Source organism: Brevibacterium album DSM 18261, assembly GCF_000426445.1.
Taxonomy (GTDB): Bacteria; Actinomycetota; Actinomycetes; order Actinomycetales; family Brevibacteriaceae; genus Brevibacterium; species Brevibacterium album.
Genome location: NZ_AUFJ01000009.1, coordinates 627,104 through 857,789 on the forward strand (window position 1 = coordinate 627,104; position 230,686 = coordinate 857,789).

The window sequence follows — 230,686 nt, forward strand, 5'->3', positions numbered from 1 at the left end:
CGCAGACCTCACCTATGTCCGTGCCGCCGTCGCGGCGCTGGTCCCGCATCTGCGCCCCGGAGACGTCGTCGCCGGGAAGTCCACCGTCCCCGTCGGGACGGCGGCCGAGCTCTCCGAGCAGATCACGCCCACCGGTGCCGTCCTGGTCTGGAACCCGGAGTTCCTCCGCGAGGGATGGGCTGTGAAGGACACCGTCGATCCGGACCGCCTCGTCGTCGGGGTCCCGGCGGGCGGGGCCGGGGAGGCGGCCGCGCAGACCCTGCGCGAGGTCTTCCACCCGGCAGTGGCCAAGGGCACGCCCTTCATCGTCACGGACTACGCGACGGCTGAGCTCGTCAAGGTCTCAGCCAACGCCTTCCTCGCCACCAAGATCTCGTTCATCAACGCGATGGCGGAGATCGCCGAGGCGACGGGCGCGGATGTCACCCAGCTCGCCGATGCGATCGGCCACGACGAACGGATCGGACGGAAGTTCCTGGGTGCCGGGATCGGATTCGGGGGCGGCTGCCTGCCCAAGGACATCCGCGCGTTCTCCGCACGTGCGGAGGAGCTGGGACGTCGGGAGTCGGTGAACTTCCTCCGCGAGGTCGATGCGATCAACCTCCGTCGCCGCGACCGGGCCGCGCAGCTGGTGGTGGACGCCCTCGACGACCGGCCCCACGGCAGAAGGGTCGCCGTGCTGGGAGCGGCATTCAAGCCGCACAGCGATGACGTCCGGGATTCGCCGGCCCTCGATGTGGCAGTGCGGCTGCACGGACTCGGCGCGGATGTCGTGGTGACCGACCCTCAGGCCATCGGCAACGCGCGGAAGGTGCACCCCCACCTCACCTACTCCGCGGACCTCGACGATGCGCTCCGTGACGCCGAGGCCGTGCTCATCGTCACGGAATGGGACGAATACCGCCGCCACCTCACGCCCGAGCACGCGGCCTCGCTCGCCCGCGGCAGGACCGTCATCGACGCACGCAACTGCCTGGACCCCGCACGCTGGCGGGCCGCGGGGTGGAGCTACCGGGGAATGGGAAGGCCGTGAGGGGGAGGAGCCTCCTCACGAGGGGGTGAGCTGCGCGCGCTCCGTTCCTGCTGCCGGAGACCGTCGCGCACTGCGGCGGAGCCTGCCTGACGGACCAATGCGACACGCGCAGGAACCCGCGGTTAGCATAGGACGGATCGCCCCGCCCGAACGCCCTGAAGGAGACCGCCCGCGTGGAGCTCACGGACTACTGGAAGATAGTGCGCGCCCATTGGGCTGCCATGCTCGCGATCACTCTCGCCGGTGCCGTGCTGGGTCTGGGCTGGGCGCTCCTGCAGCCCAAGGAGTACACGGCGGATGCCAGCGGCATCGTCTCGGCCGGCGTGAGCAGCGACCTCGGAACCGCGATGGCAGGTGAGAACTACGCGAAGTCGCGCGTGGTGTCCTATCTCGATCTGGCGGAATCGCGCGCTGTGGCCGAGGACGCGGCGCAGACGCTGGGGCTCACCGAAGCCCCGGAGGCTCTCATCGGGCGCGTCACCGTCACCAACCCGGCCGATACCGCGACGCTGCGGGTCTCGGCGATGGCGAACTCCCCGGAGAGCGCCCGCGATCTCGCCGAGGCCTGGGTGGGGGCCATCGGCACCCAGGTGGCCGAGGTGGAGAACGCGAATGCGACCGGCGGCGAGCAGTCGATCGTCACCTTCCAGTCCCTGGACGCGGCCAAGCTTCCCACGGCGCCTTCCTCGCCCAACACCAAGCTCGCCATCGGCATCGGCGGAATCGCGGGCCTCGCCGCAGCGGTCGCCTACGCCCTGCTCCGGAACATCTTCGACCGGCGCGTCCGCTCCACCGCAGAGGTCGAGCGCGAGACGGGGCAGGCCGTGATCGGCACGATTCCCGCCTACACCGGCTTCACCCCGGACAAGCGCATGATCTCCAGCACCGGCGGCAATGATCGGGATGCGCGGAACGGCGACGAGTATGCCGTCGCCGAGGCGCTGCGCGAGCTCCGCACCAATCTGCAGTTCATGAATATCGACAACCCGCCGCGTTCCATCGTCGTCACGAGTGCGATGCCCGGTGAGGGGAAGTCGACGGTGACGGCGAACCTCGCGGCGACCATCGCCGCCTCGGGCCGCCGTGTGGTCGTCATCGACGGCGACCTGCGCCGTCCCATGGTCGCCCAGACCTTCGGCCTGCTCCCCGGGATCGGCCTCACCGACGTCCTCATCGGCGAGGCGCAGCTGGCCGATGTCATGCAGCCCTGGGGAGACACCGGCAATCTGTTCGTCCTCGGCGCGGGCAAGGTCCCGCCCAACCCCAGCGAACTGCTCGGCTCGAACTCCCTGCACGAGCTCATCGCGGAGCTCGCGGCGCATGCGGTGGTCCTCATCGACGCCCCTCCCCTGCTGCCGGTCACGGATGCGGCCATCCTCACCGCGCGCACCGATGGCGCACTCGTCGTCACCCGGGCGAAGAAGACCACGTACGACGCGCTCAATGCCGCCCTGCACAACCTCGAACGGGTGAAGGGGCACGCGCTCGGCATCATCATCAACGGCGTGCCCAGCAAGGGCAGCGCCGCGGACGGCTACGGCTACCAGTACCGGGCGTACTACGGCAAGCAGCAGACGCAGGAGGAGGCGGCCTCGGCACCTCGCCACGCGGCTGAGAGCGCGCCTCTGAGCCGCCGCGCCAGGCGGGCCGCAGGATGACCGGCGAGAGGCGCAGGCGCGCTCACAGGACCGCGCCGCCGCTGGGCATCCTCACGGTCTGCACGGGAAACATCTGCCGGTCTCCCCTGGCCGAACAGCTGCTCCGGCAGAGGCTCGCCGGGGACTTCCGCTACGAACTGGCCAGCGCGGGTCTCAACGCGGTCGTGGGCGCCCCCATGGACCCGATGGCCGCGGAGCAGCTGCGGGTGTACGGCGGAGACCCCCACGGGCTTGTGGGCGAACAGCTCGACGGGGTGCGCGTCGACGCCTCCGATCTCCTTCTCACCATGACCCGGGGCCAGCGGGACCACCTCATCCGGCGCTATCCTCGTGCCGCTCAGCGCACCTTCACGCTTGCGGAGTTCGCAGCGCTCGCTCCCGCAGCCGTGCAGGCGGCCGGGCGCGCCTCCGCCGGCGGCGCTCGTCCCGAGCGCCCCGAGGCCCAAGGCGTGGTCGAGGCGGCCGCACGCAATCGCTTCTCCGCCCAGCTCACCGATGCCGATGATGTCGAGGACCCGATCAACGCCTCGCCCGAGGTGCATGCCAGGGTCGCCTCGCAGATCGCAGGTCTGGTGGAGGCTATCTCCACGGACCTGCGTGCTCTGCCGGCATCCGCCTGAACCGCGCGGGTCCGGCATAGGCGTGCCGAAGCGGGGGGCACCGGCCTGGCTGAGGTCCCGCGCGTGCTTCAGGCGCCTTCCGGGGGTGACTCGGCAAGGTATGCCGTGAGCGCATCGGTCGCCGTGCGCGGAGTGAAACCCGTGCGCTCGAGCTTCGTCAGGGCCAGCATGCTGTTCGCAGGGCGCGGGGCCGCACTCCTCCCGGCGAAGTACTCCTCCGCCGTCGCGCCGACGACACGTGCGGGATCGTGCCCGGTCAGTTCGAAGACCTGGCGTGCGATCTGCGCCCACGAGGTCCGAGGCCCCTCACAGCTCACGTTGTAGGTGCCGTACTCGGCGCCTGCGCCGAGGAGGTGCGCGACTGCGGCGGCGAGATCGTCGGCGAACGTGAGGCGGCCGTGCTGATCGTCGACCACCGTCGGGTCGATGCCGCGCTGAGCCAGGGCGGCCATCGTGCGCACGAAGTTCGCCCCGTCCCCGACGACCCAGCTCGTCCGCAGGATGTAATGGCGTTCAGCCAGCGCAGCAGCGAGGTCACCGGCCGCCTTGCTCTGCCCGTAGACGCTCAGCGGACTCAGGGGCGCGTCCTCCGTGTACGGCTCGGCGGACTCACCGTCGAAGACGTAGTCACTGGAGATGTGCACGAGCGTGAATCCGTGATGCTGTGCACGTCGCGCGAGCTCAGCCGGGCCGCCTGCGTTGACGCGCCAGGCCGCGGCCCTCCCCTCGGGCGTCTCGGCGGCATCGACCTGCGTGTAGGCCGCCGCATTGACCACCGCGCTGTACGCGTACCAGTTCACGGCTTCCAGGCTCCGCGGGTCAGCGATGTCCACGCGCGCTCTGTCAGCGAATTCCGCATCCGGCAGCGCCTTCCTCAGCGCACGCCCCAGCTGCCCGTTCGCGCCGAGCACGAGCACCGGCCGCGCCCGCATGGGCCTCACCCCGCTCAGCTGCGGATGCGCACGATCCCTGTCGGAGACCACCGCCTGGTCCAACGGGATGGGCCACGGGATCGCAGCGGACTCATCCGCGAGGTTGAGGAAGGTGTACTCCGCCTGCGCCGCAGCAGTCCAGTGGTCATTCACGAGGTAGACATAGGCGGTGTCACCCTCCAGCGCCTGGAAGGCGTTGCCGACGCCCCGGGGAACGTAGACGGCAGTGTCAGGGCCGAGTTCCATGTGGAACACCGTCCCGAAGCTCGGGCCCTCTCGCAGGTCCACCCAGGCGCCGAAGATCCGGCCTGTTGCGACCGAAACGTATTTGTCCCACGGCTCCGCATGGATGCCGCGAGTCGTGCCGGGGTCGGCGTTGAAGGAGATGTTGTTCTGCACCGGCCGGAAGTCCGGTAGGCCCAGCGCCACCATCTTCTCCCGCTGCCAGTTCTCCTTGAACCATCCGCGGGCGTCACCGTGGAGGGGCAGATCCACGACCAGGAGACCCGGGATGGGGGTGCGGCGCACGGCAAGTCGATCGGCACCCGTGCTCACTGCCCCTGCCTCCGGTAGTCCGCCTCGGTCTGTGCCTTCTGCGGCCGCCACCAGCCCTCGTTCTCCCGGTACCAGGCGATCGTCGCCTCCAGGCCCGCGTCGAAGTCACGGTATGCAGGTTCCCAGCCCAGCTCGCTTCTCAGCCTGCTCGAGTCGATCGCGTACCGCAGGTCGTGGCCGGGCCGGTCCGTCACATGGTCGAAATCGTCCTCGTCGCACCCCATGCTCAGGAGGATGCGCCGCAGCACCTCCCGGTTGCTGAGCTCTCCGTCAGCGCCGATGAGATAGGTCTCTCCGATGCGGCCGCGCTCGAGCACAGCCAGCACCGCGGAGGAGTGGTCGTCTGCGTGGATCCAGTCGCGCACGTTCTCCCCCGTGCCGTAGAGCTTGGCGCGCATGCCGTCCAGAACGTTGGTGATCTGGCGCGGGATGAACTTCTCGACGTGCTGTCGGGGGCCGTAGTTGTTGGAGCAGTTCGAGATCGTGGCGCGGATGCCGAAGGAGCGCGCCCAGGCACGGACCAGCAGGTCGGAGGCGCCCTTCGTCGAGGAGTACGGGGAGGAGGGGTTGTAGGGAGTCGTCTCGGTGAAGCGCGCCGGATCGTCGAGTTCGAGGTCGCCGTACACCTCGTCCGTGGAGATGTGATGGTAGCGGGCGTCGTGCCGGCGCACGGCTTCGAGGAGGGTGTATGTGCCGATCACATTGGTGTCGAGGAAGGGCCTGGGGTCGCGCAGCGAGTTGTCGTTGTGGGACTCCGCCGCATAGTGGATGACCGCGTCCGCATCCGCGACCAGCCCGTCCACGAGCTCGCCGTCGCAGACGTCGCCCTGGACGAACGTCACGCGGTCCTCCGGAAGACCTGCGAGCGAGGCCCGGCTGCCCGCATAGGTGAGCTTGTCGAGCACCGTCACGTGCGCCCCCGTATGCTCGACCGTATAGTGGACGAAGTTGGAGCCGATGAAGCCGGCTCCTCCCGTCACAAGAAACCTGGCCACCGTGCCGCCTTCCCCGCCTCTCATCGCGCTCGCTTCCAGAACGCGCCGGAACAGTGTCGATGGTACCGGTTCCGACGGGCCTGTCGTGCACCGCCCTTCCGGGTATGGCATAGGCTTGCCCGCGTGAAGGGACTCGTACTCGCAGGCGGCTCGGGCACTCGGCTGTGGCCGATCACGAAGGGCATCTCCAAACAGCTGATGCCCGTCTACGACAAGCCCATGGTCTACTACCCCCTGTCGACGCTCATGCTGGCAGGCATCCGAGAGGTCATGTTCATCACCACCCCGGAGCACCGGGCACAGTTCCAGAACCTGCTCGGCAGCGGGGAGCGTCTGGGCATGCGTCTGGAATACAGCGTCCAGGAGGAGCCCAACGGACTCGCCGAGGCCTTCGTCATCGGCGAGAGCTTCATCGCCGGCGAGAAGTCGGCTCTCGTGCTGGGCGACAACATCTTCCACGGCACCGGTCTGGGGTCCAGTCTGGGCAGACACCGGGATGTGGACGGGGCCGTGATCTTCGCCTACCAGGTCTCGAATCCGGAGGCGTACGGAGTGGTCGAGTTCGACGGAGACATGCAGGCGATCTCGATCGAGGAGAAGCCGAGGTCACCGCGGAGCAGCTACGCGGTTCCCGGGCTGTACTTCTACGACGAGGAAGTCGTGGAGGTGGCCAAGGACGTGAAGCCCAGTGCCCGTGGGGAGCTCGAGATCTCGACGGTGAACGAGCACTACCTGCGGGCAGGACGGCTCCGCGTCGATCCGCTGCCCAGGGGCACGGCCTGGCTGGACACCGGTACGGTGGATTCGATGATGCAGGCGTCCGAGTACGTCCGGGTGATCGAGGAGCGCCAGGGGTTCAAGATCGGCTGCGTCGAGGAGATCGCATGGCGCAACGGCTGGATCTCCGATCGGGAGCTCAGCGCCCTCGCCGCCCCGCTCCGCAAGAGCGGATACGGTGCGTACCTCGAACGCCTGCTGGCGGCCTGAACGGGCGGGAGCATCATGGCCCAATGGATCGCCGTCTCCTACGGCGCACTGGACGTCTCGGAACGATCCGACTTCCCCGGCACCGAATTGCTGGTCACGCCCACGGTCCCCGGCGTTCCGCTCGCTCTGCCTGCCGGGGGTGCTGAGCTCTGGCGAAGGCTCGTCGAGGGGCCCCTGGACAGCGCAGAGCTGGACGACGACGAGCGCACGATCGTCGAGGAGATGCGCGAGAGCGGTCTCGCTTCCACCGATCTCCAGCACCCCGCCAGACAGACGTCGATCCCAGCGCCCTGGCTCTCCTCGCCCCTGCACGAGCTCGTGTATGGGCTGGTCGCGAGCCTCGCCCAGCACGCGGACATCCCACTGGTCTTCGTCAAGGGCCCTGTCCTCCATGCGCAGGGGCTGCGCAGTCGCGAGCATTCGGCGGATGTCGACGCCTGGGTGGCACCGGACAGACTCGCCGGGCTGGCCGATGCCCTGAAACCCTGGGGATGGGGGCTGATGGCCGATGTCTGGGAGCACTCGGCCATCAACCACTCCGTCACACTGGTGCCTCAGGCCGGGTGGGGGTGCGAGATCGATCTCCACCGCCGCCTCCCAGGGCTCGCGCTGTCGGACCAGGATGCCTTCGCCGCAGTGCGCGCACGCAGCGAGCCCGTCGAGTTCGCCGGTGTGGGCGCCAGGGCGCCTGAGCGCACCGCCAATGCGGTGCTCTCCGCCCTCCACATCATACGACCCGCGATCGGCAAGGTCGTCTCCTCCACTGCCGTCCCCACCGCAGCCGAGGTGCTGCGGACTGCCGGAGCCGAGGCGGTCTCCGCCTCCGCTGCGCTCGATGCGACCATTGCGCTGGAGGAGGCCCTCACCTCCGCGTTCCCGCACGCTCGCATCGACGTCTCCGCGGCAGGACGTCCCCGCGACTGGTATCCGCGCACCCGCCCCAACAAGGCGCTCGCGTACTGGGCGACGCTGCAGGAGATGCCCCTCCGAGAACGCCCGAGCATCGCCTTCCGGCTCATCTGGCCGTCCGCAGATGTGGCGCTGGCGTCATCGGAGAACCTCGGAGTGCCCGAGACGTCGGTCGCACGCGCACGCCTGAGGAGGCTCTGGCGCGGGGTGCGCGAGATCGGCCGCACCGCGCTGGGCCGTGCCCCCGCGCCTCCCACGGACGTGGAGCGGTGAGCCCTCCCCGATATGATGGCCGGACCCGGACACACCTCTGCCGCTACGAGATGAGGCCACTGTGACGACACTCCTGATCGTCCTGTGCGGTGCCGCAGTTTTCAGCATGATCTTCGCCTCGCGGCCCCACTTCGTCATCCTCGCGGCTTTCGCCCTCTTCGCGCTGGTCCCGTCCATCGCCGTAGGCACGGTCGTCCCGCTCCCCGTCCATCCGGGGCTGTTCATGATCGCGGCCGGTGCCGCGGTGCAGTTCCTGCGCTCCCCCCGGCGCTTCCTGCAGGTGCTGAACTCCAGACCCCTGCTGGCCTGCCTGGTGCTGCTGCTGTCCGCGCTCATGCTCTTCATCCGCTGGTCCACGGGGTACGGGATGTCCCTGGGCGGGGTGCTCAGCATCGCGATCGGCCCCTTCCTCCTCTATGTGCTCACGCTGCTCTCCTTCTCCGGTGCGCCGGGCCCACTGCGGACCCTGCTGCGCGGATTCGCCGTCCTGACACTGATCGTCATCGGCGTCGCAGGCGCGCAGTACTTCACCGGCGACGTCTACGTCTGGGAATCCGCCTACCAGCAGCAGTGGTGGTGGGGCTCCAGACAGGAGATCACGCAGCCGGTGGCCACCTTCGGCCACTGGATCCCGATGGCGGTGTTCCTCGCCGTGATCCTTCCGCTCACCACGCTGCTGAAGAGCCGTCTGCTCTGGATCTTCATGATCGTGCTCAGTCTCGCCACGGTGCTCGCCAGTGCGTCACGCGCAGGTCTCATCCTGCTCGTCATCGCCTCAGTGTTCGTCGCCGGCAGAGAGATGCGCGCGAACACAGCTCACCGGAACATGGCTCTCCTCATACTCTCCCTGCCCCTGGGCGCTCTGGTCGTCTCTCTGGTGCGAAGCGAACTGTCGGAGACGCTGTCGAGCAAGGTCGAGGACGACGGCGTCTCCACCGAACTCCGCCTCCAGGCCATCGACTGGTTCTTCTCGCATATGGGCGACTTCGCCGTCTCCCCCTATCCGGTGAGCGATCTCCTCGCCGCAGGCATCCTCGGCTCCAGCCTGGAGAACGGGTTCTTCATCTTCGCAACCGGCTATTCGGTTCTCACCGCTTCTGTACTGGCGATGGTGTGCATCACCCTCGTCGTCAGCGTGGTGTCCTCGAGGGGGACCCACCGTTTCACCGCTGCGGTGGTCATCCTCCTCTTCCTGGCTTCCACGGTCTTCTCCGGCTCCTTCGCATCGGGTTCCGCTTTCGAGTACATGCTCGCGTGGATGGCGGCAGCCCTGGGAACGGTCGAGTTCCCCGGGTCGGAGCAGAAGCCGCGCACGGAGGCCGCGGACACCCCGGCCGTCCCGGACGCCTCCTGCGAAGCAGCGCCCACGGGCTCGCCAATCAGCGCAGCACCGCCGTCCCCTGCATCCGGAGAAGCAGGGCGTCGAGTGCCGGAAGAGTACGGTCGTCAGTGAAGGTCCGCGCACGTTCGAGCCCACCGGCCCTCACCCGGCGGATCTCCTCCGGGCTCCGTGCCAGCCGCAGCAGCACCGCGGCTAAGGCCTCCGGGCTGCCGGATTCGAACAGGAAGCCGCTGTGTCCGGATTCGATGATCTCCGTCGCCCCACCCTGATCGGAGGCGACAGTGACCAGGCCGCTCGCCATCCCCTGGACATTGACCTGCCCGAACGGTTCGGGAGTCACCGAGGGGCAGACGAGCACCTCATGCTCCGCGAGCAACGGCCGCACATTCTCCACGTGTCCGAGGAAGCGGATCGGGGTCCTGAGGTCAGCCGCACGGTCCCTCAGCGAAGCACCATACTCGGGTTCGCCGAAATGATCCCCACCGGCGATGGTCACCTCGAACGCCTCGGCGACGCTCTCGGCCTCCAGGATTCGGATCGCTTCTATGAGCACGTGAATCCCCTTCCAGGGACTCAAGCGGCTGAGAGAGAGCACGGAAAGTCGCCCGCCTTCGTTCAGCGCCGCGTCATTCACAGCCGCAGCCTGCTCGATTCCCGAAATCGGGTAGGCGATCGCCGCGGGACGGCTCTGCGCGACGGAGCCAGGCAGGGTGTTCGCCGTCCACTGACTGTTCGCGATGAACTCCGCAAAGCGGGTGTACCCCTTCCTCTCCATGAACCCGGCACGCAGACGGCTGAGACCTGCCGGGACCGCCTCCTGTCGCAGGTAGTCCACGAGGTGGTGGTCTCGCGGAGCGGCTATGCCCAAGCTCAGTGCCGCATTGAGGCTGTTGGCGATGACGGCGGACCGCGGACGGGCACGCAGGAAGCGCCGCAGCTGCTGCAGGAGCACGAGGCGGCGCCCGGGACCGGCCGGGGCCTTCAGGACCGTCGTGCTCACACCCGCAGCGATTGCGGCATCGGCGAGATAGCCGTCCTCGAAGACGAGGAGCTCGATCTCACACCGTCGACCATGCCACTCCAGGTAGCGCGCTATAGAGAGCTGGCCCCCGCCCGTGGCGCTTGAATGATCCACGATCAGCACTGGCGGGGCGGACGCCTCCTGTGCCAAGCGTGGGGAGAGAATCCCCCCTCCGCGGTCTCCCCCGCTCATGCTCTCCTGCCTTCTGCCGCGGTGAGCAGAGCCTTCTCATAGACACCATGGGTGATCTCCGCCGTGGTCCGCCAGGAGTACTGCTGCAACAGCTTCCTGGCATTGAGCCGCAGGCGGCTCGAGAGCTCCTCGGAGTCCATGACCTCGGAGACGGCCGCGGCTATCGCAGGCACCGACCGGGGATCGAAATAGTGTGCGGCGTCCTGATAGACCTCCGGCAGACATGTCGCATCCGCAGCGGCTACGGGCAACCCGTAGTTCATGGCTTCCAGACCGGGCAGACCGAAGCCTTCGCTCAGTGAGGGGAAGACGTAGACCGCCGCATTCCCGTAGAGCCAGTCCCTCTCCGCGTCGCTGATGAAGCCGGTGAACTCCACTGCCTCGTCACCGCGCTCCTCGGATCTCTCCTTGAGCCGGAGACCCGCGGAGTCCAGCCGCCCCACAAGCACCAGACCGATATCGCGTCCCTGCCGACGCAGCAGCTGGTGCGCCTGGATCAGACGATCGATGTTCTTGTAGTCGAAGAAGTTCCCCACGTACAGCGCGTACTCCTCGAACGGAAGCGCGCGGACCTCCGGCGCGACGGTTTCGATCTCTGCGGCGAGAGGAGTGACGGTGAACCTGTCTGCGGGAAGCCTCGCGTACCGCTGCGCATCCTCCGCGGAGTACCGGCTCGGCGTGATGACATGCGTGGCGGTCCGCAGAGCGATCCAGAACGCGGCCCTCGCCACCAGCTGCTTCGCCCTGAAGATCAGCGGATTCTTGGAGGTGTCGACCGCTCGGAGCAGGGTGAGATCGTGAAACGTGGTGACCTTGGCTCCGCGGTAGAGGATGGGCTGCTGCTGCATGCAGAAGTGCACCAGATCGAAACGTCGACTCCTGAGATGGCGCCAGAACGCCCACTGCTCAGCGAAGCTGAAATCAGGGTATTCCGCCGCCTCGACCGAGAAGTTGGGAGCATGAGGCTCCCACTTTCCGAGATCCTCCTCACGAAGGAGCACGGTGTACTCGTTGTGCCTGTCGATCTCCTGCAGATGCTTCAGCAGCATCCGCGCATATGTGCCTGTCGACTTCGAGAGGATGCGCGCATCGATCGCAATCCTCGCAGGTGCCGAAGAACGTCCCACTGATTCCCTCATCTGCTGCCGGCCTTCCGTCGGTCCATGCGCTGGTGCTCCCGCGAGCGCGCTGCCGCTTCATATATCCGTTCCAGGCCACGGGTCTGACTGCGCACGTCGAACTGTCGCTCCACCCGGGCACGGCCCGCATTCCCGAACTTCCTCGCAAGCGCTTCGTCGTCGAGAAGCGTGCGAATGTGCACGGCGAGCTCCGCGCTGTCCCCTTCCGGAGCCAGCAGACCCGTCTGTCGGTCTGCAACCGCTTCCGGCACGCCCCCATGCGCATAGGCCACGATCGGCAGGCCCTCCGCAGCCGCCTCGAGGTAGACCATCCCGAATCCCTCTGCCGCTCCGCTCGGCGCTGTGCGCGACGGTGCGCAGAACACGCGCGCGCGTCTGAGCACACTGCGGACATCAGAGGGTGACAGACGGCCGAGGAACTCGACCTGGGCTGCCGAGGAGGCGGCCGACTGCTCCAGCTCCTCCCGCAGAGGGCCCTCACCCACGACTGCGACACGCAGCGGTCGTCCCTGCGCTGCGAGCGCACTGACCGCGGTCAAGAGGTCTGTCACGCCTTTGACTTCGACCAGACGTCCGACGAACACCACGTCCCACTCCGGTGCGGGGCGGGAGGCGGGGCGGTCCTCCGGCACCGGAATGCCGATGGGCTGCACCACCACGCGCTCCGCCGGCGCCCCCAGCGCGATCGCCCTGCGCGCGGTGAACTCCGATACCGCGACGACGCGCTCAGCCGTCCGCAGCATCCTGCGCGCCCGGAGACGATAGCGGAATCCGCGCAGCCCCCTGGTGAGCGGAGCCGCAGTCACATCGTGACCGTGCACGGTCACGATGAGGGGGATCCCCGCACGCCTGCACGCATGGGAGGCGACCACCGCTTCAGGAATGAAGTGTGCGTGCAGGACATCCGGCCGGGTCTCCCGGAGATAGCGTCGCAGGGAGCGCGATCGTCCGGTGAGACCGGCGATCCGCAGCCGCAGGCGCCGGAACGGGGCCGATTCCAGTAGGAGGACGTCCGCATCCCGAGCCAGCGGCGACGGTTCCCGCACCAGCCCGAGGGAGACGTGTTCCCACTCGGTGAGGGCGTCCTCCTGGTTGCGCACGAAGGTCTCGGAGGCCGGCAGCCACGAGCGCTTCCATACGGCGACCCTGCGAACCGCCTTCATCTCCTCGCTCCTCTCTGCGCAGCCTTCCGGAGCTGCTCTCCCACCATCGTCAGGTCCTGCGCGTCCACTCTCAGGAAGTCGCGCATGGGAATCGAGAAGTGCTTCTGCAGCCACACGAGGTTCAGCCCTCCGGCCACGATGTTCCCCACGAGCGTGGCGATCGCCGCACCCACTGCACCGTACGACGGTGCCAGCAGGAACAGCACGGAGACGCTGGCAATGCACGCGATGAGGAGCGACCAGCTTCGCAGACCGGGACGCCCGCGTGAGCTCAGCCCCACCCCGGCGACCGATCCCGGGTTGCCGAGCACGGTGCCGACGAGCAGGATGACGAGCACCGGCAGCGCTGCCGCGAACTCCTGTCCGAAGAGGATCGGCAGCATCCAGATGCTCACGACGCCCACGCCCAGCGCAGTGGCGCCCGTGAGCATGGTGGACAGACGCGAGGCGCTGGCCAGACGCGCGGCCCGGGGATCGGCGGACTCCGCGCGGAACATCACATCGCGGATCGCATTGTTGAAGACGAGCACGAGGTCGGCCACTTGCACCGCCACCACATAGAGCCCCACCTCACGCACGTCAGACAGCGGGAGCAGAAGCAGCTGGTCGACGCGGGAGAGCAGGATCCCCGCTATCGCGCCGAACCACACGCGGCCGCCGTAGCCGAGGAGACCGCGCGAGCTCTGCGCCCCTTCGCCGCCGCGGCCCTCCCCACCTCCCTGCGCACCGGCCCCCTCAGACCGAGCCTGAGAGCTGCGCCGGCGGACCCTGCCGATGACGGGGAGGTAGGCGAACACCCCGAGCAGCGTCGTCGCCGACATCAGGAGCGTAGCGGTGAGCACCGTCAGGTTGCCGGTGGCCGCCAGGCAGGCCGCCAGCCCCAGTCTGGACATCGCCCCGATCGTCCGCTCCCAGGCGACGAGCCCCCAGGCGTCGAGCCCCTGCGCGACGCCGCGCACCAGCGAGAGCAGGAGTGCGGGCACCAGCATCGCGACAGCGATGGGGATGAGGGAGGCCACCACCTCGGAACCGCCCGCAAGCACATCCGCGAGCGCGATGAAGCCCGCCACGGCCAGCAGCCCGATCACGAGCACGGCGGCGGAGGCGCGCAGCAGCATCGCGCCTATGGGCCGCGCACCTCTTGACACGTAATAGGTCAGGGCCTCGGGAAGGCCCATCGTGAAGAGAGACAGGCCGAGGGTGAAGGGCGCCACTGCCGCACCGGCCGCACCACGACCCTCGACCCCCAGCGTCTGAGCGAGGATGGGTGCGGTGAAGAACGCAGCGAGCGGAACCACTGCGTTGCCGAGCATGGTGATGCTCACATGTCTGGTGAGGCTGGCCATCCGCTCACCTCTGCAGATCGCCCAGGAGAGTGCCGCGCACGGCGGCAGCCGCATCGGCCCATCTCCAGAGGCTCTCGTCCCCGCGGCCGCGAGGCCTGGAGAGCGCCTCGGTGATCGCCGCGGCCATCGCTGCCCCCTCAGGTTCGGCGACGATCACATCGCGGAAGATCTCCTCTATGCCGCTGTCGGCAGCGGTCACTCCGGGGATGCCGAAGTACTCCGCCTCCGCCAGCGGCAGGCCGAAGCCCTCGTCGGAGGAGGCGAGGACTATGCAGGAGGCCGTGGCGATGAGCTGTTGGTACTCCTCGTCCGTCACGAAGCCCGGCAGGCGAACGCGATCGCCTAGCCCCAGGGACGCCGCTCGGGCGCGGAGCTCCTCGCCGTATGCACCCCGTGCTCCGAGGATCGTCGCCGTCGCATCCCGCACCGCGGGCCCCAGCTGGGCCATGGCGTCGATGACGAGCTCCGGCCTCTTGTTGTTGTGATGGCCGAAGGTCACGACATCGGCCGGTGCCTGCGGAATCGTCGGAACCTGCCAGCGGCGTGCGTGGTCGCGGCCGTTCTCCACGACCAGTGTGCGCGCAGCAGGAACGATCTCCCGCGTCTCCGCTTCTGTCTTGTCGGAGATGCAGATGTTCAGATCCGCATGCTTCGCCGAAACCTCCCACAGCTTGCGATACAGCTTCTGGACAGCGCCGAACTCCTCCGGTCGGCGAAGATGCCGCCAGTCGTGCTGGAAGCAGAGGGCCGGCGTGCGCCTGAACAGCGGCGAGACGATGGGGCTCAGGGACACGCAGCAGTCCGCGCGGGAGAGCGCCCGCATGACCGGGGTGGCGAGCACCTGTCCCGGTGCGCGGGTGAGGATGCGCTCATTGGGCCAGCTGAGAAGGCGCACACCGGAGCAGTCCGCCAGGGGCTGCCGGAGGGATCTGCCCCCGGCCACCACGAGCTCGTCCCCCGGGAAGGCCTCCGCCCACGCACGGATGAACTCAACCGCGTGCAGACGCATGCCCCCGGAGAACTCCGTGGCGGCGAGTGCATCGACGAGGACCCTCATCCGTGCGCTCCCCTCTTCGCCTTCGGGTGGAGCGCCGGGGAGAGGAGGTGGGGGTACCGTGCGTAGAACTTGAGCATGGAGGAGACCTCGCGCTTCCACGGTGTCAGGCGGAACCGTCCCGCCGTCTCGCGGGCCCAGCCGTGGGTCCAGAACACCTGGGAGGTCACCGCGCTCGGTATGCCGGCACGCCGCGCCCGCAGAGCCAGGTCGGTGTCCTCGTAGTAGAGGAAGAAGTGATCGTCCCACGGCCCGTCCAGCAGCTCGAACGTCTCGTGCCTGCCTGCGACGGCGGCCCCGGTGAGCCAGACGACAGGGGTGAGCGCCCGGTCCCGTTCCGCGCTGAGGCGGTAGCGGCCCTGCACCCGCTCCGGCGCCAGGCGGTTGAGGACCTTGTCAGTGAGATACGGCCAACCTCTCCCGTTCGGCTGCAGCGAACCGTCGTCATTCACCAGCTGCGGCGACACCAGCAGATGCCGGTCTCCGATCAGACGCTCGAGTACGGACAGGTTTGCGACATCCGCTGCGACGTCCGGATTCACGAATGCCGTGTACTCCCCGCGAGCGGAGGCGAATCCCACATTGTTCGCTGCGCCGAACCCGCGGTTCTCATCCAGCTGGATCACCTGTGCACCCAGCGACCGGGCGAACTCGACGGTCCCATCGGTCGAGGCGTTGTCCACCACGATCCATTCGACCCGGTCGTCGGCGCGGAAGCCGCTCCAGTACTCCCGGAGCCTGTCGGCGCTGTTGTAGGTGACCGTGATGAGAGACCACCGCGGGTCCGGTCGACGACTTCCGGATACGTCCATGCCTATGCTCCTCGACCCGTGACCTCGAATGCTCCGATGCGTATCCCTCATCGGATGAATACGTACCTCGTACAGTGTAGACACGTATCCCGGGGGAGCAGACCTCCTCCGTTGCGGGATGCCGGGCCTTCACCGCTGCCCGGCACATTGGTCCCGCTGCCCTGCTGGATCCCCGAAGCTCAGATACGCGGCGAGAGAGGCGATGATCAGCGGGCACCGGCATCCTTCTCGCACTCCGCCGGGGTACGGCCCGCCGCCCTCAGTCGATCAGATCGTGGCGCACGATCGACTGCTCGCGGTCCGGGCCCACGCCGATCACGGACATCCGCGTGCCGGAGAGGCGCTCGAGTGCCAAGATGTAATCCTGTGCGTTCACCGGCAGGTCCTCGAAGGTGCGGACACGGGTGATGTCCTCCTGCCAGCCGGGGAAGACCTCGTAGACCGGCACCGCGTGATGGAAATCGGACTGAGTGAGCGGCATCTCGTCCACCCGCACCCCGTCGACCTCATAGGCCACGCAGACCGGGATCTCCTCCAGCTCGGACAGGACGTCCAGCTTGGTGAGGACGTAATCCGTGAATCCGTTGACTCGCGAAGCGTACCGGGCGATCACAGCGTCGTACCACCCGCAGCGGCGCGGGCGGCCGGTGTTCACACCGTACTCGCCCCCCTGCTTCTGCAGGTACAGGCCCATGTCATCGAACAGCTCGGTGGGGAACGGCCCTGAGCCCACCCGCGTCGTGTAGGCCTTGACGATGCCCACCGACCGGGTGATGCGCGTGGGCCCGATCCCGGAGCCCACACAGGCGCCGCCCGCCGTGGGGTTGGAGGAGGTCACGAACGGATACGTGCCGTGATCGACGTCCAGCATCGTCGCCTGACCGCCCTCCATCACGACGAGTTCGCCGCGGTCGAGGGCATCGTTGAGCAGGAGCGCGGTATCCGTGACATAGGGACGGAGCCGCTCGGCGTAGGACAGCAGCCCCGCGACGATCTCGTCGACCTCGACCGCCCTGCGGTTGTAGACCTTGATGAGGAGCTCGTTCTTCTGCTTGAGCGCACCCTCGATCTTCTGGCGGAGGATCGACTCGTCGAAGATGTCCTGCACCCGGATGCCGAGACGGCCCACCTTGTCTGCGTAGGCAGGACCGATGCCCCGACCGGTGGTGCCGATGGCCCGCTTGCCCAGGAAGCGCTCCGTGACCTTGTCGAGCACCTGATGGTAGGGGACGACCAGGTGCGCGTTCGCGGAGATGCGCAGCTTCGAGGTGTCCGCACCGCGCGATTCCAGCATGTCGATCTCCTCGAACAGCGCCTCGAGGTTGACCACCACGCCGTTGCCGATCACGGGCGTCGCGTTGGGAGAGAGGATGCCCGCGGGAAGGAGCTTGAGCTCGTACTTCTCGCCGCCGACCACCACGGTGTGCCCCGCGTTGTTGCCCCCGTTGGGCTTGACGACGTAGTCGACACGGGTGCCGAGGATGTCGGTGGTCTTGCCCTTGCCCTCGTCGCCCCACTGGGCACCGACGACCACGATCGCTGGCATTGCTCTCTCCTTCTTCGCGCGCACATGCGCGCAGACATGAGCGTGGGCCCCGGCCGAGGCCCGCCCCATTGTTTCACGTCTGCACGAGCTTCACCCCTCCGACCTGCGCGCACCCGCACAAACGGGCTCAGTCTCGGAGGGCACCGGCCTTGAGGACATCCACCCGATTCCGGCCGCGCACCTCACCGCTCAGCGGAGGACAGGGGCGAGCACCTCCAGCTGCGCATCGATGTCGTCGGCCATGCGCTCGAACGCACTGAGCGTCTGCCCGAAGGGATCTGCGACTTTCCGCACCCGCACCTCGCGCGGCAGCCCCTCCCGAGCCTCGTGAGCAGAGGCGAGAACATCCTCGAGCGCGGACCCCCGCGCGGCACCGAGGCGCACCAGCTCCGCGAGCTCATGCAGCGTGAAGATCCGGCCGGCCGCCTCGGGCACCAGATTTGTGCAGAAGCTCCGATGGTCTGCGGACATCCCGAGCACCAGACTCGCATCTGCAACCAGCTGCGCCGTCACCTGCCGAGCAGCATGCGAGGCGCAGGAGAATCCCCGAGCGCGCGCGATCTCCTCGGCTCCCTCATCAGCCGGCCAGCCCCGCAGACCGTGCGTGCCCGCGCTGGTGACGGCATCTCCCACATCCAGGAGAGCACGAAGGCTGTGCTCCGCGTACGGCGAGCGGCAGATGTTCCCCGTGCAGATCATGAGAACCCGGCCCGAAGCGGGGAGAACAGTGCTGGTCATGACCATGACAGTACAAGGGCAGGGGGACGCTAGCCGCCGTCAGGCCCGGTCGGCGGCGGCCATGCGCGTCCATCCGCTCGCCCCGGGCATGAGCCAGGCCCTGACCCTGCCGGACGTGCCGAGAAGCATCAACCCGATGCAGATCGGAATCGCATAGGCCGCCGCGAATAGCCCCCAACCGCTGAGCTGCTGCTTCAGCGCCCAGATGACAGCTCCGTGTATGAGCAGCACGGGAGTGCTGGTGAAGACCAGGACAGTCGCCGTCCGGAGGACTGGCGCAGGAATGAAGGGCTCGATCGCCTGAACGAGGAGGATCGCACCACAGGACACAGCAGAGACCGCCAAAAAGCTCAGCACGGGCGTGCCATGGTTTCCCGCCTTGAGCACGATCGGTGCGGCCCACCCTGCCAGCAGGAGCGCGAGACCTCCGCCGAGCGCAAGAACTGCCGGAAGCGCCACGGAGCGCCGCGTCGCTGCCGTCATGCCGACAGGAGCCACTGTCTGCAGCAGTCGACCGACGATGAGGAACTGCAGGGCCCAAAGTGCATTGCCGAAGCCGAGGGGCAAGAAGCTCGTGTAGGTGCCGAGGGTGACCGATCCTGCGACCGAGAGGACGAGGGCCAGGAGGAGGGGACCCCACCCTTGGGCTCTGTCGATCAGACGCAGCAGGAGACAGGCGAAGAACATTGCAGTGAGGAACCAGTATGCAGTAAACGGCTCAGTGGCTCTGGCACCGCCCCACACAGTCACAGCTGCCGTCTTCAGCACGATGACCGGGGGCGCAGAGGTCAGGAACAGCGCGGCGATGAGCACACACAGCAGAGGCGTCCCCCACGCGATGTACGGGCGGATGAGCGTGCGCCACTTGTGCCGGGTTTCCTCGACGACTCCTCGTCCGGGCTTCCAGAGATATCCGGTGACCACGAAGAACACCGCGACGTACCCGCTCAGAGGCTTATCCGTCCACACGTGCCCCGCCACGACGAGGGTCAGAGCGAGGAACCGCACAAGGTCCAACGAGGATGACCGGCTCCCCATATCTGCCCCCTCTCCCTCGCCGGTGGCCGCGCATCCGCGCCGCGCTTCCCTGGGGGAACCTGGCAGCAGATCTTCTGGCAGTCCGAATGCTACCTTAACGGGATTTATCGCATTCAACACCATCGGCCAAGGCTCCTACCGCTCCGCCGGCCTCAAACCACGACCTCAGCTACCGACAGGCGAAGACAGGCGACGTCTCCTGGTCAGAGCACAGCACGACCGGCGCGTCGAAAGACAGCGAAGGCACAGATGAGCGCAGCCACCGCGGCTGCGCTCATCACGCAGACGTGCAATGCCCGCTTTCTCCGCCAGGCCCCACGCACACCCCCGCGTCCGCACTCACCTCATCCGGTTGCCGGCGGAGCCCAGGTTCTCGCAGGCCTCCACGATGCGGGCGGCCATGCTCGCCTCGGCGGCCTTGCCCCAGGCGCGGGGGTCGTAGATCTTCTTGTTGCCGACCTCGCCGTCGATCTTGAGCACGCCGTCGTAGTTCCGGAACATGTGATCGGCCACCGGGCGCGAGAAGGCGTACTGCGTGTCCGTGTCGATGTTCATCTTCACCACACCGTGGCGCACGGCCTCGGCGATCTCCTCTGCCGTCGAGCCGGAGCCGCCGTGGAAGACGAGGTCGAAGGGCTTGTCCTGGCCCACCTCGGCACCGATCGTCTGCTGGATCTCGCCCAGCAGCTCCGGGCGCAGCCGCACATTGCCCGGCTTGTAGACGCCGTGGACGTTGCCGAAGGTCAGCGCCGTGAGGTAGCGCCCCCTCTCACCCGCGCCCAGCGCCTGCACCGTGGCGCGGGCGTCCTCGACCGTGGTGTAGAGCTTGTCGTTGATCTCGTTCTCGACGCCGTCCTCCTCGCCGCCGACCACGCCGATCTCGACCTCGAGCAGGGTCTTCGCCGCATTCGACAGCTCGAGGAGCTCCTCCGCGATCCGCAGGTTCTCCTCCAGCGGCACCGCCGAGCCGTCCCACATGTGCGAGCCGAACAGCGGGTCCTCACCGCGCTTCACACGCTCCTGCGACAGCGCCAGCAGCGGCTTCACCCACGACTCCACCTTGTCCTTGGGCGCATGGTCCGTGTGCAGGACGATGTTGACGTCATAGGACTTCGCGACCTCGGCGGCGAACACCGCGAAGGCCACCGCTCCCCGCACCTGGTCCTTGACCGTGGGGCCGGAGATGTACTCGGAGCCCCCGGTGGAGATCTGGATGATGCCGTCCGACTCCGCCTCCGCGAACCCGCGGATCGCCGCGTTGATGGTCTGCGAGGACGTGCAGTTCACCGCCGGATAGGCGAAGCCCTTGGACTTCGCGTTGTCGATGAGCTCGGAGTAGACCTCGGGGGAGGCGATGGGCATGGCTTCTCCTTCGTATGGGGAACCGGGACGGGGAAGTCTCCGCACCCATGCTTTCACCCGCCGCAGGTTTCCACCAGTCACACGCCGAGGCGGGAGCAGGCATGCCTGCTCCCGCCTCGGCGTCGGAACACTCCTTCAGCGGCCCTCGTGGCCCTGGCCCCGGGAACGCCCGCGGGTGTCGGGCTCGAGCCCACCCGAACCAGCACGACGGAGCACGACAGGGCCTCTCGTCGCACTTATCCGATAGTCGATGCGATTGTCGATGCGCGACTCGATCTTGTCGCTCCATTCGTCCTCGAAGCTGGACTTCACATGCGAGCGCATGAACAGGTAGCCCGCCTGGAGCCGGGCCTCGCGCCTGGCGTACTCCGTGATCCGCATCTCCTCGCGCAGCGCCCTGTGCGTCGAGAAGCACATGAGCAGCAGCACCACGCTGAACGGCAGGGCCGTCGCGAGCGCCGCAGCCTGCAGCGCCCCCAGGCCGCCGGCCAGCAGCAGGGCGATGGCGAGGAGGCCCTCCATCACCGCCCAGAGGACACGGGACCAGGTCGGCGGGTTGGGATGCCCGCCCGAGGCCAGCATGTCCACCACGAGCGAGCCCGAGTCCGAGGAGGTGATGAAGAAGATCGCCACCAGGATGATCGCGATGACAGAGAGGATCGCGCCCAACGGCAGGCCATTCAGCATGTCGAAGAGCGCGGCCTCTGCAGCGACGTCGCCGCCCTCGGGGAAGATCGGATCGTCGCTGTACAGCTGACGCCAGATGCCGGTGCCGCCCAGCACGGAGAACCAGAGGAAGCCCACAATGCTGGGCACGAGCAGGACGCCCGCGATGAACTGACGGATGGTCCGGCCGCGGGAGATGCGGGCGATGAAGACGCCCACGAAGGGCGCCCACGAGATCCACCAGCCCCAGTAGAAGATGGTCCAGGCGGCATTCCATGCCTCGCCCTCCGCGCCCGTGAATGCCCCGGAGTCGAAGGTCATGCCCATGAAATTGGCGAGGTAGACACCCAGGGACTCCACGAAGTTCCGCATGAGGAAGAGGGTCGGACCCAGTGCGAGCACGCTGACCAGGAGCACTCCGGCCAACGTGAGATTGATGTTCGACAGCCACTTCATGCCCTTGCCCACGCCCGAAGCCACGGAGAGGATCGCGATGAACGTGATGACGACGATGAGGACCACGAGAACGAGGTTGTCCACGGCATCGACGATGCCGATCGCCTGCATGCCGGAGGCGATCTGCTGCACGCCCAGGCCGAGCGAGGTTGCGATGCCGAACACCGTGCCGAACACCGCGAGGATATCCACGAGATCCCCGAACCAGCCCTTGACCGCCTGACCGAACAGCGGCTCGAGCGCCCAGCGGATGGAGATCGGCCGCCCGCGCCGGTGGATGGCATAGGCCAGCGCCAGGCCGATGACGGCGTAGATCGCCCAGGGGTGCAGGCCCCAGTGGACGAAGGTCTGAGCCATCGCCAAGCCGGTCTGCTCGTCCCCGCCCTGCGGCCATCCCGGCTTCGCGTCGAAGGTGGCGTAGCCCAGCGGCTCGCCCACCCCGTAGAAGACGAGACCGATGCCCATGCCTGCGGCGAAGAGCATCGCGAACCAGGACAGCAGGCCGAACTCGGGCCTGTCGTCGTCATTGCCCAGCCTCACGTTCCCGAACTTGCTCAGGCCGATGAACAGGCAGAAGGCGATGAAGCCGGCCACTACGACCATGTAGTACCAGCCGAACGTCGACACGATCCACCCGTTGATGGCTTCCAAGGCGCTGCCGATCGCGTCCGGAAACGCGATCGCGGCCACTGCCACGCCGAGGATCACGATGAGGGCAGGCCAGAAGACCCGCGGGGCGATCGTCCCCTTCCCCAGCACCACTCCCTGGGCACGAAGCTTCCCGACGATGCGCTTGTCCGAATCGCGCTCCTGCAGCTGCTCGGCCTCATCGAGCTCCTCAACAGAGGACTCGGGCGCCTCGCCCAGCTCTTCGGCCACGAAGGCCTGTGCCTGCTCCCGGAACAGGTCCTCATCCGCGGATTCCGGGGAGTCGCCGTCGACTCCCTCATCTTCGAGGTCGTCCGCCTGCGTACTGATGAGAACCGCCTCCGGTTCTTCTTCGTTTCCTCTGCTCATATTTGTCACCTTCCAAGTTGCGAACAGCGCAAGGACCACAATCGCACACTCCTGTGATGCGAGTCACGCGGTACCGCAATATGACACGGGCTCGGTTACGACAACACCACATGTGCAAGTCGAAGTGCAATCCGAGACCGTCCGGACACCGCGCACCCCGTTCCCGCCAGCACGCCGCCGCAGCGCCGCCTTCACCCCCAGGGAACACCCTCCGCAGGTGTGCTCCATGCCACCGCATGGCTACAGTTCCCGTATGAGCACCCCGCGCATCGGCCCCGTCCCCGGCGCCCCCAGCCGCAGCGCCGTTGCGGCCTGGGCCCTGTGGGACTGGGGCTCCGCCGCCTTCAACGCCGTCATCGTCACCTTCGTCTTCGCGCCCTACCTCACCTCGGCCGTCGCCGCGGACGAGGCCTCGGGCTCCGCCGCCCTCGGCTGGGCCACGGCCGCAGCCGGCCTCGTCATCGCCCTCGTCGCCCCCGCGATCGGCACGCGCGCGGACACCGGCGGACGGCACCGCTTCTGGTTGGGCTTCCACACCTTCGTCGTGATCGCCTCCATGGCCGCCATGTTCTTCGTGCGCGACACCCCCGAGCACCTGTGGCTGGGACTGATCCTGCTGGCCGCAGGCAGCGTGTTCTTCGAGTTCGCGGAGGTCTCCTACAACAGCATCCTGCTCTCACTCTCCACCCCGGCCACCGTCGGCAGGATCTCCGGACTGGGCTGGGGGCTGGGCTACCTGGGCGGGCTCGCCCTCCTCGTGCTGCTCCTGTTCACCGTCATCCAGCCGGAGACCGGCCTGTTCGGCGCCACGGACGAGAACGGCCTGCGCTATCGCCTCGTCGCCCTCCTCGCCGCCGCCTGGTTCGCGGTCTTCGCACTTCCCGTGCTGTTCATGGGGCCGCGCTCGGCCACGTCCGGGACGAAGGCGGCACCAGGGAGCGCGGAAGGGACCGCCGCGCAGGCCGGGAGTGCGCAGGCTGAGACCTCCCCCGCGCCCGAGGCGAACCCGGCCGCCCGCCCCGCCCGCGCCTCGGGCGCCTCTCCGCTCTCCTACCTCCGCGGCTTCGCCGCCGACTATCGCCGGCTGGGCAGGAGGCTCGCACGCATGTGGCGCGAGGACCACACCACCCTGCGCTTCCTCATCGCCTCCGCCGTCTTCCGCGACGGGCTCGCCGCGATCTTCGCCTTCGCCGGCATCCTTGCCGCGGGATCCTACGGCTTCTCCCCCTCGGAGGTCATCGTGCTGGGAGTCGCGGCGAATCTCGTGGCCGGTCTCGGATCGGTGGGGGCGGGTGTGCTCGACGACCGCCTCGGGCCCCGGATCGTCATCGTCGTGAGCCTCGTCTGCCTCATCATCGGAGCGATCCCGATCCTGCTCTCCGATTCGCCCGTCGTCTTCTGGGCGGCGGCGATGTTCCTGTGCATCTTCGTCGGCCCGGTGCTCGCGTCCTCGCGCTCCTATCTCGCCCGGATCACACCGCCGGAGCACGCCGGTGAGAACTTCGGCCTCTACGCGACCACGGGGCGCGCGGTCAGCTTCCTCGGTCCCGCCTGCTTCTCCCTCGCCGTCATGCTCCTGGGCTTCCAGCGCGCAGGAGCCCTGGGCATCGCCCTCGTCCTGGCGGTGGGGCTCGTGCTGTTCCTGGGGATCAGGGCACCCGCCGGCGCTGATCCGCGCATTCGCGCGACTTAACGAGCGTACAGTAACTTGTTAGACTCGCGGCAACGGCCCGCCGACGGCCGCAGCACCACTCACCCGGGGTCTTACACCCCAAGCAACCGCACACACAGGAGTGTTCATGGACCAGCTTCTGAACAAGGAAGAGCTGGAGTTCGCGCAGCACATGCGCGAGTTCTACCGCACCGAGATCCCGGAAGAGCTGCGCTTCAAGGTGGCCACCGGTCAGGACCTGACGAAGGACGACATCGTCACGTCCCAGCGCATCCTCAACCAGCACGGCTACGCAGTGCCCAACTGGCCCGTCGAGTACGGCGGCCAGGACTGGACGCCCGTGCAGCGCCACATCTGGCTCGAGGAGATGCAGCTGGCGTGCGTGCCGCAGCCGCTGGCGTTCAACGCCTCCATGGTGGGCCCCGTCATCGCGACCTTCGGCTCCAAGGAGATCAAGGACCGCTTCCTCCCCGCCACGGCGAACGTGGACATCTGGTGGGCGCAGGGCTTCTCCGAGCCCAACGCCGGCTCCGATCTCGCCTCGCTCAAGACCTCCGCGGTCCGCAAGGGCGACAAGTACATCGTCAACGGCCAGAAGACCTGGACGACGCTCGGCCAGTACGGCGACTGGATCTTCATGCTCGTCCGCACCGACCCCACCGTGAAGAAGCAGGCCGGCATCTCCTTCCTGCTCATCGACATGAAGTCGCCCGGCGTCACGGTGCGGCCGATCCAGCTCATCGACGGCGGCCACGAGGTCAACGAGGTCTTCTTCGAGGACGTCGAGGTCCCGGTCGAGAACCTCGTGGGCGAGGAGAACAAGGGCTGGACGTACGCCAAGTTCCTCCTGGGCAACGAGCGCACCGGCATCGCGCGGATCGGCATGTCAAAGGTGAACCTGGCCCGTGCCAAGGCCTACGCCGCCATGACCAAGACCTCCCGCGGGACGCTCCTGGACGATCCGCTGTTCTCCGCACGCCTCACGGAGATCGAGGCGCGCCTGACCGCCCTCGAGTTCACACAGCTGCGCATCCTCTCCACGCAGGCCGCCGGCTCCGACAAGCCGGACCCCCGTTCCTCCGTCCTCAAGCTCCACGGCTCGCAGCTCCAGCAGGACATCACCGAGCTGCTCGTCGACGTCCTCGGCCCCCAGGGCCTCGACTTCGTCGACTCGACCGCGGTGGGCGAGGGCTTCACCGACCTCCCCGGCGCAGCGGCCAGCGCACTGCCCGACTACTTCAACTACCGCAAGGTGACCATCTACGGCGGTTCGTCCGAGGTCCAGCGCGGCATCATCAGCAAGGCGATCCTGGGTCTCTGACCCGGCCAGCCCAGACCTACGGATCCAAGGAGAGAACACAGATGGACCTGGAACTCACAGAAGACCAGCGCGAGCTGAAGTCCACCGTCGCACGCCTGCTGAAGTCCGAGTACGACGCCGCGACCCGCGAGGAGATCCTCGCCTCGGAGACGGGCTGGAGCCGCGAGAAGTGGGAGCAGTTCGCGGAGCTCGGCCTGCTGGGCCTGCCCTTCGCCGAGGACTACGACGGCGCGGACATGGGCTTCGCCGAGGTCGCCGTCGTCATGGAGGAGTTCGGCCGGGCCCTCGTGCTCGAGCCCTACCTCTCGACCGTCGTGCTGGGCGGAGGTTTCGTGAACGCCGCCGGCACGGATGCGCAGAAGGCGGAGATCCTCCCCGGCGTCGTCGCAGGCGAGACCCTGCTCGCGTTCGCGGGCTTCGAGCCGGCCGGCCGCTATGACCTCACCTCCCCGGCCGCCTCCGCCGCCGAGGCCGGCGAGGGATACGCCGTCACCGGCGAGAAGACCTCGGTGCTGGGCGCTGCCGATGCGGACACCTTCATCGTCTCCGCCGCGGCCGACGGCGGTGTGGGGCTGTTCCTCGTGGCCGCCGATGCCGAGGGCGTGACCGTCTCCCCCCGCACGCAGGCAGACGGCGTGCGCACCGGCTCCGTCCGCTTCGACGGTGCGCAGGCTGTGCGGCTGGGCTCCGGGGATGCCTCTGCGGTCATCGAGAAGGTCGTCGACACGGCCAATGCGGCCCTCGCCGCCGAGGCCGTGGGCGCCATGGAGACCTCCCTGCAGATGACGGCGGAGTACCTCAAGACGCGCGAGCAGTTCGGGGCGCCCATCGGCGTCAACCAGGCGCTCCAGCACCGTGCCGCGGACGCCTACGCCACGCTGGAGGGTGCCAAGTCGATGGCGCTGTACGCGAAGCTCGCAGTCGCCGGCGAGGAGGCGGCCGCGGCAACCGGAGAGGGCGCAGTGGACTCCAAGTCGCGTCACCGCGACGTGCTGGCCGCCAAGCTCATCATCGACAAGGCGGCACGCGAGATCAGCCAGGAGTCGATCCAGATGCACGGCGGCATCGGCATGACGATGGAGTACCCCATCGGCCACTTCGCCAAGCGCCTCACCGTCATCACCCGGACCTTCGACGACAAGGACGAGGTCACGCAGGAGCTCGCCTCGCTGGGCGGCCTCCTCGAGCCGCACGCGGCCGATCTGAGCTGATCGGGGCGCTCTCCGCCGGGGTTCCGCCCCACGCCGCTCTGATGCACGTAACGCCACCGCAGATCCGGGATATCTGCGGTGGCGTTACGTGTGCTTGGTGGAGAACCCTGTGCACCTCCTGGTGCCAAGCGGCCGCGCGGTTCGGTCCGCGCTCCACACCATGAGTCCAAGACTGCAAGTGAAACTCAAACTCCGAATCTGCAGTTTGAGTTTCACTTGCAGTTTCAGTGTGAGACGTGCGCTGCGCTCACCGCTGGCCGGGAGGCGCGAAGCGGCTGTCGTCGCCGGGATCGCGTCCGTCCGACCGGGGTCCCGGCGCCTGCGGGCCTGAGCTCGCGCCCGCACCGGGACCCTGCTGCGGGTGCTGCGGGTGCTGCGGATGCGTCGGGGGTGCGGAGTGGTGGGGAGCGGACATCGGCCCCGGGCGACCACCGGGGCCGGGGTGCGACGCAGCACCGGGGTGCGGATGCCCCTGTCCGCCCTGCTGAGGTGCACCGGGATAGCCGCCCGCTCCGGGCTGGGAAGGCTGTGCGTACCCCGGCGGCGGTCCCGCCGGAGGTGCACCGGAGCCGGGAGCCGACGGCCCACCGGTGTAGGCGCCGGGAGCCGGCGGACCCATCGGCCCGCTTCCGCCCATGGGCCCCTGCGGGCGCGCCCCTCCCGGGTATCCCGGTCCGGCCGGTCCACCCGGGTGAGGCCCGCCGGGGTGGGGTCCACCCGAGTGACCTGCAGGAATCCCCGGGTACTGCCTGCCGGGGTGGCCTCCCGGCCCGCCCGGTGCTCCCGGCCCTGCCGGCGCTCCCGGGTATGATCCGCCGGGCGCTCCGGGGAAGCCGCCGGGAACCCCGGGACCGCCCAGTGCGCCGCCCTGCTGCTTCTTCCTCGACCGCAGCACGAGGAACACGATGAGCGCCGCGGCGCCGAGCACCACCACGGCGCCCACGATGACGAAGACGACCCACCAGGGGAAGCCGCTCGCATTCGCCGTCGCGGAGAGGAAGTCACCCTCGAAGTCACGGAGATCCCAGGTGGCCGTCTTCCCCGAGATCTCCGCGCCCTCGGCGTCGATCACGGCGCCGGGGAAGGAGACGGAGACGCGGGCCTCGTCGAAGGCCGTGCGCATGGACCCCATGCCCATGCCCGCCTCGCCGCCGGCCTCGGCCACCGGGTTGGACATCTCGAAGCTGATCTCGCCGTCCGCGGAGGAGACGCTGATGCCCTCCATCGATGGGCCACCGAACTCCGAGGTCGCGGATCCCGTCGAGAACTCCTCCGCCGGCACCCGGTCGAACGTCATGAGCATGCCCATGTAGCCATCGTCGTCGATGAGCTTCTCCACGGTGACGCCGTCCGGCACGCTGGGATCGTTCTGCATCTCCGCCACCGATCTGTCGAGCTCCGCCTCGTCGACGGGCTGGCCCAGATCCTCGAACGCCCGCGGGTCCACGAGCATGGCCAGGCTGCCGCTGACGGTCTCGTCCGCAGCGATCTGGAAATCGGCGTTGAGCTTGACGCATCCGCTGAGCACAAGGGCGAGCAGGGCCGCCACGATGCCGAAGACGAAAGGTCTGGTGCGCTGCTGCGCAGTGCTGGCGCGCATGATGGGCTCCGATCCGGGTGCGGTGACGGCCTCGCCGCGTACCCGCCCAACCTATCAGCGGCGCTCAGTGATCACTTCTCCCGGCCGTCTTCCGTCACGTGGCTGGGGAAAGTGATCGCTCGGGCGGGGAGATTCACTCGGCTCGCCGCCACCGGTCCGCGCCGCTCCACCCGCGCTCAGCTCACCCGCTGTCCGAAGACGTGCCGCCGGACCCAGGCGTGCATCGCCACGGAGGCGGCAGCGGCGGCGTTGATCGAGCGCGTCGAACCGAACTGCGCGATCGAGAGCACGGCCTCGCACGCGGCATGCGCCTCCTCGCTCAGCCCTGGCCCCTCCTGGCCGAACAGCAGGACGCAGCGCTCGGGCAGCTCGAAGGTCTCCAGGGGCACGGAGTCGGGGAAGTTGTCGATGCCGATGAGCGGCAGGTCACGCTCCGCGCACCAGTCCGCAAGCGCCCTGGCATCGGGATGGTGGTGCAGGTGCTGGTAGCGGTCGGTGACCATCGCCCCGCGCCGGTTCCAGCGCCTGCGCCCCACGATGTGCACGGCCGCAGCGTTGAAGGCGTTGGCGGTGCGCACCACCGAGCCGATGTTGAGGTCGTGCTGCCAGTTCTCGACGGCCACATGGAAGCCGTGGCGATGCGCATCCAGGTCCGCGACGATCGCCTCGACGCTCCAGTACCGGTACCGGTCCGCCACATTCCGCCGGTCGCCCTGGGCGAGCAGCTCGGGATCCCAGTGCTCGCCCGCCGGCGGTGCACCCTCCCAGGGCCCCACGCCCACCGGCGCTCCGCCGGAGGCCTGGGGCCCCACGTCCACCGGCGTCTCACCGGGGGTCAGGGGCGCCTCGGCCTCCGATGCCTCACCGGGAGCCCGAGGCGCCTCAGGCACCGCACCGGGCGTCTGTGCGCGCACTTCGCGGCCCGCGGGCGCGGTGCCCGCCTCCGCCCCGGCCGCGGAGTGCCGTCCGCTCACTTCCCGTTCTTCTCGGCCGCACCGCCGGACTTCCCGGCCCCAGCGGACTTCCCGGCCGCACCGGCCTTCGCCTCCGCAGCCTCGGCGGTGCCGCCCTTCCCGGAATCGGAACCCGTCGCCGAGGCACCCTCCGGAGCATCCTCCGCGCCCGCCGAGGCGGCAGCCGCTCCCCGGCCCGCCTTCCGGGACCTGCGGGCGACGGCGCTGCGCCCGGCGCGTCCGGCACCCGCCAGCAGAGTGCGGCGGTAGGCCGCCGAGGCCAGCAGGAAGACGATGAGCCCCACGGCACCGGCGACGGCGGCCGCAGCCAGACCCTCCCACCATTCGGCGTTGTCGCCGAAGAAGCGCAGGGGCATCGCGACCGGCGAGCTGAACGGCACGTAGGAGAGCACCGTGAGCACCGTCTGCTCGGCGCGGAAGAACATCGGCAGGACCGCGCCCGCGGCCGCCAGCACGACGACCGCGCCGTAGCCGATGCGCCGGGCCGCTCTCGTCGCACTCGTCGAGATCCAGAGGTGCGCGGACAGCACGAGGAAGACGGTGGCCAGCGCGATGAGCGCGAACCAGCCCAGCCCGGGGAGGAGGGCGACGGCCTCGGAGGTCCGCTGTCCGATCGACAGGCCGATGAGCAGCACACCGGCCCCCACCAGCACGAACGTCAGGGACAGCAGGCTCAGGCCGTAGACCCGGCCCCAGGCCGAGGAGCGCGCGGGCACGGCAGAGGCGATGACCTCGGCAAGGCGGTTGCGCTTCTCCGTCCGGAGGTTCTGGTACAGCGCCGCGCCCATCACGAGGGCCGCGAGCAGCACGATGGCGCCCAGGCCCCAGCCCACCGGATCGGCGAGCGAGGAGTCGACCGCGGGCTCCTCGACGAACTGGACGGGAATGGGCTGGTTGAGCCTGTCGAGGACCGCGGTGGGCTCGCGGTCGAGCGCGATGAGCTGGGCCTGGCCCATGCCGGTGGGGTCCATCGCGTAGACCGCGCCGGCCTCACCGCTGCGCAGCATGGCCTCGCCGTCCTCGACCGTCTCCGCGACGACCACGGGGATGCCGATCTGCTGGGCGAAGGCGTCCGCCTGCTCCTCCGGCACGCCCACGACCGCGAGCGTGCTGTTGCCGCCGGCCTCTGACCCGGTCTGCTGGAAGCCGATGATGAGGGCGGCGATCGTCGCGAGGCCCAGCACGAGCGCGCTCACGTAGAACAGCGGGCTCCGGGAGACCGTCGAGGTCTCGCGGTGCGCCACGAGATAGGCCGCCTGCGAGGCGGAGAGATCGTGGAACTCGCTCACGAGTCCGGTCTTGGGCACGGTGGCCGGATCCGGCCGGTCCTCGCGCAGCTCCTCCGGCACCTGGTCCTCGTCCCCGAGGTCGATGAAGTCCTCCTCGAAGGCGCTCTCGTCGCCTGCCCCTCCCCTCACGATGTCGAGGTCCTCGGGACCGCCGCTCCCCCCGGGAGCGCTCTTCTTCTCGTCGCGGTTGTCATCGACCATGTGCTTACACCGACTCCTTGAACAGCTCTGAGAGATCGCGGGTCACCGGCCCGAACTCGCGGGCCCCGGTGATGCCGGAGACATAGGAGGCCGCGGCGACCTCATCGGGGGCGCGGAAGGCGACGAGCGCACCGTCGACGGCCACGTCCTCGGCGCCGGCCGCGGATGCCGCCTTCGCCGCCGCGGCCGCTGCACCGGCGTCGGCCAGGCGCAGACGGAAGCTGCGGGACTCGCCCTGCAGCTCCTCGAGCGTGCCCTGGCCGACGATGCGGCCGTGGGCGAGGACGATGAGGTCATCAGCCGCGTCCTGCGCCTGCTTCCACTTCTCCGAGGTGAAGAGGACGGGCACACCGGATTCCGCGTGGTCGCGCAGCAGCGCGAAGACCCGCTCAGCGGAATCGGCGTCGAGACCGTCGAAGGGCTCATCGAGGACCACGACGTCCGGGTCCGCGGCCAGGACCGCGGCGATGTCCACGCGCGCGATCTCGCTGCCCGAGAGGTGGCTGAGCTGGGCGTATGCGCGGTCGGACAGATCCAGCCGCGCCAGGAGGGTGACCGCGTTCTGCTCGGCCGCACCCAGGCTCATGCCGTGCAGGCGGGCGAGGTACACGATCTGCTCCAGCACCTTCATCCGCGGGTAGCCGCCCCGCTCGCTCGGCAGATAGCCGAAGTTCTGGCGGTCGCCGAAGCCCAGGGCATGGCCTTCGAGCTCGATCGTCCCCTCCGCGGGATCGATGAGCCCCATGACGGCCCGCACGAGCTCGGTCTTGCCGGAGCCGCGCAGCCCCACCACACCGGTGAGCCGACCGGCCTTCGCCTCGAACGAGACGTCCTTGAGGAAGGTCTTCCTACCCGAGGAGACCGTCAGTCCCTTCACTGTGAGCACGTGGATGTCCTTATGCGTTGGATTGTGCGCCCGCCCGAGCGGGCACCGGATGCGCCGAGCCCCTGCTGCGCTCGAGCTCCGCGGCCCGACCATCTCCATGATCGCGCCCCGGTGCCCGAAGTGTGTGCCGGTTCTCAGTGTGCCGTGGTTCAGTCTGGTGGCGAGCGCCCCGCGCGGCAAACGCGGAGGCGGGCGAGTCAGCGGCTTCGGTGCAGACTCACAGGCTGCGCGGTGCGCCGACGCGCGGGACGTGGCACCCCACCGCGCGGGACGCATGTGCATTCTGCGCGAAAGCGGCCGGCTCCGAGCAGAAAGCACATACCCTGCGAAGCGAGCGCCCCGCCTCAGTCCAAGCCGAGGTCGCGGGTGCTCAGCGCTGAGAGGTACGGGACGCCCGCCTCCTGCTCCACCCGCTCCTTGGCGCCGGTCTCACGGTCCATGACCACGACGACGGCGGCGACCTCGGCACCCGCCTCGCGCAGCGCCTCGACCGCGGTGAGGACGGAGCCGCCCGTCGTCGAGGTGTCCTCGACGGCGACGACCCGCCGGCCCGCGACATCGGGACCCTCGACCCGGCGCCCCATGCCGTGCTCCTTGGCCGCCTTGCGCACGACGAAGGAGTCCAGCGGCGTCCCGCGCACCACGGAGCGGTGCATGACGGCGGTGCCCACCGGATCCGCGCCCATCGTCAGTCCGCCCACGGCCTGCACGGCGGTCTCCCCGGTGAGGAGGCCGTTCTCCTCCAGGAGGTCGAGGACGACATCGCCCACGAGCGGGGCGGAGCGGTGGTCGAGGGTGACGCGGCGGAGGTCGAGGTAGTAGTCGGCCTCCCTGCCCGAGGACAGGGTCACGCGGCCGCGGACCACGGCCAGTTCATCGACGAGGGCGAGCAGCTGCGCACGGGTGTCAGTCATGGGAGGAATCGTATCCGCTCCGCCAGGGCCCCATGCGTGCGTGTCCGCCATGTCCTGGGAGAGCGTGTCTGCTCTCTCCTGAGACAGCACACCACGCCGCAGTGCGGTGCCGAAGGGAATGTGCGGGCGTTCTCCGCTCAGCGCCTCCGGAACCGGCGGAAGCCGCTGCTGGCCTCCCGCGCGAGCGGACGCGGCAGCACCTGCAGCAGTGCATGCGCGCACCGATACTGCCAGCCGGCGACGCTCACGGTCCGCCCGGCGCGGGCATCACGCAGCGCCGTGTCCACGACGTGCTCCGGCTCCAGCCAGATCCAGTCCGGCCCCGTCCGCCGCACCCGCATGCGGTCGTGGAACTCCGTGCGCACGAATCCCGGCAGCACGGCCGTCGCCGTCACGGGAGTGTCCGCGAGCTCTGCGGCGAGCGCCTCCGTGACGATCATCGCCGCGCTCTTCGCCGCCGAGTACACCCCGTAGGCCCCCAGCGCCGCGAGCGAGGAGACCGTGAGGATCCCGCCCCTGCCGCGTTCACGCATCCGGCGCGCGGCGTGCCAGCTCAGCTGCGTGACGGCGGTGAGCATGACCGAATCGCTGGCGGCGAGCGCCTCCGGCTCCGTCTCCAGGAGAGAGGTGCGCAGCCCGAACCCGGCGTTGTTCACGAGCACGTCGACCCGGGTGCCGTCGATGAAGCGCGCCACGCGGTCGATGCCCTCATCCGTCGCGAGGTCCGCGGGGAGGGCGAGTGCCCGGTGGCCGTATGTGCGCTCGAGCCCGGCGGCGCATCGTCGCAGAGCCTCCGCGTCGCGGGCGACGAGCATCACGTCGTACCCCTCGCACGCCAGCCGCTCCGCGAACACGAGCCCGAGGCCGGCGCTCGCGCCCGTGATGAGCGCGCACGGCCGCTCGCTCAGCTGCACCTCGTCGGCCTGCCGCTCTCCGTCGCCGGCTTGCTGCACCTCGTCGGCCTGCTGCACACCGCCGGACCCGCCGGCTCGCCGCGTCCGACTCTGTTCGTCACCCTCGGACACCGCTCCTCCGGCCCCATCCGCCTCGTTCACGCTCACGCCTCTCCCCGCTCTCTCCGATACGGCCCGCATATTCCCTTTCGCACCACGCCGCGGTGTGGTGCGAAAGGGAACATGCGGGCCTCTCTCGCATGTGCCTCACCCGTCCGCGCGGCCGGCCCCCGTGGGCATCCGCACGGTCAGCGACTGCGAGGCGGTTCCCAGCGGACCCCGCGCGTCGTGGAACGCCGCCTCGGTGAGGCCCGAGCCCGTGGGGCCGAAGCTCTGTCGCACGTCGAACCCGAAGGCCCCCGCGCCCGCATGCCCCGGATCCGCAGCACGCACAGCCCCAGCGCCCGTGTCTCCGGCACCCGCACTCGCAGCGGCGGCCGAGGCCGTGCTCCCGGCCTCCCTGCTCGCCGCACCGGCCGCGTCTTCGGTTCCCGCGTTTCCAGCGCCGCCCGAGGTCGCGCCCCCGCCCCCCGTCCCCGTCAGCCCCTCCGGCGCGCGCAGGAAGTGGAGGGAGAGGTCCACATTGGGGAAGAAGATCCGCTGCGGGTCCTCGCGCACGGCCAGGCCGTTCATGGAATCCGCCAGCTTGACGAAGCCCGCGAACGGCCCGTCCTCCTCACCGGCCACCAGCGGCACGTCCGAGCGCACCCACACGCGGCGGCGGCCGGGTCCCCCGCCGGGCGCCTCGGCCCCGGAAAGCGAGGCGATGTACCCGCCGGGCCACAGGCGGCTCAGGTTCCGCGGCTCGCATTCGGCCCAGCCGGGGAAGGGCTCGAACTCGTCGCCGGTCACAGGCGAGGTGTCCGAGGACTGCAGCCGCCACACCCGCGCCACGACGGACGTGCGCGGCCGCCCCTCTGCGGCAGCGCCCCTCGCCGCATGCGGACCGCCTTCCGCACCCGCCGGACGGGGAGCCCCGGGCACGGCCTCGGCGCCGGTGTGCGCGGCACGATGCACCATGCGCGCCTCCACGAGCTCGATGGTGCGCCCTGGCCGGACCACCTCGACCTCGATGTCGAACTCACCCGAGTGGATGACACCCAGGATGTCGAAGGTGATGCGCGAGATGAGCTTGTCGCTCGGCAGCGCGCGCTCCAGGTGCTGGACGACGAGGCCCGAGGCCGCACCCATGTGCTGCTCGCCGGACTGCCAGGCGCCCTGGGAATGGAGCGTGGAGCGATAGGAGGACTCTCCGGTGCGGACGAAATAGGCCAGGGGGAGGTCCTCGCCGCCGGCGCCGAGGTGGTGGTTGAGTGCAGCCATGCCGCCAATCTATCCGCCCCGGGGGCTCGCCCTGCCGCGCAGCCTCCTCGGATAGGCTGACCGCATGCGCATCGCCAACTGGAACGTGAACTCCATCCGCGCCCGTGCCGAGAGGATCGGGGCGTGGCTCGACCGCTCCGATGCGGACGTCCTGGCCATCCAGGAGCTCAAGTGCAAGGACGCGCAGTTCCCCCGCGAGATCTTCGACGAGCGGGGCTACGAGGTGGCCTTCCACGGTCTCAACCAGTGGAACGGCGTGGCGATCGCCTCGCGCGTGGGGCTCGAGGACGTCGAGATCGGCTTCCACGAGATGCCCGGATTCGGGGAGGACGGTGCCGCCGAGGCCCGGGCGCTGTCCGCGGTGACGGGAGGCGTCCGCGTGTACTCGCTGTACGTGCCCAACGGCCGCGAGCTCGACCACCCCCACTACGCGTACAAGCTCGAGTGGCTGGAGCGGCTGCGCACCGTCGCCCTCGCGCGTCTGGCCGCCGACCCGGAGGACCGCTTCGTCCTCACCGGCGACTTCAATGTGGCCCCGCTCGACGAGGACGTGTGGGACATGGCGGAGTTCGAGGGCGCCACCCATGTCTCCCCGCAGGAGCGGGCGGCCTTCGCAGCGCTGGAGGCCGCAGGGCTTGAGGAGGTGACCCGGCAGTTCACCCCGGGTCCCGGCGTCTACACCTTCTGGGACTACCAGAAGCTGCGCTTCCCCAAGAAGCAGGGCATGCGCATCGACTTCCAGCTCGCCTCCCCCGCCCTGGCGAGGACCGCCGAGGCCGCCGTCATCGACCGCGAGGAGCGCAAGGGCAAGGGCGCCTCCGACCACGCCCCCGTCATCGTCGACTACGCGGTCTGAGACCTGGAGGGCAGGGCCCGCACGCGTGGGGAGCCGGTGCGTCTGTGGAATGATGAGTGCGGCCGCTCCCGCCCGGGAGCCCGACCCCGCAGACCCCCCCCAGCGCAACCCAGCGCATCCGAGAAAGGCAAGCAGATGTCCGAGATCACCCGCTCGATCCAGGAACTCCTCTCCATCGACGGCTCCAACGGCGCCGCCATCGTCGACATCGCCTCCGGCATGGCGCTCGCAACAGGCGGCAACCCGGCCTTCGACCTCGATGTCGCCGCCGCCGGCAACTCGAACGTGGTCCGCGCCAAGCTGAACACGATGCGCGATCTGGGGGTCAGCACCCCCATCGAGGACATCATGATCACGCTGGGCGACCAGTACCACCTCATCAACGTGCTCGCCTCGGACAGCACCGAGGGTCTGTTCATCTACCTGGTGCTGGACAAGGAGAAGGCCAACCTCGCCCTCGCCCGCCACAAGCTCAAGCAGGTCGCCAAGAGCGTCCAGGTCTGAGAGACCCGGCCTCTCTCCACTGAGTGAGCGGTTTCGGTCGGTTTGCGCGTGGCAAACCGACCGAAACCGCTCACTCAGTGCATTCAGGGCTCGCCGAACAGTCTGCGGATCTGCTCCCGGTGGCCGACCCCCTCGGAGGGACCTTCCTCGGCCTCGTCCGCCGGATGCCAGAACGGCACCACCCTGCTGTGCGACCAGTCGAGGTGCCCCGCGGTGGGGTCGGCGGGGTCGCGCCCGGGTGCGGGACTCCGCGGATGCTCGTCCTCCACCGCTGCGGGCCTCTCGGGTGCCGCGTGCCGCCGAGGCGCGACGACGGCAGGCTCGGCCTCCCCCGCGTCCGGAACGGCACCCGCGGAAGCAGGCGGAACCGCGGGCGCGGCCGAGGCAGAGGGCGCCGCTGCGGGAGGCGGTGGGGGCGGCGCCGCGTGCGCGGGGGCCCGGGTGCCCGAATCCGGGGTCGGCATCCGCCCCGAGGAGAGCTCCACGAGCCGGTCCTCATTCAGCACGGAGTTGTCGAACACGCCGCAGCTGCGGCCGTCGCGGAACACCGCGATCCGGTGGCAGCAGCCGATGAGCTCGGTGAGGTCCGAGGAGGCCAGCACCACCGCGCTGCCGGATGCCGCGGCCTCTTGGACGTAGTCGTGGAACGCAGCCCTGCCCGCCTCGTCGATGCCCCGCGTCGGGTCGTCGTAGACGTAGACCTGATGCTGCTCGGAGTTCGCGCGTGAGAGCTCGACCTTGCGGCGCGTTCCCTCGGACAGCGTGCTCACCGGCTGCCGGAGGCTGTAGACGCCGATAGCGTACCTGCGGATGTCCTGGATCGCCTCTCGCAGCCGATCCCGCTCGTCCGCGAAGGACTCCCCTGCGGCGGCGGGTGCCCGGCGGAGCATGACGTCGACCACCTGGTCGTCCTCCGTCAGCTCCCCGAGCCCTTCGCGCGTGGAGAAGAAGCTCACGCCGTCCACCGTCTCGTGGCCGAGCGGAGTCCCGTCGAGGAGCACCTGGCCGGCGGAGACCGGCCCCCTGCCCGTGATCGCGCGGACGAAGCTCTCCACGCCGGACCCGCGCAGCCCGGCCAGGCCGAGCACCTCGCCCGACTTCACGGACAGCGAGACCTCGCGCACGCCTTCGGGGGTGCTCAGCCCCGAGACGCTGAGCAGAGGCCGGCCGGTCCGTGCCGCCTGCGGGCGGGAGCGGTGCGGAAACCGCTGGTCGTACATGAGCCACACCATGGAATCCCGATTGAGGTCGCGGCCGCTCACCTCAGCGCGCACCTCGCCGTTCTTGAGCACCACCGCCCGTTCGCAGATGCCCTGCACCTCGTCGAGGCGGTGCGTGACGAAGAGGACTGCCCGCCCCTGTGCCGCGATCGACTCGAGCAGGTCCAGGAACAGCAGCATGTCGTAGCCGCTGAAGGAGCTCGAGACCTCGTCGAGGAGCACGGCCCGGCTGTCCTCTCCGGCCACCCGGACCATCTCCATGAGGGCGAGCTCCACATCGGAGAGATCCCCCACGCGTTCCTCACCGGTGAGCCCGATGCCGTGAGCGGCGAACGCCTCACGTGCGGCGGCGCGTTTGTCCTGCGGCGCCCGCCCCTCCGGGACCAGCCGATAGAGGGCCTCCGCGGTGAGCAGCACCGCCGGGATCCGCGGGCGCTGCGCGACGGTGCTGATGCCCGCGGCGAGCGCCTCGGACTCGTCGCCCGGGTCGACGGGCTCACCGTCCACGCGCAGCTCTCCCGCGGTCCGCGGGAGCCTGCCGCTCGCCACTTCGATCACCGTGGACTTGCCCGCGCCGTTCTCACCGATCAGGGCGACGATCTCCCCGCTGCGGAGCGTCAGGTCCACATCCCACAGCCGAGCCCGGCGGCCCGCACTCACGGTGACCCCGGTCATCTCGAGCACTGCCGCCTCATCCACCTGCTACCACACTCTCCCGCAGAAACCGTGCATACTCCTCCGCCGAGGCGATTCTATCGCCGCTCTCCCGGGCACGCGCACCGTCGCGACTCCGAGAGCGGCGGCGCACCGCACAGCGCCCCGTTTTTGGTATACCAAATGCTATCGTGGGGAGCATGATCACCTCCGGTCCCGCTCGGGACGCCTGCGCTCTCACCGACACGGCCCCCCGGCCTCTCCGCCGATGCGCGGAGCCCGCCGCGGAGGCGAGCGCAGCCGGGGACCGCCCCCTCGGCCCCGAGACCCGGGCCCCGCACACCCGCCTCCACGGGCTCGCATGACCCCGGACGACCTCGAGCAGGACTCTGAAGCCTCCCGCGTCACACGGCACCTCCGCGAGCAGATCCTCGACGGCGTCCGCGCCCCCGGCAGCCGGCTCGTGGAGCGCAGCCTCGCCGAAGAGCTCGCAGTGAGCAGGGTTCCGGTCCGCGATGCCCTCAGGGCGCTCGCGGCGGAAGGGCTCGTGACCCTCCGCCCGCGCACCTGGGCCACCGTGCGGGTGCTCTCCCCGGATGACATCGCAGACCTCATGGAGGTGCGCCGCATCTGGGAGGCCCGTGCCTTCCGCCTCGCCGCGCACCGCCGCACGCCCGAGAGCCTCGAGCGCCTGCGCATCGCGCTCCGCACCCAGGCCGAGGCCGCCTCCCGGGGCGAGACTATCCCCGCCCGCCGCGCCGCCGCGGACTTCCACGACATCGTGCTGGAGCTGGCGGGGAACCGGCTGCTGCACGAGCTCGGGCAGACCCTCGGCGGTCGCATGCGCTGGCTCCTCGCACAGCACGACGATCTGGAACTGGTCGCCGCGGAGCATCGCGCTCTCTGCGAGGCGATCGCAGCCCAGGACGCCGAGGCCGCGGCCGGTCTCGCCGCCGCCCACCTCATGAGCAGCCTGGAGCACCTCGCACCGGACGCGGCCGCAGCCGTCCGGGCGCGCCTCGCCGAGCACCCGGACGGGAGCGCATCATGAGCCGGCCGGCCCCCTCCCAGCGCGGGCTCGACGTCCTCGCGCTCGTCTGCCTCGCGCTGCTGGCCGTCTGCCTGCGGCCCGCGGCCACATCCGTGGGCCCGGTCCTCGCGGAGATCGAGGCGGCGTTCGCGCTGAGCGGCTGGCAGACCGGGCTGCTCACCGCCATGCCCGGCTTCGCGTTCGCCGTGTTCGGCGCGCTCGCCTTCACCGTCCTGCGCGCGCTCGGCCTGTTCTGGTCGCTCGCGGCGGCGGCCGCGGCGATCGGCCTCGGCCTGGCCCTGCGGGTCGCCGTCGAGGGCTGGTGGGGCTTCGCCGGGTTCACCGTCCTGGCGCTCGCAGGCATGGCGATGGGCAATGTGCTGCTGCCGGTCTTCGCGAAGGCCCGGTTCCCGAAGCGCCAGTCCCTCGCCGTCACGCTGTTCACCGTGAGCCTCGGGCTGGGTTCGACGCTGCCTGCCCTGCTCACCGCCCCGCTCACGGCGAGCGCCGGCGGCTGGCGACTGGGACTGGGCGTCTGGGCCGTCCTCCCGCTCATGGCGCTTCTCACCTGGCTCGCCGCCCGCAGCACGGTGAGCACCGCGCCCGGGAACGGCTCACCGGCTACCGGGCCCAGGGCCTCCTCGGATGGGGCCGAGGCGCCGGCGGCTTCCGCGGGCACGTCCCCGGAGGAGCGTGACAGCGACCGCGCCGCGGCCTCCCAGGACCGGCGGCGCGGGGTGGTGCGCTCCCGCGGCGCATGGATGCTCATGCTCTTCTTCGGGCTGCAGTCGCTGCACGCGTACACCCATTTCGGCTGGGTCGCGCAGATCTACCGCGACGCGGGGCTCTCGGCGGTGGACGCGGGCCTCATGGTCACGATCCTCATCGCCGTGGGCGTCCCGGGAGGCTTCATCGCACCGCTCATCGTCGTGCGGCGCTGGCACACGCGCTGGGTGCTCGGCGCCTACGGCGTGATCTCGATGGCGGGCTACACCGGGCTGCTGCTGGCACCCACCGCGCTCCCGTGGCTGTGGGCGCTGTGCCTGGCGATCGGCGCGCTGTCCTTCCCCTCCGCGCTTGCGCTCATCAGTGCGCGCACCCGTTCGCCGGAGGTGACGGCCCAGGTCTCCGCGTTCGTGCAGTCGGCCGGCTATATGCTCGCCGCCGCCGGCCCCCTGCTCATCGGCGTGGTGCTGGCCCGCACGGGGAGCTGGGACGCACCGCTGATCGGCCTCATCGTGCTTGCGGCGGCGATGGGGGCCGCGGGTGCGCTGGCCGGGTCCCCGCGCACCATCGATGCCGAACTGGGCGAGGCCGACCGGGACGACCCCGGACCGGACCGCCGCTAGAAGACGAGTGAGCGCTTTCTGTCGGTCTGAGCGACTCAGGCCGACAGAAAGCGCTCACATCGCCGCCTCCTGCCCACCGGCACCGCCGCGCTCACCGCACGGCGGTGAGCCTCAGCGCACGGCCGTGAGCCGCAGGCCCGGCTCGTCGAAGGCGTCCGGGCGGTCCACCGTCACGGCGTCGCCGTCGCGCACCTCGCCCGAGAGGATCTCCCGGGCCAGCCGGTCGCCGATCTCGCGCTGGACCAGCCTGCGGAGCGGGCGTGCGCCGTAGGCGGGGTCGTAGCCCTCCATCGCGAGCCAGTCCTTCGCCGCACCGGTGGCCTGCAGGGTGATCCGCTTCTCCGCCAGACGGGACTGCATCGCCGCGATCTGCAGGTCGACGATCCGGGACAGCTCCTGCGTGCTCAGCGCCTCGAACAGCACGACGTCGTCGAGCCGGTTGAGGAACTCCGGCTTGAAGGCCATGTGCACGACCTCCATCACCTTGGACCGCTTCTCCTCCGCGGACAGCGACTGGTCCACGAGGAACTGCGAGCCCAGGTTGGACGTGAGGATGAGGATCGTGTTCCGGAAGTCCACGGTCCTGCCCTGCCCGTCCGTGAGCCGGCCGTCATCGAGCACCTGCAGCAGGATGTCGAAGACATCCGGGTGGGCCTTCTCCACCTCGTCCAGGAGGACGACGGAATAGGGCCTGCGGCGGACGGCCTCGGTGAGCTGGCCGCCGGACTCGTAGCCCACGTACCCGGGAGGCGCGCCCACGAGGCGGGACACGGAGTGCTTCTCCCCGTACTCGCTCATGTCGATGCGCACGAGCGCCCGCTCATCGTCGAAGAGGAAATCCGCGAGCGATTTCGCGAGCTCCGTCTTGCCCACGCCCGTAGGCCCGAGGAACAGGAAGGAGCCGGTGGGCCGGTCGGGATCGGACACGCCTGCCCGCGAGCGGCGGATCGCATCCGAGACCGACTGCACCGCATCCCGCTGACCGATGAGACGCTCCCCGATGACGTCCTCCGCATGGAGGAGCTTCTCCCGCTCCCCCTGCAGCAGCCGCCCGGCGGGGATGCCGGTCCAGGCCGCGACGACCTCGGCGATGTCGTCGGCGCCCACCTGCTCGTTGACCATGCGGGAGCCCGAGCCCGCGGCACCGGCGGCCTCCTTCTCCGCCTCGGCGGCCTCGGCGGCGGCGATCTCCTTCTCCACCGCCGGGATCTCGCCGTAGAGCAGGCGCGAGGCCGTCTCCAGATCCGTCTCCCGCGTGGCGATCTCGGCCTGCGAACGCAGGTCGTCGAGCTTCTTCCTCAGTTCGCCCACCCGGTTGAGGTCCGCGCGCTGGCGCTCCCAGATCGCATTGAGCCGGCCGAGCTCCTCCTGCTTGTCCGCGAGGTCCGCCTGCAGCGCCTCGAGGCGTTCGCGCGAGGCCGCATCGGACTCCTGCGAGAGGGCGAGCTCCTCCATCGTGAGCCGGTCCACGGCACGGCGGAGCTCGTCGATCTCGATGGGGGCGGAGTCGATCTCCATGCGCAGGCGCGAGGCCGCCTCGTCGACGAGGTCGATCGCCTTGTCCGGCAGCTGCCGGTCCGGGATGTAGCGGTTGGACAGCGAGGCCGCGGCCACGAGCGCGGAGTCCGCGATGGTGACCTGGTGGTGGGCCTCGTAGCGCTCTTTGAGGCCGCGGAGGATCGCGATGGTGTCCTCGACGCTGGGCTCGCCCACGAACACCTGCTGGAATCGCCGCTCGAGGGCGGGGTCCTTCTCGATGTTCTCGCGGTACTCGTCCAGCGTGGTGGCGCCGATCATCCGCAGCTCGCCGCGGGCCAGCATGGGCTTGAGCATGTTGCCCGCGTCCATGCTGGAGTCCCCGCCGGCGCCGGCGCCCACCACCGTGTGGATCTCGTCGATGAAGGTGACGACCTCGCCGTCGGAGCCCTTGATCTCCTCGAGCACGGCCTTGAGGCGCTCCTCGAACTCGCCCCGGTACTTGGCTCCCGCCACCATCGCGGAGAGGTCGAGGCTGATGAGCTGCTTGTTGCGCAGGGACTCCGGCACATCGCCGGCGACGATCCGCTGCGCGAGCCCCTCCACCACCGCGGTCTTGCCCACGCCGGGCTCGCCGATGAGGATCGGGTTGTTCTTGGTGCGGCGGCTGAGCACCTGGATGACGCGGCGGACCTCGGAATCGCGGCCGATCACGGGGTCGAGCTTGCGCTCGCGCGCGGCGGCGGTGAGGTCGACGCCGTACTTCTCCAGCGCCTGGAAGGTGGACTCGGGGTCCTCGCTCGTGACCTTCCTCCCGCCGCGCACCTGGGGCAGGACCGCCAGCAGAGCCTCACGGGCGGCACCGGCGCTCTTCATGGCCTCGCCCACCTCGCCCTGGTCGGACGCAGCGCCCAGGAGCAGGTGCTCCGTGGACACGAAGGTGTCGCCGAGGGCCTGCATCTCCTGTTCCGCGGCGTTGATGAGCGCCATGGAGGGACGTGAGAGGCCGGGCTGGCTCACGGAGGAGCCGGAGACGGTGGGGAGCGCTGCGAGGATGCGCTCGGCTGAGGCGCGCAGGCTCTCGACCTGCGCGCCGGCGGCCTCGAGGAGTGAGACCGCGATGCTCTCCGGCTGGCTCAGCAGCTGGACGAGGATGTGGGCAGGCTCGATGTGGCCGCTGCCGCGTGCCACCGCATCCTGGGCGGCACCGGACAGGACCTCCTGCGACCGGGTGGTGAACTTGGCTTCCATGGGGACTCCGTTCTGTCTTCGGGCCCGTGCGGGCAAGGCCGCCCGCACGGATCACTGTGCTTCTGACAGGTCAACAGGAACAAAGTTGAGTCTATTCCACTCAAGGTGAGATTTCGAGAGTGCCCGCCCTTCGTGGCACAGTGGCCTCAGCAGGAACCGCCTGCCGGCACCCCGCTCCGACGAGGCCGGTCACCGCGACGGGACGGGTCGCCGGCGCGGATCGCGACATGATGCGCACGTGCACAACGAATGCATCACATTTGCCCGCGAGGCACTGCATGTGAAGTTCTCCGACTTACAGAACTACCTATAGTGAAGTGGCGCAGGCGGCCGAGGCCGTCCAGTGTGCGCAGCACCCGATCCGCAGTCCCGGCCCTCACGCCCAGTGCACCGCCGGCGAGGACACCTTCGAGGGGGTTTCTTGGGCCGTACGTCCGCCTGGCAGAAGCGTCTGCCCATGACGGCATTCATCGGTGACGTGCTCATCATCGTCCTCACCCTCGTCATCGCACAGGCGAGTCGCTTCAATGAGGCCGACGCCCGGCTGGCCGCCGCCGTTCCCGTCGAATACTGGCTCGTCGGCATCCTCATCGGCGCACTCTGGCTCCTCGCCCTCACGGTCTGGAAGGCGTGGGACATCCGCGTGATCGGGGCCGGCGCCCTGGAGTACCAGCGGATCTTCGCCGCGACGCTCGCGGTGTTCGGCGGAGTCGCGATCGTCTCCTATGCGCTGCGGATCGAACTCGCACGCGGCTACGTCGCCATCGCGGCACCCCTGGGACTCGTGCTGCTCCTGGTCTGGCGATGGCTCTTCCGCAGGCACATCTCCCGCCGCCGCAGCCGCGGTGAGCTGAGCAGGAGGCTCCTGATCATCGGCGGTCCCGGCGAGGTCCTGCAGCTCCACCGGAGCTTCGCCCGCACCCCGGGCGCCGGCTACCGGCTCATCGGGGCGGTCATGCCCGGGTACAGCCTCAGCTCCCCGGACGGGGAGGAGCTCCCGGTTCCGGTCCTCTCGGTGGATCGGGAGGTCAGCGCCATCATGGACTGCATCCGCACGCACGAGGCCGAGGTGGTGGCCATCACCGGCCACGGCCTCAAACCCCGCACCATGCGGGCGCTGAGCTGGGAGCTGGCGGCACAGGAGGTCTCCCTCGTCCTCGCGCCCGCGCTCACGGACATCGCCGGCCCGCGCATCCACTCCCAGCCCGTCGCGGACCTGCCGCTCATCCACGTCTCGACACCGCGGCTCGACGGCTTCCAGGCCGTCGTGAAACGCAGCTTCGACATCGCGGCCTCCGCCCTGGGCCTCATCCTCATCTCACCGCTGCTGCTCGCGACCGCGATCGCCATCAAGCTCGACGACGGCGGCCCCGTCTTCTACGCGCAGCAGAGGGTCGGCCGGGACAACATGCCGTTCACCATGTTCAAGTTCCGCTCGATGCGTCCGGATGCGGACGCCCTCCTGGAGGAGCTGCGCGCTCTGCAGGACAGGGACGCGGGCAACGGCGTGCTCTTCAAGATGCGCCAGGATCCGCGCATCACGCGGGTGGGCTCATTCATCCGCAAGTACTCCATCGACGAGCTCCCGCAGCTCGTCAACGTCCTGCTGGGCACGATGTCCCTCGTGGGCCCGCGCCCGCCGCTCGCGAACGAGGTGGAGCAGTACAACCAGCTCGCGATGCGCCGCCTCAAGGTGACTCCGGGCATCACCGGACTCTGGCAGATCAACGGGCGCTCGGACCTCGACTGGGAGGAGAGCATCCGGCTCGACCTCTACTACGTGGAGAACTGGTCCTTCCTCCAGGACATCATCATCGTCATCCGCACCGTCAAGGTCGTGCTCGCGAAGGACGGCGCGTACTGAGGCGCCGGCTGCGCAGGAGAGGGGACTGCGCTGCTGCACGCAGACGCCTTGTCCATCACACCCTCGGGCGGGAGCGGTGAAGGCGGATTCGGAAGGTGATGACGCGTTCGGCGCCGGTGAGGTCGCACCCGGAGCCGCGACGATGATGTGAGGGAGCGCTACCCCTCCTCCACGGCGGGAGATCCGCCGGTGCGGACGAGCACCCCGGCCTGCGCGAGAGCCTCGCAGGCCGCCGCCAGCGCCTCGCGCACCTCCCCGCCAGGAGGCGCGCCCAGGGCGCCGACCACGCGCTCCTCGAGCTCCTTCCAGCCGTCCCCCGCGCACAGCCCCGCCCACAGGACCGGACCGAGGCCGGAGAGCAGCTGGGCCTGCCGGTCCTCGGTGAAGACGACCGTGCCGTCCTCGCATTCGATCGCGTCGAGCACAGGAGCCGCCGCATAGGGCAGCCGATCCGCAGCACCGTCCGTCTGCACAGCGGACCGCCCGGAGGCGCCCAGATCTGCGTCCTCTCGCCCGGCCGCGGCCCCGCACCCGCCGGCCGCCGCTTCGCGCGCTGCGCCGCGCCGGCCCCGCCCCAGCGGCAGCACCTGCCTCCAGGAGCCGCACCTCCCGGGCGCGTACAGGTCCGGAATCGCCTCGCTCAGCATGTCCGGAGCACCGGCGAGCAGACGGCGGACGCCTCCCGTGGCCTCGGCGACCTCGGCGATGCGGCGCAGCGGGTGGGGCAGCTCCGCGAGATAGCTCGTCTGCTGCACGAGCTCCACGAGGGCCTCGGCCAGCGGAACCTGGGTGACGGAGGGCTCCGCGCGACCGTCGTCGCGACGGTCGAGGAGCACGAGCCCGGCGATGTGCAGGCGCGCAGCGGGCAGCGGGCGGAGCCCGAGCTGCGAGGGGGCGATCTGCAGCTTGTGGGAATGGCCGTCGGTGATGACGGAGAGCGGCTTGCGGTACGGCAGCACCTCTCCGCTCTCCGTGATCGCAACCGTCTCGTCGCTCACATAGCCGCGCTCCCGCGCGAGGCTGCGGACCGTCGTGGTCTTCCCCCGGCCGGAGGGGCCGATGATCGCCACGACCGCCCCCGTGTCATCGGCGATCCCGCCCGCGTGGAAGAGCAGGTGCGAGCCGCAGCGGGTCTCGAGCGCAGCGAGCGTCACCTTGGTGCTCAGCGTCGAGGCGATGGCCTCCAGCGCGGTCTCCGCGAGCATGCCGAGATCCACCGCGGGCGCAGCACCGGAGGCGGCCCCCTGCCCAGCATGCGCCCCGACGGGCTCGGCCTCCGCCCAGGGCTCCAGCAGCCGGGAGAGGAGGCGTGGCGACTCCGCTCCGGCGGCGGCCCGCACCTCCACCCGAAGGCCCATCGCATGCACCCAGCCGCGAGTGTGCTCCTCCCCCGCCGCAGGGGCGCTCGCCCCGCCGCTCATCTGCTGGTTCACGTTGCCCGGAGCCTCCTGCCGGCGGACGCCCACTGCCACGGGCACCGCTGATGCGTCTGTGCGTTCAGGAGAAATCTATCGTGCGGGCACCGAACCCGGACAATGCACGCACCGGATGCAGCGCACTCAGGCCGGGTGCGTCCGCTCCGAGGCCGGCGCGGCGGGCCCCGCGTTCCCCGAGGCACCGCCCCGCACTGCGTGCAGGCTCTCCGCGAGCGCGCCGATGTCCGCCGCGCCCTCCACGACGGGCGAGGCGACCACGGGCTGCGCCGCACCTCCGAGGAGCACCGCGGAGGGCGTCCCCCGCACGCCGAGGACCCGCCGGGCGGACTGCGCAGCGTGGAGGGCGAAGGGGACGGCCGCGGCCAGCTCGTCCCCGAGCTCCTGCGGCGTGGCGGTCGCCGCGACCCGCAGCTGCACCGGTGCGATGGTCTGCGCCCAGTCCTCCAGGAGCACGGCGGCCTCCCGGCAGGGCGGGCAGCCGGCGGAGAGGAAGACGAGCAGCACGGGCCGGCTCCCGCCGAGGCGGGCGAGGGGAACGGCGGTGAAATCGGCGCGCAGGAGCTCGGCCTCGGGAATGGGGTCGCCCATCCGCGCAGCGAGAGACCGGGGAGCGGACGCGGAATGCGCTGTGAGCGCAGCGGAGGGAAGCTCTCCCGCAGCAGCGGTGGGCGCCGTCCCGCCCGCACCGCGGCGGAGCAGGGCGAGCTGCACCGCGAGCACGAGGCAGAGGAGCAGCGCCCATGCGAGTGCGCTGGCGAGCACACCCACGGGTCCGGTGGCGAGCAGGGCAGGGAGGAAGGGCGCGTGCGCGGGAGCGGTGAGCGCCGCTCCCGCCGTGAGGACGAGGGAGAGGGCGAGCGCCAGCTCGGCCGGCGCCACGGCACGGGCGATCCACTGCCGCCGCAGGATCACGGGCACGCGCAGTGCGCACATCGCCTCGAGCAGGCGCCCGGAGCGCCCGAGGCCGGCGAGGCCGGAGACGGCGAAGACCGCGATGACGACCCCCATGCCGATGAGGCCCGGGATCGCAGCGCCCGGACTCGCGAGATCCGGCATGTCCCCTCCTCCCCCTCCCCGGCCGCGCCGGGCACGGTGCGCCCCGGCGCGGCCGGTGCCGATGCCCGTGCCGAGATCGGCGCACCGGCAGTACCGCGCTCCCGCTCAGTCGTCGCGGCAGACGACCAGCGTGTTGCGGATGCTCCCCGCGAGCTTCGAGGTCTCCCCTGCCTCGTACCCGGAGGGCAGCTCGAGGGTGGCGTACAGCCTCACTGCGAGATCGACGTTCACAGCGGAGCCGAGGGTCCCCCGGCCCGACCAGTCGTCCGCGAAGGTGTACGCCACGGTGTTGGAGTCGATCACGGATACGCTGAGCAGACCGCCGAAGCCCTCGAGGTTCCAGTCGATCAGGCTCAGGCCCACCCCCTGCTCCTTGCGGACGGTCAGGACGGAGCCCGCCGGGATCGGATCAGCCGAGGCCGTGACCCGGAAGTGGCGGCCCAGCAGGCCCAGGCCCGCGCAGCGGCCCTCGACCACGATGCCCTCGAGCGGCGCCTGCACGGACGCCGCGGCCAGCGGAGCGGCCACCGCGGCACCGATCACCGGGACCGACCATGCCGCGCCCTTGGCCACGGTCCGCCGCGACAGCGCCGGAGTCATCTCTTCTCTCATTCTCTTCCCTGCTTCACGTATGGGAGCGGACTCCGCTCCAGTTCCGAGACAGAGGCCGCACAGCACCGCAGCACTGCCGCCCCTGCCGCGCCGCGAGCCGCCGGCTCGCAGCCGTACCCACCGGCCTCCCCGGTACGCACGATTCTCAAAGTTACTGGTCGGAAAGTTACTTTTCTGTTTATCGCCATTTCCTCTCGTTCCATGATCGCAACCTGCGCATTCTGTCTCTTTCCAAGTACGGTGCCCCTCTGCCCGCCTGCCTGCCCTGCACCGCGGCCGGTCGCCCCTCACCTCACCCGTGAGCCCCGCCCGCACACGGCCACGTCGCTCCCCGGCACGGCACTCCCGACCGCCTACCATGGCGCTATGAGCGACCTCATCCGCACCGAGACCGCAGGCGCCGTCATCACCGTCACCCTCACCTCGCCTGCCACCCGCAACGCCCTGTCCACCGCACTCATGGCCGAGCTGCGCGATGCCCTGGCGGCGATCGGCGAGCGCACCGATGTGCACGCCGTCGTCCTCGCCGCGGACGGCCCCGTCTTCTCCTCCGGCCATGACCTCAAGGAGGTCCGGGGAGCCGACCACGCTCGCCAGCAGGAGATCTTCGACCTCTGCTCCGAGCTGATGCTCGCGGTCCAGCGCATCCCGCAGCCGGTCATCGCCCGCGTCCAGGGGCTCGCGACCGCCGCCGGCGCACAGCTCGCGGCCACCTGCGACCTCACCGTGGCCGCCGACACCGCCGCCTTCGCCACTCCCGGCGTCCGGATCGGCCTGTTCTGCTCCACCCCGGGCGTCGCCATCGCACGCGCCCTGCCCACCAAGCAGGCCATGCGCATGCTGCTCACGGGCGAGCCCCTCTCCGCACAGCAGGCGCTGGAGTTCGGCCTCGTGTCCGATGTCGTGCCGGGCGATGAACTCGTCCGCCGGACGATGGAGCTCGCGGAGAAGGTCGCCGAGGCCTCCTCCGCGACCGTGGCGATCGGCAAGGAGGCCTTCTACAGGCAGATCACCCTGCCCACGGAGGAGGCGTATGCGGCGATGTCGCGGACGATGGCGGACAACGCCGTCTCAGCAGATGCGCAGGAGGGCATCGACGCATTCCTCACCAAGCGGCAGCCCTCCTGGCGGGGTCGCGGGGCATGACGGTCCTCGTCACCGGAGCCTCGGGAGCGGTGGGCGCGGCCGTCGCGCGCATGCTCGCCGAGCGCGGCACACCCGTCCTCACCGCTGACCTGCCGCAGGCCCCCTCGCCCGCGAAGCACATGCGCTGGGACCTGCGGCTGCCGGTGCCCGAGGAGATCGCAGCACTCGCCTCGCGGGTGACGGCAGTGGTGCACTGCGGGCGCATGAGCGGGGACTGGGGCGAGCCTGAGGAGTTCCACGCGGTCAATGCCGCCGGCACCCGCAGGGTGCTCGACGCGTTTCCCCGCGCCCGCTTCGTCCACCTCTCCACCACCGCCGTCTACGGAACGGATCGCGACCACACACACCTCCATGAGGAGGCGGGGCCGCTGCCCGAGGCCGAGTACGCCGATCCGTTCGCACGCTCCGCCGCAGAGACCGAAAGGGTGCTGACCCGGGTGCGGCCGGACGCGCTGATCCTGCGGCCCGCCCGCATCTACGCGCCCTTCGCCCCCGATCCGGCTGCGGCCGGAGGTGCGCCGGGGACGGAGGGTCCGACCGGCGTGACCGCCACCGGCCCGGACGACGGCATCATCGCAGACATGGAGAGCTTCCGCCGCAGGGGTGTCCTCCGGCTGCCCGGCGGAGCGAGGAACTCCGTCATGCTGGCGCATGCGGACACCGTCGCCCTGGCCGCGCTCGCGGGCATCGACCGCCCCGGGGTGAGCGGACCGATCAACGTCGCCGACCCGGAGCCCTACGTGCTGCGCGAGGCGCTCATGACCTATCTCGCACGGACGCACCACCCGCCCGTGACGATCGAGGAGGCACCGGCGGATCTCGCGAAGGCCCGCGCCTGGATACGCACCAGACGGGCGGGCCGGCCTCGTGCGGGCAACCGGCCGCCGCACACGCTCACGCAGATCGAGGGCTACGTGCGCGAGCGCACCTACTCACTCTCCCGCCTGAGCGGGCTGCTCGGGGTGCATCCGGAGCAGCGGCTGGCACCGCGCGCCTGAGCCTCGCCCGCAGCGCGTCGCGAAAACTCCGACGGGCCGCGCAATTGCGTACGTCCCCTGAGCTTTCGCGACAGGGCCGGACAGCGCACCGCCTGGGCGATGGGGAGCGGCGGCTCAGCCCAGGAGGCCTCCGGTCCGCCGGATCCGGTCCATCCAGTCGGCGGCCGCGGCGAAGGCCTCGTCGGTCATCCGCGGATCCGCATCGGGGTCGACGGCATCCGTGCCGTCACTCGCGGCCCCGAGGGCCCCCGCACCGTCCCAGGTGCCCTCGTCCACGGGGTACGAGCCCAGGAACTGCACCTTCTTCGCGATGCGGTGGATGCCCTGCAGCGCCTCGGCCACGCGCGCCTCGGCGATGTGGCCCTTCGCGTCGATCGAGAACTGGTAGAGCCCCAGGCCGTTGCCCGCCGGCCGCGACTCGATCCGCGACATGTTGACGCCGCGCACCGCGAGCTGCTCGAGCATCTCCAGGAGTGCGCCCGCCCGGTCGCTGGCGAGCCCCACCACGAAGGTCGTGCGATCTGCTGCCGTGCGCTCCGGCAGCCCACCCGGCCGGGTCACGCAGACGAAGCGCGTGACGGCGGTGCTGTCCTCGCCGATGTCCTCGGCCAGGACCTCCAGTCCGTAGGTGTCCGCGGCCAGCTGCGGGCACACGGCCGCTTGGAACGGCGCTGCCGCGGCGGAGGCGGCATCGGCGAGCTCGCGGGCGGCGGCGGCGGTCGAGGAGGCGGGACGGAACTCCGCGGCAGGAGCGTGCTCGGCCATCCAGCGGCGCACCTGCGCCTCACCGTGCGGGTGGCTGCCGAAGGTCCGCAGCGAGTCCAGGGTCACCTCGCCGGGGCGGGCGGCGAGGACGAAGCGGACGGGGACGACGGCCTCGGCGACGATCTGCAGGCGGCCGTGCCGGGTCAGGGCGTCGAGGGTCGCGGGCACGCCGCCCTCCACCGAGTTCTCGATGGGGACCACGACGGCGTCCACCTCGCCGGCCCGGAGCGCGGCGAGCATGAGGTCCGGCGAGCGCATGGGGACCCGCTCGGCGGTCTCCAGCTCCCCCCAGCGCCCGAGGATGCGGATGAGGGCGGCCTCCGTGAAGGTGGCGGCCGGGCCCAGGTAGGCGCAGCGGCGGGGGGCTCCATCCGTGCGCCCGGCCGGGGCGGATCGCGACTCGCCGACCGCGGCGGGGACAGGGGGCGTGGCCGTCACGAGCGCCCTCGCAGCTCGCGGACGAGGAGGGCACGGGCGACATCGCGGTACTGCGCCCCGCGGTGGAGGATCGCGCGGAGATCGCGTCCCGTGACGCGGTGGTGGAGATCGCACTCGACCTCCTCGACGCGCAGACCCGCGCGCACGAGGTCGATCGTCATGCCCGTCTCCACGCCCCAGCCCGCGGCGAAGGGCTGGGTCGCCTCGAAGGCCTCGCGCGTGAGGCAGCGCATGCCGGACAGCGGCTGCGTCGCGGTGAAGCCCGACTGCCGCTCGATGCCCTTCTTCGCCAGTCCCACGACGAGGCCGAAGCCGCCCCCGGCCCGCTTCTGGGGCGGGAGGATCGCGATGGTGGCATCGGCCGTGCCGGCGAGGACGGGGCCGGCGAGCGGGGCGGTGTTCACCGCCGAGTCCTCGAGGTCGCCGTCGATGAACAGCAGGGCGCGGTGCCGGGGCCGCTCACCCGGCGCGAGCTGCGAGATCTCGCGGTTGCGCACAGCGTTGGCGCCCGTGATCATCGCCTGCGCCTTGCCCCGGTTCTTCCGGTGCGAGACCACCTGGGCCCCGGCCTCGCGGGCGCGGGCGGCGGTGTCATCGGAGGAGCCGTCGTCGACGACCATGACGAGGTCCGCGCCGGGGATCGTCTTCGCCGAGGCGACCGTCGCCCCGATCCGCTCCGCCTCGTCCTTGGCCGGGATGACGACGGCGAGGGAGTGCGGGGCGGAGCCGGCCTCGGGCTGGCGACCGGAGCCGGCCTCGGCGGGGTTCTGCTGCGCACTCATGTCAGCGGATGGTCAGCTGGCGGGAGACGACGCCGGCCTTCGCACGGCGCTCCTCGTAGCCGAGCGGGGCGTCCGCGGCGACGGCTGCGTCGAAGCGCTCGGCGAAGGCGGCGAGGCCCTCCTCGAGGTCGTCGGGCTGCGTGGACGAGGGGAACTCCCACACCGGCACGACGATCCCGTGCGCACGGAAGCAGCCCAGGTACTTGCCGCCCTCGGTGCCGAGGTCGTTCCCGCCTGCCGCGTGGAGGCGGGCGAGGCCGTCGAGCACGGCCTCCTCCGGACGGGTCTGCGCCCAGCGGACGTACACGCGGCCGGACATGTTGGTCCAGTAGGCCGCCGGCGCGGAGACGAGCTTCTCCGTGGGGCTGATGGTCTCATTGGCCTGCGCGAGGGCGGCGACGACGTCCTCGTCGCGCAGCGCCTCGTCCTCAGGCAGCCAGTAGTCGAAGGTCTCGTGCACCGTGATGTCGAACGGCGCGGTGAGGTCGAGGATGTCCTGGAGGCGGGGGCCCTCACCGGGCTGGGAGTCCGCCTCGGCATAGGTGCCGGGCTCGCTCGCGGCCACCTCGAGGATCGCGGCGGCGATGTCGCGTGAGGGGTCCGGGGAGGAGAACGGAACCTGGAGCCCGGCCATGATCACACCGTCCGCCCGGTGCAGCGCCTGCCATGCCGCGGGCAGGAGAGAGGCGAGGACGACGTCCCGGCCCCCGTGCTCGGGCGTGAGCCTCACGGTGGCCGTCGCGGCGGGGACGAGCTCGCGGAGGCTGATGAGATCCGCCTCGAAGGGCAGGCCCTCGAACGGACGGGGGACCCAGGCCCCGGCCTGCGCCTTCGCGAGGCGCTTGGCGATGATCTCTTCTCTGGACTTCTTGGACTTCTTACCCATGCGGGTCAGTCTACGGGGAGGAGTCCGTGCGGACCGTCGAGGCTCAGCTCTGCTCCGCGGATCGGCGTGGCAGAGAGCAAATCGGGTGCGTCTTCGCTCTGGTGCGGAGAGCATCCCGCGCCTCTGCAGGGAAACGGCCTCCGTGTGAGAATCGGAAGCGAACGCCGGTGAGCAGGGGTCGCACCACTCGTGTCGGCACCTGTCCACGAGAGCGTGGTCGCAGAAGGGAACGAGATGGCAGCACACTTCGCCGGCACCCCCGGTTCCAGGCTCCTGCCCTGCGGGTTCTCCGCCCACGGTCATCCGGGGACCGCCCTGTGAGCGCCCGTGAAGCGGCCAAGCGCGAGCGCTCCCTGCGCATTCGCCAGGCGGCGGAGCATCTTCTGGAGAAACGGGCGATCACCGCGGTGACCACGAAGGAGGTCGCGGAGGCGGCCGGCATCGGCGAGGCCACACTGTTCCGGTACATCGGGTCGAAGGACGAACTGCTGTTCATGGTGTACGGCGACCGCATGGACGCCCTGCTCTCCGAGATCGAACAGCGGGATGCCATGACCACGGTGGGCTGCGATGATTCCGAGAAGACCGGCTCGTACTATCTCGACCGGATCCTCGATGCCTACCGCACTCGCTGTGAGTTCTACCTGCAGAATCCGGACAATGCCTCGATCTATCTGCGCGCGGGTTTCGACAAGCAGAATGTCAGTCGCGGACGGAACATCGCCCAGGGCGACCGGTCCATCCGCCTCACCACGGCGATCCTCGCAGAAGGTCAGTCGGAGGGGTTTCTCAACGACCGCATTCCGCCGGGACTCGTCGCACAGAACTGCCACGCGATCTACATGCACGAGATCGACCGGACCCCCACCCGCGGGTACGTCCCGGGGACGATCTGGGAACGCGTCAGCCCCCGGCTGCACGCTCAGCTGGACCCTCTGCTGCGGTGACCGCCGCAGCGGCGCACCGCAGGCTTCCTCGGGTGCACAGCGCCGACGAGCGCGCCGACGCGCCCGTATGCCTCAGACCGCCGCGCTGCGGGCCGTGTCGTTCCTGCGGCGCTTCACGATCGCGCTCACGACGATCCAGAGCAGAGTCAGCACAAGAGCAGCCAGGACAGCCAGTGCCGCCCCCCGCTCCACGAAGATGTCGAAGGATCCCTGCGACATGATCATCGTGCGGCGCCACTGCACTTCGAGCATCGGCCCCAGGATGAACCCGAGCACGAGTGGTGCGAGGTTGAAGTCGAAGCGCCGGAGAAGGAACCCCATGAGACCGAAGAAGAGCATGAGCATGACATCGAACATGCTGTTGGAGACGGAGTACACGCCGCAGATCGCGATCAGCACCACTGTGGGACCCAGCATGTTGAGCGGGATCTTCAGGATGGTGACGAAGACGCGGATCAGCGGGAGGTTGAGAATCAGGAGGATGACGTTCCCGATGTACATGGAGGCGATGACGCCGTAGAACACATCGGGATTCTGATCCACCAGCTGCGGACCCGGGGTGATGTTCTGCAGGAGAAGCGCGCCGAAGATCAGCGCAAGCACCGGATTGGGCGGCACGCCGAGAGTGAGGAGCGGGATGAACGCGGAGTTCGATGACGCATTGTCCGCAGTCTCCGTCGCGGCCAGACCGTCGATGGCTCCCCTGCCGAACTTCTCCGGGTTCCTGGAGAACCTCTTCTCCGCACCGTAGGCCAGCACCGAGGAGACCGTGCCGCCCCCGCCCGGCAGGATGCCCAGGACGAAGCCGATGACCGAGGCGCGCGCAATGGCCGCCCGGGAGGTCAGCCAATCCGCCCAGGTGGGCATCACGTTCGACACCTTGGCGAGCTGGACGTCCCCGGAGTTCCGCGAGGCGATGGTGTTGAGGACTTCGCCGATGCCGAACAGGCCGATGGCGAGGGGCACGATCCCGATGCCGGCCGACAGCTCGAGGCTGCCGAAGGTGAGCCTCTCCGTGCCGTCGATGGGGTCCATCCCGACGGCGGCGATGACGAACCCCGCGACTGCCATGATGAGGCTCTTGACCACTGAGCCCGAGCCGATGAGCACGATCATCATGAGGCCGAAGAGCATGAGGAGGAAGAGCTCCGGCGCAGCGAAGATCCGGGCTCCGCTGGCCAGGAGCGGAGCGAACACGGTCAGACCGATGATGGCCACGGTGCCGCCCAGGAACGATCCGATCGCTGTGATGCCGAGCGCCGAGCCCGCCCTGCCCTGCTGTGTGAGCGGATAGCCGTCCAGCGTCGTGATCACCGAGGAGGCGTCACCGGGAAGCCGCATGAGGATCGCCGGGATGCGACCGCCGTACATGCTGCCGTAGTAGATGCCGGCGAGCATGATGACGGCGGTGGCCGCATCGAGGGTGAAGGTGAGCGGAAGGAGCAGAGCCACCGCAGCTGTCGGCCCGATGCCGGGAAGCAGGCCGAACACCGTGCCCAGCAGCACCCCCACTGTGACGTAGAGCAGGTTGACGGGGCTCAGCGCAACGTCGAAGCCGGTGGCGATTCCCTCGAAGATCTCCATGCCATCTCCTTCACATACCGCGGTGGATCGGGACCTCGGGGCGGGCACCGGGACCTGTCTTCACAGCGGCACCCTGAGATATCCGGAGAACAGGACGTACAGCGCCGCCGGCACGGTGACGGCGAGGATCGCCGAACTCAGCCAGGAGACCCCGGAGGCGAACCTCAGCAGGATGAGGGCCAGGGGGACGCCGGCCGGGAGGAACCCCACGAACGGGTAGAGGACGAGGAATGCGATCACCGCCAGCACGAAGATCGCCACGCGCAGCCACCGGACATCGCCCAGCGGGTTCTCCGGGGCCTCCTGCACACCGGCGAACAGGCCCGCGATCAGGAGCGCGCTCAGGGCGCAGCCGACCGCTGCTGAGACAGCAGGCCACCAACCGGGTCCCGGCGAGGCCAGCTCTCCGACTTCGAGCGCGAGCGCGGCGCTCAGGCACGTCGCGAAGCCCACGCCGATCACCGCGGCCACGGCGATGTGCGGCGCCGTCCCCCGGAGTGACCGCTCTCGGCGCGTGGACGCCACGTCTCCTCGCGCGCCTCGTGCGGAGGACCGTTCCGAGCCCGGCACCGTCATCCCGCACCCTCCGCCACGCCCGCCGGGCCGAACGACTCGCGAGTCCACTCCATGTCATCGGGCACGTACTGGAGCAGGAAGTCCTCACCGAGGTACTGCGGCTCCTGCAGCAGCGTGCTCTGCGCGTACTCACGCCAGGACTCGGCTTCCCGAGCCTGCTCGCCTGCCTGCGCGATCGCCGCGACGACCTCGTCCGGGGTCTCAGCCGGGACGGAGAGCGCCACACGCGAGTACCGACCGTGGGAGCGTTCGAAGCCCTGTTCTTCGAAGGTCGGCACCTCCGGCAGCTCGTCGAGCCGCTCAGTCGTGGCCACCGCCAGCGGCACGACCTCCCCGGCCTCGATCTGGGGAAGCGCGATGTTCGCCTCCACTCCGGCGAAGTCGGCATCCCCGTTGGCGACGGCCAGGGTGGTCTCATTGGAACCGTCGAACGGCAGGTAGTCGCTGGCTCCACCGGCCTCGTCCACGAAGTTGGAGGCGACCAGGTGGAGGACATTGCCCACTGACGTGGTCGCGATGGTGGCAGTCCCATCGAAAGTCACGTCTTCCAGCGACTCCCAACCGGTGTCGGCGTCCGCGACCAGGACGATCGGCTGATCGCCCAGGCTGATGACCGAACGGAAGTCCTCGGCGGCGTAGCTGACCTCCTGCCTCAGCGGCACGGTGATGAACGTCGAGGCCGTGGAGTGCAGGAGCGTGTAGCCGTCGGCGTCCGCAGTGGCTGCTTCAGCTGCACCCACGGCGGAACCTCCACCGGGCCTGTTCACCACGAGCACGGATTCTCCGAGGGCCTCCTCCAGGGGTGCCGCGAAGGCCCGCACCAGGACATCGCTGGACCCTCCTGCCGCCCACGGGACGACGATCTCTATGGGACCGCTCGGATAGTCCTCGGGCGCGGCCCCCGGCGTGCAGGCCGAGACGGCCAGAGCCGCTGCGGAGAGCACCGCCCCCAGACGCACCGCTTCTTCCTTCTTCCACTGCATGGCCAAACTCCTTTGTCGGCTCGAATGGTGTGGCCCTGTCTCAGCTGCCGGATCTCATGGTCAGCGCGCTCGACCGAGGACGTAGTCATCGGCGTCGAACCTGCCGAAGTCGGAGCGGTAGCGGTTCATCATGTCCGGCCAGATCGTGGTCAGCCTGCCGCTGCGCGGATCCAGATACCACGAATCGCAGCCGCCGGACGTCCAGACGGTGTCGCGTGCACGGCGGCCGATGAGGTCCAGGAAGGCCTCCTGCCGGTCGGATCGGACCTCCACCCTCTCGATCCCGCGCGCGTCGATCGCACGGATCGCATCAGCGACGTAGGCGGCCTGGGTCTCGATCATGAAGATGATGGAACCGGCACCCAGACCCACATGCGGCCCGTTCATGAAGAAGAGATTCGGGAAGCCCGCGACGGAGATCCCGCCGAAGGCTTCGCTGCCGCTGCTCCAGGCCCGGTCCAGACGAGTGCCGCCCTCCCCGTGGATCCGCTTGGCCACCGGGAGCTCGGCCGCCTCGAATCCCGAGCAGAAGATCACGCAGTCGACCTCATGCTCCCGGCCGGAGGCGTCGATCACCGTGTTCTCACCGAATCCGCTCACGGCCCGGGTGACGAGCTCGACGCCGGGCTTCTGCAGCGCGGGGTACCAGTCATTGGAGAGGAGGATGCGCTTGCAGCCGATGGTGTAGTCGGGAGTGACCTTCTCCAGCAGCGCAGCGTCTTCCACCTGGGCGATCCGGTGGGCGGCGGCGGTTTCCGAGATCTCCCGGAGGAACTCGGGCACCATCATGCGCTGCGGAAAGCGCGATTCATTGGACCAGAACAGGAAGTCGCGAAAGCCCTGGGCAGCCTCCGGCACGCGCTCGAACATCCGCTTCTGCGCTTCCGTATAGGTGACGTCCTGCCTGGGGATCACGTACGGGGCGCTCCGCTGGAAGACGGTGAGGGACGCGACCCGATCAGCGATCGCCGGCACCACCTGGATGGCGGAGGCTCCGGTGCCGACGACTGCGACACGACTGCCCTCCAGCCTATGCTCGTGATCCCATCTGGCCGAGTGGAAGGTCCTGCCCCTGTACCGGTCCAGACCCGGCAGGTTCGGGACCCTGGGGTCCGAGAGGTGGCCGGTGGCGAAGACGACGAGCCTGGCCGACATGGTCGTCCTGCTGGTTTTCAGAACCCATCGGCGCGGCCCCTCCCGCCAGTGCGCTGATTCCACGTCGTGGCCGAACTCGGCGTGCGGGCCGAGGCCTTCCTCCTGCGCGACTCGCGTGAGGTAGTCCTGGATCTCCGGCTGCCTCGCATATGTCTTCGTCCAGCGGGGATTGGGCCGGAAGGAGAAGGAGTACAGATGCGACTGGATGTCGCACTCGGCCCCGGGGTAGGTGTTGTCACGCCAGGTGCCGCCGAAATCCTCACCCCTGTCGATCAGCACGAACCGGTCGAACCCGCTCCGCTTCAGCATCGAGGCCAGAGCGATGCCCGAGAACCCCGCCCCGACGATGACGACGTCGTGTTCCTGTGCGACCTGCGGCATCTTCAGCCCTCCGTCCTTCATGGGAGAAATGTCCTGACGTGCTCTCCGGGGCTGCAGCGTCCGCGCAGGAAGTCGGCGTAGGCACCGTAGACCTCCCCGAGGCGCTCCCTGAGAAGCGCGTGGCCGCTGTCCACCGGGACGAACACGGCCGGAGCGATCGCCCCGAAGAGTTCGTGCGCGCCCTCGAGCGGGACCTTCGCGTCCGCTGTCCCGGAGATGAGCAGGGTGGGAGTCTCCACCCGCGATGCCGGCTCTGAGCTGTCAAGGGCGAGATTGACCTCGACCCGTCTGCGCGTCTCCTCATCCGGCACAGCGGGAGCCAGCTGCGATGCGGTCTGCTGCTCGGCGAGGTGTCTTCGGTACTTCGGCGAGTACTGGAGCATGTGGGACAGCCGGCCGGCCAGCGCGGGCTCTCGGGCGTAGAGTTCGAGCCAGAGCTCATGGCGGCTCTGCTGCAGCTGATCGGTGCGGAGCCATCCCCCGGCCAATGCGAGCGTCGACACCCGCGCCCGATGGTCTGCTGCGTATCGCAGCGCGATGTGGGCACCCAGCGAGTAGCCGAACAGATGCACACGGCCCTGTGCCGAGCGCTGCCCGATGAGGTCTTCCAACTGCTCGAGATAGTCCTGCATGCGCCGCGCGGCATCCCCGCCCGGGGACGACCTGTAGTCGAACAGGATGACTCGATGATCCCGCTCGAGCAGAGGCTTGAGTCCTGCGAAGGCGGCCTCCGCACGCACTTCCGTGCCGGGCACCAGGATGATGCTGTCTTCTTCCATGGGCTGATGTCTCCTCACCGGAGTGGGCCTCAGGCGGGCCGGACCGCCTCCACAGCGCCGGCCCCCTGATCATCCTCACGAGCGCCGGATCCCACCTCTGCATCACGACATTGTGATAGCTGGCTATCAACTTTTAATAATGACCACTATAAGCGTCATGCGCCACCACAGTCAACAGTCCTTTACTAAGGATCCGATTGACCTGCTAGAACATGGAGAGCCTCACCTCGAATGGAGCCACACACATCCGTGTAGCTATTGATAGGGCACTTCTCTTTAAGTAGTCTGCTCTGCCAAGAGCACGCACTGAGCACCAGGACAGCAACGGAGCTGAAGACATGACGGAACGCGTACTCATCACCGGCGGCGGCGCCGGCATAGGAGCGGCGATAGCCCACCGCTGCCGCGAGGACGGCTATGAGCCCGTGACGGTGGACCTGCGGAACGGAGACATCTCAGCCGATCTCTCCGATGCCGCAGAGACCGAGGAGGCCCTGGCCGAAGCGCTGGCCCCTGGCCCCATCCACCGGGTGGTCAACAATGTCGGCTCGATCGAGGTCGCCGCGCTCGGAACGCTGACCCCCGCGCACCTGGACCTGGCCGTGCGCACCAACCTGCAGTGCGCGATCCTCACCGCGCAGGCGGCCCTCGCTGGAATGCGGGAACGCGGCTTCGGACGCATTGTGAACATCGCCTCCCGCGCCGCCCTGGGCAAGGAGGGTCGTTCAGTCTATGCGGCCACCAAAGCGGGCCTCATCGGCATGACCCGCACCTGGGCGCTCGAGCTCGGCGACCACGGCATCACGGTCAATGCGGTGGGGCCGGGTCCTGTGCGCACCTCGATGTTCGATGCGGCAAACCCTCCGGACGACGAAGGGACCGTGCGCATCATCGGCTCGATCCCCGTCAGGCGGATCGGCAGCCCCGAGGACATCGCGCACTCGGTGTCCCACTTCCTCGACTCCCGCGCCGGCTTCGTCACAGGGCAGATGCTGTACGTGTGCGGCGGCAAGACCGTGGGGCTGGCACCTCTGTGAGACAGACCCGGAAGCAGCGCCCCCCAGGCTCCCGGGCGCCGCCGGGACGAGCTGCGGAGCCCGGCTCAGCTCTGCGCCGCGGACTGCTCCTCGAAGCCGCGCTCGTAGGCGTCGCGCAGCGCCTCCCAGCCCACGGCCGCCGAGTCCCCGCCCACCACGCGCTCCACGTCCCGGCCCTCCATGAGCAGCGAGAGGACGGCGAGGCAGATGTGCCACCCCGCGGCGGTCATGGGCACGAGCGCGGCACGGGTGAAGGTCTGGGTGACGGTGAGGACCGAGGCGGCCCCCACCTCGGCGGCAGCGGCCTCATCCAGCGGCACCGCCGTGATCTCCCACAGCACCTCGCCCTCACCCCAGGCGTGGCGGAGGACATGCTCCGGCTCCGCCTCGATGACGCGGACGTCGACGGGCTCGGCCTCCGGGGTCTCACGGGAGATCGCAGGGCCCGGTGTCGTCAGGGGGCGGTCCGGCACGACGGGCGACCACCGGGTCAGCAGCTCCGGCTGCGTGAGGTGCTCCCACACCGTCTGCGCATCCGCCGCGAGAGGCACGCCCATGCGCAGGAGGGTGGTGCCGCGCGACAGGGACTGCGCCTCGGCAGTGACGGAGGCCTCGGCGAGGGCGGTGGTGACGGCGGAGACGGTCGACTCGGACAGCGGCATGGGTACTCCTGTGGTGCGGGCGTGCGGACTCTGCCCCCAGCCTATGGCCTCCGGAATCTGACACGGATCTCAATTCCATTGACTCGCCCGCCCCGATATGACAGATTTCTAAACGATCGTTCAGCAGCACGCCGGAGCGCGGAGCGGAGGGTCCAGGGAGCACATGCCGCAGGTCCGGCAGGGGCGACCGCCGAGGTTCCGGCGGCCGTCTGCCGGCTCCCGCCGCAGGCTCGCAGGATCAGCTCCCCGCATCCGGCCACACTCGAAGGAGAGCACATGTCGGAACGCTTCACGGGCAAGGTCGCCGTCGTCACCGGAGCCTCACGGGGCATCGGCCTCGGGATCGCGCAGCGGCTCGTCGACGAGGGCGCGCGCGTGGTCATCACCGCCCGCGGCGAGGAGGCGCTCGCCGAGGCGGCAGCGCAGCTCGGCGGCCCCGAGAAGGCCCTCGCGGTGGCCGGCAAGGCCGATGACGAAGCCCACCAGGACGAGGCGATCGCGAAGGCGACCGAATCCTTCGGCCCCATCGACGTGCTGGTGAACAACACCGGCATCAACCCCGTCTACGGCCCCCTCGTGGAGCTCGATGACCGCGCGATCCGCAAGCTGTTCGACGTCAACGTCCTCTCCACGATGCAGTGGACGCGCAAGGTCTACGAAGCCTCGATGAAGGAGCGCGGCGGTTCGATCGTGAACCTCTCGTCGGTCGCGGCGGTGCGCCAGCCCCAGATGATCGGCTTCTACGGCGCGACGAAGACGATGATCACGCACATCACCAAGCAGTACGCGATGGAGCTCGGCCCGGACATCCGGGTGAATGCGATCGCACCCGCCGTCGTGAAGACGAAGTTCGCCGAGAAGCTCTACGAGGCCGGGGAGGAGAAGGTCGCCGCCGGGTACCCCCTCAAGCGCCTCGGCGTGCCCGAGGACATCGCGGCCCTCGCGGCCTTCCTCCTCTCCGACGAGGCCTCCTGGATCACCGGGGAGCTCGTGGTCGCCGACGGCGGCGTCACCCTGGGCGGAGGCGCCTGAGAGAGTCCTCTCGGAGACCCGTACAGCCCGCCTGCGCGGGCCGTGCGGGTTCGCCCGCATGTGCCGAAACTGCGTCGGCCGTGAGGACAACCGCAGGCGGGTGGTCCGGACCAACATCCAGCTCGTCTGGCTCATGGTCCCGCTGCTCGCGCTCCAGGGCGGGATGCTGGGCGTCCTGGGCCTGCTGTCGAGCACCTCGAGCGCTCGCGGAGGGCTCCCGGCGGGGAGCATCCTCGGGATGGGCGCGATCGCCGTGGTGATCGTCCTCGTCATCCTCTACGCTCACCTGGCCATCCCCGCGATGGCGGCACGGCAGCGGATCGTGTTCGGCGATGGGACGTACACGTTCACCGGCTGGTTCCGCACCGTCCGCCTCCGCGCCGAGGAGATCAGCAGGGCAGCGGCCATCGGCCATGTGCGCCTGGGAGCGGCACAGCCCACGCACCACCTGGTGCTCGCGGGCCCCAGGCGCCGCCTGCTCATCCTGGTGGGGCAGATGTGGGACATCGGTCAGCTGGGGGCGCTCGCGAACGATATGGCGGACCGAGGCGTCCCGCTCATCTCCCTGCTCCGGCCCTTCAGCCCCGCACAGCTGCGCTCCTTCGACCCCCGCCTCATGCCGTGGCGGCAGGCGCGCCCCTTCGCCTTCGCCTCCCTCCTGGCCACCGGGCTCATCGTCCTGGCAGTGGGAGCCGCGATCGCCGTCGTCATCGTCGTGACCGGCTGAACCGCGCCCGAGGCCCCTCGGCCCCTACCGGTCCGAGGCTGGCCTCGGCGCGGGTGCCCCCGGCAGCGGCCCGCCCGCCGCCACCAGCACGAGGGCGACGAGCACACCGGCCACGGCACCCAGGTTCAGCAGCAGCATCGAGCCCAGGGGGTACAGGAGCGCGGTCCAGGCGAATCCCACTGCGAGACCCGCGAAGCGCACGGTGTTGTGCAGCCCGAAGGCCAGCGAGTTCTCCCCCGCCCGCGACTGCGAGACGGAGAAGGCGGCGAGGCTCTGCCCCGCATTGAGCGCGGCCCCCAGGAGCAGGAGGAGCAGCACGATCCCGGCGACCTGCACCGTCCGCGGATCGGCCAGCAGCGCCGCGGCCGTGTCCCATCCGGACGCTCCCCCGCCGCTCGCGTCCCCCGCGTGCTGACCAGCTGCACCCGGTTCCGCAGCGCGGCGCGCGGAGCCCGCCGGGCCTTCGTCCAACCACAGGCCCAGCGCCACGAGGACGCCCAGCATCGTGGACAGCGCTCCCACCACGGTGCGCCAGCCGCCCAACCGGGAGCGGACGGCGCCCGTGAGCTTCGCCGAGACCGCCATCGCCGCCGCCATCGAGAACACGATCAGCCCCACGGGCCCCGGCCCCAGCCCCAGCACCTGCGCCAGCCAGAGCGGCAGGGACGAGAGCAGGACGCCCAGGATGAGCATGCTGGACACGGCGAGCGCGGTGGCGCGCACGTAGCGCCTCTCCACCAGCAGCCTGGGCGGCACCAGACTCTCCGGATGACGTCCCGCGAGCACGAGGAAGACCACGCCGCACACCACTGCCGCACCGCCCACCACCGCGTCCACCGACCACGGGCTGCGCTGTCCCACGAGGGTCACGGTGACGACGAGGAGGCCGACGGCGGCCATGAGCAGCACCATCCCTGGGACGTGCAGCGGCACCCTCCTCCCGGGCAGCCTGGGCACCGTCGTGAGCACGATGACCAGCAGCAGCGCGGAGAACAGCGCGGAGAAGCCGAACACCCCGCGCCAGCCCAGCATCTGGGCCACCAGCCCGCCCACCGGCGGGCCGAGCGCCTGCCCCACGCCGATCGCCGCCGCCCACGCCCCCAGCGCCGAGGCGCCCTTCTCCGGCCACAGCGCCACGAGCACCCGCTGCACTCCCGGCGGATAGGTCGCACACGCCATGCCCTGGACGGCCCTGAGCGCGATGAGCATCTCGAGGCTCGCCGAGAAGATCGCGAGCACCTGCGCGAGCGCCATGAGCGCAAGACCCGCGGACACCACGCGGATGGCCCCGAAGCGGTCGCACAGCCAGCCGGCCAGCGGCACGCACACCGCCATCGCGATCGTGTACGCGGCGACGGCGAGCACCACGCGCGAGTCCGTCGCCGCGAACTCCTCGCGGATCCAGTCCAGGGGCGCATTGATGATGTTGCCGCCCAGGGTGCCGGCCGTCGTGGTGCCCAGCAGACCCAGATACGCGAGCCTGCCGGGCCTGCGGGTGACGCTCAGGGCTCAGGCACCTCCCTCAGCCAGGCGCGGACCAGCTCCGAGTCCTCGCCCAGCCGCGGGGGCGCGAGGTCATAGGAGACCGGCGTCCGCGAGAGCCGCAGCGGGCTCGCCACGGTGGGGATGACGCGGTCGCCCGAGCCCACCTCGGCGACGGGCTCCAGTCCCATCGCCTCGGCGAGCTGCACGCCCTGCGCCACCGTGTTGATGGGCGCGCACGGCAGCCCGCGCTCGGTGAGGAGGGCGTACCACTCCTGCGCGGTGCGGTGGGAGAGCGCCTCCAGCAGCAGCGGCTCGAGCTCCTTGCGGTGGCTGTTGCGCGGCACCGCGGCGGCGAAGCGCTCGTCGGAGAGCCACTCCGGACGGCCCACCGCCTCGGCGAGGATCGCGAACTGGCGGTCGTTGCCGCACGCGATGATGAGCTCGCCCTCCCCCGTGGGCATGGGCTGGTACGGGTACAGGCTGGGATGCTCGTTGCCCATGCGCGAGGGCACGTTCCCCGCCGCCACATAGCCCGAGGACTGGTTGACCAGCCCCGACAGCGCCGAGGACAGGAGGTTGGTCTCGACCCGCTGCCCCTCGCCTGTGTCCTTGCGGTGCTGGAGCGCTGCGAGGATGCCGATCGCGGTGTGCAGGCCGGTGATGACGTCGAAGATCGCCACCCCGGCGCGGAACGGCGGACCGTCCGCGGCGCCCGTGAGGCTCATGAAGCCGGAGAGCCCCTGGATGAGCAGATCGTAGCCGGGCTGCGGGTTGTGCCCGCCGAATCCCGTGACCGAGGCGTACACGACACCGGGGTTGCCCTCGCTCACCGTCTCGTAGTCGAGCCCGAACTTCTCGAGGCCGCCGGGCTTGAAGTTCTCGACGAGGACATCGGCGCGGCGGGCGAGCTCCTGCGCGAGCGCGAGGTCCTCGGCCACCGTGAAGTCGAGGACGACATCGCGCTTGTTGCGGTTGGCGGAGAGGTAGTACGTCGCGTCCTCGCCGCGCACCGGCGGCTTCCAGCTCCGGGTGTCGTCTCCGCCGGGACCCTCCACCTTGATGACGGTGGCGCCGAGGTCCGCGAGCATCATCGTCGCGTACGGCCCGGCGAGGACGCGCGAGAAGTCCGCGACGACAAGTCCCGCCAGCGGCCCCGCGCCCGTGCGCTCGAACAGCTCCTGCACCTCCGGCCGCCGGCCGCTCTCCGCGCTCATCCTCTGCCTCTCCTCTTCAGTTCTGGTTCTTCTTGCCCTCCGGGAGGTTTCTACCGTACGGGCATGCTGCACGGTGCCCCCACCGTAGAAACCTCCCGGAGGCGGGGCAGCCCGGGGTCACCGCAGGTACAGGCGCACCGTGTCGATCTCCTCGCGCAGCAGGCGCACCTGCTCCACGGTGGGCTCCGCGGTGACCGCCACCTCGTCCGCGACCGCGAGCTCCCAGCCCGTCGCCTCGCGCACCTGCTCCACCGTCACCCCGGGGTGCGTGTGCGTGAGCACGAGCTCGCCGAACCTGTCCTCCCGGCGCAGCACGCCCAGCGGCGTGATGACGGTGCTCACGCCGTGACCCTGCGGCATGATGCCGCGGCCGCTCGCGCGGGCGGCCACCGGCGAGGGCGAGGTGACGAAGTCGAGCTCCGCGGGGAAGGAGGCGTGGTCGTGGCGGCGGATGATGACGAACACCTCGCCGGCGTTGGCCATGATGTCGGTCGCGCCGCCGGAACCGGGCAGGCGCACCGCCGGCTGCTCCCAGTCGCCGATCACGGAGGTGTTGAGCGAGCCGTGCCGGTCGATCTGCGCAGCCCCCAGGAAGCCGACGTCCACATTGCCGCCCTGCAGCACATAGCCGAACAGCGCCTGCATGCTCACCACGGACTCCGCACCGGACACCACGACCGAGTCCGCGATGCCCTCGGCCATGGCCTCCGGATGCGCACCGGCCACACCCGACTCGTAGATGAGCTCGATGTCGCGGTTGAGGGTCCGGTGCGCGAGGTCCACCGCCAGCGTGGGCAGGCCGATGCCTGCGAACACGGTCCGCTTGCCCGCCAGCAGCTCGGCCGCCGCGCAGACGATCAGCTCGGTCTGCGTGTAGTCCTCGGCCACCGCGGCGCTCTCCGCCGCTGCCGTGCCCGCGGGCGCTCCTGTCATGTGCGCGGCGCTCATGCCTGCGCCCTCCTTCTCCCGTAGTCCACCGCTCCCGAGGGGCGCGAGGCCACCTCCAGGGAGCGCAGGTGCTCCTCGCCGATCCGCTCCAGGTACTCCGCGTGCGAGGCGGTGCCCCGCACGTGCGTGTCGAGCCATTCCCGCAGCGCGGCGGGGTCCTTGGCCAGCGGGGGCCACATCCGGTAGAAGGCGTTGTCCCGGTCGTAGGTGCCCTGCACATAGGAGGGGTGCGCCCCGCGCGGGACCACGCAGACCGCGTCCACGGCGTGGGCGGGGATGAGGGTGCGGTTGGGATCGGCGCGGATGACCTCGTCGTCCACGATCTCCTCGACCGTGACGATGACGCGCTTCGCGGCGTAGACCGCCTCCTGCTGCACGCCCGTGATGCCCCAGATCTGCGCGTTGCCGCGCGCGTCCGCCCGCTGGGCATGGATGACGGTGACATCCGGGTTGAGCGGCGGCACCACATAGACGGTGCCCTCCCCGTAGGGGTTCTCGACCTCGCGGATGTCCGGGTTGATGCCCGGGATCTCGGAACCGGCGAAGGAGCGGATGGGCATGAAGGGCAGGCGGGAGGCTCCGGCGTGGTAGCGGAGGACCATCGCGTGGTGCGAATACTCCTCGACGGCCAGCGGCCTCGGCTCGCGTCGCTCCAGCCGGCGCCGGATCTCATGGAGGCTGCCGGCGGAGCCCGAGGCGAAGAAGGAGCACACGAGACGGTCCACGCAGTCCGCGGCGATGAGCATGTCCGCGATGAGATCGGGCGTCATGCGGCAGAAGGTGAGGTGTCTCCTCCCCTGCCGGATGATCTCGTGGCCTGCGGCGAAGGGGATGAGGTGAGAGAATCCCTCGAGTGCGACGGTGTCCCCGTCATGGACGAACGAGGCGATCGCCTCATCGAGCTCCATCGCTTTCACCGGCAGCTTCCTCTCTCGCGACTCCGTCGTCCTCACCCGGACCTGCTCAGATTATGACAACGAGCGGAGAGAATCCAGTCCCTTTTCTTCACCGTTGAGCATTAATCGTGAGATACTGGCGCACATGGAACTGCAGCAGATCCGAGCCTTCCTCGCAGTCGCGGAGGAGCTCCACTTCGGTCGCGCAGCGGAGAGCCTGGGGATGGCCCAGCCGCCGCTGAGCCGCACCATCCGCCAGTTCGAGCGGGAGCTGGGCGCCGAACTCTTCCACCGCACGACCCGCCAGGTCTCCCTCGCACCGGCGGGCGAGGCGCTCGTAGGCCCCGCCCGCGCACTGCTCGAGGCCGCGGAGAACGCCGAGCAGTCCGTCCGCTTCGCCGCCGCGGGAGACACCGGCCGCGTGCGCCTGGGCTTCGGCAGCTACTCCTCCCACCGGCTCGCCGCCCAGCTCACGCGTGCCTCGCGCAGCCGCAAGCCCGGCATCACCCTCGAGCTGGAGTCCGGCGTCTACACCGACGAGGCGATCGAGCGCCTGCACGACGGGACGATGGACCTCGCCCTCGTCCGCTGGCGGACCCGGCCGCCGGGGATCGCCGGCCGCGCAGTCATGATCGACCAGCCCGTCGTCCTGCTCTACGACGCCCACCCCCTGGCAGGCCGCAGCACGCTCACCGTCGACGAGCTCGCGGACGAGGGCTTCATCATCCTGCCGGCCGATCCCGGCTCCACGATGCGCGACCTCACCCTCCAGTGGTGCCACCGCGCCGGATTCGCACCGCACATCGTGCAGGAGGCACCGGACCTGTGGATCATCGGCGCCCTCGTGTCCGCGGAGATGGGGATCGCGGTCACCTACGACACCGTCGCGGCGGCGTTCAACCACCCCAACCTCGTGACGGTGCCGCTGGACGTCGAGCACGATCCGATCGTCGTGCACCTCGCCCACCGCGAGTCGCCGAACAGCCCGGCCCTGCGCGAGGTGCTCACGGCCGCACACGCCGCTCTGCCCACCGTCGAGGTGCCGCGCCCACGGGCCCGCGAGGCCTCGCCCGCCCCCACCCTCGGAGAGTGAGCCCCGGCCCAGTCCTCGCCGGGTGAGCGGCGGCCCAGTCCTCGCCGGGTGAGCGGTTTCTGTCGGATTCCGGGCGTGATCCCGACAGAAACCGCTCACCCTGCACTATGGGGGCGGGAGCTCACCTGGCATTGCGGGGCGGGAGTGCGTGAGCACGCTGGGGCGGAGCGTCCCGAGGTGAGAGCCTTGTCCCATGAGCTCTCAGGTACTCGCCGCGGCGGTCGCGATCGCCGTCGGACTCGCCCTCGCCGCCGCGCTCTTCGTGCCCTTCGTCTACCTCAACTACCGGCGGCGCGGCCGGCTGACCCTGCTCCGCACCGCACTCTGGACCAGCTTTCTCGTGTACGCGATGGCACTGTGGACGTACACGCTCCTGCCGCTGCCGGACCCCGATGACATCCGCTGCGCACCTGCCCAGCTCGTCCCGTTCCGCTTCCTCGCCGACATCCGGCACTACGACACCGCAGGCGCCGCGGCGCTCGCACACAACCCGGCGGTCCAGCAGGTGGCCTTCAACGTCCTGCTGTTCCTCCCCCTCGGTGTGCTCCTGCGCTGGCTGTGGGCCCGGGGCATCCTGTGGTCGACCGCCGCAGGCCTCCTGATCTCCCTGCTCATCGAGACCACGCAGCTCACGGGGGTCTGGGGCGTCTACCCGTGCGCCTATCGCCTCTTCGACGTCGACGACCTCATGGCCAACACGACGGGCGCACTGCTGGGCGGCATCGCGGCCGCCGTCGTCGTGCGGCTGCGCCGGATGGCGGACGCCTCGGGGCGGAGGGCCGGACAGACGTCGCCGAGGCCAGGGGCGGACCCGGCGGCTCCCACCGCGCAGGAGCTCCCGCAGCTCCGCACAGGGGTGCAGACCGGAACGGCAACCGGTCCCGGCTCAGCGGCAAGCTCCGGCTCAGCGGCGGCCTCCGCTCGGATGCCGCAGATCTCCGCGCGTCGCCGCCTCCTCGGTGCCGTCTGCGATCTGGTGATCGCCGGCGGCCTCGGATTCGCCGTCACGGTCACGCTCGGCCTGTTCCAGACGGTCCTGCTGCCCGGGGCGCTCGGCTCCCCGGGAACCGCCGACCCGACGCTGTCACAGCAGCTGGGCCTCTGGGTGCCGATCACCCTCACCGCCGCCTGCACCCTGCTCACCGGCCGCACCCCCGGGGACCACACCGTCGCGATCCGGTTCGTGCCCACAGGAACCCGTGCGACCACCGCCCGTTCCTCCCCTGCGCAGGCTCCGCCGCCGGCCGGCTCCCCGACCGCGTCGATGGCCTCCGCCGCCGCCCCGGAGGGCTCCTCACCGAGGGACCAGGAGACGATGACCGCTCCGCCCGAAACCGGCGCCAGCGCTCTCGCGTCCCCGTCCCGCACCGCCCTCCTGCCTCGCATCGCCCTGCGCTGGGCAGCCGGGATCGGCGGGTGCCAGCTGCTCGCCGTCTCGTCAGGAGGGGGTCTCCTCGGCCTCGTCCCGCTCCTGTTCGCAGTCGTGAGCGCCGTGATGATCCTCCGCACGGCCGACCGCGGCGGCCTGCCGGGAGCGCTCGCCCGACTCAGCCCCGTCGACGATTCCCTCGCCGGGCGGGCCCGCCGTGCAGATCTCGCAGCCCGCCCATCCTCCGCCGAGTGAGCGCTTTCTGCAGGAGAGCGCGTCTGAATCCGACAGGAACCGCTCACGCGGAGAGTTCGCCCGGAAGCCGCCCGCAGCCCGACCTCCACTCATCCCTCATGCCGCATCAATAGACACCTAATATCAACTAGACAGGTATAGATCAACGTGGGACAGTAGGGACCACACCAGACTCAGAGGAGAGAATGTGTCGAACGCACCTGCAGCCGGATCCGACATCGTCATCTGCGAGCCCCTCCGCACCGCAGTCGGCGCCTACGGCGGCCAGTTCAAGGACATCGCACCGGAGGTGCTCGGCACCACGGTGGTGAGCGCACTGGTCGAGCGCGCGGGGATCGATCCGGAGGCCATCGACGATGTGATCTTCGGGCAGTGCTACCCGCACATGGAGGCACCTGCGATCGGACGGGTCGTCGCACTGGACGCGGGCCTGCCCGTCACCGTCCCCGGCCGCCAGGTGGACCGCCGCTGCGGCTCCGGCCTCCAGGCCGTCATCGACGCGATGGGCGAGATCGCCACCGGCGGTGCCCAGGTCGTCATCGCCGGCGGCGCGGAGACGATGTCCCGCGCCCCCTTCTTCAACGAGGACATCCGCTGGGGCATCCGCGGCGGGAACGTCGAGCTCAAGGACGGCCTCGTGCGCGGCCGCCTCACCGCGGGCGGGAAGAACTACCCCGTGCCCGGCGGCATGATCGAGACCGCGGAGAACCTCCGCGAGGAGTACTCCATCAGCCGTGAGGAGCAGGACGAGCTCGCTGCCGAATCGCACCGGCGCGCCGCGGCCGCCGTGGAGAACGGCACCTTCGCAGAGGAGATCGTGCCCGTGACGATCCCCGCCACCCGCAAGACCCCCGAGCAGCAGATCACCGCGGACGAGCACATCCGCCCCGGCACCACGGTGGAGAAGCTCGCGAAGCTCAAGCCGCTGCGCCTCGGCCTCGATCCGGAGTCCACCGTCACGGCGGGCAACGCCTCGGGCCAGAACGACGGTGCGGCTGCTGCCATCGTCACCACCCGTGCGAAGGCGGAGGCCCTGGGCCTCAGGCCGCTCGTCCGCCTCGTGAGCTGGGGCCTGGCCGGCGTCCCGCCGCGGACCATGGGCATCGGCCCGGTCCCGGCCACCGCCGCCGCACTGGAGCGCGCGGGCCTCACGATGAGCGACATCGACCTCGTCGAGCTCAACGAGGCCTTCGCCGCACAGGCGCTCGCCTGCACACGGGAATGGGGCTTCGGCAAGGACGACTTCGCACGCATGAATGTCAACGGCTCCGGCATCTCGCTGGGTCACCCGGTGGGCGCCACGGGCGTCCGCATCCTCACCACCCTCGCGCGCGAGATGGACCGCCGCGGCGCACGCTACGGCCTCGAGACCATGTGCATCGGCGGCGGCCAGGGCCTCGCCGCGGTCTTCGAGCGGGTCGAGGCCTGATGGCCGCCGGAGCGCCCGCCGCCGGGAGCGCCCCCGAGCAGACCGCTCCGGGGGCCGAGGCCGTCGCGGCGCGCCCGCTCGCGGGCATCACGGTCGTCGAGCAGGACTCGTTCGTCGCGGGCCCCTCGTCCTGCCTGGCCCTGAGCCAGCTGGGCGCCGAGGTCATCAAGATCGACCCGCTGAAGGGCGGGCCGGACATCGACCGCTGGCCGCTCACCGCGGACGGGCGCTCCGTCTACTGGGGCACGCTCAACCGGGGCAAGCGCTCCGTCGCCCTGGACCTCCGCAGCCCGGAGGGGCAGGAGCTCGCCCAGGCGCTCATCACCGCGTCGGGCGAGGACCCCGCGAAGACCGGGATCTTCGTCTCCAACAATGTGGGCCGTCCGTTCCTCGGCGACGAGGCGCTGCGTGCGCGGCGCGCGGACCTCATCCACGTGAAGGTGCAGGGCACCCCCGACGGCGGGCCCGGCGTGGACTACACCGTCAATGCGGAGACCGGCATCCCCGGCCTCACGGGCCCGGCCGGCTCCCAGGGACCCGTCAACCACGTCCTGCCCGCCTGGGACCTGCTGTGCGGGCAGGCCGCGGCCACCGCCGTGGTCACGGGCCTCCTGCGGCGCAGCGCCTCGGGCGCAGGGACGTACTCGGAGATCGCACTGGCCGACATCGCGTTCTCCGCCGTGGCGAACCTGGGCTGGTACACGGAGGCGCTGAGCAGCCAGCGCGCGAAGCACGGCAACCACATCTTCGGCAGCTTCGGCTCGGACTTCGCCACCGCCGACGGCCGCTCCGTCATGATCACCGCCATCACGCGCCGACAGTGGACGGGGCTCGTCGAGGCCCTCGGGATGACCGCCGTGATCGAGGCGCTGCAGACCGCGCTCAGCACGGACCTCGCGGACGAGACGGAGCGCTACCGCCTCCGCGAGACGCTCGTGTCCCTCTTCCGGCCGTGGTTCGCGGCACGGACGCTCGCCGAGGTGACGGAGGCGCTCTCCGGCACTCCGGTCCTCTGGGCGCCGTACCGGACCACCGCCGAGGTCGCAGCCAGCGCGGCAGGTGCGGCCGGTGCCGACAGCGCGGCCCGGGAGGCCGAGGCGGCGGGAGCCGGTGCGGGCCGGGCCTCCGGGGGCGGCCTCGGCGGCAGGGTCCTGACCTCCCTCGAATCCCCCGAGCTGGGCACGATGCTGGTGGGAGACAACCCCATCCGCGTCGACGGTGAGTACCTGGGAGCCAAGCGGCCGACGGTCTTCGGGCAGGACACGCACGAGGTACTTAACGATCGTTTAGGATTGAGCCAGACAGAGCTGGGCAGACTCTGTGACGCAGGTATCATTCGCAGTTGATAACGTAAGGGACCGGAACCCCCAGCGGTGCGCTTGCAGCCGTGATCACGGGTCCAGCGGTTCCCCAGGAAGGATGAAGCACCCACATGCGGATTGTCACTTTTGTCAAGTACGTGCCGGATGCCGCCGGCGATCGCTCCTTCGAGTCGGACAACACCGTCGACCGTGAGACGGACGGCCTGCTCTCGGAGCTCGACGAGTACGCGATCGAGGAGGCCCTCAACCTCACCGACAAGGACAAGGGCTCGGAGACGATCGCCCTCACCGTCGGACCGGCCGAGGCCAAGGACGCCGTGCGCAAGTCCCTCCAGATGGGCGCCGACAAGGGCGTGCACGTGCTCGACGACGCCATCTCCGGCGCGGACGCGGTCGGCACCGCCAAGATCCTCGCCGCCGCAGTGCGCAAGGTCGAGGCGGAGGAGGGCCCCGTGGACCTCGTCATCACAGGCCTGGCCTCCACCGACGGGCAGATGTCCGTGGTCCCCGTCATGGTCGCGGAGCTGCTGGGCCGCCCGGCCGCCACGCAGGCATCCGCGCTCGAGGTGGGCGACTCCTCCGCGACGATCCGCCGCGACGGCGATGTCTCCTCGCAGCACATCGAGGTCGCACTCCCGGCCCTGGTCTCCGTCACCGACCAGATCAACGAGCCTCGCTACCCCTCCTTCAAGGGCATCATGAAGGCGAAGAAGAAGCCGGTCGCGCAGTACGACCTGGCCGATCTGGGCCTCGAGGCCGCAGAGGTGGGCGGCGCTGGTGCGCTCACTCAGATCGTCGAGCTCGCCGCGGCCCCGGCCCGCAGCGCGGGCGAGGTCGTCACGGACGAGGGCGACGGCGGCACGAAGCTCGTCGAGTGGCTCGCCGCGAAGAAGCTCGTCTGAGCATCCGCCCCTCCAGCTCTCACCCGCGTAAGGAAGCAGAAGCACATGTCTGAAGTTCTCGTTCTCGTCGATCACGCGGACGGCAGCGTCCGCAAGTCCACCTTCGAGCTGCTCACCGCCGCCGCGCGGATCGGCGAGCCCGTCGCCGTCTTCGTGGGCGAGGCCGCCGCCGGCGAGGCCGCGGCCTCCACGCTCGGCGAGTACGGCGCCGCGAAGGTCCTCGTCGCCTCGGACCCGGCCTACTCCGAGTACCTCGTGGCCCCGGCCGCCGAGCTGCTCGCACACCTGGTCGCGGAGCGCCAGCCCGCCGCCGTCCTGGTCCCGGCCTCGGCCGACGGCCGGGAGATCGCCGCGCGTGCGGCGATCAAGACCGGCTCCGGCATCCTCACGGACGCCGTGGACGTCGCCGCAGACGGCACCGTCAGCCAGTCGGTGTTCGCGGCGGCCTACAACGTGACCTCGAAGGTCGCCTCGGGCACCCCGTTCATCGCCGTGAAGCCCAACTCCGTGTCCGCGGAGCCGGCTTCCGGTGCGGCAGCGGTCGAGACGGTCTCCTTCGCACCCTCCGACGGCTCGAAGACCGCTCGCGTCGTCCGCGTCGAGGAGAAGCCGGCCTCCGGCCGCCCCAACCTCACCGAGGCCGCGATCGTGGTCTCCGGCGGACGCGGCACCGGCGGCGACTTCGCACCCGTCGAGGCCCTCGCCGATGCCCTGGGCGCGGCCGTGGGCGCCTCCCGTGCGGCCGTGGACGCCGGCTGGTACCCGCACTCGCACCAGGTGGGCCAGACGGGCAAGGCCGTCTCCCCGCAGCTGTACGTGGCCGCCGGCATCTCCGGCGCCATCCAGCACCGTGCGGGCATGCAGACCTCGAAGAACATCGTCGCGATCAACAAGGACGACGAGGCTCCCATCTTCGAGCTCGCCGACTACGGCGTCGTGGGCGACCTCTTCTCGGTCCTCCCGCAGGCCACCGAGGCGGTCAACGCGCGCAAGTGAGCGTGCTGACGCGCAGCTGAGCGTGCGTGCCTGAAGCACAGGGAGGGGCGGACACCGTGAGGTGTCCGCCCCTTCTGCGTGTGCGTCGGCGCGGCGGCGGGTCTGCCTCGATTGTGGTCTGCCGCGCCAACGCGAAAACCCCTGATCTGCGTTGGCGCGGCAGACCACAATCGCGTGGACGTGACGCGTCTCAGCACACGAGCGGCGCGATCGTGTGAGGCAGGCCGAGGGCGTCGAATGCCGTGCGGGCACAGGAGCGGAGGCCCGCCTCGGCCTCGGGGATGAGCTCGACGGGGATGCCGAGCTCCTCCGCCAGCACGCGCCGGACCAGGGCGGAGCGGACGACTCCGCCGGTGGCCGGCAGACGCTCGGGCCGTGCGCCGAGTCTCAGCAGCAGCTCCCGCACCTCCGCCGCGAGGCTGCGGACGGCAGCGAGATACGCGCGGTCCCCCTCCGAGGCGGCGGGCTGATGCTCCTCTGCAGGCGCCGGAGCCGGGTCCGAGGCCGGGTCAGGCCCCATGTCCGAGCCGGGGTCCGAGGCCGGAGCCGGGCTCACCGGTCGCGTTCGGTCTGGGTCCGCGTGCTGAGCTGCGCTCACGTTCATGTCCGGGGCTGCACCCGTGCCCGCGTCTGCGCCCGCGTTCTCCGCCCGCAGCGCTCGAGCGAGGGCGGCCTCGGCGGCGGCATGCGCCTCCGCGCTGTGCGGTTCCCCGAGGCCCAGGTGCACCCGCCGTGCACGTTCGAGGGCTTCGCCGGCCTCCGGCAGCCGGGCGAGAGCGAGGTGGCCGGAGGGGTGGGCGAGCCGATGGTGCGTGCCGGGGCGACCGGTCTCCGACGGCAGGGGCAGAGCCTCGGCGGGCACGGGGTCGACGTATGCGACCCACCCCGTGGTGCCCAGATGCAGGTAGAGGCTTCCGGGCGCGCTGCCGACCATGCCGTCCGTGGCCGCGCCCGCATCGCCGAGGGCCGTGACGACGGGGAGGCCCTCCGGCAGCTCGAAGCGCCGGGCTGCCGCCGCCGTCACGCGGCCCACTCCGCCGGGCTCGGTGAGCACGGGAAACGCGAGGGAGTCGAAGGCGGGACCGAAGGGGAACCAGTCGCGCGTACGGACGAAGTAGGCGGAGGTGGTGCTGGCGGTGAGTCTGTCGCACACCGCCCGGCCGGTGAGGGCGAAGCAGAGCCAGCCCGAGGCCGAGAAGAGCACGCGCTCCGCCTCCCGCAGGGCCTCGGGTGCCGTGTGCGCGAGGCGGAGGAGCTTGGGCGGGATCGCGTCCGGCCCCGGCGCCAGCAGGAGCCGGGCGGCCCAGTCCGGACGTGCGGTGAGCAGGTCCGCGAGCTCGGGCTCCGCTGCGGTGTCCGAATAGAGGATGACGGGGTGGGTGGGCTCGCCCGCGGCGTCGAGCAGGATGAGGTCCTGCATCTGCCCGGTGACCGCGAGGGCGACGGGCCGGCGAGGGGCTCCGCGGACCTCGCTCAGGACGGCGATCACCGCGGCCTCCCAGTCCTCCGTCCGCTGCCGCATGCTCCCGCTCGGACCCCTGTGCGTGGTGAGAGGTGAGAACGCCTCGGATCGCACCCGGCCGGAGGCGTCGATGAGTGCGGCCTTCACATGGCTGGTGCCGAGGTCGAGGGCGAGGACGGTGGCGCCCGAAGCGGGCTCAGCAGCAGGGGGAGGAAGCGATGTCACGGTCCCATGGTAGTGAGGGGTGCCTCGGCCGGGGACGGGCGCACACGGAGAGGACGGGACCTCGCAGTGAGGTCCCGTCCTCTCCCCTATGGCGGCGAGGGGCCGCCCTGGCCCCGGCCCCGGATCAGCTCCGGCGGCGGGACACGAGCACCAGCCCGAGGCCGCCCGCCGCGAGCAGGAGGCCTGCGGCGATGAGGCCGGCCGTGCTCGAACCGGTGCGGGGCAGACGGTCATCGCCGCCGCGGTCACGATCGGGATCGCCGCCGCGGTCACCGTCGCCGGAGCCCCCGCCCGGGGCATCGTCATCGGCGACGACGGTGAAGGAGCCCTCGAAGGAGTCCTCCTCGCCGTCGGCGTGCGCCTCGACCCCGTATCCGCCCAGGTACTCCTGCGCAGCGGCGGGATCCGCGCCGTACACCATGACGGCGGCGGTGCCCTCCGCGTTCGCCTGGGCACTGAGCCGCGCGGCGTCGATGTTCTGGCCCGAGCTCGGAGCGATGTCGAAGTCGACGTGCGTGCCCTCGTCCAGGCCGGTGACCGCGAGCGTCACACCGGCGTTCTCATCGACGAACTCGGAGACACCGATGACCTCAGGGTCCACTGTCAGCCCAGGCTCCGCCGGCTCCTCGGAGGGTTCCTCCGTGGGTTCGCCCGTCGGCTCACCAGTGGGCTCGCCCGTCGGCTCACCGGTGGGGTCCGTCGTGGGCGAGGGTGTGGGCTCGCCCGTCGGCTCACCGGTGGGGTCCGTCGTAGGCGAGGGTGTGGGCGAGGTGCCTCCGTCGCCATCGGTCACCTCCACCGTCGTCCAGCCCACGAGGGAGTCGTCCTCGTGCCAGACTCCGAGCCGGTGCTCTCCCAGTTCAGCGTCGGCCGGGACGGTCACCGTGACCGTGCCCTGCTCGGACACGGTGTGCGCACCGAGGTAGGCGGGGACGGAGAAGAACCACGCGCCCACCCGGACGCCGGGTTCCACCCCGGTGACGCCGACGGCGATCTCATCGCCCTGCCGCACGGTCGGCGGCGCGGTTATGCCGCCCTCCCCCGAGCCGGTGAGATCGTCCTCCTCCGGTGCGACCGAGGGGATCTGTTCGGGACCGGGCGTGGGGTCGACGGTCGGGCTCGGGTCGACGGTCGGCGTGGGATCCACGGTGGGGCTCGGGTCCACGGTAGGCGTCGGGTCCACCGTCGGCGAGGGATCGACGGTGGGGCTCGGATCCACTGTCGGCGAGGGATCAACCGTGGGTGTCGGATCGACCGTCGGCGAGGGATCGACGGTAGGCGTGGGATCGACTGTCGGTGTCGGGTCCACAGTCGGCGTCGGATCCACGGTAGGCGTCGGATCGACTGTCGGGCTCGGGTCCACTGTCGGCGAGGGATCGACCGTCGGTGTCGGATCGACCGTCGGTGTCGGATCGACCGTCGGTGTCGGATCGACCGTCGGTGTCGGATCGACCGTCGGTGTCGGGTCCACCGTCGGAGTCGGATCGACGGTAGGCGTGGGATCCACGGTGGGCGTGGGAGTCGGCTTCGGATCGGCGGTCACCGTGAATGTGCCCACGGCCACGTACTGGTGACGGGTGCGCTGCAGATTGTCGTCCACGTGCTCGGCGAAGATCATCGCCTCGTGCTCGCCCGCGCTCAGATCGGCGGAGGTAAAGTCGATGCTGATGCCGCCCGAGGAGTCGGTGGCGAACGTGCCCGCCGCCTGCCCGTCGATCGTGAGCTCCGCGTCCATGCCGGCCCGGAAGCCGCTGCTCGAGAGGGACACGCCGGTCCGGGCGAGTGCGGACGCGCTCAGCGACTGCGGCATCACGTCCATGTCGAGGCCGTTGACGCGCAGGCTGTAGTCCGTGTCGTTGAGGACGAGCAGCCGTGCGGTCTCCTCGACCGCCCCGTCACCCGTGCTCAGCACCAGATCGTACGGGTGCCCGGAGAGCCGCGAGGCCAGGTCCTGGCGGTAGGAGAAGTCCACCCTTCCCCGCGCGTCCGTCTGCACCGTGCGCACATGCCGCTGATTGCCGTTCACGGCGTCCAGCACCCGGAACTCGAGGGCCTCCTCCGTGGGGAAGCCCGCACCGGATACGCGGATTCCGATGTGCCGCAGCTCCTGGTTCTGCAGCGAGGAGCGCGAGAGCTCGATCGCGGGCTCCTCGGGCTCAGGATCGGGGCCCGGGCCTCCGCCTCCGTCGAGAGAAGCGGTGAAATCGAAGCGGTAGCCCTGGCAGCCGATGGCCGGCATGGAGGCATAGCCCTCCCCGCTCGCCGTCCCGTCCGCATTCACCACGAAGTCCTCGAGGACGTACTTCACCTGGGAGCCGCCCTCCCCGAACGTCCATTCGAGGTCGAAGGGCTCACCCGCCGTGACCGGCGTGGCCGGAACGCCCGCCCACTGCATGGGCGTGGGGAACAGACCGCACTGGATGTAGCTCTCCGTGCTGAACTCCGTGAGATCGCCCGAGGCATCGATGGTGAATGACACCTCCGCCCCGTTCCAGGCGGTGCTCGGCCCACCGTATGCCCCTGCCGGCGGTGCGGCCGCGTGCGCCGCGGAGACCGGGAGGGCGGTGCAGAGCAGGGCGAACAGCGCCAGCAGCGCCAGCACGATGCGGGGCCGGCGGCGCGCGCCGTCGTGCACCTCCTCCCACCGGGCGGCTGAGTGCGTGGGTGGATGCATGGGGACACGTCCTGTCTCTCGCGGGCTCGGGCTCTCGTGCGAACGGCGCCCGGGCACAGTCCCGGACGCATCGCTCCATCAGCTGATCCTCGCCTCGGCATCAGCTCTTCGGTACCCGTATTCCTACGGGTTTCTCCGGAGACGCACAGGAACTGCTCGAGATCCGGTGTCCGTGCTGGTGAGTGGGCGTAGTCTTAGGCAACAACACATCATGCTTCCGCCGGGAAGGAGAGGCGAGGTGCTCGCAGGACGCGAGGACGAGATGCGGCTCATCCGCGGCTGGCTCACCGAGGCCGAGGGAGGCGCGGGACCTCTCCACGTCATCCAGATCGAGGGACCGATCGGGATCGGCAAGACCGCCCTCATCGCCGCCGCCGCGGCTGAGGCCGGCCGACGGATCCTCGCCTCCCGCGGCGATCCCTTCCGCAGCCAGGCTCCCCTGCACACCCACCGCGCACTCATCGAGACGCTGCTGGACGAGGACCTGGAGGAGCTGCTCGACGGAGCGCCTCCCCGCGCACTGGGCCTCAGGTGCGCGGACGAACTCGGGCGCGAACCCTCCATCCTCGTCATGGACGATGCGCAGTGGCTCGATGCGGGGTCCTGGGCCTTCCTCGCAGAGCTGCTGCAGCGTCCTCCGCGCGCACCGCTCGCGGTGATCCTCGCGCACCGCCCCCGGGACACCTCCCTCCAGCTCCTCGACAGCATCAGGCAGTGGGGCGCGCGGCACGACTACCTGCGCCTGGGACCGCTCGCGCCCACCGCGGCGGCGGAGATCGTCCGGGACCTCCCGCCCGCGCAGCGGGAGTCCGCGCTGGAGCTGGGCGACGGCAACCCCCTGTTCCTCCGCTCGCTCACGGCCGCGTTCCGCCTCCACCCGGAGGCCCCTTCCGCCGCCGAGCTCCTCCCCCATGCCGCCCGCTCCCCGCAGTCCCTCCTGCGGGCAGCAGTGGATGCGGAGGTGGCTGCGCTCCCCGCCGAGGCGCGCAGCGTCCTCCTCGCCGTCGCCACCCTCGGGCGCTCCCTCTCTCCCGCGGAGATCACGCAGGCGACCGGACTCGAGCAGGGCGCCGCGCGGGCCGCCCTCACCCGCCTGCACGAGGACGGCCTCCTTCGCGAGGGCCCGACGGAGAGCGGCGAGGAGACCCTCCATCCCCTCGTCCGGCACACCGTCCGTCAGGCGGCGGATCCCGCAGCCCGGCGGGCTGCGCACAGGGGGATCGCCGGCCTTCCCGGCCTCGACCCGTTCGACCGCGCCGAGCACACCGCGCACCTGGGCGAGGATCTCACCGCGGAGGATGCGGACCTGCTCGCGCACGTCGCGGAGACGGCGGTGAGCACGGAGCCCGCGACGGTGCTCCGCTGGCTCCGCGCTGTCCCGGCGCGGCTGCGCTCCCCGGAGATCGAGCTCCTCGTCGCCCGCGCACAGATCCATGACGGGCGCATCGCCGAGGCGGTCTCCGGGCTCCGCCCGCTGGCCGAGGCGGAGGACCCCGCACCCGGTGCGCGCGTGCTCCTGGGACAGGCCCTGCGGATGCAGGGGCAACTCGCCGAGGCCCGCGAGGTCCTGCGCGATGGCCTCCACGATGCCAGTTCGGAGGAGGGCACGGCGCTTCTCCGCGAGCTCATCGCACTCCAGGCGCTCCTCAGCCCCCGGGTGGATCCGGACCTGCTCGGTCGGCTGACTGCAGGCCCCTCCGCCGCCGACAGGAACGCAGCCGAGGCCTTCCGGGCCATCGACCTGCTGGGCAGAGGGGATGTGCACGAGGCCCGGCCGGCGGTGGCTGCGGCGCTGCCGTGGATGCTGGCCGCACGTCCTGCAGAGCTGCGGAACCACCTCGACGCCCTCGCCGCCGCCGTGTGGGCCGCCTATGCGCTCGACGACTTCGCCGCAGGCATCGCGCTGGGGCAGCGCGGGCTGAGGATCGCGCGCCGCTTCGGCTGCGGTCATGTCACCGCGAATCTGGGTGCCGGCCTGTCCTACTGCCTCATCAACGCCGGCCGCCTGCTCGAGGCCGATGCCGTTGCGGAGCAGGCGATCGCCGATGCGCACAGATTCGGCTCCCAGGGCATCGAGGGGATGGCGCTCGCCGCGATGGCTCAGTCCGCGCGGTGGCAGCGCGATGACGATCTCCTCCGGCGGCGCTACGAAGATCTGTGCGCCGTCGAACTGCCCGAGGCCGCGTGGTGGCGCCGCACGGTGCTCACCGCCCGCAACCGCACCGCCGCACTGCTGGGCGAGCCCACGGCCCACGTCTTCGAGGCCGATCCTCCGGATGCGACCGTGGGATATCGCTACTGCGATGCCGGGACGATTCTCGCCGCCGAGGGCGAGCTCCCCGCCGCCGCGGCTGTCCTGGAGGAGGGGCTGGAGGTCACTCGCGTGCAGGGAACGGAGATCCAGCATGCCCTCGTGGCGACGACGCTGGCGGAGCTCCTCGTCCCCTCGGAGCCGGTGCGCGCGCGAGCCCTCCTCGACCTCGCGCACGAGGTGTTCGCCCGCCTCGGCATGCCCGCCCACCTGGGACGAGTGCGAGGGGGCATGGCCCGGATGCAGGCGGCGGAGGATCCATGGGCCGGCCTCACGCGCAGGGAGAGGGAGATCGCCCAGCTCGTGGCCGAGGGGCTCACGAACGCGCAGATCGCGGAGCGCCTCTTCATCAGCCGCAGGACCGCGGAGGAGCACGTCTCGAAGATCCTCAGAAAGCTGGGGGTGCGGTCGCGCAGCGGGATCATCAGCCGTGCGGGCAGGCGTGCAGAACAGCAGGGTGACCTGGGACACGATCGCGGCTAGATTGGTGTCAGCACCCGAATCCTCAGGAGGAACCATGAAGAAGCGACTCGCACTGCTCGCAGGCCTCGGCATCGGTTTCGTGGTCGGCTCCTACTCCGGACGCTCCAGCTACCTGAAGCTCCGGGCGCGGTTCGATGAGCTCGTCTCGGACCCCCGGCTCCGCGAGCAGGTGGAGCACGCGGGAGAGCTCATCCGCGACAGGGCCCCGGAGGTGGCGGACGGAGTCAGGCATGCGGCCGCCAGTGCCGTGTCGGCGGGGAAGGAGAAGCTCGAAGAGGTCCGGAAGCACGCGGACGACCACGGCGTCGCGGGCGGCGGGGCCGCGGACGACGCAGAGTCCGGCCGGATCCCCTCGGAGACGGTGGCCGCCTCCGAGCACGGGGACGCTCTCCCCGACCTCGACCCCGAGCACATCCCGCCGGCGGGTGAAGGGGAGATCGCGCCGGACGACACCGTCTCCGATCCGGAGACGCCGATGGAGGACGAAGGCCCGGCGCCCACCGGTCCCGGCTCTGAGGACTCGGCGTCCGAGGACGCCTCCGCCGAAGACTCCGCATCCGGGCGCTGAGCACGCACGGGGCGGGCCTCAACCGGAGCGAGCCGACGCGGCGCGGGCGGGAACAGCAGCTCGCCCGGAGGGGGCCCGCGCCGAAGCAGTGGCGCGCTCACCCCGCCCGCGCCTCGGCGACCGGCTGACCCCCTCACAGCAGAGAGGAGGTCAGCCGGCAGACGCTCTCCGCGTACTTGCGCAGGACCGAGCGCCGGCGCCACACCTTGGGGTTGAGCTGCGCGGAATTGGCGCGGTAGTCCTCGTGCTCGAGCCGGTGCATCCGCTCGGTGAAGGCGCTGTCGATGATCAGCAGGGACACCTCGTGGTTCATGGAGAAGGAGCGCTGATCCATATTGGACGAGCCGATGATCGTCACCTGGTCGTCGACGATCATGAACTTCGAGTGCAGCACCGTCGGCGCATGGTACTGGTAGATGGTCACGCCGGCCTCCACGAGTTCGTCGTAGTAGGACTCCTGCGCCTTGGCGGTCACCCAGTGGTCGCTGCTCGCACCCACGTACAGCCGGACGTCCACACCGGACTGGGACTCCGTCTTCAGTGCGGTGAGCAGCGCGGTGTCCGGCACGAAATAGGGTGAGCACACCACGATCGAGTGGTTTGCGTTGTAGATGAGGTGCGTGAAGAGCTGGATGTTGTTCTCCTGCTCGAACCCCGGACCCGAGGGCACCACCTGCGCCAGGATGCCGCCGCGTTCGGGCACATCGAGCTCTCGCTGGAACTCGTCGAACAGGATCTCATCGGTCTCCGAGTACCAGTCCGAGGCGAAGACCGCGTTGAGCTCATCCACGACGGGTCCCCGGCACCGGACCATGAGATCCTTCCACAGCAGTCCGCGGCGCACATTGGACCGCTTGCTGTACGAGGGGTGGATGACGTTCTGCGAGCCGGTGAAGGCCACCTCGCCGTCGACCACGAAGATCTTGCGATGGTTGCGCAGGTCGGGCCGCTGGTACTCGCCCTTCCACGGTCGGATGGGCAGACTGCGGCGCCAGGAGAGGTCCGCTTCGTCCAGCATCCGCACGAGGTGCCGGTACCCCGGATAGCCGAGCGAGCCCACGTGGTCGATGAGGATGTGCACCCGCACACCCCGCCGGTGAGCGGCGATCAGGGCGTCGAACAGCGCACGCGTGGAATCGTCGAGGGTGACGATGTAGAACTCGAAGTGCACATAGTCCTGTGCGGCCTCCGCGGCCTCGGTCATCTGCCGCAGGCACTCCATCGAGTCCGGAATGAGCTCAAGGTCGTTGCCGTGGACCATGGGCAGCGCGCCGAGCTCGTAGTTGAGCTGGGCCGAGGTGGCGAGGGGGAGCTCCAGGTGCTCGTGCTCTCCGATGATGGCGCGGTGCCCCGTCGCCTCCTTCACCAGCTCGTTGATCTCGTGCTGCTTCTCACGCCTGCGCAGGGGGAGCTTGGGCGAGCCGAGGAAGAGGAAGACGAGGAGACCCAGGAACGGGAAGAGGAATATGAGCATGAGCCAGCCCAGCGCCACCTCGGGCTTGCGCCGGTAGGGGATGGTCCCCAGGGCGATCACACGGATCGTGAGGTCGAGGCCCAGGACCACGAACGCCGTCCAGCCCGGCAGCTGGGACTGGGCCCACTGCACGAGTCCGGCGGTGTCCATCGGTCCTCCTGAGGTGCGGGAACGGCGGGATGAGCGTCCTCGAGAAGCCTATCCCGAGACACGGACGTCCCCGGAGCCCACGCAGACGCCTGGCGGAGCGGGTCTCCCCTCAGCGCAGCACCCCCTTATGCCGCTTCCCACCCAGTCATAACTGGGTGGGAAGCGGCATAAGGGGGGTATCGGCGAAGCCGGAAGGCAGCTCAGAGGTGGCGGCCGCCCGCGATCTCCTGGACCGTGCCGGTCATGTACGAGGACATGTCGGAGGCGAGGAACAGCACCACGGAGGCGACCTCGGAGGGCTCGCCCGGGCGGCCCATCGGGATCTCGGCGAGCTTCGCGTCGATGACGTCCTGGCGCATCGCCGCGGTCATCGCGGTGTTGATGAAGCCGGGCTGGATCGCGTTGACGCGCACGTTCTTGAAGCCCACCTCCTTCGCGGCGGCCTTCGTCATGCCCACGATGCCGGCCTTGGCGGCGGAGTAGTTGGTCTGGCCGAGCATGCCGACCTTGCCGGAGATCGAGGAGACGTTGACGATCGAGCCGCCGTTCTCCTGCTCGCGCATGATGCCGGAGGCGGTCTTCAGGCCGTTCCAGGTGCCGCGCAGGTGGACGGCGATGACCTGGTCGAACTGCTCCTCGGTCATCTTGCGCATCGTGGCGTCGCGCGTGATGCCGGCGTTGTTGACCATGACGTCGAGGCTGCCGAACTTCTCCACGGCGGTCGCGCACAGCGCCTCGACGTCCGTGAGCGAGACCACGTTGCAGGCCACGCCCACGGCGCGGTCGCCTGCGCCCAGCTTCGCGGCGGCCTCGGTGACCGCCTCCTCGTTGAGGTCGCCGAGGACGACGTTGGCGCCCTCCGCGACGAACGCCTCTGCGATGGCGAAGCCCAGTCCCTGTGCGGCTCCGGTGATGACTGCTGTGCGGCCTTCGAGAAGTGCCATGTCCGTCTCTCCTTCAGGATTCGTGTGGTGAGGATTCGTGCGGTGGGCGCTCAGCCCTTGTGCGCGCCCTTGAGCACCTGGCGCGCGATGACGAGGCGCTGGATCTCCGAGGTGCCCTCGTAGATGCGGAACAGGCGCGCGTGGCGGTAGAAGCGCTCCACGCTGGTCTCGCGCATGTAGCCCATGCCGCCGTGCACCTGCACGCCGCGGTCGGCCACGCGGGCCAGCATCTCCGAGGCGAAGAGCTTGGACGAGCTGGGGCCCAGCTTGCGATCCGAGCCGTCGTCCCAGCGTCGGGCGGAGTCGAGCACGAGCGCACGTGCGGCGGCGAGCTCGGTGTAGCAGTCGGCGAGCTGGGCCTGCACGAGCTGGAAGTCGGCGATGGGCCGGCCGCCCTGCTTGGCGTTCTTCGCGTGCTCCACCGTGTCGTCGAGGATGCGGCTCGCCTGCCCCACGCACATCGCGCCGATGTGGAGGCGGCCCTTGTTGAGCGAGGCCATCGCCGCGCGGAAGCCTTCCTCCTCGCCGCCGATCATGTTCGCCGCGGGCACGCGCACCTCGTCGAAGAAGATCTCCGAGGTCCAGGCGCCCGCCTGTCCCATCTTCTTGTCGTGCGGCCCCACCGTCACGCCCTCGGCGGCCGTGGGCACGAGGAAGACGCTGATGCCCTTGGTCCCGGTGGCGTTCGGATCGGTTCGCGCGAAGACCATGAGGACGGTCGAGAGCCCGGCGTTCGTGATGAAGCGCTTGGCGCCGCTGATGACGTAGTCGTCGCCGTCGCGCACGGCCTTCGTGGTCAGACCCGAGGGGTCGGAGCCGGCATCGGCCTCCGTGAGCGCGAAGGAGGCGATGACCTCGCCCGAGGCGATCCCCGGCAGCCATTCCTGCTTCTGCTCCTCGGTGCCGTAGTTGACGAGCACCTGCCCTGCGATGCCGTTGTTGGTGCCGAACAGCGAGCGGAAGGCCGGCGTGGTGTAGCCGAGCTCGAACGCCAGGCGCGCGTCCTGCTCCGCGTTGAGCCCCAGACCGCCGTACTCCTCCGGGATCGCCCAGCCGAACAGCCCCATCTCCGCGGACTCCTCGCGGATGCTCTGCGGGATCTCGTCGTTCTCCTCGATCTCCAGCTCGCGGGGGACGACCTTCTCGCGCACGTACTCGCGCACGGTCGCGAGCACCTCCTGGAAGGTCTCCTCGTCCATGCCGGAGCTGCCGGGGTAGGGGTTCTGGGTGCTCATGTGCTCCTCGTTTCTGTGATGCGACCGCGGTGCGAAGCGGGGTGACGGGCGGGCAGCCTGCTGTTCGGTGCGGCGGCGGACGATGGGCAGCCGCGGCGCGCCGAGCCCGGGCGGCTGACTCAGCCGCGAGCAGCCGGCTCAGACGCCGGGCGGAGGCGCGAACCCGCGCGCTCCCCCGCATCCGCCTGAACCGGCCGCACGCGGATGACTCAGTCCTCTTCGACCATGAGCGTGACGGCCTCGGCGATGCACGCCGGACGGTCCTGCCCCTCGATCTCGATGACGTGGTCCATGACGACCTGGACACCGGAGGACTTGCGGACGACCTCCTTGAGCGTGACGACGTCGCGCACCTTGGAGCCCACTCGCACGGGGTTGGGGAAGCGGACCTTGTTGAGGCCGTAGTTGATCTTCATCTTCATGCCGGTGACGTCCGTGACCTGGGCGCCCAGGACGGGCAGCAGGCTCAGGGTGAGGAAGCCGTGGGCGATCGTGCCGCCGAACGGCCCCGCCGCGGCCTTCTCCTCGTCGATGTGGATCCACTGGTGGTCGCCGGTGGCGTCGGCGAAGAGGTTGACGCGGTCCTGGTCGACGGCGAACCAGTCGCTCGCGCCGAGTTCCTGGCCCACGAGCTGCTCGAGTTCTGCGATTCCGTTGATGGTGCGCACCATTGCGGTTTCCTTCCCCTTGGTCCGCGGGCGCTCAGGACGCCCGCTCGCATTCGCTTTTCAGTACAGATTCATCAAGAATGAACCGTGACTGCCTACTCGTTCAGCAACAGTGTAGACGCGGCACGGACACTTGGACAGTCAGACCGGCCTCGCGCACATGCCCCCTTAACGAGTGATCAGTCACACTGGGGATACTATCGACTCGTGCGGCTCCCATCGATGCGAGCCGCCGAGCGGAACCGAAGGAGCGCGGATGAGCACGGACAAGCACGTCGATCTCGAGGCCCTCGTGATGGGCGATGATCGCGCAGACCTGTCGCAGGCCACGGACCCGTTGGCGCAGCGGGCGGCACGCGGAGGTGCCGCGGATCCGCGGGATCTCGTGGCCGACCTCAACGCAGAGCGCGAGTACGCCGCAGCCCGGGCGGAATCGCAGCAGCGCAGCGCCGGGCAAGGGGGCGCTCCCACCGGCCCGGCGGGCGCTCAGGAGCCGGCGAGCGGCCAGGACTCCGTGGACGCTCAGGGCCGCCCCACCCACTCCTCCACGGGCGTGCCGCTCGACTACTCGCAGCAGGTGCCCGTCCGCCCCGCCACCAGCGTCATCATGCTGCGGGAGGGCCGCGGCGGGGACCCGCTCGAGGTGTTCGTCCAGCACCGGGTGAAGACGATGGACTTCGCCGCCGGCGTCGTGGTCTTCCCCGGCGGGCGCGTGGACCCCGAGGACAGCGAGTCCGCGCTGACCCTCCCGCTCGATCCCGCCGCCGAGGCCGCGCACACCCGCGCATGGGAGCGCACCGATGCCGCCGAGGCCGGCGGTGCGCGCACCCTGCTGGCCTGCGCCGTGCGCGAGGTCGAGGAGGAGACGGGCCAGCGAATCGCCCCGGCGGCGCTGAGCCCCTGGGCCAACCTCGTCACGCCGCCCGGGCGCTCGAAGAGGTTCGACACATACTTCTACGTCACGGGCGGCGCGGAGCTCTCTGCGCTCACCCACCGCACCACGGAGGCGACGAACTCGGAGTGGCTGAGCGTGCGCGGACTGCTGGAGGGCGAGCGCGCGGAGCGCTACCGCCTCATGCGACCCACCCTCGCGCTGCTGACCGAGCTCGAGGCACTCGGCGGGCTGGCCTCGGTGATGGACCTGGCCACGGGCGGCGAGCGCACCATCGAGTCGATCCGACCGCGGATCCCCGGCGTGCACTGAGGGGCGCGCACTCAGGCGAGCGCGTACCGGCCCTCCGCATCCGGGCCCCGGAGCACGCCTCGGGCCGCGAGGTCCTCGAGGTGCTTGCCGCAGGTGCTGAGCTCCACCCGGTCCGCGAAGGCCGGGCGCTTGCCGGGCCGGTACACGACGCCCTGGCCCACCATCTCCTCCGCCGTGGCCCGCCCCGCGCGCACGAGATCGAGCACCGCCTGCTCGCGGGCGTCGAGCACCCCGCCGAAGGCGCGGAGGGCCTTCAGGTACTCCTCCCGCTCCCAGTACGGCCCCTTGTGGTGCGCCGTCGCATAGACCCGCGCCTCGAGCTGCGCGCAGCGTTCCAGAGCCGCGCGGAAGCCGGCGATGCTCGACTCCTCATCGCTGTACAGCGGCCCGAACGAGGACAGGTCCACGTCTCCGAGGAACAGCACGCCGTCCGGTTCGACGAGGAACCCGCAGTGGCCGGGAGTGTGGCCGGGCAGGTGGAGTGCGGTGATCCGCACGCCGCCTCCGAGGTCGAACACCTCCCCGTCGGAGAAGGTCCGCGCCTCCGGGACGGGCGACCAGCTGAACTCCTCGCACATCGGCCCCAACTCGGCGGCGGGGATGTCCATGGCGCGGGCGAAGGCCTCTGCGGAGTGCACGGCCGCGGCATCCCGCTCGTGCACCCAGACCTCGCCGGGGCAGCTGCCGGCGGCGACGGTGTGGTCCTCGTGGTAGTGGCTGATGAGCAGGAGGTCCGCGCTCTCCGGGGTCGCGTGGAGGCAGGAGTCGATCATCGCAGTCCGCTCCGCACCCGTGACCACCAGCGGGTTCGCATCGGGGTACTTGCCGCCGCTCGCCGGGCGCACCTGCACGGTGTGCGGGCCCAGCCGCAGCTCCTCGACGGCGGCGCCCGAGGCCTCCGCCGCTCCCGGCGCCTCGGCGGCGCCCTGTGCCTCAGCGGCGGTGCCCTGTGCCTCCGGAACTGTGCTCACGTCTTCTCCTCGCTGTCGGGGGTGCCTCGGATCGGCACCCAACCTAGTGGACCGGCGCAGCCCCTTCCGGAACGGACGGCCATGGTGCAGGTCAGTACATGCGCGGCCGCGCCTCCCCCTCGAAGGGGTACTTCCGCCGGAAGTCCGCCGCGATCTCCTCGAAGGTCGCCCAGCGCACGCCCTCGTGCCCGCTGATGTGCTCGATGAGCCGTTCGAGCATGAGCAGCACCTGCGGCCGGCCGGCCACGTCCGGGTGCAGGGTGATGGGGAAGACGGCGTAGTCGAGCTCGCGGTGGACCCAGTCGAACTGGTCTCTCCAGAGCTGCTCGACGTCCCGCGGATTCACGAAGCCGTGCGAGTTCGGGCTCGATTTGATGAACATCATGGGAGGCAGGTCATCGACGTACCAGTTCGCGGCGATCTCGACCATGTCGATGGTGCGGCCGTGCTCCAGCGGCTTCATCCACGCAGCGGCCTCGCGACTGTAGTCGATGTTCGTCCACGTCTCGCCGAGCCGCACGTAGTAGGGCACGAAGTCCGCGTGCGACTGGGAGTGGTCGTACTCGAACCCGAACTCCTCGAGCAGCCCGGCGGTGCGCGTCGACATCTCCCACCAGGGCGCCACGTACCCGCGCGGAGCGGAGCCCGTGAGCTTCGTGAGCACCTCGACCGAGCGCTCCATGACATCGCGCTCCTGCTGCTCGGTCATGTCCTTGGGGTTCTCGTGCGAGTACCCGTGCGCACCGATCTCGTGGCCCGCGTCCGCGATCATCCGCATCTGGTCCGGGAACGTCTCCGCGGAGTGCCCCGGCGTGAACCAGGTGGCCCTGATGTCCGCGCGGTCCAGCAGCGTGAGGAGGCGCGGGATCCCGAGTTCGCCCGCATAAATCCCGCGCTGGATGTCGTTGACGGAGTCCTGGCCCCCGTACGAGCCCAGCCAGCCGCCGACGGCATCGATGTCGATGCCGAACGCCGCGATGATCTCCTTGGCCATGATGCTGCCCTCCTGCTCTCGCCGTGCGGACCCGCACTGTCTGCGCGGGTCCGGCGGGCGCCTCGGCGGCGGTTCCGGGACGCGCCCCGGAACCGCAGCGCTCAGCTCTGCGCCCGCTTCCTCTCCTTGCGCTCCCGGAGGTGGGCCATGCGCTTGGCGATGGCCGCCCTCTGCTCGTCGGTGCCCTTGAGCGTGCTGAGCTGCTCCTGCTCCGCGGCCGCGCCGTCGGCCAAGGAGGCATGGGCGGAGAGGTCGACGAGCCTCTTCGCGGCCACGAGGGCGGGACGGGACTGGTCCGCGATCTGCGCCGCGAGCGCATGCGCCCGCACCAGCGGGTCCTGCGCGACCTCGTCGACCACACCCCATGCCAGCGCCTGCTCGCCGCTGATCATGTCGCTCGTGAAGATGAGGTGCTTGGCCTTCGACGGCCCCACGAGCCGAGGCAGGAGCTGTGTGCCCAGCATGTCCGGGACGATGCCCCACACCACCTCCATGAGCCCGAGGCGCGCGTCCGGGGAGCTGATCCGGATATCCGCGCCCAGGGCGAACTGGAAGCCCGCTCCGAGCACCGGGCCGTGGAGGCACGCGATGACCGGGACCGGGACGTGCGACCAGATCTCGACGGCCTGCTGGGCGAGGGCCTTCGAGACGGTGGGGGCGTCCTCGGGCTCGCCGGCGGCGCCGCCCTCGGCGAGGCGCTTGAACTGGCCCATGTCGAGGCCGGCGCAGAAGGCCCGCCCCTCTCCGCGCAGCACCACGGCGTTCACAGTCGCATCCGTGCTCAGTTCGCGGCCGGCGGCGATGAGATCGCGCATGACGTCCGGCGTCACGGAGTTCATGGTGTCCGGGCGGTCGAGCACCACATGGGCCACGGGGCCGTAGGTCTCGATCCGCACGGTGCCCGCGGGCGCGGTGCGGACGGCGTCCGGCTGCGGCGACGCGGCCTCGGAGGCTGCGGGGCCGGCACCGGGAGCCTCGGGCGCGGCGGCCTCGGGCGCGGGAGGACCCGCGGCCTCGGCGGCGGGCGCCCCGGAGGCGCTCGTCTCGCCGGTGCTCGCCCCTGGGGCGTGTGCTGTCGCTGCGGCGGGGGTGGTCGTCATCGTCCTCCTCAGTGATCCGGCCGCGCAGTCGTGGCTGCGGCCAGTGTGCTCTCCCTCACCGTACCGCTCGCGAGCCGGGGCCCGCATATTCCTTTTCGCGCCACGCCACGGTGTGGTGCCGAAGGGAGTGTGCGGGCCCTGGTGCCGAGGTGCGCACGCGCCTCACCCCAGCACGGTGAGAAGGCCTCGGGTGAGTGCGACAGCGGCGCCGGCTCCGGCGAGCGTGATCGCGACGGTGCGGGCGGTGCTCGCTCTCACGCGCCGAGCCAGCCAGCCGCCGGCGGCGATCCCGCCCGCCACCGTCACGACGATGACCGGGAACAGCCACAGCGGCGGGAGCTGGGAGAGGGTGGTCGCGCCCACGGAGAGCTTGGCCCCCACGGAGACGAGCCCCATCGTCATGAACGTGGGCTGCATCGTGGCGGCGAATCTGCGCTGCTCCCAACGGGACAGCTTCGAGTAGATCACCATGGCGGGTGCGGCCACGCCCGCGGCGGTGTTGAGGAAGCCGCCCACCGCGCCGGTCGCGGCGGTCACCGGCGGCAGGGCCCGCCCGCGCACGTGCGGCACACGCGGCAGGCCGAACGTCATGGCGAGCGCCAGCAGCACCACGGCGCCGATCACGATGTTGAGCCACCCGTCCTCCAGCTCCCGCACCAGCAGCGCCGCCGGCACTCCGCCCACCACCGCCATGGGGGCGAACACCAGCCAGCGCCTCCAGTCGACATCCCTGAGCACCGAGAGCATGATGAGGAAGCCGGAGACCACCGTGGTGGCGTTCGTGACGAAGACGCCGAGGCTCGGGCCCATCGCCAGCGCGAGGACCGGCGCCACGACGAGGCCCACACCGGTGCCGGAGAGACGCTGCAGGGTGGCACCCACGAGCACAGCGGCGACCACGAGGGCGAGGAGGGAGAGCGGCATGGTTCGAGGCTACGCCCGGGGCCGCCGCGGGCACTGCATGTGGTCGGCGCAGGAGGGCGGGTGCGCGTCCCGCCGGCGGTCGAAGGAGGCGAGCGCGGCGGCCGCGCAGCATGCGCCTCGACCGCGTCGAGCGAACCTGGAGAAGCCGGCACTCGGACCGCTGAGCGCTTCGCCGCGGCAAGCTCGAGCACAGCCCGTCCTGTCCGCCCTGCGAGACCATGCGGCCGCCCCGTCGACGCGGCTCAGGTGACTGTGGTCATATGACCTCATGGCACACGTGATCTTCTTCCACTCCGCTCTGGGCCTGGACAAAGGCGTCCATGCGATGGCGGACGTCGTCCGGGAGGCCGGCCACACCGTCACCACGCCGGACGTCTACGACGGCAATGTCTTCGAATGCACTGGTGCCGGCATCGCCTACCGGGACGAAGTGGGCTTCCGCACCCTCGCGGACCGCGCGGCCGCAGCGCTGTCCGGCGTCGAGGGGCCCTTCGTCGCCGCGGGCGTCTCGCTGGGCGCAGCACTCGCCCAGCGCCTGGGCAAGAAGGACCCCCGGACTGAGGCCGCGATCCTCCTCCACGCCGGCGGCGAGTCCCGCATCGTGGACTGGCCGGCCTCGGCCGCGCTCCAGATCCATCACTCCGTCGACGATCCCTGGATCGACGAGGGCGGTCCGGAGAACCTGCTGCGCTCCGCCGCCAGAGCCGGTGCCCGCGCCGAGCACTACCTCTACCCCGGCAGCGCCCACCTGTTCGCCGACCCCACCAAACCGGAGTTCGACGAGCGGTCCGCGGACCTCCTCTCCGAGCGCGTGCAGCTCCTCCTCGAAGACCTCGACGCCGCCCGCGGCTGAGCAGTTCGCGGCGCGGGCCGTCCGCAGGCTGCGCGATCAGCGACCCGAGCCGCTCCGCCCTCCCAGCACCCCCGCCCGAGCATCAGGACGCCCTGCCCTGCGCCCCGCGCCGCTCTCTGCAGGCGTTCAGGCAGGGAGTACTAAGATGTATCCGGATTCGTGCGGACCCGCCCCTCGGCCCGCCCGCGCGCACGCGGATCCGCGCCCTCACGACGCGGATGACGCCCACCCCCTGCATCGACCCGGAACGGACCCTTTTGAACGGCACGCACGGCAGCAACGGCAACGCGACCTTCCGACACCGGAACGTCGCCCTCCTGGGAATCGCGGAGGTCACCGCCCCGGTCGAGCTGACCTCGGACGAGCTCGATGCACGCCTCGCCGGCACTCTCTCCTCCCTGGGTCTGCCCAACGGACTGCTCCAGCGCGTCGCCGGCGTCCGCGCCCGCCGCAACTGGCACAGGCCGCACGACTTCGCCGCCGGGGCCGCCGAGGCCGGCCGCCGCGCGCTCAAGCAGTCCGGCATCGACCAGAGCCGGATCGGCCTCATGATCAACACCTCCGTCACCCGTGAGCAGCTCGAGCCCTCCGTCGCCGTCGCGATCCACGACGGGATCGGCCTGGGTCCGCAGGCGATGAACTTCGACATCGCCAACGCCTGCCTGGGCTTCGTCAACGGGATGACCGTGGCGGGCACCATGATCGACTCCGGGCAGATCGACTACGCGCTCGTCGTCGCAGGCGAGGACGCCTCGCGCGTGCAGGACGCCACCGTCCGCCGCCTCAGCCGCGACGGCATCACCCGCGAGGAGTACCTCGAGGAGTTCGCCTCGCTCACACTGGGCTCGGGGGCTGCCGCCGCGGTCCTCGGCCCCGCCGACAGGCACCCGGAGGGCCACCGCGTCATGGGCGGCGTCACCCGCGCGGCGACGTGGAACCACGAGCTGTGCGTGGGCGACCACAACGGCATGTTCACCGACGCCAAGGGCCTCCTGGACAACGGCATGGAGCTCGTGGTCGCCGCCTGGGAGGAGGCGCACGCGGACGGCTGGGACTGGCGGAGCATGGACCGCTACGTCACCCACCAGGTCTCCTCCATCCACACCAGCGCCATCACGAAGGCCGTGGAGCTCGACCCCCGCCGCGTGCCCACCACCTTCCCCGAGCTCGGCAACGTGGGCCCCGCCGCCCTGCCCATCACCCTCGCGCGCGAGGTGGACGGCCTGCGCTCCGGCGACCGCGTGCTCGCGATGGGCGTGGGCAGCGGCCTCAACACGGCGATGACCGAGATCATCTGGTGATCCCCGCATGAGCCCCCGCATTCCCGGTGCCCCCCGCACGCTGCGCTCCTCCCTGCCCGCCTCCGGCGTCCCCGCGCTCCCGGCCCGCCTGCCGCACGAGGCCTGCGGCGAGCTGGAGGGCTTCGACCCCGCATGGTCCCGGCTCGTCACCGTCGAGACCTTCGACGGCCCGCGCACCTTCCACGTCCTCGACACCGGACCGGCGCTCGCCGAGGCGGGTCTCACCCCCACCGGCACGATCCTCGCCCTGCACGGCAACCCCACCTGGTCGTACCTGTGGCGGCATCTCGCGCAGGCGGCAGTGGAGCAGGCCGAGGCTGACCCTGAGGCAGCGGGTGCGCGCAGGATCTGGCGCGTCATCGCCCCGGACCAGCTCGACATGGGCTTCTCCGAGCGTCTCCCCCACGCGCGCGCCCCGCGCCCGGCAGACCCCGGCGTCCGCCGCATCGCCGACCGCATCGCGGACTTCGACGCCCTCGTCACGACACTGCTCGCAGAGGGTGCCGCGACTGCGTCCGGCGCACCGGCGAGCGCGGGAGACGGCGGGAGCGCCGCCTCGGGCACGGTCTCGGGCTCCGCCGCCGGGGACACAGCCGCCTCTGGCTCCACCACCGGGAGCACAGCTTGCGAGCACCCCGTCGTCACGATCGGCCACGACTGGGGCGGGGTCCTCTCCCTGACGTGGGCCGCGCGCAACCAGGAACGGGTCTCCGCTGCGGTCTCGCTCAACACTGCCGTGCACCAGCCGGAGGGCGCCCAGCTGCCGGCACCGCTGGCCGCCGCACTCGCCGGCCCGCTCCTGCCCGCATCCACGGTGCACACGGACCTCTTCCTGCGCACCACCCTCTCGCTCGCGAAGGACGCGCTGTCCGAGGAGGCCGTCGCCGGGTTCCGCGCGCCCTACCGCACGGCCGCCGAACGCGGCGGGATCGGCGGCTTCGTGGCCGACATCCCGGCCACGGACGCCCATCCCTCCCATTCGGAGCTCCAGCAGCTGGGCGAGGACATCGCCGGATTCCGGCGCCCCGCGCTCCTGGTGTGGGGGCCCAAGGACCCGGTGTTCCTCGAGCGCTACCTCCGTGACCTGCGCACGCGCCTCCCCCAGGCAGACCTCCACCGCTTCGAGACGGCCAGCCACCTGGTGAGCGAACAGGTGGACGTTGCCGGCCTCGTGCTCGACTGGCTCGAGGAGCAGTTCCCGGCGGCGGCCGCCGCAGCCGCCCCCGCGCCCGCGTATGCAGTCCCTGCGTCTCCGGAGGCCTCCACGCGCACGGACCACATACATGGCCCGGAGGCTGCACGCACGTATGTGGAGACTGCGTCCGGCGGCGCGGAATCGCGCACGGACCGCATACGTGAAAGCGGGGCACTCGAAGGAGGAGCCGCCTCCGCGCAGCCCCTCATCTTCGACGCGCTGGAGGAGCGCGCGCACGACCGCTCCCTCGCCTCGGTCGACATGTCGCAGTCCCCGCCCGCCACGCTCACCTGGGCCCAGGTGAACGCGCGCGTGCAGGCGATCGCCGCGGGGCTCGTCCGCATGGGCCTGCGCCCCGGCGACCGCGTCTCGATGCTCGTCCCGCCGGGCAACGACCTCACCGCAGGTCTCTACGGCGTGCTCCGGGCCGGAGGCGTCGCGGTCGTCGCGGACGCCGGGCTGGGTCCTGCCGGGATGACGCGGGCGGTGCGCTCGGCCGACCCGCAGTGGATCATCGGCGAACGGCCGGGCCTCACCCTCGCCCGGCTCGCGGGTTGGCCCGGCCGGCGGCTCTCCGTCTCGGCGCTCAGCCGCGCGGAGAGGAAGGCGCTGGGCGTCGAGGCCAGCCTCGAGGAGCTGATCGACGCGCCCGAGGCCACCCTGCCCCAGCGGCTCCCCCGCCCCGCGCCCGAGGCCGATGCCGCGATCCTCTTCACCTCCGGCTCCACGGGCCCGGCCAAGGGCGTCCGCTACACGCACGAGCGCCTGTCCGCTCTCACGCAGGCGCTCACCCGGGTCCTCGATGTGCGGCCAGGCAGCTCCCTCGTCGCCGGCTTCCCGCCGTTCGCCCTGCTGGGGCCCGGCATCGGCGCCATCTCGACCACCCCGGACATGGCGGTGACCAAGCCGCGGACGCTCACCGCCTCAGCGCTGGCCGATGCCGTCGAGGCGGGCGGAGCCACCATGGTCTTCGCCTCGCCTGCGGCATATCGCAATGTGGTCGCAACCGCCCATGAGCTGACCCTGGCCCAGAGCACGGCATGCGCCCGCGTGCGGATGGTGCTCTCCGCCGGGGCGCCCGTGCCGCTCGAGCTCATGAACTCACTCGCCTCGGTGTTCCCGAACGCGCGCATCCACACGCCGTACGGCATGACCGAGGGACTCATCCTCACGGACATCGAGCGCACCGAGGTCGCACGGGCACAGGCGGAGTCCGAGCAGGCCGTGCGCGGCCCGGAAGCGGATGCGCGCACCGAGGCGGACGAGCTTGCCGAGGCCGCGGGCTCGTCTGCGGCGGATGCCGCCGTCGCGAACGCATCAGCCGTCGCGAACGCACCGGCGCTCGGCTCTGCGGCACGCACCCATGTCTCCCGCGACCTCGGCGTCTGCGTGGGCCGGCCGGTGGACGGCGTGCGCCTGGCGCTCGCACCCATCGACGCGGACGGCCGGCCCGCCGACCTCCTGCTGGAGGGCGAGGAGGCGCGCGGTGTGCTGGGCGAGTTCATCGCCTCCGGCGCCCACCTCAAGGCCGGCTACGACAGGCTGTGGTCCACCGACCGCGCCGCGGCCCGCGACACCCTCGACGGGCTCCTGTGGCACCGCACCAACGACATCGGGCACATCGACGCGGCCGGACGCGTCTGGCTGGAGGGGCGCGTCCAGCACGTCATCACCACGCCGGAGGGTCCCCTGGGACCCGGCGGACCCGAGGCCGTCGTCGACGCCCTGCCCCATGTCCGCCGCTCGGCCGCGGTGGGCGTGGGGCCGGCGGGCACCCAGGCCCTCGTCATGGTGGTCGAGCCGGAGCCCCCCGCGGCGAAGCGGCTGCCGGCCCATGGGCCCGCTCCCCTGGGGCTGGCCTCGGCGGCGCGGGAGGCCGTGCGGGCGGCGACGGGCCGCGATGTCGCCGCGGTCCTCGTCACCAGCGCCTTCCCCACCGACATCCGCCACAACTCGAAGATCGACCGCTCCCGGCTGGCACGCTGGGCGGCCGAGGTGCTCGCGGGCGGGCGCATCCGCCGCCCCTGAGCCCCGGCCACATCGAGGAGACCCCATGCACGTACTCGTCACCGGCGCCTCCGGGCTGCTCGGGTCCCAGACGGCCCGCGCGCTCCTGGAGGCCGGCCACACCGTCACCACCCTGCAGCGCCGCCCCTCGGGGGTCGCAGGCGCCCGCGATGTGCGCGGCTCCGTCACGGATCCCGAGGCCGTCGCCCGTGCCGTCGCGGGCACCGAGGCCGTGATCCACATAGCGGCCAAGGTCTCCGTCTCCGGGGACGCCGCGGACTTCGAGCGCATCAACGTCGAGGGCACGCGCGCCCTCCTCACCGCCGCTCGCGCGGCCGGCACCCGCCGCTGGGTGCACATCTCCTCGCCCTCCGTGGCGCATGCCGGCTCCTCGCTCACGGGCGACGGGGCACGGCCGGCGGACCCGGAGCGGGCGCGCGGCGACTATGCGCGGACCAAGGCCGCCGGCGAGCTGCTGGCCCTCGCCGCGGACGCCGAGGCCCAGGCCGCGGGCGAGGACTTCCGCGCGCTCGCCCTGCGACCGCACCTCATGTGGGGCCCCGGCGACACGCAGCTCACGGAGCGCATCATCGACCGGGCCCGCGCCGGCCGTCTGCCGTTCATCGGCTCGGGGGCGGCGCTCGTGGACACGCTGTTCTCGGCCAATGCCGTCGAGGCGATCGTCGCAGCCCTCCCCGCGCTCGAGCGGGTGCACGGCGAGTCCCTCGTGCTGACGAACGGGCAGCCGCGGATGATCGGCGAGCTGCTGAGCCGTCTCGCCCTCGCGGGCGGTGCCGCTCCCCCCTCCCTCCACGTGCCGGTCGCGGCGGGACTGGCCGCCGGCACCGTCGTGGAGAGCGCATGGGAGCGGCTGCCGGAGTCCGTGCGGGAGAAGGGGGACGGGGAGCCCCCGCTCACCCGGTTCCTCGCGGAGCAGCTGTCCACCGCCCACTGGTTCGACCAGCGCCGCACGCGCGAGGTGCTGCGCTGGTCTCCGCGCGTCTCGATCGAGGAGGGGCTCGCCCTCACCGCCGCCCACTACGGCGGCCGCACGGTCTGATCCCCGCACGCCTTCTGGCCGGCCTCAGTCCGATCTGCGCGCACGCCGTCTGGGAGGTTCTGACCGTGCTGGCACACTGCATGATGCCAGCACGGTCAGAACCTCCCAGACCCTGTTCAGCCGCGCGCCTCAGGCAGCCTCAGACCGCCTCGGGCCTGCCTCACTCCGGCCGGCGCGGCAGGTAGATCTCCTCGTACATGCGCTCGCCGAACGGACCGAAGTCGACGGGATCGCTCTCCCACGCCGCGGCGAATGCGGTGTAGTCGTCCTCGCCCTCGATGCCGCTCTCCTCCGCGAGCGCCACCCACTTCTCGTAGTTCTCCGCGAAGGACGTCGCCGCGGCCGCGCCGTCGAGGGCCTCGGAGGCCTCGACCTCCGCGCGCAGCTCGTCCACGGCGCCGTGGAAGGCCGATTCGGCATCGTCGTCGAGGCGCCGGACCTCGCCGCCGTTGTCCTCGACCATGTTCACGGACACCGCCGAGGAGCCGATCATGGCCGTGAGCCCGTCGCCCAGGAACATACCGAAGGAGTCGAAGATCGCCTGCTTGGCCGCGAGCGGCAGGCGCTCGTAGCCCGGCCCGGCCACGATCGCGGTGGGATTGCGGCCCCACGAGCCGTCCTGCGGCACGGTGACGTGCGGGGCGACCTCGAGGAAGCCGTAGTCGGAACCGATGCGCAGACCGCCCAGCGTGCAGTCGATCGTGTTCCGCTGCAGCGCCTCGTAGGCCTCCGTGAACTGCATCGACACCGGTGAGGCGTCCAGCGCCTCCACGAGCGTGAAGTCCGAGGCCGAGCCCACGCGGATCTGCCTGCCCCGGAAGTCCGCCGCCGAGGTGACCGGCTCCGTGCACATGAGGACGTTCGAGGTCTCGAAGAACATGGGTCGCAGGACCGTCACCCCCATCGCCTCGTAGTTCTCGACGACCTCGGGGGTGTCCCAGGCCGTCTCGAGGTTGGCCGCGGTCGTCGCGACCTCGGTGAGGTAGGGGCTCGTGGGCGTGGACGGGCTCAGGCTGATGAGGTCGCCGATCGCCTCGTACTTGCTGGGCGTGTAGATGGGGATCTCGACGCCGATGTCGATCCGGCCGTCGGCGACCGCCTCCGTGACCTCGTCGAACGGTGCGACGGCCTGCCCCCAGGCCATCTCGAACCTCACCTTGCCGCCCGTGAGCTCCTCCACCCGTTGGGCGAAGGCGAGCTCCGCCCGGCCGCTCCCGCTCTCCGCCGAGGCGCCGCCGCCCTGGTAGGTGAGCGTCACGGGCTCCATGTCCTCGAGTGCGGCCTGGTACTCCTCGGGGCTCGCCCCGTACTCGACACCGGTGCCCGCACCGCTCTCCCCGCCGCCGGAGGAACCCACGTTCCCCGCGCAGCCGCTCACCCCCAACGCCAGGACGAGGGCCGCACCCGCTGCGGAGACGTACTGATGCTTCATCGCGATGCTCTCCCTTGAACGAACGATCAGCAAAACGCTGTGTTCTCACATTACCCAGGCGCGGCGGGTCCCAACACCCGCACCGGGGAGTTTTTGACGGTGCGGGCACCATGCAGGGTGCCCGCACCGTCAAAAACTCCCCGAAGACGGCTCAGCCCCCGAACTCCTCGCGGAGGAGGTGCTTCTGGAGCTTGCCCGAGGCGTTCCGCGGCAGCTCGGCCATGACCTCCAGCCGGGTGGGGAGCTTGAACGAGGCGAGCCGGCCGGAGAGGAAGTCGCGCAGCTCCTCGAGCGTGGGAGGATCGGCCGGGTCCGCGGGGGCCACGATCGCCAGGGGCGTCTCCACCCAGGTGGGATGGGGCACGCCCACCACGCTCGCATCGGCGACCTTGGGATGCGCCGCGACCGCGTGCTCGACCTCGACCGAGGAGATGTTCTCGCCGCCGGAGATGATGATGTCCTTGGCCCGGTCGACCACGTAGACGAAGCCGTCCTCGTCCTGCCGCACGAGATCGCCGGAGTGGAACCAGCCGTCGAACGTCGCCTCATCGGTCCGCTCCGGCTTGTTCCAGTAGCCGGCCATGAGTCCGGGACCCCGATAGACGATCTCGCCCGTCTCCCCTGGCGCCACATCCCGCCCTTCCGGGTCGACGATCCGCGCCGAGACCATGCTCACGGGCCGGCCCACCGAGCCCATCTTCGTGAGCGACTCCTCCCCCGTGATCACGGTGGTTGTGGGCGACATCTCCGTCTGCCCCAGACCGGCGCTGATGACGGCCTCGGGGAACGTGTCCGCCATGAGCTGCAGCGTCTCCCGGGTCGCCGGGGAGGCGCCCCACGACAGCGTCTTCAGGCCCAGCCTCCGCTCGCGGATCCCCGGCTGCGAGCAGAACGCCTGCCACAGGGTGGGCACGAGGAACATGCTCGTCACGGCCTCGGCCTCGACCATGTCCGTGAGCGCGGCCATGTTCGTGAGCACCCGCGGCGGGGCGATGACGGCCTTCACGGCGTTGAAGAACGCCGTCACCATGCCGGAGAGCGCCACGATGTGGAACAGCGGCACCACGATCATCGCGGTGTCCTCGGCGGACCCGGCCGGTCCCATGCGGCTGGTCGTGATGACCTGGCTCAGCACATTGAGGTGGGTGAGCATGGCGCCCTTAGGCGCGGAGGTGGTCCCGGAGGTGTAGACGATGAACGCCGTCTCCGTCTCCGCGACGTCGAGGGGATCGGACGCCGCGCCCGAGGCGGCGCTCGCCTCGAACTCGTCCCCGAACCGCATCACGGGCACCTCCCGGGCGGTCGTGGCATCGGCCAGCCGGGCCGCGCCCATCTCGTCCGCGAAGCCGAACACGGCCCCGGAGTCCTCGATGAGGTAGTCGAGTTCGGCGCCCACCGAGCGGATGTTGAGCGGTACCGCGATGGCGCCGGCGGTGTTGATCGCGGCGAGCGCGACGACGTACTGGACGCTGTTGAGCGAGAGCACGAACACGCGGTCGCCCGGTGCGACACCCCGCCGCTGCAGCTCCGCCGCGATCGCGCGCACCTGGTCGCGCACCTGCGACCAGGTCAGGCGCCGGTCGGTGCCGACGAGGGCCTCGACGTCGCCCCGGTCCGTCGCATGCATCTCCAGGAGGTTCATCCAGTGCATGCGCCGGCTGGCCGCGAGCTGTTCCTGAGGTGTCATGGGGTCTCCTTGGTCTTCATCGACAGGGCGCACCTCGGCGAGGAGGCGGAATCCCCTCATATTAACGAACGCTCAGTAGCCCTTCGGCTGACCGGAAGCGAGCCCGACCCCCGCCCCGCACACCTCCGCACAGCACCTACAGTGGTGCTATGACGCAGACCACACCCGCCGCGCAGTCCTACGCCACAGTCGCCCGCGCGGCGGCCTCGGACCCGGAGCGCTTCTGGCTCGAGGCCGCCGAGGCCGTCGACTGGACGACACCGCCCACCCGCGCGCTCGACAGCTCCCGCGCACCCATCTACCGCTGGTTCCCGGACGGCGAGCTCAATGTCTGCGCCAATGCCCTCGACCGGCACGTGGCGGCCGGCCGCGGGGACCGTGCCGCGCTCATCTACGACTCGCCGGTCACGGACACCGTGCGGGCCTACACCTACGCCCAGCTCCTCGACGAGGTCTCCCGATTCGCCCGCGCGCTCTCCGATCGCGGCGTGACCCGCGGCGACACCGTCGTCATCTACATGCCCATGGTGCCCGAGGCCGCCGTCGCGATGCTCGCCTGCGCCCGGCTGGGGGCGGCGCACTCCGTGGTGTTCGGCGGCTTCGCGGCCGCTGAGCTCGCCGTGCGCATCGACGACATCCGCCCCAAGGCCGTCATCAGCGCCTCCGCCGGCATCGAGCGCAGCCGCGTCATCGAGTACAAGCCCCTCCTGGACGAGGCCCTCGAGATCGCCGAGGCGACTCCCGAGTTCTCCGTCGTGGTGCAGCGGGAGCAGGCCCCGGCACGGCTGCGCGAGGGCTTCGACCTCGACTACGCCGCGCTCCTGGAGGCGACGCCCGGGGGCATCGACCCCGTGCCGGTGAAGGCGACGGACCCGCTGTACGTGCTCTACACCTCGGGCACCACGGGCAAGCCCAAGGGCATCCTGCGCGATGCCGGCGGCAGCGCGGTCGCACTGCAGTGGTCCATGCCCCACATCTTCGACCTGCACCCCGGCGACACGATGTTCACGGCCTCGGACGTGGGCTGGGTCGTGGGCCACTCGTACATCGTCTACGCGCCTCTCATCGCCGGCGTCACGACGGTGCTCTACGAGGGCAAGCCCATCGGCACGCCGGACGCGGGGGCGTTCTGGCGCGTCATGGAGCAGCACGGGGTCGACGTCTTCTTCGCCGCGCCCACGGCCATGCGCGTGGTCCGCAAGGAGGATCCGGACGGCACGCACCCCGCAGCCCATGACCTCTCGCAGCTGCGCGCGGTGTTCCTCGCCGGCGAGCGCCTCGACCCGGACACCTGGGAGTGGACGACGGAGACGCTCAGGGCCGCGACCGGCCGCGACATCCCCGTCGTGGACAACTGGTGGCAGACGGAGACGGGCTGGCCCATCGCGGCGAATCCGCTGGGCATCGAGCGGCTGCCGCTCAAGCCGGGTTCGCCCACCGTCCCCACACCCGGGTACCGGGTGCGCGTCGTCGACACCGCGGGGAATCCCGTGCCCGCCGGAGAGGAGGGCCTCATCGTCATCGACCTGCCGCTGCCGCCGGGCACCATGGCGAGCATCTGGGGCGATGACGAGCGGTTCGTCTCCAGCTATCTCTCCGCCTTCGAGGGCGCCTACCTCACGGGCGATTCCGGGACGGTGGACGAGGACGGCTACGTCTGCGTCATGGGACGCACCGACGATGTCATCAACGTCGCCGGGCACCGCCTGTCCACAGGCGTGCTCGAGGCCGCGATCGCCTCGCACCCCGGGGTGACGGAGTGCGCCGTGATCGGCGTGCACGACGAGACGAAGGGCCAGGTTCCCCGGGCCTTCGCGGTGCTCTCCCCGGGTGCGGACGCGCAGACGGTACCCGCGGAACTCGTGGCGCTGGTGCGCTCCGAGGTGGGACCGGTGGCCGCACTCAAGCAGGTGGACGTCGTGGATGCGCTGCCCAAGACGCGCTCGGGCAAGATCCTGCGCAAGACGATGCGGGAGATCGTCGACGGCGCCGAGGTGCACGTCCCCTCGACCATCGAGGACGCCGCCGTGCTCGATGCCGTCCAGGCGGCCGTCGCGCGGTGACCGTCGCTCGCTGAGACGCATCGGTGCGCGCCGGGCAGCCGCACGCTGAGGAGGCCCTCAGCTCCCCCTTGTAGCGTGAGCCGCCCGACCGCACAGGAGCGACACATGACGACAGCAGATGCAGCAGCCCCGGCAGACCCCCTCTCCGGCGACGAGGCCGCGTCCGGCTTCGCCGCCCGCGTGAGGACGGAGACGCAGGAGGCCCACGACTCCGCCGAGCACTCCGCCTTCATGGACGACCTGCTGGCGGGCCGTCTCGATGCGCAGGCCTACACCGCCCTCCTGGGGCAGTACCTCCACCTGTACAGGGTCCTCGAGGCAGTGGAGTCCCGCTTCGAGTCCGCACCGGAGCTCGCCGCCGTGCTCGATCCGCGCCTCCACCGGGCCGCAGCGCTGGAGCAGGACCTCGCCGCGCTGACGGACGGCGCCCCCGTCACGCCGCCCACCCCGGAGACCGCCGAGTACATGGCCCGGCTCAGCGATCTGCAGCCCGAGGAGCCGGAGCGGTTCTTCGCCCACCACTACCTGCGCTACCTGGGCGATCTCTCCGGCGGCCAGGTGATCGGGCGACTCGCCGTCCGCCACTACGGCATCCCGGAGACCGCGCTGCGCACGTGGCGGTTCGAGGGGATCGAGAGGCTCAAGCCGTACAAGGACGCCTACCGGCAGGCCCTGGACTCCGCCCCGCTGAGCGCACGGCAGCAGGACGCCTTCATCGCCGAGGCCTCGGCCGGCTTCACGCTCGCCCGCGACCTCTTCGAGGGGCTCCGGCAGGAGTGAGGCCCGGTGTTGCGGCAGGACCGCGCATACGCCGGTCGCGCCGGAGCCCCGCTCAGCTGCGCCCCGGCTCTCCCGGCTCCCCGCCCTCGGCACCGGGCTCGCGCTGAGCACCGGTTCCGGCCTCGTCGTCCTCATCGGGATGCACCCGGGTGCCCGGAGTGCGATCCGGACTCGGCGACATCTGCTCCCAGATGATGAGGATGCCCACACAGACGAGCCCGCCCACCGCGCCGCGGGACAGGCTGCCCCAGGGGCGGGGCCAGTCGCCGAACCCCGTCGTCACGCTCAGCAGGAAGAGAACGACGACGGCGGAGGCGATCGCGACGATGTAGCGCATGCCCCGATCCTGCCAGCAGAGCCGTGATCCTGCCAGCAGACGCAGGGCCTCGGGCGGCGCGCCCTGCCGCCCCGGACAGGGCGCACCGCGGACGGAATGCACTCCCAGACAACGGGCGGCGCGCCCTGGTCTCGGAAACATCACGATCGTGTAACATGCCGGATGCACCACCGGGAACGCCGCGCTGCGAACACCCTGCAGAGCAGCCCCGCCGCGGGAACACCCGCCGCAGAACACCCTGCCGAGAGGAGGCCGGACCGATGTCCCTGCTCACCGAACCCGCCGGGCGCGCCCGCGACACCGCCGCGCAGTCATCGGCACTCCCCGCCCTCACCGGGCCCGCCTCCGAGAGCGATGGCCGGCCCCCCGGTGCGCGGTCACCCGAGGCGCGCCGCCGCACGCAGCGCCGGCGCTCCCTGGTCGCCGCGCTCCTCGCCCTCGCCCTGCTGGCCGGCTGGGTGCTCCTCGGACAGTTCTCGCCGGCCTCGGTGCGCGATGCGCAGACCATGACCACCTCCCAGCTCTCCGCCGGCCAGCGCTACATCGCCACGGAGGTGGCCGTGCTCGCACAGGACGAGCTGGAGGCCGCCGGCCTGCCCGCCGAGGACGTGGAGCGCGGACAGACGATCACGCTCATGACGGTTCTGCAGGAGAGCTCCCTGCGCAATCTGCGCCACGGCGACGCCGATTCCCTCGGGCTGTTCCAGCAGCGGCCGTCGATGGGCTGGGGCAGCGACGAGCAGGTGCGCGACCCCCGCTGGGCCGTCTCCGCGTTCCTGGGCACCAACGACGACGTGGAGAACCCCGGCCTGCTCGACGTCGACGGCTGGCAGACGATGGATCCCAACGACGCGGCGCAGACCGTCCAGCGCTCCAACCACCCGGAGCAGTACGGCCGCTGGGAGCCCCTGGCCTCCTCGCTCCGCGCCGAGGCCGCGTCCGGCTACTCCTCGCACCGGGCCGAGGCGGAGCGCACCGCTGCGCACGGGAACGGCCAGCGCACCGAGGCGGAGCGGACGACGGGGCCCTGAGCGAGCCTCGGGCACTACCATTCGGAACATGAGCCAGCAGCCGCAGACCCCCGGAACGGACCCCACGCACACCCCCACGCCCCTCGAGGTCTGCGATCCGGACATCGGCCAGCCGCCCGCGCCCGCCTATTCGGCCGAGACCCTCGACCGGACCGCCGAGGTGTTCCGCGCCCTGGCCGCGGCCTCCCGCCTGCGCATCCTGCTGGTCCTCACGCGCGGCGAGGCGAGCGTCTCCGGCATCGTCGAGGAGACGGGACTGTCCCAGCCGCTCGTCTCCCAGCACCTCAAGCTGCTGCGCAGCCTCCACCTCGTGGACGTGCGGCGGATGGGGCGCGAGGCGATCTACTCCTTCAAGGACGACCACGTCTCCCATATCCTCCTCGACGCACTCGAGCACAGTGTGGAGCACGAGGGGGAATGACCCCGGCGGCCGAGGCCGGCTCAGGCCCGCTCAGGCCGCCAGGGAGACCTGGAAGCGGCGGATGCGGGCGAGCGCCTCGGCGATGTTCTCCGGGCCTGCGGCCAGCGACAGGCGCACGTACTCGGCCCCGCCCTGCGGGTCGAAGTCGAGCCCCGGGGCGAGCGCGACGCCCTCGGACTCGAGCAGGGCGGCGCACCACTCGGTCGCATCGGCGAAGGGGCCCAGCACCTCGGAGATGCGGAAGAACATGTAGAAGGCGCCGTCGGCCGGTGCCATGTCACTCCAGCCCAGGCCCTCCACGGCGTCGAGCACGAGCGCGCGGGCCCGTGCGAAGCCCTCGACCGCGGCATCGCACTCGGCGTAGGAGGCATCGGTGAACGCCTCGACGCAGGCGTGCTGCGCGGGCACGGGCGGGCACAGCGCGAGGTTGCCGGCGATCGCATCGCAGGGCCGCACGAGGTCCTCGGGCAGGATCGCCCAGCCCAGGCGCCAGCCGGTCATGCCCCAGTACTTGGAGAAGGAGGAGATGACGACGGCGTCCTGCGAGCACTCCAGTGCGGTGGTGCCGCGCGTGGGGCCGAAGGTGACGCCGTGGTAGATCTCGTCGGAGATGAGCCGCACGCCGTTGGCCCGGCACCACTCGGCGAGGGCGGCGAGCTCGGCGCGCTCGATCATGGTGCCGGTGGGGTTGGCCGGGGAGGCCAGCATGAGCCCCTTGAGCGGCGCCTCGCGGTGCGCGGCCTCGAGCATCTCGACGGTGGGCTGGAAGCGGACCTCGGGGCCGCAGGCCAGCTCGACGACCTCGACGTCCTGGGCGCGCAGGATGTTCGAGTAGGCCGGGTAGCCGGGGCTCGCGAGCGCCACGCGGTCGCCTGCGTCGAAGCTCGCGAGGAAGACCATGTCGAAGGCCCCGGACGAACCTCCCGTGACGGCGATCCGCGACACCGGCACCTCCACGCCGTACCAGCGGCGGTAGTGGGCGGCGATGCGCTCGCGCAGGCCCACGATGCCGAAGACCTCGGAGTACCCCAGGTCCGTGCCGTCGAGGACGACCTCGGCGGCACGGCGGCGCACATCGGCAGGCGCGCCCTGCTGCGGTTCGCCCACGCACAGGGAGATGACGTCACGGCCCTGAGCGCGCAGCTCGAACACGCGGTTGAGGATGCTCATGACCTCGAAGGGGCGCACGCGCGAGGAGCGGCGCGAGACGGTGAGCGGGGCGGCGAGCACGGAGTCGGCACTGCCGGGGGCGGTTCCGGGAGCAGCGGTTCCGGCAGCGGCACCGCCCATCCCACGAGAGTCGTCGTTGAACATGCCCCCACTCTAACGGCGCATCCGGGGCCGGGCCCCAGCCCCGCCGACCCACCGACCGCCTCCTTCACCCCCCCCATCCGTCGAGTGAGCACTTCCTGTCGGATTCAGCGTCTCGAACCGATAGGAAGTGCTCACTCGAGAGATACGGGCGGCGACAGGAACCGCTCACCCGAGGTGGGGGCTGAGCTGGTCCGCGGACGGCAGCTCCCAGGTGTGGACGGGCGCGCCGGTGGCCTGGTTCTCCGCGTAGAGGAGCACGAGGCGGCGCAGCCCCTCGGCGCGCTCATCGGAGCCCACCGGCGCCCGCCCGGCGAGCGCATCGAGGGCCTTGCGCTGCCACCACGCGCCGTTGCGCCCGGTGCGCGCCCGCTCCTCGTAGATGCCGATGAACTCGTCGATCACATCCTCGTCGACCTCGAGCTGCTCGAGGCCCTCCCTCGCCTGCGGGGCCAGCGTCTCCAGGACCAGCTCCGTGACGTCGAGCGTGCCGTGCTTGGGCCAGCTCACACGCGCCCCGATGCCGTCGCGGGCCCCGTTCTCGAAGTTCTCGTGCGCCTCGGCGAAGGTCATCCGCGACCACACCGGCCGGTTCTCGTTCACGAGGTAGGAGACCAGGCCGTAGTAGAAGGCGGCATCGGCGACCATGTCCTTGACGGAGGGCCCGGCCGGCAGGATGCGGTTCTCGATCCGGATGTGGGCGGAGTCCTCGCCGGGCGCGTAGATGGGCCGGTTCCAGCGCCAGACGGTGCCGTTGTGCAGGCGCAGCTCGTGCAGCAGCGGGACGCCGGACTCCGAGGCGATGGGTTTGCCGGACGCCTCGCGGGTCTCCGGCAGCAGCGGCGGGAAGTAGCTGACGTTCTCCTCGAACAGGTCGAATACGCTGGTGATCCACCGCTCGCCGAACCACACCCGGGGCCGCACCCCCTGGTGCACGAGCTCCGGGGTCCGCGTGTCGATGGACTGGGCGAAGATCGGCAGCCGGGATTCGTGCCAGAGCCGCCGGCCCAGGAACAGCGGGGAGTTCGCCGCCATCGCCACCTGCACGCCTGCGATCGCCTGCGAGGCGTTCCACACGTCCGCGAACCTGTTGGGCGCCACCTGGAGGTGCAGCTGCATGGAGGTGCACGTGGATTCCGGCGCGATGTCGGAGAACTCGTGCGTGTAGTGGTCCTCGCGGTCCAGGTCGATGCCGACGTACTCGCCGCGGGCGTCGATCACTGCGTTGGAGAGGGCCTTGTAGCGGTTCTCGGCCGTCATCCAGGACTCGTCCTCGAGCAGCTCCGTCGTCACGGTCGGCAGGGTGCCGATCGACACCGGCACGGCACCGGCCGCCGAGGCCGCCTCCCGGAGGGCGGCGAACCTCTGCTCGAGGCTCTGCTCCAGTTTGGACAGGCCGTGATCGCGCACGCGCATGACCGGCAGATTGATCTCAACGTTGTACGCGCCGATCTCCGACTGGAGGTCGGCGTCGTCTGCGGCCTCCAGCACGTCCTCGTTGCACAGGGCGGGCTCGCCCTGCTCGTCGACGAGGTTGAACTCGAGCTCCAGGCCGACGGTGCCCTTGGAGACGAAGACCGCCTTCTGCAGGTACGAGTCGAAGGTCTCCAGGTTCTCCTGGAGCTTGGTCCGGTAGTGCGTCCGCTCGCGCGGTGTGTAACGGGTCGACCCGACTGCTTCTCCCATGACGGAATCCTGGCACAGATCGGTCCGGATATGGACACTGTTCGACGAGTCCGTCGCATCTGCCCTCCGGAACTCCCTCGCCGGAGGGCGGGCCTAGAATCGCCTCATGACCGCACTCCCCGAAGCACCCGCCCTGTCCAGCCTCCTCCCCGCCGCGGAATCGCGCCTGCCGCAGATGCTCGCGGACATCGAGCGCGTCGTCTCGGTCGAGTCCCCCTCGGACGACCTCGCCGCCGTCGCCGCGGGTGCCGCGGAGTTCTCCGCACTCATCGCCGAGCGCCTGGGAGCAACGCCGGAGACCGTCGTCATCGAGGGCGTCACGCACCTGCGGCTGCGGTTCGGCACCGGACTGCCACGCGCCGTAGTCCTCTGCCATCAGGACACCGTGTGGCCGCTCGGCACGCTCGACCGCCTCCCGTTCTCCCACACGGACGGCGTGATCCGCGGGCCGGGCAGCTTCGACATGCTCACCGGCGCGATCATGGCGATCCACGCCATCGCGATGCTCCAGGAGGCCGGCGGGCCCGAGGCGCTCGAGGGGCTCAGCCTCCTCGTCACGGGTGACGAGGAGGTGGGCTCGCTCACCGGTTCGGCATTCCTGCGCGCCGAGGCCGCCGAGGCGCGTGCGGCTTTCGTCCTCGAAGCCGCCGCGGGCGAGGCCGGGGCGCTCAAGCTGGCCCGCAAGGGCACGTCGATCTACACGATCGTCGTCCACGGCCGGGCCGCCCACGCCGGCCTCGAACCGGAGAAGGGGATCAACGCCGGACTGGAGCTCGCACACCTGCTGCCGCAGATCGCGGCCCTGGGGAACGCCGAACTCGGCACGACCGTCACCCCCACGAAGCTCAGCGGCGGCACCACCACGAACACCGTGCCCGCGCGGGCGCAGTTCGACGTCGACGTCCGGGCGAGATCGACGGCGGAGCAGGAGCGCGTCGACGCCGCGATCCGCGCGCTCGCGCCCGCGCTGGAGGGCACCCGGATCGAGGTGCTCGGCGGGATCAACCGCCCGCCGATGGAGCGCGCCTCCTCCGAGGGCCTGTTCGTCCGCGCCGTCGAGCTCGCCTCGGCGCTCGGGATCGACTCGCCCGTGGGCGTCGAGGTGGGCGGCGGCTCGGACGGCAACTTCACCGCCGGGGACGGGATCCCCACCCTCGACGGCCTGGGCGCCGTGGGCGACGGCGCGCACGCCGAGCACGAGCACGCGCTCAGCGCCCACATCGCACCGCGCACCGCCCTGCTGGCAGCACTCCTGGCCGACCAGCTCGCGGACTGAGAGGCTGCGGCGGACACAGCGTCGCGAAAGCTCACACTCGCCGGGCAGCTGCGGCACCGGTGTGAGCTTTCGCGACGCCGCACTGTGATCCCGCCTGTCACATGACAGACTCATCGGCATGACAGCAGACGACGAGGTCCCCGCATACGGCGAGCAGGACCGCCCCGAGCCTCCGCACTCCGCCGATGAGCTCGGCACGCTGCTGGGCTTCCTCGATTTCCTGCGCGCCTCCCTGGCCTGGAAGACGGACGGCCTCTCGACGGAGGAGCTGCGCCTCACCCTGCCGCCCTCCGACCTCACCCTGGGCGGCATGCTCGCGCACATGTCCTTCGTCGAGGACTTCTGGTTCGCACACACGGCCGCCGAGGCGCCCATGCCCGAACCCTGGGCGAGCACCGACTGGGCGGCCGACGAGGACGCCGACTGGCACCTCGTGCGCACAGCGGACGCCGCAGCGCTGCGTGACCTGTGGAAGGCGAGCACCGCCCGCTCCCGTGCACAGACCGAGCGGATGACGGCGGGTGACGCGGTCGCGGCACTGGGGCAGACGCATCCGGCCTGGGGCGGGCGGGCGCAGGTCTCGCTGCGCTGGATCCTCACGCACATGGTCGAGGAGTACGCGAGGCACCTGGGCCATGCCGACCTCATCCGCCAGTCCGTCGACGGCCTCACGGGGGAATGAGGGCCGCAGATCCGGCCCGCATGCGGGAAGCTGAGCCTCCGCCCCATTGCTACCCTGCTGTCATGCAGCTCACGTCGCTCCGGCTCCACCGGATCTCCATGCCCCTCGTCTCCCCCTTCACCACCTCCTTCATGCGGGAGACGGAGAAGAACTGCTACCTCGTCGAGGCGACTCTCGAGACGGCGTCGGGCACCGTCACCGGCTGGGGCGAGTCCGTCGCGATGGTCGCACCGCTGTACTCGGAGGAGTACGTGGACGGCGGCATCGCGGTCACCCGCGACTGGCTCGCGCCTCGGCTGTTCGAGGCCGACGACCTCACGGCGGAGACGGTGGGCTGGCACCTCCGCCACATCATCGGCCACCCCATGGCGAAGTCCGCGCTCGAGATGGCCGTCCTCCACGCGCAGCTGCTGGCGCAGGGCCGCTCCTTCCAGGAGTACCTGGGCGGGGTCGGCACCACGGTGCCCTCCGGGGTCTCCGTGGGCATCCAGGACACGGTCCCGGAGCTGCTGCGGGTGGTGGGCGGATATCTCGAGGAGGGGTATGCCCGCATCAAGCTGAAGATCAAGCCCGGGGCGGACCTCGAGCCGGTGGCGGCGGTGCGGAAGGAGTTCGGCGACGACTTCCTCTTCCAGGTGGATGCGAACGCCGCCTACACGCTCGTGGACGCCGCACACCTGCGCCGGCTGGACGACTACGGCCTCCTCCTCATCGAGCAGCCCCTGGGCGAGGCGGACATCCGCCAGCACGCGGAGCTCGCCAAGCTCATGCACACGCCCATGTGCCTCGACGAGTCGATCGTCTCCGCCGAGGCCGCCGCCGATGCGATCTCCCTGGGCGCGGCCGCCGTCATCAACATCAAGCCCGGCCGGGTGGGCGGCTACCTCGAGGCCAAGAGGATCCACGACCTCGCCCGCGCCCACGGCGTGGCGGTGTGGCATGGCGGGATGGTGGAGACCGGCCTGGGGCGTGCGGCGAACGCGGCGATGGCGAGCCTGCCGGGCTTCAGCCTGCCCGGCGACATCTCCGGCTCCAGCCGCTTCTTCCACGAGGACATCACGGAGGAGATCGTCATGCACGACGGCGTCGTGGCCGTGCCAACCGGCCCCGGCTTCGGTGTGAGCATCGATCCCGAGAAGCTCGCGAAGTTCCGGACGGAGACCATCGAACTCACCCGCTGAGGCGGCGTCCCCCTTCAGGGCCGATCCTGCTCGCTGAAATGACATACGGACCTGCCTCGTTCGCGTACCTGTGCTTAGACTGACCTCGATCTCGGACACACGACACAGCTCGCGTCGGCATCTGCACCCGCATGCACGACCGGCAGCAGGAGGACTCCCCATGCGTGACACGGACGCAGCGCCGCACCGTGAGAGCACCGTTCCGACGAGCGGCGGGCCGAGCCATACCGAGCTGTTCACCGCGGCGCAGAACCGGATCGCAGAGCTCCTCGATGCCGACAGCGCCGCTGTCGCCCAGCACCAGGGCACACAGCAGGGACTGACGGAGACAACCCGGCGGCAGACGGCCCTCGCCAATGAGCACAGCGCCTTAGCGGGTGGCCTCGCCCGGCGCGTCCAGCACGACCTCTCCGGGTCCAACCGCGCTTGGGAAGCTCTGACCGCACTGCACAGATCCGGTCCCATCGACCCGATCGTGCCCGGGAGCTCCTTCACCGGCAGCCGCGCGCAGATCGAGACCGGCCCGGTCGACGACGCCTCCAACCGCGCCATCCAAGCGCGGGACGCCCTCGACCGCCCCCTGTTCTTCATCAAATCCCAGCACGAGGCCCTCACCCACCACCTCCGCTTCATCGAGGGGACCCGGCGCGGCTGCATCGACCAGGCGCACGCCCTCGCCGCCGACCTCGCCGCGCACACCGACAGGGCACAGCAGGAGCTCGCGGCTCAGCGGCGCTCGCTGTCCTCGCAAAGAACTGCGCTCATCAGCAGGGGCCGCGAGCTCGACGCCGAGCACTGGGGCGCCTACCGGCAGGCGTGCACCCCCGAGGCCCCGGCGGAGGTCCTCGACTGGGCCCACCCCGCCTGGACGGAGTTCGAACCCATCGAGGCAACGGGGCCCACCGGCTATGTGGCGGGCACGCTGCACCCCGCGCACCGGACCGAGTCCCTCGATGCCCACCGCACCGAGGAGTCCGCCGAGGCCGAGGCCGTCGTCCGCTCGCAGTTCTCCCCACTCATCCTCTCCGGCACCTGGGACCGCGCCCAGACGATCGCGTTCACCGATGGGAACCGCAGGCAGGACCAGGAGTCCTTCGTACGGGCCTTCCTCACCCGGCAGCTCGCCGCGTTCCCTCCCGGCACCCTACGGCTGGGACTCGCCGATCCCATCGGCGTGGGCCAGAGCTTCGCCCCTTTCGTCCAGCTCGCCGATCACAGCCAGGAGCTCCTCTCCGGCAAGGTCCGCTCCTCGCAGGAGGACATCCTCGACCTCCTCACCTCGACCGCGGACCACATCGTCAACGTCGTCCAGACGTACCTGCGGCAGGACTACGACACACTCCGGGAGTACAACGAGGCAGCCGGCGAGATCGCCGAGCCCTATCGCCTCCTCGTCCTCCTCGACTTCCCCCACCGCATCGACGAGCGGATGATGGACCCCCTGCGGACCATTCTCGACCGGGGCCCGCGTTGCGGCGTCTTCACCCTCATCACCACCACGGGCGAGCCCCAGGACGAGTCCGGCTACCACACGCGCGTGCGCTATGCGGACCTGCCGCATCAGTCTCTGTTCTCGCTCGACGGGCTCACGCTCGAGTTCGAGGGCCTGCGCGTGCCCCTGCACCTCGACACGGGAGGCGATGACCCCGTCCGGACGCTGGGCGAGGAGGACGGCTTCGCCGTCATCAATCGGGTCGTCGACGCCGTGGGCCGCGGCGCACGCGGGCGCGCGGTGGCGACCGCGTGGCCGGACACGCTCATCCAGTACGAGAGGGTGCTGCAGGCGGACACCCGCTCCGACCTCGTGAGCGGGACGCGCGTGCCCGTGCCCGCGGACCCGCGCACCTGGTGGAGGAACAGCGCCGCCCCCGCGCTCGCGGCCCCGCTGGGCCGCGCCGGTGCCCGCGATGTCGCCCTGCTGACACTGGATTCGGGCGACCATGCCGGAGCCCTGCTCGTGGGCCGCCCGGGCTCAGGGAAGTCCACGCTCATCCACACCCTGCTCGCGGGTCTCACCACTCTGTACTCCCCCGCCGAGCTGGAACTGCATCTCCTCGACTTCAAGGAGGGCGTCGAGTTCCAGGCCTATGCGGACGCGGACCTCCCTCATGCGCGCTGCGTGGCCGTCGAGAGCGAGCGGGAGTTCGGACTCAGCGTCCTCAAGAGCGTGGCCGAGGAGATGAGACGCCGCGCCGAGCTCTTCAAACAGGCCCGCCCCTCCGTGACGAATTACGCCGACTACCGCGCGCAGGGGCACGAGATGCCCCGCGTGCTCCTCGTCTTCGACGAGTTCCAGATGCTCTTCACCGCCGATGACCGGTTGGGGATGGAGGCCGCACAGCTGCTCGAGCAGATCATCCGGCAGGGCCGGGGCCTGGGCGTCCACCTGCTGCTGAGCTCGCAGTCCCTCTCCGGGATGCCCGCCATCGGCCGGCAGGTACTCCAGATGGTGGGCGTGCGCATCCTCCTCCCGGCCTCCCCGGAGGATGGGGCGATGGTGCTCGGCGACCGGAACTCCGCGCTGCGCTCCACCTACAAGCGCGGAGAGGGCGTCCTAAACCCGGACGCCGGTGCCGACGCCTCGAACGCGCGTTTCCTCACCGCATTCGAACCGGAGGAGGACCGCCTCACGCGCCTGGCCCGGCTGCGGGAGACCGCCGACGCCCACGGCTTCACGCGGCGGCCGCAGGTGTTCCACTCCGATGTCGAGTCCCATCTCGACGAGGAGCCACGGGAGACGTTCCTCGCCCGTCTCACCGCGCGGCAGCCCGGCGACCCTACGCGCCTTGCGCTCGCTCCCGGGCATGCACTGCGCCTCACCGCCGATTTCCGTGCGCTGCTGCCCCGTGAGGCCGGATCCAATGCCGCGCTGGTCTCGCGGAGCGCGGATGCCAAGGCGGTGGGTTTCGCCGTGTCCGCGGCCGCCTCGGTCCTCGCAGGCGAACCGCACTCGCGCCTCCGGCTGATCACCTTCACCCAGCAGACCCCCACCCTGCAGGAGCTGTCCCGCATGCTCCAGGACTCGGGAAGGGCCCAGGTGCACGCGCCCCGTCAGCTCACCGAAGTGCTCGGCGAGCTGGCCGAGGAGCTCACGCGCCGGCAGGAGGAGTTCGACCGCAACGCACGCACGGAGGTGCTCATGCTCCACGGCGTCCACCGGGCCAGGGACCTCGACTCCACCGTCTATGTCCCGCACGACCCCGAGGCGGCCGCACCTCCCACACAGACACTGGAAGCGCTGCTGCGCGACGGTCCCGAGGTGGGCATTCACACGATCCTGTGGGCGGACACGGTGCCCAACCTCCTGCGGAGCATCACGCGGGACTCTGCGAAGGACATCGCCCACCGATTCTTCACCGCCATGAGTCCGGAGGACCTCGCCTCCTACACCGGGGCTCACGGAGCCTTCACCCTGCGGGAGAACCAGATGGCCTACGTCAACACGGATACGCAGGAATCGGAGAAGTTCTCCCCCTACCTCGTGAGGGATGCCCGGACCATCGGCTCTCTCATCGACGGCACCGACCAGCCGGTTGCGGCCGGAGCGCATCAGGAAGGACAGTGATGGACCGCGTACATGCCAATGCCCACGAACTCGAGCAGTTCGCCCACCGGTTGCGCAGCAACAGCGACGAGGTCGTCCGTCTGGCCCAACAGCTCGACCGCACTCTGCAGACGATCGACTGGAACGACTCGGTCAAGGACAGGATCGACCGCGATGTGAGCGAAGCGACCGCGGGGCTCAAGAAGCTCTCGCAGACGCTCCAGGCACACGCGCACGAGGTGGACAGGAAGTCCCACCAGCTGCGCGACTTCCTGGGCAGGTGAAGACGGACCGGCTGAGGGGCCGGCAGGCAGATCGGCAGTGAAGGAGCGCAGGTGTCCACGGTTTCCGGCAGCAGGACCGCGATCGACCGCACCCTCAGTCTGCTGACCGCCGCCTCCGCTTCGATGGTGGAGCACTCCTCGGACTCACGTCGGAGAGCGCGTTCGCGGGCGGATGAGGCGGCGCAGGCTCTCGCCCGCAGGCGGGCGCAGGAGGAGGACGCCTGGCGGCGCGCCGAGGCCGCAGAGCAGGAGGCAGCACGTGCGCATGCCGAGGCCCGGGCGCTCGCGGCTTCGGTGTCCTATGACCGAGAGGGACGCCGCTATGGCCCGTCCCCCGCTCAGATCGGTGCCGCGGAAAGCCGTGCCCGCGACCTCGACGGGCACGCAGCCGGCCTCCGAGCCGACGCCCGCGAGCACACGGAAGCCCGGGAGCGCTGTGCGGCCGCACAGCGCCGCATCGACCGCGCGGCCGAGGAGATCGACGCGGAGTTCTCCCGGTTCTGGGCCTGGCAGACGGCGGACATCGCACGGGCGCGCGGCAAGCTGACCTCCCTCGGCTCGATCATCGACGCCTATCTCCACTCCGCCAGGAACGCTGCGAGCGCGGCCGGGTTCGGTGCTGTGGGGTCCGGGGGCTTCGGTGCCGCTGGGGCAGGAGGCGGCTCGGGGGCCGGGTCCGCGGGTGCAGGCGGCGCCTCCTCCAATGGCGGTTCGAGCGCCTCGGAAGGTGCAGACCCAGGTGCCGACAGCAGTGTGGACGGCACCCCTCGGCGGCTGAACGTCGGGCTGATGTCCGCGGAGGATCTGGCCTCGGGTGGCTGCCCGGCCCCGGCGGACCACACCGGCGAAGCAGACCACGCTGGCAGAGCGGAGAAGCTCACGCCCAGTGAGGCCGCGATCGTCGAACTCTGGACGCACGGAGGGGAGGCCATGTTCCGCCGGGCGCCCGAGGAGGAGACCTTCATGGAGAGGGACGCACGCGACGGCCGCAGCGACGAGCACTCGTTCTCCGCGATGTACCGCGGCCTCATCGAAGACCCGATCACGGTGCGTCGCGGGGCAGAAGGGTGCACCGTGGTCCGCCGCGGCTCCCTCCTTGCGGCACTCATCCGTGCGGGAGCGAAAGAGGTCCCCGTTGCAGTCGAGGACGAGGGGTGCGGCAGCGACACTGGTGCCCGCGCCACGACCAGTGCGGCAGAGGAGGACACGCATGGCTGAGCACATCGCACAGTCTCTTCGGACCGGCATGGATGCGGTCCGCCTCGAATGGCGGGACAGTCAGGCCGCACGCGTCGATGCGGAGCTGGTCAGTCCGCTCGCGCTCCGAATCGCGCGCACGAATCTCCAGGTGGAGCGGCTTCTCGCCGAAATCGAGCAGAACGTCCAGGACCTCTGAGGAGCATCCATGATCGACCCCATTCCCACATTCGAGATGCCGCAGCGCCTCGAGGCCGCACCGCCCACTCCGGCCCAGACGGAACGGCGCAAGCGCCTCGTGAAGCGCATCGTGGTCCTGCTCGTACTGGCAGTGATCATCTCCTGCGTCGTCTGGTTCTTCGCGTGGATTTCGAACCAGATCAGCAGCGCCGCTGCGCTGAGCGCCCTTGTCCATGGTGCTGAGCAATTCGATCTCGCACCGGCCTCCAACTGGCGCTGACATCCCACAAGACCCCCGAAACGCCGCTGTCCGGCTCGTCGCATCCGGGTGGGAAGCGGCGTTTCGGGGGTCAGTGAGGACGGCACCGGAGCCTCCAGGGTCAGGAGGGGGCCTCCTCGCCTCCGTCATCGGGCTCACCCTCCTCCCGTGACGCCTCGTCCTCACCGTCCTCCGACTCCTCATCGCTCACATCGCGGGATCCTGCACCCCCACGCTGCCGCAGCGCCTCCTTGATGAGCGCCTGCACGTCGATCCCGCCGGTGGGGGCCGGGGACAGGTCAAACGCCGCGCCGTCATCACCCTCCTCGGCGGGCGCAGTCTCGGCCAACGCGTCCTCCGCCATCTCGCCTGGCGCATCATCACCCGTGAACGGCGCGTCACCGGATTCCCTCGACGATCCTCGATCGCTGTGCTTCCCTGGCGGAGTGTGCGCCCCTGACTGATCCCAGTCAGCGGAGCGTCCCGGCACCGAGCCGCCCGGCGCGAGTCCGTCGAACCACTCCCCCAGCCAGCTCATGATCCCGTCCAGGTCCGCACCCTCGGCTCCGCTGCTTCCCATCAGCCGCCTGAGCCCCGCGGCCATGTCCGCCGGTCCGGCAGGGCTCACCTCCTCCGCGGGCGGACCGTCATGCTCCGAGCTCCCGGCACCGCCTCGCAGCGCGTCCGCCTCTCCTCGGGCTTCGCCCGCCATGCCGTCGCGGCGCGGCCCCTCACCCTGCCCGCTGCCCCCACGCGAGCCGCCGCCCCCGCGCGAGCCGCCGCCCGCGCCCGGGCCGTCGCCCCGTCGCGGCGACCATCGTCGGGCGAGATCGTGCAGTCCCGTCAGCCCGCGGTTGCCGAAGGTGTCGGCGACGCGGCTCACGAGCGAGGCATCAGCGCCCAGCTCCCTCGCGATCCGGTGCAGCGCAGCCGCATCGACCCCCGGAACGGCCGCATCTTCGGCGATCCGCGGAGAGTGTCCGTCCGCAGCGCGACGTGCCTCAACCCGGCGCGTCTCCGCCTCTGCGAGCCCGGCCTGCGCCTCTGCGCACCGCGCCTCCGCTTCAGCGGTGCGGGTCCGCGCCTCGGCGGCAGCACCCTCCGCATCGGCACGCCGCGCCTGCGCCCGCAGGGCCTCCGCCTCCTCCTGCGCAACCTCTGCCCGCGCTGCGAGCAGCCGCTCCTGTGCGGCCAGCACCCGCGCGCGGACCTCGGCGGTGCGGGTTCGCGCCTCGGCCTCCCCTGCCTGTGCCTCGGCCCTGTGCGTCTCCGCCTCAGCAAGGCCGGTCTGCGCCTCTGCGCACCGCGCCTGCGTGTCAGCGCGCCGGGCTTCCGCCTCGGTACGCTGCGCCTCGGATTCCGCGAGCCGGGTCCGAGCCTCGGCAAGGCCCGCCTCCGCCACCGCCTGCCTGACGCGCGACTCCTCCGCCCGCGCCTGCGCCTCGAACAGCCTCGTGCGCGCCTCGGCCTCAGCCGCCCGGGCCCGTGCGCCCACCGCCTCGGCGTCGGCACGGGCACGGCCCGCGTCCTTCTCGGCGCGTCCGGCCTCGCGCTCCGCAGCGGCCGCACGGAGCTCGGTCACACGCAGCTCTGCGATCTCGGCCTTCCTGACCGCCGCAGCAGCCTCACGTTCGGCCCGCTCCGCCCGCTCGTCGGCGAGCTCACGGCCGATGCGTCTGAGCCATACCGCGCCCATCCCGGCGAGGCCGAGGCAACTGAGCAGCACGACTCCCGCCACCAGCAGGAAGACGATCTCGACGACGGTGGGCTGGAGCATGGCGGTCCTGTTCCTCGCTGTACGGGCGGCCTCTTCCAGTATGACGGACGCCGCCTTCTCCACCCCACCTGCTCACGCCCAATCCGTCGGTTGAGCGGTTCCTGTCGGAATCAGGCGCCGCATCCGACAGAAACCGCTCAACCGGCGAGGCGCGCTGGGAGGGGAGACCCTTGCGAGGCGCGCTGGAGAAGGGTGCGGGGCCGAAGGTACTGCCCTCGCCTCTCACACGGGCGGGCCGGACACCATGAGCGCGGTGAACACGCCCGCCACGACGACCGCGCCCACCGCGAGCGCGACCACGGGACGGTGCAGGGTCCAGGCCACGACGGCCTCGGCGGCATTGCCCGGCTGCGCGCCGTCACGGCCGAGCCGCCAGCCGCCGGCGAGACCGCCCCGCCGGGTCACCACCATCTCGAAGGGGACGGTGGCGAAGGGGATGACCGCGCTCACGAGCCCCATGAGCACCCGCCCCGCCCGCCACTTCTGGGACACACCCACATAGACGGTGGCGACCACGAAGGCGAGGAACATGAAGCCGTGCAGAGCGCCGCCGATGCTCACGAGCGCCTCCGTCGTCCGCGTGACGTACTTGAGGAACATGCCCGCGAGGAGCAGTGCCCAGGTGATTGCCTCGCCCACGGCGAAGATGCTGAAGAAGGTCTTGGGAGTCACGGGCCCATCCTCATCGACCCCGCCCGCTCGTGTGCGCCGCTCCCGCATCTGAGAACTCCTCGCTCAGCCCCTGGACAGCCGCACGGTTCCGGAACGAGCGCACACGAGGAAGCCCGCGGGTCCCCGCCCCGGACTCGACCGGAACGGGGACCCGCGGGCTTCTCCCTCTGGGCCTCCGGAACACCACGCTGCAGCAGGCAGAACCGGAGGTTCAGTGCAGGTCGCGGCCGCAGGCTATGCGGTGCTCAGGCCCTGCGGCGCGCTCAGGCCCTACGGCGCATGCGGGTCGCGGCCACGAGGGCGCCGCCTCCCACCAGGAGGATCACGGCTGCGCTCACCAGCGGCAGGGTGTCGGCACCCGTGCGGGGGAGCGATCCGGCGTCATCGTCTCGGCCATCGTCCTTGCCGTCGCCCCTGTCATCGTCCTGCCCGCCGTTCGGGTCCTCACTCGGATCGCCGGTCGGCTCGCCCGTGGGCTCGTCAGTCGGTTCGCCCGTGGGCTCTCCCGTGGGCTCCCCTGTCGGATCGTCGGTCGGCTCCTCCGTGGGCTCGGCGAGCTCGTATGCGAGAGTGTGCGCCGCATACCCGATGGCCGGGACGAAGATGTCCATCGACTCCGTCGAGACGTTCTCGATCGTGTCATCGGCCGTGTGGTAGTAGCGGTCGTACTGCACTCCCTCGACGCCGCCGAACTTCTCGACCTCGTCCGCGGTCTTGATGCCGTCCGCGCCGGAGAAGAGGCCGGAGGAGGCGATGCCGCGGTCCATGAACGCCTTGTAGTCGGAGCGCCCGGAGAACTCCGTGCCCACATGGGGCTGTCCGCCCTCATCGAAGTAGTCGGTGAAGATCTTCTCGAGCTCCGCCGAGCCCTCGGGCACCCGGACGCCGTCGGGGATCGGGACGTCCGATCCGTCGGAGTCGAGCGTGCCCACGATGAAGTTCTCGCTGCCCACCATGTCGAAGTTGAGGTACGAGGCGATCCGCGAGGCCTCTGCATCGCTGAGGCTCTCGACGTAGCGGGTGGAGCCCACGAGTCCGACCTCCTCCGCACCCCAGAACCCGAAGCGGACGGTGCTGTCGACCTCGGCGGGCTGATCCGCGAGCTTCTCCGCGACCGCCAGGAGCGCCGCGGTGCCGGAGCCGTTGTCGTTGACGCCGGGGCCCTCCTCCACGCCGTCGAGGTGCGCACCGAGCATCTCGACGCGCTCGGGATCGCCGGCCTTCGTCTCCGCGAGCACGTTCCACGTCTCGACCGTCTCGAACTCCGCATCCACGGAGAGATCGCCGGTGAGCGGCTCCGCCTCCGGATCCTCAGCGGCGTCGAGGACCTTCTGCCGCAGCGCCTCGCCGTCCGTCTTCGACAGCGAGACCGCAGGCGCGTTGCCCTCCGCCCGGTCGCCCAGCGTCGCGTTGAGCGGCTCATCGTCCGTGTTGACGATGACGACGCCGGCCGCTCCGGCCTGCGAGGCGTTCGTGACCTTGAGGCCGAACTCGCAGGTGCCGCGCTGCACGAGCACGATCGCATCGGCGACATCGGTGAAGTCACCGGCCTCACAGCCCAGCTCGCCGCCGGCACCGTCCCCATAGGACTCGTCCGCGGGCAGGGCGAGCGCGGCTCCGGTCACCTCCCCGGCCTCGGAGTTGCTGAGGCTCCCCGCCTCGTACTCGGCGCCGTCGGCGGAGAAGGCGGTGGAGTGCAGGAGGTAGCGCTCCACATCGAAGGTCTGGCGGGTGACGTCATAGGCTCCCGTCGCCTCCAGCACGCCCTCCACGTACTCCGAGGCCGCCGCGTACCCCGGCGTGCCCAGCGCCCGGTAACCGTCCCCGGCGTGTGCGAGGGAGAGGTCGGAGATCTCCCGCAGGTGCTTCATCGCGTCCGCGCCGGTGACCCCCATGTCCGTGTGCTCGGTGGGGCCTTCCTGCCCGGGGGCCGCGAACGCCGGGGTGACGGCGGTCGCGGTGAGCCCGAGGGCCGCGGCGGCGGCGACTGTCACGGAGCCGCGCAGCATCGCGCGGCTCCGTTCCGTTCGTCTCTGCATTGTGTGCCTTTCGATGCGAGCCCGCGTTCCGTGCGCATCGGCGCACACGGCCGCGGACCGTTCTGCGAGTGGTTTCAGTGCTTTGCTCCCGTGACGCCCAGGCCACTGCCACCGGCGTCACATGAACTACACAGTAATCAATCACAAGGCCACTTCAGATAACGAAACGATAAAGTTCGTTATCGTGCGGTTACCCCAGCGATTGGCGCGCTCCTCAGCGGCGCCGAGGAGCCGGAGGCGCACCGTCTCCTCACACAATCCCAAGCTCCGGGGTATTGCCTCGAAGTTAACGTGCATATACATTTGTCTCACCCTCAGGGAGTGAGCTTGACTCCCCTCGGGCGTCGAATGATCAAGCATGGCACGAGGAACAGTCGACGAAGAAGTCGAACGATCATCCACGCGGGAGACATCAACATCCCGCGGGTGGCACTGAGAGGACAGACCCGTGGCAACCCATCGCACAGGCGCCGTCATGGCCGCACTCCTGCTCGCCGCCGTCTCCGGCTGCGCCGGAGGCGTCCAGAGCGAACAGGACACCGTCACACTGAGCTTCGCGGACCTCACCTCGCAGGACAACACACTGGGCCAGGCCGCCCAGGCGATGTTCGAGGCGATCGACGAGGAGTACGAGGGCACCATCGAGGTCGAGTACTTCTGGTCCGGCTCGATGGCAGGCGGCACCGAGATCCTCAACTCGCTCAGCTCCGGCATGGTGGACTCCGCCAGCATCCCCACCGCCTACTACCCCAAGGACCTCCCCGTCGCAAGCTGGGCCGAGGGCCTCACCGGACTCGCACCCACCGCCAACATCCTGCCGCCCTTCGTCGCCAACCCCGCCATGCACGCCGCCTTCGACAGCGAGGCCGTCACGACGGAGTACGCGGAGCACAGTGCGATACCCGTGACGGTGGCGACCACGGACTCCTACTCCCTCGTCTGCAAGGAGCCCATCCGCAGCCTCGAGGAGGCCCGCGGCAAGCTCGTCCGCGTCGCCTCCACCCTGCACAGCGCGGAGATCGAGGAACTGGGCATGTCACCCGTCTCCCTGGCGCACGGCGAGACCTACGAGGCCCTCCAGCGCGGCACGATCGACTGCACGATCACCTCGATCTCCGGTGCGGAGGACCTCGGCCTCTACGAGATCGCGAAGTACCTCGTGCCCATCGGGTTCTCGCCGACGGTGCTGCCGGTGCTGTTCAACAAGGACAAGTTCGAGAGCCTGCCGGAGGACCTGCAGGAGATCATCCGGACCACGGGACGCCAAGCGTACTTCGACACCTACGCCCACGCCTCGTTCGACGAGGTCCACGAACTCCTCCAGGAGGGTTCGCTCGCACCGGACGCGGACACCGAGGTCATCATCCCCGCCGATATGCGCGATGCCCTCCTCGAGTTCCGGACGGAGCGCGCCGAGGGGCTGGCCGGGGTCGCGCCCGAGGCCGCCACCGATGCCGAGGCCGTCGTCGCCGACTTCGCCGGAACCGTCGATGCCGCCGTGCCCCTCTTCGAGGAGGCCTCCGGCATCAGCGCCGAACCCCCGGAGGACGCGGAGGCGTTCCGCGCCCGCTACGAGACGGTCGCGGAGCGCTCCGCCGAGCTCGACGGCTACCTCGCCGAGGTCGCGCCCTGAGCCGCTCTCCTGCTCCGCCGAGTGAGCGGTTGTTGTCGGTTCGAGCGTCGCAGACCGACAGCAACCGCTCACTCGATTGGAGCGGGGCTCAGAGGTTGTCCGCACGCCATTCCTCCCAGGCGCGGGTGAGCTCCTCCCCGTCCACGCCCGAGGAGACCTCCTCCCAGCCGGCGAGCAGCGCCTCCTCCCGCTCGAGCAGCTCCTCCTGACGCTCCTGCGCCTCCTCGCTCCACAGGCCCTCGTCCTCGAGGTAGCCGATGGTGCCCGGGTGGAACGGCACGACCGTCGGCACGAGCGGCACCCGATCCGCCGCCCACATGGGGCCCATAGCCGTGGAGCCCTCGTAGTCGGGATAGGCCTCCACGATCCGCCTCGTCATCTCGTACGCCTCCTCATCCGCGGCATCCGCGCGGGTGATGACGGGCAGCGGGTAGTGCATCGCCCAGCCGGTCTGCCCCTCCGCCTGGCCCGGCGCGCCGGAGAACTCGTCGAACTCGACGGCCGGCGCCCATTCCGCGAAGGCCGCCTCGAGCTCGGGGTCCGCGGGGTCCAGATTGACCCATTCGTACTCCCCCGCGCTCTGGAGTTCGGCCACACCCGAGGCGTCCGTCGACATGATCATGACGTCGATCTGGCCGCTCCTCAGCGCGTCCGGCTGATCCCCATAGGACACGTCCACCGCCTCCGTGTCCGCGCGACTCAGACCGGCGGACTGCAGCAGCGCCTGCACCTTCGTATCCGCGGAGGGGTTCGCTGTCACCTGCGGCACCCGCTTGCCGGCGAGGTCCGCCGCCGTGCTGATCCCCGCATCGGCACGCGCGAGGAAGCCCACGCGCGAGACCGGCGTCCACACGATGCGCAGCTGCTGCGGGCCCCATTCCGGCACCGCGTACTCGTACATGGCCTCGAACGCGAACCAGTACTCGTCACCCGTACGCGCGAAGTCCGCCGCCCCCTCGATGAGGGGCTGCAGCCGGCCCACACCCGTATCCGAGGGGAGGATCCTGAACCGCGTGCCATCCGCGCGCATGACCGCCTCCGCGACCGCGGCCATCTCGGCATAGGACGAGGTCGAGGTCCCGTAGCTCGTGATCACCACCTCGCCCGCATCGCCGTCGGCCCCCTCGCCGCTCCCGCAGGATGCGAGCAGCAGCCCCGCCGTCACAGCGGCGGCGACGCCCCGAAGCCTCCGAAATCCCCTGCTCATGACTCTCCCTCCGCACATTCCGGGCAGCTCCGGCGACGCAGATCGCGTCGATGCGACCGGGACCCCCTCGCCCTCGGAGCGCGCTCACCGTCGAGCGCCGCATCCGGCGTGCCCCCACCCTATAGAACTCAGTTCTTAAATGTCAATGGTCGTTAACTTTCACGTCAGCCCCGAGCTGCCGGGTGAGCGACTTCTGTCGGCCTTGGCGTCGCAGACCGACATAAACCGCTCACTCGGCGGGCTGGGAGACCGGCGCACTGGAGGGCTTGCGGACTGGAAGGTTTGCGGACTGGCAGTCAGAGAGCGAACACCCCCGCCACGACGCCGAGGCAGCACAGGGGCCCTGTGCGGAGCGCTCAGCGCGAGCGCGCCACACAGGGCCATGATAAGTCGACAGTCGCTAACCGAACAGGGCTCATGCGCCCCATTCCGCGCGCACGGCGTCCAGCGGCTCCGCCTCGTGCGGAACCGGGCGGGGCTCCTGGACTCCGTGCGCGGAGAGACGCGGCGCAGGGCGCGGCTGCACCACGCCGTCGACCTCCACGAGGACGCCGCGGGCCGCCATCTGCGGGTCCGCAACGGCCTCCGCCATCGAGCGCACCGGTGCGGTGCAGGCGTCCGTGCCGTCGAAGACCTCGATCCAGTGCGCCTGCGGCATGCGCGCGAACTCCGCGGCCAGCACGGCACGCTGCACCGGCCAGCGCTCCGGGTCCAGCCGCTCCTCCTCCGGCCAGCCGGGCAGGCCCAGCGCCTCTGTGACGAGGTCGAAGAACGGCCGCTCCACGGCGGAGACGGCCATGTGGCGGCCGTCGGCGCACTCGTAGACGGCGTAGAACGGGGCGGAGCCGTCGAGCCGGTTGCGGCCGCGCACATCGGAGAAGCCGCCGCTGCCCCGTCTGGCCCACATCATCGCCGAGAGCGCGGCGGTCCCGTCCACGATGGCGGCGTCGACCACCTGCCCGCGCCCGGTCCGCTCGCGTTCGAGGAGCGCTGCGAGGACGCCCATGACCAGGAACATCGACCCTCCGCCGAAATCGCCCACGAGGTTGAGCGGGGGCACGGGAGCCTCGTCCGGGCTCTGCCCGATGAGCGAGAGCGCACCCGTCCGGGCGATGTACGCGAGGTCGTGGCCGGCGGTGCGCGCTTCCGGCCCGTCCTGCCCCCAGCCTGTCATGCGGCCGTAGACGAGGCCCGGACAGCGGCCCATGACCTCCTCCGGCCCCAGGCCCAGGCGTTCCATCACTCCGGGCCGGAAGCCCTCGATGAGGACATCGGCGGCATCCAGCAGCTGGAGCACGGCCTCGCGGTCGCCCGCGTCCTTGAGGTCCGCGCGGACCAGACGGCGGCCGCGGAGCACGGCATCCGGCGGCGGCCCGCCCGCAGGACGCTCGACGCGCACGACCTCGGCCCCGTGGTCGGCAAGCAGCATCGCCGCGTGCGGCCCCGGCCCGATCCCCGCGAACTCGACGACCCGAATGCCCGCGAGGGGGCCCGTGCCCGTATCCGTACCGCTCATTCTCCGGCTCCCCTCTCCGCCGAGGCCGTCGCTCGCGCCCCGGCTGCCGCGGCCTCGCCCTCGGAGGCTCCTGCACCGGCTCCCGCCGCCTCGGCCGCGGTCTCCCGCAGCGCCCGCTTGAGGATCTTGCCCACGGGCGAGAGCGGCATCGTCTCGACCAGCTGCACGGACCGCGGCAGCTTGTAGCGGGCCAGCCGCTCCGCGCCGAAGCCGCGCAGCTCCTCCAGTGAGGGACGCGCCTCACCGCGGGGCACGATGACTGCGTGCACCCGCTCGCCGAACCGCTCGTCCGGCACCCCGATCACCGCGATCTGTGCGATGGCCGGATGCTCCGCGAGCGCCTTCTCCACCTCCGCGCTGTAGACGTTCTCACCGCCGGTGATGATCATGTCCTTGAGCCTGTCCGCGAGGAACAGGTAGCCGTTCTCATCCATCCGCCCCGCATCGCCCGTGTGCATCCAGCCGCCCCGGAGAGCGCGGGCCGTCTCCTCCGGGCGCTTCCAGTAGCCGAGCATGACGTTGTCACCGCGCACCGTGATCTCGCCCACCTCGCCGGCGGGAAGCTCACGGCCGAGCGGGTCGACGATGCGCACCTCCGCGTGCGGCGCCGCCCGGCCCACCGAGGCCAGCAGGCCGGGGTCCTCGTGGTCATCGGGTCTCAGCGAGGTCGCCACCGGCCCCAGCTCCGTCATCCCGTAGCGCTGCGAGAGGCTGATCTGCGGCAGCCGCTCCCGCAGTCGGCGCAGCAGCTCGGGGGAGATGGACTCCGCCCCATAGCTCACGGTCCGCAGGGTGCGCAGCCGCTCCTCCTCCCCGTCGGCCAGGTGGTCGAGCATCCACGCGATCATCGTCGGCACCATCGTGAGCGTCGTGATCGCATGCCGGTCGACGAGCTCCGCGACAGCGGCCGGGTCGAAGCCCGGCACCACGACGATCGTCGAGCCGATCATCATGTGGCCGAGGAGGTTCCCGAGAGCTGCCAGGTGGAAGAGCGGGGAGATCACGAGGCAGCGTTCGGCGCGGTTCGGCAGACCGGTGGAGGCGAAGGTGCCCAGCGCCGAGGTCATGACGCTGCGCGCGCTGAGCATCACCCCCTTCGGCTCGCCCGTCGTGCCTCCCGTGTAGAGCAGAAGGGCGAGCGCGTCCGCCGGGAGCCGGGCATCGGCCATCGGCGCAGCCCCGGCGATCCACTTCCGCACGTCCGCGAACCCTGCGGGAGCGGGCTCCCGGTCCGCGTGCACAAGCACGGTGAGGCACGCGCAGCGCTCCCGCAGCGCCGCCGCGACCTCGGCGAAGCCGTCCCCCACGAGGAGGACCCCGACCTCGGCCTCCTCGATCTGCCCGGCCATCTCCGTCACCGACCAGCGGTAGTTCACCGGAGTCGCGACCGCACCGGCCCAGGCGCACGCGAAGACGTGCTCGACCACACGGTGGGAGTTCTCCGCGAGGATCCCCACCCGGTCGCCCGGCTCCACGCCGTGGGCGCGCAGGGCGGCGGCGAGCCGGGCGACCTCGTCGACGAACTCCCGCCAGCTCAGCTCCGTCTCCCCGTCGACCAGCGCGACGGCGTCCGGGCGCTGCTGCAGGTTGCGGTGCAGCGACTGCGTCAGCTCCATCCCGCCTCCCCTCAGCCCCGCCCGGTCCGGTCCAGCGTCCGGGCGATGAGCTCCTTCTGGACCTCGTTGGCGCCGCCGTAGATCTTCTGCGCCCTGGCATCGGCGAAGAGGCGGGCGATCGTGTACTCGGTCATGTAGCCGTAGCCGCCGTAGAGCTGCAGGAGCTTGTCGATCACGTCGTTCTGCTGGTCCGTGAGCCACCACTTGCACATCGCCGCCTCGGCCGCACTCAGCTCCCCGACCATGTGCCGGGCGATGCAGTCATCGAGGAACACCCGCGCCACACGGGCCTGCGTGGCGGCCTCCGCGAGCACGAAGCGGGTGTTCTGCATCTTCACGAGCGGGGCGCCGAAGGCCTCTCGCTCATTCACGTAGTCCACGGTCTCGCGCACCGCGAGCTCCATCGCGGCGATAGCGGTGATGCCGATGATGAGCCGCTCCTGGCGCAGCTCGCCCATCATGATCCCGAAGCCGCCGCCCTCCGCGCCCAGCAGGTTCTCCGCAGGCACACGCACCTCGTCGAAGAACAGCTCCGAGGTGTCCGCGCCGTGCTGGCCGATCTTGTTCAGCGTGCGCCCGCGGCGGAACCCGCTCACCGCCTCCGTCTCGATGACGATGAGCGAGACCCCGTGTGCCCCCGCGACGGGGTCCGTCTTCACCGCGAGCACGATGAGGTCGGCCGTCTGCCCGTTGGTGATGAAGGTCTTCGACCCGCTGATGACGTACTCGTCGCCCTCCCTCACCGCGGTGGTGCGGATGGCCTTGAGGTCCGATCCCGCGGACGGTTCGGTCATGCCGATGGCCGCGACCCGCTGCCCCGAGGCCAGCTGCGGCAGCCAGCGCCGCTTCTGCTCCTCCGTGCCGTGGGCCAGCAGGTAGTGGGCGACGATGCCGCTGTGGACGTTGTTGCCCCAGGACCTGTCGCCGGTCCGGCCGATCGCCTCCGCGACCGCGGCGAAGTGCAGGAACGAGCCGCCGCCCCCGCCGTACTCCTCCGGGATCGAGGTGAGCAGCAGCCCCAGCTCGCCGGCCCTCTCCCAGAACTCCCTGTCGACACAGCGCTGCTCGTTCCAGCGCTCGAGATTCGGCACCGCCTCCTTCTCGAAGAAGTCGCAGGCGAGTTCGAAGAGATCGGCGACCTCACCGGTCATCCAGCCGGGCTTGGTGCGGTCGAGCGTCGTCATGCCGCACCTCCCCGGGCTGCCGAGGCGCCCGAGGCCGCAGCCGCCGAGGCGCCGGCCGCGGCCTCGGGAACAGGCTCGGCCGTGACGAACGCGTCGCCGCGGAGGGTCACGGTGCCGTCGGCCAGGGTCACGGCGATGTCGAGCACCGCCAGGCGCTCCCCGTCGCGCTCGACGACCTCGCGCACGGAGCCCGTGCAGACGGGCTCCGCGTGCACGGGGGTGATCGCGGTGAAGCGCACCCCCCACTCGCGGATGCGGGGCTGCGCGACGTTCGCGGTGAGGAACCTGCCCAGGTACGCCATCGAGAGCATGCCGTGGGCGAACACGTCGTCGAGGCCGGCGGAGTGCGCCACGTCGAGGTCGATGTGGATGGGGTTGTGGTCGCCCGAGGCGCCGGCGAACAGCGCGAGCGTCGTGCGGCTGATGGGGGCCAGCGCGAGCGGGGTCAGCGCATCCCCCGGGGCGAGGGGGCCCTGGGGGCGCGGGACGGATGCGGTAGCGGTTGCGGTCATGAGCGGATCTCCAGCTGTCGGATCGCGAGCACATTGCTCAGTTCTGCGATGAGCACTCCTTCGCGCCTCACCGTGGTGCGCCTGACGATGAAGGTCAGCGCGCCGCCGCGCTTCTCATAGCAGTCGGTGTACTCGGCGGCGAGTTCGAGCTCCTCACCGGCGAAGGCGAGCGCGTGGTAGCGGAACCGCTCCTCGCCGTGGAGGAACTGCCTGCGGTCGAAGCCGAGCTCGTCGATGAGCACGTGCGAATCGGGGCGCCTCAGCTCGAGGCTGAAGAAGAAGGTGGGCGGCACGAGGAGGTCCGGGTGACCGACGGCGCGGGCGGCCTCCACATCCGAGTAGACCGGATCCGTCTCCCCGATCACCTGTGCGAAGAACTGCAGCTGGCTCCTCTCCGGAGTGGTCCGGAACGGCGGCAGGGTCCTGCCGATGATGCTCTGCGGCGGCGGAGGCGCCTGCGGTGGCGCCTCGGTGCGTGCGTGCGACATGCCAGCCCCCTCAGATCGTCGTCGAGTAGGAGGGAGCAGAGGTGGGCAGACCCGCGAGCGCGGAGTCGAGCTCGTCCTCCGTCCAGGCCGCGCCCTCCTTGTCGAAGGCCTCGACCTCGGTCCAGCCCTGCATGCGACCGATGTGCCCCCCGCGGTTGGCGAACACCTGTCCGGAGACCGGGCAGTCGGCCTGCGCGAGCCAGGCGACGAGCGGCGTGATGTTCTCCGGCGCCCAGGGATCGAAGCCGTCCTCGGTGATCTGGGCGTCCAGGCGCTCGCCCATGCCCGGGGTCTGCAGGGTCAGGCGTGTCCGGGCGGCCGGGGCGATGCAGTTGGCCCGCACGCCGTAGCGCTCCAGCTCGCGGGCGGCCACGAGGGTGAGGGCGGCGATGCCGGCCTTCGCCGCGGCGTAGTTCGCCTGGCCGGGGTTGCCGAACAGCCCCGAGCCCGAGGAGGTGGTGATGACGGAGCCGTTGACCTCGCGGCCGGCCTTGGACTCGGAGCGCCAGTAGGCGGCGGCGTGGTGCAGAGGAGCGGCGTGGCCCTTGAGGTGGACCGCGATCACGGAGTCCCACTCCGCCTCGGACAGGTTCGCCAGGGTCCGGTCCCGCAGGATCCCCGCATTGGCGACGAGCACGTCGAGGCGCCCGAACTCGCTCACGGCCAGCTCCACCATCTCCGCGCCGCTCGCCCAGTCGGTGACGCTGCCGATGTGGGCGACGGCCGTGCCGCCGGCCGCCCGGATCTCCTCGACCACCTCGTGCACCGGCGAGTCGTCTGCGCCGGCGCCGTCCGGACCGCCCCCGTTGTCGTTGACCACGACCGAGGCGCCCAGCTGGGCGAAGCGGAGCGCGTGGGAGCGCCCCAGCCCCCGCCCGGCTCCCGTGATGATCGCGGTCCGACCCTGCAGATTGCCCATGAGACTCCCCTTCGAATTCATATGGCCGTTATCACCGGACTCTCGCGATCCGATCACGAGACCAGCCTCGAACACCGCTTCATCGCGGTGAACGCAGCACTCCGGGTATGCGGAACAGCGTATTCATGGAGAGGAGCATAGTCAACAGTCGTTAACATCAGAGGAGCATCCGCGCGACCCTTAGGCTGGGAGGAGCCAGCGCGGTGCGGGAATCGAGGAGAGCGGTCGGGACATGAGCAGGCAGAATGGCGGGAACGGCGCGGACCGTGCCGCGCAGATCAGGGCAGCGGCAGCCCTCCTGTTCCGGCAGCGGGGCTACCAGGAGATCGGCATCGACGAGATCGGCGCGGCGGTCGGCATCTCCGGACCCGCCATCTACCGGCACTTCAGGGGCAAGGACGCCCTGCTCGCCGCGATCGTCGAGACGCATCTGCACACACTGCGCAAGACCTGGCTCGGACTCGGCGGCACGGAACGCCCCACCGCCATCCTCGAGGCGGTGATCGAGACCGCCCTCGACGATCCGGACGGCTATTTCGTCTTCGCCTACCAGCGGCAGCACCTCGGCGCCGAGGCACAGGAGCGCGTGCACCTCATCCGCGCGGACATCCGCGCACCGTGGAAGGACCTGCTGGCGGAGTACGGCGTCACGCTCACCTCCCCCGAGGGCCGGCTCAAGCTCACGGCACTACAGGGGATGTTCATCCACGTCGGGCTCACGAGGAACGCGAGCCGGACGCGCAGGGCGGCCATCGCCGGGGACATGGCCGCGCGCATCCTCGCAGCCCCCCTGCCGGCGGCACCCGGGAAGGAGGACCCCGCAGCGGGAGCGCCCGAGGCGAGCACCGCCCAAGCACAGGCCCCCGGACAGGGAGCGGGCCCCACACAGGCTGAGCCCGCCCCGCTGCGCCACGTCAACCGGGGAGAGGCCGTGCTCACGGCGGCCAGCGCGCTCTTCCGCAGGTCCGGCTTCAATGCCGTGACGCTCAAGGACATCGGCGCGGAAGTGGGGGTCACACCGTCCGCGATCCACCGCCACTTCCCCAGCAAGGAGAGCGTCCTCGCGCAGATCGTCGCTCGCGGACACGATCTCCTGCTCACCGCCGTCGATTTCGCACTGCGCAGCGCCGGCACCCCGGGTGAGGCCGTGCGGATCATGATCGAGCGCTTCTGCCGGCTGCACGTCGAGTTCAGCGACCTCTTCGGCATCAACTTCACGATGGCCGCGGGCGCGGACCCGGAGGCCCGCACCGAGAGCAAGCGCAGGCGCCGCGTCACCGTCGAGGAGGTCGCGTCGAAGCTCCACGACGCCTTCCCGGACATGCCTCTGAAGGAGGCCCGGGTGCGCATCGGCGCCGTGTTCTCGATCCTGGCGCGGACGGTGCAGAGCGATGAGGTTCTGCGCCACCCCTCACTCGCTCATGAGTTAACAGCCATATGCATATCCGCGACCCTAGGGTCATCGCCCGAGAGCCCCACAAGCGCTTCCTGACTGGAATCTGCGCAGATCAGAGCACCTCAACCCTTGCCTTCGAGTTAACGTCCATATATATTCTCTGCCATGACGACGGACTCGAGGGGGAGGCTGGGGTGACGACAGGGATCATCAGCTACGGGGCCTATGTCCCACGTGCACGGCTCAGATCGGACACGGTGCGCGAGGCGCTGGGCACCGGGCGCGCAGGACGCACCCGAGCGGTCGCGGGATACGACGAGGACACCACGACGATGGCCGCCGAAGCCGCCCGCCGTGCGCTCCGCGGTGCGGCGGCCGAATCCATCGGCGCGGTGGCGTTCTCCTCCGCACATCCGGTGTACGCGGCGAAGACGAACGCGACTGCGGTCCACGCCGCGCTCTCGCTGCCCGCCCGGACGCGTGCGGTGGACCGCTGCGGGCCCGAGCGCAGCGCGCTCGGCGCGCTGCTCGACGGGTTCGCCGGATCCGGAACCCAGCTGGTGGCGCTGGCGGACACCGTCATCGGCCCCTCCGGCGGCGCGGACGAGATCGGCGGGGGCGACGGCGCCGCCGCCTTCGTCCTCGGCAGCGCCGCGCCCGTCGCGGAGCTGCTGGGCACCGGGTCGGCCACCGCCGAGTTCCTCTACCGCTGGGGCTCCCCCGGCGAGGACTTCGCCCGCACCTGGGAGGAGCGGTTCGGCCAGGAGAGCTATGCCCGCCTCGGCGCGGCCTCGGTCGGCCAGGCGCTCGACGAGGCCGGCCTCACCCCCGCCGAGGTCACCGCCTGGGCGGCCACGGGGCTCTCCGAGCGTGCGGTGAAGCAGCTCGGGAAGTCGACGGGCCTGGGGAGCGTGCGTGCGGACGATCTCACGACCGCGATCGGCCGCGCCGGCAGTGCGCACGCGGGCATCCTGCTCGCGGACATGCTCGACCGGGCCCGGCCCGGCGATGTCCTCGCCCTCACCCTCCTGGCCGACGGTGCGGACACCCTCGTCCTGCGCGTGACGGAGGCGATCACCGCGCTCCGTCGCGGGGAGACGGTCGCGGAGCAGATAGCCGCGGGCGACGACCAGCTCGCCTATGCCACCTTCCTCACCTGGAAGGGCCTGCTGAGCAGGCCCGCGCCGCGCAGGCCGGAACCGCTGCGCATCTCCGCACCGGCCTCCCTGCGCGAGGCGCGCTGGAAGTACGGGTTCACGGGCGCACGCTGCGATGAGTGCGCCACCCGCCACATGCCACCGCAGCGCGTGTGCCTGCGCTGCGGGGCGACGGACCGGATGAAGGACGAGCCGCTCGCGGACGTGACCGGCACCATCGCCACGTACACCGTCGACCACCTGGCCTATTCGCCCGCGCCGCCCGTGATCGGCGTCGTCATCGACTTCGACGGCGGCGGCAGGTTCGCCTGCGAGCTCACGGACGCCGATCCCGAGGCCGTGGCCATCGGCGACCGCGTGCAGATGACGTTCCGCCGGATCGGCGAGGCGGACGGGATCGTCAACTACTTCTGGAAGGCCCGCCCACTCAGCGAGGAGGCGTCATGACGTCACACGGGATCAAGGATCGCGTTGCGATCATCGGCATGGGATGCACGCAGTTCGGCGAGCACTGGGAGACCTCGACCTCGGACATGGCCATCGACGCCTGCGAGGCGGCCTTCGCCTCGGCCGGCGTCGCGAAGGACGATGTCGATGCCTTCTGGCTCGGCACGCTGACCTCGGGATTCTCCGGGATGACCCTGTCGTCCGCGCTCAAGACCGACTACAAGCCCGTCACCCGGGTGGAGAACTTCTGCGCCTCCGGCTCGGAGGCGTTCCGGAACGCCTGCTATGCCGTGGCCTCGGGCGCCTACGACATGGTGATGGCGGTGGGCGTCGAGAAGCTCAAGGACTCCGGCTACTCCGGACTGCACCGCGCCGATCCGCCGAACGCGGGCACCGGCGGCAGTCTCACGGCACCCGCGCGCTTCTCCGTCATCGCGCCCTCCTACTCCCGGAAGTACGGGGTGGACCGTGAGGACTTCAAGTCCGCCATGACCCGGGTCGCATGGAAGAACCACGCGAACGGGGCGCGGAACGAACGCGCACAGTTCCGGTCCGAGGTGCCCGAGGAGACGATCCGCAGCTCCCCGCGCGTCGCCGGGGACCTGGGCGTCTTCGACTGCTCGGGGGTGAGCGACGGCGCCGCGGCGGCGATCATCGTGCGCGCCGAGGACGCCCACAAGTACACGGACAGTCCGCTGTACGTGAAGGCGCTGGCCTTCGCCGCAGGGCCGGGCACGGGCCCCATCGACCCCGAATTCGACTACACCTCGTTCGAGGAGGTCGTGCGCTCGGCCTCCGATGCCTACGCGCAGGCCGGGGTCACCGATCCCGTCGAGGACCTGTCCATGTGCGAGGTGCACGACTGCTTCACCCCCACGGAGCTCGTGCTCATGGAGGACCTCGGCTTCTCCGCCCGCGGCGAGGCCTGGTCGGACACGCTCGAGGACCGCTATGCGCGCGACGGCGTCCTGCCGGTCAACCCGGACGGGGGCCTCAAGAGCTTCGGCCACCCCATCGGCGCCTCCGGTCTGCGCATGCTCTTCGAGTGCTGGCTGCAGCTGCGCGGAGAGGCACCCGAGGAGCGGCAGGTCTCGCTGCGGGGCAGGAAGTACGGGCTCACGCAGAACCTGGGCGGCGGCCCCGGCGAGTGCGTGTCCTTCGTCGCGATCGTCGGCGCGGAGGAGGGCTGAGCCGTGCCTGCGGGAGGCGAGCCCGCCTCGGGCCCCATGCTCCGCAGCGGCGAGCGCGAGCAGAGCCTGAGCGAGACGTATGACCGGGCCCGCCGGCTGGCCGGCGGACTGCGGGAACTCGGCCTGCGGGCTGAGGACCGCTGTGCGATCGTGATGCGCAACGAGACCGCCGTCCTCGAGGCGAACCTCGCCGCCGCGGCACTCGATGCGCACCCCATCCCCGTCAACTGGCACTGGACGGGTGAGGACCTGCGACACCTGCTCCAAGACTCCCAGGCGAGCCTGGTCATCGCCCACAGCGACCTGCTGCCCGCGGTGGAACGGCATGCGCCGGAGGGAACGGTGATCGTCGAGGCGGAGGTGCCGCCGGAGGTCACAGCAGCATACGGGGTGGGCGAGGTGCCGCTGACGGGGCGGCATCCCGTCCTCGAGGAGCTCATCGCCGCCCACGAGCCCGCCGGTCATGAGCGGCCGGCTCCTCCGCTGGGCGTCATATACACCTCGGGCACGACGGGCCTGCCCAAGGGCATCCTCCGCGAGCGGCCCGATCCCGCACTCATGGGACGCATGCTCCGCCGCCAGGCCCAGCGCTGCGGGCTGAGGCCGGGCGTGCCCACCGTGCTGCCGGCCCCGCTCTACCACACGGCCCCGCACACCCATGCGATGTTCGCCCTGGCCGCCGGCCTCGACATCACGGTGATGCCCCGCTTCGATGCGGAGGAGTTCCTCCGCATCGTGGACGCGCGCCGCGTGGCCACGGTGCAGATGGTGCCCACGATGTTCCATCGCCTGCTGGCGCTGCCCCGCGAGGTCCGCGAGGCCTATGACGTCTCCTCCCTGGAGCTCGTGGTGCACGCCGCCGCTCCGTGCACGCCGGCGCTCAAGGAAGCGATGATCGACTGGTTCGGACCCGTGGTGTGCGAGTACTACGGCGGCTCGGAGAGCGGTGCCTGGACCTATGTGACGAGCGCCGAGTCCCTCGAGCGGCCGGGCACAGTGGGCCGGGCGAACCCCGACTGCGAGCTGCGCATCCTCCGCGCCGACGGCACCTGGGCGGGACCTGGTGAGACGGGCGTCATCTACGGCAGGAACACGGGCAGCCAGCCGGACTTCACGTACATCGGGGACGAGGGCAAGAGGCGGAGCATCGAGGTCGACGGCTTCCTCACGGTGGGCGACATCGGCTGGCTCGACGAGGACGGCTACCTCTATCTCAGCGACCGGGCGAGCGACATGGTGATCTCCGGCGGGGTGAACATCTACCCCGCGGAGATCGAGGCGGCCATCCACAGCCTCGACGGGGTGGAGGACGTCGCGGTCTTCGGCGTGCCGGACGAGGAGTTCGGCGAGTCGCTGGTCGCCTGCGTGCAGCCGGCCGCCGGGGCCGCACTGACGCCTGCGGCGATCACGGAGGCCCTGCGCGGCAGCCTGGCCGGATACAAGGTGCCGCGGACCATCCGGTTCGAGGAGCAGCTGCCCCGCGAGGACTCGGGAAAGCTGTTCAAGCGCCGGCTCCGCCAGGGGTACCTCGACGGCACAGCGGAAGGAACCCGGAGATGACCGACAGCACTGCGCCCAGGATCGCGGCCTCTGGCCTGCCTCCCCTCACGCCCGAGGCCGCTGACACCGTGCTGATCGAGCGCGCAGGGCCCGTGACCACGCTCCTGCTCAACCGGCCCGAGCGCCTCAATGCCGCGAACACGGAGCTGTTCGCACGCCTCACCGAGGCCCTGCACGAGGTGGACAGGGACCCGGACTGCGCGGTGGTGGTCCTCACCGGAGCGGGACGCGCCTTCAGCACGGGCAAGGACATGAAGGCGCCGCAGGAGTTCGCCGCGATGGAGGACAGGGCGCAGCGGAGCCGGCGCGTGTTCCAGACCGTCCGTCTTCTGCGCGATCTCCCGCAGCCGGTGATCGCGGCGGTGCGCGGTCATGCGGTGGGTGCGGGCTTCGCCCTGGCGGCGGCCTGCGATCTGCGCGTCATCGCCCCGGATGCGAGCTTCAACCCCGTCTTCACGGACATCGGCATGACACCGGGCGATCTGGGGCTCTCCTTCCACCTGCCGCGCCTCATCGGGGCCGGACGGGCGGCTCATGTCCTCTACACCGCGACCCCGGTCCTCGCGCAGCAGGCGCTGGACTGGGGGCTGGCCTCGGAGATCACCGCGGACCCGCGAGCGCGGGCGCAGGAGCTGGCCGCGGATCTCGCGAGGCGCTCGGCGGAGTCCCTGCGACAGACGAAGGAGCTGCTGGGGGCCTCGGCGAGCGCATCCAGCCTGCACGACCACCTGCTGCTCGAGTACCGCTCCCAGGTGATCTGCGGCGAGACGGCGGCCCACGAGCGGGCGGTGCAGGAGTTCCGCAGCAGGCGGTGACGTCCCCCACACCAACGATCAAGTGATTGCGCAACTATTGAAACGGAGTCCCCTGAGACCTAGACTCGACGGTCGGCACAGACCAGTCGACGTGCGGCCCGCGGCCGCAGTCCCGGCACCGGGCCGGGCGCTCAGGAGGACAGCACGATGCAGGAAGACCCGAGGGAGCCGGAGGCGCAGAGCACGGCGGGCAGCGACATCCCGGGCGATGCGGGAGAGCACCCGCTCCTCACCCGCCCCGTCTTCTCGTCCTCGGACACCCTGTCCGGCCCCGACCGCGCCCTCGTCCGCCGCTGGCAGAAGCACCTCGCCAACGAGCGCCTCGAGGAGCGCGTCTACCGCAGCCTCGCCGCACGCAGGGAGGGCGAGGAGGCGGAGATCCTCACGGCGCTGGCCGATGCCGAATCACGGCACCAGCAGCACTGGACGACGCTGCTCGGCGACTACGCCGAACCCGCGCGCCGCCCCTCCCTCGGCACGCTCGTCCTCGCCCTGCTGGGGCGGGTGTTCGGCTCGGTCTTCGTCCTCGCGCTCGCGCAGCAGTCCGAGTCCCGCTCCCCGTACACGAGCGACCGCTGGGCCACCCGGCAGATGGCGGCCGACGAGACCATCCACGCCGAGGTCGTCCGGGCCCTGGCCCAGCAGTCCCGCGCCCGGCTCTCCGGCAGCTTCCGGGCAGCGGTGTTCGGGGCGAACGACGGCCTCGTCTCGAATCTCGCCCTCGTCCTCGGCGTCGCCGCCGCGGGCATGACGACCGGTCAGGTCCTGCTCACGGGCGTCTCCGGGCTCCTCGCGGGCGCGCTGTCGATGGGCGCGGGCGAGTACGTCTCGGTGCGCTCGCAGCGCGAGCTGCTCGAGGCCTCGGCACCGGACCCCGAATCGGCCCGGGCGCTGCCGCACCTGGACATCGATGCGAATGAGCTCGCCCTCGTCTTCCGCGCGCGCGGCATGAGCGAGGACGAGGCGAACGCGCACGCCGAGGCCCGCATCCGGCGCGCCCAGGCCCGCGTGCACAAGCGTCCCTCCCCCTCCCACCGCGGCGAGGCCGAGGTCGGCATGGGGGAGGCCGATGCGCACGAGGAGCTGGGCACCGGCCTGGGAGCGGCGGTGTCGAGCTTCTGCTTCTTCGCCTCCGGCGCGATCATCCCGATCCTGCCCTACGTCTTCGGCATGGAGGGCACCGCGGCCGTCATCCTCGCGGCGGCGCTCGTGGGCATCGCGCTGCTCGCGACCGGCGGCGTCGTGGGGATCCTCTCCGGGCGTCCGCCGCTGCCGCGGGCCATGCGGCAGCTCGCGATCGGCTTCGGCGCCGCGGCGGTCACATACGCGCTGGGCCTCGCGTTCGGCACGGTGACGGGCTGAGGAGCTGCCGCCCTCACGCGGTTCACGTATGCACCTTCTGCGGCTGCAGCGCTACGACGACGCATTCCGCACATACGTGCGCGGACGCCACCGCTGAGGTATGTGCTTCCTGCGCTCCGGCGCCGCTCAGAGCGCAGAAGGTGCATACGCGCGGACGGCACCGCTGGCGTATGTGCGTCGACGTCATACGATGACCCCGTGAATGCTCCTCGTCCTGCGACCACGGCAGACGGCCGCGCCGCTGCAGCAGCCCGCCGCGTCCCCGGGCCGGCCGCGCTCTCGCCCGATGCCCTCGCATACCTGCGGGAGACGGCCCGCCGCACACCCGTTCCCACGGACCGGCTGCCGCTGCAGGAGGCCCGGGCCCAGGCCTCGGCGGCGGCGTGGAAGCAACGCGCACCACGGCCGGTGGCGCGCACGCTCGACACCTTCGCACCCTCGCCCACCGCCGAGGTTCCCCTCCGCATCCACTGGCCCGCTCCGACATCGGCGAGCTGCCGCACCGTCCAGTCCGCCTCTGCGAGCCCCGCCGGTGCCCACTCCTCCACTCACGCCGATGCCGCGGGAGCCTCCTCCGGCGCGGCCCTCGATGCGGCCTCCGCCCCGCCCGCCCCTCCCAAGGCACCAGCGCCGCCCCTGCCCGCGCTCGTCCTGCTGCCCGGCGGCGGCTGGGTCACCGGCAACGCGGACCTCGCCGACTCCTCCGCCCGCGCGATCGCCGATGCGGCCGGCTGCCCCGTCGTCATCGCCACCCCGCAGAAGGCCCCCGAGCACCCCTACCCCCTGCCGCTCACCGACAGTCTGGCCGCCTACGCCTGGGTCACTGAGCACGCCGCCGGGCTGGGCATCGACCCGCACAGGGTGGGACTCGCCGGAGACTCGGCGGGCGGGAACCTGGCGCTGGCCACCGCCCTCGCCCTCCGGGACCGCGCGGCCTTCTCCCTTCCCGCGGCAGGACCGCGCCCCTCCTTCACCTGGTCCGCGCCCGAGGCACCGGCACCCGCAGCGCTCGCACTCGTCTATCCCGTCACCGACGCGGGGCAGGACACCCCGAGCTACCGGGACTTCGCGGAGGGCTGCGGACTCACGGCCGCGCGCATGGCCTTCTACTGGGACTGCTACGCACCCGGCTCTGAGCGGTTCTCGCCGCTGGTCTCGGTGGGACGCGCGGATCTCGGCGGTCTGCCTCCGGTCCTCCTCGCCACCGCCGGCGTCGATGTGCTCCGGGACGAGTGCCTGGCCCTCGGCGATGCCCTCCGCGCAGCCGGGAACCCCCTCACGCAGTGGGATTTCCCCGGCATGCCGCACGGCTTCCTCCACGCCGACGGCGTGCTCGCCGACGGGGCCGCGCTCATCGACCGCCTCGGCGCATGGCTGGGAACACAGCTGCACGGCACGGGGAAAGACTGAGGCACAGAACTCCGCCCGCCCTCCACGTATGCAGTTCCGGCGCCTCCACACCGAAATGAACGCAATCCCCACATGCGCGCAGGCACGGCGCCGCACCTCAGCGCAGGAATAGAATGACCGCCATGCCCTATGCGCTCGCACTCATCGACTTCGAGACCGGCTCCGTCACACGGGGCGAACTCTCCGGCGCCCGGCTCCCCGTCGAGGACCTGACCGTCCACCGCGGCGAGGGGATCTTCGAGACCGCGCTCGTCTCCGTGGACCCGGCCACGGGCACCGCGCACATCCACGGCGCCGATCTCCACTTCGCCCGCTTCCTCCGGTCCGCACGGGCGCTGGACCTGCCCGAGCCCAGCCGTGAGCTCTTCGACAAGGCAGTGAGCTCCGTCGTCGAGGACACCCTCGGCGGCCTCGCCCCCGCATCGGAGCATGCGGGCGGCGATCCGCGCACCTCCGCACCGGCCGGAACGACTGCACCAGCCGGAGCTGCAGAGCCCGCCGCGGACCCGCACGCGGCACAGCTCGAATTCGCCGTGCGCTATGCCATGTCCCGCGGGCTCGATTCGCACGCCGACGCCGATGCGCACTCGGCGGCGGGCACTCCTGCCGGAGCCCACGGCTGGGTGTTCTCGATCTCCGTGACGCCGGCACAGCAGGCCCAGCGCACCGAGGGGATCCGGGCCGTCACGATGGACCGAGGCTACCCCGCCTATGTGGGCGAGAGCGCCCCGTGGCTGCTGGTGGGCGCGAAGACCCTGTCCTATGCCGTGAATGAGGCCGCCGCTCGCGAGGCGCGCGCCCGCGGTGCGCACGAGGCGCTGTTCGTCTCCCACGACGGGATCGTGCTCGAGGGCCCCAACTCCAACATCGTCATCCGGCGCGGCGGCACCCTGCTCACCCCCGACCCCCGCGCAGGGCTCCTCCACGGCACCACGCAGCGGGCGGTCTTCGCAGGCGCCGAGGCCGAGGGCTTCGAGACCGCGTATGCGGATCTGCGAGTCGAGGACGTCCTCGGCGCCGATGGTGCGTGGATGGTCTCGTCGGTCCGCACCGCCGTGCCGATCCACGAGCTCGACGGGACCGCACTCGCCGACCCCGGCGATCTCACCGCGCGCATGCACTCCTGGATCCGCGCCCGCTGACGCTAGGCTGAGAACAGCACCACACCTGCTCGCCGAACCCCTCGAAGGAGTCACCCATGAACAAGCTCGCCTGGCAGATCCTGGGCACCGGCGGTGCCGCCCTCGCGGCGATCGCCACCCGCAAGGTCCTGGGCACCGTGTGGGAGAAGTCGACCAAGCGGCCCGTCCCCATGAACCCCAGCGACGAGGAGGTGGGCCTGGGCGAGGCGATCGCGTGGACCGTCGTCTCCGGCGTCGGCATCGCCGTCGTCCAGCTGACGGTGCAGCGCTATGCCGCCCGTGCCGTGCGCAGCCGGTTCGGCGATGAAGCGCTGCCGAAGAAGCTGCGCCTCGCGCATGCGGAAGAGGTCTGAGCCGCAGGGGCGGGCGTCCCGCCGCGCGCCTCGAAGCTGCGCTGCGGGTGCCGCACACAGCCGCACGGCGCCCGCGCCTGCCGCAGGCGGGGGTGCCGCTGTGGAGCGGAACGGCCGGCGGGCAGCCGAGGCGCGGTGCCCTGTGACCGGGCCGCCGTGTCTCAGCCCCCCAGGGCCGCGCGGACAGCCGCCACCTGCGCCGCGCTCAGCTGTCCGGGCGCCGAGCCCTCGCCCACGGAGGCGAAGGTCGCGGCCGAGCCGAACTCCGCGCCGCACAGCCGGGTGAGCCGCCCCAGCTCCCCCATCGCGATCCCGATGACGGGGACGGGGAGCGCCTCGGCCGCGGCATGGACGGCCCGCATGAGGGAGAAGACGTCGTCCATCGTCCGCGGCATCACCGCGATCTTCGCGACGGCTGCACCGGCCGCGGCCATCCGGGCCAGCTGCGCGCGGATCTCCTCCTCGGGCGGAGTGCTCTCCCACATGTGCGCCGAGGCGACGACCGGGACGCCCAGCTCCCGTGCGGCCCCGATGAGGTCGAGCGCACCGTCCCGGGCGATCTCGACGTCGACGGCTGCGGGGGCGACCGGCCCGCCGTCGCGCCCCGGCGCCTCCACCCCCATGACGGCGGCGACGAGCTCGAAGTAGACCTCGGCCGGACACTCCCCGCCCTCCAGCTCGCTGCGGAACGTCGCCAGCACCGGCAGACCCGGCACCGACACGGCCTCGAAGCCCTCCACCACGGCCTGCGCCGCGCGGGAGGAGCCCGTTCCCCACGCCTCCTGACCGGCCAGCAGCGCATCGACGCGCCATTCCAGCACATCGACCCCGGCCTCGGAACCCGCCGCGGCGGCCTGCTCCGCGACGGCCTCGACGCTGCGCCCCACCAGCGGGACGATGATCGCGGGGGCGGCATGGGGCGCGAAGGGGAGTGCTCTCATGCCCCCGCACTCTACCGGCCGGCCCCGCGCCGGGACCGGCCGCGCGCGGACTCCGCAGAAGAGGGGTCCGCCCCTCCCGCCGGACAGCAGGGCGAGCCGAACGGGCGTCTCCGCGGACGGGTGCCCGGACCACATCAACTCCCCCTGTGAGACACCGGCCGCGCCGGCCGCGAAGCTGTGCTCCGCCTGTGGCGTCCCTGGCGAAACGCCCCACGCCGATCACGATCCCGTAACACCCTCACAGGGCACGTTTACGCAGGTCACGACACAGGTACACAGGACTGTACACAGATCACGGACAACACTCCACAGGATGTCAACAGGATGATCCACAGGGGCGACGTTAAGCTCGTCACAAGAAAGGGCGACCGCGCCCCGCTGCCGGGCGTCGTGAGGACCGCCTCCGGCGCAGCCCGTGATTCACCGACGGAGGTTGACGGAGAAGAGACCGACGGACCGACAGCAGCGCCCCGCCGCGCAGTCCTGTGAGGACCCGGCGGCGGCGCGGCCGCGGCCGCAGCAGTCAACAGGAAAGGATACGGCCACCGTGGCAGTAGTCCGCGCATCTCATGTCTACAAGGTCTTCGGCCGGCATGAGAAAGAAGTAGTCAGACGCCTCAAGGCAGGTGAGGACCGCAAGGATCTTGCCGAGCTGGGCACGGCAGCGGTCATCGACGCGAGCTTCGAGGTGGACGAGGGGGAGATCTTCGTCGTCATGGGCCTCTCCGGCTCGGGCAAGTCCACCCTCATCCGCATGATCAACGGGCTGTGGGACGCCTCCGACGGCTCGATGGAGATCGTCGGCAACGACATCAGCAAGATGAGCGGAAGCCAGCTGAGGCAGGTGCGCCGCGATCACATCTCGATGGTGTTCCAGCACTTCGCCCTGCTCCCCCACCGGACGGTCCGCGAGAATGCGGCCTACGGCCTGGAGCTGCAGGACGTGGCGACCAAGGAGCGCCTGGAGAGAGCAGATTCCTGGCTCGACACGGTGGGCCTGGGCGGTTGGGGTGACAAGTACCCCGGCCAGCTCTCGGGCGGCATGCAGCAGCGCGTGGGCCTGGCCCGCGCGCTCGCCGCGGAGACGGACGTCCTCCTCATGGACGAGGCGTTCTCCGCACTCGACCCCCTCATCCGCCGCGAGATGCAGGTGCAGCTCGTCGAGCTGCAGTCCAAGCTCAACAAGACCATCGTCTTCATCACCCACGACCTCAACGAGGCCATGTACCTGGGCGACCGCATCGCGGTCATGCGCGACGGGCGCATTGCACAGATCGGCGACTCCGAGGACATCCTCACGCGCCCGGCCGACGAGTACGTGGCGAACTTCGTCCAGGACGTCGACCGCACGCGCGTGCTCACCGCATCCTCGATCATGCGCGACACGCAGGCAGTCGTCGCGCACACCGCGGGCCCGCGGTACGCGATGCGGCTGTTCGAGCGCGAGCGGGTCACGGGCCTCTTCGTGGTCGACCGCACCCGGCACCTCATGGGCACGGTCTCCGACCGCGCCGTGGTCCGGGCCGCGCGTGAGGGCGTCGACACCCTCACGGACATCACGGAGACCGAGGGCATCCTCACCGTCAAGCCGGACACTCCGATCTCCGAGCTGTTCGCACCGTCCTCGACCGCCCGCGTGCCGCTGGCCGTGGTGGACGACGACAACCGGCTGCTGGGCATCGTGCCGCGCGTGGCGCTGCTCGACTCGATGGGGCAGCTCAGCCCCGAGACCGGTGAGATGCCCGCCGTGAGCCTCCTGCCCTCCACCGTGGAGCCGCAGGACGAGGTCACGGACGAGTCCCGTGCGTCCGAGGCCGGAGCCCCGGATGCCAAACCGGGCATCGCGGCCTCCGTCAACGGCGAGGAGGACGCGCCCGAGGGCCCTCCCGCCGGTGAGGCCGGAGCCCCCACCTCCGACGACCAGAAGGGAGCCTGAGCCATGTGGTTCCTCTTCCCGCGCATCCCGCTCGGCAGCTGGGCCGATTCGCTCATCACCTGGATCGAGAACGTCTTCGGCTGGCTGCTCGGACTGATCACAACCGTCCTGCAGGGCCTGTACAACTTCCTGTTCCAGGTGTTCGCGTTCCCCAAGATCCTCGTGGACAACGGGACGATCGCGGACTCCTCGATCATGAAGGCCGTGCTCATCCTCGTGATGATCCTCCTCTTCGCCGGCATCGCCTGGGCGGCGGCGAACTGGAAGGTCGCGGTCTTCACGGTCATCGGGTTCTACGTGATCTACGCCCTCGGCCAGTGGGAGAACGCGATGTCCACGCTCGCGATGGTCGTCGTGGCCGTGGTGTTCGCCCTGCTCATCGCGATCCCGCTGGGCATCTGGGCCTCGCGCTCCACCGTCGTCTCGACCGTCGTCAAGCCGGTGCTCGACCTCATGCAGGCGATGCCGGCCCTGGCCTACCTGGTCCCCGCCATCGTGATGTTCAGCGTGGGCATCGTGCCCGGTGCGATCGCGACGATCATCTTCGCCCTCCCACCCGGCGTGCGCCTCACGGAGCTCGGCATCCGGGGTGTGGACAAGGAGACGGTCGAGGCCGGCCAGGCCTTCGGCGCCACCTCCGGTCACATCCTGCGCAAGATCCAGCTGCCGCTGGCGATGCCCACCATCATGGCCGGCATCAACCAGGTCATCATGCTGGCGCTGTCCATGGTGGTGCTGGCCGGCATGGCCGGCTCCGGCGGCCTCGGCGGCGAGGTCGTGGGCGCCATCAGCCGCCTGAACGTGGGCGTCGGCATCGAATCCGGCCTCGCGGTGGTGCTGCTGGCCGTCTACCTCGACCGGGTGACCGGCGGCCTGGGCAACAAGACCCCGCTCGAGCGTGCCAAGCGCGCCTCACGCTGACCAGTGGGCTCCGCGGCGTTCGAAAGGCGCAGAGCCCACCCCAGCGGGACGGACACAGACCTCAACCAAGGAGAAAGAGAAGGAGGCCTTCACTATGAAGACCCGCAAGCTCATGACTCTCACCGGTGCCCTCGCCGTCAGCGCGCTCGCGCTGACGGCCTGCGGCGAGACCGAGGCCGGCCAGCAGCAGGCCGAGGAGCCCGCCGCGGAGGAGGGCGGCACCGACTGGGCGGACTGCACCCCGGGCCAGGAGTCCGCGGAGGCGAGCCTCGCCGATGACGAGAACAAGGAGATCACGATCGGCGCGTTCAACGGCTGGGACGAGTCCTTCGCCGCCGCGCACCTCACCGAGTACGTGCTCGAGGAGGAGGGCTACACCGTCTCCGTCGAGGCCTTCGACGCCGGCCCGGCGTTCACCGCTGTGGCACAGGGCGACATCGACTTCGTCATGGACGGCTGGCTGCCCGTCACGCACGAGGACTACATCGCCCAGCACGGCGACAACATGGAAGCGGCAGGCTGCTGGTACGACAATGCCAAGCTCACCATCGCCGTGAACGAGGACTCCCCCGCTCAGACCATCGCGGATCTCGCGGAGATGGGCGATGAGTACGGCAACACCCTCTACGGCATCGAGGCCGGGGCGGGCCTCACCCGCGTGACCGAGGACGAGGCGATCCCGACCTACGGCCTGGACGCCGCCGGCTGGGAGTTCGCCATCTCCTCGACCCCGGCGATGCTGGCCCAGGTCCAGTCCTCCACGGATGCCGGCGAGAACGTGGCCGTGACCCTGTGGCGGCCGCACTGGGCCTACGATGCGTTCCCCATGCGCGACCTCGAGGACCCCGAGGGCGCCATGGGCGAGGCGGAGATCATCTACAACTTCGCCCGCACCGGATTCGGTGAGGACAACCCGCAGGTGACCCAGCTGCTGAAGAACCTCGTCCTCGACGACGAGCACCTCGCCAGCCTGGAGAACGTCATGTTCTCCGAGGAGAACTACGGCGGCGAGGACCTCGAGGAGGCCGTCGCGGAATGGGCCGGTGAGAACCAGCAGTTCGTCGACGACTGGAAGGCGGGCGCGCTCGCCTGAGTGAGCCCCCTGCCGGGGTGAGCCGCCGGGGAGGGAGCACTCCGCCTCGGCAGGCGGACGATCCGCTCCGGCCGGCAGGCGCCTCGCACGAGCGGGGTGAGTGCCCAGGGGCGGCCCTCTCGGCGGCTGCGTGAACGGGACGGGCCCGGAACCATGAGGTTCCGGGCCCGTCCCCTGTGCGCGCGGTGGCCGGCGCTCGGCAGTCGCGGCCGGCGTGCGGCTGCCTTCAGGCGCCCGGCTGCCTCCAGGCGTCCGGCGCCTCTCGGCTCACATCTTGAGCCACACATCGCCGGAGGCCTTGACGACCGCACCGGCGGCCTCGGCCTCGGGCAGCCAACCGACCTGCTCCCCGTCACCGGCGAAGACGCCGTCGGCGAGCAGGATGACCTCGAAGCCGAGCACGAGGGCGGCCATCGCCGTCTCCTGAACGGCCCCGCGGGCGTCCCCGCCCGCGACGATGACGCGATTGACCCCCAGATCGCCGAGGCCGGGGGCCAGCTCCTCGATGCCCTCGAAGGCGTCCGCGTTCACGGTGACGAGCACGAGCTCGTCCTCGCCCGTGCCGAACACGGAGTCGATGACGGGAGCGGCGGGACCGGTCGCCTCCTCCTCGTCCGGCTCAGCCGCGGTGTCCGCGGCAGGCGCATCCGCCGCGGCGGTGTCGGAGCCGCCCTCGGCTCCAGCGGCACCGTCCGGAGCGGCATCCTCGGCATCCCCTGCCGCGGCGCTGCCAGCGATGTGGACGACGACCCCGCCCACGTTCCTGGCCCGGGCGATGAGGTCGGCGAGCGGCTGCGGGGGCGCGGCGGGGAAGGCCGGCGCGGCGGTGTCGATGAGAAGCAGAGCGTCCATGCCCCCAGCATCCCACGGATCGAGAACCGGCGGCTCGCGGCCCGCCCGCCGCCGCTATCGTGGCACGATGACGACTGAGAGCTTCCGCACCGCACTGGCCGCGGGCACCCCGCAGCTGGGCACCTTCACCCTCGAGTTCGCGACGCCGGGCATCGGCGCCCTCACCGCGCGCGCCGGGGCAGACTGGATCCTCTACGACCTCGAGCACACGGGCTGGTCGCTCGACGCCGTGCGCGCCTCGCTCGCGGTGTCGCGCAGGGAGCCGATCGCCTCGTTCGTGCGTGTCGCGGGACCGCAGAAGGACCTCGTGACCACGGCGCTCGACGCAGGCGCGGAGGGCATCATGATGCCCTGGGTGGACACGGCCGAGCAGGCGCGCGAGATCGTCTCCTGGATGAAGTTCCCGCCCATGGGCGTGCGCGGCTCCGCCTTCGGGATCGCGCACGACCTCTACCGCGGCGGGGACGCGGCAACGGCGCAGGCCGAGGCCAACGCCTCCACCGTGTTCCTCCCGCAGATCGAGACGCCCGAGGCGGTCGCGGCAGCGGCGGAGATCGCCTCCGTGGACGGCGTGGACGTGCTGTTCGTGGGCCCGCTCGACCTCTCGACCAACCTGGACGTGCCGGGGCGATGGGACGCGCCGGAGCTCCTGGAGGCTCTGCGCACCGTCGCAGAGGCCGCGCGGGCCGCGGGCAAGGCCGCGGGCATCTTCTCGCCGGGCCGCGAACTGGCCGTCGCGGCCCTCGACATGGGCTACACCGTCATCTCCGCCGCGGCGGACGTCTCCGCGTACACGCAGGGGCTCGGCGGCGAGATCCGCGCGCTCCGGGAGCGCTGAGCCGCCCGGGCCCCTGCCTCACGAGCGCGGCGCGCTCAGCCGTCCCCTGCGTCTGCTGTCCCGGCGTCCCCGGCGTCAGCGGCGTCTCCCGCTCCCGCGTCATCGGTGTGCCATTCGGGGGCAGCGACGGCGCCGCCCTCCACCTCGAGGTGGGACAGCGCGGCGGTGGCGTATTCGAAGGCCTGCGCGTCATCGGCGGCGAACGTGTATGCGATGCGCACATCGTAGACCTTGCCCGAGATGGGGTAGTCCACCACGGCGCCCACCGTCATGGTGGGCGCGCCCTGGTGCATGATCTCCTCCTCGCCGAGGAGCGCCTGGTACGCCCAGGAGTACCCCTCGCCCACCTGCGCGGTCCGCTCCGCCAGCACCTCGGTCGTCTCATCGCTGAACTGGTACGACCGCGCGCTGTTGACCCCCTCGGAGGGCGAGCTCCCGAACGCCTCGCTGCAGTACACGTTCACGCCCGCGGACTCGAAGCCCGCGTCCAGCGGCTGCGCGTAGTAGGAGCTGCCGCTCGTGGTCCCGTGCCAGTCGTCGGGCACGTACAGCGACACCCGGGCCGGGCACGTGGAGCCCAGATTCAGCCGCGTCTGCACGAGCCCCTCGACATCCGGCCCAGTGGGTTCGGTGACCTCGGGGGCGGGGCCCTGCGTCGGCTGCGTGCTGATCCGCAGGGGGCCTCCCGCCTCCTCCGCCGTGCGCACGCCCACCAGTCCGCAGCCGGCCAGCAGCACCGCCGCCGAGGCCGCCGCACCTCCCGCCGCGAGCCTCCGCAGCGCGCGCCTCCGGGCTGCGCGCGTGTCCGCCCGCTCTGCTGCGTGCGCACCTGTCTGCGCTGCCGTGTCGGCGTCAGCCTGTACTGCTGTGCGGGTGCCCGGTTGCCCCGCCGTGCGAGCGTCTGCCTGCAGTGCCGTATGCGTGCCCGCACCTCGTCCTCGGCGGCGCTCCCCGTCCTCCGTGCGATGCATCAGCGCGGCTCCTCGGGGCGGGGACGGCGCAGCTCGCCGGACTGCCCGGGTCCCCACTGCCCGGGTGCGGACTGGCCGGGTTCAGGCTGGCCAGGTCCAGGTTGCCCCGGCGTCTGCCCGCCCTGCTGTCCGGGCTGCTGGGGGCTCGGCTGCGGCGCAGGCCGCTGCGAGCCGTACGCGGGCACGGAACCCTCTGCAGGCTGGTGGAAGCCCGGCTGAGGGGAAGGCCATTGCGAGGCGCTGCCGTGCCCATGGCCCTGCCCATGTCCCTGCCGTGCGGAACCCTGCGGGGACACCTGGTGCGCAGAATCCTGCCTCGCCTGCGGCACGAACCCCTGCGGAGGAACCGGTTGCGATCCGGATGCCGCGCCCGGATGCGCGGACTGCCCGGCCTGCGGTCCGGTGCCCGCATGGCCACCTTGCGCTGCCTGCGGTCCAGAGCCCGCCTGCGCACTCCCCGCAGCCCCGGCTCCGTGCGGTCCGGGCCCCGCGTGCGCGGGCTGCCCGACCTGCGGCTCCTGTGCCTGGCCACCGCGTGACTGGCCTCCCTGGCCGCCGGGCGCCTGCGTGCCCGGCGACGCGGTCGCGGGCGGCTTGAAGCGGCGGTAGGGCCCCGAATCCCCTGCAGCCCCGCCGGCCCCCGCAGGTCCACCGGCTACCGCAGCACCCGCAGCACCTGAGCTGCCCGCGCCCGCACCGCCGCCGAACGATTCGCCCGTGCTCGTGTCCACGAGCTCCCCGTCGATGTTCTGGATCCGGCGACGGGAGCCCCGGCGGGGTGTGCCCATGAACCGGCGCTCGTCCTGACTGGGCTCGCGCGGCGGCAGGAACCGGGGCGCCCCGCCCTGCCCCTTCTGGCCCTGGAACGGCTGCACGGCCCGCGAACCCGCGGCCACCTGTGCCATGTCCGCGCCGGGCACCTGGGCCCCGCCCTGCTCGTTCCGAGGGGCATCGCCCATGACCGGCAGGACCATGCGCACGGAGGTGCCCACGCCCTCCTGGCTGAACAGCTCGACGGTGCCTCCGTGCCGGGCGATGATCGCCCGCACGAGCGAGAGCCCCATGCCGGATCCGGCCACGGCGCGCACCTTCGACCCGCGCTGCAGCTCGTCCCACACCCGCGACTGCTCGTCCACGGGGATCCCGGAGCCGGTGTCCGCGACCTCGACGACCACCCAGCGATGATGGTCGATGATCTGCTCGTTCGCCCTCAGCTCCACCGTGTCCGTGTCCGCGGAGTACTTGATCGCATTGCCGAGGAGGTTGAGGATCGCCGACAGCAGCAGGTCCTCCTCACCCGCCACCTCGGGCAGCTTCCACGGTGCGCGGGCGACCGTCGCGACGATCATGCGGTCCTCGGCCCCCGGCGCGGTCCTCGCATCCTCGACGGCCTGGTGGATCAGCCGGTCCATGTCGATGCGCTGGAAGGCGATCGCGCGGGTCTCGACGTCCGCGAGCTTCCGCAGATCTGCGAGCAGCCGGGCCACCCGCCTCGCGGACGAGTCGATCTGGCGCACCGCCGGTCCGATGACACCGGGATCCGGGTGCTCATCGTCCGCCGCCGCGCGCACCGTGGCCACCGAGGTGCGCAGGGCCGTGAGCGGGTTCTTCAGCTCGTGGTCCAGGCGCACGAGCATGCGGTTGCGCCGGGCCGTGGCCTCGGTCTCGGCCTGCTCCCGGGCCCACGCCTCGGCCTGCTCCCGCCGCTTCCCGATCCACCGCCACAGCAGCCATGCGCCCACGGCCGCCGCGGCGAGCACCGCGAGCACGAGCACCAGCAGGAACCAGGCCCTGATCTCGAAGACGATGTAGTCGCTCATGCCCTCACCTCAGCGCGTCCGCGCCCTTGACCTCTGCGACGAACCTGTATCCGCTGCCCGGCACCGTGGCGATCCACCGCGGATCCGCGGCATCCTCACCGAGCACCCGCCGCAGCTCCGCCACGCGCGAATCGACGGCGCGTGTGCCCACGACGTCGTCGAAGCCCCACAGCACCTCGAGCAGCCGGGACCGCTCGACCGCCTCGCCCTGATGCACCATGAGGTACTCGAGCAGAGTCAGCCCCTTGGGGGTGATGACGAGCTCCCGCTCGCCCAGCCACGCGCGCCGCCCCACGCGATCGAGCCGCAGCCCGAAGGTCGAGACGAGGACAGGGGCATTGGCCAGGGGCGGCCCGCCCGTCCGGGTCCGGCGCAGCACCGCGCGCACGCGGGCCACCAGCTCATGGGGATCGAAGGGCTTGTTGAGGTAGTCGTCGGCACCCTCCTCGAGCGCCATCGCCCGCTCCACCGCCTCACCCACCTGCGTGAGCAGGACGACCGGTACCCAGTTCTCCTCGCGACGCAGGGTCCGCAGGACCTCGCGGCCGTCGGCTCCCGGCATGAGCACGTCGAGGACGCAGGCATCGGGCCGGTGGCGGCGGATCTCGTCGAGGGCGAGCATGCCGTCGGCGGCGGCGATGACGCGGAAGCCGGAGCGCTGCAGGAAGGGCACGACCGCGCCCAGGACATCCGGTTCGTCATCGGCGACGAGGACCAGCGGCGCCTCGGCGCCGGCGGCCTGCGGTCTGCCCGGTGGTTGGCTCGTCATGGGGCGTCCAGCCTCGCCTTCGTTCGGAGTCCGCGGCGCCGCCCGCCGTGGCACGGCTCCCGCGGACCTCAGCCCTGTGCGGTGTTCTTCCCGTCGTCGGTCCGATCCCGGTCCCCGCGCTCGCGCTCGGCGACCTCACGGGCCTGGGCGCGGGCGACGGCCTCGGACAGCTCGTCGCGATACAGCATAGACCGCCGCAGGTGCTTGGTCCGATAGCCGGATCGTCCCACCATGTGCGCGGCCACCGGCACCGTGAAGAGCTGGAACAGCACGATGAGCAGCATCGTCGAGATGGGCCCCCAGTGGAACACCTGCACCGTCACCGCGAACATGACCATCACGAGGCCGAAGAGCTGCGGCTTCGAGCCCGCGTGCATGCGCGAGAGCAGGTCCGGGAACCGCAGGGCGCCCACCGCCGCCGCGAGCGACAGCAGCCCCGCGCCCACGATCAGGCCCAGCGTGACAATATCCTGGATCATCGCCGATCGCTCCCCTCGTCTGCTTCTCCCTCAGGCTCGTCCTCACCGAGTGAGCGCTTCCTGTCGGTTTCCGCGTCCGAATCCGACAGAAACCGCTCACCCGGGGGAGGATCCTGGGCGGCCGGGTGTTCATCGGGAACCGAGCGCGCCATGCCGCTGGTCCTGACCTCGGCGGCGGCCTGCTCGAGTTCCGAATGCCCTGTCTCGTAGCGCTCCGCGGCCTCCGCGCCCGAGGCGGGGACCTGCGGACCTATGATCCGCAGATCATCGACTTCTTCCGCTTCTTCCTCACCGAGTGAGCGCTTCCTGTCGATTTCGGCGTCCGAATCCGACAGAAACTGCTCACTCGACGGGGTGGGAGTGGGCTGGGTGGGGGTGGTGACTGCGTCCGTGACGACGAGCGCGCCCGCGTCCCGGCGCCGGCCGCGCCGGTAGCGCGGAGCGGTCCGCATGTCCGAACGGGACACATAGCGGGAGACGCCCACCGAGCCCACGAATCCGAACATCGCGATCACGAGCATGACGGGCAGGACGTCGGTGCGCCCGGTCACCGCGGCGAAGCTGCCGAGCGCGCAGGCGATCGTCGCGAGCAGGACGTCCGTCGCGATCATCCGGTCGAGGATCGAGGGCCCCTTGATGATCCGCACCACAGCGAGGACGGCGGCCGCGGCGAAGACCACGCCCACCGCCGATGCCACCGTGATGAGCGTCCCCGCGCCGTAGTCGCCCACGAGATTGCCGAAGCTCACGGTCATGCGCGCTCCTTCGTCCGGCGCGCGAGCGCGGCCCTGCGCGCCCGCGCCCTGATGGTGCGGCTCTCGAGCACCGGAGCGAGCCCGCGCTCCTCTCGGTACTCGTTGAGCGCCTGGATGTCGTGCGGGGAGCCGAGGGTGCAGATGAGCAGGTGCTCGATCCTGTGGGTCTGCGCGCGGGCCTTCTCGATCTCCTCGTCCTCGGCGCAGTTGAGGACGTGGACGAAGATCACCGCGCGGGCCCTGTCGATCTCGATCACGAGCGAGCCGGGGATGAGGCCGTTGACCATCGTCACGAGCGTGATGAGCAGGTCCGAGCGGGTCGCGAGGTCCACCGCGACCACGGAGCCGGCGTCCACCGGCCGGGGACGGAAGCTCAGCCACGCCACCTGGAGGGAGGCGAAGAGCACATGGGAGCAGAACCAGAGGACGAACCACGCACCGTAGAACACGTTGATCCTGCCGGAGAGCTGGATGGGCGGCAGGTAGAACACCCGGGTCACGCCCAGGGCCACGACGATCCCCGTGAGCACCGTCAGCACGCTCACGCTGTCCCAGAGGAACACCCACACCACGATGAGCACGGCGATGTAGAGCAGGGACTCGACGATCCCCTGTCTGCGACGGCGCTGCTGGGGCATCAGCCCTCACCTCCCTCGACGGATCCGGCCTTCTCCGAGCGGCTCTCGCTCGCGCCCTGCGCCGGATCGGAGCCGAGCACGGAGGAGGAGTAGGTCTGGGACCCGCGCAGGTTCTCAGCCGCCCGGCCCGAGACCTCCCACAGCGGAGCCGCGAGGACGGTGAGCATACAGGACACCGCCACCATGCAGGCGGTCGCGCCGATCATGAGCTGCGGCATCCGCACGGACGGCCGCCACTTCCGCCCCGTGAGCAGGAGCTCCCGGCGCTGTGCGGCCTCCTCCACGAGCACCTCGGTGGGCTCCTCGGCGTCCGCGGGCTCGCGCCAGAAGGCGAGGTTCCACGATTTGCCGATCACGTAGAGCGTGAGCAGGGAGGTGAGCGTCCCGGCGACGATGAGCACCACGACGAGCCAGTCGCGCGTGGAGAATCCCGCATCGAACAGCGCGACCTTGCCGATGAACCCGGAGAACGGCGGGATACCCGCGAGGTTGAGCGCGGGGATGAGGTACAGGATGCTCACGGTGGGCGCGAGCGTGGCCATGCCGCCGAGCTTCCGGAACGAGGTCGAGCCGCCCCGCATCTCGATGAGGCCGATGGCGAGGAACAGGGCCGTCTGCGCCACGATGTGGTGGAGCGTGTAGTAGATCGCCGCATGCACGCCCTCGACCGTGCCCATGGCCACCCCGAACAGCATGTACCCGATGTGGGAGACGAGCGTGAACGAGAGCATGCGCTTGATGTCCGACTGCGCGATCGCACCCAGGATGCCCACGAGCAGGGTGAGTCCGGCGATGACGAGCAGCGGTACCCGCAGATCCTGCGCCGCGAACAGGACCGTCTCCGTGCGGATGATCGCGTAGATGCCCACCTTCGTCAGCAGACCCGCGAACACGGCCGTCACCGGCGCCGGTGCGGTGGGATAGGAGTCCGGCAGCCAGAACGACAGGGGGAACACGGCAGCCTTCACGCCGAAGCCCAGGAGCAGGCTGATGTGCAGGATCAGCTGGATGTCGCCGGGCAGCTCGCTGATCCGCTCCGCGAGCTGGGCGATGTTCACTGTGCCGGTGGCCCCGTAGATGAGGGCGATCGCGGAGAGGAAGAGGACCGAGGACACGAGCGAGATGACGATGTAGGTCACGCCGGCGCGGATGCGCTCGGTCGTCGCCCCGAGGGTCAGCAGGACGTAGGAGGCCGCGAGCAGCATCTCGAAGCCCACGTAGAGGTTGAAGAGATCGCCGGCGAGGAAGGCATTGGACACGCCCGCGCACAGGATGAGGTACGCGGGGTTGAAGATCGAGACGGGGGTGTCGTCGCTCAGCTCCGTCTCCGCCATCTCCTGACCGGCGGCGTAGATGTACACGCCCAGCGTCACGATCGAGGAGACCACGAGCATGAGCACCGCCAGCCGGTCCGCCACGAGCGCGATGCCCCACGGCAGCGCCCAGCCGCCCACGGCGAGCACCTGCGTGCCGTGGTAGTCCACGCCGATCAGCAGCACGATGGACAGCGCTGCGTTGACGGTGAGCGCCACCGCGGTGATGACGAGCTGTGCGCGCGCATTCCGCTGGAAGACGAGGGTGGCTGCAGCCGCCAGCAGGGGCAGGACCACCGGCAGCGCGAGGAGCTGTCCCAGGTACTCGCTCATGCCCGTCCCCCTTCCTGATCGTCTCGGCCGCCGTGCGGTTCTTCATCGGCCCCGGCGGGGTCCTCCGCGGAGGAGGCCCCCAGCTCGCCGTCCTCGCCCGCCTCCGGACCCGCGGAGGCGGGCATCCGCTTCGACTCCTCCGGCAGGGAGGGGCCCGCACCCACCGCCGAGGCCGCCTCGGGCACCGCCTCACCGGCCTCGTCCTCGGGCCCGCCGGCGGCGGTCGCGGCCTCGCTGACGGCGGCGGCGCGCGCGGCCGGGGTGGAATCGCGGTCGAGATCGAGCGGATGCTCCTCCACGGGGTCCGTGGCCTCGTCGCCGAACTCGGTGTCGTCGTACTCGCCGCTCGTGCCGGCCTCGCTGCTCGCCGCGGTCCCCGGCGCGAGGGCGAGCCTGATGTCCTCGAGATCGTCCTGGAGGGACTCGTCGCGGACGAACCGCCAGGACCGGTAGATCATCGCGAGCAGGAAGGCGGTGATGCTGAAGGTGATGACGATCGCGGTGAGGATGAGGGCCTGCGGAAGCGGGTCGAGCATCCCCTCCGTGCTGAGATCGTCCCCCTCCACGAGCGGCGCGCTCCCGGGAGACCCGCCGGCGAGCAGGAGGAGCACATTGGTCGCATTGCCCACGAGCATGAAGCCCAGGAGCACGCGCGTGAGCGAGCGGTCGAGCATGAGGTAGACGCCGGCGGCGTACATGACGCCCATGGCCGCGAGCATGACGATGGGAGGTGTCACAGGCGACCTCCTGCCGAAGATCCGTCCACATCCAGATGGTCACGTCCCATGAGGGCGCGGATCCTCCTGTCCCTCTCAGTGTCCTGTGCGTCCGGCAGCCGCTCCGCGATCCGGTCCTCGTCCCGCATCTGCTGGATGTCGACCTCCACGCCGAGGCTGCGGACCACTCCCACCATGAGCGCGATGACGACGAGGTACACCCCGATGTCGAAGATCGTGGAGGACCCGAAGCTCACATAGCCCAGGAGCGGCAGCTCGGTGGAGACGTAGAACGACTGCAGCGCGGCATCGGACCAGAGGTATCCGGCCACCGCGGTGCCCGCGGCCAGCACCATGCCCACGCCCATGACGGGGCCGGGCTGGAGGCGGACGGCCTCCGCGTACTCGTACCGGCCTCCCGCGAGGTAGCGGATGACGAACGCCAGGCCCGCCACGAGCCCGCCGGCGAACCCTCCGCCCGGGAGGTTGTGCCCGGCGAACAGCAGGTAGATCGAGAACACGAGGAAGGCGTGGAACATGAGGCGGACGGCGACCTCCAGCACGATCGAGCGGTTGTGCGGGGCGAGCGTCCGGCCGGCCAGCAGCCAGGAGTTCCTGCGCTCCTCCGGGCTCTCGTGCTCCTTCTGGAGGTGCGCGGCGGCCTCGGGGTCCGCGGGCTCGCCCACACGGCGCGCCATGACCGGCTCGAAGACGGGCTCGCCGAAGCGCCGGCGGCCCGTGGGCGCCTCCGGGATGCGCTGGATCGCCTCACCGTGCCCGCTGACGAACACGAGGCTCGCGACGCCGATGGCGCAGGCGATGACGACCGAGAGCTCGCCCATCGTGTCCCAGCCGCGGATGTCCACGAGGGTGACGTTGACGATGTTCGAGCCGTGGCCGCCCTCGTAGGCGAGCGCGGGGAAGAGCTCCGAGATGGGGCTGTGCCCGCGCGCGCCCAGGGCCACGAGCGCGACCACCACCATGAGGAGGCCGAAGACCACGGCGATGACGGCGCGCAGTGCCGGGTTGAGGCGCCCCTCCTGCTTGCCGATCCGTGCCGGCAGGCGCCGGAGGACGAACACGAACACCACGAGGACGATGGACTCGACGAGGATCTGGGTGAGCGCGAGGTCCGGCGAGCCCTGGAGCGCGAAGAACACGACCATCGCATAGCCCGTCACGCCCACGATGACGACGGCGGCGAAGCGCTTGTCGATGCGCGTGGCCGCGACGGAGGCGATGATCATGATGATCGCGACGAACACCTGCAGCGGCGAGTCCGCGAACTCGAGGCTCCCCGGCCAGGTGTCGTTGGACAGGAGCGCGATGCCGAGCGCGCCGAGCGAGAAGACGTAGATGACGCCCTGGTAGAAGGGCATCGAGCCGCGCTGCGTGCGTGAGGTGACGAAGGCCGCGAGGCGCTCGAGCCCCTCGATGCTCGCCCGGTACGAGGCGCGGAAGTCGATCCCCGCCGGCAGCGTCGCCTGGAACTGGCCCACCTGCGTGCGGAACGCGAACAGGGTCAGGCCCGCTGCGAGGGTGAGCGCGGAGATGAGCAGCGCCGGCTCGAACCCGTGCCACAGCGCCAGGTAGTAGGGGTGCGGCCCCTCGGCGGCCTCGGCCGCGGCTGCACCCGGGTCCACGGGCAGGTGGGCCGACCAGGCGGCGACGACGCCGTCCGCCGCGGGGGCGGCGAAGGCGCCCGCCACCGTCACGAGGGTGAGCAGGGCCGGGGCGGCGAGGAACAGCGGGCTGTCCGGCCGCGTCCGCTCGAAGGCCTCGACGCCGGGCTTGCGCGCGAAGGCGCCCCAGACGAAGCGGGCGGAGTAGGCGACCGTGAGGACGGAGCCCAGGAACACGCCGATGAGGACGATAACGCCCAGTTTGGTGCCGTGGTCCAGCAGGGTGCCGTACACGGCCTCCTTCGCGATGAAGCCGAGCGTCGGCGGCAGGCCGGACATCGACGCGGCCGCGATGATCCCCATGACGGCCACGACAGGATAGGCGCGCCCGTAGCCGGAGAGCTTGCGCAGATCGCGGGTGCCGGCGCGGTGGTCGATGATGCCCACGACGAGGAACAGCGTCGCCTTGAACATCGAGTGGCCCAGCAGCAGCGCGAGGGCCGCCGTCGTGACATCGCGGTGGCCGAAGGACGCCATCGTCGTCATGAAGCCCAGCTGCGAGACGGTGCCGTAGGCGAGGATGAGCTTGAGGTCCGTCTCCCTGAGCGCCTGCCAGCCGCCCATGAGCATGGTGAGCAGGCCCAGGGCCACGAGCCCCTCGCGCCACAGCGGCATGTCCGCGAAGCCGGGCGCGAGGCGGAGCACCAGATAGATGCCGGCCTTCACCATCGCCGCGGCGTGGAGGTAGGCGCTCACGGGGGTGGGCGCGGCCATCGCACCGGGGAGCCAGAAGTGGAAGGGCACGAGCGCGGACTTCGAGACCGCGCCTACCAGCATGAGCAGGATCGCGACGACGACGAGCGGATCCCCGTCGAAGCCGATCCGGAGGATCTCCGGGATGCTGCCGGTGCCGTAGAGGATGCCGAGCAGGATCATGCCCACGAACATCGTGAGCCCGCCCGCCGTCGTGACGATGAGGGCCTGGAGGGCCGCGCGCCGGGACTGCTGACGTCCCGCGTACTGGCCGATGAGCAGGAAGGAGAACACCGTGGTGCCCTCCCAGAAGAGGAAGAGGGTGAGGAGCTCATCGGAGACGACGAGCCCGTACATCATGCCCACGAAGGCCATGAGCACACCGCCGAAGCGCGCCAGCCTGGGCTCGTCGGCATCGAAGTACCGGGCGCAGTAGACGAACACGAGGCCGCCCACCGCGGTGACGAGGAGGCTGAAGATCCAGGCGAGCGAGTCCATGCGCACGGCCAGGGACATGTTCAGCGCCGGCAGCCAGCGCAGCTCCTCCACAGGGGCCTCGAAGCCGTCGCCGAGCACGGCCGGCAGGAGGGTCAGCGAATAGGCGAATCCGGCGAAGGGGACGAGGGAGAGCGCGAGGAAGGCGCCGCGCCCCAGCAGCCGGAAGAGAAGGGGGGAAGCCAATGCCGCCAGGAAGGTCGCTCCGAGCAGCACTGTCATCAGCTCACCCCATCAGTCCCGCGGCATCGTCCGCGGATCATTTTTCCACAGGGCCGGCCCCTCACCCAATTCACCGTCTCGGAATGTGGTCTTCGAGTTGCGGCGGAGAAACGGGAGGAGGATCATGCCCCGCCTCGATCCCCCGAGTGAGCGGTTCCCGTCGGTCTGCGGCGCTCGAATCGACAGGAAGCGCTCACCCGAGGAGCGGGAGGGCGGGCCTCAGTCGCCCAGCTGCTGAGCCGAGACGAGGAAGCCCGCCTCGTCGACCCCGGCTCCGGCGACCGCGTGCATGATGGTCTGCGCGCAGCGCTCGAGCACGCGGACCGCCCGGGCGCGCAGCTCCGCGAACGCCGGATCCGCGGTCGGCAGCCGGCCGAGGCCCTCGGCGTCCTGCCAGAGCACGGAGTAGACGATCTGCTCCGAGGCCGCCGAGTGCGCGCGGATGACGGTCGGCAGATGCGTCTCGAGCGTCACCTGGATCTCGATCCGGCCCGCCCGCGGCCCGAGCTCGTCCTCCAGGGGCACCTCGATCGCGTAGCCGTCGAGCACGACGGGATCGTCGGGGCTCAGACCGGTGCCGAGCGCCTGCGCGTCCGGGATGTGCGCACGCGGAGCCGGGGGCCTCGGCAGGCGGGCCTGCGGGACGGTGCGCGCCACGCGCGCCAGCAGCACGGCGGGGTCCAGCCAGTACTCCGAATAGACGAACAGGTTGGGGGTGAGCGCCGGATCCGGGCGCAGGAGCCGCGGGGGCTGACCCGAAGCGCGGGGGACGCTCGCGGCAGCCCGGGCACCCGGGCCGGCCTGTGCCTCGGCGGCCTCCTCCTCCGGGGCCGCGGCGGGCTCGTCCGCGAGCCGGATGGCGAGGCCGAGGCGGCGGGCGATCGCGATGAGCTCGTCCAGCACGCGCCCCTCCTCCCTGCACGGCAGCCCGGCGGGGAATGCGGCGAGGAGGCCGTCGACGTCCGGCAGCCAGGCCGGCGGGGGCACCGGCTCGCGGTCGCGCGGACATTCGAGGGCGTAGAGGGCCGCGGTCCCCGGAGGCAGGCCCAGGCCGGCGGCGAGCTCCGCGTCCGCGGGGAACGGCCCCACGAGCTGCGAGTGCCGGGTGATCCGATGGGAGCGCACCGCGCCCTCGCCGGGCACGGGCTCGCCCGCGGGCAGCTGCGGGCGGATGTTGCGGAGGAGGCTGATGACGTCGTGGGGCTCGAGCTCGGCGTCGAGCAGCAGCAGGTGCGAGCCCGCGAAGGCGGCCAGCCGCGCGGCGGGGTCGGGGCCTGCGGTCATGCTCCGGCCTCGGCCGCGGGATGCCCCTGCGCCGGGGACTGCGCCTGCGCGCCCTCCGGCCCGCCGCGGGAGCTGCGGTAGAAGCCGAGGTGCGAGCGGGAGGCGGTGGGCCCGCGCTGCCCCTGGTAGCGGTTGAGGTTGCGGGCGGTGCCGTAGGGGCTCTCCGCGGGCGAGGACAGGCGGAAGAAGCACAGCTGGCCGATCTTCATGCCCGGCCACAGCGTGATGGGCAGCGTCGCCACATTGGACAGCTCGAGGGTGACGTGGCCGGAGAACCCGGGATCGATGAAACCGGCGGTCGAGTGCGTGAGCAGCCCCAGACGGCCCAGCGAGGACTTCCCCTCGAGGCGGGCGGCGATGTCGTCGGGCAGAGTCACGAGCTCGAGCGTGGAGGCGAGGACGAACTCGCCGGGGTGCAGCACGAAGGCCTCGTCCGCGGGCACCTCGACGGCGCGCGTGAGCTCGGGCTGGTCCTGGGCCGGGTCGATGACCGAGTACTTGTGGTTGTCGAACAGGCGGAAGAACCGGTCGAGGCACACGTCAACGCTGGCGGGCTGGACGAGGGCGGGGTCATGGGGGTCGAGCCGGACGCGCCCGGCGTCGATCTCGGCACGGATCTCGCGATCGGATAGGAGGCTCACACCGTCAATCTACCCGGCCCGATCAGGCCGGGAAACGCCCGCACGGATGAGTGCGCAAATCGGAGGGCCGAATTCCATCGGTGTAGTTCCCGCGAGTTCCTCGAAACCGCTCCGACCATGCCCTACAGTGGACTACTGTCTACGCCCGCGCACAGTGGTGTCTTCCCCTTTTCAGCCAGAGGATGCCGGGATGATCGAACGTGTGCGGTCGTGTCCCTACGACCGAAAGGCACATACTGTGAAGACTTCAAAGAGTCTTGTTCTTGCCCCCGCAGTAGCCGCCGCTGTCTCCGGCCTCATCGCCGTTCCTGCAGTCGCGACCACTCCGGTGCCGGAATTCACCGCGCCGAAGGCGACCTTGCCGCCTTCCGACCAGCCCTCGCCGCAGGAGGCGACGCCGCAGGAGTCCGAGGACGCCGAGGAGCAGTCCGCGGAGGACCCCGAGGCGATCGTGGAGTCCGACCAGGTGTCCCAGGCGGACATCGCGGACGAGAAGAAGGGCATCCGGTTCTCCGGCACGCACTTCACCCCCGACCAGAAGGCGACCGTCACCGTCGTCGGCACGGACGGCACCGAGTACACCCCCGAGTCCCAGCTCACCGTCACGAGCGAGGGCGAGGTGAACGGGCGCTACTTCTTCACGGCGACGGAGGGCGCGAAGGTGCCGGTGGGCACCTACCAGCTGTTCCTCACGGACCTGGAGACGGAGAAGCGGACCGAGCCCGTCAGCTTCGAGGTCGTCGAGCAAGTCGAGGAGCCCACGGAGGCCCCGAGCGAATCGGCCGAGCCCACCGAGACCGCGAGCCCGACCGCAACGGCCGAGCCGACCGAGGGCGCCACGGAAACGGCCGAGCCGACCGAGACCGCGAGCCCGAGTGCCCAGCCCACGGAGACGGCCGCTCCCACGCCGAGCGCGACGCCCACGCAGACGGCTGAGCCGACGGAGACCGCTGAGCCGACGGAAACGGCCGAGCCGACGGAAACGGCCGAGCCGACCCAGACGGCCGAGCCGACTGAGACGGCGAGCCCGAGTGCGCAGTCCACGGAGACGGCCGCTCCCACGGAGTCCGCCTCGCCCACGCCGCAGCCCACCGAGACCGCGACGCCCGAGGCCGAGGACGTCTCGCTCACCGTCTCGCCCCGCGCCGTCACCTCCGAGGAGTTCGGGGACGACGAGGGCGGCGTGAGCATCGAGGTCGAGAACGCCGCACCGGGTGAGGAGGTCGAGCTCGCCATCGCCCACGCGCAGGGCAAGGTGGAGCGCTTCCGCACCGCGAAGGAAGCCGATGCCGAAGGCACCGCCGTGTTCACCGTCCACGCGGACTCCGAGCCCGTCCTGGGCTGGTACGGCGTGTACGTGAGCGGCACGGACGCCGCCGGCGAGGCCTTCGAGGCCGAGGGCAGCTTCACCGTCACCACCAACGGCACCGAGGTCGAGCGCGACGGCGGCGTCGGCCCGCAGCAGGACGACGAGGACTCGGAGCGCGACTCCGGTGGTTCGGGCGACGACGAGGGCGAGATCGAGGTTCCGAACGCCCCGCAGCCGGCCGAGGAGACCTCGGAGGCGGCCGAGGAGACCACCGAAGCCGCCGAACCGGCCCAGGGCGGCCAGGATGACGCCGATGACCGCGAGGAGCAGTCCGGCGCAGGCGGTTCCGGCACCTCGGGCGGCGGTTCGAGCACCTCGGGCGGTTCCCGCGCCGAGGCCTCGGGCAGCGACCTCCCCCGTACGGGAACCGAGCTGACCGGCTTCGCGCTGGGAGCCGGTCTCATCGCGGTGGGTGCGGCAGCGGTCGTGATCACGCGCCGCCGCAGCAGGGCCGCTGACCCCGCAGGACTCTGAGCCGGGGGATAATGCGGGCGTGGACGAAAGCAGCACCGCGCCCGTGACAGGGACCAGGACAGATGCATCGACAGCGCAGGACGCCCCCGGGCCCGGCGTTCTCGGCACACCCGCCGAGGCGCTCCCCGGGACCGTCGGGACCACGGGCTCCGCACCCTCGCCAGGGGTGCGCCCGCCCGGGTCCCTCGACCTGAGCGGCCTCCGGCTCGCCGGCGGCCCGCTGTCCGCGTCTCCGCTCGACGGCGGTGACGACCTCGTGCTCATGGGGCGGGCCGAGGACGTCACCGCCGTTCTGCGTGCCGTCGCCGAGCTGCCCGGGACGCGGGAGCTCGCCCGTCCGCCGGCCTCCCGCCGCCGCGTGGGGGCCTGGCTCCGGGACCGGACCGGTGTGCGCGACCGCACGCATGTGACCGCAGCCCTCCGGCGCGCCGGACTGGGCGAGGCCGTGTCTCCGCGCACGCGCCTCGATGCGCTCGACGCCACGGGCCGGGCCCGCCTCGTCGTCGCGGCCGCGAACCTGCTGGGTCTGCGGCGGGACGGGGACGGTCTCAGCCACCTCGTGCTCCCCTCCCCGTTCGCCGGGGTGCCGGGCCATCTCCGCGCGGGCCTGCGCACAGCGCTCGTGCGCGAGCTGCGCACTGCCGGGCTGGGCGCGGTCCTCAGCACGGACTCCCCCGTCGATGCGGTGGTCCTCGGGGCGCGGATCATCGAGCTCGACGCCGAACAGGTGGCGCAGGCCGGCGATGCGATGACGATCCTCGGCATGCCCCGCGGGGGCCTGAGTGCGGCCCTGGGCGGCGCCAATGTGATGTCGGGGCTCGCACGGAGAGGCTGGCTGAGCATCGGTCACTCGCAGGTGCGCAGGAGGACGGAGCTGGACGGGAAGGTCTACCTTGCGATCCCCACGGACGCCGTGACCCTCTCCGCGGAAGAATTCGATCCCGCATTCGCCGGTGAGGCGGTCTTCGAGGTCATCGTGGTGGGCGTGCGCGACGAAGGCGACACACTCCAGGTGCGCCTCTCACCCGCGGACACCGAGGCGGGCCTGCCGCTCGTCGCCGATGTGCTCGACGCGTCCCCGCGACGGGCGTGGGACGCGGTCGCACGGCAGACGGCCGCGGCCGGGGCCGCGGAGGAGGCGGGCGCATCGGCAGTGGAGGGCGCTCCCCCCGTGGAGGGCGCTCCCCCTGCGGAGGGCGCATCGGCGGAGAGCGCCTCGGCGGCGGCTCCGGTGAGCACCGCCGACGGCGGCTGGGCGATCCTGCATCCCGGCCTCGGCGGCAGCGTGACCGAGCAGCTGCGGATGCTGACGATGGGCACGCGGCTGTGGGCGGAGGTCGACACGGAGCGGATCCACGCGTGGCCGGTGGACGAGTGACTGCCGGGCCCGGGAGGAGGCGAAGGCGGCTGCGACCGCGGACTGCGGCGATCGCCGGGCTCGTGGTCCTCATCCTCACGGCCGCGAGCGTGCCCGTGCTCAACGTCTTCGCGTACTCGCCCGCACGGACGGTGGCCGCCTACCTCGCCGACATCGGCGCCGGTGATGCGCAGGGGGCACTGTCCCGCCTGCTCACGGGAGAGGTCGAGAACGGCAGCGCGCTCGTGGACGAGGCCCTCGCCGGAGCGCCTTCCCTCCCCGAGCGGGTGACCGTGCTGCGCTCAGAGGTGGACGGCACCAGCGCATCGGTGACGGCGGAGTACGACCTCGACGGCTCCACCCGCACCGCGGAGTTCGAGCTCACACGCGGTGAGGGCACATGGGGGCTGTTCCACCGCTGGCTCATCGTCGTCGACGAGCTGCCGCAGCTGGCGCTCGAGGTGGACGGCGCCTCGGCGATCCGGCTCAACAGCGCGGACGTCGAGGTGGGGCGGGAGAGCCTGCCCGTCCTCTACCCGGTCGAGTACAACGTGGGCTTCGCGCAGGAGTACTTCCGCTCCGCCGTGGAGGGAGTGACGGCGCTGGAGCCGGGCCAGGAGCTCGAGGCCAGCCTCGCCCCCGAACCCACGGACCGGCTGCGCGAGGAGGTCGAGGAGCTCGTGCACGCGCACCTCGACGAGTGCGTGAAGGCGACGACGCTCCTGCCGGCGGGCTGCACGTTCGGCCACGACTCCAACAACGAGATCCTGGGCGAGGTGTCCTGGGAGATGGTGAGCTACCCCGCCGTCCGGCTGCAGTCGGAGAGGAATCGGCTGGTGGTGGCCCCGGCCGCAGCCTCCGCCCAGGTGAAGGGGAAGTACCGGGACATCGTCACCGCGGCGGAGTCCGAGCTCGACGAGACGGTCCGCTTCACGTTCACCGCGGCCGTCACCGTCGAGGACGGACAGCCCCGCATCGTGCCGCTCACCCCCGGCCTGGCGAGCGGAGCGCAGGAGACGGAATAGGCGGGGTGGGCGAAGCGCTCAGTCGGTGCCGCGGAGGTCGAGGCGCAGCTCGGTGTCGCCGCCTTCCACCAGGTTCACCGGGATGCCCCAGTCCTGCTGGTAGAGGTGGCAGGCCGCGTGCAGCGGGATCTCCCCGCCGGGCTCGCCGTCACATGCCGCCGCACGCACCGTGATGTGGAGGACGCCCGAGGCGATCTCCGGACTGAGCGTCAGCGAGCGGGTGAGGCCGTCCTCGCCGCCGCTGCCGGAGACGATGAGCTCGGGCGGGGTCGAGGAGACCTGCAGGTGGGTGGGATCGCCCCAGCGATCGTCCAGCTTCTGACCCCGGGGCACGGTGAAGGCCACCGCGATGTCCAGAGTGCCCGTGCCGATCTCCGTCGCCGGACGCGAGGTCTGCTGTGCCCCCTCCGCCACGACCTGCGCCTCCTTGGGAATGGTCACCGCCGTGAGCTGGTGCGCCGCCGACTCCACGACGAGGAGGTGGGCCTCGCCGGGGACCGCAGCGGCCTCGGCTGCGGGGTCCGTGGGCGCGGGGTCCGCGGGCGCGCCCGAGGCCGCCTCGTCCGTGCCGAGGGCACCGCCTCCCGCGGATCCCGCCTCATCCCCCGCACGCACGACGAGGATGTCGCTGGGCTCGGCGAGGTCGCGGGCCAGAGTCGTCACCTCGTTCGTCACGGGGTCGTAGCGGCGCACGGCACCGTTGTAGGTGTCCGCGATCGCCACGGAGCCGTCCGGCAGCGCGGCGACGCCGAGGGGATGCTGGAGGCGGGCCTCCGCGGCGGGGCCGTCCTGGAACCCGAAGTCGAACAGCCCCACGCCCACCTGCGTCGTGACCGCGCCCGAGGCCGGATCCAGCGTGCGCAGCGCGGAGGTCTCCGAGTCCGCGAGGAGGATCGAGCCGTCGCCTGCGAGTGCGAGGCCCGAGGTCTGGGCGAACCATGCCTCGGCGCCGGTCTCCGCATCTCGGAGGCCCTCATTCATGGTGCCGGAGAGCTGGCGGATGCGGCCGGTGACGGGGTCGAAGTCCCAGATCGTGTGGTTGCCGGCCATCGCGACGATCACCCGCTCGGTCTGCGGTGACCACAGGACGTCCCAGGGGCTCGAGAGCTTGATCTCAGCGGCCGGAGCGTCGAAGGGCGCCTGCGCGCCGGGATGACCGAGGACGTTGTCGTTGGCGCCCACCATGAACTGTGCGCCGGTGCCCGCGAGGGTCGTGACGGAACCGGCCTCGGCATCGGCCTCCGCCGGCGCGCTGCCCAGGCGGATGCCCCGGAGCAGGTGGTTGACGGTGTCGGCGACGACGAGGTCGTAGCCCACCTGCGCGGCGAGCTCACGGGGCAGCTCCGCGATGCCGCCGGGCTCGGAGAACTGGGCCGTGTCCAGCCCGCCGTCCGCACGACCGCGCTCCCCCGTGCCGATCCGCTGGAGGATCTGCGTGCCGGTGGGGTCGTATTCGACGAGGCTGTGATGACCGGAGTCCGCCACGAGGAGGTTGCCCTCATGGCCGGGGACGTGCGCGAGTCGCACGACCTTGCCGGGGTAAGAGAGGTCGCGCTCGGCCGGCTCCGGGGGGACGTAGGGGCCGCTGCCGCGGTGGAGGGTGCCCTTGGCCTCGTGCTCGGCGACGAGGTCCTCGATGAGCGAGGCGAGGCCGGCCGAGTGGCCCTCACCGGACAGCGAGGCGACGAGGTATCCCTCGGGGTCGATGAGCGCCAGGGTGGGCCAGGCGCGGGCGGTGTAGGCCTGCCAGGTGACGAGGTCCGGGTCGTCGAGGACGATGTGCTCGACCTGGTAGCGCTCCACGGCCTGGTCGACGGCCTCGACGGTCCGCTCGAACTCGAACTTGGGGCTGTGCACGCCGATCGTGACGAGCACGTCGCCGTACTTCTCCTCGATGGGCCGGAGCTCGTCGAGGACGTGGAGGCAGTTGATGCAGCAGAACGTCCAGAAGTCCAGCAGTACGATCTTGCCGCGCAGGTCCTTCAGGCTCAGCTCCTGCCCGCCGGTGTTGATCCAGCGGCGGCCGGTGAGCTCGGGAGCGCGGAGGCGGGGGCCGCGGGAGCGGGCGGACGCGGGGGCAGGTGCCTCTCCGGGAGCGGGCGCAGCCGAGGCGGGGCTCGCCTCGGCGGTCTCGGAGGCGGGTGACGCGGGGTGCTGCTGAGCGGTCATGCCCACGATTCTCCCACTCCCCGGGAATCCGCGGAACGGAGGCGGTCACGGGGCTTCACACGCACGGAGGGCCACGGAACGGGCGGGCATCGGCGCATGCGGCACCGCGCACGGGCGGACGTCGAGGGTCGGTGAGCATGTCCAGTGCCACGTCCGCCGGCCGGAATACGGGAACCGCCGCTCGGAGTTGTTGCGATCACAGGAGCATCGCGCCTCGGCAGCGGGCGGCACAGGCCCGCACCGGCGCGCGCCGACCCACAACGACGAATCCGCATCCACGAAAGCAAGGCCCCCACCGTGTCCGTTCCCCTCAGCATCCTCGACCTCGTCTCCATCTCCGAGGGCGAGACCGCCCGTGAGGCCATCGCCGCCTCCGTGCGGGGCGCGCGCCTCGCGGACGAGCTCGGCTACCACCGGCTGTGGTTCGCCGAGCACCACAACACCGACAACCTCGCCGCCAGCGCCACTGCCCTGCTGATCTCCGCGGCCGCGGCGGCCACGGAGCGGATCCGGGTGGGCTCCGGTGGCGTGATGCTGCCCAACCATGCGCCGCTCATGGTGGCGGAGCAGTACGGGACGCTGGCGAACATGCACGGGGACAGGATCGACCTGGGGCTGGGCCGCGCGCCGGGCACGGACATGATGACGGCGCAGGCGCTCAACCGCTCCTCGGCGGAGCCGCAGGCGTTCGCGCAGTCCATCTTCGATCTGCAGGGGTGGTTCGGGCCCGAGGGGCAGGCCCACAGCGTGCCGATCCGCTCCGCCGTGTCCGCCGGAACGGAGGTGCCCATCTGGGTGCTGGGCTCCACGGTCAACGGTGCCTCGATCGCCGGTCAGCTGGGCCTGCCGTTCTCCGTGGCCTCCCACTTCGCCCCGGACCAGCTGGACGAGGCGATCGCGGTCTACCGGAACTCCTTCACCACGGAGGCCCCCACCGCGCAGATCGAGAAGCCCTACGTCATGGCCGGCGTGAACGTGATGGTGGCGCCCACGGACGCGGAGGCGGAGCGGGAGTTCACGGTGCTGGAGCAGATGTTCCTCGACATCCAGCGCGGGCAGCGCCGCAGGCTCCAGCCGCCGGTGGACCCGGCAGAGCTCGCCGCACAGGGCGGCCGCGACCAGGCGATGCTGCGGATCAAGGCGGTGGGAGCCCCGGAGGCGGCTGTGCGCCGGTTGCAGGAGCTTGTCGAGCGCACGGGTGCGGACGAACTGATCCTCACGACGTATGCCTACGACTCCGCGGTGCGGGAGCGGTCCCTCCGCCTGCTGGCCGAGCACTGGTTCTGAGGTCCGGCACCATCATCCCTGTGGCGTGCGAAGATGAGCCTGGAGCCGCCGCTCGTCGGCTGTGTGAATCCGCATGAAGGAGGAACCGTGGACGGTCTCACCCTCGCTGACCTTGCCGGTGTGGTCTACTCCGCAGGCAAGGTCTTCGACGGGCTTTCGAGCAATCGGCTCAGCACAGAGCGCGGCCATCGACCTCTTCATCGAAGCGGCCAAGGCTCAGCCGTTCCAGGACGGCAACAAGCGTTCAGCACTCTTCGCCGCCAATGCCCATCTCATCGGCCACGGCACCCGCACCCTGCTCACGGTTCCCGTCTCCGAGACCGACCCGGAACCGGCGGAACGCTTCAACGACCTGCTCGCTCGCGCGTACATCTTCGACGAACATGGCCCAGTGGCCGCGCTCCTGCGGCAGGACGGCCTCGTCTCCCTCGACGAGATCGGCTCTCGCCGGAGACGGCGCACGCGCGGCTGATACCGCAGACACCACGGCGGAGCACGTGTTCTGCTCTGAGACAATGCGGACCATGACTGACGTTGATGCACTTCCGCCCGCCGAGGCGCAGGCCATCCGCGACCGACTCGAGGAGATCGCGGCGAAGGTGCGAACGGCCGCGAGCGAGGCGCACGGTTCGCCCGAGGCCGTCCGCATCCTGCTCGCCACCAAGACCCAGCCGGCCGCGCGGATCCGGGCCGCCCTGGAGGCGGGGTTCACGCTGATCGGGGAGAACCGCGTCCAGGAGCTGGTGGCGAAGGCCCCGGACCTGGCCGACGTGCCGCACGAGGCGCATCTCATCGGTCCCCTGCAGAAGAACAAGGTCAACCACACACTGCGTGCCGGTGCCGCCTGCGTGCAGTCGATCGACGATCTCGCGGTGGCGCAGAAGCTCAGTGCGCGAATCGAGACCCTCCTGCACGAGGGCGCCGCCGCACTCGCCGCCGAGGCGCCGGGGACCGTCCGCGGAACGTTGCCGGCCGCCGGCGCGCGGCAAGGCGCGAGCGGCGCCGGAGAGCAAGACGGCACGGATGCGCAGAGCGGCACGGACGAACCGGCCGCGGGCACGGAGGGAGGCTCCGGCGGCAGCGGTATGGCGCCTGCCGGGGCCGTCGCACCCGTGCTCGAGGTGATGCTCCAGGTGAACACCTCCGGCGAGGAGTCGAAGTCCGGGGTCGCGCCCGCTGACGCCGAGGCCCTGGCCGAGCAGGTGCGCGTCCTCTCGCACCTGCGGATCGGCGGGCTCATGACGATCGGCTTTCCCGGCGCCACGGAGGCGGAGATCCGTCCCTCCTATGCGGACCTGCGCGAACTCTCCCAGCGCCTCCGCGAGACCGGCGCACTGCCGGCGGACGCGACCGCGCTCTCGATGGGGATGAGCGGCGACTACGTGCTCGCGATCGCCGAAGGAGCGACGATGGTGCGGGTGGGTTCGAGCGTCTTCGGGGCACGGGGGCAGTAGCCGGCGGCCCCTCCGCGCCGCGCACCCTGCACGCATGCGGTTTCCGCACGCCGAACGGCAATAGCGCGCAGAGACCACATACGCGTGGACAGATCACTGCACACGTATGTGCTCCACATACAGGGGCGCTGGACTCGGCGTCCGCCGCGCTCACTCCGGCATCGCCGGACGCGCACCTTCAGCAGGTGGGCACACTGCTGCGGTCAGTCCTCCAGACGCCTGATCGAGCGCAGCTCCTCCGCCCAGAACCTGGCGATCTTGCGCCTGCGCGCGGAGTCGTCGCTGAGCACGTCCGCCAACCCCAGCCCCCGCGCCAGGTCGAGAGTCGTCTGGATGAGGCGGTGCGTCCGCTCGTCGCTCACGTCCGCGCGCAGCGTGCGCACCGCCATGTCGTAGACGTCCTTCGCGAACTTCTGCTCGAGCGGCAGGATCCTCTCCCGCAGCGAGGGTTCAGCCGCCGCAGCCGTCCAGATCTGCAGGGCCGCCTTGAACAGGTCGGAGGTGTAGTAGTCGAGGACCTGCTCGACCAGCTGCTCGAACCGGTCTCCTCCGGGCTCCCCGCCAGAATCGCCGCCGCCCGCCCTCGCGTCAGGCCCGGCGCCGGTCTCAGCACCGCTGCGCGCATCGCCCTCCGGTCCCCCGCCCTCCTGCGACTCGGCGGTCCCGCCGCTCTGGGGTGCGAAGTAGCGGGCCACCCGGTCCTCGAACATGTGCTCGAGTGCGGTCAGCAGCAGACCTTCGCGCGTGGGGAAATGGTGCTGCAGAGCGCCCCGGCTCACGCCGCTGTGCTCCGCCACGACCGAGGTGGTGGTCGCCTGCCAGCCGCGCGTCGCCAGGCATTCGACGGTCGACTGCAGGATCCGCGCCCGGGTCGCCCGGCTGCGGTCCTGCTGCGGCGCACGCAGGCCGCCAGCAGCACCCTGCCCTCCAGCAGAGCCCTGCCCACCGGCGGCGCCCCGTTCCGAAGCCGAGGCGTCCTCGTGGGCGGTGCTGTCAGCGGTGGCGGGATCGCGGCGCGTCGTGGTGGTCATGACCCCTCATCGTAGGCGGCGCTCATTCGCTCACGACCCACGGCGGGGACTCCTTCGCGAGGAACGCGGCCATTCCCGCGCGGGCATCGTCGCTGAGGAAGAACGAGGCGGACAGGTCGAGCATCTCCTCCCCTTCTTCGTCCATACGGCGCAGCACACGTCGGTTGACCAGCCGCTTCGAGGCCGCGAGTGCCGCCGGTGCCGCCTTCCGCAGGTCCCCGAGCACCTCCTCCAGCGCTTCCGCCAGCACCGGGGAGGCCGAGGCCGGGGGCGCGTACGCCGGCGTGGTCGCTGCCGCACTGTGCCCGCCCTCAGAAGCCCCTGCCCCAGAACCGCCCGCCGCCGAAGCCGCGGTCCGCGCTGCTCCGGCACCACCCGACACCTCACCTTCCGCCTCGGCGCCCGCCGGCACCGCGCGGGTGACGAAGCCTGCCGAGGCGGCCTCAGCCGCAGACACCGCACTTCCGCGCAGGAACCACTCCGCCGCCGTCCTGTCACCCAGCCGCGCGAGCACGAGCGGGGCGATCATCGCCGCCACCACTCCGATCCGCACCTCGCTCACGCCGAAGGTGGCGCGCGGTCCCGCCAGCACCACGTCACAGGCGGCCACGAAACCCATACCGCCGGCGCGCACATGTCCGTCGAGCGCGGCGATGACCGGTTTGGGGGATTCCAGCAGCGCCCGGCACACGTCCGCGGCCGCCCGCCCACGCTCCCGCTGCTCCGCGGTGGGATCAGCAGGATCGCCTCCACCGGAATCAGCTCGCTGCGGGACGGCAGCGCCCTCCGCGGAAACCGCACGCGCACCCGCTGCCGCACCCGACTGTCCTCCCTCCGCCGAGGCTGTGCCCTCCGTCGGGGCCGCGCCCGCGCTGCCCTGCTTCCCGCGCTTCCCGCCGCTGAGGTCCGCACCCGCGCAGAAGGTGTTGCCCGTGTGCGTGAGGACGACGGCGCGGATACGTGCATCCTCCTCCGCGGCCTTCAGCCCGGAAGCGATCCCCTCCAGCAGCGCCGGCGTGATCGCGTTGCGGTTGCTCGGCTCGTCGAGCACCAGGGTCACCGTCGAACCGCTCACCTCGTAGCGCACCGGGCTCATGACCGCCCTCCCTGAGCCGCATCCTCAGCGCCGTCCGTGCCCGCATCCGCGGAGCTCGCGCCCGCAAACCCGGAGTCCGCGCCCGCAGGCGAACCGTTCGCCGCAGAGGCTGCTTCCGCAGAGCCAGCCCCGCCGTCCGCATCCGCGCCGTCAGCATGCGGGTCCTCGATGACCGCGAGCATCGTGCCCACGTCCACCTGGTCCCCGGCGCCCACACGCAGCTCCACGAGCACCCCGTCCGCGTCCGAGCTGATGGTGTGCTCCATCTTCATCGCTTCCAGCCACACGATGGGCTGACCGGCGGAGACGGTCTGCCCCACCTCCGCACCCACGCGGAGCACCGTGCCCGGCATGGGTGCGAGCAGGCTGCCGGGTGCTGCGACCGCGCTGGGATCCGTGTAGCGCGGCAGCTCCTCGAGCCGCAGCGCCCCCGCGGAGGAGGACACCATGACGCTGCGACCGCGCCGGGACACCGCGTACCGGCGTTCGACGCCGTCCACGCTGAGCCGCACGCTGCCGGGAGTCGCCGCGACGACGCGGATGTCCGCGCCCTCCCGCAGGCAGCGCGGGTTCACCTCCCAGACGTCCCGCCGCTGGCGGTACTCGACGGTGGTCTCCTCGCCGTCGACGATGAAGGTGCGCGAGCGCCAGTCCGCATGGAACAGCCGCCAGCCTCCCACCGCCGGCCGCGGATGCTCCTGTGCGATCGCGAGGGCGAGCGCGTCCTCACCGCTCACCGGGCTGCGTCCGCCATTCACCGCTCCCGAGGCGTCTGCCGGAACCGCAGAGCCTGCCGGAACCGCAGAGCCGCCCGGGGATGCAGCGCTCACCGGGGCCGCCGCAGCCGCCGCAGACACCGCGCCCGAGGCCAGCGGCGACACCAGCACGTCCCCGGGCCCGGCGACCGCACCCGCCGCCGCTGCACCCGCGGCCACCGCAGCCGCGACCGCCGCGGCGGCCACCGCCGTCGCGTCCGCCCCGGAGCCGAACACCTCGGGATGGTCCTCGAAGTACCGGGTCGTCGTCTCCCCCGCGAGGAACCCCGGCTCCCGCAGCACCGCCACGAGCAGGTCCGCATTGGTCCGCGGTCCGTCCCAGCGCATGGACTCCAGGCCGGCAGCCAGCACCCGCGCCGCCGCAGCACGGCTCGGCCCCACGCCGATCACCTTGGCGATCATGGGGTCGTAGAACGTCGTGATCGTCTCCCCCGCCTCCAGCCCGGCGTCGAGGCGCAGCGCCGGACCCCGCAGATCGGAGCCCTGCGGCCCAGGGCCCTGCCGACCATCATCGTGCGAGCCTGAGCCCCGTCCACCGGCTCCGGACGCACCCGGGACAGCGAAGGCGACCACCGCGCCCGGCACTGCGAACTCGTGGACCGGCCCGGACTGCGGCTGCCAGTCCTCGTCCGGATCCTCCGCGTAGAGGCGGACCTCGATCGCGTGGCCCGAGGCCGTGGGCTCCTCCCCCGTGAGCGCCGCACCGGCGGCGATGTCCAGCTGCAGGCCCACGAGGTCCAGTCCGGTCGTGCACTCGGTGACCGGGTGCTCCACCTGCAGGCGGGTGTTCATCTCGAGGAAGTAGAAGGAGCCGTCGTCCGCGGCGAGGAACTCCACCGTGCCCGCCCCCACGTAGCCGATCCGCTCCGCCGCACTGCGCGCCGCCTCGTAGAGCCTCTCCCGCATCGCGGAGCCGTGGCGCTCCACGAGAGGTGCCGGGGCCTCCTCGACGACCTTCTGGTGGCGGCGCTGCACCGAGCACTCGCGCTCCCCCACCGTCCACACCCGGCCGTGGGCGTCCCCGAACACCTGGACCTCGATGTGGTGGCCCTCCGGGATGTAGCGCTCGCAGAACACCGTGGCGTCACCGAAAGCGCTCGCGGCCTCCCGCGAGGCCGATTCCACGGTCTCGCGCAGGTCCGCGAGCCGCTCGACCACGCGCATGCCGCGGCCGCCGCCGCCCGCGGAGGCCTTGACCAGCACCGGCAGGTCCTCCTCCGTGATGGTTTCCGGCTCCAGCTCCGTGAGGACGGGCACGCCGGCCTCGGCCATGAGCCGCTTGGACTCGACCTTGGAGCCCATCTGCTCGATCGACTCGGGCGTGGGACCGATCCAGGTGAGACCGGCCGCGAGCACGGCCCGGGCGAAGTCCGCGTTCTCGGAGAGGAAGCCGTAGCCGGGGTGCACGGCATCCGCTCCCGCGCGCAGGGCGGCCTCGACGACGAGGTCCGCGCGCAGGTAGGTGTCCGCGGGAGAGGTCCCGGGCAGGCGCACGGCGGCATCGGCCTCGGAGACGAAGGCGGCGTCCGCGTCCGCATCGGAGAACACGGCCACCGTACCGATCCCGCGGGCCCGGCAGGTCGCGAAGACGCGGCGGGCGATCTCACCGCGGTTGGCGACGAGGACTCGGGTGAGGGGAGAGGGCTGAGCAGTCATACCGGCGATCACATCCTGAAGATTCCGTAGGAGCGGTCGGACTCGACGGGTCCGGTCGCGATGGCGGAGAGCGAGAGCCCCAGCACGGTGCGGGTGTCCCGGGGGTCGATGATGCCGTCGTCGTAGACCATCCCGGAGAGGAACAGCGGCAGGGACTCCGCCTCGATCTGCTTCTCGATCGCCGCGCGCCGCAGCTCGTTCTTCTCGTCGTCGAAGGGCAGACCGCGCGCTTCCGCCGAGGCCTTGGCCACCGAGGTGACGACGTCCGCCAGCTGCGCCCCTCCCATCACCGCGGACTTGGCCGAGGGCCACGCGAAGAGGAAGCGGGGGTTGTAGTCCCGGCCGCACATCCCGTAGTGGCCGGCACCGTAGGAGGCGCCGATGAGCAGCGAGATGTGCGGCACCGTGGAGGTGGAGACCGCATTCACCATCATCGAGCCGTGCTTGATGATCCCGCCCTCCTCGTACTTCCGGCCCACCATGTAGCCGGTGGTGTTGTGGAGGAAGAGGAGAGGCGTGCGCTGTCGGTTGGCGATCTGGATGAACTGGGTGACCTTCTGCGCCTCCTCGCTGAAGATCACGCCCTTGGAATTCGCGACGATCCCCACCGGATAGCCGTGGATGCGCGCCCAGCCCGTCACCATGCCGGAGCCGTAGAGCGGCTTGAACTCGTCGAAGTCAGACCCGTCGACCACCCGGGCGAGAACCTCACGGGGGTCGAAGGGGATTCGCAGGTCCTCCGGCACGATGCCCAGCAGCTCCTCGCCGCTGTGCAGGGGGGCGGCGACCGGCCCGGGAGCCGGCCCCTCCTTGCGATGGTTGAGCCGCGCCACGATCCGCCGGCCTATCCGCAGGGCGTCCTGCTCGTCACGGGCGAGGTGGTCGGCGAGTCCGCTGGTGCGCGCATGCATCTCCGCACCGCCGAGGGACTCGTCGTCGCTCACCTCGCCGGTCGCCGCCTTCACCAGCGGCGGGCCGCCCAGGAACACCTTGGACTGTTGCTCGATCATGACGACGTGATCGCTCATGCCCGGCTGGTAGGCGCCGCCTGCCGTCGAGTTCCCGAACACGATCGAGATCGTGGGGATGCCCGCCTTGGACATCTCCGCGAGGTGCCGGAAGGTGGCGCCGCCGGGGATGAAGACCTCGCTCTGCGTGGGCAGATTGGCGCCGCCGGACTCCACCAGGCTGATCATCGGCAGCCGGTTCTCCATCGCGATGTCCTTGAGCCGCAGCTGCTTCTTCAGCGTGCGCGGATTGGTGGTGCCGCCGGCGATCGTGGGGTCGTTGGCCACGATCATGCACTCCACGCCGGAGACCACGCCGATCCCACCCACCACGGAGGCGCCCACCGGGAAGTCCGAGCCCCATGCGGCGTACGGGCACAGCTCGAGGAACGGCGCATCGCGGTCCACGAGCAGCTCGATCCGCTCCCGCGCCGTGAGCTTCCCCCGCTTCCGGTGGCGCTCGACCGCCTTCTCCCCACCGGCGGCGGCGAGCTGTTCGTTGACCTCGTCGAGCTCCCGCAGCTTGGCGCGCATCGCCTGCGCGGCAGCCGCGTACTCCTCCGCCCCGGTGTCCGCTGCGGTCGTGAGTGCAGTCATGCTCTGTGCCCCTGTTCATCGTTCCGTCCCGTACGGGCCGGTGCCTGCGCGCGGCCTGTCCTCAGCGCCCCGTCCGTCATCCCGTGTATCCCAGCCGCTTCGCCGCCAGGGTCGTGAGGATCTCCGTGGTGCCCCCGCCGATCCCCAGGATCCGCGTGTCGCGGTAGATCCGCTCCACCTCGGACTCCGCCATGTATCCCATTCCGCCGAACAGCTGCACGGCCTGGCTGACGGTCCACTCCGCGGCCTCGACCGCGGTGTTCTTGGCGAAGCAGGCGGCGGCCACGAGGTCGAGCTCATCGCCCTGACCGGTGCTCAGCTGCTCCGCGCCCGCCTCCGCCCCGGCCGCGCCCGAGGCCACCCTCGCCCGGTTCTGCGCCGCCGTGTCCCAGCGGCGCGCGACCTCGCGCGTGTACACGCGCGCCGCGTCGATCCGCCGCGTCATCTCCGCCAGCGTGGACACGACGGTGTCGCGGGTGATGAGAGGCTGACCGAACGTCACACGGTCCCGGCACCACCGGAGGGCGAGGTCGAGGGCCCGCTGGGCACCGCCGTAGGCCTGCGCCGCCAGTCCCAGCCGCTCGCTCACGAACGCCTGCGAGATGTAGGCGAACCCGGCGTTCTCCTCGCCCACGCGGAAGGAGACGGGCACCCGCGCACCGTCGTAGTGCAGCTCCGCGGTGTCGGAGGCGTGCCAGCCCATCTTCCGCAGCCGCTTCGCCACGGAGAAGCCGGGCGTGTCCGTGGGCACGACGATGAGCGAGACGCCCTTGGAGCCGCGTCCGCCCGTCCGTGCGGCGGTGACGACGAAGTCCGCGCGGGCGCCGGAGGTGATGAAGGTCTTCTCCCCCGTGAGCACATAGTGGCCGCCGTCGCGCTCCGCGCGGGTGCGCAAGCCGCCCACATCGGAGCCCCCGCCGGGTTCCGTGAGCGCGAGCGCACCGATGAGCCGGCCTTCCAGCGTGGGCCTGACATAGGCGTCGATGAGCTCGGGGGTGCCCGCCTGCACGAGGTGGGGGAGGCTGATCCCAGAGGTGAAGAGCGAGGCGAACGTCCCGCCGGACATGCCGGCCTGGTGCGCGGCCTCCGTCACGGCGACGCTCGCGCGCACGCCGCCTCCGCCGCCGCCCACCTCCTCCGGGAAGGCCGCGCCCAGGAGGCCCAGGGCGCCGGCCTTCTCGTGGAGGCTGCGCGGGAGCTCGCCCGCTGCCTCCCATTCGTCCTGGTGGGGGAGGACGTGGGTGCGGACGAAGCCGGCGGTGGTCTCCGCCAGCGCCGCGATCTCCTCATCGCCTGCGAGTTCGTGCGTATAGGTGTGGGTCACTGTGCTGTGCCTTCCTGCGTGAAGAAGTCGTCGAGCGGGAGCGGGCCGGTGGTCTCGGCCGCGGGATCGCCCGCGGCGGCTCCGTGGGAGTCTCCGGAGGCGGGCCCAGCGGGTGCTACGGGTGCAGCGGGCCCAGCGGGTGCGCCGGACTCGCCTCCTGCAGTAGACCGCACGAGATCCGCGGGGACGTCGACGCACCTGCTCCGCAGCCATTCCGCCAGGCCCTTGGCCTGCGGGTCGAAGCGCGCGCGGTAGGCCACGCCCTCGCCCAGCAGCCCGTGGACGGTGAAGTTGAGCGCCCGCAGGCCCGCGAGCTCCACCCTGTCGATGTCCAGGTCCGCCGTCTCCGGCAGCAGCGCCCGGAGCCTGGCGGGTGTGAGCTCCGCGCGCAGCCACTGCCACACCGCATCCGTGCGGGCCCAGAGGCCGATGTTCGCGCTGCCGCCCTTGTCGCCGCTGCGCCCGCCGGCCAGGTGCCCCAGCGGCACCCGCACCGTGCCTGCATGTGCGGAGTCCCCGCCGCCGAGGCCTGCACCGGTGTGAGCGCCCGAACCGTTCCCGGTCGCCGCGGAGGCGGGCTCCGCACCCGTGTCCCTGCTGCTCTCCACGGAGCCGGCCTCAGCCGCCTCGGGCGACCCCGCGCTGCTCAGATCCAGCTCAGTGGGCGCGAGCGCCCGGGTGTCCGCAGGTGGGTCGATGACGGCCTCGGTCCCGTCGGGGAGGTGCACGGTGTGGACCGGCACGTCCTGCGGCACGGACTCCGGACGGAAGCGGCCGTAGACGGAGGCCTCCCCGGGCGGAGCTCCCGTGAAGTAGCCCGGCACGGAGCCGAGGGCGAACTCCACGGGGACGTTCGCGAACGACCGGCCCACGGTCTTGGGGTCCGGGTCGCGGGCCACGAGGGTGAGCCGCGCGGTCGCCTCCTCCTGCTGTACTGCGTCCGGCCGGTCCGAGCGCGCGAGGTTCCACGCCATCTGCGCCGGCCGCGGCAGGCCAGCGGCCTCCAGGCCGAACTCGAACTGACTGCGGATCAGCTCCGCCTTCGCCTCCGCGTCCAGGCCGGTGAGCTGGAAGACGATCTCCTGGCGGAAGCCGCCCACCTCCGTGACGGAGACCTTGAGTTCCGGCGGCGGCGCCTCGCCGCGGACGCCGCTGATCCGCACGCGGTCCTCACCGAGGTCCGTGAGCCGGATCGAGTCGAGCCGCAGCGTGGCGTCCGGGCCGGCATAGCGCGCTCCTCCCACCTCGTAGAGCAGCTGGGACAGCACCGTCTCCGCTGTGACCGCTCCGCCGGTGCCCGCCGGCTTGGTGATCACGGAGGAGCCGTCCGCGGCGATCTCGGCGATCGGGAAGCCGGGCCGGCGGAGGTCCGCGATCTCGCGGAAGAAGGAGAAGTTCCCGCCCGTGGCCTGCATGCCGCATTCGATCACATGGCCCGCGGCCATCGCCCCGGCCAGTGCGTCATGGTCGTCCCGGTCCCAGCCGTGGAACCACGCGGCCGGGCCGGTGGTGAGGGCGGCGTCCGTGACCCGGCCGGTGACCACCACCTGGGCCCCGCCCCGCAGCGCCTCCGTGATGCCCCAGCCGCCCAGATAGGCGTTGGCCGCCAGGGGCGAGCCCAGCCCCAGCTCCTCGGAGCGGTCCGTGAGGTCGTCGCCGTCCACCCAGGCCACCGGCACGTCGAATCCGGCCTCGGCCGCCTGCTCCCGGATGAGGGGGGCGAGCGCCTGCGGGTTCATCCCACCGGCGTTCGCGACCACGCGGGTGCCCGCCGCGACGATCCGCTGCAGCGCCCCGCGCAGCTGCGCGGCGAAGGTCCTGGCATAGCCGGCCCGAGGGTCCTTGGCCTTCTGCCGGGCGAGGATGAGCATCGTGAGCTCGGCGAGGTAGTCGCCGGTGAGGACCTCCACGCCGGCCTCCACCATCTCCTCCCAGGCGGAGAGGCGGTCGCCGTAGAAGCCGGAGACGTTGCCCACCCGCAGGGGGCGGCTCTCAGACTGCCGGTCGCCGGAGCGAGGCGCTGAGTCCTGGCGCTGCACCTGACCCGTGCGACGGCCCGTGGCCTGTGCCTGATCCGGGTGCGAGGTCATCGCGCACCTCCTGCCGCCTCGGCGGCCGTCCCCGCTGTGACGCGCTCCCCCGGCGCCGGCCCCTCCGTGGGGCCTCCCGCGAAGGCCTGTGCGATGTCCAGCCACGCCTGTGCGCCCTCGCCCTCGGCGGCGAGGTCCACATCCGCGAGGTTCCGCCGCTGCGTGACCACCGCGGCGAAGCCCCAGGCAGAGCCCCTCACCCGGTCGGCGGCCTCGGCGGATCCGAACACGAGCGGCTCCGCGCCCGGCAGCTCCAGCTCCACCCGCACCTCGGCGTCCGGAGCCTCCAGCCCACGTGAGGCGAAGGAGAAGCCGCGCGTGCGCACACCCAGCCGGGCGACGGCCGCGAGTGCGGGACCGGCGGGCTTGGGCACGGCGAGCGCATCGAAGACGTCCAGGCCGTGCGCCCAGGTCTCCATGATCCGCGCGGTGACCATCGACAGGGGCCGCATGGGCGGCCCGAACCAGCGCAGCCGCTCCCCCGGGTCGGCCTCCCGCAGCGCGGCGGCCAGACGGGCCCGCCCCTGGCGCCAGGCCGCGAGCAGCTCCTCCTGCGGCACCGCGGCGAGGCGATGGGCTTCGCTGTCCACGAACCCGGAGGCTCCCGCCTGCGCGGCAGCTCGGAGGAGCTCGTCGAAGGCGGGATCGCCGGTCACGGACTGCAGCGCTGCCGTGTCCGTCCAGTGCAGATGCGCGATCTGGTCCGCGACCGTCCAGCCCGCCGCCGGCGTGAGCCGTGTCCACTGCGCGGGCGGCAGGCCGGCGACCAGCGCGTCGAGCTGCGCGGATTCCTGCTCGAGCAGATCCAGTGCGGTGGTGAGGTCCATGGTGAGGTGCTCCTCCGGGTGGGTGAGGCCGCTCTGAGCGGGCGAAGCGGTGACGAGCGGGCGACCTCCTGGGGGCCGCGTGCGGGTGCGTCGGTCATGTCCTCGGAGCCGCCCTGCGTCCTCGCAGCGCTCCGTCTGCCGTTCACTGTGGCACAGTTCAAGTGAACGATCAATCCGGATTGATTGTTTTTGTGGATTGCCCTAACGTGTTGCCTGCATCACATCGCAGGGTCCGGGGTCGACACGTGCGGCGAGCGCAGTCCGCGGGGCCGCGACATGCACTGCGGTGCCGTCCGCAGACTCCCGCGCATCCTCGATTCGAAGGAGAATCCCGTGAGCGTTCCCCTGGGCACCTGGCCCGCCATCCACGCACTGCGCATCCCCGACCGTCCCGCGCTCGTCGACGGCGACACCGGCCGCGTCCTCACCTACGCGGAGCTGGAGGCGCGCACCACGCGCCTGGCCGCCGCCCTCCGGAATCGGGGCGTGGGCCCCGGCGACCGGGTGGCCGTCCTCAGCCTCAACTGCCCTGAGATGCTGAAGCTCGTCTTCGCCGTCGCCAAGCTCGGCGCGATCACGGTGATGCTCAACTTCCGGCTCACCGCGCCGGAGATCGCATTCATCCTCAAGGACTCCGGCGCCTCGCTCCTGTTCGCCACCACCTCACTGGAGGGGGCGGCCCGGACGGCTGCGGAGGATTCCGAGATCCGCGAGGTCGTGACGCTGGCGACCGCGCAGGAGCGCCGGGACGGCATCCGCGCGGGCTTCGACGCGCTGCTGGACTCCCGCGGTGAGGCGGCCGGCCCCTCTGCGGCGGGGGCCGACCCGGCTCCGGCAGAGCAGACCCTGACGACGGCGGGCCCCACTGCTCCGGACCTGCCCGAGGTCGACCCGGAGTCCCCGGCGGTGCTCATGTACACCTCGGGCACCACCGGCAGGCCCAAGGGCGCGATCCTCACCCACTCCAACCTCTTCTGGGTCTCGCTCTATCACAACAGCATCGAACGCGGACTGAACCGGCTGGACGTCAACCTCGCGGTCGCACCGCTGTTCCACATCGGCGCACTCGCGGTGTACACGCTCCCCGGCGCGTACTGGGGCGCCTGCACCGTGGTCCTCGAGTCCTTCGACCCGGAGACCTGGGCGGCCGCGGTCGAACGGCACCGCGTCACCAAGGCCTTCGCCGTGCCCGTCATGTGGGGTGCCGTCCTGCAGTCCGGCGCCACGGACCGGCACGACGTGTCCAGCCTGGACGTCGCCGTCTCCGGCGGCGCCCCGTGTCCCCTGCCCGTCATCGAGGGCCTGCTGGCCAAGGGCGTGGCCTTCACGGAGGGGTTCGGCCTCACGGAGACCGCAGCGGCGGCCTCGATGCTGCCCTCGGAGTTCGTGCGCTCCCACGCCGGGTCCGTGGGCCGGCCCCTGCCGCACGTGGAGTTCCGCGTGGTGGACGCGGGCGGCGCGCAGGTGCCTGTTGGGGAGGTGGGCGAGCTCCTCGTCCGCGGCCCCTCGGTCTCCCCCGGCTACTGGAACCGCCCGGATGCGAACGCGGAGGCGTTCCGGGACGGCTGGTTCCACACCGGAGACCTCGCCCGCGTGGACGCGGACGGCCTCTACCACCTCGTGGACCGGAAGAAGGACATGGTCATCACGGGCGGTGAGAACGTCTATCCCATCGAGGTGGAGCAGGTGCTCTACGGCCATCCCGCCGTCGCGGAGGTCGCCGTGATCGGCGCCCCGGACGCGCAGTGGGGTGAGGCGGTGACCGCAGTGGTCGTCCGCGCCGAGGCGGCCCCGAGCGCGGTGGCCGACGAGGCGGGAACAGCAGAGGACGAGGCCCTGGCCGCCGAGCTCACCGCGTTCGCCCGGGAGCGGCTCGCCGGCTTCAAGGTCCCCAAGCGCTTCGTCTTCGCCGATGCGCTCCCCCGCACCGCCACCGGCAAGGTCCGCAAGGTCGAGCTGCGCTCCGCGGTGGGCGGCCAGGAGTCGATGGTGAGCCGCTGAGCATCCCCGCATCATCCACTCAGCGACGCATGCGCTCTCTGCGCCGTTTCACGCGGAACAGCGCAGAAAGCGCATACACGGGCTGGAGCACTCTGGCAGACCCCGAACAGACCCCCGGAAAGGACACGACAGTGACGGCAGACGCACACACGAACACGGACACCGAGGACATCGAGGAGTTCCGCACCAGCGTGCGGGCGATCCTGGACCGGGAGATCGCCTCCCGGATCGACGAGTGGGAGGCCGCGGGCGCGTTCGACGCCCACGAACTGTTCCCCCGGCTGGCTCAGCACGGACTGCTGGGCCTCGGCTACAGCCCGGAGGACGGGGGCGAGGGCGCGCCGCTGGAGTACCAGATGGTCCTCGCGGAGGAGCTTGCCCGCTGCAGCGCGGCAGGCGTGAGCATGGCGATCAACGTGCAGATGCACATGGCCACTCCCTCGTTGGCCCGGTTCGGAACCCCGGAGCTCAAGGAGGCGTACCTCCGCCCTGCCCTGCGCGGAGAGCAGGTCGCGGCGATCGCCGTGACGGAGCCGGACTCCGGATCCGACGTCGCCGGACTGAGTACGCACGCCCACCGCGACGGCGATGACTGGGTGATCACCGGCCAGAAGATCTTCATCACCAACGGCGCTCAGGCGGACTGGTTCTGCATGCTCGTGCGCACCTCCGACGAGGGCGGACACCGCGGCATGAGCCAGATCATCGTGCCCCGGGACACCCCCGGCTTCGAGGTGGTGCGCGTCCTCGACAAACTGGGCAACCGCTCCTCCGACACCGTGGAGCTGCGGCTGGAGAACGCGCGCGTGCCGGTCTCGAACACCATCGGCACTCCCGGCCGCGGGTTCCAGCAGCAGATGCAGCAGTTCGTCATCGAGCGCCTCTCCGCGTGCTTCTCCGCCGCGGGCTCGGCCGGGCAGGCTCTGCAGCGCACGCGAGAGTACCTGCAGACGCGCACCGTGTTCGGCGCTCCGCTCGCCACCCGCCAGTACCCCGTCTTCCGCCTCACCGAGCTCTCCGCCCAGCTGGACCTGCTCCGGGCGCTCAACGAGAAGATGTGCCGCAAGCTGAACGCCGGCGAGGACATCACCCGGGAGGCGACCGTCGGCAAGCTCACCGCGGGCCGGCTGCTCCGCGAGGTCGCGGACGCCGCGGTCCAATACCACGGCGGCCTCGGCTACATGGAGGAGAACTGGACCAGCCGCTTCTACCGCGACAGCCGTCTCATCTCGATCGGCGGCGGGGCTGATGAGGTCATGCTGCAGGTCCTCGCGAAGCTCGACGGCTACGACCTCTGAACCCTGCAGCCCCACCCCTCAGGGGCTCATCCCTCCAGGACTCCCCCTCAAGGAAAGGACCCTCCATGCGCGCGGACACCAGCAGAGTCGACCCCCAGGATCTCAACCTCGCACGCCGCAACACCGTGGGCGACGCCCTCACCCGCACGGCGGACAGACTCCCGCACAACATCGCCGTGGTCGACGGGGAGCGCCGCATCGACTACGCCACCCTCGAACACGACTCCGAGGCCGTGGCCCGCGGCATGCTCGCGCTCCCCCGCGCGCCTGAGCAGGGCGAACCCGTCGCCGTGCTCATGACGAACAGCTACGAGTTCCTCCCCGTCTACTTCGGCATCGCGAAGTCCGGGCGGGTGGCCCTGCCCGTCAACTACGGCCTCGCGCCGGAGGACATCGCCTGGATCCTGCAGGACGCACAGGCGCGGATCGTCGTCATCGACGAGGCGCTGCTGCCCCTGCTGACCGCAGCTGCGGCGGCCGGTGCAGAGGTGGACACCGTCGTCGTGCGGCGGACGGCGGGCGAGGGCGCGACAGGGGCGGCCGAGGCCTCGGGCGTCGCCCCGCTCGACTCCGGCCTCCCCGGAGCCCGGACCGTCGACCTCGCCGAGCTGTTCGCCGCCGAGGTGGGCGAGGAGCTGCGGATCCTCATCGGCAGCGACGACGTCGTCCAGTGCCTCTACACCTCGGGGACCACCGCGAATCCCAAGGGGGCGCTGGCCGCGCACAGCGCCGTCGTCATGGGCGCGATGACGAACGCGCTCCTGCTCGGCGGGGACTGGGGACGCACGCCGGGAACCATGCTCATCGTCCTCCCGATGTTCCACGTGACCGCGCTCAACACCCTGGCCAAGCCCGTCCTGTTCACCGGCGGCACGCTCGTCATCCAGCAGGGCTTCGATCCGGTGGCGGTCATCGACGCCTTCGAGCGCGAGCGCGTCACGACCTTCACCGGACTGCCCATGATGTGGGGCGCGCTCGTCGCCGAACACGGGAAGCGGCCGCGCGACCTCAGCGCGATGGACACCGCCATGTACGCGATGGCGCAGATGCCGGAGCGGGTCCTCGCCGGCATGGACGCGATGATGCCGAACGCCAAGATCGTGCTGGGCTCCGGGCAGACCGAGGTGATCCCCGCGACGACCTTCCAGCGGCCGGAGCACCGGCACGGGAAGAACGGCTCCTGGGGCATGCCCATGCCCACCGTGCGCGTGCAGATCATGGGTCCCGACGGCGAGCTCCTGCCCACCGGCGAGACCGGCGAGATCGTCTACCGGGGCGGCCACGTCACACTCGGCTACTGGAACCGGCCGGACGCCAACGAGGAGTCCTTCCGGCACGGCTGGTTCCACTCCGGGGACCTCGGGCATCTCGACGAGGAGGGCGTCGTCTGGTTCACGGACCGGGTCAAGGACATCATCAAGACCGGCGGTGAGAACGTCTCCTCGATGAAGGTCGAGCGCATCGTCGCGGATGCGCCGGGGGTGGTCGAGTGCTGTGTGATCGGCACGGAGCACGCGCACTGGGGCGAGGCCGTCACCGCCGTGGTGCTCAGCGACAGGGTGCCTCCGCTGGAGGGCGAGGGCTCGGTGGCTGCGGGAGCGGTGAATGCGGAGGAGCGCGAGCGTCTCGCGGCGCAGACGGAGGAGGAGATCCTCGCCCACGTGCGGGAGAAGCTCAGCGGCTTCGAGACGCCCAAGCGCGTGGAGTTCGTGGACGCGCTGCCCAAGACCACCACCGGGAAGATCAGGAAGAACGTGCTCCGGCAGCAGTTCTGAGCCTGCTCCGCAGCTCGTCTCACCAGCGTATGTGCTTCCTGCAGCGTTTCACGCGGAACGGTGCAGGAAGCACATACGCGTGCGCAGAGGCAGAGCGTCAGTCCTGGACGACGGGCCGCTTCGCCACGGCACGGGCGTGCGAGAGCTCCCGGAAGCCGTGGACCCCGTGGTAGGCACCGATCCCGCTGTGGTTGACGCCCCCGAAGGGGAGGTTCGGCTCGAGGTAGTTGCCCGCCCAGCCGTTGAAGCTCACCCCGCCGGAGGAGGTCTCCGCGAGCACCCGGTCCTCGACCTCGGGGTCCGCCGTGAAGACGTGCATGGTGAGCGGCTTGGCGCGGCTGCGGATGCCGTCGATCACCTCGTCCAGCTCGTCATAGGCGAACACCGGCAGCACCGGGCCGAAGATCTCCTCCTGCATGACGGTCGCGTCCTCGGGCACGTCGAGGAGGACGCAGGGCTCCACCGTGAGCGTCTCACGGTCGCGGCGACCGCTGCCGATCAGCGTGGCGCCGCGCTCCACCGCCTCGTCGATGCAGCCGGCGACCCGGTCGAAGTTCCGCTCGTCGACGATGCGGGAGAAGCGGTCGAGGTTGATCTCGTCACCCTTGTAGAGGCGGTCCTGCACCGCGCCCATGAAGCGGTCCACGAAGTCATCGAGCAGCACCCGCTTCACGTACACGTGGTCCGGTGCCAGGCAGATCTGACCGGCGTTGGACATCTTGCCGATCATGAGCGCCTGCGCGGCCGCGTCGAGGTCCGTGGTGCCGTCGATGACTGCGGGGCACTTGCCGCCCAGCTCCAGCGTGACGGAGGCCAGGTGCTCGGCAGCAGCGGCCATGACCACCTTGCCCACCGCAGGGCTGCCGGTGAAGAAGACGTGGTCGACGGGGAGTTCTGAGAGCGCATTCGCGAGGTCCACGCCGCCTTCGAAGACCGCGACCTCGTCCTCGGCGAACGTCGCCCGGATGATCTCAGCCGTGAGCGCGGAGGTGGCCGGGGCGAGCTCATTGGGCTTGACGAGCGCGACATTGCCGGCTGCGATGATCGCGGCCAGCGGCTGGAAGGTGAGCAGGACGGGGTAGTTCCACGGGCCGTACAGGAGCACCTGGCCGCGGGCCTCGTACCGGACGAACGCCTCGGTGCCGGGGTGGGAGACGGGCACCTCCTGCGGCTCCATCCACTCCGAGAGGTGCGCGATGGTCCCGTCGATCTCCGCGAGGACTCCGCCCAGCTCCGTGCCGGCGCCCGTGAAGCCGTCCGCGAACTTCTCCCTGGTGCGGCGCAGGTCCCGGTGCAGGGCCTCATCGACGTCGTCAGCGCGGCTGAGGAGCACCTCGCGGAGCCGCCTCAGCCGCTCCACGCGCTGCTCCGCGGTGGTGTTCCCCACCCTCCGCCTGCTGCGCTGCTGGAGCTCGTGGATACGGCGGACCTCATTCGGATCCCATGCGGACATAGGCGGATCACCTCTCTGTGATGCGGCAGCTGAGGCCGACACTACACCGGGAGGTCATCGGCCCCAGCCCCAGCCGAGTGAGCGGGTCCTGCCCACCTGGCACCACCGAGTGAGCGGTTCCTGTCGGAATCAGACGCTGCATCCGACAGGAACCGCTCACTCGACGAATTGGCGGGCCGGCGGCTCAGGGCGCCTCGGGAAGCCCGGTGGCCTCCGGATCGATGTTGCGGATGAGCGCGGAGGTGTCGCGGTCGCCCCAGCCGTCGTCGATGAGCTTCTGGAGCTTCTCGTGCACGAGCGTCGCGGCGGGCAGGTCCACGCCCTCGGACTCCGCACCCGCGAGCGCGAGGCCCACGTCCTTGTGCATGAGCATGGTGGAGAAGCCCGCGGCGAACTCGCGCTCGGCCGGCGAGCTGTCCACGACGCCGGGCACGGGGTACCAGTTGCGCAGCGGCCAGGAATCACCGGAGGACACCCGCGCGATGTCGAAGAACACCTTGGGATCGAGACCGAACCGCTGGGCCAGCACCGCACCTTCCACCACACCCTGGAGGCTGATGGCCAGCTGCATGTTGTTGACGATCTTCGCGGCCTGCCCCGCTCCGTCGCCTCCCGCGTGGAAGATGTTGCCGGCCATCGCCTCGACCACGGGGCGCACGGCCGCGACATCGTCCTCCGCGCCTCCCAGCATGAAGGTGAGCGTGCCGGCCGCAGCCCCGCCCACGCCTCCGGAGACCGGGCCGTCGATGAAGCGGAAGCCGCGCTCGCGCGCACCCGCGTGAAGGGCACGGGCGGTGTCCACGTCGATCGTCGAATCGTCCACCAGCAGGGTCTCCGTCGAGGCGGAGTCGAACACGCCGCCGGCGTCGAAGTACACGCTGCGCGCGTGCTCGCCCTTGGGCAGCATCGTGAAGACGAAGTCCGCACCGGCCACGGCCTCGGCGATGGAGCCCACCGCCTGCACGCCGTCCTCCGTCGCGGCCTCCACCGCGGCCGCGACGACGTCGTAGCCCCTGACGGTGTGGCCTGCCGCGACGAGGTTCTTCGTCATCGGGCGGCCCATGTTGCCCAATCCGATCCAGCCGATGTTCGCCATGATGCCTCCTTGCATTCGCTTCTCCGTGCCGCCGCAGGCTCCCGTGCGCCGCGACGCTGATTCCCCACCAGAATATGCCCGCCGTCACATCCGGCCTCTGCGCGCACCCCGCGGCGCCCGAACCCCGCACATCGCTTCCGCACCGGAGGTGTGCGTGCATGCACTCCGCACCGGATACCATGCGGTGCATGACGAGCTCGCACGCGCAGGCGGGCGCCGGTCCCCGCATCGCGCCCGATGACCTGCTCACGCTCCTCGCGGTCGCCCGCCTGGGCAAGTACACCGCGGCCGCCCACAGCCTCGGCATCAATCACACGACCGTCTCCCGCCGCATCGCCTCCCTGGAGAAGGCGGTGGGCGAACGCGTGCTCGCACAGGCGCCGGAGGGCTGGGAGCTCACCGCCCACGGTCGCCGGCTGCTGCCCGCCGCCGAGGCCGTGGAGACCGCGCTCGCATCCGTCGCGGCGCCTGTCCCGCGGACCGGGCAGGAGGGCCGCCGCCTGGCCGGCACCGTGAGGATCGCCGCGCCCGAGGCGTTCGTCGCCGCCTATGCCATGCCCGCTCTCAGCCGCCTCCAGCGCAACCACGCGGGCCTGCAGGTGGAAGTGCTCACGGCGACGCAGCGGGCGCGAAGGTACCGCTCGGGGATGGACATCGAGGTGGTCGTGGGCAGGCCGGACACCCGCCACTCGACTGCGCACTACCTGCGCACGTACTCGCTGGGGCTGTACGCCTCGCCGGGCTACCTGCAGCGCCACGGGAGGCCGGAGACTGCCGAGGACCTCGCCGACCGGCGGCTCATCTTCTACCCCGAGCACTCGCTCGAGGTCGACAGCCTGCTGGGTGCCGTCGAGCAGCTGCCGGAGACCGCGGGCTACTTCCGCTCGAACTCCGTCGCCGCTCAGCTGCAGGCCGCGCGGCTGGGGGTGGGGGTGGGCCTGCTGCCGGCCTTCGCCGCCGAGGCGGACGACTCCCTCGTGCGTGTGCTCCCCGAGTTCGACCGCGAGCTGGAGTACTGGGCTTCGGTGCGGCCGGAGGCGCTGCGCAGTCCCGTGGTGGAGCACGTCCTCGCAGCCCTGCGGTGAGCCCGCGCAACAGGGCAGACGCGGCGGTGTCCGGAAGCCGCCGCTAGAGTGTGACTTAACGCTCATTCGATATGCGTGACCGATCAGCGCTGCTCGTCCACGAAAGGCTGCCGCCCCATGACCGCACAGATCCTCTCCCGCCGCGACCTCAGCTTCCTGCTCCACGAATGGCTGGATGTGAGCGCGCTGACCGAGCGCGAGCGCTTCGCGGACCACTCCCGCGAGACCTTCGATGCGCTCCTGGAGGTCTCCGAGGACATCGCCCGCGAGCACTTCGCCCCGCACTACCGGAAGAGCGATCTCAACGAGCCCACGTTCGACGGCGAGACCGTCCGCATCATCCCCGAGGTGAAGGAGGCCCTCGACCGGTTCGCGGAATCGGGCCTGCTCACGGGCTCCGTCGACGAGGAGCACGGCGGCATCCAGCTCCCCTACACGGTCTCCCGAGCATGCTTCGCCTGGTTCCAGGCGGCGAACATCGCGACCTCCAGCTACGCCATGCTCTCGATGGGCAACGCCGCGCTCCTGCTGGCACATGGAACGCCCGAGCAGATCGAGCGCTGGGCCGTGCCCGAGCTGGAGGGCCGCTTCACGGGCACCATGTGCCTGTCCGAGCCGGAGGTGGGCTCCTCCCTCAGCGATGTCACCACCCGCGCCGTGCCGCAGGACGACGGCACCTACCGCGTGCACGGGCAGAAGATGTGGATCTCCGGCGGCGAGCACGAGCTCAGCGAGAACATCGTGCACCTCGTCCTCGCCCGTGCGGAGGGCGATGCGCCCGGCGTCAAGGGCCTCTCCCTGTTCATCGTGCCCAAGAAGCTGGTCAACGACGACGGCAGCGTGGGCGAGCGCAACGATGTGGTGCTGTCCGGACTCAACCACAAGATGGGCTGGCGCGGCACCACGAACACGCTGCTGAACTTCGGCGAGGGCGCGCATCAGCCTGGCGGGAAGGGCGGGGCTGTCGGCTACCTCGTGGGCGAGCGCGGCAGTGGCCTCGCGTACATGTTCCACATGATGAACGGCGCGCGCATCGGCGTGGGTGCGGGTGCTGTGGCGCTGGGCTACCGCGGCTACCTCACCGCGCTGGAGTACGCGCGCGACCGCATCCAGGGCCGGCCGCTCGAGGACAAGGACCCGAGCGCGCCGGCCGTGCCGATCGTGCGGCACCCCGACATCCGGCGGATGCTGCTGGCGGCGAAGGCGTATGCGGAGGGCGGACTGGGCCTCATCCTGTATGCCGCGAAGCTCCTCGACGACTCCCAGACCGCGCCCGAGGCCGCCGACCGCGAGCGCGCGGACCTCCTCCTCGACGTGCTCACCCCGCTCGTGAAGACGTGGCCGTCGCGCTGGTGCCTCAAGGCCAACGACCTCGCGATCCAGGTGCTGGGCGGAGCCGGCTACACGCGCGACCATGATGTGGAGCAGCTCTACCGCGACAACCGGCTCAACCCCATCCACGAGGGCACGGACGGCATCCAGTCCCTCGACCTCCTGGGCCGCAAGGTCCGCATGAAGGGCGGCGCAGGACTGCGGCTGCTGGCCGAGACGATCCGCGCGACGATCGCGAAGGCGGAGGGAACCGCCTGGGCGGGACAGGCCGCCGCGCTCGAGGCCGCACTGGCGCGTGCGGAGTCCGTCACCGCGGAGCTGTGGGCCGACGGCGACCCGCTCACGGCGCAGTCGAACTCGTGGGTCTACCTCGAGGCCGTGGGCCACACCGTCATGGCGTGGCTGTGGCTGGAGCAGGCGCTCGCGGCAGATGCCGCCGAGGCCGGCACGGGAGACAGCGCAGCCTCCCGTGGAGCGGCCTCCCGCAGTGCCGACGACACCGCCTTCTACGCCGGCAAGCGCGCCGCGGCCCGGTACTTCTTCAGCCACGAGCTGCCACGGGTGCACCCGCAGTTCGATCTGCTGGAGAGCCTGGACCGGACCTTCGCGGACCTCGACGACGCCGTCCTCTGAGGGTTCACACGAGCGCGGCGGGTGCCTCCCCGCCGGGGAGGCGCCCGCCGCGTCCTGCTCAGCGCGGCCGGTGCTCCATCGCGGCGCTCGACTCGTACACCGCCTGCGCGAACGGGGCGAAGTCGGTCTCCGCGTCGTACCACTCGTCGAAGTCCTCGGTCTTGCCACCGTCCGCGTAGCCCAGCTCCTCCAGCTGTGCCGTCCAGGCCTCGGCCGAGGCTCTGATGACCTCCGCGGTGTCCTCGGGGAGGTTCCCGCCCTCGATCGCCTCGGCGGTCAGCTCGTGGGAGATCTCGCCCACCCGCTCCTGCAGCGCCCCTCCGTACGCGGAGACGGTGCCGCCCTGGGCCTTCGCGGCACTGATCATCGCCTCGGCGCCGTCCGTGTAGCTGCGTGCCACACCGCCGGCGGCGAGCGAGGTGCTGTCGAAGATGATCTGCTGGTAGGCCAGCGGCAGGTCGCTGAAGCCGGCTCCGGCGAGGAAGGCCGCAGCCGCCCTCGGATAGGAGACGTCGGTTGTGTATCCCAGATGAGGAGCCACCTCCAGCAGACCGCCCTCTGCCGTCGCGGCGGTGGGACCGAGGTTGCAGTCGACCGAGCCGCGCTGCAGCGCCTCGTAGGTCTCCGTGTACTCCATGGACACCGGCGCTCCGCCCATCTCCCTGATCATCCTGTCCTGCGCGACTGAGCCGATCCGCGTCTGCGTCCCGCGCCAGTCGTCCTCGGTGAGGACGGGCTCGGCGCACGCCGTGTAGTACCCGGCCGTGGGGAGGAACGGGGTGAGCGGGGTGAGCCCCCGCTCCTCGTAGGCGGTGAGCACGGCCTCGTTCGTCCACCCCAGATCGTTGTAGACCGCATAGGGCAGCATCTCGCCCACGAAGGGCGACGAGGGCAGGAGGGCCGTCGTGGTGGCGAGGTCGTTGAACGCCTCGAACTCGGCGGGCTGGTAGATGGGCAGGGTGTAGGCGAGGTCCAGGCGGCCGTCGGCCAGCGCATCGTGCACCGTGTCGTACCCGGCGACGGCCTGGCCCCAGACCACCTCGACCTCGATCTTCCCGCCCGATCTCTCCTCGATGAGATCCGCCATCACGCTGCCGGCCGGGGCCATGACCGAGGTCGCCGACGCCGCGGCGGGCTGGAACGTCAGCGTCACCGGCTCGAGGTCCGCGATGATCCCGTCCACCTCCTCCTGCGGAGCGCCGTACTCGAAGCCCTCCCCGGAGCCCCCGCCGGCGGTGCCGCCGGATGCGCCGACGCTGCCGGAGCAGCCGGTGAGGGCGAGGACGACGGCTGCGGCCGGGGCGAACAGGCCGGACATCGTCCGGATCGTCCCGGACCTGTGTGCGTGTGCTGTATGAGACCTCGTCATCGGGATCTCCGTCCTCTCGTGTGGTGTCCCCCGGTCACGGCAGTGTGACCGGGAAGAAGCGCGGGAAGTGGTCGATGTGCGCCAGCAGCGCGAGCACTGCGGCCGTGTCCCCGCTGACGACGGCCTCGGCCGCGGCCAGGCTCTCCTCCGTCTGCGGGCGGCTGAGCAGCTGGGCGAGGGCTGCGCGGCCGGCGGTGATCGTCGCGGAGCCGGACTCCTGCGCCCCCTCCGTGTAGACGAGCACGCCGTTGCGCGTCTCGAGGAGGTACTCCGTCCCCGCATCCGGCTGCGCCCAGGTGAGCGAGACGGTCAGCTCCGCACCCGTGACTCCGTTGAAGCAGATGCCGGCATAGTCGAGGATCTGCTCGTCCGTCATCGCCTCCGCGGTGGGCGCGTCGATGCCGCGGTCGGTGCGCTCTCGTGCGCTCTCCTCCCGCAGCTCCTGTGCGCCGGTGAGGAAGATGTTGCGCCACGAGGCGTTCGCGGTCTGGATCGCCATCTGATCCAGCGCCGCGGCACCGAGCTCCCGCGCACGGACGCTGTCCGGCTCCGCGAAGAGCACGGCTGCGGACATCTGCGCCACCCACCGGTAGTCGCCCTCGGCGAAGAACCCGTCGAGCTGGTCGAGCACCGCATCGACGCCGCCCAGCATCCTGATCAGCCGCGCGCCCGATTCCGCCGGCGGATGCTGGTGATAGGTGAGCGGATTGCCGTCCCACCAGCCCAGGTAGTGCTGGTAGATCGCCTTGGAGTTGTGGTTGAGGGAGCCGTAGTAGCCCTGCGTGTGCCAGCGGGAGGCGAGCCCCGGAGGGAAGGCGATCTCCTCCGCGAGCTCCTGCATGGTCTGACCGTGGTTCATGCGGCGCAGCGACTCGTCGTGCACGAACTTGTACATGTCGCGCTGGTCCGCGATGTACTCCGCGACGGCCTCCGTTCCCCAGGTGGGCCAGTGATGCTGCCCGATGAGCACCTCGGCCCTGCCGCCGTACTCCACGAGTGCTGAGTGCAGCGTCTTCCACCAGGCGACCGCGTCCCGCACCACGGCTCCGCGCGGAGTGAGGAGGTTGTGCATGGTGTGCGTGGCGAGCTCCACAAGGTTGAGCACCTGCAGGCCGGGGAACCAGAGGATGAACTCGGAGGGCGCCTCCGTGTTCGAGGCCTGGACGAACTCGATCTCGACCCCGTCGAGCATGACGGTCGCACGTGCCCCGCCGATGGTCTCCGTGGGTGCGAGCAGAGTGGTGAGCCCGGCACCCATCCCCATGCCGATGCCGGCGTCCACGGTGCCGAGCGCCCCGCGCTCCAGCAGCGGTCCGAACTGGTACTGCGAGCGCCGCCGCATGGCGTTGCCCGCGAACACGTTCTCCGCGACGGCCTCCTCGACGAAGCCGCCGGGGGCGATGATCCGCACCCTTCCGGCCTCCACCTCAGCGGGATCGACCACGCCCAGTGCGCCGCCGTAGTGGTCGGCGTGGCTGTGCGAGTAGATCACCGCCCGCACCGGCCGCTGTCCGCGGTGCTCGCGATAGAGATCGAGGCCGGCCCGGGCCATCTCCGCCGTGGTGAGCGGATCGATGACGATGAGGCCGGTCTCGCCCTCGACGATGGTCATGTTCGCCAGGTCGAATCCGCGGATCTGGTACATGCCCTCCACGACCTCGAACAGGCCGTGGAGGTTGTTCAGCCGGGCGAGGCGCAGAAGGCTCGGATGGACGGTTCCCGCCGTCTCCTCCTCGTGGACGAAGCCGAACTCGTCGCCCTTCCACACCTTCGCCCCGGCGGCCGAGGTGAACTGATCGAAGCTCTCATACGTGGCGATGAAGCCGCGCGCGGCGTCGTCGAAGTCGCGGGTGTCGTCGAGGGGGAGGGCCGCAGAGGCCTCGGAGAGGATCTGCGTGGTCACGGGCGTGGGCACCAGGGGTGCCGCCGTGTCGGGGGATCCCGCGGGGAGGTGGGTCATGTCTGTTCCGCCTTTCTCGTGGAGCATGTGCGTCCGTTCTGATCTGGTCTGGTCATGCGCGAGGTGAGGGTGTGTCCCCTGCACGGCGCCGCTCAGCCCTGCGCGTCGAGGAGCACGAGCACGAGGCCGGCCGCTCCCACCGCGAACGCCGCGGCGGCGAGTGCGCACACCCCGGCCGCATCCGCCTGGGCGCGCCCTGCGACGATGCCGCGGACTCCCCTGCCATAGCGGGTGCGCTGCCGGGCCAGCAGCACCGCGGCCGTCGCTCCCAGCAGCGCCACCGCCGGGAGCACCCAGGCCCCGTAGTGGGGAGCCCAGCGCAGCAGGATCGCCGAGGCGATGAGCAGCGATGCGAGGGTCCGGGACCACGCCAGCGAGGTCCGCTCCGGCTGGAGACCCGGGTCGCCGTGCATCTCCACCGCCGTCCGCGTCCCGGCGGTCATCCGAGCCACAGATAGGCGAGCAGGCCGCCGCAGGCCACCGCCGACGCACCGGCGAGCACGGGGACGATGAGCGGGACGGGCAGGGGGCGGGCGTGCCGCATCGCACGCTCCACGCGCACCCAGCGGACGGTGGCGCCCACAGCGATGAGCACCCCGGCGCACAGCAGCACCACTGCGACGGCCCTCCGGACCTCCGGCGGCATATCGGACAGCGGCAGGGCCGCCAGCGCGATCCCGCCGGCGAGGAAGGCCAGCGCCGTCCGCATCCAGGCGAGGAAGGTGCGCTCGTTCGCCAGGGTGAAGCGCGGGTCCGGCTCCTCCCCGCCCGGCAGCAGCAGCCGGGCGAGCGGTCCGCGGCCGTCGCCGAGGCGGCCTCGGCGATCTGCTCCTGCACGCACCTCCTGCGGGGCCTCCGTCAGCGGTTCCATCGGCCGGCCCCTTCTGCCGGGCGCAGCGGGGAGAACTCCCCTGCCGGGCGCAGCGGGGAGACCTCGCGCGCGTGCACCGAGAGCGGCGGGGAGGAGTGACAGGGCGCAGTGGGCACGCGGAAGCGCTGGTCCTCGAACACCGCCTCCGCGAACACGCCGTTGTCCACGATGTCCGCCGCCTCCGGCACGTCCCCGTATCCGCGGAGCTCCGCGGCGACGACACCGGCCGCCGTCAGGCCTCCCACCGCCTCGGCGACCGTCATGCGGGAGAAGAAGCGGTTGAGGAGGGGGATGAGGACCGGCCGGTTCGCGACACGGGAGGCGTTGTCGCGGAAGCGGGGGTCGTCGGCGAGCTCCGGCTGTCCGATGTGGGTGCAGAGGATGCGCCAGGCCTGGGGCTGGTACCCGCTGACCACGAACTCCCCGTCCGCCGCCGTGAGCACGTCCGCCGCCGGTGCCAGGGTGGGCTGGCCGTTGCCCCTGCGCCGCATCTCGCTCCCGGTGATCTGCTGCTCCACCCAGTTGGAGGTCTGCATGCTCACCGCCACCTCGAGCAGGGGGATGCGCGCCTCCGTGCCGTGGCCGAACCGGTCGCGGCGCAGCAGGGCGGCGAGCACCGTCTGCACGACGATGAAGGCGGTGGTGTGGTCGATGACGGGGGCGCCCACGCGCTGAGGCTGGCCGTCGGCCTCGCCGGTCACGGACATCATCCCGCTCTCGGCCTGCGCCGCGATGTCCAGCCCCGGCCTGAGCGCGGACGGGCCGCGGGGACCGAATCCGCTCACGCTCACGGAGATGAGGTCCGGCCTGAGCTCCTGCATCGCGGCGTACGAGAAGCCGAGCCGGTCCAGCGTGCCCGGGCGGAGGTTGTGGATGACGGCATCGGCCCCTGCGATCAGACGGCGCAGGCGCTCAGCGCCCTCCTCGGACTTGATGTCGAGCTCGATCGCCGTCTTGCCGCGGTTGAAGCCGCGGAAGATCGCCTGCCCGTAGGAGGAGTCCAGCTGGCGGGCCGGTTCGCCTCCGGGCGGCTCCACCTTGACCACTTCCGCGCCCATCTCGAGGAGCTGCTGGCCGGCGCTCGGCACGGCGATCAGCTGCCCCAGCTCGATGATGCGCACTCCGGCGAGCGGGAGTTCTGCGGATGCGGACATGGATGCTCCTCTCACGGACGCGACACCCGATGCCGTGTGCAGCAGGCCGCAGCGGGGGCAGAGCCCCGGGGCCTCGAGCGGGCCGGGCATCCCGGACAGCGCCGTCCCCGGATCTCATCCTCAGGCAGACGCAGGCCTGCGTCAAAGGAACTATCTGCATCTCAGTATCAGGAGAACTTATATCCTGGTGCGAGCAGTGTGAGCAGTGCGAACGGAGAGCGGAGGTTCATGGAGAGACGGCAGGCGGAGCATTTCCTCGCGGTCTGCGAGACGGGGACGTTCTCCGCCGCAGCACAGCGCCTCGGCGTATCGCAGCCGGCGCTCTCGCAGTCCGTCCGGAGCCTGGAGGAGGAACTGGGAGCCATGCTGTTCGACCGCGGTCCGGCCGGAGCCGTGCTCACCTCATCCGGCCGTCGGCTCGCACCCGTGGCCGCCGACATACTCAGGGGCTTCGAGGCCGCTGCCCACGCGGTCCGCTCCTCGTCCAGGAGGATGACCGGGACTCTGCACCTCATGTGCCCCGCCTCGCTGGTGCTGGAGCCCCTGCTGCCGGTGCTCGCCGAGTTCCGGCGGCGCCACCCCGCCGTGCACCTGGAGATCGGGGACCCCCGCACCGAAGCGGAGGTCATCGAGAGCGTCGCCTCCGGGAGAGCGGACTGCGGGTTCGCCTCCGGCTCTCCCCACGCCCCGGGGCTCGTCGCAGAGGTGTGCGCCGCGCAGGCCGTCGTGGCGGTCCTGCCCCCGGACACGCGCCCTGCGGACAGGAGGATCGCCACGCTGCTGTCCCACGGGCTCGTGTGCGCGCCGCACGGACGCACCATCCGCCGTCTCCTCGAGGACGTCGTCGGGCATGCGGCGGTGGCACGGGCGATCACGGCGGAGACGGAGCATTCGGCCACGCTGGCGCCGCTGGTGAGGCAGGGGGCCGGGGTGGCCTTCCTGCCCGCAGGCGAGGCCGCCCCGCTGAAGGAGGCGGGTCTGCGGATCGTCGAGCCGGAACCGTCGCTGCAGCGGACCGTCGCCCTGCTCCACCGGCCGGCCAGCACCGCGCCTGAGCTGGCCGCCTTCCGCACCGTCGTGCGGGAGACCGGTGAGGGGAGGCTCTGATGGGCAGGATCGAGAGACGTCATCTCGAGGCGTTCGCCGCAACCGCGGAGGCGGGGAGCATCGCGGCGGCAGCGGCCCGTCTGCATGTGTCCGCCTCAGCGGTCTCGAAGTCGATCACCGGCCTCGAGCAGGCCCTGGGGCGGCGGCTGTTCGAGCGGGTGCCCACCGGGATGGTGCTCGCAGATGCCGCGGAGAAGCTGCTGGGCCCGGCGAACAGGGCACTCGGCCTCATCGCCGCCCTCGAGGATCCCGCGCGCGAGGGCGGCGGCGCCGCAGCCGATGACGACCTCCACATCGTCTCCGCTTCCAGTCTCTCGCCCGAGCCCCTCAGCTGGATCCTGGGCGAGTACGTGCGGCGTCACCGCGGAAACCGCATCTTCGCGGATGCGCTCCGGCAGCCGGAGCTGGACTCCGTGACCGAGCTGGTGGGGGCGGGACACTACGATGCGGGCCTCACGGAGACTCCCCGGGTGGTGCCGCCCGGACTCACCGCCGTGCCCCTGGCGGAGACCGAGTTCTGGGCAGTGCTCCCGCCCGGGGCCTCGGCCGCCGTCCCGGGGGAGGTCAGCACCGACGAGCTTCTCGCGGCCGGGCTGATCGTCGGCCCGTACTGGGAGTCCTCGGGCCTGCACCGGTCGCTGGTGGGGGCGGACCCGCGCCTGCGCGGAGCCGTCACGGTCCGCTCCGCCCACCGGGGGCAGTTCCTGCAGTTCGTGCTGGCAGGGCTGGGGGCGACGATGCTGCGGGCGGAGCCGGCCCGCGAGGCTGCCGCCGCGGGGTGCACGGTGGGCCGGGTCCATGGACTCGGGACGACCGGCCTCTCCGTACTGCACCGCACGGAGAGCCGGTCACCGAGCGTCCGCCGGTTCGTGCAGGTGTGCACGGACTACGCCCCGCCGGCGGGGTGAGTGCCGCTCTGCGGCGGTCGAGGTGCGCGGACGGCCGGGCACCCCGAACGGATCGAACGCACCGAACCCGTCGCCTTCTGCGCGAAGGGCCCGCTCACCCGCTGCAGATCGATGCGCCTCGGCCCCGTGTGCGGATGAGGTCGGCGACCGGTTCACTCTGGGCGAATCCGGCCGCGATGTATGTGGCGAAAGCGCTCGCATTGGAGTTCTCGGCGACGACGGCTGCGGCGGAAGCGCCGTACTGCCGCAGCGCTTGCGCGCCGGCGAGGGTGATGGCCGTACCGTAACCGCGGCCGTGATGGTCGCGGTGCACTCCCATCGGCTCGATGAGGCCGGGGCGCCCGCTCCCAGCTGTCCAGACGGTGGTGACGACAACGGGCTCATCGTCGCCGTCATAGCCGATGAGGTGGTGGGCGAGGTGGGCGAACGGGCCTGTTGCCATCGTGGTCCACCGCCGGATGAGCCGCCGCCTCTCCTCGTCGCTCGGCGTCGTTCCCCTGAACGCGGACCAGTGCACCGCCGTCCACTCCCCTGCTGCGTCCAGGCCGATCTCCTCGACTCGGAGCGCCGCGCTGCGTCGATTCGCAGGCACGGGGGAGCGCAGGTCGAGCTGCAGCGGGGTCCAGGGCGCGTCGTCGTCCCATCCCTGAGCGCGAAGGCGGGCCTGCAGCGCATACGCGCCGCGTGCTTCGACCGTCACCGTCCCCGGGGGAAGCACGTGAGTGCTGAGATCGGCCTCGATCCGGTCGGCGAGTTCATCGTCGGCGGCAACGGAAGGCTCCACCGCCATGCGGAAGAGGTCCTCGCCGTCGAACATGCCGATCGCCGCGATCGATCCGCGGGCCGTCCAGCACCGCAGGTCCGAGGCCGACCTCTCGGCACCGACCATCGAATGCCAGCCGAGGTCCCCGGGGTGGAGGCATCCCCTCCAGTCGGAGGTCTGCCACTCACTCAGCGTCCTGGCGATCTCGCCGAGCTCGGCAGCAGTCGGTGTCGCGAGGATGGTCATCTCTGCCTCCGTGTCCTTCTGCGGCCGGCCCCCGACGATTGCGCGAAGGCCCTGTGGCTCCTCAGCGTACGAGCATCGGGCCCGAAGCCCATAGGTGTGCCGCGGGGCGACCACATGCCGCGTTCCACAGACTGCGCCACATCTCGTATAGGCATGCCCATCACCCCCCCGGTGCGGTTTCCTCTGACGGAGCGCATTGACCGGCTCGGGCGGCACGGCAAAACTCGAAGCAGTGACGCGATCCTGCCGGGATCAGCAGCAGCGTCCCGAAAGGAAGCTCCGTGACCACTTCAGCGAAGAAGTCGTTCCACTCCACCCGTCTCCGTTCAGCCCTCGCCTCCGCGGCAGTCGCCGCCGTGACCCTGAGCGCGTGCGCCGGGGGCATCGGCGGCGGCTCCCAGCAGTCCGAGGGAGAAGGCGTTCCCTACGGTGCGACCGCAGAGGAGTACCGAGCCGCTCTGGCGGACATGCCGGAGACCACGCTCACGGTGCAGGCCGGCACCCAATCGCCGGAGAGCATCAGCGCGAACATCCTGGAGAGGCTGAGCGCCGACGTCGAAGAGGCCTCCGGCGGGAAGATCCGCTTCGAGACCCACCAGGCCCAGACCATCGCACCGTATCCGGAGCTCGATGCGGCTCTCGCCGACGGCCGCGTGGACATCGCCTTCCACCTCCCCAATTTCACCCCCTCCAGCTTCCCGGTCAACAGCGCCTTCATCGCGCTGTCGGGCCTGGCGCCTTCGTCCCCCCGGGCCAGCGACTTCGCGGCCACCGCGGCGATCTCGGAGCTCGCCTGGAACTCCGATGCCTATGTCGAGGAGTTCGAGTCGAAGGGTCTGCACCTCCTCGACATCAGTCCCAGCGCCACGTTCTTCTCCATGTGCACGAGCCCTGTCGAGGAGAACTCCGACTGGTCCGGAAAGCAGGTGCGCGTCGCCTCCGCGGCCAATGAGAAGCAGGTCCAGGCGCTCTCCGCGGTGCCCGTCTCGCTCACCTACCTGGAGATCTACGAGGCGCTGCAGAGGAACACCATCGACTGCCACCTGTCCTCCGCGCTGGGGGCCGTCGTGGGCGGAGGCGTCGTGGAGGTCGGACCGCACATCTCCTACACCGAGGAGGTGGGCTTCGCCCGGCCCAACCAGGTGCTCCTGGGCGGGGCCGGCTATGCGGAGCTGCCGCTGGCCGCCAGGCAGCTGATCTTCGACCAGATGCAGCAGTACTTCCTCGAGTTCCGGCTCTCCGATATGGAGTCCCACGCGGAGCTGGCGCGACTGGTCCGCGAGAACGACGGCAGCTTCAACCCGCTCGGTGCGGAGGTCGAGGCCGACCTGCGCGAGGCGTCCGAGCAGCTGGTGCAGGAGCAGGTCGAGGCCGACCTGCTCGACGAGGACATCGCCGCACAGCTCAGCGAGGGCCTGCTGCGGTGGAACGCGGTGATCGAGGACGAGGGCCTCGGCGACGACGGCGGCTACGAGGACTTCGACACCTGGCACGACGACGACCCCGCCGCCCTGGAGCCCTTCGCGCAGAGGGCCTTCGAGGAGATCGCACTGCCTCACCGCCCGGAGTAGCAGCCCCGCTGCTGCCGGCGGATTCGCCGTCTCAGGTGCGCGCGGACTGCACCGGAGGCGGCGGATCCGCCTCATCCCTCCCCGGCGACGGCGGTCGCGACATCGCTGAAAGCCCGTGCCGCCGGCGAGAGCCTGTCGCTGCGGGTGACGAGTCCGTAGCTGCGGGAGCACTCCGGATCCGTCCGGAGCACCACAGCTCCCCGGCGTCTCGCACGCTCCGCGACCTCCTCAGACAGCAGTCCCGCCCCTGCCCCGCTCGTCACCAGCAGGAACACACCGTGCTCGTGGTCCGCTTCGGCGACGATGCGCAACGGCACCGCGCACTCGGCGGAGAGCCTCTCCAGGTGCGCGCGGGAGGGCGATCCGAGCGCCCCCGTCACCAGCGGCAGACCGGCCATCACGGCGAAGGGGACAGGCTCCGCGATGCCCGCCGCGGCAAGGTCCGAGGGCACCGCGAGCAGCGCCCTCTCCCGCCCCAGCGCACGAGCCTCCACCCGCATGTCGCCGGCAGGCAGGTAGTCGAGACCGATCTCGCAGCGGCCGTCCTGGAGCAGGCCCACGGTGCTCCCGGGGGAGCTCGCATCGACGAGGCTCACGACCACACCCGGGTAGAGTGCGCGGAACCGCGCGACGATGGGCACGAGGGGGCCTGCCGCCAGGTCCGCCGGAACCGCCACCTCCAGCCGGCCGCTCTCCAGTCGCACCACCTCGAGGACCGCCCCGTCCGCCTCCTCCGCGCTGCGCACGGCCTGTCGCGCGGACTCCAGCAGCGCGGCCCCCGCCGCACTGAGCACCATTCCCCTGCGCTCCCTCACGAACAGCTCCACGCCCAGTTCGTCCTCGAGCGCCCGCAGCGACTGCGAGAGCGAGGGCTGAGCGAGGTAGAGCGCCGCGGCGGCAGCAGTGACGCTGCCGTGCTCCACGACGGAGAGGAAGTGCCGGAGCTGTCGGGTTTCCACCGGCAGAGCCTATCCTGAACTGCGAGCACGCACCCGGCGCACGACGGCGCCGAGGACAGCACGGGACGAGGTGAGTCGTGGAGTTCCGCCAGGCAGAGCATTTCCTCGCGGTCGCCCAGCACGGCGGGGTGGGACAGGCCGCCTCCGCGCTCGGCTGCGCACGGCCTTCGCTCTCGCAGTCGATCCGCAGGCTCGAGCGCGAGATCGGAGCGCCTCTCTTCCACCGGCTGGGCCGGGGTCTGGCGCTCACCGCCGCAGGCACCGCCCTCCTCGATCCCGCACAGGCGCTCCTGCGCGACGGGAAGACCGTGCGGGCGACCGCAGCCGAGCACTCCGGCCGCCCCACGGGGCACATCGACATCGGGGCGACCGCAGGTGCCTATGAATCGCCCGTCATCCAGCTCGTGCACCGCCTCCGCCGCCGGCTGCCGCAGGTGACCGTGCGGGTCACCGAGTACGGCTCCGAGGCCGATATCGTCCGCGCCGTCCGCACCGGAGCCGTGGAACTGGGCTTCGGCTATGCGGATCCGGAGGAAGCGGACCCGCAGGGCAGGCGGAGCGTACAGCGCCACCGGCTGGGTGACGCCGAGCTGTGCGTGACACTGCCGGAATCCGCCGCTGCGGGCCTCTCCGATCCCCTCCCCCTGGCGGACCTGCCGGATCTGCCCGTCATCGCGGTGTCGGACGGAGCGCACGCGCGGCATCGGGTCGAGAGCGTGATGCGCCGGTACGGCGTCCACACCCGCCTGGGTGTCGTCACCGCCCACCGGCACGCGGCGATCCCGCTCGTGGCCGCGGGGGCGGGCCTCTACTGGTGCACGGAGGAGCAGGCCCGCAACGGAGCCGCGCCCGGAGTCGCGTCCTTCCGGATGGCCCCCCCGCTCCGGCTCTCGATCACACTGCTGCACCGCCGGGGCGCCCTGGCTCCGGCCGCGCGGGCGCTGCAGGCCGCCGCCCTCGCCTGGGCGGAGGAGCAGCGATGACGGAGCAGTCGAACACAGCCGCGCACACCTCCGGCGCACCCCGGACGCGTTCTGCGCGCTCGCGCCCCACTGTCCGTGCCGTACTCTCGGCCGCGGCCGAGGTCTTCACGGAGAAGGGCTTCGAAACCGCCGGCATCGCCGAGCTCGTCGAGCGCTCAGGGGTGAGCGTCGGCAGCATCTACCACCACTTCGGCGGGAAGGCCGAGGTCTTCGGAGCCCTCTGCGACGAGTTCCACCAGCGCATGCGCGCGCGGACGGAGGAAGGCAGCGGCGCGGCCCGGGCCGCCGGTGCGGAGGAACCGCTCGAGATCTACCTCGCGGGTGCGCGCGCCTACCTCGAAGGGTGCTGGCAGGAGCGCGAACTCACGCGGCTGTTCCACGGGGGCGACGGACCCCCCTGGCTCTGGAGTCTGCACCAGGAGCGCGTCATCAGCTGGACGCAGACCAACATGGAGCTGCTGGGGACCGGGCCGCAGCCCTATGGGAGATCCCTCGCCCACGCCGTCACCGCGCTCGTGGCGGCCTGCGCGCTGGAGCTCACCGAGATCGCCTCGGCGGAGGAGGCCGACGGTCTGATCGGCTTCTACCTCGATCTCGTCGGCCGGGCAGCCGCACCGCATCTCCCGGACGCCCCTCACACGGAGGGCACCGCTCACACGGAGGTGTAGCCGTCGTCCGCGGCATAAGCCGCTCCGGTGACGAAGCTCCCCGCCTCCGAGGCGAGGAAGCCCACCACCTCGGCGACCTCCTCGGCGGTCCCGAACCGTCCCAGCGGATGGCTCTCGATCAGCCGGGCACGGGCCTCGGCCCCCATCGGCGCGAGCATGGGGGTCTCGATGTAGCCGGGGCAGACCGCATTCACCCGGATGCACCGGTCCGCGAACTCCGCAGCCGCGGCCTTCGTCAGTCCCACGACGCCGTGCTTGGATGCGACATAGGCAGCCTGGTTCCGCCGTCCCACGAGCCCGAGCACCGAGGCGATGCTGATGATCGACCCGCCCGCGGTCATCGCGGCGGCCTCGGCCCGGATGCACCGGAAGACCCCGGTGAGGTTCACCGCGAGCACGGCGTCCCAGGCGGCCTCTGACGTGTCCAGGATGTCCGCGCCCGTGGGATCGGCGATCCCTGCGCTGTTGACAGCGATGCCGAAGGCACCCATCCCGACCGCGGCGCTGACGGCGGAGGCGACGGACTCGGGGTCCGTGACATCGAGTGCGACGGCCTCGGCTACGCCCCCGGCCTCGGTGATGGAACGCGCGAGATCGTGCGCACCGGCTTCGTCGCGGTCCCCGCACAGCACCCGCGCCCCGCGAGCGGCGAGGTGGCGGGCGACGGCGGCCCCGATGCCCGAGGCCGCGCCGGTCACCAGCGCGGAGCGCCCGGCGAGGTCCTGCCGCGCCGGCGCAGCATCCTGGGAGGCGTCATGCGGCATCGCGGGCTCCTGCGGCAGAGGCGAGGCGAATCTCGGCAGTGGCCGGGCGGTCCGGCCGCACGCCGGCCGGACTCGCACCGGCCGGACGTGCGCGCTCGAAGCTCACGCCGTCGTCGTCGATCCTGCTCCGATTCAGCGTCGTGAGCATCTCACGCAGATAGTTGTGGTGCATCCGCCAGGGCGCGCGCCCTCCCTGCTTGGGCATGACCGCATTCCCCCTCTGCGCATAGCCGGAAGTGAGCCCGAAGAGCGGTGCACGGCGCGCATCCCCGGGTTCAGCCGGGGTGCAGACCGCGGTGCCCGTCGTGTCCATATGCCGGATGACCCCGCAGAGGTACTTCGCCACCAGCTCCGCACGCAGCGTCCAGGAGGAGTTGACGTAGCCGATCACGAAGGCGAAGTTGGGCACCCCCGAGAGCATCATGCCCTTGTACGCGACGGTCTCCGCGATGTCCACGCGCGACCCGTCCACCGTGAGCTCCATGCCCCCGATGGCCCGCATGTTCAGACCTGTGGCCGTCACGATGACGTCCGCCTCCAGCATCTCCCCGGACTGCAGCCGGATCCCGCTCTCCGTGAATCTGTCGATGCCGCCCGTGACCACCGAGGCCCGGCCCTCGCTGACGGCTCTGAACATGTCACCATCCGGGACCAGGCACAGTCGCTGGTCCCAGGGATCGTAGGCGGGGGTGAAATGCGTGGCGATGTCGAAGCCCCGCGGAAGCTGGCACTGCACTCCCGCGAGGATCCTCTCCTTCGTCCTGACGGGCAGCCGCCGGGCGATCTGGTAGTTGAGGGCGCCGAGCAGGATGTTCCGGGTGCGGATCACCCTGCTGGCGATCCGCCGGGGGAGCAGACGCCGGGCCCGCACCGAGAACTCCGGCGTCGCCGGCCGCGACACCATATAGGTGGGAGAGCGCTGGAGCATGGTGACGTGCTCCGCCTCCTCGGCCATCGCCGGCACCACTGTCACAGCCGTCGCACCGCTGCCGATCACCACGATGCGCTTGCCGCGGTGGTCGAGGCCCTCGGGCCAGTGCTGAGGATGGATGACCTCGCCGCCGAAGTCCTCACGACCGGGGAACTCGGGGGTGTGGCCCTGCGCGTAGTCGTAGTACCCGGCGCAGGAGACGAGCATGGAGCAGGTGATCTCGACGCTCTCGCCCTCCGCCGTGCGGGCGAACACCCGCCAGCGCGCCTCCTCAGAGGACCACTCCGCACCGGTGACCGCATGGCCGAAGCGGATGTGTGCGTCGATGCCGCACTCGGCCGCGGTCGTCTGCACATAGTCCCGGATCCTCTCACCCCCGACGATCGAGGCGTCCTCGTCCCAGGGCCTGAACCCGAACCCGAGCGTCGCCATGTCCGAGTCGGAGCGGATGCCCGGGTATCGGAACAGGTCCCATGTGCCGCCCATCGCCTGCCGCCCCTCCAGGATGAGAAAGGACTTCTCGGGGCACTTCCGCTGCAGGTGATAGGCCGTCGCGACACCGGACAGCCCGGCTCCCACGATCAGCACGTCGATGTGTTCGGCAGTCATATTCCTGTTCTCCTCCTCTGCGCGACGGGATGCGGACCTCATCGTCCGACCCCGGGATCCGGCAGGTCGATGTCCATGGTCCGGCCGTCGCTGCCCCGAGCGGTCAGCACTGCTGCTCGTACCATCATGAGTCCCTTCTGCGAAACGTCATCGGTTCACCGGCGGAAGTCTTCCTAGAACAGGAATCTAGAACATAATTCTAGTTTTTGTAAGAGGTTCCGTCGGCAGGCGGAACGGGGCGGGACGTCAGAACCTCGTTCCGAACGGCCGCCGCACTCGCCCACCTGTGGGAGTTCGTCCTGTCGATGCTGAGGCCGGATTCCCGAACTCGACGCTGACCCGCGAGGTCCCGACCCCAGCCCGCTCCCCTGCTGACCCCATGACGCACAGGAGGGCTGCCCCGATGATCGGGGCAGGCCTCCTGCCGTTCAGGCGCGCGTGTTCGAACTGGGCGACGAGGCCAAGTCAGATGGCTCATCAGATGGCTCAGCGGCCCTCGTCCGTCGCGGAGCTGCTGAGAGCTGCGCGCATGGCGCCTTCGGGCGCAGTCGTCCGGTCGCTTCCATGAGTAGCCGCTGTGCCTCGGCACGAGCAGTGGCTCCCCGGTGCACAGTGCCGGGCATGGCCCGCAGCTCACCCCGCTCAGCACGGTCAGCGCGGCCTCGCGAGGATCGCGCCGTGTGCGCGCACCCCCGGATCCTGGCGTGTGTGCGTCTCCTCGACGACGAAGCCCACCGCTTCCATGAGGACGGCGAGTTCCGGCACAGGCCAGTACCAGGCCTGCGTCACCGCGTGGTCGAAGGGCTCGCGCCGCGGACCCTCGAAGAAGCCCACGAGCAGGCTGCCTCCGGGCGCCAGTGCCCGGGCGAATTCGGCCAGGGCCGCGGGGACGGCCTCGGGCGGGGTGTGGATGAGCGAGTACCACGCGAGGATGCCGTGCACGCTCGCCTCCGGCACCCCCAGGTCCTCGGCGCGCCCGAGGCGGAACGCGGTGCCCGGGAACCTGCCCCGCGCGAGGTCCACGAAGGCGGGCGAGGGGTCGATACCCTCGACGCGCACAGCCGCGCGCCCGCTGCGGACGGCCTCATCCCGCACGCCGCTCGCCGGCCCGCGGAGGCGTGCGTCCAGCCATGCGGTCCAGTGCCCGGGCCCGCAGCCCACGTCGAGGAGCAGGCGCGGACCGGCTTCCTCGTCGGAGGCCTGAGCCTGAGACGGACGCCCCGGATCTCCGGCATCCTGACGCGCAGACCCCTCCCCGTCCCGCCCCTGCACAGGAGCACGCCCGCTGACCAGTTCATGCCGAACCGTGTCCGCCCAGCGCCCGATGAGCGCACGGTCCGGTTCCGCAGTCGCATCCATCGAGCCCAGGAGCTCCGCGTACTCCTCCGCACGCAGGCTGTATGCCTGCGCGGCGGGCACCCCGAAGTCAGACATCCCGCTCACCTCCGCTCCGTTCGCCCTGCGCACGAAGACGCCCTCAACTTTGATCCACCCGAGAGGCTGAGCACCGCTCAGCCTCTCGGAAACGTGGACAGCGGCCCGCCCATCGACTACGATGATAGGCAATCGACCCCCTCCCAAGCCTCTCCGCGATGCTCACATGGGAGGGGCCTCTTCGTTTCTGAGGAGCGGGAGTGAAGCCGAGTCTCGCAGTGCAGGAGCAGGTCAGTCTGCTCACCCAGCGCGGACTGACGATCGCAGATCCAGAGGGGTGCACGCAATTCCTCCGCTCGACGAACTACTATCGGTTCTCCGGGTACGCGCGATACTTTCAGCGCGCTCCGCACCTCGGAGACAACACTTTCGAGCCAACCGCTTCGTTCGAGGGAATTCGCCGGATCTACGACGACGATGAGGCTCTGCGAGCAACGCTCACCAAACCCCTCGCTCACGCCGAGCTGATCCTGCGGACGCACGTCGCCCGGACCATCGCCGATGATCATGGAGCCTACATCGGCTATCTCGAACGGGACTTCTACACAGACGTCGGAGACGCAGAGCCGACCGTGGAAGCATGCCTGCGCGATATCGACCGCAGCCAAGAGCGTCACATCCTGCGATACCGCACGCCCAGGGACGACACACCTCGGTATGCAGAGCTGCCGGTGTGGTCAGCCGTTGAAGCATGGTCATTCGGAACACTGTCGAAAGTCATTGAACGCGGCGCCCAGGGCTCTCTGGCCGATGCTGTCGCTTCCAGCATCGGCGTCGCCCGAGCCGGATTCGCCTACCGGGTTCGAGCACTCGTCTACCTCCGCAACCGCTGTGCTCACCACAGCCGCCTGTGGCACCACTCCGTGATCGACGCGGGTCCGACACCGAACAACGTCCGGGTCAAGGCCAAGCGACTGGCGGGGCAGTTCGAGCCGCGCTCTGTGCTGGACGTCGTCGCCTCGCTGAGTGATGTGCTCGTGCGTGGCAACGGAAGTCTGCCGGTATTGCCCGACATCGTCCAGCAGCACCGCCAGCACGAAGCGTTCTGGGAAGGTCTCGGCCATCCGATTTCGCCTCGCGACCGCCAGGAATAAGCCCACCACCAGCGCGCCCCCGCCGGCCGGACCGTCACTGCGCGGACCAGCCCCCGTCGATCGAGTGCGCAGCGCCGTTGATGGCCCGGCCCGCCTCGGATGCGAGCAGCACGCAGATCGCGGCGACGTCCTCGGGCACGGGCAGGGAGGGGACGGCGGAGTGCTCAAGGAAGACCTCATCGAGCACTGCGTCCTCGCTGATGCCGCGCTGCGCGGCAAGGTCCGCCACCTGGTTCTGCACCAGGGGTGTCAGGACATAGCCGGGATTGATCGCATTGCAGGTCACACCCCTGGGCCCGCCCTCCAGCGCGGTCGTCTTGGTGAGCCCCATGACGCCGTGCTTGGCGGCGACGTACGCGGACTTGTGCGCCGACGCCCGCAGCCCGTGCACGGACGAGAGGTTGATGATCCGCCCCCAGCCGCGCCGATACATGGCGGGCAGCGCGGCCTTCGTGAGCACGAACGGCGATTCCAGCATGAGCCGGTTGATGAGCCGCCACTCCTCCAGCGGGAACTCCTCGACCGGGTGGATGCGCTGGATGCCCGCGTTGTTCACGAGGACGTCCACGTCCAGCGGCTGTTCTGCGAAACGGGCCTCGAGGGCGTCCGTGTCCGCGAGGTCCACCTCCCAGGCCTCGGCGGGGCCGCCGCCCGCATCCGAGGCACACGGCGCCTCCGGAGCGCCCCCTTCAGCCGCGGCGATCTCCGCCACCACCGCCTCGGCGCCGCCGCCGTCCCGATCCGCGACGATCACATGCGCGCCCTCGCGGGCGAAGGCGAGTGCGGTGGCGCGGCCGATTCCCGAGGCGGCACCGGTGACGAGGGCTCGGCGGTTCTTCAGCAGGTCGGTCATGTGAGCAACGATACGCCCGCGCACGGACACGGGACGCGCACCCCGCTGCTAAGATGCTTGCCCAGTTGTGTATCTACCGGCCGTCGGCATTCCGGCGGACAGCGGCGGCACCGTTCTCACCGCGTCCCCGATCCCCGAAGAGCCATGACACAGACACACTCCTCCCCCTCCGCCGCACCCCGGTCCGCCGATGCGCCCGCACTGTCCGCCGCACAGCCGAACGTCCTGCGCCTCGCGGGCTTCCCCTACTTCCCCATCGCCCTCATCGCACGGCTGCCCTTCGCGATGATGGTCGTGGGCGTCCTCACCGTCGCGGTCTCGGCGCGCGAGTCGATGGCGCTCGGCGGGCTCACCTCGGCGTTCGTGGGCGTCGGGACCGCGCTCGTCGGCCCCCTCCTGGGAGCCGCCGCCGACCGCTTCGGACAGCGCCCCGTCCTCCTCCTCATCGCCCCGCTCAACGGCGTGCTCCTCCTCGTCTTCTGCGCCGTCGTGTACAGCCAGGCGCACGCCTCGGTGCTCCTCCTCGCGGCCTTCGGCATCGGTGCGACAGCGCCCCAGGTCGCCCCCATGTCCCGTTCGCGGCTCGTCACGCTCATCACGGAGCGGATGGGCGCGGCGAGGCGACCCCGCGCGCTCTCCGCGACCATGTCCTACGAGTCCGCGGCCGACGAGGTGGTGTTCGTCTTCGGGCCGTTCCTCGTGGGCATCCTCGCCTCCGCGCTCGCACCGTGGGCGCCGCTGGCGATCGCGGCCGTGCTCTCCACGGTCTTCGTCATCGCCTTCGCACTGCATCCCACGGGCCGCATGCTCTCCGCCGCGCGCAGCGGGGACGGCACCGCACCGTCGTCGGCACGCGAGCTGTTCCGGCCCGTGCTGCTCGTGGTGGTCATCGGGATCTTCGGCGTGGGCCTGTTCTTCGGTTCGGTGCTCACCTCGCTCACCTCCTTCATGGCGGACCTGGGCGATCCCGAGGGGGCGGGCCTCTACTACGGCGTCATGGGCATCGGCTCGGCCGTGCTCGCCCTGGGCGTCGCGTGGCTGCCCGCCCGGTTCTCGCTGCGGGCGCGCTGGCTCTCGTTCGGCCTCGTGCTCCTGGGCGGCAGCCTCATCCTCGCGGCCGCGGAATCGCTGCCCGCGATGATCGTCGCGCTGGCCCTCATGGGCACGGGCGTGGGCCCGGTGCTCGTCACGCTGTTCGGCCTCGGCGCCGAGCGCAGTCCGCTGGGCCGCTCCGCCACGGTCATGACGATGCTGGGCTCCGGGGTCATCGTGGGCCAGTCCCTTGCGGCCGCTTCCACCGGCCGGGTCGCCGAATCGCTCGGCACGGCCGGCGCGCTGTGGGCGCCGGTGTGCGCCGCCTCGGTGGTGGTGCTCGCCGGCGCCGCGAACTGGCTGCTCACCGGCCGCGCCCGGGTGCGATAGGCACTCCGCAGGGGCCGCAGCGCCCCTGATCCGCGCGCTCCCGCCGCCGGCATCTTCCGGACACCCCCGCCGAGGCGCACTCAGGCACCGAGGAGCGCCTCACCTCGTCTCCGCGCGCGGTTCAGGCGTCCGCCGAGCCCTCGCGGAAGACCTTCGCGCGGGCGATGCGCCCCTCGACGAGATCGAACACGGCGATGAGTGCGGCGCGCTTCGCCACGCCCCGGTTGGTCCACGTCTCCGTCATCTCGGCTGCGACCACATCGCCGCCGTCGATCACCCGCACCACCCTGAGCTCGGGCAGGAGAGCGCCCATCGCCTGCGTGAAGAACTCGCGCAGACCGCCCTCCGGAACCGTGTGATCGCCGGTGATCCAGGTCGCGTCGTCGGTGAAGTCCGCCAGCAGCGCATCGACGTCCTTCGCGTTGAAGGCGGCGACGTGACGGCGGACGAGGTCCTCGGCCGCACTCCGAGCGTCCGTCATGCGCACCTCCTCAGTACAGCTGCCCTCCATCCATTGTCGCCGCGACCGGGCTCGGGCACCAGACCGCATCCGGACACCCGCTGCGCCAGAACTCAGCGGATCAGGCCCTGCGGATTGCGCTCTGCGAATCGAGTCATGCGGATTGGGGAACGGGCGCCCGATTCCGCTGCGCGCCTTATGCCGCAGCGCACGCGCGGAGGGTCAGCTATGCCCTCGCACACCGGTCCCAGCCGAAGTTCACCCGTCCAGCAGCGCGGCCGCGTACATAGGGCGGGCGGCGTCCTCGCTGGGCGGATGGAACAGGCTCGCCGTGGCATCGCGGAAGAGCCGGCTGAGCTCATGGGCGTTCCCGAACCCGCGGCCGCTCGTGCACATGAGCGCGGCCTCGGCGCACTCCCGCGCCGCGCGCGAGGCATTGATCCGCGCGCTCACGAGCCGCAGCGGCCACCCCTTCCCGTGGTCCACCAGCTCGTCGAACTCACGCGTGTAGGCCTCCAGCTGGGCCGGCACCGCCATGTACGCCATGTGCGCGTCCGCGAGCCGCGCCCGCGATTCCGGCACCTCCGCGTACGTGATGCCGCGCTTGGCAGAGGTCCGCGCGTGCAGGCCCTCGGCGCCCAGTTCCAGCGCCTGTCTCGCCACGCCCGTGTACACCGCGGCCACGAGGATCTGGAAGCAGCTCGTGATCGCGAAGGTGAGCAGGTCCGGGACCGGCCCCGGCTCGATGCGCCGCGCCACCTGTGCCGCAGGCATGTGCGCCCGCTCGAGGATCGTCGCCCGGCTCTGCGAGGCGCGCATGCCCAGCACGTCCCAGTCGGAGGAGACGGTGATGCCGGGCACCGCCGCCGAGGCCGCCTCGGCGATGGAGGTCACTCCCCGTGCTCCCGCCTCACCCCTGGCCTGGGCATACTGCGCCCGCGCCTGAGCCGCCGTCCGGTGGAGGAACCCGTAGACGAGCTGGGGCGCCTCGGGGTCCGTCGCGGTGTCGAGGCCGTGCACGATCAGCCGGGTCCACACCGGCGAGAGCGAGGTGAAGATCTTCACGCCGCTGAGCCGGTACCCGCCCTCGCCGTCCGGCTCGGCCCGCGTGTGCGAGCCCTGCAGCACCCAGTCGTTGGAGGGCTCGCTGATGCCGAAGGCGAAGACCTCGCCGGCCATGATCTCCGCGAACACGTGATCGAGGGAACTGTCCCCGCGGGCAGACATCGCCGCGGCCACGCCGGTGCACACGAAGTGCATGTTGACGGCGAGCGCCGTTGCCGGAGCCGCCGCCGCGAGCCGCTGCTGGAGGCGGGAGACCTGGTTGAGGCTCAGCCTCGGACCGCCGTGCGCCGCCGGCACGAACAGCGTGAGGTACCCGCGGGCCCGCAGCTCCTCGAAGTCCTCCCAGCAGAACTCGTTCTCCGCGTCGTACACCGCGGCGCGCTCGCGGAAGCGCTCCAGCAGCTCCTCCGGCAGGTACCGCTCCGCGAGCTCCGCGTGCCGCGCCTCTCGATCCGTCATCGTCGTCCTCTCACCCTCGCCGCCCGCGGTCTCGCCGCTCACGCTGCTCTCCAGCTCGTCTGTGCTCGTCCTCTGGGACTTTTCAACGGTGCGGGCACCCTGCATGGTGCCCCCACCGTCAAAAGGTCTCCGATGCCGGGCGAGCCCGGAACAGCACCGCGCCATTGTGCCCGCCGAACCCGAACGAGGTCGAGAGCACCGCGCCCACCTCCTGCGAACGCGCCTGCCCCGTCACGAAGCCCCAGCCGACGAACTCCGGCTCGTCCAGATTGAGGATGGGCGGAAGCAGGCCGCTGACCAGCGAATTCACGGCGATGACCGCCTCCACCACGCCCGAGGCGCCCAGCAGGTGCCCCGTGCTCGACTTCACCGCGCTCAGCGGCACCTCGCGGGCACGCGCGCCCAGTGCGGACTCCAGCGCGCGGAGCTCGGCGGCATCGCCGGCCGGTGTGCCGGTGCCGTGGGCATTGATGTGGTCGACCGCTTCGGGTCCGAGGCCGGCATCCGCCAGGCACTCGCGCACCGCTGCCGCCGCGCCCCGGCCCTCCGGATGCGGGGCGGTGGGGTGGTGGGCGTCGGAGGAGGAGCCGAAGCCGGCGAGCTCCGCCAGGATGCGGGCGCCTCGGGAACGGGCGGACTCCTCGGACTCCAGCAGCATCGCAGCAGCTCCCTGGGACATGACGAAGCCGGCGCGGGCGGAGTCGAAGGGGCGGCTGGCGGCGGCGGGATCGTCCTCGAAGCCCGCGGCGAGCGCGCGCATGTTCGCGTTCGAGGCGAGGTTGACCGCGCCGAGACAGTCCTCCATCCCGACCACGAGCACAGCATCGGCGTAGCCGTGGCGGATGCGGCGCAGGCCCTCGCCCAAGCCGATCGCACCGGATGCGCACGTGGCCGACACGCCCTGGGCCGCTCCGAGGATGCCGTGGCGCTGGCTGAGCAGGGCGGCGGCGGAATCGGGGGCGCCGTGGATCGCAAGCGTGAGGGGGACCGCGCGGGGACCGCCCTCGTCGAGCGCGCGGGTCGCGGCCTGCATCGCGTCCACGGGGCCGGAGCCGGTGGCGGCGATGACGGCGATGCGCTGCGGGCCCCAGGGGAGAGGCACGGGGACGGAGAGCGGGTCTGCAGGCGGGTTCCCGGTCCTGGGGGCGGAGCCTGCCTCCGCCTCGGCGTGGGCTGCGGTCCCATCCGGCGGAGTGGCCTCAGCACCGGTCTCGGGTGCGACCGCGGTGCCCGGCTGATTCGCAGGCTCCGCAGAACCCGCCGCCGAGGCGCACGCCTGTGCCAGCGCTTCGTCCGCCGCCGCAATCGCCCAGTGCTGCACGGGACTGAGCCTGCGCGCGAGGGAGCGCGGGAGATGGGCGGAGGCGTCGAAGTCCCGCACCTGGCCGCCGATCCGCACCGCGAGGTCCGCATACTGTTCGCCCTCGAGCACCCGGATCGCGCTGCGGCCCGCGGCCACCGCGTCCCACAGCTGCGCTGCGCTGTTCCCGCTGGGGGTCACCGCGCCCATGCCGGTGACGACCACCCGTCGCCTGTCGCTCATCCGTTCCTCCCGCGCCGTCACACGTGCCTGCCGCTGCGTCTCCTACGGTAGGCGAGGGCGAGCGCATGCGCGCTCCTGGGGCTCAGCACGCAGAGAGTGCCTACGTGTGGCTGGCGGCGGCGCCACGTATGTGATTCATGCGCCTGCACCGCGCTGAACACGCGGAACCTGCATACGTGGAGCCGAGGCGCAGCGCCACGTATGTGCATAATGCGCCCCTGCCAGGCTGAACACGCAGAAAGTGCATACGTGGAGCTGGGGTGAAGGCTTCGCAGAGGCGGTCGTCGCAGCTTCACAGCCGCACCGCCGCGCCCTCCTGCACCAGGTTCGCCGTCGCCGGGCGCCTGATCTTCTGTCCCACCGTGCGGGGCAGGCGGTTCACGACATACCAGCGCCGCGGCACGAACTGCGGTGCAAGATGCGCATGCGCACGTTCCCGCAGCACAGACTTGCTCGGCACGGCGGAGATAAGCCTCGCGTCCGCGCGCTCCGCATCACCGCCGTTGCCGGCAGAACCGGTCTCGCCAGCAGAACCGGCCTCATCGACAGAGCCTCCCGCGTCGACTGAGTGCGCTTCACCCGCACCAGCGGGGGCATCGCCATCCGCGTCCGCAGCCGCACCGCCGGCCTCGGCGGGCTCGATCACCAGTGCGACGACGGTCCCCAGCGCGGCATCCGGCAGCGCCACCGCGCACACCGCTCCCAGCCCGGACATGCCGTCGAAGGCGCGCTCGACCTCGGGCAGAGCGACCTTGTGCCCGCCGGTCACGGCGATATCGCCCTTGCGTCCCACGAGCTGCAGCCGCGGGCGAGCCTCCGGAGAGGCAGCACCCTCGCCGGAGGCTTCAGCAGCCCTCGCGCCGGAACCTGCGGCGGCACCGGCCACGGCCTCGGTGGCGGTATGGTCTGCAGCGAGCTGATCCGGACCGGTCTGCTCCGACCCGGTTTGCTCCGGAACGGCGGGCACCAGCCTGCCCTGGTCGTGGACGGTGGCCCAGCCGTCCGCACCGCGCAGCACCTCGGCAGTGGTTCCGGCGAGATAGCCGTCCGAGCACGCCTCCGCCCAGATCCACAGCGTGCCGAGGTCCCCGTCCGGCACCGGGTTCCCGGCATCGTCGCAGATCCTCGCCTCGATGCCGTCGTAGAGGCCGATGAGCGTGCCGTCCCCGTCGCGGCTGTCCCCGATGAAGCCGATCTCGGCGGCACCGTAGTAGCTGATGAGCCGGACGCCGGGAAGCGCCTCCGCGAGACCCGCTCGGATGGACTCCGGCAGGTTCGCGCCCCCGGTGACCACGAGTTCGAGGGACGCGAACCGCGCAGGATCCCTGCGCGCTGCCGCCGCCAGACCCTGCGCCACAGCGGGAACCGCGACCACGCGGGTGATGCCCTCGGCCTCGATGCGGCGCCCGGCGGCGATCGCATCGAACTGATCCGCCATGTGCGCGCTGCCGCCGGTCGCCATGCACTCGATGAGCGCATAGAGGGTGAGGCTGTACGACACGGGTCCGGGGGCCAGCGTCGCCACTCCGGCGAAGGGCTCGAGGTAAGCGCTGGAGACCGCGACGTTCGCGCGGTACTGCGCACGCGTCTTGAGGAACGCCTTCGGATCGCTCGTGGTGCCGGAGGAGAAGAGCATGAGGAAGGGCTCCTCCCCGTCGCGCACCGCCGGCATCGGCGCGGGGTCAGGGACAGTGCCGCCGCCAAGGCCGGAGCCGGCACCGCCGTCCGCCGCACGTGCCTCGAGCTCCCGGAAGTCCTGCAGAGAGATGACCGTGCCGGTCCACCCCCGTTCGGCGAGCGCGTCCGCGAGATCGGCGGAATCACTGATCACGAGGCCGATCCCGGTGGACAGCACGACACCCACCCGGTGGTCGAGCGGCCAGCGCGGGTCGATCGTCGCGGACACCGCGCGGAACCCGGCCAGCCCCGCGATGATCCGCGAGGTGTGGAACGCCGATTCGATGCTGACCGCCGTGATCGGGATGCCGCGGGTCTCCGGGGCGGGCTCCGGCGGGGAGTGCTGCGCGCGGTGCAGGGAGTCGGCGGCGGCGAACATCCGGCGCGAGTCCTCGACGAGCTCGGCATAGGTGAGGCGCCCGCCCTCCCCCGCGATCGCGATCCTGTCCGGATGCTGCGCCGCGGTCTCCAGAACGGTCTGCGTGATGGGCACCTTCGAACCTCCCGGTGACAAATGAGCGGACCGCCGAATCCAGCGGCCGCGGCCAGTCTACGGAGAGGAGCAGGGGACAGAGCGCTCAGCCCTGCCGGCCCTTGAAGCGCGGATTGAGCTTGTTGATGACATACGTGCGCCCCCTGCGACGCACCACCTGCGCGCCCGGCTGCTTCTTCAGGGAGCGCAGGGAGTTGCGAACCTTCATCTCGTCCTCCTATATGGAATGATTATCAGCATCGATCACAATAGCACTGCAAGGAGGAGACGCACATGTTCACAGGAGGAGCAGCGGCATTCGGGCGCACGCCGCAGAACACAGACGCAGTTGCCGTGGTGGGCGCCTGCGTGCCCGAACGCCGCGAGTACGCACGCAGACTCGCCGCCGCCCGCAGGCTCACACTGGTTCCCGCCAAGCAGATGGAGGCCCCGTCAGAGGCCCTGTCCACGGCACTCGGCCTCAACGCCTGGCTCCCCGATTCGACAGGCCTGCTCCTGGAGTACCCGACGAAGACACCCGCACGGGACATCGTCGGGGAGCTCACCGATGAGGAGACCGGAACCTCCCTGCGCGAACTGGTCTGCGTCGTGGACGCCGCCCATCTGCTCACAGACCTGTCCTCTCCTGAGCTCATCCCCGTGGACCGCGACGAGGACGACGGCAGCTTCGTCATGGCCCCGCGCGCCGAGCTGATCGTCACGCAGATCGAGTTCGCCTCCACCGTGGTGCTCACCAACTGCCACCGGCTCGGCGCGGATGAGCGGCATTTGCTCCGCGCCCTCGTGAGCCACCTCAGCCCGCAGGCCCGCGTGGAGCAGATCGACAGCACGAGGTCGGCACAGTACCCGACGCATACCGAGCCCTTCCCTCCCGAGGCCTACACGAGGGAGCAGACCCGCCCCGGCTGGATCACCCTCCTCAACGGCGAGTTCGCCCCCGCCCACTCGCACAGCAGGGTCAGCGCGCTCCGCTACGAACAGCCGCGCCCGTTCCATCCGCAGCGCCTGGCAGACCTGCTCGCCACACGCGATTCCCGCAGCAGCGGAGAGCTCCTGCTCCGCTCCGTGGGCTTCTGCCACGTCTGCTCGCGCCCGCACGTCACCGCGCAGTGGAACCAGGTGGGCGACACCCTCTCCCTCGCGCCGGCCGCGATCGACCACCAGCTCACAGCCGAGGACGAACCGCTCGCCTTCGGCCAGGACCTCGCGTTCATCGGGCTCGACCTGGACCCGGAGAGCCTCATCAGGGATCTGGACGCCGCCACGCTCACGGACGCCGAGCTCCTGGCCGGGCCGCAGGTGTGGGCGACGTTCCGCGATCCCTTCCCCGCCTGGCACGGCGTGGGCGGCTGAGGGCGCGGCGGCTCGCCGGCGGCGGGGCCTCAGCGCCAGAGCAGCGACCTCAGCGCCGCGGCCTCAGCGCCGCGGCCTCAGGACGCGATCTGGGAGGTTTGTTCCTTCCAGGCAGGTACCTACCTGCCTGGAAGGAACAAACCTCCCAGACCTCAGAACCCACAGGCGAATCACCCCTTGACACAGCACCCGCATGCTTCATACTTAAGGCATAGCCTAATTAAGGAGATGGTTCATCAGTGGCGAAGGATCCATTGAGCATGGTGTTCGCCGCACTCGCAGATCCCACCCGCAGGCAGATCCTCACGCGCCTGTCGCAGGGGCCGGCCACGGTCGGCGAGATCTCGGAGCCGTTCGAGATGAGCGCGCCGGCGATCTCCCAGCACCTCAAGGTCCTCGAACGCGCAGGCCTGGTGATCCGCACGGCGAACGCGCAGTGGCGCACGCTCTCGCTGCAGGCCGAACCCCTCGACGAGGCCTCGGCCTGGGTCGAGAGGCACCGCCGCGAATGGGGCGAGCGCTTCGACGCACTCGATGCGCACCTGAAGACCATGCAGGCAGGCAAGCCGGAGAAACCGGAGAAGTCAGAAGCATCCAGGGCGAGGAAGCCCCGCACATCCCAGGAGGAATCACCGTGAGCACGCACACGGGCGCCTCGGCGCCCAGCACCGCACCCGAATTCACGATCGCCCGCACCTTCGACGCACCGCGCGACCTCGTCTGGCGCGCATGGACGGAGGTGGAGCACCTCGCCGGCTGGCTCCACCCCTTCGGGGTCACGACGGACTCGATCTCCTTCGACGTCCGCGAGGGCGGGCTGTACCGCTACACCATGACCAACGAGGAGACCGGCGAGCAGTACCCCACCGGCGGCGTCTTCCTCGAGGTCGCACCCCAGGAGCGCCTCGTCTTCACCTGGGGCAGCCCGGACGACAGCGCGGAGGAGGCCGCCTCCGTCATCACGCTCACCTTCACCGAGGACGGCGAGCGGACGGAGATGGTCTTCCACCAGCGCGGATTCGCAGGCGCGCCCGGTGACGGATACGTCTACGACGGCTGGGACGAGGCGCTGAACAACCTCGCCGCGCATCTCGGGAACCAGCCGGTCCGCTGAGAGCGCACCGCCCACACCCCTCCAGCGCTCCGTAGGGCGGCCGCCCTACGGAGCGCTGCCGTCCCGGTCGCCGCTCTCCGCATCGTCGTCCGCCGCGTCGTCGTCCTCCGCGACATCGGGCCCTGCCGATTCGCCGTCCTCCATCTCCGCCATGCTCTCCGCCACGGCAGTCGCACGTTCGGCCACGAGGGCCACGTACTCGTCCGAGGGGTTGTAGGCGAGGATCGCCTCGACCCACTGGCCCTCATCGGAGAGATCGCGCTTGCCGGAGCACAGATACGAGGCTGCGGTCGCCGAGGCATCGTCGATGTGGTTCGGATCGGCCTCCCCGTCACCGTTGCCGTCCACCGCGAAGTCCTCCCAGGTCGAGGGGATGAACTGCATGGGCCCCACCGCCCTGTCGAACTCGGCGTCCCCGTCGTACTTCCCATCGTCCGTGTCGGCGATCCGGGCGGTCTCCAGCCCATTGAGCTGGGCGCCGATGATCTTGCCCTCCAGCTGGCCGTCCTCGCCCACCTCCGCGTCTCCGTATCGCCCGTGATCGGATTCGACGGACCCGATGCCCGCCAGCGTGTTCCACGGCAGGCTGCACTCCTCATGCCGCTGTGCGGACCAGACCGATGCCCCGATGTAGGCGCGCAGCACGCGCGGGGGGATGTCCGTGCGCTCGGCGGCCTCCTCCAGCCATGCGGAGTCCAGGTCCACCGCGATGTCCCCGGCCGCGGCTCCCCCTGCCCCTGCCTGGGGCTCCGGCATCACCGGAGGGGGAACCTCCTGCTCGCTCCGCTGCTCCTGCAGGCGTGCCTGCGCCGCCTCCAGGCTCCGATCGCGGTCCATGAGGTGCACTGCGAACAGGGCCGAGGACGCGAGCAGGAGGAGCGCGAGGACAGACCCGAAGAAGACCACCCAGCCCCGGTGCCGCCGGATCAGGCCCCTCATGGGAACACCCGGTCCTCAGCGGCCTCGCCCGCCGCACCGCTCAGCCCGGACACGCTCCCGCTCCGCGCGGTCGCCCCGGCCAGCAGCAGCCCATCGCCCGAGGCGCCGGCACCCTCCCGCTTCCGGCCTCCCCGCGCGATCCGCACCACTGCGACGCCCAGCACCAGCGAGGCTGCGAGCCCGGTGCCCACCGCCACCCACTGCCATGCGGGCACGCCGCCGCCGAGGAACGGCAGCGGTCCGGGCCCCTCGCCCTCGGCCGCCGACTGCGGGAAGGCCCCGGTGAACAGGGAGTCCTCGCATTCGGCCAGAAAGCTCTGCAGCAGCGGATTGCCGCTGGTGGCCGAGCCCACCTCGCCCACGGCGAAGCGCAGCGGAACCAGCGCCTCGGCGGGTTCGCCCGCGCCCGGCACATCGACGGTGAAGCGCGACCAGATCAGGTAGTAGCCCGGCTCCGTGAACGCCCAGCTGCCGAATCCCGACTCCCCGCCCCCGAACTCCGCGGGCACATCCGCCGACAGCAGCACCGACTGCTCCCCCAGCGCGTTCGAGCCGAGGACCGCGAACTCACCGGGCCCCTCCACACTGTCCACCGACCAGGTCACCTGCGCATCCTCCGGAACGGAGTCGAAGGACCAGCCCAGCCACGGCACTCCGTCCTGCGGGGCGGCCTCGGTCCGGTAGACGGTGGCGCCGTCCGGCGCGAATTCGCCCATCCCGTCGCCGTGCACCGTCTGCCGGGCCTCCTCGGACACAGCCACCGTCACCAGCTCCGGATCACGGGAGACCGGCTCCTCCGCGCGCGAATCCTGCCACGCCGCGGCATCGGCCCCGGCTGCGAGGATCGCGGTGCCCGAGCGGATCTGCACGTCCTGATCCGCTTCCGCGGGCCGGCACAGCGAGGCCACAGGCGGCAGCGCGAGCGCGTCCTCCTCGTCCTGCGGGTCCTCACCCGGCGGCAGCATGCCCGTGTCACCGCGATCGGGTGCGAGGCCACCGCCGCCCTCGCCCGGCGTCTTGCCGTTGGCGCCCCCATCACCGCTGCCGCCTGTAGGCTCATCGCCTTCGCCGTCGCCGCTCCCATCGTCGCCGCCGTCATCATCGCGGCCCTCGGGCAGGGGGATGTCCGGGATGTCCTCGCCGGGTTCGGCACACGGCTCCACCTCGGCGGAGTCGTTCCCCGAGGCGAAGGTGAGCCGGGTGGTGGACACCGCCGTCTCCTCACCGTGCCGGGTGTGCACCGTGAGGTCGATGCAGTAGCGGCCTGCGGTCTCGAAGTTCCAGGCGGTGGCCGATTCCCTGCCCGGCGCCGCCCGCTCCAGCGCGACCACGCGGTCATTGTCCCGTCCCTGCGGCGGGAGGAGGAGGTCATGGGGCGAGCGCGGGTCCGTCGCGGAGCGGTACTGAGCCGTACCCGGCCCGGAGTGCATGCGCATGAGGACGGTCACCCTCCCCGGCTCCCCCGGCCCGCTGAGGTCGAGGCCCGCGTCGATCCGGGTCTGGGGCACGTACCAGCGTCCGTTCGCCTCGCTGCGCCGGTGCGCGGACCAGATCACCTGACTCGCCTCATGGCGTGCGCCTGAGCCCTCCACCAGATCCGCCGAGGTGCGCGCCAGTTCCGCTGTGACCTCGTCCTCACCGGGCCTGATGCGGGCGCGGCCCTCCTCCACGGTCACGGGAGCGGTGTCCGCCTCGTCCGGCGAATCCGCGCGGTCGAGCTCATCGCCGCACTCCGGCCGCGGCGCGCCGGAGCCCACATGGACTCGCAGCTCCACGGAATCGCGCCGGATCCGCGTGCCTTCGGCGGTGCGGGCGGGCATGGCAGAGGAGAACCCGAGGTCCAGGCAGTAGGTGCCCGGCTCCGTGAACGCCCAGTCGAGATCGACCGTGCCGCCGGGGCGCAGCTGAAGGGAGGAGGGCCCTGGGTGACGGGAGTCCAGGTCGGCTCCCACTGCGCCCTCGCGCACTCCTGCGCCGGCGGCGACCACACCACCGGCCGGACCGTGCGCGGATTCGAGGAACATGTCCAGCGGCCCCAGTTCATTGGCGAAGCCCGAGGCGTCCACCCGCAGCCGTGCGGTGTGAGCCTGGTCCCCGGGCAGGGCGAGCGAGGCGTCGACGTCCTCGGGCTCCGCCGAACCGCGGAGCACCTCGCCGTGCCCGGGGTCCGCCTCGTCCGGATCATCGCTCTCGTCCGGGTCATGCGTGGGCTCCGGCCCTTCTGAAGGCTCTCCCGTAGGCTCGGGCGCCTCCGAGGGCTCAGGCTCCTCCGTAGGCGCAGGCTCCTCCGTCGGTTCTGGCCCCTCCGATGGCCCCTCCGTAGGTTCTGGCTCCTCTCCGTCTTCGCCCTCCGGCAAGATCAGCTGCGCACGCAGAGGTGCGGTGACCTCGATGCGGGCAGTCTCCGCCTCGGAGCCTTCGGCCGTGCGCGCCACCGCCGAGGCGCCCGGATCCGCTGTCGCCGCAGCAGGCGGCGCACCATCGGACGGCACACCCGCCGCCGGCACCGCATCCGCCGCCGGCACCGCATCCGCCGGTGTGACCGTCCCCGGTACCGCCCGAGCAGGCTCACCCGCCGCCGGCGCCGCCTGGACCGGCGGGACCGCCGCCGGAGCACCGGCGAGCAGCAGCGGCAGGAGGAGCGCCGTCGTGGCCAGAGGCCCCGGGCGTGTCCTCATGTGCTCTCTTCCTCGGCGGGACCGGAAGGGGCGGCAGGCCGCACGAAAGGCGCGGAGCGCGCTGCACCGGCGCCCGCGGACTCAGGTGCAGCAGGACCGCCGGAGCCCCCTTCGGAGCGCGGAAGCTCGGACCGACCGCCCTCGCCCCCATCGGAACGGTCGCCCTCGCCCCCGTCCGCAGCCTCGCCGTCTGCGCCGTCCACGTGTGCGAAGACGGCATCGACGAGGTCCCTCGTGTCATCAGATGCGGCCGGGACGGAATGCGGCCACTCCTGCTCGGCGGCCTCGGACACCGCGGCCTGCGCACCCGCCGCCCTCGACCCGCGGCGCATGAGCCGCCTGGCCAGCATCCCGTGCTTGGGTCCCAGCACCCAGCAGACCAGGAAGAACGCGGTGAGCACCAGGACGATGGTGCCGCCCACGGGCAGATCGAGCGCCCAGGAGACATAGAGGCCCACGAAGGCGCCCACCGCTCCGATCACGGGCGAGAGCAGCATCATCACGATGAGCCGGTCCGTGAGGAAGCGCGCGGTGGCCGCGGGGGTGATGAGCAGTGCGAGGACGAGGATGTTGCCGATGGTCTGCACCGAGACCACCACGGCGATCGTCACCAGCATGTACAGGAGGATGTCCAGCCAGAACACGGGCAGTCCGATGGCCTTGGACATGTCGCGGTCCAGGCTCACGGCCACGAGCTCCTTGTGGAAGAGGAACAGGATGACCACGAGCGCAGCGCCGGTGATGCCCACGACGTACATATCGGAGTCCGGGATGCCGGTGATCGAGCCGAACAGGAAGTCCGAGAGCGAACCCGCATAGCCCGGTGCGAAGCTGATGACGACGATGCCGAGGGCGAACGCGGCCACGAAGAAGACGCCGATGATGCTGTCCTCCTTGAGCCTGCGGTTCTGCGAGAAGATCGCCACCAGCAGCGCGGTGGTGATGCCGGCGGCCGCACCGCCCAGCACCAGGTTCGCCTGGAACACGAAGGCGAAGGCCAGCCCCGGGAACACCGCATGGGAGACCGCATCACCGATGAACGCCATGCCGCGCAGCACCACGTACGTGCCCACCAGGCCGCAGATGACAGCCGCCATGACGGCCATGAACAGGGCCTTGGGCAGGAAGGTGAGGAGGGGATTGGTGAGGTCGCCCAGGAACTCGACGAAGGTCATGCCGCCACCGCCCCCACTCCCGCCAGCAGGGGCGAGTTGTCCGAGACCTGAAAGGTGTCCATCCACAGCGAGCGCCGGCGCAGGTCCGCAGGTGTGCCCGTTGCCGTCACGGTGCGGTTGAGCATGAGCAGCCGATCGCAGGTGTGCATGGCGTGCGGGAGGTCGTGCGTGCTCATGAGGATGGTGCGGCCCTCCCGCGCCAGCTGTGTGAACAGCTCCGTGAGCAGTTCCTGCGAGGGCATGTCCAGGCCCGTGAAGGGCTCGTCGAGCAGGAGCAGGGCGGATTCCAGCGCGAGGGCCCGGGCCACCAGCACCCGCTGCTTCTGCCCGCCGGAGAGCTCGGCCACCGGCCGCTTGCGCAGATCCAGCAGGCGCACCCGCTCGAGTGCGGCGTTGACCGCGCGGTAGTCGGCCAGGGCCGGCCTGCGCAGCCAGCCGATGCGCCGGTACCGGCCCGTCATCACCGCGTCCTCGATGCTGATCGGGAAGTCCCAGACGAACTCGTGGCGCTGCGGGACATAGCCCAGCCTGCCCCGCGAGGCCCGGGCCGTGGCCCCGCCGATGTCGATGGTGCCGCTCCGCGGGCGGATGAGCCCCAGGAGGGTGCGCAGCAGGGTGGTCTTGCCCGCACCGTTGGGACCGATGAGTCCCACCAGCTCGCCGGCCTCCAGCCCGAAGTTCACGTCACGGAGGACTTCCCTGCCGCCCAGCGAGACGGTGACGCCGTGGACGTCGATGATGAGGCTCATGAGCCCTTCCCTCCTGTCTCAGCGGACGGACCTGCGCTGCCGCGGGAGCCCGTGCCCCTGCCGCTTCCGGAACCCGCGCCCGAGGCGCCGGCCAGCTCCCGCTCCGCCCGCGCCTTGGCCCGGCGCGAGGAGGAGAGCGCGAACACCGCCCCCACGATGAGCGCGAGGACGAGCACCCCTATCGCCCCGTAGAGCACGTACATGAGGGGCGAGGAGTCCGATGCCTCGGCGGCCGGGTCCGCTCCCTCCTCGACACCTCCGCCCTGCTCGGCAGCGTCTCCGCCGCCGTCACCGGACTCGGGAGCCCGGTAGTCCTGCCCGAAGGCCTCCTGCGGGTCCGTCTCCGTGCCCACCGCGATGCGCAGCGTCTGACGGTCCTCGATGACGGATCCGTCCGCGCCCTCCGCGGAGAAGCCCAGGTCGAAGAGGTAGATGCCCGGTTCCGTGAAGACCCAGTTGGCATGGGTGTGCGTGAGCGGCTCCACCCAGATCGACTGTTCACCCTCCTGCGTGGACTGCCAGTAGACATCGGGATCGCCGAAGGCCCCGTCCTGCAGGTAGAGCGTGAAATCGCCGGGGCCGTCCACGCCGTGGAAGGTCAGATCGATGCCGGAGTCCGAGGCTCCCGCGAAGCCGGGGTACTGGGTGTTCCAGCCCAGCCAGGGCACGCCGGGCTCCTCCACCTGCGGGATGAGCCAGACCGCCTCGCCGGGCTCCGCGCCCAGGAACTCGTACATGGGATCGTCCGGGACGGGGATGCGCCCGCCCTCATCGGGGACGTGGAGCACGAGGTCCTCGAGCGTGCGCCAGACCGGCGGGGCCAGCGTGTCATCGCGACCGGCCAGCTGCATATCGTCCCCGCTCTCGCCGAACGGCCCGATGTCCACGTGCCCGGCATCGATGACGGTCTGGCCGGAGCCCAGCTCCTCGCCCGCATCGACGTCCTGGTCCAGCGCCGGATCGTCGAGGGTGCCGGCGGCGGCAGGCGGAGGTCCCCACGGCGCGCCGGGCCCCGCAGCGTCCGAGGTCAGCAGCGCGCCCGGCCCGCCCGTCACGGTGCCCGCGGTCAGGAGGAGGGCAGCGCCGGCGGACGCGATCCGGGTCCAGCGGCGTCCGGGCAGCATCCGCTGCCGCGCCTCTGCGGCGTGCAGGGAGCGGAGGGCAGGGGAGGTCATGAGAGGCACTCCTTCAGTGAGTTCGCGTTGAAACGCATCATGTCGATGTAAGAGGTGACGTCCTGGTCGAAGGAGTCCCCGTAGATGGTGCAGACCTCGATGCCGGCCTCGCCGGCCACCTCCTCCAGCGTGCTGGAGCGGCTGGCCAGATTGGGTTCGAGGAAGACGGCCGGCACCTGGAGGTTCCGGATGGTGTCGCCCAGCCTGATCCGGTCGTTGACACTGGGCTCCACGGCCGGATTGGGGGTGACGAAGCCCGCGATGCGCATGCCATAGGCCTCACCCAGGTAGCCGAAGGCGTCGTGGGTGGTGACCAGGTGGCGGCGCTCCTCGGGGATGGAGCCGATCGTCTCCCGCATATAGGCGTCCGTCTCCTCGAGTTCTGCGATGTAGTCCTCGGCACGGGCGGCGTACTCCGCCGCGCTGTCCGGGTCCGCCTCCGCCAGCGTGTCGCGGATCACCTCCGCATAGGCGATGGCATTGCGCACGTCGTGCCACAGGTGCGGGTCGATCTCCCCGTGCACGTGCTTGCCCAGCACCGCCTGAGCGAGCAGATAGGTCTGCGTGCCCCTGCGTCCCAGGAAGTGGAACTGAGGGCCCGGGGGGATCTCCTGCCAGGCGTTGTTGGTCACGCCCACCACTGTGGTGTCCGCCTCCATGACGACCTGGGACTGGTCTCCCCCGCCGTCCTCGTCCGCGAAGAGGTACATGCGGCTCTCGTCGAGGTCCGCGGTGAGATCGGCGTGGCCGGAGTCCAAAACGTCCCACTCGCTGAACTCGTCCAGCTGGCGGGGGTCCTGGCCCACCACGAAGGTGAAGGTCTGCTCCGCCACCGTCTGCTCCTCGGCGTCCTCGCGCGGCCGGACGGAGGCCCTGAGGTCGAGGGTGTAGGTGCCGGGTTCGCTGAACGCCCAGCTGAGATGGGTGTGGGCGTTCGCGGGCAGCGAGGCCTGGTCCTCGTCGGGGTCCATCCCGTCCGTGGAGTCGAAGTAGTTCACGGGGCGGCCGAACGCCTCGGTGAGGAATCCGTGGAGGGTCGCGCCCTCCGGGCCGGACCAGTCGGTGGCCTGGATGAGGACCTCGGAAGCGCGGTCGGCTCCGTACTGCGCACCGGTGCCGCGCACCCGCATACCCAGCCAGATGGTGTCGAGGCTGACGTTCTCCACCATCGGGATGGTGGTCGCGTCGTAGCTCTCCGCGGCCTCGGCGAGGCCCACATTGGCGGCTTCCTCGGGCAGGTTGGCATCGAGCGTGCGAATGAGGGCGTGCTCCTCCAGCATCGCGTAATTGGAGAAGGCCACCTCCGCGTGGACGATGTCGCGGACGTCCCGGAGGCCGGGCTCATGGCTGTGCGGGTCCGCGCCCGGCGGCACCAGGGTGGTGAGGTCGATGGACTCCCCACCCACGTGCTCGACGATGTCGCCGATCATCCCGGTGGTCGCGATGACGGGGAGCCCGTCCTCGGCGCTCGGCTCCGCGCTCATGGGAGCGGCGCAGCCGGCGAGGAATGTGAGGGACACCGCCGCGGCGGTGGTCACCCGTGCGGGTGACCACCGCCGCGTGCGGCCCGAGGCATCAGACCTCATCGAGGCCTTCCGTCACCCGGCGCCGGCGTGCGAACCAGAGGGCGAAGCCGCCCACCGCCAGGAGAGCCGCGCCCACGACACCGGCTGCGGTCATGCCGACCGCGCCCGTGCGCGGCAGGGCGCACCTGGGATCGTCGGCAGGCAGCTCACGCGGGCCGCTGCCGGAGCCGCCGGTGGAGGAACCGCCGGAGCCGTTCTGCTCACCGGCCTGCTCCGTGGGCTGCGCCGAGGCGTCCTCACCGGCCTTCTCGTCACTGCCCTCGGCGTCGTCATCGCCCTCGGGCTGGGCGAGCACATCGACGGTGCCGCCGGCGAAGACCTCGCCACCGGCCTGAGCTCCGCCGCCCACCTCGAAGTGGAGCGTGCCGCTGCCCTGTTCCGTGCTGCCGTCGTTGAGCGTCACCGTGAACGTGATGTCCATGGTGTACTCACCGGCCTCGGTGAAGGTCCAGTAGCCGTGCTCGTGCGTCCGCATGGGGATGTCATAGGAGTCTCCGGGCGACTGGAAGACGTGCTTGACGTCGCTGCCGCCGAATCCTCCGGCACCCACGAACACGTTCACCTTGCCCGGGCCGCTCATCGAGTCCAGCGTCATGGTCACGGCGCTCGCACCGTTGATCAGATCCGGGTCCTGGGTGTTCCAGCCCAGCCACGGAACGCCGGACTCCTGCACCTGCCCGATCGTGTAGACCTCGGTGCCCTCGGGGGCGACGAAATCGAATCCCGCGGGCAGCGGCTTCAGGGCGGTCTCGGTCAGCAGGAAGGTCACGTCCTCGGGTGCGCGCCAGGTGGGAGGCGCGTCCCGGTCGTCCTTGATCTGCGCACGGACGGCTCCATCGCGCAGACGCGGACCGAAGTCGAAGTGCCCGTCGTCCACCCGGACGCGCTCTCCCGGCTGAGCCTCGTCCCGCTCGCTGCCCTGGCCGTTGTCGCCGGAGCCGCCGCCCCCGCCGCTGCCGCCATTGCGGTCACCGGAGCCGGAGCCGCCGGACCCAGCGGGGCCTCCGCCGCCCGAGCCGCTGCCGTCAGGGGGCAGGCAGATGTAGTCCGCCGAGGAGTTGCCCTCGCCGCCGCTGCTGCTGCCTCCGCCGGAGTTCCCTCCGCCGGAGCCGCCGCCCATGCCGCCGCCATCGGCACCGCCCTTGGGCTCCTCGTCACCGGGAGCGTCAGAGTCGCCGCCTTCCACATTGATGGTGATGGGAGCGGACTCGATCGTCTGTCCGTCGTTGAGGCTGTAGACCGTCTTGACCTGCAGCTGATCGAACTCCGCGCTCTCGATCTCGAACTCGTAGGTGTCGCTGCCGGCATCCGTCGCGTTCCAGTCGCCGGCACCGTCGCCCTTCTTCAGGGTCTGCCAGCTGTAGTTCCCGCCGCTGGGAGCTTCACCGTCCCATGTGGCCTCGAGGCTGGCGGTGTCGCCGACTTCGTAGGAGTCCTCGACCCCGGCGATGGAGACCTCTGCTTCGTCACCGTCACCGGGCTCAGAGGGATCGTCCGTGGGCCCCCGAGTGGGGTCCTCGCTCGGATCATCGGAGGGATCCTCGCTCGGATCACCCGAGGGGTCATCGCTGGGATCGTCACTCGGGTCGTCGGACGGATCCGAGCCCGGGTTGAGCTCATCCTCGTACTGCTCTATGTCGTCACCCACCACGAAGGCGAACTCGCGCTCGTCCGTGGTCGTGCCGCCACCGGCCAGCGGAACTGAGACGTCGAAGACGAGACGGTAGAGACCCGGCTCGTTGAATGCCCAGTTGGCGTGGACGTGAGCGGCAGGCATCTCCTCATGACTCACGAACTCAGCGTCGGAGGAGGAGAAGACTCGGTCCACCCCGCTCCAGTCGTCCTGCCAGATCTCGACGTTTCCGCCCTCCGGCACCACGGTCTTGGCCTGGTCGAGGGAGAAGGTAATGTCCCCGCTCACCTGGTCGCCGCGGATCGCCTCGGTGTTCCATCCCGCCCACAGAACACCCTGCTTCTGTCGCTGAGGCACGAGCCATTGCTCATGGCCGTGCTCCCGTACGAAATCGAGCTGCTCGGCGTCACTGAATTCGCCGCGGGCGCTGTCCGTGACATGGAAGACCATGTCGTCCGGGTCCTCCTGCACACCC

189 protein-coding genes (2 of these 189 cut by a window edge) are annotated in these 230,686 nt (G+C 71.0%); 80 read left to right on the forward strand and 109 right to left on the reverse strand.

From position 1 onward, the window contains the following. The 3 genes from K318_RS0102920 to K318_RS0102930 form a co-directional block, all read left to right on the forward strand. Positions 1-1,033, forward strand: partial view of a UDP-glucose dehydrogenase family protein gene (locus K318_RS0102920; protein ID WP_029088364.1) — the 3' portion only. Its footprint begins 278 nt before the window's first position; 1,033 of the gene's 1,311 nt are visible here — the last part of the coding sequence; the start codon falls outside the window, past its left edge; its stop codon occupies positions 1,031-1,033. A 173-nt stretch (positions 1,034-1,206) separates the two neighbouring features. Beyond that, positions 1,207-2,691, forward strand: coding sequence for a tyrosine-protein kinase domain-containing protein (locus K318_RS18960; protein ID WP_051297384.1), 1,485 nt, complete (start codon positions 1,207-1,209; stop codon positions 2,689-2,691). Continuing rightward, positions 2,688-3,311 carry an arsenate reductase/protein-tyrosine-phosphatase family protein gene (locus tag K318_RS0102930; RefSeq protein WP_051297386.1) on the forward strand — a complete coding sequence of 208 codons (624 nt, stop codon included), beginning with the start codon at positions 2,688-2,690 and terminating at the stop codon, positions 3,309-3,311. Before K318_RS18960 ends, K318_RS0102930 begins: the two co-directional genes overlap by 4 nt. Before the next feature lie 68 nt (positions 3,312-3,379). Here the strand turns inward: K318_RS0102930 and rfbD are convergent, their stop codons facing one another. Both rfbD and rfbB read right to left on the reverse strand, forming a co-directional pair. Beyond that, positions 3,380-4,798, reverse strand: coding sequence for a dTDP-4-dehydrorhamnose reductase (gene rfbD / locus K318_RS0102935; RefSeq protein WP_029088366.1), 1,419 nt, complete (start codon positions 4,796-4,798; stop codon positions 3,380-3,382). Then, positions 4,795-5,793 (reverse strand): dTDP-glucose 4,6-dehydratase, encoded by a 999-nt coding sequence (gene rfbB / locus K318_RS0102940; protein ID WP_029088367.1) that lies wholly within the window; start codon positions 5,791-5,793, stop codon positions 4,795-4,797. Before rfbB ends, rfbD begins: the two co-directional genes overlap by 4 nt. A 123-nt stretch (positions 5,794-5,916) precedes the next feature. On the opposite strand from rfbB, the gene rfbA reads away from it, so the two are divergent. The 3 genes from rfbA to K318_RS0102955 all read left to right on the forward strand — a co-directional run bounded on the left by rfbA (position 5,917) and on the right by K318_RS0102955 (position 9,415). Next, a complete protein-coding gene (rfbA, locus tag K318_RS0102945; RefSeq protein WP_029088368.1) occupies positions 5,917-6,780 on the forward strand; it encodes a glucose-1-phosphate thymidylyltransferase RfbA in 864 nt (287 codons plus the stop codon). A gap of 15 nt (positions 6,781-6,795) precedes the next feature. Next, positions 6,796-7,962 (forward strand): nucleotidyltransferase family protein, encoded by a 1,167-nt coding sequence (locus K318_RS23380; protein ID WP_029088369.1) that lies wholly within the window; start codon positions 6,796-6,798, stop codon positions 7,960-7,962. A 61-nt stretch (positions 7,963-8,023) separates the two neighbouring features. Next, positions 8,024-9,415, forward strand: a complete 1,392-nt coding sequence (locus K318_RS0102955) for a hypothetical protein (protein WP_029088370.1) — start codon at positions 8,024-8,026, stop codon at positions 9,413-9,415. Here the strand turns inward: K318_RS0102955 and K318_RS0102960 are convergent. The 11 genes from K318_RS0102960 to K318_RS18990 all read right to left on the reverse strand — a co-directional run bounded on the left by K318_RS0102960 (position 9,342) and on the right by K318_RS18990 (position 22,854). Next, positions 9,342-10,139, reverse strand: coding sequence for a glycosyltransferase family 4 protein (locus K318_RS0102960; RefSeq protein ID WP_169721437.1), 798 nt, complete (start codon positions 10,137-10,139; stop codon positions 9,342-9,344). The genes K318_RS0102955 and K318_RS0102960 overlap by 74 nt on opposite strands. Before the next feature lie 374 nt (positions 10,140-10,513). Further along, on the reverse strand, positions 10,514-11,644 hold the full coding sequence (locus K318_RS0102965) for a glycosyltransferase family 4 protein (protein ID WP_029088372.1): 1,131 nt from the start codon (positions 11,642-11,644) through the stop codon (positions 10,514-10,516). An 8-nt stretch (positions 11,645-11,652) separates the two neighbouring features. Continuing rightward, a complete protein-coding gene (locus K318_RS18970) occupies positions 11,653-12,819 on the reverse strand; it encodes a glycosyltransferase (protein ID WP_051297387.1) in 1,167 nt (388 codons plus the stop codon). Then, positions 12,816-14,165 (reverse strand): oligosaccharide flippase family protein, encoded by a 1,350-nt coding sequence (locus tag K318_RS0102975; protein ID WP_029088373.1) that lies wholly within the window; start codon positions 14,163-14,165, stop codon positions 12,816-12,818. Before K318_RS0102975 ends, K318_RS18970 begins: the two co-directional genes overlap by 4 nt. A 4-nt stretch (positions 14,166-14,169) precedes the next feature. After that, positions 14,170-15,222, reverse strand: a complete 1,053-nt coding sequence (locus tag K318_RS23385; protein ID WP_029088374.1) for a glycosyltransferase — start codon at positions 15,220-15,222, stop codon at positions 14,170-14,172. Beyond that, complete coding sequence (locus K318_RS18980; protein WP_051297390.1) at positions 15,219-16,031, reverse strand: glycosyltransferase; 813 nt, start codon at positions 16,029-16,031, stop codon at positions 15,219-15,221. The genes K318_RS23385 and K318_RS18980 overlap by 4 nt, the downstream gene beginning before the upstream one ends. Before the next feature lie 259 nt (positions 16,032-16,290). Next, entirely contained in the window at positions 16,291-17,577 is a 1,287-nt protein-coding gene (locus K318_RS0102990; protein ID WP_029088375.1) for an adenylosuccinate synthase, read from the reverse strand. A 189-nt stretch (positions 17,578-17,766) separates the two neighbouring features. Then, positions 17,767-18,315, reverse strand: a complete 549-nt coding sequence (locus tag K318_RS23390; protein ID WP_169721438.1) for an arsenate reductase/protein-tyrosine-phosphatase family protein — start codon at positions 18,313-18,315, stop codon at positions 17,767-17,769. A 39-nt stretch (positions 18,316-18,354) separates the two neighbouring features. Further along, complete coding sequence (locus tag K318_RS0103000; RefSeq protein ID WP_156913746.1) at positions 18,355-19,476, reverse strand: acyltransferase family protein; 1,122 nt, start codon at positions 19,474-19,476, stop codon at positions 18,355-18,357. 216 nt (positions 19,477-19,692) lie between these two features. Then, a complete protein-coding gene (fbaA, locus tag K318_RS0103005) occupies positions 19,693-20,715 on the reverse strand; it encodes a class II fructose-bisphosphate aldolase (protein WP_029088377.1) in 1,023 nt (340 codons plus the stop codon). A gap of 135 nt (positions 20,716-20,850) precedes the next feature. Beyond that, positions 20,851-22,854, reverse strand: coding sequence for a BCCT family transporter (locus K318_RS18990; RefSeq protein WP_084499546.1), 2,004 nt, complete (start codon positions 22,852-22,854; stop codon positions 20,851-20,853). 253 nt (positions 22,855-23,107) lie between these two features. On the opposite strand from K318_RS18990, the gene K318_RS0103015 reads away from it, so the two are divergent. The 3 genes from K318_RS0103015 to K318_RS0103025 all read left to right on the forward strand — a co-directional run bounded on the left by K318_RS0103015 (position 23,108) and on the right by K318_RS0103025 (position 27,058). Next, positions 23,108-24,547, forward strand: coding sequence for an MFS transporter (locus K318_RS0103015; RefSeq protein WP_051297394.1), 1,440 nt, complete (start codon positions 23,108-23,110; stop codon positions 24,545-24,547). Positions 24,548-24,653: 106 nt separating this feature from the next. After that, positions 24,654-25,847 (forward strand): acyl-CoA dehydrogenase family protein, encoded by a 1,194-nt coding sequence (locus tag K318_RS0103020; protein WP_029088379.1) that lies wholly within the window; start codon positions 24,654-24,656, stop codon positions 25,845-25,847. Positions 25,848-25,888: 41 nt separating this feature from the next. After that, positions 25,889-27,058, forward strand: coding sequence for an acyl-CoA dehydrogenase family protein (locus K318_RS0103025; protein ID WP_029088380.1), 1,170 nt, complete (start codon positions 25,889-25,891; stop codon positions 27,056-27,058). A 247-nt stretch (positions 27,059-27,305) separates the two neighbouring features. On the opposite strand, the gene K318_RS25180 is transcribed toward K318_RS0103025, so the two are convergent. The 7 genes from K318_RS25180 to K318_RS25415 form a co-directional block, all read right to left on the reverse strand. Then, positions 27,306-28,658 carry an LppM family (lipo)protein gene (locus tag K318_RS25180; RefSeq protein WP_029088381.1) on the reverse strand — a complete coding sequence of 451 codons (1,353 nt, stop codon included), beginning with the start codon at positions 28,656-28,658 and terminating at the stop codon, positions 27,306-27,308. Positions 28,659-28,834: 176 nt separating this feature from the next. Then, positions 28,835-29,497 carry a TrmH family RNA methyltransferase gene (locus tag K318_RS24175; protein ID WP_051297533.1) on the reverse strand — a complete coding sequence of 221 codons (663 nt, stop codon included), beginning with the start codon at positions 29,495-29,497 and terminating at the stop codon, positions 28,835-28,837. A gap of 131 nt (positions 29,498-29,628) precedes the next feature. Then, the gene (locus tag K318_RS18995) at positions 29,629-31,122 is read right to left on the reverse strand and encodes an ABC transporter permease (protein WP_051297397.1); all 1,494 of its coding nucleotides are present in this window, start codon (positions 31,120-31,122) and stop codon (positions 29,629-29,631) included. A gap of 4 nt (positions 31,123-31,126) precedes the next feature. Further along, positions 31,127-32,008, reverse strand: coding sequence for an ABC transporter ATP-binding protein (locus K318_RS0103045; protein WP_029088383.1), 882 nt, complete (start codon positions 32,006-32,008; stop codon positions 31,127-31,129). Positions 32,009-32,352: 344 nt separating this feature from the next. After that, positions 32,353-32,922 (reverse strand): orotate phosphoribosyltransferase, encoded by a 570-nt coding sequence (gene pyrE / locus K318_RS0103050; RefSeq protein ID WP_029088384.1) that lies wholly within the window; start codon positions 32,920-32,922, stop codon positions 32,353-32,355. A 137-nt stretch (positions 32,923-33,059) separates the two neighbouring features. Next, on the reverse strand, positions 33,060-33,983 hold the full coding sequence (locus K318_RS19000; protein WP_245579741.1) for an SDR family NAD(P)-dependent oxidoreductase: 924 nt from the start codon (positions 33,981-33,983) through the stop codon (positions 33,060-33,062). A gap of 99 nt (positions 33,984-34,082) precedes the next feature. Next, entirely contained in the window at positions 34,083-35,198 is a 1,116-nt protein-coding gene (locus tag K318_RS25415; RefSeq protein WP_051297399.1) for an acyl-CoA thioesterase domain-containing protein, read from the reverse strand. A gap of 64 nt (positions 35,199-35,262) precedes the next feature. On the opposite strand from K318_RS25415, the gene K318_RS0103065 reads away from it, so the two are divergent. Together K318_RS0103065 and K318_RS0103070 are read left to right on the forward strand one after the other, a co-directional pair. Continuing rightward, complete coding sequence (locus tag K318_RS0103065; protein WP_029088386.1) at positions 35,263-36,054, forward strand: exodeoxyribonuclease III; 792 nt, start codon at positions 35,263-35,265, stop codon at positions 36,052-36,054. A 135-nt stretch (positions 36,055-36,189) separates the two neighbouring features. After that, the gene (locus K318_RS0103070) at positions 36,190-36,558 is read left to right on the forward strand and encodes a hypothetical protein (RefSeq protein WP_029088387.1); all 369 of its coding nucleotides are present in this window, start codon (positions 36,190-36,192) and stop codon (positions 36,556-36,558) included. An 83-nt stretch (positions 36,559-36,641) separates the two neighbouring features. Here the strand turns inward: K318_RS0103070 and K318_RS0103075 are convergent, their stop codons facing one another. Beyond that, on the reverse strand, positions 36,642-38,453 hold the full coding sequence (locus K318_RS0103075) for an ATP-binding cassette domain-containing protein (RefSeq protein ID WP_245579757.1): 1,812 nt from the start codon (positions 38,451-38,453) through the stop codon (positions 36,642-36,644). Between the two features lie 340 nt (positions 38,454-38,793). Between K318_RS0103075 and K318_RS19010 the strand changes: the two genes are divergently transcribed. Both K318_RS19010 and K318_RS19015 read left to right on the forward strand, forming a co-directional pair. Continuing rightward, positions 38,794-39,483, forward strand: coding sequence for a GntR family transcriptional regulator (locus K318_RS19010; protein WP_035280216.1), 690 nt, complete (start codon positions 38,794-38,796; stop codon positions 39,481-39,483). Beyond that, positions 39,480-40,811, forward strand: a complete 1,332-nt coding sequence (locus K318_RS19015; protein ID WP_035280218.1) for an MFS transporter — start codon at positions 39,480-39,482, stop codon at positions 40,809-40,811. The genes K318_RS19010 and K318_RS19015 overlap by 4 nt, the downstream gene beginning before the upstream one ends. Before the next feature lie 111 nt (positions 40,812-40,922). On the opposite strand, the gene clpB is transcribed toward K318_RS19015, so the two are convergent. Continuing rightward, a complete protein-coding gene (gene clpB, locus K318_RS0103090) occupies positions 40,923-43,538 on the reverse strand; it encodes an ATP-dependent chaperone ClpB (protein WP_029088389.1) in 2,616 nt (871 codons plus the stop codon). Positions 43,539-43,995: 457 nt separating this feature from the next. Between clpB and K318_RS0103095 the strand changes: the two genes are divergently transcribed. Further along, positions 43,996-45,402 (forward strand): sugar transferase, encoded by a 1,407-nt coding sequence (locus tag K318_RS0103095; RefSeq protein ID WP_051297401.1) that lies wholly within the window; start codon positions 43,996-43,998, stop codon positions 45,400-45,402. A 158-nt stretch (positions 45,403-45,560) separates the two neighbouring features. Here K318_RS0103095 and K318_RS23395 read toward each other — a convergent pair whose 3' ends face one another. The 3 genes from K318_RS23395 to K318_RS0103110 all read right to left on the reverse strand — a co-directional run bounded on the left by K318_RS23395 (position 45,561) and on the right by K318_RS0103110 (position 48,494). Beyond that, positions 45,561-46,835 (reverse strand): ATP-binding protein, encoded by a 1,275-nt coding sequence (locus tag K318_RS23395; protein ID WP_156913748.1) that lies wholly within the window; start codon positions 46,833-46,835, stop codon positions 45,561-45,563. Between the two features lie 126 nt (positions 46,836-46,961). Beyond that, a complete protein-coding gene (locus tag K318_RS0103105; RefSeq protein WP_029088391.1) occupies positions 46,962-47,894 on the reverse strand; it encodes a TlpA family protein disulfide reductase in 933 nt (310 codons plus the stop codon). Positions 47,895-47,999: 105 nt separating this feature from the next. Further along, entirely contained in the window at positions 48,000-48,494 is a 495-nt protein-coding gene (locus K318_RS0103110) for a hypothetical protein (protein WP_029088392.1), read from the reverse strand. A gap of 378 nt (positions 48,495-48,872) precedes the next feature. Between K318_RS0103110 and K318_RS0103115 the strand changes: the two genes are divergently transcribed. Both K318_RS0103115 and K318_RS23400 read left to right on the forward strand, forming a co-directional pair. Then, positions 48,873-49,652: an enoyl-CoA hydratase gene (locus K318_RS0103115; protein WP_029088393.1), complete on the forward strand. Its 780-nt coding sequence runs from the start codon at positions 48,873-48,875 to the stop codon at positions 49,650-49,652. Then, complete coding sequence (locus tag K318_RS23400; RefSeq protein WP_051297405.1) at positions 49,649-50,650, forward strand: NAD-dependent epimerase/dehydratase family protein; 1,002 nt, start codon at positions 49,649-49,651, stop codon at positions 50,648-50,650. Before K318_RS0103115 ends, K318_RS23400 begins: the two co-directional genes overlap by 4 nt. A 114-nt stretch (positions 50,651-50,764) precedes the next feature. Here K318_RS23400 and pheA read toward each other — a convergent pair whose 3' ends face one another. From pheA to K318_RS0103135, 3 genes are all read right to left on the reverse strand, one after another. Beyond that, a complete protein-coding gene (gene pheA, locus K318_RS0103125) occupies positions 50,765-51,760 on the reverse strand; it encodes a prephenate dehydratase (protein ID WP_029088394.1) in 996 nt (331 codons plus the stop codon). Positions 51,761-51,849: 89 nt separating this feature from the next. Then, a complete protein-coding gene (locus tag K318_RS19030) occupies positions 51,850-52,635 on the reverse strand; it encodes a glycosyltransferase family 2 protein (RefSeq protein ID WP_051297407.1) in 786 nt (261 codons plus the stop codon). Between the two features lies 1 nt (position 52,636). Beyond that, positions 52,637-53,521 carry a DUF5926 family protein gene (locus K318_RS0103135; protein WP_029088395.1) on the reverse strand — a complete coding sequence of 295 codons (885 nt, stop codon included), beginning with the start codon at positions 53,519-53,521 and terminating at the stop codon, positions 52,637-52,639. Positions 53,522-53,838: 317 nt separating this feature from the next. Between K318_RS0103135 and K318_RS23405 the strand changes: the two genes are divergently transcribed. After that, positions 53,839-54,468, forward strand: coding sequence for a TetR/AcrR family transcriptional regulator (locus K318_RS23405; protein ID WP_029088396.1), 630 nt, complete (start codon positions 53,839-53,841; stop codon positions 54,466-54,468). Positions 54,469-54,540: 72 nt separating this feature from the next. Here the strand turns inward: K318_RS23405 and K318_RS0103145 are convergent, their stop codons facing one another. Genes K318_RS0103145 through K318_RS0103165 form a run of 5 tightly spaced genes read right to left on the reverse strand, consistent with a single transcriptional unit; the run spans position 54,541 to position 59,926 of the window. Beyond that, the gene (locus K318_RS0103145) at positions 54,541-56,052 is read right to left on the reverse strand and encodes a tripartite tricarboxylate transporter permease (protein WP_029088397.1); all 1,512 of its coding nucleotides are present in this window, start codon (positions 56,050-56,052) and stop codon (positions 54,541-54,543) included. A gap of 60 nt (positions 56,053-56,112) precedes the next feature. Beyond that, positions 56,113-56,577 carry a tripartite tricarboxylate transporter TctB family protein gene (locus K318_RS0103150; protein WP_029088398.1) on the reverse strand — a complete coding sequence of 155 codons (465 nt, stop codon included), beginning with the start codon at positions 56,575-56,577 and terminating at the stop codon, positions 56,113-56,115. A gap of 47 nt (positions 56,578-56,624) precedes the next feature. Continuing rightward, complete coding sequence (locus K318_RS0103155; protein WP_029088399.1) at positions 56,625-57,611, reverse strand: tripartite tricarboxylate transporter substrate binding protein; 987 nt, start codon at positions 57,609-57,611, stop codon at positions 56,625-56,627. A 60-nt stretch (positions 57,612-57,671) separates the two neighbouring features. Continuing rightward, positions 57,672-59,168 (reverse strand): flavin-containing monooxygenase, encoded by a 1,497-nt coding sequence (locus K318_RS0103160; protein WP_051297409.1) that lies wholly within the window; start codon positions 59,166-59,168, stop codon positions 57,672-57,674. Then, positions 59,165-59,926: an alpha/beta fold hydrolase gene (locus K318_RS0103165; protein WP_029088401.1), complete on the reverse strand. Its 762-nt coding sequence runs from the start codon at positions 59,924-59,926 to the stop codon at positions 59,165-59,167. Before K318_RS0103165 ends, K318_RS0103160 begins: the two co-directional genes overlap by 4 nt. Before the next feature lie 338 nt (positions 59,927-60,264). Between K318_RS0103165 and K318_RS0103170 the strand changes: the two genes are divergently transcribed. Continuing rightward, positions 60,265-60,963 (forward strand): SDR family oxidoreductase, encoded by a 699-nt coding sequence (locus tag K318_RS0103170; protein WP_029088402.1) that lies wholly within the window; start codon positions 60,265-60,267, stop codon positions 60,961-60,963. Between the two features lie 65 nt (positions 60,964-61,028). Here K318_RS0103170 and K318_RS19040 read toward each other — a convergent pair whose 3' ends face one another. After that, positions 61,029-61,625: an SRPBCC domain-containing protein gene (locus K318_RS19040; RefSeq protein WP_051297411.1), complete on the reverse strand. Its 597-nt coding sequence runs from the start codon at positions 61,623-61,625 to the stop codon at positions 61,029-61,031. Between the two features lie 276 nt (positions 61,626-61,901). Between K318_RS19040 and K318_RS0103180 the strand changes: the two genes are divergently transcribed. Beyond that, positions 61,902-62,657, forward strand: a complete 756-nt coding sequence (locus tag K318_RS0103180; protein ID WP_029088403.1) for an SDR family oxidoreductase — start codon at positions 61,902-61,904, stop codon at positions 62,655-62,657. A 100-nt stretch (positions 62,658-62,757) separates the two neighbouring features. Continuing rightward, positions 62,758-63,384 (forward strand): hypothetical protein, encoded by a 627-nt coding sequence (locus tag K318_RS0103185; RefSeq protein ID WP_029088404.1) that lies wholly within the window; start codon positions 62,758-62,760, stop codon positions 63,382-63,384. 24 nt (positions 63,385-63,408) lie between these two features. Here K318_RS0103185 and K318_RS0103190 read toward each other — a convergent pair whose 3' ends face one another. The 4 genes from K318_RS0103190 to K318_RS0103205 form a co-directional block, all read right to left on the reverse strand. Then, positions 63,409-64,890: an MFS transporter gene (locus K318_RS0103190; RefSeq protein ID WP_084499555.1), complete on the reverse strand. Its 1,482-nt coding sequence runs from the start codon at positions 64,888-64,890 to the stop codon at positions 63,409-63,411. Next, positions 64,887-66,083, reverse strand: coding sequence for a CaiB/BaiF CoA transferase family protein (locus K318_RS0103195; RefSeq protein ID WP_035280221.1), 1,197 nt, complete (start codon positions 66,081-66,083; stop codon positions 64,887-64,889). Before K318_RS0103195 ends, K318_RS0103190 begins: the two co-directional genes overlap by 4 nt. A 117-nt stretch (positions 66,084-66,200) precedes the next feature. After that, positions 66,201-67,031 (reverse strand): CoA-transferase subunit beta, encoded by an 831-nt coding sequence (locus K318_RS0103200; RefSeq protein WP_245579742.1) that lies wholly within the window; start codon positions 67,029-67,031, stop codon positions 66,201-66,203. After that, positions 67,028-67,939, reverse strand: a complete 912-nt coding sequence (locus tag K318_RS0103205; protein WP_035280223.1) for a CoA transferase subunit A — start codon at positions 67,937-67,939, stop codon at positions 67,028-67,030. The genes K318_RS0103200 and K318_RS0103205 overlap by 4 nt, the downstream gene beginning before the upstream one ends. A 133-nt stretch (positions 67,940-68,072) precedes the next feature. Between K318_RS0103205 and K318_RS19045 the strand changes: the two genes are divergently transcribed. The 6 genes from K318_RS19045 (at position 68,073) to K318_RS0103235 (ending at position 75,293) form a co-directional block, all read left to right on the forward strand. Next, positions 68,073-69,020, forward strand: coding sequence for a LysR family transcriptional regulator (locus K318_RS19045; RefSeq protein ID WP_051297413.1), 948 nt, complete (start codon positions 68,073-68,075; stop codon positions 69,018-69,020). A gap of 193 nt (positions 69,021-69,213) precedes the next feature. Then, on the forward strand, positions 69,214-70,644 hold the full coding sequence (locus K318_RS19050) for a VanZ family protein (RefSeq protein ID WP_029088409.1): 1,431 nt from the start codon (positions 69,214-69,216) through the stop codon (positions 70,642-70,644). A gap of 187 nt (positions 70,645-70,831) precedes the next feature. Next, complete coding sequence (locus K318_RS0103220; protein ID WP_029088410.1) at positions 70,832-72,073, forward strand: acetyl-CoA C-acetyltransferase; 1,242 nt, start codon at positions 70,832-70,834, stop codon at positions 72,071-72,073. Continuing rightward, positions 72,073-73,419: a CoA transferase gene (locus K318_RS0103225; protein WP_084499557.1), complete on the forward strand. Its 1,347-nt coding sequence runs from the start codon at positions 72,073-72,075 to the stop codon at positions 73,417-73,419. The genes K318_RS0103220 and K318_RS0103225 overlap by 1 nt, the downstream gene beginning before the upstream one ends. Before the next feature lie 86 nt (positions 73,420-73,505). Further along, positions 73,506-74,297 (forward strand): electron transfer flavoprotein subunit beta/FixA family protein, encoded by a 792-nt coding sequence (locus K318_RS0103230; protein ID WP_029088412.1) that lies wholly within the window; start codon positions 73,506-73,508, stop codon positions 74,295-74,297. 45 nt (positions 74,298-74,342) lie between these two features. Beyond that, positions 74,343-75,293: an electron transfer flavoprotein subunit alpha/FixB family protein gene (locus tag K318_RS0103235; protein ID WP_029088413.1), complete on the forward strand. Its 951-nt coding sequence runs from the start codon at positions 74,343-74,345 to the stop codon at positions 75,291-75,293. 190 nt (positions 75,294-75,483) lie between these two features. Here K318_RS0103235 and K318_RS0103240 read toward each other — a convergent pair whose 3' ends face one another. Both K318_RS0103240 and K318_RS25715 read right to left on the reverse strand, forming a co-directional pair. Continuing rightward, positions 75,484-76,980, reverse strand: a complete 1,497-nt coding sequence (locus K318_RS0103240; protein WP_029088414.1) for an FGGY family carbohydrate kinase — start codon at positions 76,978-76,980, stop codon at positions 75,484-75,486. Between the two features lie 124 nt (positions 76,981-77,104). Next, complete coding sequence (locus K318_RS25715) at positions 77,105-79,654, reverse strand: LPXTG cell wall anchor domain-containing protein (RefSeq protein ID WP_029088415.1); 2,550 nt, start codon at positions 79,652-79,654, stop codon at positions 77,105-77,107. A 238-nt stretch (positions 79,655-79,892) separates the two neighbouring features. Here K318_RS25715 and K318_RS0103250 point away from each other — a divergent pair, with 238 nt between their 5' ends. Both K318_RS0103250 and K318_RS23410 read left to right on the forward strand, forming a co-directional pair. Continuing rightward, complete coding sequence (locus tag K318_RS0103250; protein WP_029088416.1) at positions 79,893-82,448, forward strand: helix-turn-helix transcriptional regulator; 2,556 nt, start codon at positions 79,893-79,895, stop codon at positions 82,446-82,448. Between the two features lie 34 nt (positions 82,449-82,482). Then, positions 82,483-83,016, forward strand: a complete 534-nt coding sequence (locus K318_RS23410) for a hypothetical protein (protein WP_051297416.1) — start codon at positions 82,483-82,485, stop codon at positions 83,014-83,016. Positions 83,017-83,149: 133 nt separating this feature from the next. On the opposite strand, the gene cls is transcribed toward K318_RS23410, so the two are convergent. The 4 genes from cls to K318_RS0103275 form a co-directional block, all read right to left on the reverse strand. Next, the gene (cls, locus tag K318_RS0103260; RefSeq protein ID WP_029088417.1) at positions 83,150-84,640 is read right to left on the reverse strand and encodes a cardiolipin synthase; all 1,491 of its coding nucleotides are present in this window, start codon (positions 84,638-84,640) and stop codon (positions 83,150-83,152) included. A 200-nt stretch (positions 84,641-84,840) separates the two neighbouring features. Beyond that, positions 84,841-85,584 carry a 3-oxoacyl-ACP reductase FabG gene (gene fabG, locus K318_RS0103265; RefSeq protein ID WP_029088418.1) on the reverse strand — a complete coding sequence of 248 codons (744 nt, stop codon included), beginning with the start codon at positions 85,582-85,584 and terminating at the stop codon, positions 84,841-84,843. Positions 85,585-85,634: 50 nt separating this feature from the next. Next, positions 85,635-86,819 carry an acyl-CoA dehydrogenase family protein gene (locus K318_RS0103270; protein WP_211233259.1) on the reverse strand — a complete coding sequence of 395 codons (1,185 nt, stop codon included), beginning with the start codon at positions 86,817-86,819 and terminating at the stop codon, positions 85,635-85,637. Positions 86,820-87,028: 209 nt separating this feature from the next. Further along, positions 87,029-87,490: a MaoC family dehydratase gene (locus tag K318_RS0103275; protein WP_156913751.1), complete on the reverse strand. Its 462-nt coding sequence runs from the start codon at positions 87,488-87,490 to the stop codon at positions 87,029-87,031. A 253-nt stretch (positions 87,491-87,743) separates the two neighbouring features. Here K318_RS0103275 and K318_RS19060 point away from each other — a divergent pair, with 253 nt between their 5' ends. Then, the gene (locus K318_RS19060; protein ID WP_245579743.1) at positions 87,744-88,691 is read left to right on the forward strand and encodes an NUDIX hydrolase; all 948 of its coding nucleotides are present in this window, start codon (positions 87,744-87,746) and stop codon (positions 88,689-88,691) included. A gap of 11 nt (positions 88,692-88,702) precedes the next feature. Here K318_RS19060 and K318_RS0103285 read toward each other — a convergent pair whose 3' ends face one another. The 4 genes from K318_RS0103285 to K318_RS0103300 form a co-directional block, all read right to left on the reverse strand. Next, positions 88,703-89,662 (reverse strand): MBL fold metallo-hydrolase, encoded by a 960-nt coding sequence (locus K318_RS0103285; protein WP_051297419.1) that lies wholly within the window; start codon positions 89,660-89,662, stop codon positions 88,703-88,705. A 91-nt stretch (positions 89,663-89,753) separates the two neighbouring features. After that, complete coding sequence (locus K318_RS0103290; protein ID WP_029088422.1) at positions 89,754-90,656, reverse strand: polysaccharide deacetylase family protein; 903 nt, start codon at positions 90,654-90,656, stop codon at positions 89,754-89,756. A 101-nt stretch (positions 90,657-90,757) separates the two neighbouring features. Further along, positions 90,758-91,756 carry an enoyl-CoA hydratase-related protein gene (locus K318_RS19065; RefSeq protein WP_084499565.1) on the reverse strand — a complete coding sequence of 333 codons (999 nt, stop codon included), beginning with the start codon at positions 91,754-91,756 and terminating at the stop codon, positions 90,758-90,760. Between the two features lie 162 nt (positions 91,757-91,918). Further along, on the reverse strand, positions 91,919-92,680 hold the full coding sequence (locus K318_RS0103300; RefSeq protein WP_029088423.1) for a sulfite exporter TauE/SafE family protein: 762 nt from the start codon (positions 92,678-92,680) through the stop codon (positions 91,919-91,921). 268 nt (positions 92,681-92,948) lie between these two features. On the opposite strand from K318_RS0103300, the gene K318_RS0103305 reads away from it, so the two are divergent. The 4 genes from K318_RS0103305 (at position 92,949) to K318_RS0103320 (ending at position 99,096) form a co-directional block, all read left to right on the forward strand. Next, the gene (locus tag K318_RS0103305; RefSeq protein ID WP_029088424.1) at positions 92,949-93,533 is read left to right on the forward strand and encodes a dienelactone hydrolase family protein; all 585 of its coding nucleotides are present in this window, start codon (positions 92,949-92,951) and stop codon (positions 93,531-93,533) included. Positions 93,534-93,751: 218 nt separating this feature from the next. Further along, positions 93,752-94,834, forward strand: coding sequence for a 3-oxoacyl-ACP synthase III (locus K318_RS0103310; protein WP_051297420.1), 1,083 nt, complete (start codon positions 93,752-93,754; stop codon positions 94,832-94,834). Positions 94,835-94,841: 7 nt separating this feature from the next. Then, on the forward strand, positions 94,842-98,057 hold the full coding sequence (locus K318_RS0103315; RefSeq protein ID WP_051297423.1) for an alpha/beta fold hydrolase: 3,216 nt from the start codon (positions 94,842-94,844) through the stop codon (positions 98,055-98,057). A gap of 25 nt (positions 98,058-98,082) precedes the next feature. Then, positions 98,083-99,096: an NAD-dependent epimerase/dehydratase family protein gene (locus K318_RS0103320; RefSeq protein ID WP_029088427.1), complete on the forward strand. Its 1,014-nt coding sequence runs from the start codon at positions 98,083-98,085 to the stop codon at positions 99,094-99,096. Between the two features lie 160 nt (positions 99,097-99,256). On the opposite strand, the gene K318_RS19070 is transcribed toward K318_RS0103320, so the two are convergent. Together K318_RS19070 and K318_RS0103330 are read right to left on the reverse strand one after the other, a co-directional pair. Beyond that, positions 99,257-100,528: a type 2 periplasmic-binding domain-containing protein gene (locus K318_RS19070; RefSeq protein WP_051297425.1), complete on the reverse strand. Its 1,272-nt coding sequence runs from the start codon at positions 100,526-100,528 to the stop codon at positions 99,257-99,259. 151 nt (positions 100,529-100,679) lie between these two features. Beyond that, positions 100,680-102,215 (reverse strand): AMP-binding protein, encoded by a 1,536-nt coding sequence (locus tag K318_RS0103330; RefSeq protein ID WP_029088428.1) that lies wholly within the window; start codon positions 102,213-102,215, stop codon positions 100,680-100,682. A 149-nt stretch (positions 102,216-102,364) separates the two neighbouring features. Here K318_RS0103330 and K318_RS0103335 point away from each other — a divergent pair, with 149 nt between their 5' ends. Together K318_RS0103335 and K318_RS0103340 are read left to right on the forward strand one after the other, a co-directional pair. Continuing rightward, positions 102,365-104,278: an acetate--CoA ligase gene (locus K318_RS0103335; RefSeq protein WP_029088429.1), complete on the forward strand. Its 1,914-nt coding sequence runs from the start codon at positions 102,365-102,367 to the stop codon at positions 104,276-104,278. 105 nt (positions 104,279-104,383) lie between these two features. Then, a complete protein-coding gene (locus K318_RS0103340; protein WP_029088430.1) occupies positions 104,384-105,058 on the forward strand; it encodes a biliverdin-producing heme oxygenase in 675 nt (224 codons plus the stop codon). A 52-nt stretch (positions 105,059-105,110) separates the two neighbouring features. On the opposite strand, the gene K318_RS0103345 is transcribed toward K318_RS0103340, so the two are convergent. Continuing rightward, positions 105,111-105,395 (reverse strand): hypothetical protein, encoded by a 285-nt coding sequence (locus tag K318_RS0103345; protein WP_029088431.1) that lies wholly within the window; start codon positions 105,393-105,395, stop codon positions 105,111-105,113. Positions 105,396-105,655: 260 nt separating this feature from the next. Here K318_RS0103345 and K318_RS23415 point away from each other — a divergent pair, with 260 nt between their 5' ends. Together K318_RS23415 and K318_RS0103355 are read left to right on the forward strand one after the other, a co-directional pair. Beyond that, entirely contained in the window at positions 105,656-106,426 is a 771-nt protein-coding gene (locus K318_RS23415) for a hypothetical protein (RefSeq protein WP_051297427.1), read from the forward strand. 28 nt (positions 106,427-106,454) lie between these two features. Continuing rightward, positions 106,455-106,847 (forward strand): ArsR/SmtB family transcription factor, encoded by a 393-nt coding sequence (locus K318_RS0103355; RefSeq protein WP_035280225.1) that lies wholly within the window; start codon positions 106,455-106,457, stop codon positions 106,845-106,847. 30 nt (positions 106,848-106,877) lie between these two features. Here the strand turns inward: K318_RS0103355 and K318_RS0103360 are convergent, their stop codons facing one another. Together K318_RS0103360 and K318_RS0103365 are read right to left on the reverse strand one after the other, a co-directional pair. Continuing rightward, entirely contained in the window at positions 106,878-108,017 is a 1,140-nt protein-coding gene (locus K318_RS0103360) for a pyridoxal phosphate-dependent aminotransferase (protein WP_245579759.1), read from the reverse strand. A gap of 309 nt (positions 108,018-108,326) precedes the next feature. Next, positions 108,327-109,844 carry a glutamate-cysteine ligase family protein gene (locus tag K318_RS0103365; protein WP_029088434.1) on the reverse strand — a complete coding sequence of 506 codons (1,518 nt, stop codon included), beginning with the start codon at positions 109,842-109,844 and terminating at the stop codon, positions 108,327-108,329. 106 nt (positions 109,845-109,950) lie between these two features. On the opposite strand from K318_RS0103365, the gene K318_RS0103370 reads away from it, so the two are divergent. The 8 genes from K318_RS0103370 (at position 109,951) to K318_RS0103405 (ending at position 118,468) form a co-directional block, all read left to right on the forward strand. After that, positions 109,951-111,120, forward strand: coding sequence for a M20/M25/M40 family metallo-hydrolase (locus K318_RS0103370; protein WP_211233260.1), 1,170 nt, complete (start codon positions 109,951-109,953; stop codon positions 111,118-111,120). A gap of 118 nt (positions 111,121-111,238) precedes the next feature. Next, on the forward strand, positions 111,239-111,802 hold the full coding sequence (locus K318_RS0103375; protein ID WP_029088436.1) for a DinB family protein: 564 nt from the start codon (positions 111,239-111,241) through the stop codon (positions 111,800-111,802). A 62-nt stretch (positions 111,803-111,864) separates the two neighbouring features. Beyond that, entirely contained in the window at positions 111,865-112,983 is a 1,119-nt protein-coding gene (gene menC / locus K318_RS0103380; protein ID WP_029088437.1) for an o-succinylbenzoate synthase, read from the forward strand. Between the two features lie 160 nt (positions 112,984-113,143). Further along, complete coding sequence (locus K318_RS0103385) at positions 113,144-116,548, forward strand: FtsK/SpoIIIE domain-containing protein (protein WP_029088438.1); 3,405 nt, start codon at positions 113,144-113,146, stop codon at positions 116,546-116,548. Then, on the forward strand, positions 116,548-116,811 hold the full coding sequence (locus K318_RS0103390; RefSeq protein ID WP_029088439.1) for a hypothetical protein: 264 nt from the start codon (positions 116,548-116,550) through the stop codon (positions 116,809-116,811). The genes K318_RS0103385 and K318_RS0103390 overlap by 1 nt, the downstream gene beginning before the upstream one ends. 51 nt (positions 116,812-116,862) lie before the next feature. Beyond that, positions 116,863-118,029 carry a hypothetical protein gene (locus tag K318_RS0103395; protein WP_029088440.1) on the forward strand — a complete coding sequence of 389 codons (1,167 nt, stop codon included), beginning with the start codon at positions 116,863-116,865 and terminating at the stop codon, positions 118,027-118,029. After that, a complete protein-coding gene (locus K318_RS0103400) occupies positions 118,022-118,207 on the forward strand; it encodes a hypothetical protein (protein WP_029088441.1) in 186 nt (61 codons plus the stop codon). The genes K318_RS0103395 and K318_RS0103400 overlap by 8 nt, the downstream gene beginning before the upstream one ends. A gap of 9 nt (positions 118,208-118,216) precedes the next feature. After that, positions 118,217-118,468, forward strand: a complete 252-nt coding sequence (locus tag K318_RS0103405; RefSeq protein ID WP_029088442.1) for a hypothetical protein — start codon at positions 118,217-118,219, stop codon at positions 118,466-118,468. A 100-nt stretch (positions 118,469-118,568) separates the two neighbouring features. Here K318_RS0103405 and K318_RS23420 read toward each other — a convergent pair whose 3' ends face one another. The 3 genes from K318_RS23420 to K318_RS19085 all read right to left on the reverse strand — a co-directional run bounded on the left by K318_RS23420 (position 118,569) and on the right by K318_RS19085 (position 122,905). Beyond that, positions 118,569-120,224, reverse strand: a complete 1,656-nt coding sequence (locus tag K318_RS23420) for a coiled-coil domain-containing protein (protein ID WP_029088443.1) — start codon at positions 120,222-120,224, stop codon at positions 118,569-118,571. 222 nt (positions 120,225-120,446) lie between these two features. Continuing rightward, entirely contained in the window at positions 120,447-120,896 is a 450-nt protein-coding gene (locus K318_RS0103415) for a DUF3817 domain-containing protein (RefSeq protein ID WP_029088444.1), read from the reverse strand. A gap of 263 nt (positions 120,897-121,159) precedes the next feature. Then, positions 121,160-122,905 carry a M20/M25/M40 family metallo-hydrolase gene (locus K318_RS19085; protein WP_051297429.1) on the reverse strand — a complete coding sequence of 582 codons (1,746 nt, stop codon included), beginning with the start codon at positions 122,903-122,905 and terminating at the stop codon, positions 121,160-121,162. A gap of 478 nt (positions 122,906-123,383) precedes the next feature. Here K318_RS19085 and dctP point away from each other — a divergent pair, with 478 nt between their 5' ends. Continuing rightward, complete coding sequence (gene dctP / locus K318_RS25720; RefSeq protein WP_156913752.1) at positions 123,384-124,568, forward strand: TRAP transporter substrate-binding protein DctP; 1,185 nt, start codon at positions 123,384-123,386, stop codon at positions 124,566-124,568. An 88-nt stretch (positions 124,569-124,656) separates the two neighbouring features. On the opposite strand, the gene K318_RS19090 is transcribed toward dctP, so the two are convergent. From K318_RS19090 to K318_RS0103460, 7 genes are all read right to left on the reverse strand, one after another. Continuing rightward, positions 124,657-125,775 (reverse strand): TAXI family TRAP transporter solute-binding subunit, encoded by a 1,119-nt coding sequence (locus K318_RS19090; protein WP_169721439.1) that lies wholly within the window; start codon positions 125,773-125,775, stop codon positions 124,657-124,659. A gap of 415 nt (positions 125,776-126,190) precedes the next feature. Next, positions 126,191-127,291 carry a CaiB/BaiF CoA transferase family protein gene (locus K318_RS0103435; RefSeq protein ID WP_029088446.1) on the reverse strand — a complete coding sequence of 367 codons (1,101 nt, stop codon included), beginning with the start codon at positions 127,289-127,291 and terminating at the stop codon, positions 126,191-126,193. Then, positions 127,288-128,907 (reverse strand): class I adenylate-forming enzyme family protein, encoded by a 1,620-nt coding sequence (locus K318_RS19095; protein WP_084499572.1) that lies wholly within the window; start codon positions 128,905-128,907, stop codon positions 127,288-127,290. The genes K318_RS0103435 and K318_RS19095 overlap by 4 nt, the downstream gene beginning before the upstream one ends. An 11-nt stretch (positions 128,908-128,918) precedes the next feature. After that, positions 128,919-130,091 (reverse strand): acyl-CoA dehydrogenase family protein, encoded by a 1,173-nt coding sequence (locus K318_RS0103445; RefSeq protein WP_051297433.1) that lies wholly within the window; start codon positions 130,089-130,091, stop codon positions 128,919-128,921. Beyond that, a complete protein-coding gene (locus K318_RS19100; protein ID WP_084499573.1) occupies positions 130,088-130,603 on the reverse strand; it encodes a MaoC/PaaZ C-terminal domain-containing protein in 516 nt (171 codons plus the stop codon). Before K318_RS19100 ends, K318_RS0103445 begins: the two co-directional genes overlap by 4 nt. Beyond that, entirely contained in the window at positions 130,600-131,091 is a 492-nt protein-coding gene (locus tag K318_RS0103455; RefSeq protein ID WP_051297435.1) for a MaoC family dehydratase N-terminal domain-containing protein, read from the reverse strand. The genes K318_RS19100 and K318_RS0103455 overlap by 4 nt, the downstream gene beginning before the upstream one ends. Positions 131,092-131,101: 10 nt before the next feature. Continuing rightward, positions 131,102-132,010, reverse strand: a complete 909-nt coding sequence (locus K318_RS0103460) for an SDR family oxidoreductase (protein ID WP_029088449.1) — start codon at positions 132,008-132,010, stop codon at positions 131,102-131,104. 232 nt (positions 132,011-132,242) lie between these two features. On the opposite strand from K318_RS0103460, the gene K318_RS0103465 reads away from it, so the two are divergent. From K318_RS0103465 to K318_RS0103505, 9 genes are all read left to right on the forward strand, one after another. Next, positions 132,243-133,502 carry a TetR/AcrR family transcriptional regulator gene (locus tag K318_RS0103465; RefSeq protein ID WP_029088450.1) on the forward strand — a complete coding sequence of 420 codons (1,260 nt, stop codon included), beginning with the start codon at positions 132,243-132,245 and terminating at the stop codon, positions 133,500-133,502. A 98-nt stretch (positions 133,503-133,600) separates the two neighbouring features. Further along, on the forward strand, positions 133,601-135,010 hold the full coding sequence (locus tag K318_RS0103470) for an OB-fold domain-containing protein (protein WP_029088451.1): 1,410 nt from the start codon (positions 133,601-133,603) through the stop codon (positions 135,008-135,010). Then, positions 135,007-136,200 carry an acetyl-CoA acetyltransferase gene (locus K318_RS0103475; RefSeq protein ID WP_029088452.1) on the forward strand — a complete coding sequence of 398 codons (1,194 nt, stop codon included), beginning with the start codon at positions 135,007-135,009 and terminating at the stop codon, positions 136,198-136,200. The genes K318_RS0103470 and K318_RS0103475 overlap by 4 nt, the downstream gene beginning before the upstream one ends. A gap of 3 nt (positions 136,201-136,203) precedes the next feature. Beyond that, positions 136,204-137,760, forward strand: a complete 1,557-nt coding sequence (locus K318_RS0103480) for an AMP-binding protein (RefSeq protein ID WP_211233263.1) — start codon at positions 136,204-136,206, stop codon at positions 137,758-137,760. Beyond that, positions 137,757-138,575: an enoyl-CoA hydratase/isomerase family protein gene (locus K318_RS19105; protein WP_051297437.1), complete on the forward strand. Its 819-nt coding sequence runs from the start codon at positions 137,757-137,759 to the stop codon at positions 138,573-138,575. Before K318_RS0103480 ends, K318_RS19105 begins: the two co-directional genes overlap by 4 nt. A 147-nt stretch (positions 138,576-138,722) precedes the next feature. Next, complete coding sequence (locus K318_RS0103490; RefSeq protein ID WP_084499577.1) at positions 138,723-139,937, forward strand: VIT1/CCC1 transporter family protein; 1,215 nt, start codon at positions 138,723-138,725, stop codon at positions 139,935-139,937. Between the two features lie 198 nt (positions 139,938-140,135). Continuing rightward, the gene (locus K318_RS23425) at positions 140,136-141,347 is read left to right on the forward strand and encodes an alpha/beta hydrolase (protein ID WP_051297439.1); all 1,212 of its coding nucleotides are present in this window, start codon (positions 140,136-140,138) and stop codon (positions 141,345-141,347) included. Positions 141,348-141,469: 122 nt separating this feature from the next. Further along, positions 141,470-142,489, forward strand: coding sequence for an aminotransferase class IV (locus K318_RS0103500; RefSeq protein WP_035280560.1), 1,020 nt, complete (start codon positions 141,470-141,472; stop codon positions 142,487-142,489). A gap of 56 nt (positions 142,490-142,545) precedes the next feature. Then, a complete protein-coding gene (locus tag K318_RS0103505) occupies positions 142,546-142,842 on the forward strand; it encodes a DUF4235 domain-containing protein (RefSeq protein WP_029088456.1) in 297 nt (98 codons plus the stop codon). 161 nt (positions 142,843-143,003) lie between these two features. Here the strand turns inward: K318_RS0103505 and aroD are convergent, their stop codons facing one another. Continuing rightward, complete coding sequence (gene aroD / locus K318_RS0103510; protein WP_029088457.1) at positions 143,004-143,783, reverse strand: type I 3-dehydroquinate dehydratase; 780 nt, start codon at positions 143,781-143,783, stop codon at positions 143,004-143,006. Positions 143,784-144,330: 547 nt separating this feature from the next. Between aroD and K318_RS0103515 the strand changes: the two genes are divergently transcribed. From K318_RS0103515 to K318_RS0103525, 3 genes are all read left to right on the forward strand, one after another. Further along, positions 144,331-145,719, forward strand: a complete 1,389-nt coding sequence (locus K318_RS0103515) for a quaternary amine ABC transporter ATP-binding protein (RefSeq protein ID WP_029088458.1) — start codon at positions 144,331-144,333, stop codon at positions 145,717-145,719. 3 nt (positions 145,720-145,722) lie between these two features. After that, positions 145,723-146,640: an ABC transporter permease gene (locus tag K318_RS0103520; RefSeq protein ID WP_029088459.1), complete on the forward strand. Its 918-nt coding sequence runs from the start codon at positions 145,723-145,725 to the stop codon at positions 146,638-146,640. A 94-nt stretch (positions 146,641-146,734) separates the two neighbouring features. Beyond that, entirely contained in the window at positions 146,735-147,733 is a 999-nt protein-coding gene (locus tag K318_RS0103525; protein WP_029088460.1) for a glycine betaine ABC transporter substrate-binding protein, read from the forward strand. Between the two features lie 267 nt (positions 147,734-148,000). On the opposite strand, the gene K318_RS0103530 is transcribed toward K318_RS0103525, so the two are convergent. Then, the gene (locus K318_RS0103530) at positions 148,001-148,585 is read right to left on the reverse strand and encodes an isochorismatase family protein (RefSeq protein WP_029088461.1); all 585 of its coding nucleotides are present in this window, start codon (positions 148,583-148,585) and stop codon (positions 148,001-148,003) included. A 67-nt stretch (positions 148,586-148,652) separates the two neighbouring features. On the opposite strand from K318_RS0103530, the gene K318_RS0103535 reads away from it, so the two are divergent. Further along, positions 148,653-149,423 (forward strand): HpcH/HpaI aldolase family protein, encoded by a 771-nt coding sequence (locus K318_RS0103535; protein ID WP_029088462.1) that lies wholly within the window; start codon positions 148,653-148,655, stop codon positions 149,421-149,423. A gap of 35 nt (positions 149,424-149,458) precedes the next feature. On the opposite strand, the gene K318_RS0103540 is transcribed toward K318_RS0103535, so the two are convergent. From K318_RS0103540 to dcd, 11 genes are all read right to left on the reverse strand, one after another. After that, entirely contained in the window at positions 149,459-150,394 is a 936-nt protein-coding gene (locus tag K318_RS0103540; protein ID WP_029088463.1) for a hypothetical protein, read from the reverse strand. Then, positions 150,394-152,214: a sensor histidine kinase gene (locus K318_RS19115; protein ID WP_084499582.1), complete on the reverse strand. Its 1,821-nt coding sequence runs from the start codon at positions 152,212-152,214 to the stop codon at positions 150,394-150,396. The genes K318_RS0103540 and K318_RS19115 overlap by 1 nt, the downstream gene beginning before the upstream one ends. Before the next feature lie 4 nt (positions 152,215-152,218). Next, entirely contained in the window at positions 152,219-152,983 is a 765-nt protein-coding gene (locus tag K318_RS0103550; RefSeq protein WP_029088464.1) for a response regulator transcription factor, read from the reverse strand. Between the two features lie 68 nt (positions 152,984-153,051). Continuing rightward, the gene (mnhG, locus tag K318_RS0103555) at positions 153,052-153,462 is read right to left on the reverse strand and encodes a monovalent cation/H(+) antiporter subunit G (protein ID WP_029088465.1); all 411 of its coding nucleotides are present in this window, start codon (positions 153,460-153,462) and stop codon (positions 153,052-153,054) included. Further along, complete coding sequence (locus tag K318_RS24180; protein WP_084499584.1) at positions 153,459-154,217, reverse strand: MrpF/PhaF family protein; 759 nt, start codon at positions 154,215-154,217, stop codon at positions 153,459-153,461. Before K318_RS24180 ends, mnhG begins: the two co-directional genes overlap by 4 nt. After that, the gene (locus tag K318_RS0103565; protein ID WP_029088466.1) at positions 154,214-154,855 is read right to left on the reverse strand and encodes a Na+/H+ antiporter subunit E; all 642 of its coding nucleotides are present in this window, start codon (positions 154,853-154,855) and stop codon (positions 154,214-154,216) included. The genes K318_RS24180 and K318_RS0103565 overlap by 4 nt, the downstream gene beginning before the upstream one ends. Beyond that, positions 154,855-156,501 carry a Na+/H+ antiporter subunit D gene (locus tag K318_RS19125; RefSeq protein WP_051297441.1) on the reverse strand — a complete coding sequence of 549 codons (1,647 nt, stop codon included), beginning with the start codon at positions 156,499-156,501 and terminating at the stop codon, positions 154,855-154,857. The genes K318_RS0103565 and K318_RS19125 overlap by 1 nt, the downstream gene beginning before the upstream one ends. Beyond that, the gene (locus K318_RS24185; RefSeq protein WP_084499585.1) at positions 156,498-157,238 is read right to left on the reverse strand and encodes a Na(+)/H(+) antiporter subunit C; all 741 of its coding nucleotides are present in this window, start codon (positions 157,236-157,238) and stop codon (positions 156,498-156,500) included. The genes K318_RS19125 and K318_RS24185 overlap by 4 nt, the downstream gene beginning before the upstream one ends. Beyond that, positions 157,235-160,309, reverse strand: a complete 3,075-nt coding sequence (locus tag K318_RS0103580; RefSeq protein WP_035280229.1) for a Na+/H+ antiporter subunit A — start codon at positions 160,307-160,309, stop codon at positions 157,235-157,237. The genes K318_RS24185 and K318_RS0103580 overlap by 4 nt, the downstream gene beginning before the upstream one ends. A 219-nt stretch (positions 160,310-160,528) precedes the next feature. Beyond that, positions 160,529-161,593, reverse strand: coding sequence for a hypothetical protein (locus K318_RS19135; RefSeq protein ID WP_051297443.1), 1,065 nt, complete (start codon positions 161,591-161,593; stop codon positions 160,529-160,531). After that, a complete protein-coding gene (gene dcd / locus K318_RS0103590) occupies positions 161,590-162,234 on the reverse strand; it encodes a dCTP deaminase (protein ID WP_029088468.1) in 645 nt (214 codons plus the stop codon). The genes K318_RS19135 and dcd overlap by 4 nt, the downstream gene beginning before the upstream one ends. Before the next feature lie 358 nt (positions 162,235-162,592). On the opposite strand from dcd, the gene K318_RS0103595 reads away from it, so the two are divergent. From K318_RS0103595 to K318_RS19140, 3 genes are read left to right on the forward strand one after another with little or no spacing between them, the layout of a single operon-like run. Continuing rightward, positions 162,593-164,077: an LPXTG cell wall anchor domain-containing protein gene (locus tag K318_RS0103595; protein WP_156913753.1), complete on the forward strand. Its 1,485-nt coding sequence runs from the start codon at positions 162,593-162,595 to the stop codon at positions 164,075-164,077. A gap of 19 nt (positions 164,078-164,096) precedes the next feature. After that, positions 164,097-165,455 carry a hypothetical protein gene (locus K318_RS0103600; protein WP_156913754.1) on the forward strand — a complete coding sequence of 453 codons (1,359 nt, stop codon included), beginning with the start codon at positions 164,097-164,099 and terminating at the stop codon, positions 165,453-165,455. Further along, positions 165,437-166,459, forward strand: a complete 1,023-nt coding sequence (locus K318_RS19140) for a hypothetical protein (RefSeq protein ID WP_156913755.1) — start codon at positions 165,437-165,439, stop codon at positions 166,457-166,459. The genes K318_RS0103600 and K318_RS19140 overlap by 19 nt, the downstream gene beginning before the upstream one ends. An 18-nt stretch (positions 166,460-166,477) precedes the next feature. On the opposite strand, the gene K318_RS0103610 is transcribed toward K318_RS19140, so the two are convergent. Then, a complete protein-coding gene (locus K318_RS0103610; RefSeq protein ID WP_029088471.1) occupies positions 166,478-168,628 on the reverse strand; it encodes an NHL domain-containing thioredoxin family protein in 2,151 nt (716 codons plus the stop codon). 297 nt (positions 168,629-168,925) lie between these two features. On the opposite strand from K318_RS0103610, the gene K318_RS0103615 reads away from it, so the two are divergent. From K318_RS0103615 to K318_RS25435, 3 genes are all read left to right on the forward strand, one after another. Next, positions 168,926-169,915, forward strand: coding sequence for an LLM class flavin-dependent oxidoreductase (locus K318_RS0103615; RefSeq protein ID WP_029088472.1), 990 nt, complete (start codon positions 168,926-168,928; stop codon positions 169,913-169,915). A 73-nt stretch (positions 169,916-169,988) separates the two neighbouring features. After that, positions 169,989-170,387, forward strand: a complete 399-nt coding sequence (locus K318_RS23430; protein WP_051297446.1) for a hypothetical protein — start codon at positions 169,989-169,991, stop codon at positions 170,385-170,387. Positions 170,388-170,439: 52 nt separating this feature from the next. Further along, entirely contained in the window at positions 170,440-171,369 is a 930-nt protein-coding gene (locus K318_RS25435) for a YggS family pyridoxal phosphate enzyme (RefSeq protein ID WP_029088473.1), read from the forward strand. A gap of 203 nt (positions 171,370-171,572) precedes the next feature. Here the strand turns inward: K318_RS25435 and K318_RS0103630 are convergent, their stop codons facing one another. The 7 genes from K318_RS0103630 to K318_RS19160 all read right to left on the reverse strand — a co-directional run bounded on the left by K318_RS0103630 (position 171,573) and on the right by K318_RS19160 (position 181,773). Next, complete coding sequence (locus K318_RS0103630; protein WP_156913756.1) at positions 171,573-172,400, reverse strand: TetR/AcrR family transcriptional regulator; 828 nt, start codon at positions 172,398-172,400, stop codon at positions 171,573-171,575. A 22-nt stretch (positions 172,401-172,422) separates the two neighbouring features. Beyond that, positions 172,423-173,496, reverse strand: a complete 1,074-nt coding sequence (locus K318_RS25725) for an enoyl-CoA hydratase-related protein (protein ID WP_029088475.1) — start codon at positions 173,494-173,496, stop codon at positions 172,423-172,425. Then, positions 173,493-175,928 (reverse strand): ATP-binding protein, encoded by a 2,436-nt coding sequence (locus K318_RS25195; protein WP_084499587.1) that lies wholly within the window; start codon positions 175,926-175,928, stop codon positions 173,493-173,495. The genes K318_RS25725 and K318_RS25195 overlap by 4 nt, the downstream gene beginning before the upstream one ends. A gap of 8 nt (positions 175,929-175,936) precedes the next feature. Then, a complete protein-coding gene (locus tag K318_RS0103645; protein WP_029088476.1) occupies positions 175,937-177,532 on the reverse strand; it encodes an acyl-CoA carboxylase subunit beta in 1,596 nt (531 codons plus the stop codon). Between the two features lie 76 nt (positions 177,533-177,608). Continuing rightward, positions 177,609-178,856 carry an acyl-CoA dehydrogenase family protein gene (locus K318_RS0103650; protein WP_211233265.1) on the reverse strand — a complete coding sequence of 416 codons (1,248 nt, stop codon included), beginning with the start codon at positions 178,854-178,856 and terminating at the stop codon, positions 177,609-177,611. After that, the gene (locus tag K318_RS19155) at positions 178,853-180,946 is read right to left on the reverse strand and encodes an acyclic terpene utilization AtuA family protein (protein WP_084499590.1); all 2,094 of its coding nucleotides are present in this window, start codon (positions 180,944-180,946) and stop codon (positions 178,853-178,855) included. The genes K318_RS0103650 and K318_RS19155 overlap by 4 nt, the downstream gene beginning before the upstream one ends. Continuing rightward, positions 180,943-181,773, reverse strand: a complete 831-nt coding sequence (locus K318_RS19160; protein WP_051297448.1) for a TIGR03084 family metal-binding protein — start codon at positions 181,771-181,773, stop codon at positions 180,943-180,945. The genes K318_RS19155 and K318_RS19160 overlap by 4 nt, the downstream gene beginning before the upstream one ends. A 333-nt stretch (positions 181,774-182,106) precedes the next feature. Between K318_RS19160 and K318_RS19165 the strand changes: the two genes are divergently transcribed. The 3 genes from K318_RS19165 (at position 182,107) to K318_RS0103675 (ending at position 186,847) form a co-directional block, all read left to right on the forward strand. Continuing rightward, positions 182,107-183,774 carry an acyl-CoA synthetase gene (locus K318_RS19165; RefSeq protein ID WP_051297537.1) on the forward strand — a complete coding sequence of 556 codons (1,668 nt, stop codon included), beginning with the start codon at positions 182,107-182,109 and terminating at the stop codon, positions 183,772-183,774. Positions 183,775-183,905: 131 nt separating this feature from the next. Beyond that, positions 183,906-185,072, forward strand: coding sequence for an acyl-CoA dehydrogenase family protein (locus tag K318_RS0103670; protein WP_245579744.1), 1,167 nt, complete (start codon positions 183,906-183,908; stop codon positions 185,070-185,072). A gap of 65 nt (positions 185,073-185,137) precedes the next feature. Then, positions 185,138-186,847: a class I adenylate-forming enzyme family protein gene (locus tag K318_RS0103675; RefSeq protein WP_029088479.1), complete on the forward strand. Its 1,710-nt coding sequence runs from the start codon at positions 185,138-185,140 to the stop codon at positions 186,845-186,847. 97 nt (positions 186,848-186,944) lie between these two features. Here the strand turns inward: K318_RS0103675 and K318_RS19170 are convergent, their stop codons facing one another. Beyond that, on the reverse strand, positions 186,945-188,300 hold the full coding sequence (locus K318_RS19170; protein ID WP_035280231.1) for an aldehyde dehydrogenase family protein: 1,356 nt from the start codon (positions 188,298-188,300) through the stop codon (positions 186,945-186,947). A gap of 184 nt (positions 188,301-188,484) precedes the next feature. Continuing rightward, a complete protein-coding gene (gene mmsB, locus K318_RS0103685; protein WP_029088480.1) occupies positions 188,485-189,396 on the reverse strand; it encodes a 3-hydroxyisobutyrate dehydrogenase in 912 nt (303 codons plus the stop codon). A gap of 188 nt (positions 189,397-189,584) precedes the next feature. On the opposite strand from mmsB, the gene K318_RS0103690 reads away from it, so the two are divergent. Both K318_RS0103690 and K318_RS0103695 read left to right on the forward strand, forming a co-directional pair. Next, positions 189,585-190,481: a LysR family transcriptional regulator gene (locus tag K318_RS0103690; RefSeq protein ID WP_051297538.1), complete on the forward strand. Its 897-nt coding sequence runs from the start codon at positions 189,585-189,587 to the stop codon at positions 190,479-190,481. A 117-nt stretch (positions 190,482-190,598) separates the two neighbouring features. Then, positions 190,599-192,446, forward strand: a complete 1,848-nt coding sequence (locus K318_RS0103695; RefSeq protein ID WP_029088482.1) for an acyl-CoA dehydrogenase — start codon at positions 190,599-190,601, stop codon at positions 192,444-192,446. Positions 192,447-192,504: 58 nt separating this feature from the next. On the opposite strand, the gene K318_RS0103700 is transcribed toward K318_RS0103695, so the two are convergent. From K318_RS0103700 to K318_RS19175, 5 genes are all read right to left on the reverse strand, one after another. Beyond that, positions 192,505-193,764, reverse strand: coding sequence for a type 2 periplasmic-binding domain-containing protein (locus K318_RS0103700; RefSeq protein WP_029088483.1), 1,260 nt, complete (start codon positions 193,762-193,764; stop codon positions 192,505-192,507). A gap of 85 nt (positions 193,765-193,849) precedes the next feature. Further along, complete coding sequence (locus K318_RS0103705) at positions 193,850-195,775, reverse strand: alkyl/aryl-sulfatase (protein WP_029088484.1); 1,926 nt, start codon at positions 195,773-195,775, stop codon at positions 193,850-193,852. Between the two features lie 92 nt (positions 195,776-195,867). Next, on the reverse strand, positions 195,868-196,218 hold the full coding sequence (locus tag K318_RS0103710; RefSeq protein ID WP_029088485.1) for a DUF202 domain-containing protein: 351 nt from the start codon (positions 196,216-196,218) through the stop codon (positions 195,868-195,870). Continuing rightward, on the reverse strand, positions 196,215-196,646 hold the full coding sequence (locus K318_RS0103715; protein ID WP_084499594.1) for a YidH family protein: 432 nt from the start codon (positions 196,644-196,646) through the stop codon (positions 196,215-196,217). Before K318_RS0103715 ends, K318_RS0103710 begins: the two co-directional genes overlap by 4 nt. Continuing rightward, positions 196,634-197,800 (reverse strand): CaiB/BaiF CoA transferase family protein, encoded by a 1,167-nt coding sequence (locus tag K318_RS19175; RefSeq protein ID WP_051297450.1) that lies wholly within the window; start codon positions 197,798-197,800, stop codon positions 196,634-196,636. Before K318_RS19175 ends, K318_RS0103715 begins: the two co-directional genes overlap by 13 nt. A 228-nt stretch (positions 197,801-198,028) precedes the next feature. Here K318_RS19175 and K318_RS0103725 point away from each other — a divergent pair, with 228 nt between their 5' ends. Both K318_RS0103725 and K318_RS0103730 read left to right on the forward strand, forming a co-directional pair. Continuing rightward, positions 198,029-198,907, forward strand: coding sequence for a LysR family transcriptional regulator (locus K318_RS0103725; RefSeq protein WP_029088487.1), 879 nt, complete (start codon positions 198,029-198,031; stop codon positions 198,905-198,907). Then, complete coding sequence (locus K318_RS0103730; protein WP_029088488.1) at positions 198,907-199,815, forward strand: LysR family transcriptional regulator; 909 nt, start codon at positions 198,907-198,909, stop codon at positions 199,813-199,815. Before K318_RS0103725 ends, K318_RS0103730 begins: the two co-directional genes overlap by 1 nt. A 94-nt stretch (positions 199,816-199,909) precedes the next feature. On the opposite strand, the gene K318_RS19180 is transcribed toward K318_RS0103730, so the two are convergent. Further along, positions 199,910-200,824: a GNAT family N-acetyltransferase gene (locus K318_RS19180; protein WP_051297453.1), complete on the reverse strand. Its 915-nt coding sequence runs from the start codon at positions 200,822-200,824 to the stop codon at positions 199,910-199,912. A gap of 281 nt (positions 200,825-201,105) precedes the next feature. On the opposite strand from K318_RS19180, the gene K318_RS19185 reads away from it, so the two are divergent. After that, positions 201,106-202,395, forward strand: a complete 1,290-nt coding sequence (locus K318_RS19185; RefSeq protein WP_051297455.1) for a type 2 periplasmic-binding domain-containing protein — start codon at positions 201,106-201,108, stop codon at positions 202,393-202,395. A 71-nt stretch (positions 202,396-202,466) separates the two neighbouring features. Here K318_RS19185 and K318_RS0103745 read toward each other — a convergent pair whose 3' ends face one another. Next, positions 202,467-203,354 (reverse strand): LysR family transcriptional regulator, encoded by an 888-nt coding sequence (locus K318_RS0103745; protein WP_029088489.1) that lies wholly within the window; start codon positions 203,352-203,354, stop codon positions 202,467-202,469. A 77-nt stretch (positions 203,355-203,431) separates the two neighbouring features. On the opposite strand from K318_RS0103745, the gene K318_RS0103750 reads away from it, so the two are divergent. Beyond that, positions 203,432-204,337 carry a LysR family transcriptional regulator gene (locus tag K318_RS0103750; protein ID WP_029088490.1) on the forward strand — a complete coding sequence of 302 codons (906 nt, stop codon included), beginning with the start codon at positions 203,432-203,434 and terminating at the stop codon, positions 204,335-204,337. Beyond that, complete coding sequence (locus tag K318_RS23435; RefSeq protein ID WP_051297457.1) at positions 204,334-205,005, forward strand: TetR/AcrR family transcriptional regulator; 672 nt, start codon at positions 204,334-204,336, stop codon at positions 205,003-205,005. The genes K318_RS0103750 and K318_RS23435 overlap by 4 nt, the downstream gene beginning before the upstream one ends. Here the strand turns inward: K318_RS23435 and K318_RS0103760 are convergent. From K318_RS0103760 to K318_RS0103770, 3 genes are all read right to left on the reverse strand, one after another. Further along, positions 204,990-205,769 (reverse strand): SDR family NAD(P)-dependent oxidoreductase, encoded by a 780-nt coding sequence (locus tag K318_RS0103760; RefSeq protein WP_029088491.1) that lies wholly within the window; start codon positions 205,767-205,769, stop codon positions 204,990-204,992. The two genes, K318_RS23435 and K318_RS0103760, sit on opposite strands and share 16 nt — an antisense overlap. Beyond that, positions 205,759-207,309, reverse strand: coding sequence for a flavin-containing monooxygenase (locus K318_RS19195; RefSeq protein ID WP_051297459.1), 1,551 nt, complete (start codon positions 207,307-207,309; stop codon positions 205,759-205,761). Before K318_RS19195 ends, K318_RS0103760 begins: the two co-directional genes overlap by 11 nt. A 651-nt stretch (positions 207,310-207,960) precedes the next feature. Further along, positions 207,961-208,743: a class I SAM-dependent methyltransferase gene (locus K318_RS0103770; protein WP_029088492.1), complete on the reverse strand. Its 783-nt coding sequence runs from the start codon at positions 208,741-208,743 to the stop codon at positions 207,961-207,963. 200 nt (positions 208,744-208,943) lie between these two features. On the opposite strand from K318_RS0103770, the gene K318_RS0103775 reads away from it, so the two are divergent. After that, positions 208,944-209,837, forward strand: coding sequence for an Abi family protein (locus tag K318_RS0103775; RefSeq protein WP_029088493.1), 894 nt, complete (start codon positions 208,944-208,946; stop codon positions 209,835-209,837). Between the two features lie 34 nt (positions 209,838-209,871). Here K318_RS0103775 and K318_RS0103780 read toward each other — a convergent pair whose 3' ends face one another. Beyond that, on the reverse strand, positions 209,872-210,690 hold the full coding sequence (locus tag K318_RS0103780) for a 3-hydroxybutyrate dehydrogenase (protein WP_029088494.1): 819 nt from the start codon (positions 210,688-210,690) through the stop codon (positions 209,872-209,874). Positions 210,691-210,834: 144 nt separating this feature from the next. Here K318_RS0103780 and K318_RS0103785 point away from each other — a divergent pair, with 144 nt between their 5' ends. Continuing rightward, entirely contained in the window at positions 210,835-212,112 is a 1,278-nt protein-coding gene (locus K318_RS0103785; RefSeq protein ID WP_029088495.1) for an MFS transporter, read from the forward strand. A gap of 121 nt (positions 212,113-212,233) precedes the next feature. Here K318_RS0103785 and K318_RS0103790 read toward each other — a convergent pair whose 3' ends face one another. The 5 genes from K318_RS0103790 to ykgO all read right to left on the reverse strand — a co-directional run bounded on the left by K318_RS0103790 (position 212,234) and on the right by ykgO (position 218,017). Next, on the reverse strand, positions 212,234-212,593 hold the full coding sequence (locus K318_RS0103790) for a nuclear transport factor 2 family protein (protein WP_029088496.1): 360 nt from the start codon (positions 212,591-212,593) through the stop codon (positions 212,234-212,236). Between the two features lie 237 nt (positions 212,594-212,830). Then, on the reverse strand, positions 212,831-214,096 hold the full coding sequence (locus tag K318_RS0103795) for an acyl-CoA dehydrogenase family protein (protein ID WP_029088497.1): 1,266 nt from the start codon (positions 214,094-214,096) through the stop codon (positions 212,831-212,833). A 118-nt stretch (positions 214,097-214,214) separates the two neighbouring features. Continuing rightward, positions 214,215-215,639: a beta-ketoacyl-[acyl-carrier-protein] synthase family protein gene (locus K318_RS0103800; protein ID WP_029088498.1), complete on the reverse strand. Its 1,425-nt coding sequence runs from the start codon at positions 215,637-215,639 to the stop codon at positions 214,215-214,217. Positions 215,640-215,931: 292 nt separating this feature from the next. Further along, entirely contained in the window at positions 215,932-217,809 is a 1,878-nt protein-coding gene (locus tag K318_RS25445) for an AMP-binding protein (protein WP_029088499.1), read from the reverse strand. 85 nt (positions 217,810-217,894) lie between these two features. Next, positions 217,895-218,017, reverse strand: coding sequence for a type B 50S ribosomal protein L36 (gene ykgO, locus K318_RS0103810; RefSeq protein ID WP_029088500.1), 123 nt, complete (start codon positions 218,015-218,017; stop codon positions 217,895-217,897). A gap of 65 nt (positions 218,018-218,082) precedes the next feature. Between ykgO and K318_RS0103815 the strand changes: the two genes are divergently transcribed. From K318_RS0103815 to K318_RS0103825, 3 genes are all read left to right on the forward strand, one after another. Continuing rightward, on the forward strand, positions 218,083-219,162 hold the full coding sequence (locus K318_RS0103815) for a GTP-binding protein (RefSeq protein WP_051297461.1): 1,080 nt from the start codon (positions 218,083-218,085) through the stop codon (positions 219,160-219,162). A 260-nt stretch (positions 219,163-219,422) separates the two neighbouring features. Next, positions 219,423-219,800, forward strand: coding sequence for an ArsR/SmtB family transcription factor (locus tag K318_RS19200; RefSeq protein WP_051297464.1), 378 nt, complete (start codon positions 219,423-219,425; stop codon positions 219,798-219,800). Beyond that, a complete protein-coding gene (locus K318_RS0103825; RefSeq protein WP_029088502.1) occupies positions 219,797-220,276 on the forward strand; it encodes an SRPBCC family protein in 480 nt (159 codons plus the stop codon). Before K318_RS19200 ends, K318_RS0103825 begins: the two co-directional genes overlap by 4 nt. Before the next feature lie 45 nt (positions 220,277-220,321). Here K318_RS0103825 and K318_RS19205 read toward each other — a convergent pair whose 3' ends face one another. The 7 genes in view from K318_RS19205 to K318_RS0103860 are tightly spaced (each overlapping or abutting the next) and all read right to left on the reverse strand, a layout consistent with a single transcriptional unit that may run on beyond the window. Further along, positions 220,322-221,215: a lytic transglycosylase domain-containing protein gene (locus tag K318_RS19205; RefSeq protein WP_051297465.1), complete on the reverse strand. Its 894-nt coding sequence runs from the start codon at positions 221,213-221,215 to the stop codon at positions 220,322-220,324. Beyond that, positions 221,212-223,893: a choice-of-anchor M domain-containing protein gene (locus tag K318_RS0103835; protein ID WP_029088503.1), complete on the reverse strand. Its 2,682-nt coding sequence runs from the start codon at positions 223,891-223,893 to the stop codon at positions 221,212-221,214. The genes K318_RS19205 and K318_RS0103835 overlap by 4 nt, the downstream gene beginning before the upstream one ends. Then, on the reverse strand, positions 223,890-225,068 hold the full coding sequence (locus K318_RS19210) for an anchored repeat-type ABC transporter permease subunit (RefSeq protein WP_084499598.1): 1,179 nt from the start codon (positions 225,066-225,068) through the stop codon (positions 223,890-223,892). Before K318_RS19210 ends, K318_RS0103835 begins: the two co-directional genes overlap by 4 nt. Further along, complete coding sequence (locus K318_RS0103845) at positions 225,065-225,817, reverse strand: anchored repeat-type ABC transporter ATP-binding subunit (RefSeq protein WP_029088504.1); 753 nt, start codon at positions 225,815-225,817, stop codon at positions 225,065-225,067. The genes K318_RS19210 and K318_RS0103845 overlap by 4 nt, the downstream gene beginning before the upstream one ends. After that, on the reverse strand, positions 225,814-226,992 hold the full coding sequence (locus K318_RS19215; protein ID WP_051297467.1) for a choice-of-anchor M domain-containing protein: 1,179 nt from the start codon (positions 226,990-226,992) through the stop codon (positions 225,814-225,816). The genes K318_RS0103845 and K318_RS19215 overlap by 4 nt, the downstream gene beginning before the upstream one ends. Continuing rightward, complete coding sequence (locus K318_RS0103855) at positions 226,989-228,578, reverse strand: anchored repeat ABC transporter, substrate-binding protein (protein WP_084499599.1); 1,590 nt, start codon at positions 228,576-228,578, stop codon at positions 226,989-226,991. Before K318_RS0103855 ends, K318_RS19215 begins: the two co-directional genes overlap by 4 nt. Beyond that, positions 228,568-230,686, reverse strand: the 3' portion of a protein-coding gene (locus tag K318_RS0103860; protein WP_084499601.1) for a choice-of-anchor M domain-containing protein. It continues 284 nt past the right edge of the window; 2,119 of the gene's 2,403 nt are visible here — the last part of the coding sequence; its start codon lies off the right edge, out of view — the gene reads right to left on this strand; it ends in the stop codon at positions 228,568-228,570. Before K318_RS0103860 ends, K318_RS0103855 begins: the two co-directional genes overlap by 11 nt.

Excerpts from the sequence above, each read along its gene's own strand:
- K318_RS0103310 (WP_051297420.1), top strand. The coding sequence starts at position 93,752 with ATGACGCCCACCCCCTGCATCGACCCGGAACGGACCCTTTTGAACGGC.
- K318_RS0103700 (WP_029088483.1), bottom strand. The coding sequence starts at position 193,764 with ATGTCCGGCCTGTTCGCCCCGGCCGCAGCCGTCGTCCTCGCCCTCACC.
- K318_RS0103500 (WP_035280560.1), top strand. The coding sequence starts at position 141,470 with ATGCCCTATGCGCTCGCACTCATCGACTTCGAGACCGGCTCCGTCACA.
- K318_RS23430 (WP_051297446.1), top strand. The coding sequence starts at position 169,989 with ATGAAGGAGGAACCGTGGACGGTCTCACCCTCGCTGACCTTGCCGGTG.
- K318_RS0102930 (WP_051297386.1), top strand. The coding sequence starts at position 2,688 with ATGACCGGCGAGAGGCGCAGGCGCGCTCACAGGACCGCGCCGCCGCTG.
- K318_RS0103710 (WP_029088485.1), bottom strand. The coding sequence starts at position 196,218 with ATGACCGCCGGGACGCGGACGGCGGTGGAGATGCACGGCGACCCGGGT.
- K318_RS0103230 (WP_029088412.1), top strand. The coding sequence starts at position 73,506 with ATGCGGATTGTCACTTTTGTCAAGTACGTGCCGGATGCCGCCGGCGAT.
- K318_RS25715 (WP_029088415.1), bottom strand. The coding sequence starts at position 79,654 with ATGCATCCACCCACGCACTCAGCCGCCCGGTGGGAGGAGGTGCACGAC.
- K318_RS19195 (WP_051297459.1), bottom strand. The coding sequence starts at position 207,309 with ATGACTGCCGAACACATCGACGTGCTGATCGTGGGAGCCGGGCTGTCC.
- K318_RS19100 (WP_084499573.1), bottom strand. The coding sequence starts at position 130,603 with ATGACCGCAACCGCTACCGCATCCGTCCCGCGCCCCCAGGGCCCCCTC.
- K318_RS19160 (WP_051297448.1), bottom strand. The coding sequence starts at position 181,773 with ATGGACCTCACCACCGCACTGGATCTGCTCGAGCAGGAATCCGCGCAG.
- K318_RS0103145 (WP_029088397.1), bottom strand. The coding sequence starts at position 56,052 with ATGGAGATCTTCGAGGGAATCGCCACCGGCTTCGACGTTGCGCTGAGC.
- K318_RS0103015 (WP_051297394.1), top strand. The coding sequence starts at position 23,108 with ATGAGCACCCCGCGCATCGGCCCCGTCCCCGGCGCCCCCAGCCGCAGC.
- K318_RS19210 (WP_084499598.1), bottom strand. The coding sequence starts at position 225,068 with ATGACCTTCGTCGAGTTCCTGGGCGACCTCACCAATCCCCTCCTCACC.
- K318_RS0103455 (WP_051297435.1), bottom strand. The coding sequence starts at position 131,091 with ATGTCGCACGCACGCACCGAGGCGCCACCGCAGGCGCCTCCGCCGCCG.
- K318_RS0103530 (WP_029088461.1), bottom strand. The coding sequence starts at position 148,585 with ATGGACGCTCTGCTTCTCATCGACACCGCCGCGCCGGCCTTCCCCGCC.
- K318_RS0103115 (WP_029088393.1), top strand. The coding sequence starts at position 48,873 with ATGAGCGACCTCATCCGCACCGAGACCGCAGGCGCCGTCATCACCGTC.
- K318_RS19090 (WP_169721439.1), bottom strand. The coding sequence starts at position 125,775 with ATGAGCAGGGGATTTCGGAGGCTTCGGGGCGTCGCCGCCGCTGTGACG.
- K318_RS18970 (WP_051297387.1), bottom strand. The coding sequence starts at position 12,819 with ATGAAGGCGGTTCGCAGGGTCGCCGTATGGAAGCGCTCGTGGCTGCCG.
- K318_RS0103305 (WP_029088424.1), top strand. The coding sequence starts at position 92,949 with ATGGCACACGTGATCTTCTTCCACTCCGCTCTGGGCCTGGACAAAGGC.
- K318_RS0103020 (WP_029088379.1), top strand. The coding sequence starts at position 24,654 with ATGGACCAGCTTCTGAACAAGGAAGAGCTGGAGTTCGCGCAGCACATG.
- K318_RS0103705 (WP_029088484.1), bottom strand. The coding sequence starts at position 195,775 with ATGACCCACCTCCCCGCGGGATCCCCCGACACGGCGGCACCCCTGGTG.
- K318_RS25415 (WP_051297399.1), bottom strand. The coding sequence starts at position 35,198 with ATGGCTGCACTCAACCACCACCTCGGCGCCGGCGGCGAGGACCTCCCC.
- K318_RS0103845 (WP_029088504.1), bottom strand. The coding sequence starts at position 225,817 with ATGAGCCTCATCATCGACGTCCACGGCGTCACCGTCTCGCTGGGCGGC.
- K318_RS0103235 (WP_029088413.1), top strand. The coding sequence starts at position 74,343 with ATGTCTGAAGTTCTCGTTCTCGTCGATCACGCGGACGGCAGCGTCCGC.
- K318_RS0103525 (WP_029088460.1), top strand. The coding sequence starts at position 146,735 with ATGAAGACCCGCAAGCTCATGACTCTCACCGGTGCCCTCGCCGTCAGC.
- K318_RS19175 (WP_051297450.1), bottom strand. The coding sequence starts at position 197,800 with ATGTCCGCATCCGCAGAACTCCCGCTCGCCGGAGTGCGCATCATCGAG.
- K318_RS25195 (WP_084499587.1), bottom strand. The coding sequence starts at position 175,928 with ATGACTGCTCAGCCCTCTCCCCTCACCCGAGTCCTCGTCGCCAACCGC.
- K318_RS0103695 (WP_029088482.1), top strand. The coding sequence starts at position 190,599 with ATGACCGCACAGATCCTCTCCCGCCGCGACCTCAGCTTCCTGCTCCAC.
- K318_RS0103610 (WP_029088471.1), bottom strand. The coding sequence starts at position 168,628 with ATGACCGCTCAGCAGCACCCCGCGTCACCCGCCTCCGAGACCGCCGAG.
- K318_RS0103390 (WP_029088439.1), top strand. The coding sequence starts at position 116,548 with ATGGACCGCGTACATGCCAATGCCCACGAACTCGAGCAGTTCGCCCAC.
- K318_RS18990 (WP_084499546.1), bottom strand. The coding sequence starts at position 22,854 with ATGAGCAGAGGAAACGAAGAAGAACCGGAGGCGGTTCTCATCAGTACG.
- K318_RS0103490 (WP_084499577.1), top strand. The coding sequence starts at position 138,723 with ATGCAGGAAGACCCGAGGGAGCCGGAGGCGCAGAGCACGGCGGGCAGC.
- fabG (WP_029088418.1), bottom strand. The coding sequence starts at position 85,584 with ATGGCACTTCTCGAAGGCCGCACAGCAGTCATCACCGGAGCCGCACAG.
- K318_RS0103540 (WP_029088463.1), bottom strand. The coding sequence starts at position 150,394 with ATGCATCGCACGGAGGACGGGGAGCGCCGCCGAGGACGAGGTGCGGGC.
- ykgO (WP_029088500.1), bottom strand. The coding sequence starts at position 218,017 with ATGAAGGTTCGCAACTCCCTGCGCTCCCTGAAGAAGCAGCCGGGCGCG.
- K318_RS0103565 (WP_029088466.1), bottom strand. The coding sequence starts at position 154,855 with ATGCCCCAGCAGCGCCGTCGCAGACAGGGGATCGTCGAGTCCCTGCTC.
- K318_RS24180 (WP_084499584.1), bottom strand. The coding sequence starts at position 154,217 with ATGACCGTGAGCTTCGGCAATCTCGTGGGCGACTACGGCGCGGGGACG.
- K318_RS0103445 (WP_051297433.1), bottom strand. The coding sequence starts at position 130,091 with ATGACGACGCTCGACCGCACCAAGCCCGGCTGGATGACCGGTGAGGTC.
- K318_RS0103180 (WP_029088403.1), top strand. The coding sequence starts at position 61,902 with ATGTCGGAACGCTTCACGGGCAAGGTCGCCGTCGTCACCGGAGCCTCA.
- mmsB (WP_029088480.1), bottom strand. The coding sequence starts at position 189,396 with ATGGCGAACATCGGCTGGATCGGATTGGGCAACATGGGCCGCCCGATG.
- K318_RS0103160 (WP_051297409.1), bottom strand. The coding sequence starts at position 59,168 with ATGAAGGACGGAGGGCTGAAGATGCCGCAGGTCGCACAGGAACACGAC.
- fbaA (WP_029088377.1), bottom strand. The coding sequence starts at position 20,715 with ATGCCCATCGCCTCCCCCGAGGTCTACTCCGAGCTCATCGACAACGCG.
- K318_RS0103405 (WP_029088442.1), top strand. The coding sequence starts at position 118,217 with ATGATCGACCCCATTCCCACATTCGAGATGCCGCAGCGCCTCGAGGCC.
- K318_RS0103110 (WP_029088392.1), bottom strand. The coding sequence starts at position 48,494 with ATGACTCCGGCGCTGTCGCGGCGGACCGTGGCCAAGGGCGCGGCATGG.
- K318_RS0103760 (WP_029088491.1), bottom strand. The coding sequence starts at position 205,769 with ATGCCGCATGACGCCTCCCAGGATGCTGCGCCGGCGCGGCAGGACCTC.
- K318_RS0103365 (WP_029088434.1), bottom strand. The coding sequence starts at position 109,844 with ATGGGAGAAGCAGTCGGGTCGACCCGTTACACACCGCGCGAGCGGACG.
- K318_RS0103065 (WP_029088386.1), top strand. The coding sequence starts at position 35,263 with ATGCGCATCGCCAACTGGAACGTGAACTCCATCCGCGCCCGTGCCGAG.
- K318_RS0103385 (WP_029088438.1), top strand. The coding sequence starts at position 113,144 with ATGCGTGACACGGACGCAGCGCCGCACCGTGAGAGCACCGTTCCGACG.
- K318_RS19065 (WP_084499565.1), bottom strand. The coding sequence starts at position 91,756 with ATGACGACCACCCCCGCCGCAGCGACAGCACACGCCCCAGGGGCGAGC.
- K318_RS19015 (WP_035280218.1), top strand. The coding sequence starts at position 39,480 with ATGAGCCGGCCGGCCCCCTCCCAGCGCGGGCTCGACGTCCTCGCGCTC.
- K318_RS19200 (WP_051297464.1), top strand. The coding sequence starts at position 219,423 with ATGGTGTTCGCCGCACTCGCAGATCCCACCCGCAGGCAGATCCTCACG.
- K318_RS0103095 (WP_051297401.1), top strand. The coding sequence starts at position 43,996 with ATGACGGCATTCATCGGTGACGTGCTCATCATCGTCCTCACCCTCGTC.
- K318_RS0103725 (WP_029088487.1), top strand. The coding sequence starts at position 198,029 with ATGGAGAGACGGCAGGCGGAGCATTTCCTCGCGGTCTGCGAGACGGGG.
- K318_RS0103835 (WP_029088503.1), bottom strand. The coding sequence starts at position 223,893 with ATGAGGACACGCCCGGGGCCTCTGGCCACGACGGCGCTCCTCCTGCCG.
- K318_RS0103790 (WP_029088496.1), bottom strand. The coding sequence starts at position 212,593 with ATGACGGACGCTCGGAGTGCGGCCGAGGACCTCGTCCGCCGTCACGTC.
- K318_RS19085 (WP_051297429.1), bottom strand. The coding sequence starts at position 122,905 with ATGCTGCGCGGCTCCGTGACAGTCGCCGCCGCCGCGGCCCTCGGGCTC.
- K318_RS0103690 (WP_051297538.1), top strand. The coding sequence starts at position 189,585 with ATGACGAGCTCGCACGCGCAGGCGGGCGCCGGTCCCCGCATCGCGCCC.
- clpB (WP_029088389.1), bottom strand. The coding sequence starts at position 43,538 with ATGGAAGCCAAGTTCACCACCCGGTCGCAGGAGGTCCTGTCCGGTGCC.
- K318_RS0103275 (WP_156913751.1), bottom strand. The coding sequence starts at position 87,490 with ATGGTGCGCACCATCAACGGAATCGCAGAACTCGAGCAGCTCGTGGGC.
- K318_RS0103070 (WP_029088387.1), top strand. The coding sequence starts at position 36,190 with ATGTCCGAGATCACCCGCTCGATCCAGGAACTCCTCTCCATCGACGGC.
- K318_RS19205 (WP_051297465.1), bottom strand. The coding sequence starts at position 221,215 with ATGAGGGGCCTGATCCGGCGGCACCGGGGCTGGGTGGTCTTCTTCGGG.
- K318_RS23390 (WP_169721438.1), bottom strand. The coding sequence starts at position 18,315 with ATGACCAGCACTGTTCTCCCCGCTTCGGGCCGGGTTCTCATGATCTGC.
- K318_RS19125 (WP_051297441.1), bottom strand. The coding sequence starts at position 156,501 with ATGAGCGAGTACCTGGGACAGCTCCTCGCGCTGCCGGTGGTCCTGCCC.
- K318_RS0103715 (WP_084499594.1), bottom strand. The coding sequence starts at position 196,646 with ATGGAACCGCTGACGGAGGCCCCGCAGGAGGTGCGTGCAGGAGCAGAT.
- K318_RS0103205 (WP_035280223.1), bottom strand. The coding sequence starts at position 67,939 with ATGGAGCTCGATGAGGCGATCGCCTCGTTCGTCCATGACGGGGACACC.
- K318_RS0103270 (WP_211233259.1), bottom strand. The coding sequence starts at position 86,819 with ATGAGCACCCAGAACCCCTACCCCGGCAGCTCCGGCATGGACGAGGAG.
- K318_RS0103165 (WP_029088401.1), bottom strand. The coding sequence starts at position 59,926 with ATGGAAGAAGACAGCATCATCCTGGTGCCCGGCACGGAAGTGCGTGCG.
- K318_RS19170 (WP_035280231.1), bottom strand. The coding sequence starts at position 188,300 with ATGTCCGCATGGGATCCGAATGAGGTCCGCCGTATCCACGAGCTCCAG.
- K318_RS0103535 (WP_029088462.1), top strand. The coding sequence starts at position 148,653 with ATGACGACTGAGAGCTTCCGCACCGCACTGGCCGCGGGCACCCCGCAG.
- K318_RS0103335 (WP_029088429.1), top strand. The coding sequence starts at position 102,365 with ATGACGCAGACCACACCCGCCGCGCAGTCCTACGCCACAGTCGCCCGC.
- aroD (WP_029088457.1), bottom strand. The coding sequence starts at position 143,783 with ATGAGAGCACTCCCCTTCGCGCCCCATGCCGCCCCCGCGATCATCGTC.
- K318_RS0102990 (WP_029088375.1), bottom strand. The coding sequence starts at position 17,577 with ATGCCAGCGATCGTGGTCGTCGGTGCCCAGTGGGGCGACGAGGGCAAG.
- K318_RS0103580 (WP_035280229.1), bottom strand. The coding sequence starts at position 160,309 with ATGACAGTGCTGCTCGGAGCGACCTTCCTGGCGGCATTGGCTTCCCCC.
- K318_RS0103785 (WP_029088495.1), top strand. The coding sequence starts at position 210,835 with ATGACACAGACACACTCCTCCCCCTCCGCCGCACCCCGGTCCGCCGAT.
- K318_RS19105 (WP_051297437.1), top strand. The coding sequence starts at position 137,757 with ATGACCGACAGCACTGCGCCCAGGATCGCGGCCTCTGGCCTGCCTCCC.
- K318_RS0103800 (WP_029088498.1), bottom strand. The coding sequence starts at position 215,639 with ATGAGCGACAGGCGACGGGTGGTCGTCACCGGCATGGGCGCGGTGACC.
- K318_RS0103320 (WP_029088427.1), top strand. The coding sequence starts at position 98,083 with ATGCACGTACTCGTCACCGGCGCCTCCGGGCTGCTCGGGTCCCAGACG.
- K318_RS0103460 (WP_029088449.1), bottom strand. The coding sequence starts at position 132,010 with ATGGGCAATCTGCAGGGTCGGACCGCGATCATCACGGGAGCCGGGCGG.
- K318_RS23380 (WP_029088369.1), top strand. The coding sequence starts at position 6,796 with ATGGCCCAATGGATCGCCGTCTCCTACGGCGCACTGGACGTCTCGGAA.
- menC (WP_029088437.1), top strand. The coding sequence starts at position 111,865 with ATGCAGCTCACGTCGCTCCGGCTCCACCGGATCTCCATGCCCCTCGTC.
- K318_RS25725 (WP_029088475.1), bottom strand. The coding sequence starts at position 173,496 with ATGAGCCCGGTGCGCTACGAGGTGAGCGGTTCGACGGTGACCCTGGTG.
- K318_RS0103475 (WP_029088452.1), top strand. The coding sequence starts at position 135,007 with ATGACGTCACACGGGATCAAGGATCGCGTTGCGATCATCGGCATGGGA.
- K318_RS0103075 (WP_245579757.1), bottom strand. The coding sequence starts at position 38,453 with ATGACCGGGGTCACCGTGAGTGCGGGCCGCCGGGCTCGGCTGTGGGAT.
- K318_RS23415 (WP_051297427.1), top strand. The coding sequence starts at position 105,656 with ATGTCCCTGCTCACCGAACCCGCCGGGCGCGCCCGCGACACCGCCGCG.
- K318_RS0103675 (WP_029088479.1), top strand. The coding sequence starts at position 185,138 with ATGCGCGCGGACACCAGCAGAGTCGACCCCCAGGATCTCAACCTCGCA.
- K318_RS0103330 (WP_029088428.1), bottom strand. The coding sequence starts at position 102,215 with ATGACACCTCAGGAACAGCTCGCGGCCAGCCGGCGCATGCACTGGATG.
- K318_RS23420 (WP_029088443.1), bottom strand. The coding sequence starts at position 120,224 with ATGCTCCAGCCCACCGTCGTCGAGATCGTCTTCCTGCTGGTGGCGGGA.
- K318_RS0103770 (WP_029088492.1), bottom strand. The coding sequence starts at position 208,743 with ATGTCTGACTTCGGGGTGCCCGCCGCGCAGGCATACAGCCTGCGTGCG.
- K318_RS0103780 (WP_029088494.1), bottom strand. The coding sequence starts at position 210,690 with ATGACCGACCTGCTGAAGAACCGCCGAGCCCTCGTCACCGGTGCCGCC.
- K318_RS0103370 (WP_211233260.1), top strand. The coding sequence starts at position 109,951 with ATGACCGCACTCCCCGAAGCACCCGCCCTGTCCAGCCTCCTCCCCGCC.
- K318_RS0103290 (WP_029088422.1), bottom strand. The coding sequence starts at position 90,656 with ATGGCCAAGGAGATCATCGCGGCGTTCGGCATCGACATCGATGCCGTC.
- K318_RS0103730 (WP_029088488.1), top strand. The coding sequence starts at position 198,907 with ATGGGCAGGATCGAGAGACGTCATCTCGAGGCGTTCGCCGCAACCGCG.
- K318_RS0103400 (WP_029088441.1), top strand. The coding sequence starts at position 118,022 with ATGGCTGAGCACATCGCACAGTCTCTTCGGACCGGCATGGATGCGGTC.
- K318_RS19060 (WP_245579743.1), top strand. The coding sequence starts at position 87,744 with ATGAGCACGGACAAGCACGTCGATCTCGAGGCCCTCGTGATGGGCGAT.
- K318_RS23400 (WP_051297405.1), top strand. The coding sequence starts at position 49,649 with ATGACGGTCCTCGTCACCGGAGCCTCGGGAGCGGTGGGCGCGGCCGTC.
- K318_RS0103855 (WP_084499599.1), bottom strand. The coding sequence starts at position 228,578 with ATGAGGTCTGATGCCTCGGGCCGCACGCGGCGGTGGTCACCCGCACGG.
- K318_RS0103630 (WP_156913756.1), bottom strand. The coding sequence starts at position 172,400 with ATGACCACCACGACGCGCCGCGATCCCGCCACCGCTGACAGCACCGCC.
- K318_RS0103815 (WP_051297461.1), top strand. The coding sequence starts at position 218,083 with ATGTTCACAGGAGGAGCAGCGGCATTCGGGCGCACGCCGCAGAACACA.
- K318_RS23435 (WP_051297457.1), top strand. The coding sequence starts at position 204,334 with ATGACGGAGCAGTCGAACACAGCCGCGCACACCTCCGGCGCACCCCGG.
- K318_RS0103225 (WP_084499557.1), top strand. The coding sequence starts at position 72,073 with ATGGCCGCCGGAGCGCCCGCCGCCGGGAGCGCCCCCGAGCAGACCGCT.
- K318_RS0103105 (WP_029088391.1), bottom strand. The coding sequence starts at position 47,894 with ATGCCGGATCTCGCGAGTCCGGGCGCTGCGATCCCGGGCCTCATCGGC.
- K318_RS19095 (WP_084499572.1), bottom strand. The coding sequence starts at position 128,907 with ATGGAGCTGACGCAGTCGCTGCACCGCAACCTGCAGCAGCGCCCGGAC.
- K318_RS0103345 (WP_029088431.1), bottom strand. The coding sequence starts at position 105,395 with ATGCGCTACATCGTCGCGATCGCCTCCGCCGTCGTCGTTCTCTTCCTG.
- K318_RS19180 (WP_051297453.1), bottom strand. The coding sequence starts at position 200,824 with ATGACCATCCTCGCGACACCGACTGCTGCCGAGCTCGGCGAGATCGCC.
- K318_RS19045 (WP_051297413.1), top strand. The coding sequence starts at position 68,073 with ATGGAACTGCAGCAGATCCGAGCCTTCCTCGCAGTCGCGGAGGAGCTC.
- K318_RS0103465 (WP_029088450.1), top strand. The coding sequence starts at position 132,243 with ATGAGCAGGCAGAATGGCGGGAACGGCGCGGACCGTGCCGCGCAGATC.
- K318_RS0103200 (WP_245579742.1), bottom strand. The coding sequence starts at position 67,031 with ATGAGCGCCGCGCACATGACAGGAGCGCCCGCGGGCACGGCAGCGGCG.
- K318_RS0103000 (WP_156913746.1), bottom strand. The coding sequence starts at position 19,476 with ATGGTGTTGAATGCGATAAATCCCGTTAAGGTAGCATTCGGACTGCCA.
- K318_RS19050 (WP_029088409.1), top strand. The coding sequence starts at position 69,214 with ATGAGCTCTCAGGTACTCGCCGCGGCGGTCGCGATCGCCGTCGGACTC.
- K318_RS0103195 (WP_035280221.1), bottom strand. The coding sequence starts at position 66,083 with ATGAGCGCGGAGAGCGGCCGGCGGCCGGAGGTGCAGGAGCTGTTCGAG.
- K318_RS0102975 (WP_029088373.1), bottom strand. The coding sequence starts at position 14,165 with ATGGCCAGCCTCACCAGACATGTGAGCATCACCATGCTCGGCAACGCA.
- K318_RS0103025 (WP_029088380.1), top strand. The coding sequence starts at position 25,889 with ATGGACCTGGAACTCACAGAAGACCAGCGCGAGCTGAAGTCCACCGTC.
- K318_RS0103520 (WP_029088459.1), top strand. The coding sequence starts at position 145,723 with ATGTGGTTCCTCTTCCCGCGCATCCCGCTCGGCAGCTGGGCCGATTCG.
- K318_RS0103135 (WP_029088395.1), bottom strand. The coding sequence starts at position 53,521 with ATGGGTAAGAAGTCCAAGAAGTCCAGAGAAGAGATCATCGCCAAGCGC.
- mnhG (WP_029088465.1), bottom strand. The coding sequence starts at position 153,462 with ATGATCCAGGATATTGTCACGCTGGGCCTGATCGTGGGCGCGGGGCTG.
- K318_RS0103155 (WP_029088399.1), bottom strand. The coding sequence starts at position 57,611 with ATGCAGTGGAAGAAGGAAGAAGCGGTGCGTCTGGGGGCGGTGCTCTCC.
- K318_RS0103360 (WP_245579759.1), bottom strand. The coding sequence starts at position 108,017 with ATGAGCATCCTCAACCGCGTGTTCGAGCTGCGCGCTCAGGGCCGTGAC.
- K318_RS23385 (WP_029088374.1), bottom strand. The coding sequence starts at position 15,222 with ATGAGGGTCCTCGTCGATGCACTCGCCGCCACGGAGTTCTCCGGGGGC.
- K318_RS19135 (WP_051297443.1), bottom strand. The coding sequence starts at position 161,593 with ATGACCGCAGGCCCCGACCCCGCCGCGCGGCTGGCCGCCTTCGCGGGC.
- K318_RS19115 (WP_084499582.1), bottom strand. The coding sequence starts at position 152,214 with ATGAGCGACTACATCGTCTTCGAGATCAGGGCCTGGTTCCTGCTGGTG.
- K318_RS19215 (WP_051297467.1), bottom strand. The coding sequence starts at position 226,992 with ATGACCTCCCCTGCCCTCCGCTCCCTGCACGCCGCAGAGGCGCGGCAG.
- K318_RS0103505 (WP_029088456.1), top strand. The coding sequence starts at position 142,546 with ATGAACAAGCTCGCCTGGCAGATCCTGGGCACCGGCGGTGCCGCCCTC.
- K318_RS0103550 (WP_029088464.1), bottom strand. The coding sequence starts at position 152,983 with ATGACGAGCCAACCACCGGGCAGACCGCAGGCCGCCGGCGCCGAGGCG.
- K318_RS0103170 (WP_029088402.1), top strand. The coding sequence starts at position 60,265 with ATGACGGAACGCGTACTCATCACCGGCGGCGGCGCCGGCATAGGAGCG.
- K318_RS0103795 (WP_029088497.1), bottom strand. The coding sequence starts at position 214,096 with ATGACGGATCGAGAGGCGCGGCACGCGGAGCTCGCGGAGCGGTACCTG.
- K318_RS0103355 (WP_035280225.1), top strand. The coding sequence starts at position 106,455 with ATGAGCCAGCAGCCGCAGACCCCCGGAACGGACCCCACGCACACCCCC.
- K318_RS0103645 (WP_029088476.1), bottom strand. The coding sequence starts at position 177,532 with ATGACTGCACTCACGACCGCAGCGGACACCGGGGCGGAGGAGTACGCG.
- K318_RS0103315 (WP_051297423.1), top strand. The coding sequence starts at position 94,842 with ATGAGCCCCCGCATTCCCGGTGCCCCCCGCACGCTGCGCTCCTCCCTG.
- K318_RS18980 (WP_051297390.1), bottom strand. The coding sequence starts at position 16,031 with ATGGACGTATCCGGAAGTCGTCGACCGGACCCGCGGTGGTCTCTCATC.
- K318_RS19010 (WP_035280216.1), top strand. The coding sequence starts at position 38,794 with ATGACCCCGGACGACCTCGAGCAGGACTCTGAAGCCTCCCGCGTCACA.
- K318_RS0103300 (WP_029088423.1), bottom strand. The coding sequence starts at position 92,680 with ATGCCGCTCTCCCTCCTCGCCCTCGTGGTCGCCGCTGTGCTCGTGGGT.
- K318_RS25435 (WP_029088473.1), top strand. The coding sequence starts at position 170,440 with ATGACTGACGTTGATGCACTTCCGCCCGCCGAGGCGCAGGCCATCCGC.
- K318_RS0103340 (WP_029088430.1), top strand. The coding sequence starts at position 104,384 with ATGACGACAGCAGATGCAGCAGCCCCGGCAGACCCCCTCTCCGGCGAC.
- K318_RS0103435 (WP_029088446.1), bottom strand. The coding sequence starts at position 127,291 with ATGAGCGGTACGGATACGGGCACGGGCCCCCTCGCGGGCATTCGGGTC.
- K318_RS25180 (WP_029088381.1), bottom strand. The coding sequence starts at position 28,658 with ATGCGCGCCAGCACTGCGCAGCAGCGCACCAGACCTTTCGTCTTCGGC.
- pyrE (WP_029088384.1), bottom strand. The coding sequence starts at position 32,922 with ATGACTGACACCCGTGCGCAGCTGCTCGCCCTCGTCGATGAACTGGCC.
- K318_RS18995 (WP_051297397.1), bottom strand. The coding sequence starts at position 31,122 with ATGGTCGATGACAACCGCGACGAGAAGAAGAGCGCTCCCGGGGGGAGC.
- K318_RS19155 (WP_084499590.1), bottom strand. The coding sequence starts at position 180,946 with ATGACCTCGCACCCGGATCAGGCACAGGCCACGGGCCGTCGCACGGGT.
- K318_RS19070 (WP_051297425.1), bottom strand. The coding sequence starts at position 100,528 with ATGAAGCATCAGTACGTCTCCGCAGCGGGTGCGGCCCTCGTCCTGGCG.
- K318_RS0103375 (WP_029088436.1), top strand. The coding sequence starts at position 111,239 with ATGACAGCAGACGACGAGGTCCCCGCATACGGCGAGCAGGACCGCCCC.
- K318_RS19030 (WP_051297407.1), bottom strand. The coding sequence starts at position 52,635 with ATGAGTGCGCAGCAGAACCCCGCCGAGGCCGGCTCCGGTCGCCAGCCC.
- K318_RS19040 (WP_051297411.1), bottom strand. The coding sequence starts at position 61,625 with ATGCCGCTGTCCGAGTCGACCGTCTCCGCCGTCACCACCGCCCTCGCC.
- K318_RS23410 (WP_051297416.1), top strand. The coding sequence starts at position 82,483 with ATGAAGAAGCGACTCGCACTGCTCGCAGGCCTCGGCATCGGTTTCGTG.
- cls (WP_029088417.1), bottom strand. The coding sequence starts at position 84,640 with ATGGACACCGCCGGACTCGTGCAGTGGGCCCAGTCCCAGCTGCCGGGC.